This window comes from Haladaptatus sp. DYSN1, assembly GCF_029489995.1.
Taxonomy (GTDB): Archaea; Halobacteriota; Halobacteria; order Halobacteriales; family Halococcaceae; genus QDMS2.
The window spans coordinates 1,722,541-1,946,105 of the sequence record NZ_CP120470.1 but is presented as its reverse complement, the minus strand read 5'-3'; the positions used below and the strand labels follow the sequence as shown (position 1 = coordinate 1,946,105).

The 223,565-nt window shown below is 62.5% G+C and carries 232 protein-coding genes, 3 tRNA genes and 3 pseudogenes (2 of these 238 only partly in view); 114 read left to right on the top strand and 124 right to left on the bottom strand.

Features of this window, described 5'->3' with window-relative positions; translation table 11 throughout:
• On the bottom strand, window positions 1–258 hold the beginning of the coding sequence (locus P0648_RS10400) for a class I SAM-dependent methyltransferase (RefSeq protein WP_276247317.1). The gene continues 309 nt to the left of window position 1, outside the view; only the first 258 of its 567 coding nucleotides appear in the window; it begins with the start codon at window positions 256–258; the stop codon falls past the left edge of the window.
• 42 nt (window positions 259–300) lie between these two features.
• Window positions 301–1,305: an LLM class flavin-dependent oxidoreductase gene (locus P0648_RS10395; protein WP_276247318.1), complete on the bottom strand. Its 1,005-nt coding sequence runs from the start codon at window positions 1,303–1,305 to the stop codon at window positions 301–303.
• 78 nt (window positions 1,306–1,383) lie between these two features.
• Here P0648_RS10395 and P0648_RS10390 point away from each other — a divergent pair, with 78 nt between their 5' ends.
• Window positions 1,384–1,872: a GNAT family N-acetyltransferase gene (locus P0648_RS10390; RefSeq protein WP_276247319.1), complete on the top strand. Its 489-nt coding sequence runs from the start codon at window positions 1,384–1,386 to the stop codon at window positions 1,870–1,872.
• Window positions 1,873–1,881: 9 nt separating this feature from the next.
• Here P0648_RS10390 and P0648_RS10385 read toward each other — a convergent pair whose 3' ends face one another.
• Together P0648_RS10385 and P0648_RS10380 are read right to left on the bottom strand one after the other, a co-directional pair.
• The gene (locus P0648_RS10385) at window positions 1,882–3,156 is read right to left on the bottom strand and encodes a M24 family metallopeptidase (RefSeq protein ID WP_369685090.1); all 1,275 of its coding nucleotides are present in this window, start codon (window positions 3,154–3,156) and stop codon (window positions 1,882–1,884) included.
• Window positions 3,157–3,216: 60 nt separating this feature from the next.
• Complete coding sequence (locus P0648_RS10380) at window positions 3,217–4,053, bottom strand: hypothetical protein (RefSeq protein ID WP_277503885.1); 837 nt, start codon at window positions 4,051–4,053, stop codon at window positions 3,217–3,219.
• Between the two features lie 108 nt (window positions 4,054–4,161).
• On the opposite strand from P0648_RS10380, the gene P0648_RS10375 reads away from it, so the two are divergent.
• From P0648_RS10375 to P0648_RS10365, 3 genes are read left to right on the top strand one after another with little or no spacing between them, the layout of a single operon-like run.
• Complete coding sequence (locus P0648_RS10375) at window positions 4,162–4,941, top strand: EthD domain-containing protein (protein ID WP_276247322.1); 780 nt, start codon at window positions 4,162–4,164, stop codon at window positions 4,939–4,941.
• Window positions 4,938–5,528 carry an HD domain-containing protein gene (locus P0648_RS10370; RefSeq protein ID WP_369685122.1) on the top strand — a complete coding sequence of 197 codons (591 nt, stop codon included), beginning with the start codon at window positions 4,938–4,940 and terminating at the stop codon, window positions 5,526–5,528. Before P0648_RS10375 ends, P0648_RS10370 begins: the two co-directional genes overlap by 4 nt.
• A 40-nt stretch (window positions 5,529–5,568) precedes the next feature.
• Window positions 5,569–5,928 carry a cupin domain-containing protein gene (locus P0648_RS10365; protein WP_276247324.1) on the top strand — a complete coding sequence of 120 codons (360 nt, stop codon included), beginning with the start codon at window positions 5,569–5,571 and terminating at the stop codon, window positions 5,926–5,928.
• On the opposite strand, the gene P0648_RS10360 is transcribed toward P0648_RS10365, so the two are convergent.
• Window positions 5,925–6,881 (bottom strand): NAD(P)-dependent oxidoreductase, encoded by a 957-nt coding sequence (locus P0648_RS10360; protein ID WP_277503882.1) that lies wholly within the window; start codon window positions 6,879–6,881, stop codon window positions 5,925–5,927. The genes P0648_RS10365 and P0648_RS10360 overlap by 4 nt on opposite strands.
• A gap of 83 nt (window positions 6,882–6,964) precedes the next feature.
• Between P0648_RS10360 and P0648_RS10355 the strand changes: the two genes are divergently transcribed.
• Window positions 6,965–9,508 carry a cation-translocating P-type ATPase gene (locus P0648_RS10355; RefSeq protein ID WP_277503880.1) on the top strand — a complete coding sequence of 848 codons (2,544 nt, stop codon included), beginning with the start codon at window positions 6,965–6,967 and terminating at the stop codon, window positions 9,506–9,508.
• Here the strand turns inward: P0648_RS10355 and P0648_RS10350 are convergent.
• Complete coding sequence (locus P0648_RS10350) at window positions 9,499–11,184, bottom strand: thiamine pyrophosphate-binding protein (protein WP_277503879.1); 1,686 nt, start codon at window positions 11,182–11,184, stop codon at window positions 9,499–9,501. The genes P0648_RS10355 and P0648_RS10350 overlap by 10 nt on opposite strands.
• A gap of 157 nt (window positions 11,185–11,341) precedes the next feature.
• Between P0648_RS10350 and P0648_RS10345 the strand changes: the two genes are divergently transcribed.
• The 4 genes from P0648_RS10345 to P0648_RS10330 all read left to right on the top strand — a co-directional run bounded on the left by P0648_RS10345 (window position 11,342) and on the right by P0648_RS10330 (window position 13,729).
• Entirely contained in the window at window positions 11,342–11,524 is a 183-nt protein-coding gene (locus P0648_RS10345) for an HEWD family protein (RefSeq protein WP_276247328.1), read from the top strand.
• Between the two features lie 39 nt (window positions 11,525–11,563).
• Window positions 11,564–11,869, top strand: coding sequence for a divalent-cation tolerance protein CutA (gene cutA, locus P0648_RS10340; RefSeq protein ID WP_276247329.1), 306 nt, complete (start codon window positions 11,564–11,566; stop codon window positions 11,867–11,869).
• 366 nt (window positions 11,870–12,235) lie between these two features.
• Window positions 12,236–13,354, top strand: a complete 1,119-nt coding sequence (locus P0648_RS10335; RefSeq protein ID WP_277503878.1) for a pyridoxal phosphate-dependent aminotransferase — start codon at window positions 12,236–12,238, stop codon at window positions 13,352–13,354.
• An 84-nt stretch (window positions 13,355–13,438) separates the two neighbouring features.
• Window positions 13,439–13,729 (top strand): PRC-barrel domain-containing protein, encoded by a 291-nt coding sequence (locus P0648_RS10330; RefSeq protein ID WP_276247331.1) that lies wholly within the window; start codon window positions 13,439–13,441, stop codon window positions 13,727–13,729.
• On the opposite strand, the gene P0648_RS10325 is transcribed toward P0648_RS10330, so the two are convergent.
• A complete protein-coding gene (locus P0648_RS10325; RefSeq protein ID WP_276247332.1) occupies window positions 13,726–15,183 on the bottom strand; it encodes a DHH family phosphoesterase in 1,458 nt (485 codons plus the stop codon). The genes P0648_RS10330 and P0648_RS10325 overlap by 4 nt on opposite strands.
• Before the next feature lie 255 nt (window positions 15,184–15,438).
• On the opposite strand from P0648_RS10325, the gene P0648_RS10320 reads away from it, so the two are divergent.
• Window positions 15,439–15,512, top strand: a tRNA-Lys gene (locus P0648_RS10320).
• 176 nt (window positions 15,513–15,688) lie between these two features.
• Here the strand turns inward: P0648_RS10320 and P0648_RS10315 are convergent.
• The 3 genes from P0648_RS10315 to P0648_RS10305 form a co-directional block, all read right to left on the bottom strand.
• Window positions 15,689–16,753, bottom strand: a complete 1,065-nt coding sequence (locus P0648_RS10315; RefSeq protein ID WP_277503875.1) for a phosphotransferase family protein — start codon at window positions 16,751–16,753, stop codon at window positions 15,689–15,691.
• 164 nt (window positions 16,754–16,917) lie between these two features.
• The gene (locus tag P0648_RS10310; protein WP_277503873.1) at window positions 16,918–19,095 is read right to left on the bottom strand and encodes an amino acid permease; all 2,178 of its coding nucleotides are present in this window, start codon (window positions 19,093–19,095) and stop codon (window positions 16,918–16,920) included.
• Between the two features lie 42 nt (window positions 19,096–19,137).
• Window positions 19,138–19,845: a universal stress protein gene (locus P0648_RS10305; RefSeq protein ID WP_276274894.1), complete on the bottom strand. Its 708-nt coding sequence runs from the start codon at window positions 19,843–19,845 to the stop codon at window positions 19,138–19,140.
• Window positions 19,846–20,029: 184 nt separating this feature from the next.
• On the opposite strand from P0648_RS10305, the gene P0648_RS10300 reads away from it, so the two are divergent.
• Window positions 20,030–20,485, top strand: coding sequence for a hypothetical protein (locus P0648_RS10300; protein ID WP_277503869.1), 456 nt, complete (start codon window positions 20,030–20,032; stop codon window positions 20,483–20,485).
• A 427-nt stretch (window positions 20,486–20,912) separates the two neighbouring features.
• Here P0648_RS10300 and P0648_RS10295 read toward each other — a convergent pair whose 3' ends face one another.
• From P0648_RS10295 to P0648_RS10285, 3 genes are all read right to left on the bottom strand, one after another.
• Entirely contained in the window at window positions 20,913–21,431 is a 519-nt protein-coding gene (locus P0648_RS10295; protein ID WP_276247337.1) for a hypothetical protein, read from the bottom strand.
• Window positions 21,432–21,492: 61 nt separating this feature from the next.
• Window positions 21,493–22,245 (bottom strand): endonuclease NucS, encoded by a 753-nt coding sequence (gene nucS, locus P0648_RS10290; protein ID WP_277503868.1) that lies wholly within the window; start codon window positions 22,243–22,245, stop codon window positions 21,493–21,495.
• Window positions 22,246–22,359: 114 nt separating this feature from the next.
• Window positions 22,360–23,811: an ATPase domain-containing protein gene (locus P0648_RS10285; RefSeq protein WP_277503866.1), complete on the bottom strand. Its 1,452-nt coding sequence runs from the start codon at window positions 23,809–23,811 to the stop codon at window positions 22,360–22,362.
• A 111-nt stretch (window positions 23,812–23,922) separates the two neighbouring features.
• On the opposite strand from P0648_RS10285, the gene P0648_RS10280 reads away from it, so the two are divergent.
• Entirely contained in the window at window positions 23,923–24,459 is a 537-nt protein-coding gene (locus P0648_RS10280) for a GNAT family N-acetyltransferase (protein ID WP_276247340.1), read from the top strand.
• Window positions 24,460–24,528: 69 nt separating this feature from the next.
• Here the strand turns inward: P0648_RS10280 and guaB are convergent, their stop codons facing one another.
• Window positions 24,529–26,022 carry an IMP dehydrogenase gene (gene guaB, locus P0648_RS10275; protein WP_276247341.1) on the bottom strand — a complete coding sequence of 498 codons (1,494 nt, stop codon included), beginning with the start codon at window positions 26,020–26,022 and terminating at the stop codon, window positions 24,529–24,531.
• 473 nt (window positions 26,023–26,495) lie between these two features.
• Here guaB and P0648_RS10270 point away from each other — a divergent pair, with 473 nt between their 5' ends.
• Both P0648_RS10270 and P0648_RS10265 read left to right on the top strand, forming a co-directional pair.
• Window positions 26,496–27,419, top strand: a complete 924-nt coding sequence (locus tag P0648_RS10270) for a DUF5794 domain-containing protein (RefSeq protein ID WP_276247342.1) — start codon at window positions 26,496–26,498, stop codon at window positions 27,417–27,419.
• Window positions 27,420–27,463: 44 nt separating this feature from the next.
• Window positions 27,464–27,694 (top strand): DUF5795 family protein, encoded by a 231-nt coding sequence (locus P0648_RS10265; protein WP_276247343.1) that lies wholly within the window; start codon window positions 27,464–27,466, stop codon window positions 27,692–27,694.
• A 7-nt stretch (window positions 27,695–27,701) separates the two neighbouring features.
• Here the strand turns inward: P0648_RS10265 and P0648_RS10260 are convergent, their stop codons facing one another.
• Window positions 27,702–28,163, bottom strand: a complete 462-nt coding sequence (locus tag P0648_RS10260; RefSeq protein WP_277503862.1) for a hypothetical protein — start codon at window positions 28,161–28,163, stop codon at window positions 27,702–27,704.
• 142 nt (window positions 28,164–28,305) lie between these two features.
• On the opposite strand from P0648_RS10260, the gene P0648_RS10255 reads away from it, so the two are divergent.
• Window positions 28,306–28,483, top strand: a tRNA-Trp gene (locus P0648_RS10255).
• A 153-nt stretch (window positions 28,484–28,636) separates the two neighbouring features.
• Here P0648_RS10255 and P0648_RS10250 read toward each other — a convergent pair.
• Window positions 28,637–28,876 carry a hypothetical protein gene (locus P0648_RS10250; RefSeq protein WP_276247345.1) on the bottom strand — a complete coding sequence of 80 codons (240 nt, stop codon included), beginning with the start codon at window positions 28,874–28,876 and terminating at the stop codon, window positions 28,637–28,639.
• A 126-nt stretch (window positions 28,877–29,002) separates the two neighbouring features.
• The gene (locus tag P0648_RS10245; RefSeq protein WP_276247346.1) at window positions 29,003–29,710 is read right to left on the bottom strand and encodes a ferritin-like domain-containing protein; all 708 of its coding nucleotides are present in this window, start codon (window positions 29,708–29,710) and stop codon (window positions 29,003–29,005) included.
• A gap of 232 nt (window positions 29,711–29,942) precedes the next feature.
• Here P0648_RS10245 and P0648_RS10240 point away from each other — a divergent pair, with 232 nt between their 5' ends.
• On the top strand, window positions 29,943–30,761 hold the full coding sequence (locus P0648_RS10240; RefSeq protein ID WP_276247347.1) for a hypothetical protein: 819 nt from the start codon (window positions 29,943–29,945) through the stop codon (window positions 30,759–30,761).
• Window positions 30,762–30,764: 3 nt separating this feature from the next.
• Here P0648_RS10240 and P0648_RS10235 read toward each other — a convergent pair whose 3' ends face one another.
• The 4 genes from P0648_RS10235 to P0648_RS10220 form a co-directional block, all read right to left on the bottom strand.
• Entirely contained in the window at window positions 30,765–31,046 is a 282-nt protein-coding gene (locus P0648_RS10235; protein ID WP_276247348.1) for a hypothetical protein, read from the bottom strand.
• Window positions 31,047–31,104: 58 nt separating this feature from the next.
• Entirely contained in the window at window positions 31,105–31,782 is a 678-nt protein-coding gene (locus P0648_RS10230; RefSeq protein ID WP_276247349.1) for a peroxiredoxin-like family protein, read from the bottom strand.
• 365 nt (window positions 31,783–32,147) lie between these two features.
• Complete coding sequence (locus P0648_RS10225; RefSeq protein ID WP_276247350.1) at window positions 32,148–32,948, bottom strand: ABC transporter permease; 801 nt, start codon at window positions 32,946–32,948, stop codon at window positions 32,148–32,150.
• A complete protein-coding gene (locus P0648_RS10220) occupies window positions 32,941–33,834 on the bottom strand; it encodes an ABC transporter ATP-binding protein (RefSeq protein ID WP_276247351.1) in 894 nt (297 codons plus the stop codon). The genes P0648_RS10225 and P0648_RS10220 overlap by 8 nt, the downstream gene beginning before the upstream one ends.
• 125 nt (window positions 33,835–33,959) lie before the next feature.
• Here P0648_RS10220 and P0648_RS10215 point away from each other — a divergent pair, with 125 nt between their 5' ends.
• Window positions 33,960–35,561, top strand: a complete 1,602-nt coding sequence (locus P0648_RS10215; protein WP_277503861.1) for a COG1361 S-layer family protein — start codon at window positions 33,960–33,962, stop codon at window positions 35,559–35,561.
• 40 nt (window positions 35,562–35,601) lie between these two features.
• Here the strand turns inward: P0648_RS10215 and P0648_RS10210 are convergent, their stop codons facing one another.
• A complete protein-coding gene (locus tag P0648_RS10210) occupies window positions 35,602–36,318 on the bottom strand; it encodes a hypothetical protein (RefSeq protein ID WP_276247353.1) in 717 nt (238 codons plus the stop codon).
• 457 nt (window positions 36,319–36,775) lie between these two features.
• Between P0648_RS10210 and P0648_RS20560 the strand changes: the two genes are divergently transcribed.
• Window positions 36,776–36,964 (top strand): UBP-type zinc finger domain-containing protein, encoded by a 189-nt coding sequence (locus P0648_RS20560; protein WP_369685091.1) that lies wholly within the window; start codon window positions 36,776–36,778, stop codon window positions 36,962–36,964.
• Window positions 36,965–37,121: 157 nt separating this feature from the next.
• A complete protein-coding gene (dinB, locus tag P0648_RS10205) occupies window positions 37,122–38,363 on the top strand; it encodes a DNA polymerase IV (protein ID WP_277503860.1) in 1,242 nt (413 codons plus the stop codon).
• Between the two features lie 2 nt (window positions 38,364–38,365).
• Here dinB and P0648_RS10200 read toward each other — a convergent pair whose 3' ends face one another.
• Complete coding sequence (locus P0648_RS10200; RefSeq protein WP_277503858.1) at window positions 38,366–39,184, bottom strand: aldo/keto reductase; 819 nt, start codon at window positions 39,182–39,184, stop codon at window positions 38,366–38,368.
• An 80-nt stretch (window positions 39,185–39,264) separates the two neighbouring features.
• On the opposite strand from P0648_RS10200, the gene P0648_RS10195 reads away from it, so the two are divergent.
• Both P0648_RS10195 and P0648_RS10190 read left to right on the top strand, forming a co-directional pair.
• Window positions 39,265–39,537, top strand: coding sequence for a hypothetical protein (locus P0648_RS10195; RefSeq protein ID WP_277503857.1), 273 nt, complete (start codon window positions 39,265–39,267; stop codon window positions 39,535–39,537).
• A 65-nt stretch (window positions 39,538–39,602) separates the two neighbouring features.
• Entirely contained in the window at window positions 39,603–41,123 is a 1,521-nt protein-coding gene (locus P0648_RS10190) for a DUF87 domain-containing protein (RefSeq protein ID WP_277503856.1), read from the top strand.
• Here the strand turns inward: P0648_RS10190 and tpiA are convergent.
• The 5 genes from tpiA to hisC are packed head-to-tail and all read right to left on the bottom strand — an operon-like array spanning window position 41,120 to window position 44,584.
• Entirely contained in the window at window positions 41,120–41,764 is a 645-nt protein-coding gene (tpiA, locus tag P0648_RS10185; protein ID WP_276247358.1) for a triose-phosphate isomerase, read from the bottom strand. The two genes, P0648_RS10190 and tpiA, sit on opposite strands and share 4 nt — an antisense overlap.
• A gap of 48 nt (window positions 41,765–41,812) precedes the next feature.
• Window positions 41,813–42,340: a multiprotein bridging factor aMBF1 gene (locus P0648_RS10180; protein WP_276247359.1), complete on the bottom strand. Its 528-nt coding sequence runs from the start codon at window positions 42,338–42,340 to the stop codon at window positions 41,813–41,815.
• 59 nt (window positions 42,341–42,399) lie between these two features.
• A complete protein-coding gene (locus tag P0648_RS10175; RefSeq protein ID WP_277505871.1) occupies window positions 42,400–43,008 on the bottom strand; it encodes a CDP-alcohol phosphatidyltransferase family protein in 609 nt (202 codons plus the stop codon).
• Complete coding sequence (locus P0648_RS10170) at window positions 43,005–43,514, bottom strand: adenylate kinase family protein (protein ID WP_277503855.1); 510 nt, start codon at window positions 43,512–43,514, stop codon at window positions 43,005–43,007. Before P0648_RS10170 ends, P0648_RS10175 begins: the two co-directional genes overlap by 4 nt.
• On the bottom strand, window positions 43,511–44,584 hold the full coding sequence (gene hisC / locus P0648_RS10165) for a histidinol-phosphate transaminase (RefSeq protein WP_277503854.1): 1,074 nt from the start codon (window positions 44,582–44,584) through the stop codon (window positions 43,511–43,513). Before hisC ends, P0648_RS10170 begins: the two co-directional genes overlap by 4 nt.
• A 166-nt stretch (window positions 44,585–44,750) precedes the next feature.
• Here hisC and P0648_RS10160 point away from each other — a divergent pair, with 166 nt between their 5' ends.
• Window positions 44,751–45,338 (top strand): hypothetical protein, encoded by a 588-nt coding sequence (locus P0648_RS10160; RefSeq protein WP_277503853.1) that lies wholly within the window; start codon window positions 44,751–44,753, stop codon window positions 45,336–45,338.
• A gap of 3 nt (window positions 45,339–45,341) precedes the next feature.
• Here the strand turns inward: P0648_RS10160 and P0648_RS10155 are convergent, their stop codons facing one another.
• Both P0648_RS10155 and P0648_RS10150 read right to left on the bottom strand, forming a co-directional pair.
• Window positions 45,342–46,931: a GMC family oxidoreductase gene (locus P0648_RS10155; RefSeq protein ID WP_277503852.1), complete on the bottom strand. Its 1,590-nt coding sequence runs from the start codon at window positions 46,929–46,931 to the stop codon at window positions 45,342–45,344.
• Window positions 46,928–47,452 (bottom strand): gluconate 2-dehydrogenase subunit 3 family protein, encoded by a 525-nt coding sequence (locus P0648_RS10150; protein ID WP_276247364.1) that lies wholly within the window; start codon window positions 47,450–47,452, stop codon window positions 46,928–46,930. The genes P0648_RS10155 and P0648_RS10150 overlap by 4 nt, the downstream gene beginning before the upstream one ends.
• 92 nt (window positions 47,453–47,544) lie before the next feature.
• Between P0648_RS10150 and P0648_RS10145 the strand changes: the two genes are divergently transcribed.
• The gene (locus P0648_RS10145; RefSeq protein WP_277503851.1) at window positions 47,545–48,462 is read left to right on the top strand and encodes an alpha/beta fold hydrolase; all 918 of its coding nucleotides are present in this window, start codon (window positions 47,545–47,547) and stop codon (window positions 48,460–48,462) included.
• A gap of 109 nt (window positions 48,463–48,571) precedes the next feature.
• Window positions 48,572–49,141, top strand: a complete 570-nt coding sequence (locus tag P0648_RS10140; protein ID WP_277503849.1) for a DoxX family protein — start codon at window positions 48,572–48,574, stop codon at window positions 49,139–49,141.
• A 14-nt stretch (window positions 49,142–49,155) separates the two neighbouring features.
• Here the strand turns inward: P0648_RS10140 and P0648_RS10135 are convergent, their stop codons facing one another.
• Together P0648_RS10135 and P0648_RS10130 are read right to left on the bottom strand one after the other, a co-directional pair.
• Complete coding sequence (locus tag P0648_RS10135) at window positions 49,156–49,431, bottom strand: hypothetical protein (RefSeq protein WP_276247367.1); 276 nt, start codon at window positions 49,429–49,431, stop codon at window positions 49,156–49,158.
• Window positions 49,428–49,802: a helix-turn-helix domain-containing protein gene (locus P0648_RS10130; protein WP_277503846.1), complete on the bottom strand. Its 375-nt coding sequence runs from the start codon at window positions 49,800–49,802 to the stop codon at window positions 49,428–49,430. The genes P0648_RS10135 and P0648_RS10130 overlap by 4 nt, the downstream gene beginning before the upstream one ends.
• Before the next feature lie 80 nt (window positions 49,803–49,882).
• Between P0648_RS10130 and P0648_RS10125 the strand changes: the two genes are divergently transcribed.
• The 4 genes from P0648_RS10125 to P0648_RS10110 all read left to right on the top strand — a co-directional run bounded on the left by P0648_RS10125 (window position 49,883) and on the right by P0648_RS10110 (window position 51,869).
• On the top strand, window positions 49,883–50,089 hold the full coding sequence (locus P0648_RS10125; protein ID WP_276247369.1) for a hypothetical protein: 207 nt from the start codon (window positions 49,883–49,885) through the stop codon (window positions 50,087–50,089).
• Window positions 50,090–50,143: 54 nt separating this feature from the next.
• Entirely contained in the window at window positions 50,144–50,866 is a 723-nt protein-coding gene (locus P0648_RS10120; RefSeq protein ID WP_276247370.1) for a metal-dependent hydrolase, read from the top strand.
• Between the two features lie 81 nt (window positions 50,867–50,947).
• Entirely contained in the window at window positions 50,948–51,373 is a 426-nt protein-coding gene (locus tag P0648_RS10115) for an OsmC family peroxiredoxin (protein ID WP_276247371.1), read from the top strand.
• 40 nt (window positions 51,374–51,413) lie between these two features.
• Complete coding sequence (locus P0648_RS10110; protein WP_276247372.1) at window positions 51,414–51,869, top strand: DUF5799 family protein; 456 nt, start codon at window positions 51,414–51,416, stop codon at window positions 51,867–51,869.
• On the opposite strand, the gene P0648_RS10105 is transcribed toward P0648_RS10110, so the two are convergent.
• The 9 genes from P0648_RS10105 to P0648_RS10065 form a co-directional block, all read right to left on the bottom strand.
• Window positions 51,866–52,015: a hypothetical protein gene (locus P0648_RS10105; protein ID WP_276247373.1), complete on the bottom strand. Its 150-nt coding sequence runs from the start codon at window positions 52,013–52,015 to the stop codon at window positions 51,866–51,868. The two genes, P0648_RS10110 and P0648_RS10105, sit on opposite strands and share 4 nt — an antisense overlap.
• Window positions 52,016–52,056: 41 nt before the next feature.
• Window positions 52,057–53,037, bottom strand: a complete 981-nt coding sequence (locus P0648_RS10100; RefSeq protein ID WP_277503842.1) for an isocitrate/isopropylmalate dehydrogenase family protein — start codon at window positions 53,035–53,037, stop codon at window positions 52,057–52,059.
• Window positions 53,030–53,641: a 3-isopropylmalate dehydratase small subunit gene (gene leuD, locus P0648_RS10095; RefSeq protein ID WP_276247375.1), complete on the bottom strand. Its 612-nt coding sequence runs from the start codon at window positions 53,639–53,641 to the stop codon at window positions 53,030–53,032. The genes P0648_RS10100 and leuD overlap by 8 nt, the downstream gene beginning before the upstream one ends.
• Window positions 53,638–55,059, bottom strand: a complete 1,422-nt coding sequence (leuC, locus tag P0648_RS10090; RefSeq protein ID WP_277503839.1) for a 3-isopropylmalate dehydratase large subunit — start codon at window positions 55,057–55,059, stop codon at window positions 53,638–53,640. The genes leuD and leuC overlap by 4 nt, the downstream gene beginning before the upstream one ends.
• A complete protein-coding gene (locus tag P0648_RS10085; protein WP_276247377.1) occupies window positions 55,052–55,276 on the bottom strand; it encodes a hypothetical protein in 225 nt (74 codons plus the stop codon). The genes leuC and P0648_RS10085 overlap by 8 nt, the downstream gene beginning before the upstream one ends.
• Window positions 55,269–56,324, bottom strand: a complete 1,056-nt coding sequence (gene ilvC, locus P0648_RS10080; RefSeq protein ID WP_276247378.1) for a ketol-acid reductoisomerase — start codon at window positions 56,322–56,324, stop codon at window positions 55,269–55,271. Before ilvC ends, P0648_RS10085 begins: the two co-directional genes overlap by 8 nt.
• The gene (ilvN, locus tag P0648_RS10075) at window positions 56,321–56,980 is read right to left on the bottom strand and encodes an acetolactate synthase small subunit (RefSeq protein ID WP_276247379.1); all 660 of its coding nucleotides are present in this window, start codon (window positions 56,978–56,980) and stop codon (window positions 56,321–56,323) included. The genes ilvC and ilvN overlap by 4 nt, the downstream gene beginning before the upstream one ends.
• Window positions 56,977–58,737 carry a biosynthetic-type acetolactate synthase large subunit gene (ilvB, locus tag P0648_RS10070; RefSeq protein WP_277503836.1) on the bottom strand — a complete coding sequence of 587 codons (1,761 nt, stop codon included), beginning with the start codon at window positions 58,735–58,737 and terminating at the stop codon, window positions 56,977–56,979. Before ilvB ends, ilvN begins: the two co-directional genes overlap by 4 nt.
• 325 nt (window positions 58,738–59,062) lie before the next feature.
• Entirely contained in the window at window positions 59,063–60,298 is a 1,236-nt protein-coding gene (locus P0648_RS10065; RefSeq protein ID WP_276248479.1) for a LeuA family protein, read from the bottom strand.
• 350 nt (window positions 60,299–60,648) lie between these two features.
• Here P0648_RS10065 and P0648_RS10060 point away from each other — a divergent pair, with 350 nt between their 5' ends.
• Both P0648_RS10060 and P0648_RS10055 read left to right on the top strand, forming a co-directional pair.
• Entirely contained in the window at window positions 60,649–61,101 is a 453-nt protein-coding gene (locus P0648_RS10060) for a ferritin-like domain-containing protein (protein ID WP_276247381.1), read from the top strand.
• A gap of 90 nt (window positions 61,102–61,191) precedes the next feature.
• Entirely contained in the window at window positions 61,192–61,482 is a 291-nt protein-coding gene (locus P0648_RS10055; RefSeq protein WP_276247382.1) for a DUF5779 family protein, read from the top strand.
• 6 nt (window positions 61,483–61,488) lie between these two features.
• Here P0648_RS10055 and P0648_RS10050 read toward each other — a convergent pair whose 3' ends face one another.
• Window positions 61,489–62,169, bottom strand: a complete 681-nt coding sequence (locus P0648_RS10050; RefSeq protein ID WP_276247383.1) for a VOC family protein — start codon at window positions 62,167–62,169, stop codon at window positions 61,489–61,491.
• Window positions 62,170–62,256: 87 nt separating this feature from the next.
• On the opposite strand from P0648_RS10050, the gene P0648_RS10045 reads away from it, so the two are divergent.
• From P0648_RS10045 to P0648_RS10035, 3 genes are all read left to right on the top strand, one after another.
• A complete protein-coding gene (locus P0648_RS10045) occupies window positions 62,257–62,940 on the top strand; it encodes a hypothetical protein (RefSeq protein WP_277503835.1) in 684 nt (227 codons plus the stop codon).
• A gap of 378 nt (window positions 62,941–63,318) precedes the next feature.
• On the top strand, window positions 63,319–65,193 hold the full coding sequence (locus tag P0648_RS10040) for a hypothetical protein (protein ID WP_277503834.1): 1,875 nt from the start codon (window positions 63,319–63,321) through the stop codon (window positions 65,191–65,193).
• Window positions 65,194–65,573: 380 nt separating this feature from the next.
• Window positions 65,574–65,987, top strand: a complete 414-nt coding sequence (locus P0648_RS10035) for a hypothetical protein (RefSeq protein WP_277503831.1) — start codon at window positions 65,574–65,576, stop codon at window positions 65,985–65,987.
• Here P0648_RS10035 and P0648_RS10030 read toward each other — a convergent pair whose 3' ends face one another.
• The 6 genes from P0648_RS10030 to aglG form a co-directional block, all read right to left on the bottom strand.
• A complete protein-coding gene (locus P0648_RS10030; RefSeq protein WP_276247388.1) occupies window positions 65,988–66,197 on the bottom strand; it encodes a CopG family transcriptional regulator in 210 nt (69 codons plus the stop codon).
• A gap of 32 nt (window positions 66,198–66,229) precedes the next feature.
• On the bottom strand, window positions 66,230–67,222 hold the full coding sequence (gene aglJ, locus P0648_RS10025) for an S-layer glycoprotein N-glycosyltransferase AglJ (protein WP_277503829.1): 993 nt from the start codon (window positions 67,220–67,222) through the stop codon (window positions 66,230–66,232).
• 72 nt (window positions 67,223–67,294) lie between these two features.
• Entirely contained in the window at window positions 67,295–68,824 is a 1,530-nt protein-coding gene (locus tag P0648_RS10020; protein WP_277503827.1) for a flippase, read from the bottom strand.
• Between the two features lie 72 nt (window positions 68,825–68,896).
• On the bottom strand, window positions 68,897–69,784 hold the full coding sequence (locus P0648_RS10015; protein ID WP_277503825.1) for a glycosyltransferase family 2 protein: 888 nt from the start codon (window positions 69,782–69,784) through the stop codon (window positions 68,897–68,899).
• Complete coding sequence (locus P0648_RS10010) at window positions 69,781–70,788, bottom strand: glycosyltransferase (RefSeq protein ID WP_277503823.1); 1,008 nt, start codon at window positions 70,786–70,788, stop codon at window positions 69,781–69,783. Before P0648_RS10010 ends, P0648_RS10015 begins: the two co-directional genes overlap by 4 nt.
• Window positions 70,785–71,705, bottom strand: a complete 921-nt coding sequence (gene aglG / locus P0648_RS10005) for a glucosyl-dolichyl phosphate glucuronosyltransferase (protein ID WP_277503821.1) — start codon at window positions 71,703–71,705, stop codon at window positions 70,785–70,787. Before aglG ends, P0648_RS10010 begins: the two co-directional genes overlap by 4 nt.
• Before the next feature lie 160 nt (window positions 71,706–71,865).
• Between aglG and P0648_RS10000 the strand changes: the two genes are divergently transcribed.
• A complete protein-coding gene (locus tag P0648_RS10000) occupies window positions 71,866–74,850 on the top strand; it encodes an oligosaccharyl transferase, archaeosortase A system-associated (RefSeq protein WP_277503820.1) in 2,985 nt (994 codons plus the stop codon).
• A gap of 8 nt (window positions 74,851–74,858) precedes the next feature.
• Entirely contained in the window at window positions 74,859–75,812 is a 954-nt protein-coding gene (locus P0648_RS09995) for a DUF368 domain-containing protein (RefSeq protein ID WP_277503818.1), read from the top strand.
• Window positions 75,813–75,842: 30 nt separating this feature from the next.
• On the opposite strand, the gene P0648_RS09990 is transcribed toward P0648_RS09995, so the two are convergent.
• On the bottom strand, window positions 75,843–76,088 hold the full coding sequence (locus tag P0648_RS09990; protein WP_277503816.1) for a hypothetical protein: 246 nt from the start codon (window positions 76,086–76,088) through the stop codon (window positions 75,843–75,845).
• Between the two features lie 113 nt (window positions 76,089–76,201).
• Here P0648_RS09990 and P0648_RS09985 point away from each other — a divergent pair, with 113 nt between their 5' ends.
• The gene (locus tag P0648_RS09985; RefSeq protein WP_276247397.1) at window positions 76,202–76,672 is read left to right on the top strand and encodes a DUF4330 family protein; all 471 of its coding nucleotides are present in this window, start codon (window positions 76,202–76,204) and stop codon (window positions 76,670–76,672) included.
• On the opposite strand, the gene P0648_RS09980 is transcribed toward P0648_RS09985, so the two are convergent.
• Complete coding sequence (locus P0648_RS09980) at window positions 76,669–77,100, bottom strand: DCC1-like thiol-disulfide oxidoreductase family protein (RefSeq protein ID WP_277503814.1); 432 nt, start codon at window positions 77,098–77,100, stop codon at window positions 76,669–76,671. The genes P0648_RS09985 and P0648_RS09980 overlap by 4 nt on opposite strands.
• Window positions 77,101–77,204: 104 nt before the next feature.
• On the opposite strand from P0648_RS09980, the gene trxA reads away from it, so the two are divergent.
• Entirely contained in the window at window positions 77,205–77,618 is a 414-nt protein-coding gene (trxA, locus tag P0648_RS09975) for a thioredoxin (RefSeq protein WP_276247399.1), read from the top strand.
• A 45-nt stretch (window positions 77,619–77,663) separates the two neighbouring features.
• Window positions 77,664–78,767 (top strand): CNNM domain-containing protein, encoded by a 1,104-nt coding sequence (locus tag P0648_RS09970; protein WP_276247400.1) that lies wholly within the window; start codon window positions 77,664–77,666, stop codon window positions 78,765–78,767.
• Here the strand turns inward: P0648_RS09970 and P0648_RS09965 are convergent.
• Both P0648_RS09965 and P0648_RS09960 read right to left on the bottom strand, forming a co-directional pair.
• A complete protein-coding gene (locus P0648_RS09965; RefSeq protein ID WP_276247401.1) occupies window positions 78,757–79,176 on the bottom strand; it encodes a universal stress protein in 420 nt (139 codons plus the stop codon). The two genes, P0648_RS09970 and P0648_RS09965, sit on opposite strands and share 11 nt — an antisense overlap.
• Window positions 79,177–79,271: 95 nt before the next feature.
• The gene (locus P0648_RS09960; RefSeq protein ID WP_276247402.1) at window positions 79,272–79,502 is read right to left on the bottom strand and encodes a hypothetical protein; all 231 of its coding nucleotides are present in this window, start codon (window positions 79,500–79,502) and stop codon (window positions 79,272–79,274) included.
• A gap of 136 nt (window positions 79,503–79,638) precedes the next feature.
• Between P0648_RS09960 and P0648_RS09955 the strand changes: the two genes are divergently transcribed.
• A complete protein-coding gene (locus P0648_RS09955) occupies window positions 79,639–80,082 on the top strand; it encodes a universal stress protein (protein WP_276247403.1) in 444 nt (147 codons plus the stop codon).
• Window positions 80,083–80,157: 75 nt separating this feature from the next.
• A complete protein-coding gene (locus tag P0648_RS09950) occupies window positions 80,158–81,087 on the top strand; it encodes a DMT family transporter (protein WP_276247404.1) in 930 nt (309 codons plus the stop codon).
• Here P0648_RS09950 and P0648_RS09945 read toward each other — a convergent pair.
• The 4 genes from P0648_RS09945 to P0648_RS09930 all read right to left on the bottom strand — a co-directional run bounded on the left by P0648_RS09945 (window position 81,076) and on the right by P0648_RS09930 (window position 85,127).
• Window positions 81,076–82,134: a phosphotransacetylase family protein gene (locus tag P0648_RS09945; RefSeq protein ID WP_276247405.1), complete on the bottom strand. Its 1,059-nt coding sequence runs from the start codon at window positions 82,132–82,134 to the stop codon at window positions 81,076–81,078. The two genes, P0648_RS09950 and P0648_RS09945, sit on opposite strands and share 12 nt — an antisense overlap.
• On the bottom strand, window positions 82,131–84,224 hold the full coding sequence (locus tag P0648_RS09940; protein WP_276274907.1) for an acetate--CoA ligase family protein: 2,094 nt from the start codon (window positions 84,222–84,224) through the stop codon (window positions 82,131–82,133). The genes P0648_RS09945 and P0648_RS09940 overlap by 4 nt, the downstream gene beginning before the upstream one ends.
• Window positions 84,225–84,283: 59 nt before the next feature.
• The gene (locus P0648_RS09935; RefSeq protein ID WP_276247407.1) at window positions 84,284–84,760 is read right to left on the bottom strand and encodes a YbaK/EbsC family protein; all 477 of its coding nucleotides are present in this window, start codon (window positions 84,758–84,760) and stop codon (window positions 84,284–84,286) included.
• Between the two features lie 64 nt (window positions 84,761–84,824).
• Entirely contained in the window at window positions 84,825–85,127 is a 303-nt protein-coding gene (locus P0648_RS09930) for a MazG nucleotide pyrophosphohydrolase domain-containing protein (RefSeq protein ID WP_276247408.1), read from the bottom strand.
• 75 nt (window positions 85,128–85,202) lie between these two features.
• Between P0648_RS09930 and P0648_RS09925 the strand changes: the two genes are divergently transcribed.
• The 3 genes from P0648_RS09925 (at window position 85,203) to P0648_RS09915 (ending at window position 87,282) form a co-directional block, all read left to right on the top strand.
• Window positions 85,203–86,516, top strand: coding sequence for an MFS transporter (locus P0648_RS09925; protein WP_276247410.1), 1,314 nt, complete (start codon window positions 85,203–85,205; stop codon window positions 86,514–86,516).
• A 63-nt stretch (window positions 86,517–86,579) separates the two neighbouring features.
• Window positions 86,580–87,032: a bifunctional nuclease family protein gene (locus P0648_RS09920; RefSeq protein WP_276247411.1), complete on the top strand. Its 453-nt coding sequence runs from the start codon at window positions 86,580–86,582 to the stop codon at window positions 87,030–87,032.
• Complete coding sequence (locus P0648_RS09915) at window positions 87,025–87,282, top strand: hypothetical protein (RefSeq protein ID WP_277503812.1); 258 nt, start codon at window positions 87,025–87,027, stop codon at window positions 87,280–87,282. Before P0648_RS09920 ends, P0648_RS09915 begins: the two co-directional genes overlap by 8 nt.
• Window positions 87,283–87,351: 69 nt before the next feature.
• Here P0648_RS09915 and P0648_RS09910 read toward each other — a convergent pair whose 3' ends face one another.
• Window positions 87,352–88,044 carry a hypothetical protein gene (locus tag P0648_RS09910; protein WP_276247413.1) on the bottom strand — a complete coding sequence of 231 codons (693 nt, stop codon included), beginning with the start codon at window positions 88,042–88,044 and terminating at the stop codon, window positions 87,352–87,354.
• Between the two features lie 105 nt (window positions 88,045–88,149).
• Between P0648_RS09910 and P0648_RS09905 the strand changes: the two genes are divergently transcribed.
• Complete coding sequence (locus tag P0648_RS09905; protein WP_276247414.1) at window positions 88,150–88,797, top strand: hypothetical protein; 648 nt, start codon at window positions 88,150–88,152, stop codon at window positions 88,795–88,797.
• Window positions 88,798–88,903: 106 nt separating this feature from the next.
• Window positions 88,904–89,365 carry an HTH domain-containing protein gene (locus P0648_RS09900; protein ID WP_276247415.1) on the top strand — a complete coding sequence of 154 codons (462 nt, stop codon included), beginning with the start codon at window positions 88,904–88,906 and terminating at the stop codon, window positions 89,363–89,365.
• Here P0648_RS09900 and P0648_RS09895 read toward each other — a convergent pair whose 3' ends face one another.
• From P0648_RS09895 to fabG, 6 genes are all read right to left on the bottom strand, one after another.
• Window positions 89,366–89,770, bottom strand: a complete 405-nt coding sequence (locus P0648_RS09895) for a VOC family protein (protein WP_276247416.1) — start codon at window positions 89,768–89,770, stop codon at window positions 89,366–89,368.
• Window positions 89,771–89,874: 104 nt separating this feature from the next.
• Window positions 89,875–90,240, bottom strand: a complete 366-nt coding sequence (locus tag P0648_RS09890; protein ID WP_277503809.1) for a Zn-ribbon domain-containing OB-fold protein — start codon at window positions 90,238–90,240, stop codon at window positions 89,875–89,877.
• The gene (locus P0648_RS09885) at window positions 90,237–91,388 is read right to left on the bottom strand and encodes a thiolase family protein (RefSeq protein WP_276247418.1); all 1,152 of its coding nucleotides are present in this window, start codon (window positions 91,386–91,388) and stop codon (window positions 90,237–90,239) included. The genes P0648_RS09890 and P0648_RS09885 overlap by 4 nt, the downstream gene beginning before the upstream one ends.
• Window positions 91,389–91,431: 43 nt before the next feature.
• Window positions 91,432–91,785 (bottom strand): hypothetical protein, encoded by a 354-nt coding sequence (locus P0648_RS09880; protein ID WP_276274911.1) that lies wholly within the window; start codon window positions 91,783–91,785, stop codon window positions 91,432–91,434.
• Complete coding sequence (locus P0648_RS09875) at window positions 91,782–93,341, bottom strand: acyl-CoA carboxylase subunit beta (RefSeq protein WP_277503808.1); 1,560 nt, start codon at window positions 93,339–93,341, stop codon at window positions 91,782–91,784. The genes P0648_RS09880 and P0648_RS09875 overlap by 4 nt, the downstream gene beginning before the upstream one ends.
• A gap of 3 nt (window positions 93,342–93,344) precedes the next feature.
• The gene (fabG, locus tag P0648_RS09870; RefSeq protein ID WP_276247421.1) at window positions 93,345–94,088 is read right to left on the bottom strand and encodes a 3-oxoacyl-ACP reductase FabG; all 744 of its coding nucleotides are present in this window, start codon (window positions 94,086–94,088) and stop codon (window positions 93,345–93,347) included.
• A 289-nt stretch (window positions 94,089–94,377) separates the two neighbouring features.
• Between fabG and P0648_RS09865 the strand changes: the two genes are divergently transcribed.
• From P0648_RS09865 to P0648_RS09845, 5 genes are read left to right on the top strand one after another with little or no spacing between them, the layout of a single operon-like run.
• A complete protein-coding gene (locus tag P0648_RS09865) occupies window positions 94,378–95,544 on the top strand; it encodes an alpha-1 4-glucan-protein synthase (RefSeq protein ID WP_276247422.1) in 1,167 nt (388 codons plus the stop codon).
• Window positions 95,545–95,593: 49 nt separating this feature from the next.
• Complete coding sequence (locus tag P0648_RS09860; protein WP_276247423.1) at window positions 95,594–96,799, top strand: extracellular solute-binding protein; 1,206 nt, start codon at window positions 95,594–95,596, stop codon at window positions 96,797–96,799.
• A 7-nt stretch (window positions 96,800–96,806) separates the two neighbouring features.
• Window positions 96,807–98,441 (top strand): iron ABC transporter permease, encoded by a 1,635-nt coding sequence (locus P0648_RS09855; RefSeq protein WP_277503806.1) that lies wholly within the window; start codon window positions 96,807–96,809, stop codon window positions 98,439–98,441.
• On the top strand, window positions 98,431–99,588 hold the full coding sequence (locus P0648_RS09850) for an ABC transporter ATP-binding protein (protein ID WP_276247425.1): 1,158 nt from the start codon (window positions 98,431–98,433) through the stop codon (window positions 99,586–99,588). The genes P0648_RS09855 and P0648_RS09850 overlap by 11 nt, the downstream gene beginning before the upstream one ends.
• Window positions 99,581–101,782, top strand: a complete 2,202-nt coding sequence (locus P0648_RS09845) for a glycosyltransferase family 39 protein (RefSeq protein WP_277503803.1) — start codon at window positions 99,581–99,583, stop codon at window positions 101,780–101,782. The genes P0648_RS09850 and P0648_RS09845 overlap by 8 nt, the downstream gene beginning before the upstream one ends.
• Here P0648_RS09845 and P0648_RS09840 read toward each other — a convergent pair.
• The 7 genes and pseudogenes from P0648_RS09840 to P0648_RS09810 all read right to left on the bottom strand — a co-directional run bounded on the left by P0648_RS09840 (window position 101,779) and on the right by P0648_RS09810 (window position 109,496).
• The gene (locus P0648_RS09840; protein WP_276247427.1) at window positions 101,779–102,477 is read right to left on the bottom strand and encodes a dolichyl-phosphate hexose transferase; all 699 of its coding nucleotides are present in this window, start codon (window positions 102,475–102,477) and stop codon (window positions 101,779–101,781) included. The genes P0648_RS09845 and P0648_RS09840 overlap by 4 nt on opposite strands.
• A gap of 88 nt (window positions 102,478–102,565) precedes the next feature.
• Window positions 102,566–103,681 (bottom strand): AI-2E family transporter, encoded by a 1,116-nt coding sequence (locus P0648_RS09835; RefSeq protein WP_276247428.1) that lies wholly within the window; start codon window positions 103,679–103,681, stop codon window positions 102,566–102,568.
• Between the two features lie 52 nt (window positions 103,682–103,733).
• On the bottom strand, window positions 103,734–105,212 hold the full coding sequence (locus P0648_RS09830; protein WP_277503801.1) for an AMP phosphorylase: 1,479 nt from the start codon (window positions 105,210–105,212) through the stop codon (window positions 103,734–103,736).
• A 106-nt stretch (window positions 105,213–105,318) separates the two neighbouring features.
• A complete protein-coding gene (locus P0648_RS09825; RefSeq protein ID WP_276247430.1) occupies window positions 105,319–106,293 on the bottom strand; it encodes a transcription initiation factor IIB family protein in 975 nt (324 codons plus the stop codon).
• Between the two features lie 119 nt (window positions 106,294–106,412).
• Window positions 106,413–107,572 (bottom strand): annotated as a pseudogene (locus tag P0648_RS09820) (putative manganese transporter).
• Between the two features lie 477 nt (window positions 107,573–108,049).
• Window positions 108,050–109,108: a tyrosine-type recombinase/integrase gene (locus P0648_RS09815; RefSeq protein ID WP_276247431.1), complete on the bottom strand. Its 1,059-nt coding sequence runs from the start codon at window positions 109,106–109,108 to the stop codon at window positions 108,050–108,052.
• Window positions 109,095–109,496, bottom strand: a complete 402-nt coding sequence (locus tag P0648_RS09810; RefSeq protein WP_276247432.1) for a DUF5805 domain-containing protein — start codon at window positions 109,494–109,496, stop codon at window positions 109,095–109,097. Before P0648_RS09810 ends, P0648_RS09815 begins: the two co-directional genes overlap by 14 nt.
• A gap of 1,973 nt (window positions 109,497–111,469) precedes the next feature.
• Here P0648_RS09810 and P0648_RS09805 point away from each other — a divergent pair.
• Window positions 111,470–112,255, top strand: coding sequence for an HpcH/HpaI aldolase/citrate lyase family protein (locus P0648_RS09805; RefSeq protein WP_276274916.1), 786 nt, complete (start codon window positions 111,470–111,472; stop codon window positions 112,253–112,255).
• On the opposite strand, the gene P0648_RS09800 is transcribed toward P0648_RS09805, so the two are convergent.
• Together P0648_RS09800 and P0648_RS09795 are read right to left on the bottom strand one after the other, a co-directional pair.
• Window positions 112,256–112,618, bottom strand: coding sequence for a hypothetical protein (locus P0648_RS09800; protein ID WP_276247434.1), 363 nt, complete (start codon window positions 112,616–112,618; stop codon window positions 112,256–112,258).
• A gap of 51 nt (window positions 112,619–112,669) precedes the next feature.
• The gene (locus tag P0648_RS09795) at window positions 112,670–114,340 is read right to left on the bottom strand and encodes an aldehyde ferredoxin oxidoreductase family protein (protein ID WP_277503799.1); all 1,671 of its coding nucleotides are present in this window, start codon (window positions 114,338–114,340) and stop codon (window positions 112,670–112,672) included.
• A gap of 117 nt (window positions 114,341–114,457) precedes the next feature.
• On the opposite strand from P0648_RS09795, the gene P0648_RS09790 reads away from it, so the two are divergent.
• Window positions 114,458–115,129, top strand: a complete 672-nt coding sequence (locus tag P0648_RS09790; RefSeq protein WP_277503798.1) for a hypothetical protein — start codon at window positions 114,458–114,460, stop codon at window positions 115,127–115,129.
• 56 nt (window positions 115,130–115,185) lie between these two features.
• Here the strand turns inward: P0648_RS09790 and P0648_RS09785 are convergent, their stop codons facing one another.
• The gene (locus P0648_RS09785) at window positions 115,186–116,412 is read right to left on the bottom strand and encodes a CaiB/BaiF CoA-transferase family protein (protein WP_276247437.1); all 1,227 of its coding nucleotides are present in this window, start codon (window positions 116,410–116,412) and stop codon (window positions 115,186–115,188) included.
• A 6-nt stretch (window positions 116,413–116,418) separates the two neighbouring features.
• Entirely contained in the window at window positions 116,419–117,582 is a 1,164-nt protein-coding gene (locus P0648_RS09780) for an acyl-CoA dehydrogenase family protein (RefSeq protein WP_276247438.1), read from the bottom strand.
• Window positions 117,583–117,708: 126 nt separating this feature from the next.
• Between P0648_RS09780 and P0648_RS09775 the strand changes: the two genes are divergently transcribed.
• From P0648_RS09775 to P0648_RS09735, 9 genes are all read left to right on the top strand, one after another.
• Window positions 117,709–118,500 (top strand): SDR family oxidoreductase, encoded by a 792-nt coding sequence (locus P0648_RS09775; protein WP_276274919.1) that lies wholly within the window; start codon window positions 117,709–117,711, stop codon window positions 118,498–118,500.
• Window positions 118,501–118,579: 79 nt separating this feature from the next.
• A complete protein-coding gene (locus P0648_RS09770; RefSeq protein ID WP_276274920.1) occupies window positions 118,580–118,927 on the top strand; it encodes a cupin domain-containing protein in 348 nt (115 codons plus the stop codon).
• The gene (locus P0648_RS09765) at window positions 118,928–119,746 is read left to right on the top strand and encodes a fumarylacetoacetate hydrolase family protein (protein WP_277503797.1); all 819 of its coding nucleotides are present in this window, start codon (window positions 118,928–118,930) and stop codon (window positions 119,744–119,746) included. It begins immediately after the preceding gene.
• 302 nt (window positions 119,747–120,048) lie between these two features.
• Window positions 120,049–121,047, top strand: coding sequence for a TAXI family TRAP transporter solute-binding subunit (locus P0648_RS09760; RefSeq protein WP_276247442.1), 999 nt, complete (start codon window positions 120,049–120,051; stop codon window positions 121,045–121,047).
• Window positions 121,048–121,056: 9 nt separating this feature from the next.
• Window positions 121,057–121,551 carry a DUF1850 domain-containing protein gene (locus P0648_RS09755; RefSeq protein ID WP_276247443.1) on the top strand — a complete coding sequence of 165 codons (495 nt, stop codon included), beginning with the start codon at window positions 121,057–121,059 and terminating at the stop codon, window positions 121,549–121,551.
• A complete protein-coding gene (locus P0648_RS09750; protein WP_277503796.1) occupies window positions 121,548–123,542 on the top strand; it encodes a TRAP transporter permease in 1,995 nt (664 codons plus the stop codon). Before P0648_RS09755 ends, P0648_RS09750 begins: the two co-directional genes overlap by 4 nt.
• Before the next feature lie 159 nt (window positions 123,543–123,701).
• Entirely contained in the window at window positions 123,702–125,588 is a 1,887-nt protein-coding gene (locus tag P0648_RS09745; protein WP_276274993.1) for an ABC transporter ATP-binding protein, read from the top strand.
• 36 nt (window positions 125,589–125,624) lie between these two features.
• Window positions 125,625–126,005 carry a hypothetical protein gene (locus P0648_RS09740; RefSeq protein WP_276247445.1) on the top strand — a complete coding sequence of 127 codons (381 nt, stop codon included), beginning with the start codon at window positions 125,625–125,627 and terminating at the stop codon, window positions 126,003–126,005.
• 88 nt (window positions 126,006–126,093) lie between these two features.
• Window positions 126,094–127,455, top strand: a complete 1,362-nt coding sequence (locus P0648_RS09735) for a GntP family permease (protein ID WP_277503794.1) — start codon at window positions 126,094–126,096, stop codon at window positions 127,453–127,455.
• Here P0648_RS09735 and P0648_RS09730 read toward each other — a convergent pair.
• Window positions 127,452–128,777 carry a glycerate kinase gene (locus tag P0648_RS09730; protein ID WP_277503793.1) on the bottom strand — a complete coding sequence of 442 codons (1,326 nt, stop codon included), beginning with the start codon at window positions 128,775–128,777 and terminating at the stop codon, window positions 127,452–127,454. The two genes, P0648_RS09735 and P0648_RS09730, sit on opposite strands and share 4 nt — an antisense overlap.
• Before the next feature lie 124 nt (window positions 128,778–128,901).
• On the opposite strand from P0648_RS09730, the gene P0648_RS09725 reads away from it, so the two are divergent.
• On the top strand, window positions 128,902–130,287 hold the full coding sequence (locus P0648_RS09725; protein WP_276247448.1) for a lamin tail domain-containing protein: 1,386 nt from the start codon (window positions 128,902–128,904) through the stop codon (window positions 130,285–130,287).
• Complete coding sequence (locus tag P0648_RS09720; RefSeq protein ID WP_276247449.1) at window positions 130,287–130,571, top strand: DUF3006 domain-containing protein; 285 nt, start codon at window positions 130,287–130,289, stop codon at window positions 130,569–130,571. Before P0648_RS09725 ends, P0648_RS09720 begins: the two co-directional genes overlap by 1 nt.
• Before the next feature lie 15 nt (window positions 130,572–130,586).
• Here the strand turns inward: P0648_RS09720 and P0648_RS09715 are convergent, their stop codons facing one another.
• From P0648_RS09715 to P0648_RS09705, 3 genes are read right to left on the bottom strand one after another with little or no spacing between them, the layout of a single operon-like run.
• Window positions 130,587–130,961, bottom strand: coding sequence for a VOC family protein (locus P0648_RS09715; RefSeq protein ID WP_276247450.1), 375 nt, complete (start codon window positions 130,959–130,961; stop codon window positions 130,587–130,589).
• A gap of 43 nt (window positions 130,962–131,004) precedes the next feature.
• Window positions 131,005–131,487 carry a DUF4112 domain-containing protein gene (locus tag P0648_RS09710; RefSeq protein WP_277503792.1) on the bottom strand — a complete coding sequence of 161 codons (483 nt, stop codon included), beginning with the start codon at window positions 131,485–131,487 and terminating at the stop codon, window positions 131,005–131,007.
• 39 nt (window positions 131,488–131,526) lie between these two features.
• On the bottom strand, window positions 131,527–132,600 hold the full coding sequence (locus P0648_RS09705) for an NADH:flavin oxidoreductase/NADH oxidase (protein ID WP_276247452.1): 1,074 nt from the start codon (window positions 132,598–132,600) through the stop codon (window positions 131,527–131,529).
• Between the two features lie 112 nt (window positions 132,601–132,712).
• On the opposite strand from P0648_RS09705, the gene acnA reads away from it, so the two are divergent.
• Window positions 132,713–135,490 (top strand): aconitate hydratase AcnA, encoded by a 2,778-nt coding sequence (acnA, locus tag P0648_RS09700; RefSeq protein ID WP_277503790.1) that lies wholly within the window; start codon window positions 132,713–132,715, stop codon window positions 135,488–135,490.
• A 119-nt stretch (window positions 135,491–135,609) separates the two neighbouring features.
• Here acnA and P0648_RS09695 read toward each other — a convergent pair whose 3' ends face one another.
• Window positions 135,610–136,647 carry a sodium:calcium antiporter gene (locus tag P0648_RS09695; RefSeq protein WP_277503789.1) on the bottom strand — a complete coding sequence of 346 codons (1,038 nt, stop codon included), beginning with the start codon at window positions 136,645–136,647 and terminating at the stop codon, window positions 135,610–135,612.
• A gap of 129 nt (window positions 136,648–136,776) precedes the next feature.
• Here P0648_RS09695 and P0648_RS09690 point away from each other — a divergent pair, with 129 nt between their 5' ends.
• The 6 genes from P0648_RS09690 (at window position 136,777) to P0648_RS09665 (ending at window position 141,893) form a co-directional block, all read left to right on the top strand.
• Window positions 136,777–137,604: a M48 family metallopeptidase gene (locus P0648_RS09690; RefSeq protein ID WP_277503788.1), complete on the top strand. Its 828-nt coding sequence runs from the start codon at window positions 136,777–136,779 to the stop codon at window positions 137,602–137,604.
• 145 nt (window positions 137,605–137,749) lie between these two features.
• On the top strand, window positions 137,750–138,100 hold the full coding sequence (locus P0648_RS09685; RefSeq protein ID WP_276247456.1) for a hypothetical protein: 351 nt from the start codon (window positions 137,750–137,752) through the stop codon (window positions 138,098–138,100).
• Window positions 138,101–138,157: 57 nt separating this feature from the next.
• On the top strand, window positions 138,158–139,732 hold the full coding sequence (locus P0648_RS09680; RefSeq protein ID WP_277503786.1) for a succinic semialdehyde dehydrogenase: 1,575 nt from the start codon (window positions 138,158–138,160) through the stop codon (window positions 139,730–139,732).
• Between the two features lie 4 nt (window positions 139,733–139,736).
• Complete coding sequence (locus tag P0648_RS09675) at window positions 139,737–140,825, top strand: SDR family oxidoreductase (RefSeq protein ID WP_277503784.1); 1,089 nt, start codon at window positions 139,737–139,739, stop codon at window positions 140,823–140,825.
• 48 nt (window positions 140,826–140,873) lie between these two features.
• On the top strand, window positions 140,874–141,554 hold the full coding sequence (locus P0648_RS09670) for an AzlC family ABC transporter permease (RefSeq protein WP_277503782.1): 681 nt from the start codon (window positions 140,874–140,876) through the stop codon (window positions 141,552–141,554).
• Window positions 141,555–141,893 (top strand): AzlD domain-containing protein, encoded by a 339-nt coding sequence (locus P0648_RS09665; RefSeq protein WP_277503780.1) that lies wholly within the window; start codon window positions 141,555–141,557, stop codon window positions 141,891–141,893.
• Here the strand turns inward: P0648_RS09665 and P0648_RS09660 are convergent.
• Window positions 141,890–143,404, bottom strand: a complete 1,515-nt coding sequence (locus P0648_RS09660; RefSeq protein ID WP_277503778.1) for a DASS family sodium-coupled anion symporter — start codon at window positions 143,402–143,404, stop codon at window positions 141,890–141,892. The genes P0648_RS09665 and P0648_RS09660 overlap by 4 nt on opposite strands.
• Before the next feature lie 86 nt (window positions 143,405–143,490).
• Between P0648_RS09660 and P0648_RS09655 the strand changes: the two genes are divergently transcribed.
• Window positions 143,491–143,877, top strand: a complete 387-nt coding sequence (locus P0648_RS09655) for a hypothetical protein (protein WP_277503777.1) — start codon at window positions 143,491–143,493, stop codon at window positions 143,875–143,877.
• 15 nt (window positions 143,878–143,892) lie between these two features.
• Here P0648_RS09655 and P0648_RS09650 read toward each other — a convergent pair whose 3' ends face one another.
• On the bottom strand, window positions 143,893–144,588 hold the full coding sequence (locus P0648_RS09650) for a CAP domain-containing protein (RefSeq protein WP_277503776.1): 696 nt from the start codon (window positions 144,586–144,588) through the stop codon (window positions 143,893–143,895).
• A gap of 251 nt (window positions 144,589–144,839) precedes the next feature.
• On the opposite strand from P0648_RS09650, the gene P0648_RS09645 reads away from it, so the two are divergent.
• Complete coding sequence (locus tag P0648_RS09645) at window positions 144,840–145,745, top strand: plastocyanin/azurin family copper-binding protein (RefSeq protein WP_277503774.1); 906 nt, start codon at window positions 144,840–144,842, stop codon at window positions 145,743–145,745.
• A 9-nt stretch (window positions 145,746–145,754) separates the two neighbouring features.
• Here P0648_RS09645 and P0648_RS09640 read toward each other — a convergent pair whose 3' ends face one another.
• Both P0648_RS09640 and btuC read right to left on the bottom strand, forming a co-directional pair.
• Window positions 145,755–146,993, bottom strand: a complete 1,239-nt coding sequence (locus P0648_RS09640; protein WP_277503773.1) for a heme ABC transporter ATP-binding protein — start codon at window positions 146,991–146,993, stop codon at window positions 145,755–145,757.
• Complete coding sequence (btuC, locus tag P0648_RS09635; RefSeq protein WP_276247466.1) at window positions 146,990–148,099, bottom strand: vitamin B12 ABC transporter permease BtuC; 1,110 nt, start codon at window positions 148,097–148,099, stop codon at window positions 146,990–146,992. Before btuC ends, P0648_RS09640 begins: the two co-directional genes overlap by 4 nt.
• A gap of 61 nt (window positions 148,100–148,160) precedes the next feature.
• On the opposite strand from btuC, the gene P0648_RS09630 reads away from it, so the two are divergent.
• The 4 genes from P0648_RS09630 to P0648_RS09615 are packed head-to-tail and all read left to right on the top strand — an operon-like array spanning window position 148,161 to window position 150,829.
• Window positions 148,161–149,252, top strand: a complete 1,092-nt coding sequence (locus P0648_RS09630; protein WP_276274929.1) for a PGF-CTERM-anchored ABC transporter substrate-binding protein — start codon at window positions 148,161–148,163, stop codon at window positions 149,250–149,252.
• Between the two features lie 57 nt (window positions 149,253–149,309).
• Window positions 149,310–149,588 (top strand): signal recognition particle subunit SRP19, encoded by a 279-nt coding sequence (gene srp19 / locus P0648_RS09625; protein WP_276247468.1) that lies wholly within the window; start codon window positions 149,310–149,312, stop codon window positions 149,586–149,588.
• On the top strand, window positions 149,585–149,806 hold the full coding sequence (locus tag P0648_RS09620) for an H/ACA ribonucleoprotein complex subunit GAR1 (protein ID WP_276247469.1): 222 nt from the start codon (window positions 149,585–149,587) through the stop codon (window positions 149,804–149,806). Before srp19 ends, P0648_RS09620 begins: the two co-directional genes overlap by 4 nt.
• Before the next feature lie 36 nt (window positions 149,807–149,842).
• A complete protein-coding gene (locus P0648_RS09615; RefSeq protein WP_277503772.1) occupies window positions 149,843–150,829 on the top strand; it encodes a presenilin family intramembrane aspartyl protease PSH in 987 nt (328 codons plus the stop codon).
• A 52-nt stretch (window positions 150,830–150,881) separates the two neighbouring features.
• Here P0648_RS09615 and P0648_RS09610 read toward each other — a convergent pair whose 3' ends face one another.
• Together P0648_RS09610 and P0648_RS09605 are read right to left on the bottom strand one after the other, a co-directional pair.
• Window positions 150,882–151,892 (bottom strand): ornithine cyclodeaminase family protein, encoded by a 1,011-nt coding sequence (locus P0648_RS09610; RefSeq protein WP_277503769.1) that lies wholly within the window; start codon window positions 151,890–151,892, stop codon window positions 150,882–150,884.
• A 115-nt stretch (window positions 151,893–152,007) separates the two neighbouring features.
• Complete coding sequence (locus tag P0648_RS09605) at window positions 152,008–152,241, bottom strand: hypothetical protein (protein WP_276247472.1); 234 nt, start codon at window positions 152,239–152,241, stop codon at window positions 152,008–152,010.
• 427 nt (window positions 152,242–152,668) lie between these two features.
• Here P0648_RS09605 and P0648_RS09600 point away from each other — a divergent pair, with 427 nt between their 5' ends.
• Window positions 152,669–153,925 carry an MFS transporter gene (locus tag P0648_RS09600; RefSeq protein WP_276247473.1) on the top strand — a complete coding sequence of 419 codons (1,257 nt, stop codon included), beginning with the start codon at window positions 152,669–152,671 and terminating at the stop codon, window positions 153,923–153,925.
• On the opposite strand, the gene P0648_RS09595 is transcribed toward P0648_RS09600, so the two are convergent.
• Both P0648_RS09595 and P0648_RS09590 read right to left on the bottom strand, forming a co-directional pair.
• A complete protein-coding gene (locus tag P0648_RS09595) occupies window positions 153,913–154,299 on the bottom strand; it encodes a DUF3054 domain-containing protein (RefSeq protein WP_276247474.1) in 387 nt (128 codons plus the stop codon). The two genes, P0648_RS09600 and P0648_RS09595, sit on opposite strands and share 13 nt — an antisense overlap.
• 9 nt (window positions 154,300–154,308) lie before the next feature.
• On the bottom strand, window positions 154,309–154,911 hold the full coding sequence (locus tag P0648_RS09590; protein WP_276247475.1) for a class I SAM-dependent methyltransferase: 603 nt from the start codon (window positions 154,909–154,911) through the stop codon (window positions 154,309–154,311).
• Between the two features lie 99 nt (window positions 154,912–155,010).
• Here P0648_RS09590 and P0648_RS09585 point away from each other — a divergent pair, with 99 nt between their 5' ends.
• Both P0648_RS09585 and P0648_RS09580 read left to right on the top strand, forming a co-directional pair.
• Window positions 155,011–156,228 (top strand): hypothetical protein, encoded by a 1,218-nt coding sequence (locus P0648_RS09585; protein WP_277503768.1) that lies wholly within the window; start codon window positions 155,011–155,013, stop codon window positions 156,226–156,228.
• A gap of 38 nt (window positions 156,229–156,266) precedes the next feature.
• Window positions 156,267–156,779, top strand: a complete 513-nt coding sequence (locus P0648_RS09580; RefSeq protein WP_277503767.1) for a GNAT family N-acetyltransferase — start codon at window positions 156,267–156,269, stop codon at window positions 156,777–156,779.
• Between the two features lie 18 nt (window positions 156,780–156,797).
• On the opposite strand, the gene P0648_RS09575 is transcribed toward P0648_RS09580, so the two are convergent.
• A complete protein-coding gene (locus P0648_RS09575; protein WP_276247478.1) occupies window positions 156,798–156,992 on the bottom strand; it encodes a cold-shock protein in 195 nt (64 codons plus the stop codon).
• Between the two features lie 90 nt (window positions 156,993–157,082).
• Between P0648_RS09575 and fen the strand changes: the two genes are divergently transcribed.
• Window positions 157,083–158,063: a flap endonuclease-1 gene (gene fen, locus P0648_RS09570; RefSeq protein ID WP_276247479.1), complete on the top strand. Its 981-nt coding sequence runs from the start codon at window positions 157,083–157,085 to the stop codon at window positions 158,061–158,063.
• Window positions 158,064–158,069: 6 nt separating this feature from the next.
• On the opposite strand, the gene P0648_RS09565 is transcribed toward fen, so the two are convergent.
• A complete protein-coding gene (locus tag P0648_RS09565) occupies window positions 158,070–158,786 on the bottom strand; it encodes a hypothetical protein (RefSeq protein ID WP_277503766.1) in 717 nt (238 codons plus the stop codon).
• Window positions 158,787–158,884: 98 nt separating this feature from the next.
• Here P0648_RS09565 and P0648_RS09560 point away from each other — a divergent pair, with 98 nt between their 5' ends.
• Entirely contained in the window at window positions 158,885–159,130 is a 246-nt protein-coding gene (locus P0648_RS09560; protein ID WP_276247481.1) for a BolA family protein, read from the top strand.
• A 20-nt stretch (window positions 159,131–159,150) separates the two neighbouring features.
• Here the strand turns inward: P0648_RS09560 and P0648_RS09555 are convergent, their stop codons facing one another.
• From P0648_RS09555 to P0648_RS09540, 4 genes are read right to left on the bottom strand one after another with little or no spacing between them, the layout of a single operon-like run.
• On the bottom strand, window positions 159,151–160,284 hold the full coding sequence (locus P0648_RS09555) for an ABC transporter ATP-binding protein (RefSeq protein WP_276247482.1): 1,134 nt from the start codon (window positions 160,282–160,284) through the stop codon (window positions 159,151–159,153).
• Window positions 160,285–160,315: 31 nt separating this feature from the next.
• A complete protein-coding gene (locus P0648_RS09550; protein ID WP_277503765.1) occupies window positions 160,316–161,206 on the bottom strand; it encodes a carbohydrate ABC transporter permease in 891 nt (296 codons plus the stop codon).
• Window positions 161,203–162,183 (bottom strand): carbohydrate ABC transporter permease, encoded by a 981-nt coding sequence (locus P0648_RS09545; RefSeq protein WP_276247484.1) that lies wholly within the window; start codon window positions 162,181–162,183, stop codon window positions 161,203–161,205. Before P0648_RS09545 ends, P0648_RS09550 begins: the two co-directional genes overlap by 4 nt.
• A gap of 6 nt (window positions 162,184–162,189) precedes the next feature.
• On the bottom strand, window positions 162,190–163,503 hold the full coding sequence (locus tag P0648_RS09540; protein WP_276274930.1) for an ABC transporter substrate-binding protein: 1,314 nt from the start codon (window positions 163,501–163,503) through the stop codon (window positions 162,190–162,192).
• A gap of 165 nt (window positions 163,504–163,668) precedes the next feature.
• Between P0648_RS09540 and P0648_RS09535 the strand changes: the two genes are divergently transcribed.
• The 3 genes from P0648_RS09535 to P0648_RS09525 all read left to right on the top strand — a co-directional run bounded on the left by P0648_RS09535 (window position 163,669) and on the right by P0648_RS09525 (window position 166,094).
• Complete coding sequence (locus P0648_RS09535) at window positions 163,669–165,078, top strand: aspartate ammonia-lyase (protein WP_276274931.1); 1,410 nt, start codon at window positions 163,669–163,671, stop codon at window positions 165,076–165,078.
• Window positions 165,079–165,179: 101 nt separating this feature from the next.
• Entirely contained in the window at window positions 165,180–165,611 is a 432-nt protein-coding gene (locus tag P0648_RS09530; protein WP_276247487.1) for a hypothetical protein, read from the top strand.
• Between the two features lie 84 nt (window positions 165,612–165,695).
• The gene (locus P0648_RS09525) at window positions 165,696–166,094 is read left to right on the top strand and encodes a hypothetical protein (RefSeq protein WP_276247488.1); all 399 of its coding nucleotides are present in this window, start codon (window positions 165,696–165,698) and stop codon (window positions 166,092–166,094) included.
• On the opposite strand, the gene P0648_RS09520 is transcribed toward P0648_RS09525, so the two are convergent.
• On the bottom strand, window positions 166,091–166,765 hold the full coding sequence (locus tag P0648_RS09520; protein ID WP_276247489.1) for a DUF47 domain-containing protein: 675 nt from the start codon (window positions 166,763–166,765) through the stop codon (window positions 166,091–166,093). The genes P0648_RS09525 and P0648_RS09520 overlap by 4 nt on opposite strands.
• A gap of 135 nt (window positions 166,766–166,900) precedes the next feature.
• Between P0648_RS09520 and gatE the strand changes: the two genes are divergently transcribed.
• Window positions 166,901–168,769, top strand: a complete 1,869-nt coding sequence (gene gatE / locus P0648_RS09515; protein ID WP_277503761.1) for a Glu-tRNA(Gln) amidotransferase subunit GatE — start codon at window positions 166,901–166,903, stop codon at window positions 168,767–168,769.
• A 66-nt stretch (window positions 168,770–168,835) separates the two neighbouring features.
• Window positions 168,836–169,291, top strand: a complete 456-nt coding sequence (locus P0648_RS09510) for a hypothetical protein (RefSeq protein WP_276274933.1) — start codon at window positions 168,836–168,838, stop codon at window positions 169,289–169,291.
• Between the two features lie 47 nt (window positions 169,292–169,338).
• Here P0648_RS09510 and P0648_RS09505 read toward each other — a convergent pair whose 3' ends face one another.
• From P0648_RS09505 to P0648_RS09480, 6 genes are all read right to left on the bottom strand, one after another.
• A complete protein-coding gene (locus tag P0648_RS09505) occupies window positions 169,339–169,737 on the bottom strand; it encodes a cyclic nucleotide-binding/CBS domain-containing protein (protein WP_276247492.1) in 399 nt (132 codons plus the stop codon).
• Between the two features lie 50 nt (window positions 169,738–169,787).
• Window positions 169,788–171,485 carry a hypothetical protein gene (locus P0648_RS09500; protein WP_277503757.1) on the bottom strand — a complete coding sequence of 566 codons (1,698 nt, stop codon included), beginning with the start codon at window positions 171,483–171,485 and terminating at the stop codon, window positions 169,788–169,790.
• A complete protein-coding gene (locus P0648_RS09495) occupies window positions 171,482–173,398 on the bottom strand; it encodes an asparagine synthase-related protein (protein WP_277503756.1) in 1,917 nt (638 codons plus the stop codon). Before P0648_RS09495 ends, P0648_RS09500 begins: the two co-directional genes overlap by 4 nt.
• Before the next feature lie 729 nt (window positions 173,399–174,127).
• Complete coding sequence (locus P0648_RS09490; RefSeq protein ID WP_276247495.1) at window positions 174,128–175,264, bottom strand: hypothetical protein; 1,137 nt, start codon at window positions 175,262–175,264, stop codon at window positions 174,128–174,130.
• Window positions 175,265–175,482: 218 nt separating this feature from the next.
• Window positions 175,483–176,220, bottom strand: a complete 738-nt coding sequence (locus P0648_RS09485; RefSeq protein WP_276247496.1) for an RNA methyltransferase — start codon at window positions 176,218–176,220, stop codon at window positions 175,483–175,485.
• Window positions 176,217–176,750, bottom strand: a complete 534-nt coding sequence (locus P0648_RS09480) for a hypothetical protein (RefSeq protein ID WP_276247497.1) — start codon at window positions 176,748–176,750, stop codon at window positions 176,217–176,219. The genes P0648_RS09485 and P0648_RS09480 overlap by 4 nt, the downstream gene beginning before the upstream one ends.
• 88 nt (window positions 176,751–176,838) lie before the next feature.
• On the opposite strand from P0648_RS09480, the gene folP reads away from it, so the two are divergent.
• The 3 genes from folP (at window position 176,839) to P0648_RS09465 (ending at window position 180,240) form a co-directional block, all read left to right on the top strand.
• Window positions 176,839–177,969 carry a dihydropteroate synthase gene (gene folP, locus P0648_RS09475; protein WP_277503751.1) on the top strand — a complete coding sequence of 377 codons (1,131 nt, stop codon included), beginning with the start codon at window positions 176,839–176,841 and terminating at the stop codon, window positions 177,967–177,969.
• 122 nt (window positions 177,970–178,091) lie between these two features.
• A complete protein-coding gene (locus P0648_RS09470; protein WP_276274938.1) occupies window positions 178,092–178,781 on the top strand; it encodes a 6-hydroxymethylpterin diphosphokinase MptE-like protein in 690 nt (229 codons plus the stop codon).
• A 40-nt stretch (window positions 178,782–178,821) separates the two neighbouring features.
• Window positions 178,822–180,240, top strand: coding sequence for an FAD-binding oxidoreductase (locus P0648_RS09465; protein WP_277503749.1), 1,419 nt, complete (start codon window positions 178,822–178,824; stop codon window positions 180,238–180,240).
• On the opposite strand, the gene P0648_RS09460 is transcribed toward P0648_RS09465, so the two are convergent.
• Window positions 180,237–181,931: a thiamine pyrophosphate-binding protein gene (locus tag P0648_RS09460; RefSeq protein WP_277503747.1), complete on the bottom strand. Its 1,695-nt coding sequence runs from the start codon at window positions 181,929–181,931 to the stop codon at window positions 180,237–180,239. The two genes, P0648_RS09465 and P0648_RS09460, sit on opposite strands and share 4 nt — an antisense overlap.
• Before the next feature lie 97 nt (window positions 181,932–182,028).
• Here P0648_RS09460 and msrA point away from each other — a divergent pair, with 97 nt between their 5' ends.
• Window positions 182,029–182,571: a peptide-methionine (S)-S-oxide reductase MsrA gene (gene msrA, locus P0648_RS09455; protein WP_276247502.1), complete on the top strand. Its 543-nt coding sequence runs from the start codon at window positions 182,029–182,031 to the stop codon at window positions 182,569–182,571.
• 87 nt (window positions 182,572–182,658) lie between these two features.
• Here the strand turns inward: msrA and P0648_RS09450 are convergent, their stop codons facing one another.
• The 3 genes from P0648_RS09450 to P0648_RS09440 form a co-directional block, all read right to left on the bottom strand.
• Window positions 182,659–183,075, bottom strand: a complete 417-nt coding sequence (locus tag P0648_RS09450) for an ester cyclase (protein ID WP_276274940.1) — start codon at window positions 183,073–183,075, stop codon at window positions 182,659–182,661.
• Window positions 183,076–183,192: 117 nt separating this feature from the next.
• Entirely contained in the window at window positions 183,193–184,203 is a 1,011-nt protein-coding gene (locus tag P0648_RS09445; RefSeq protein WP_276247504.1) for a TIGR04024 family LLM class F420-dependent oxidoreductase, read from the bottom strand.
• On the bottom strand, window positions 184,200–184,976 hold the full coding sequence (locus P0648_RS09440) for an SDR family NAD(P)-dependent oxidoreductase (RefSeq protein ID WP_276274941.1): 777 nt from the start codon (window positions 184,974–184,976) through the stop codon (window positions 184,200–184,202). Before P0648_RS09440 ends, P0648_RS09445 begins: the two co-directional genes overlap by 4 nt.
• A gap of 136 nt (window positions 184,977–185,112) precedes the next feature.
• Here P0648_RS09440 and P0648_RS09435 point away from each other — a divergent pair, with 136 nt between their 5' ends.
• From P0648_RS09435 to P0648_RS09425, 3 genes are all read left to right on the top strand, one after another.
• Window positions 185,113–186,081, top strand: coding sequence for an MBL fold metallo-hydrolase (locus P0648_RS09435; RefSeq protein ID WP_277503739.1), 969 nt, complete (start codon window positions 185,113–185,115; stop codon window positions 186,079–186,081).
• A gap of 50 nt (window positions 186,082–186,131) precedes the next feature.
• Window positions 186,132–186,815 (top strand): HAD family hydrolase, encoded by a 684-nt coding sequence (locus P0648_RS09430; protein ID WP_276274942.1) that lies wholly within the window; start codon window positions 186,132–186,134, stop codon window positions 186,813–186,815.
• 67 nt (window positions 186,816–186,882) lie between these two features.
• The gene (locus tag P0648_RS09425; RefSeq protein ID WP_277503735.1) at window positions 186,883–187,659 is read left to right on the top strand and encodes an SDR family NAD(P)-dependent oxidoreductase; all 777 of its coding nucleotides are present in this window, start codon (window positions 186,883–186,885) and stop codon (window positions 187,657–187,659) included.
• Between the two features lie 68 nt (window positions 187,660–187,727).
• Here the strand turns inward: P0648_RS09425 and P0648_RS09420 are convergent, their stop codons facing one another.
• From P0648_RS09420 to P0648_RS09410, 3 genes are all read right to left on the bottom strand, one after another.
• On the bottom strand, window positions 187,728–188,435 hold the full coding sequence (locus P0648_RS09420; protein ID WP_276247509.1) for a hypothetical protein: 708 nt from the start codon (window positions 188,433–188,435) through the stop codon (window positions 187,728–187,730).
• An 89-nt stretch (window positions 188,436–188,524) separates the two neighbouring features.
• Window positions 188,525–189,508: an LLM class flavin-dependent oxidoreductase gene (locus P0648_RS09415; RefSeq protein ID WP_276247510.1), complete on the bottom strand. Its 984-nt coding sequence runs from the start codon at window positions 189,506–189,508 to the stop codon at window positions 188,525–188,527.
• Window positions 189,509–189,552: 44 nt separating this feature from the next.
• Window positions 189,553–190,713: a CaiB/BaiF CoA-transferase family protein gene (locus tag P0648_RS09410; protein WP_277503734.1), complete on the bottom strand. Its 1,161-nt coding sequence runs from the start codon at window positions 190,711–190,713 to the stop codon at window positions 189,553–189,555.
• 88 nt (window positions 190,714–190,801) lie between these two features.
• Between P0648_RS09410 and P0648_RS09405 the strand changes: the two genes are divergently transcribed.
• Window positions 190,802–192,019 (top strand): acyl-CoA dehydrogenase family protein, encoded by a 1,218-nt coding sequence (locus P0648_RS09405; protein WP_277503733.1) that lies wholly within the window; start codon window positions 190,802–190,804, stop codon window positions 192,017–192,019.
• 27 nt (window positions 192,020–192,046) lie between these two features.
• On the opposite strand, the gene P0648_RS09400 is transcribed toward P0648_RS09405, so the two are convergent.
• Both P0648_RS09400 and P0648_RS09395 read right to left on the bottom strand, forming a co-directional pair.
• A complete protein-coding gene (locus tag P0648_RS09400; protein ID WP_276247513.1) occupies window positions 192,047–192,478 on the bottom strand; it encodes a GNAT family N-acetyltransferase in 432 nt (143 codons plus the stop codon).
• 65 nt (window positions 192,479–192,543) lie between these two features.
• Complete coding sequence (locus P0648_RS09395) at window positions 192,544–193,020, bottom strand: redoxin domain-containing protein (RefSeq protein WP_277503732.1); 477 nt, start codon at window positions 193,018–193,020, stop codon at window positions 192,544–192,546.
• A gap of 77 nt (window positions 193,021–193,097) precedes the next feature.
• On the opposite strand from P0648_RS09395, the gene P0648_RS09390 reads away from it, so the two are divergent.
• Complete coding sequence (locus tag P0648_RS09390; protein ID WP_277503731.1) at window positions 193,098–193,337, top strand: glutathione S-transferase N-terminal domain-containing protein; 240 nt, start codon at window positions 193,098–193,100, stop codon at window positions 193,335–193,337.
• Here the strand turns inward: P0648_RS09390 and P0648_RS09385 are convergent.
• The gene (locus tag P0648_RS09385; RefSeq protein ID WP_276247516.1) at window positions 193,334–193,732 is read right to left on the bottom strand and encodes a cupin domain-containing protein; all 399 of its coding nucleotides are present in this window, start codon (window positions 193,730–193,732) and stop codon (window positions 193,334–193,336) included. The genes P0648_RS09390 and P0648_RS09385 overlap by 4 nt on opposite strands.
• A gap of 34 nt (window positions 193,733–193,766) precedes the next feature.
• The gene (locus tag P0648_RS09380; protein WP_277503729.1) at window positions 193,767–194,519 is read right to left on the bottom strand and encodes a Sir2 family NAD-dependent protein deacetylase; all 753 of its coding nucleotides are present in this window, start codon (window positions 194,517–194,519) and stop codon (window positions 193,767–193,769) included.
• A 132-nt stretch (window positions 194,520–194,651) separates the two neighbouring features.
• Here P0648_RS09380 and P0648_RS09375 point away from each other — a divergent pair, with 132 nt between their 5' ends.
• The gene (locus P0648_RS09375) at window positions 194,652–195,722 is read left to right on the top strand and encodes a phosphotransferase family protein (protein WP_277503728.1); all 1,071 of its coding nucleotides are present in this window, start codon (window positions 194,652–194,654) and stop codon (window positions 195,720–195,722) included.
• A gap of 83 nt (window positions 195,723–195,805) precedes the next feature.
• Window positions 195,806–196,975, top strand: a pseudogene (locus tag P0648_RS09370) (3-hydroxyacyl-CoA dehydrogenase); the annotation flags it as partial.
• A 12-nt stretch (window positions 196,976–196,987) separates the two neighbouring features.
• Here the strand turns inward: P0648_RS09370 and P0648_RS09365 are convergent.
• The 5 genes from P0648_RS09365 to P0648_RS09345 form a co-directional block, all read right to left on the bottom strand.
• Complete coding sequence (locus P0648_RS09365; protein ID WP_276274944.1) at window positions 196,988–198,127, bottom strand: acyl-CoA dehydrogenase family protein; 1,140 nt, start codon at window positions 198,125–198,127, stop codon at window positions 196,988–196,990.
• 55 nt (window positions 198,128–198,182) lie between these two features.
• Complete coding sequence (locus P0648_RS09360) at window positions 198,183–199,079, bottom strand: ribonucleoside-diphosphate reductase (protein ID WP_277503726.1); 897 nt, start codon at window positions 199,077–199,079, stop codon at window positions 198,183–198,185.
• A 453-nt stretch (window positions 199,080–199,532) separates the two neighbouring features.
• Window positions 199,533–200,327, bottom strand: a complete 795-nt coding sequence (locus tag P0648_RS09355) for an enoyl-CoA hydratase/isomerase family protein (protein ID WP_276274946.1) — start codon at window positions 200,325–200,327, stop codon at window positions 199,533–199,535.
• Between the two features lie 34 nt (window positions 200,328–200,361).
• The gene (locus P0648_RS09350) at window positions 200,362–201,906 is read right to left on the bottom strand and encodes an AMP-binding protein (RefSeq protein ID WP_277503721.1); all 1,545 of its coding nucleotides are present in this window, start codon (window positions 201,904–201,906) and stop codon (window positions 200,362–200,364) included.
• Between the two features lie 73 nt (window positions 201,907–201,979).
• Window positions 201,980–202,747 (bottom strand): SDR family NAD(P)-dependent oxidoreductase, encoded by a 768-nt coding sequence (locus P0648_RS09345; protein WP_369685123.1) that lies wholly within the window; start codon window positions 202,745–202,747, stop codon window positions 201,980–201,982.
• An 85-nt stretch (window positions 202,748–202,832) separates the two neighbouring features.
• Between P0648_RS09345 and P0648_RS09340 the strand changes: the two genes are divergently transcribed.
• From P0648_RS09340 to sod, 5 genes are all read left to right on the top strand, one after another.
• Complete coding sequence (locus P0648_RS09340; protein ID WP_277503719.1) at window positions 202,833–204,224, top strand: deoxyribodipyrimidine photo-lyase; 1,392 nt, start codon at window positions 202,833–202,835, stop codon at window positions 204,222–204,224.
• Between the two features lie 107 nt (window positions 204,225–204,331).
• Window positions 204,332–205,273 carry a UbiA family prenyltransferase gene (locus tag P0648_RS09335; RefSeq protein ID WP_276247525.1) on the top strand — a complete coding sequence of 314 codons (942 nt, stop codon included), beginning with the start codon at window positions 204,332–204,334 and terminating at the stop codon, window positions 205,271–205,273.
• A gap of 65 nt (window positions 205,274–205,338) precedes the next feature.
• Window positions 205,339–207,045, top strand: coding sequence for a histidine kinase N-terminal 7TM domain-containing protein (locus tag P0648_RS09330; protein ID WP_277503717.1), 1,707 nt, complete (start codon window positions 205,339–205,341; stop codon window positions 207,043–207,045).
• 28 nt (window positions 207,046–207,073) lie between these two features.
• Entirely contained in the window at window positions 207,074–207,691 is a 618-nt protein-coding gene (locus P0648_RS09325; protein ID WP_276247527.1) for a DJ-1/PfpI family protein, read from the top strand.
• 88 nt (window positions 207,692–207,779) lie between these two features.
• Window positions 207,780–208,379, top strand: a complete 600-nt coding sequence (gene sod / locus P0648_RS09320) for a superoxide dismutase (protein WP_277503716.1) — start codon at window positions 207,780–207,782, stop codon at window positions 208,377–208,379.
• Window positions 208,380–208,481: 102 nt separating this feature from the next.
• Here sod and P0648_RS09315 read toward each other — a convergent pair whose 3' ends face one another.
• A complete protein-coding gene (locus P0648_RS09315; RefSeq protein WP_277503714.1) occupies window positions 208,482–209,285 on the bottom strand; it encodes a DUF1801 domain-containing protein in 804 nt (267 codons plus the stop codon).
• A gap of 324 nt (window positions 209,286–209,609) precedes the next feature.
• On the opposite strand from P0648_RS09315, the gene P0648_RS09310 reads away from it, so the two are divergent.
• Entirely contained in the window at window positions 209,610–209,966 is a 357-nt protein-coding gene (locus P0648_RS09310; RefSeq protein WP_276247530.1) for a helix-turn-helix domain-containing protein, read from the top strand.
• Window positions 209,963–210,226 (top strand): hypothetical protein, encoded by a 264-nt coding sequence (locus tag P0648_RS09305; protein ID WP_276247531.1) that lies wholly within the window; start codon window positions 209,963–209,965, stop codon window positions 210,224–210,226. The genes P0648_RS09310 and P0648_RS09305 overlap by 4 nt, the downstream gene beginning before the upstream one ends.
• Window positions 210,227–210,285: 59 nt before the next feature.
• Here the strand turns inward: P0648_RS09305 and P0648_RS09300 are convergent, their stop codons facing one another.
• Entirely contained in the window at window positions 210,286–210,816 is a 531-nt protein-coding gene (locus P0648_RS09300; RefSeq protein WP_369685681.1) for a hypothetical protein, read from the bottom strand.
• Window positions 210,816–211,586, bottom strand: a complete 771-nt coding sequence (locus P0648_RS09295; protein ID WP_277503708.1) for a thioredoxin domain-containing protein — start codon at window positions 211,584–211,586, stop codon at window positions 210,816–210,818. The genes P0648_RS09300 and P0648_RS09295 overlap by 1 nt, the downstream gene beginning before the upstream one ends.
• 273 nt (window positions 211,587–211,859) lie before the next feature.
• Between P0648_RS09295 and P0648_RS09290 the strand changes: the two genes are divergently transcribed.
• Genes P0648_RS09290 through P0648_RS09280 form a run of 3 tightly spaced genes read left to right on the top strand, consistent with a single transcriptional unit; the run spans window position 211,860 to window position 215,906 of the window.
• Entirely contained in the window at window positions 211,860–214,811 is a 2,952-nt protein-coding gene (locus tag P0648_RS09290; protein ID WP_277503706.1) for an FAD-binding and (Fe-S)-binding domain-containing protein, read from the top strand.
• Window positions 214,812–214,848: 37 nt separating this feature from the next.
• Complete coding sequence (locus P0648_RS09285; protein WP_276247535.1) at window positions 214,849–215,112, top strand: DUF5827 family protein; 264 nt, start codon at window positions 214,849–214,851, stop codon at window positions 215,110–215,112.
• Complete coding sequence (locus P0648_RS09280; protein WP_276247536.1) at window positions 215,109–215,906, top strand: ATPase; 798 nt, start codon at window positions 215,109–215,111, stop codon at window positions 215,904–215,906. Before P0648_RS09285 ends, P0648_RS09280 begins: the two co-directional genes overlap by 4 nt.
• On the opposite strand, the gene P0648_RS09275 is transcribed toward P0648_RS09280, so the two are convergent.
• Window positions 215,907–216,485, bottom strand: coding sequence for an MBL fold metallo-hydrolase (locus P0648_RS09275; RefSeq protein ID WP_276247537.1), 579 nt, complete (start codon window positions 216,483–216,485; stop codon window positions 215,907–215,909).
• 39 nt (window positions 216,486–216,524) lie between these two features.
• A complete protein-coding gene (locus P0648_RS09270) occupies window positions 216,525–216,872 on the bottom strand; it encodes a cupin domain-containing protein (protein ID WP_277503703.1) in 348 nt (115 codons plus the stop codon).
• A gap of 83 nt (window positions 216,873–216,955) precedes the next feature.
• Between P0648_RS09270 and thyX the strand changes: the two genes are divergently transcribed.
• On the top strand, window positions 216,956–217,699 hold the full coding sequence (gene thyX / locus P0648_RS09265) for an FAD-dependent thymidylate synthase (RefSeq protein WP_276247539.1): 744 nt from the start codon (window positions 216,956–216,958) through the stop codon (window positions 217,697–217,699).
• On the opposite strand, the gene P0648_RS09260 is transcribed toward thyX, so the two are convergent.
• Window positions 217,700–217,912: a zinc ribbon domain-containing protein gene (locus P0648_RS09260; RefSeq protein WP_276247540.1), complete on the bottom strand. Its 213-nt coding sequence runs from the start codon at window positions 217,910–217,912 to the stop codon at window positions 217,700–217,702.
• An 82-nt stretch (window positions 217,913–217,994) separates the two neighbouring features.
• Between P0648_RS09260 and P0648_RS09255 the strand changes: the two genes are divergently transcribed.
• From P0648_RS09255 to P0648_RS09245, 3 genes are all read left to right on the top strand, one after another.
• The gene (locus tag P0648_RS09255; RefSeq protein ID WP_276247541.1) at window positions 217,995–218,168 is read left to right on the top strand and encodes a hypothetical protein; all 174 of its coding nucleotides are present in this window, start codon (window positions 217,995–217,997) and stop codon (window positions 218,166–218,168) included.
• Between the two features lie 23 nt (window positions 218,169–218,191).
• Window positions 218,192–218,377 (top strand): HVO_2922 family protein, encoded by a 186-nt coding sequence (locus P0648_RS09250; RefSeq protein WP_276247542.1) that lies wholly within the window; start codon window positions 218,192–218,194, stop codon window positions 218,375–218,377.
• Between the two features lie 87 nt (window positions 218,378–218,464).
• Window positions 218,465–219,607 carry a helix-turn-helix domain-containing protein gene (locus P0648_RS09245; protein WP_277503701.1) on the top strand — a complete coding sequence of 381 codons (1,143 nt, stop codon included), beginning with the start codon at window positions 218,465–218,467 and terminating at the stop codon, window positions 219,605–219,607.
• 54 nt (window positions 219,608–219,661) lie between these two features.
• Here the strand turns inward: P0648_RS09245 and P0648_RS09240 are convergent.
• Both P0648_RS09240 and tnpA read right to left on the bottom strand, forming a co-directional pair.
• Window positions 219,662–220,890, bottom strand: a pseudogene (locus P0648_RS09240) (RNA-guided endonuclease InsQ/TnpB family protein).
• Window positions 220,887–221,300 (bottom strand): IS200/IS605 family transposase, encoded by a 414-nt coding sequence (tnpA, locus tag P0648_RS09235; protein WP_276247544.1) that lies wholly within the window; start codon window positions 221,298–221,300, stop codon window positions 220,887–220,889. Before tnpA ends, P0648_RS09240 begins: the two are co-directional and overlap by 4 nt.
• Before the next feature lie 296 nt (window positions 221,301–221,596).
• On the opposite strand from tnpA, the gene P0648_RS09230 reads away from it, so the two are divergent.
• The 3 genes from P0648_RS09230 to P0648_RS09220 form a co-directional block, all read left to right on the top strand.
• A tRNA-Glu gene (locus P0648_RS09230) sits at window positions 221,597–221,671 on the top strand.
• 344 nt (window positions 221,672–222,015) lie between these two features.
• Window positions 222,016–223,101: an ATP-binding cassette domain-containing protein gene (locus P0648_RS09225; RefSeq protein ID WP_277503698.1), complete on the top strand. Its 1,086-nt coding sequence runs from the start codon at window positions 222,016–222,018 to the stop codon at window positions 223,099–223,101.
• Window positions 223,098–223,565: the 5' portion of an ABC transporter permease gene (locus P0648_RS09220; RefSeq protein ID WP_276247568.1), read on the top strand. It continues 372 nt past the right edge of the window; only the first 468 of its 840 coding nucleotides appear in the window; the start codon lies at window positions 223,098–223,100; the stop codon falls past the right edge of the window. Before P0648_RS09225 ends, P0648_RS09220 begins: the two co-directional genes overlap by 4 nt.

Genomic DNA, 223,565 nt, shown 5'->3' with positions numbered 1-223,565 from the left:
GACGAACTCCACGTTTTTCGGCGCACCTTTCTCACGGTAGATGTCGTGCATCGCCTCCTGGACGTCCACGGCGTACACCTTCCCGACGTAGGGCGCGACGTGGTCGGTGTAGAAGCCGGTGCCGCTGCCGAGGTCGGCGACGACCATCTTCGAACTCGGGTCGATCATGCCGAGCAGTTCCTCGACCGAGACGTATCGATAGCGCGAGTCGTCTTCGAGCGCGTCAGCGCGGTCTACGTCGTAGGTGTGAAACCCCATGGACGACCTACGAGCGGCGAGCGCAAAAGGCTAGGTGCGCGGTCAGGCGAAGTGGGGCACGACCTCGTCCCCGAGGCGCTCTACGCACTCGACCATCGCGTCGGTCCCGATGCCGGGATAGTACGTTCGGAAGATAAAGTGCACGTCGTCGCCGAGCGCCTCGCGGTACGGTTCGAGCTGGTCTATCACGTCCGCGGGCGTGCCGAAGATGGCCTGTGCTTTGAGTTTCTCTACGCGGGCTGCTGGCAGTTCTGGAATGGACTCCCCGGACCCCCATTCGGCGTACTTGCGCTGGAGGTAGAGGTAGCCGTCTTTCATCGTCTCCCACGCTTCTTCTTTCGAGTCGGCGACGAACCCGTGCTGGATGAGGTAGGTCGTGAACTCGCCATCAATCCCCTCTTTCTCACGGATTTCGTGGATGTCCTGCTGACGGACGCGCACTCCGTCGATGGAGAGCGAGGAGGGGGCAATCCAGCCGTCGGCGATGCGCGCCGCTCGCCTGACGGCCGGTTTCGCCTTCCCGCCGAGCAAGATGGGCGGTTGGGATTCCGGTTTCGGCGTCACCAGCGTATCGGCGGGCGCATCGTGAAATTCCGGCTCGAAGTCGAGTGGCCCCTCGGACCACGCCCCGCGCAGGACCCGAACGGCGTCTTCGAGGCGGGCGGTCCGCTCTTCTTTCGGTACGCCAAAGCGGTCGAACTCGTCGTCTACGTAGCCGACGGCCATCCCGAGCGAGAGACGACCGCCAGAAAGCAGCGAGACGGTGGCCGCGTCTTCCGCGAGTCGAACCGAGTCGTAGAGCGGCGCGAGGGCAATGCAGGTTCCGATGTCGATGGATTCGGTGGTTGCAGCGAGCGCGCCGAGCGCTGGCATCGTTCCTGAGAGGTACCCGTCGTCGGTGAAATGGTGTTCCGAGACCCACGCGCTCGCGAGACCCGCGTCCTCGATGGCGCGTCCGAGCGTGAGCAGCTCCTGATAGAGGTCGCGTCGAGACCGGTCGTCGTCGGGGCGGTGCTGGCAGGTGAACAGGCCCGTGCCAATCTGCATACGCCGACCCACGCGAGCGACCCACATAGGTGTGGCTTCGACGAAACACCTAATCGGCCACCAGTGGTATGCACACACATGACAGTACGGGCGGCGATGCCGGACGACACCGAGGGGATACTGGCAGTCGCACAGGCCTCCTGGGAGACGGATTATCCGACGATTCTGAGCCGTGAGACGGTCAGCGCAGGCGTGGCCGACTGGTACGACCCCGCCACCATCAGGGGCGAACTGGAGCGGACAGATACGGTGATGCTGGTGAAGACGGACGACGGGGCGGTCGAAGGCTTCGTCCACGCGCTCTGGAACCACGACGAGGGTGACATCCTCCGGCTGTACGTTCATCCTGACGCCCGCCGGAGCGGCGTGGGCACGGCCCTCCTCCAGAGCGCCGTCAACGAACTGTTCGACCGAGGGGTGGACCTCGTGCGAGCGATGGTGCTCAAGGACAACAACCTCGGAAACTCGTTCTACGAAGATTACGGCTTCAGCCTCGAAAGCGAGAGCGAGACGTACATCGGCGGGGAGCCGTACCCCGAATCCGTCTACGTCCTCCACCGCCACTGAGTTGGCGTCTCAGTAGTCGATGACGGTAATTTCGTCAGACGGCCATTGACTCAGAATCTCGACGCCGTCTTCTCTGACGACGACCATCTCCTCTAGGCGCACGCCCTGGCGCTCGGCCGGTTCCTGCGTTTCGACTGCCATCGTCATACCCTCTTCGAGTTCGATGGGGTGGTCTTCGGAGATGCCCCGCCAGATGAGTGGCACTTCGTAGAGTTGGAGGCCGAGACCGTGAGCCCAGTGGTTCGTCGTCATTTGCCAGTGGTCGGTCGCGCCGTACCAGTCTGCGTGCTCGCCTTCCATGTCGGGGAAACCCTTGCACACCTCGTCTGTGGTCGCGCCGGGTTCGATGCGGTCTAAGACGGCGTAGAGGTTCGACCGCGCGAGTTCGTAGGCCTCCTCCTGTTTCTTCGTCGGTTCCCCGAGCGAGAACGTCCGGTAGTAACACGACCGGTAGCCGAGATAGCCGATGTTGTAGAAATCGGCGTACACGAGGTCGCCAGGCCGGAGGATGCGGTCGGTGGTGTTCGCCTGGTGTTTCGGCCAGGTGTTCGGCCCGGAGGTCAGGTAACCCCCGCCGACGAACGCGCCGTGTCGCCAGAGTTCGCGGACCGCCTCGCCCCACACTTCGGATTCGCGCATCCCGGGGCGAGCGACCTCCTTGATTTTCTGGAAGCCAGCCTCGCAGATGGCTGCGACCTGTCGCAGACACTCGATTTCGTCTTTCGTCTTCGTCTTCCGGGCCGTTTCCATCGCCCGGGCGCACTTCTCGGCTTCCACCTGCACGTCGCGGTCCTCGAACGCGGCAACGAGGCCGCCATTTGCCACGTCGATACCCATCGGCTGGTCTGCGACGCCGTACTCTTCCATCGCCTCCACGACGGTTTCCGCCATGGTGTCGAGCAAGAATCGGCGGGCCGAGGGACTGCCCGAGGCACGCGGAACGTTCCCGAGGCCGGGGCAGGCGTAGCGGATGTCGTCCAACCACGAGCAGTTGAACCGCTGGTTGCTCGCGTGGTCTGCGGTGTCCCAGTGGACGACCGACCCGTCCTCGGTGAGGAGCGTGTAGTGGTCTGCACCGCTGCCGCCCGTCATGGCGAGGCCGGTCACGTACCGGACGTTCGGGTCGTCGATGAGCAGCATGCTCCCGAGTCCGGCTTCGTTGAGTTGCTCGACGGCGCGCGCGTGGCGCTCTTCACGCAGTCGCTGGGTGTTGATGCGGTCTTCCCAATCGACGGCTTGCGTGCCGCGGGTCCCCTCCATAAAATCTCGACGGTAACGCGTCATACTGCATCAAACACCAACGACCGTGAAGAAACTTCGCGCCGGACAGGTGGCACGTCCCTTTCAGTTGTTCCGCGCTCGGTCGGTCCAGTCGGGTTCCGCGACGGTGGTCTCGCCGACACCCGTAATCGTCGAAGTGACGAAGATGCGTCCCTGCCCATCGTCGTCCTCGACTTCGAAGACGATTTCGAGATACCGAACGATGCCGTCTTCGTCGACCAGCAACACCGCCTCTGCGTTCGTGAACGTCTGGTTCGTCGATGGGTCGACGTCCTCTTGCAGGTCGCGGAAACTCTCGACGCCACGCGCCTCGTAGCGCGTGACGGAGACGCCGCCGAACTCCTCTACGCCCTGCTGGGTCCACGTCGCGCCATCGACGGTATCTCGAACGATTTCGAGTTGCATCGCCTCAGATACGTTGACCGGGTCTGGTCCTTCGGGGTCGTCGTAGGGGTCACTGCCCTGCCCGTATTCGGTCACCTCAGAGTCGTTCGACAGGAAGTAGTTCCGCTCGAAGGAACGGTTACCCGTCGTGTACACCGCCGTCTCGATGACGAATTCCTCGAACACGAGACGGTTCGTCCGGAGGGCCTGCTCCGCCGTCAGGTCGGCCCGCGTCGTCGTCCAGAGGTCGAGATTGCCGTCGGTCGTCTCGAGCGTGATGTTGAGCTGGTTGGTGAAACTCCCAGCGTCGGTCAACGCCGTCTCATGGTCGGCGACGAGCGTTGCGGCGTCCAGTTCGTCGCCCGATGCCGTGTACGGGTCCCCCAGTTGCGTCGTCGTCGCTGTCGTGGTGTCACCGTTTCCCCCAGTCGTCTGCCCGTCGATAATGCCCCCAGAACACCCTCCAAGAACCATCAGCAGGCCAAGGAGGACCGACAGGTACGCAGAACGGCTCATATCCCGATATTCGATGGGCAGGGGCTTAACCGTAGAACCCACGGCATCCACACCCAGTCGCGGCCAGTACCTCACGTTTTATTGTGATAACCCGAGTCTGCTGTGCGTATGTACAAACACGTCGCATTGCTCGTCCGGAAAGCGGGGATGACCCACGAGGAGTTCGTCGATTACTGGCAGACGAACCACGTCCCCATCGCCCGCGAAATCGAAGGCGTCGTGAAGTACGCCACCGTGCTCCCCGTCACGCCCGAAGCCGCCGAGTTCGACGGCCTCGCAGAACTCTACTTCGAGGATTTAAACGCTCTCCACGACGCCCTCGGGAGCGAGGGTTCGCGGGATTACGACCCGGCGAAAGGTAAAGCGAAGGAAGCCCGACAGGACGTTCACGAGACTCCAGTAGGGTCTCGTGAGCCAATCGGAATCTACGATTCCGATGACGTGGACAACTTCCTCAACATCCACCGTCGCCCGCGGTTCATCGGCGAGGTCGTCACCCAGCGAGACGACGTTGGGGGCGACACAGACGGCCTCTACAAGCACTCTGCGTTCCTCGTGCGCAAAGACGGGATGACCCACGAGGAGTTCGTCGACCACTGGCAGAACAACCACACGCCAATTGCCCGGGAGATTGAGGGCGTCGTCAAGTACGACACCATCCTGCCGACCGACCCCGAGAACGCCGAATTCGACGGCGTGGCTGAACTTTATTTCGACGACCTCGACGCCCTCCACGACGCCCTCGGCAGCGAAGGCTCGCGGGACTACGACCCGGCGAAGGGGAAGGCAAAAGAAGCGCGTGAGGACGTGAACAACTTCCTCTCGATTGGCGACCGCCCGCGCTTCATCGGCAAAGAGACGGTCCAGAAAGACGAGACGAGGGACTGACGATGGACCGCGAGGCGCAGGTCAGGGAGGCGTTCCCGGAGGTGGCGGAGATTCTGGACGAAGACCTCCGCCAGAAAGTGGTCGAAGCGTGGTCTCGGGGCTTAGAACGCGGCGGGTGGCGCGACATCGACGACCTCCCCTACGCGTGGAACATCCACGAGGTGAGCAACGTCGACCACACCCGCGGCGTGGTCAAAATCGCCGTCGCGAGCGCGGAAATACAGCGGGATTTCCACGACGCAGACCCCGACTTCGACGTGATTCGCGCCGCCTGCCTGCTCCACGACGTGGGCAAGTGCTACGAGTACGTCGCGCACGTGGACGACGACCTGACCGACCCCGACCCCACCTACGTCACCGAGGAGATTCCACACTCGATGTCCGGGTACGCGCTGGCCCACGAAGTCGGCGTCCCACTCGAGGTGCAACGAGCCATCCCGCACTTCATCGGCGAAATTCCAAAGCGGACGATGGAGGCCGAACTCGTCAAAAGCGCGAATTCGGCGTCCTCGAACGCCATCACGCAGGCGGAGATGGGGATTAGTCTCAAAGAGTGGGTCAAGCAGTACTCCCAGACTCAGGAGTAGCGGGCACGATTTTTTGGCGGAAGGCGGCGAAGGAGTGGGTATGCACGCGAAGGTCAACCTCGACGAAATCGACGTCCGTGAGGTCGGCGAAGAATCCCCTCGCCTGAAAGCCGTCGGCTACGAACTTCGTCCCCAGAAGATGCGCCCGAACGTCTGGGTGTTCGAGCAGGGCGACTGGCTGAACCGTCACAAGCAGAAGACCCAAGAGGAACTCTACCACGTCCTGAGCGGGACGTTCGAGATGCGCTACGAAACGGAGACGGAGGAACTGAATGCGGGCGACATCGTCGTCGTCTCACCCGAAGAAATCCGCCAACTCGTTTGCGTGAAACCCGGTGAAGTGTTCATCGTCGGTGCGCCGAACGTCAAAGACGACGGAATCGTGTTGAACGAAGATTAGAGCGGTTCCAGCCCCTCTTCCTCGCGCAGCACGTTCACGTACTCTCGAATCCCGGTTTCGAGGTCGTACTCGGGGTCGTAGCCGAGGTCCTGCTGGGCTTTGGTCATGTCCAGCACTTGCGTCCACGGCAGTTCGCCCTCGTCTGAGACAGAGAGGTCTGCGTCCGGAATGACCGTCTTCACCACGTCTGCTGCCTCGCGAATCGTGGCGAGTTGCCCGCGGACGTTGTAGACGCGCTGGCTGAGGTCTTCGTCCGGCGCAAACGCGGCGAGTCTGAAGGCTTGAGCGATGTCGCGAACGTACTGCCAGTCGATAATCTGGTCGCCGTATTCGACCGCGAAGGACTTACCAAGGGCGGGGCGCTCTATCATCTGCGCGAGGAACGCAGAGCCACCGGTTTCGCGGTAGGGACCGTAGGCCACCGTCGGGCGCAGGGCGACGTGCGAGACGCCGAACTCCTCCAGATACACCTTTGCCTGGTGTTCGTTGTACGCCTTCGTCGCGCCGTAGAGGGTGTCGGGGTAAATGAGGTCGTCTTCGGTCACCCACTCGCCGTAGTTGCTCGGCGGAGCGTAGGCAGCGGCGCTGGAGGCCCACGCGACGCGCTCGACCTGGTCTGAGAGCGTGCGAGCGGCCTCGAAGATGTTGTTCGTCCCCTGGATGTTCACGTCCATCGCGGCGCGCGGGTCGGCCTCCGCGGCCGTCGTGAGCAGCGCGGCGAGGTGGACGATGCGGGTCGCGCCCGACTCTTTGACCGCTCGGACCACAGCGGTCGGGTCGGTCACGTCGCCGCGAACCACCGTCACGTCGTCTGCGACGCCGAGTTTTGCGAGACGAGTCGTGTCTGTCGAGAGGTCGTACGCGACCACGTCGTGGCCTGCGTGGACGAGGTCCTGGGCGACGTACGCCCCGATGAAGCCGGTGCCGCCGGTGACGAGTACCGTTTCTGCCATTGTCACGAACGATGTACGGAATTGCGAAAAACGTTGCCGTGGCCGACGCTACGCCTATCTATCAGTCTGACGAACAGTAGTGTGTGGTGGGCCACGATTCGACGGTCGAGGAAACGCTCTCTGCCCTCGATGGCAGGTCGACGGGGTTAGCGAGCGAGGAGGCCGCGCGCCGACTCACGTCTCATGGCCCGAACCGCCTCGTAGATACGTCGGGGCGAGCGCCACTTACGATTCTCCTCGCGCAGTTTCGAAGCCCGCTCATTCTCGTATTGCTCCTCGCGGCGGCGTTGTCAGCGGCCATCGGAAATGCCATCGACGCCCTGCTCATCGCCATCATCGTCGGGGCCAACGGTGTGTTTGGGTTCGCTCAGGACTATCGCGCAGAACAGAGTTTGCTTGCACTTCGTGAGTTGGCCGCACCGGACGCCGTCGTGCGCCGGGACGGAGCAGTAACGCAGATTGCGGCCTCCGACGTCGTCCCCGGCGACGTGCTCCTGCTGGCCCAGGGAGACGCCGTTACCGCGGACGCCCGCCTGATTGCTGCACAGGCACTCGCCTGCGACGAGGCCGCGCTGACCGGCGAAAGCCTGCCCGTGGAGAAATCGACGGCCGCACTTCCCGCCGCCACGCCCCTCGCAGAACGGTCGAACATGGTCTATCGAGGGACGACCGTCACTCGCGGCCGGGCCGAGGCCGTCGTCGTCGCGACGGGGATGGAAACCGAAGTCGGCCAGATTGCGGGGTCGCTCGCGACTGCCGTCGAGCCACAGACGCCACTCCAGCGCGACCTGGACGAACTCGGTCGTCGTCTCGGCCTCGGCATCCTGCTGGTGTCGTCGCTGCTCGCCCCGCTGCTCGTGGTGCTCGCGGGAACGGGACTCGTCCAGGCGGGGCTCACGGCGGTGTCCCTCGCGGTGGCCGCCATCCCAGAGGGATTGCCGGCAGTCGTGACCCTCACCCTCGCGCTCGGCGTTCGGCGGATGGCGGGCGAATCCGCGCTCGTCCGGTCGCTTCTCGCAGTGGAAGCGCTCGGAACGGTCGACGTCATCTGTACGGACAAGACGGGCACAGTCACCGAGGGTGAGATGACCGTCAGTCGAGTCTGGGTACCGGACCGCGTCGTCGACCTTTCTGAACCTGCCGTCACGGATTCGCAACTCACGCAGTTGTTCGAAATCGGCGTCGTCTGCAACGACGCGACGGAGACGGTGGGCGACCCAACCGAACAGGCACTGCTCGCTGCGGCCCAGTGGTACGGTCTCGACCCCGATGCGGTCAGGGAAGCCCATCCGAGAGTGGACGAACAGCCATTCTCCGCCGAAACTCAGCAGATGATGACGGTCCACGACGACGTGGCGTTCGTCAAGGGGGCACCCCGCATGGTCCTCGACCGGGCGTCACACGTCCGCACCGAGGCCGGTATCGTCACCCTCGACGAACCGATGCGAGCGCGTATCCTCGAACAGACAGAGGCGTTCGCCGCACAGGCACTTCGCGTGCTGGCTTTCGCCGCTCGAACGAACGACGGTCCGCTCGTATTCGTCGGATTACAGGGGATGCTCGACCCACCCAGAGCGGAAGTGAGCGCAGCGGTGGCCGACTGTCAGCGGGCGGGCATCGACGTGAAACTCGTGACGGGGGACAACCGGACGACGGCAACGGTCATCGCAAAGCAGATTGGGCTCCGAGGGGCGACGCTCGACGGGACGGAACTCGACGCACTCTCGGACGAAGCACTCGCCGAGCGAATCGACGACGTCGCCGTCTTCGCTCGGGCGACGCCCACCCACAAGGTTCGCATCCTCGAAGCCCTGCAAGCGCGGGGGCACGTCGTCGCCATGACCGGTGACGGCGTCAACGACGCACCCGCGCTCAAACGGGCTGACGTGGGCGTTGCGATGGGAATCCGTGGAACCGACGTGGCCGCCCAGAGCAGCGACATCGTCCTGCTCGACGACAACTTCGCCACGATTCGCACCGCGATTCGAAACGGGAGGGCCGTCTTCGACAACATCTGGAAGTTCGTCGCCTACCTCCTCTCGGCCAATTTCGCGGAGGTGGTGCTGGTGTTCGTCGCGTCGCTCGCGGGCTATCTCATTCTCCCCGCCGTCCAGTTGCTGTGGATCAACCTCCTCACCGACGGCCTGCCCGCACTCGCTCTCGGCGTCGACGAACCCGGTGAGGACGTGATGGACCGGACACCACGGGCGAGTGCGACCGGCATCGTAGACCGGCCGCTTCTCGGTTTCCTCGGCGGGGCGGGCCTCGCCGCGGCGCTCGTCATGCTCGCGCTCATGGTGGTCGTCCTCGATGGCGCACCCACCGTCACCCCCTACGCGCTTACGATGGTGTTCACGGGATTCGTCCTTCTCGAATTCGTGAAACTGTTCGTCGTCCGCTGGTTGCGCGAGACACCGTTCGTGAACCTCTGGCTCTTCCTCGCCGTAGCAGGGTCACTTCTCGCACAACTCGCCGTCGTCTACTCCCCGCTTCGCACGTACTTTGGGACGGTCCGACTCACGATTGCGGATTGGCGGCTCCTCGCTGTCACCGTCGCGGGGGGTGGCGTCCTGTTCGTCCTCGTCGCGCTCCTCGTCAAGCGATTCGACGCGCGGACTCACTCGTGAAGACCGCCGACACTGGCGTAGAACGACGACTGGAGCGTGTCGGCCATCCGTTCCTCGCGGTCGATGCGCACGTCCACGACGGTCGGGCGGTCGGCCGCTCGTCCGGCTTCCAGTCCCGCTCTGAGTTCCGCGGGCGTCGTTGCGCGAATCCCGTTCCCGCCGAGAGCGTCGGCGACGGCGACGAAATTGGTGTCCTGGAACTCGACACCGGGCATCGCTGGGTCCATCTCCCGGACCATGCCGAGGCTCGTGTCGTTGAGCACGACGTAGGTGGGCGCGACGCCGTACTCGACGGCCGTCTCGATGGAGGTCATCGTCATGGCGAACCCGCCGTCTCCGGCGACGGCGACGACGTGCTTGTCCGTCGCGAGCGCGGCACTCACGGCTGCCGGCCCGGCCCAGCCCATGCCGCCGACGCCACCGCTCCCGAAGTAGGTGCGCGGTGCGGGCGTCTGTAGGTAATTGAGCAACCAGAAGCGGTTGTTCCCCGAATCCGCGGTGACGATGGTGTCCGCGTCCACGACACGTTCGATTTCTTTGACCGCCCGCTGGGGTTTGATGGGAGAGGCATCCGACTCGCACTTGGGGGCGGTAAAGTCGCGTCTCGCTTCTTCCGCACGCTCCAGTGCCCACCCGGCGGTTGCTTCCCCGCGTGCGGCGAGCGCGGCGAGCGTCTCCTTCGCGTCCCCGATGAGGCCCACGTCCGCGGGATACACCCAGCCGGCGTTTCGCGTGTCCGCGTCGGCGTGGATGATGGTCTGTTCGTCGGGGCGGATGAAGTCCGGGGCCTGCCAGTTCGAGTCCATCGGATTCAGCCGCGAGCCAACGACGAGCAGGACGTCCGCCTCGCTTACGACACGGTTGGCTCCCTCGTGGCCGAACGACCCGATGACCCCGGCGGCCTGCGGGTGGGTCTCGGCGATGGTCGATTTCCCGAGATAGGAGGTGGTGACCGCGCAGTCGTATCGGTCGGCGACGGTGACGAGTTCCTCGTAGGCGTTTGCGGCGTGGACGCCGTTTCCGGCGACGATGACCGGTCTGTCTGCCCCTTCGAGCGCCGAGACGGCATCGTCAAGGTCCGCGTCCGTGGGCTGTGATTTCCACGTCTTCGTCTGCTCGACTGCATCCCAGAGCGGTGGAACGGGGTCGTCGGGAACCTCCTTCGAAACTGCCCCTCCGTCCAGAATGACGGCCGTCGGACCGGGTCGGCCGCTCGTCGCGTGTTTGAACGCTAGTTGGACGCTCCGCAGCGTTTCTACCGGGGTTCGGGGGAACCAGTGTTCTTTCGTAATCGCGCCGAGGATGTCGGGCAGCGAGAGGCCGCCGTAGTCCCCGCGGGCCTGCTGGTAGGGCGCGAGCGTCGAGTACTCACCACGCTCTGAGGCCTCCGTGAGGACGACCATCGGCGAGGACCCGAGTCTGGCCTCCATCTGCCCGATGGCTCCGAGGCTGCCAATCCACGGTCCCTGCCCGGCGAGGACGCCTGGCTTTCGAGTGAGACGGCCGTACATCTCTGCCATCACGCTGGCTTCGCGTTCGTCGCGGGGGCGAACGACGTCGATGGGCGCGTCTCCGAGTTCCTCGAACAGTTCGATGACGCGGCCACCCGGATAGCCAAAGACGAATTCGACGTCCAGTTCGGCGAGGGTTTCGACGATGTGAGTTGCGGTGTTCATTCGGCGAGTGAAAGTGGTGGTTCGTGGGCGAACGGTCGGACCAGTGGTCGCATGGGATGTGAGTCACCCGCACGTCACTTTGTGCTTTCGGTGGGGTGGGACGGACAGACTGGACGACAGCGAGGGATTCATTACGTCTCGTGGACTGTTACCACGCATGCCAGAAACGATAGTTCCCCCGCGCGAACGCACCTGCGAGCGGTGCGGTCGCCACGACGTGTGGGACGACGCGACGGAGAACTGGCGAATCGCGACGGTAGACGGAACGAAGGCGGCCGGAAACGCCCACTGCATCCACGAGTGGGACATAAACGGCACGTACAATCCGTTCGGCACGTAGCCCGAACGCTCATTTTGGTGCCCGCGAATAAAAATCTCGATGCCGACCGTGTACATCACCGCGCCGCCCGACGCGGCCGGAGACATCGCCCGAGTGCTGGTCGAAGAGCGCCTCGCAGCGTGCGTAAACCGGTTGCCCTGTCAGTCGGTGTATCACTGGGAGGGGACGGTTCACGAGGACGACGAAGTCGTCATGTTCGCGAAGACGACCGGCGCACGCTACGACGACCTCGTCTCGCGGGTCGTGGAACTCCATCCCTACGACGTGCCGTGTATAGAGCGGTTCGACGAAGACGGAATTCTCGACGCGTACGCTCGCTGGCGTGACGACGTCGTGAGTAAATAGCGGCGGGGAGAGTTAGTATATCGGCCCCGGGGGCGTGCCTGCCCCCAGGTCCCACCCCACCTGTCACAGAAACGCCGGTACAAGCGAGTAACGGTCGGTTTCTGTGACGAAAGTGAAACCGGGTATGGCAGCCCCGGGCAAAGCTGCCATACCGGTCATTGCCGGTTTGTCAGAGGCACCCGGCATCTGTTCATTTGCTGGCGTACCTATTTACTTCATTGCCTGCATACCTGGTCACAGTGTGAACAAGAATATATAAGAGTTTTCGTTGTTTATTAACAATTATCGACCCTGTTCGACATGTTCGCGCAGTGAAACTCCCGCTAGCGACGGAAAACTAACATTGAACCGTGACACAGGTGAGGTATGTTCCCCGTCATCTCGTATCTCGACTGGATTGCCGGTAAACCGGCACAGGTCACCCACGACCTGGGGTCGAGTGACCTGCGGTCGAGCAACCCGTCTTACACCCGCGTCACACCCGCTGTCCTCTCTGGCCTCGACGACCCGCCCGAGGACGTCACCCTCGAATCACAGATTGCCGCTGCCTACGGCGTCGAACCAGAGCGCGTCCTCCTTACCGCCGGGGCCTCGCATGCGAACTTCCTCGCCGTCGCGACGACGGTCTCAGCAGACGGAACGCCCGAGGAAGCGGCCGACGAGACTGCTCGCGACCAGCGCATCCTCGTCGAGAAGCCGGGTTACGAGCCACTGGTAGCGATGCCAACCGCCCTCGACATCCAGACCGACCGCTTTCTCCGAACCGACGAGACTGACTTCCAGCTCGACCCCGCGCGGGTCGAAGCCGCGCTCACCGAAGAGACGGACCTCGCGATCGTCACCAATCGACACAATCCGTCCGGCGTGCTGAGCAGTCGTGAATCCCTCGCGGACGTCGCTCGCCTCTGTGGAGAGTTCGACGCCCGATTGCTCGTAGATGAGGTGTACGGGTCGTTCGTCCAGGACGCGGTCGGCGACGCGGCGTTTGGCGGCGTGACGGCCGCGGGCCTCGAACACACCGTCGTCACGGGGTCGGTCACGAAGTTCTTCGGGCTCGGCGAACTGCGGGTCGGCTGGCTCATCGCGGACGAACCGTTCATAGAACGCGCCCGCCACATCTGCCAGTACGTCCCGACAGTTGCCGGGCCGAGTGTCGCCCTCGCGCGTCGGGCGTTCCACAATGCAGAGACGCTCGCGGACCAGGCACACGCCCGCCTCGCGACGAACCACGCACAACTCAGCAGCTTCGTCGCCGACCGACCTGACCTCCGAGGGACGATTCAGCCGGGGTGTACCTACGGCCTCCTCCAACACGAGGCGCTCGACGGCGACGAACTGGCCGAGGCGGCGTGGGAGGCAGATATTCTCATCGTTCCCGGCCGATTCTTTGGCGTCCCCGAAGGCTTCAGACTCGCCGCTTCGCGGGCTCCGGAGGACGTCGAAGTCGGACTTTCGGCCTTCGGGTCGCTGCTCGACGACCTCTGACTCGCGCTGGAACACGCCCCCGGCGTCGTCGCTGCGTCAGACGCTCAGCCAAGAGTTAAGGCCCCGTGGACTGACCTCGAACATATGGACGCAATGCCGCAAGAAATTACGAGCCTTGTCGGCCGTGAAGTTTACTCCAACAACGGAGTGTTCGTGGGCGAAATCGAGGACATCCGACTCGACTTAGACCAGGAGGTCGTCACGGGGCTCGCGCTGAGCCAGCTCAACAACGACCTGTTCCGGAGCAAACTCGACGGCCACCGGGGCGTCATCATCCCCTACCGCTGGGTCCGTGCCGTCGGCGACGTAGTGCTCATCAACGACATCGTAGAGCGCCTGCGCCAGCCGGAAGAAGACGAAGAAATCGCCGCTTAATTTCCGTTTCCGCTTTCGCTGCTGCCACTTTCGACGCCCATCGCCTGGAACAGCTTCCGGCGCACCGCTTCTTCGACGAGCTGGAGCAGCGTATCCCGGTTGCTCTCTGTTGCCTCGATACCCGTGAAGATACCGAGTGGAATCGCTACGCTCGCGTCCGTCGAGTGGCCCGTGGCCTCTCCGAGTTCGCCGAAGGCGTCCTGCAGGACGTTTCGGATGTTGAGGCGAATGTCCTTCGACCGGGCTGCGAGATAGATGGTATCGTCGTCAAGGGCGAACACGGCCGTCGTCGTGATGCCCTCCAAGTTCAGGAGGTGCTGGGCGGCCTGCGTGAGGGCATCGCGGTCCCGGATGAATCCCGCATTCGAGACGAGGTGACTCCCCTTCACATCGCGGTTGCGAATCGCTTCGGCGAGCACGTCGAGCGTTTCGGGGCTCATCGACGGCGATTCGACCTGTTCGAGTGTGTCGTGGTCCGCGAACGGATAGAGGTACGCCGCCGCCGTCAGGTCCGCGGGCGTCGTGTCGCGCTTGAAGTCGAGCGTCTCTGCGCGAATGCCGTACAGCAACGCCGTGGCAACCTCCTTGCCGAGGCTCAGGTCGAATTCCTGGACGTACTTCGTGAGAATCGTCGACGTAGAGGAGACGTTCGGGCGCACGTCCATGAACGCCGCGTCGTAGTCCGGGTCCGGTTCGTAGTGGTCGATGAAGATGTCCGCGTTCAGTTGAACCGCGTTCTCCGCGGCTTTTGCGTGGTCAACGAGCGCGATGGTGTCGTAATCGTCGAGTTTCACGTCGTCCTGCGAGACGAGGTCGATGCCGAGGAGGTTCACGAACGCGCGATTCTCCTGATGGCCGATTTCCCCGTCGTAGAGGATGTCGGCCTCGACGCCGCGGGCGCTAGCGATGGCCTGCAACGCCACCGCGCTCGCGATGGAGTCCGGACCCGGGTTGTCGTGGGTTATGATGGCCATCTTCGACTGCGTGTCGTCGATGACCTCGGCCAGTTGTTCGGCCTTGTATTCGAGTTCACCGCTTTCCAGTGCGCGGAGGGCGGAATCGGCGATGACCGACGACGGGTTGATGACCACGTCTGCGCCGGCCTTCGTGAGTTCGTCAGCGGAAACGGGGTCAGACGCCCGGACGACGATAAATTGCTCCCCGCCGCGCTCGCGGATGTTCTCTACGGCCTCGCGATTCGCGGCGACGTCAGAAGAGAGAATCAGGATGACGTCCGTCTGGTCTAGGTCTGCGATGACGTCCTCCTCGCGGATGTCCGCCGTCTTCGCGTTCAGGTCCTGGTCGCGAAGGGCCTCTACGCGTCCGGGGTCCTGATCGAGAATGAGGACCTCTTTCCCCTCGCCCACCAGCTCCTCGGCGACGGCGTGCCCGACGCTACCACAGCCAAGAATCGCGTAGGACGACATCGAAGCCATCGTGATGCCTGTACTCATCGTAATCGGAATATCCAGCGGACGATACTTATAATACCCACCTTTTGTCGCTCACAGGTGACGGTTTCGTCGCCCGAGAATACTCTGATTCTCGGTTCGCGCCCCGAGTAAATCCCTCTGTCGGCGAACCGTTATAACCCCCCTCGAAAACGGTTCACGTCAGCTGAGTAACCGGCTCGCTGTCATGGGACGCCGTGGCGCTCTCTACTCGAAACACAACCTATATTAATCAACCGCCGTTAGGTGAATTTGCGTGGGCCGGTAGCTCAGTTAGGCAGAGCGTCTGACTCTTAATCAGACGGTCGCGTGTTCAAATCGCGCCCGGCCCGCTACATTCTATCGCGAGCAACTCCGCGAGCGATTGCTGTGCGGAACCGAAGCGATTTGAACTAGTCGAGTCGCAGCGGCGAGCGAAGCGAGCCGACCGTCTCGGCGTAGTTCAAATTCCGAGGAGACTCCGTCTCCTCGATGGCACACGCGCCGCGTGTGCCTCGCGTCCGGCCTCTCACTCCTCCAAAATCGCCCGTACATCGGCCCGAATCCAGTCCAGCACGTCCGCCTCGAACTCGTCGGGGTGGGCGAGGTGGCGAAAGTCGTTCATGATGCGGACCATGGCGAGGAGCTCGTACAGTGGGTTCAGTTCTCGAACTTTTGCGACGCCGCTGGGTGCGGCAGACTCGTACCCGGCGAGCATCGCGTCTCGGACCAACGCCCGGCGGTCCGAAACCTCGGGGAGTCCGGCGAGGTAGGCTCCGCTGGTCAGGTACACGGCAAACTCGAAGTCGAAGGGGGCGGGGACGGCGAGCGTGTAGGCCCAGTCGAGCATCGCGGTGAGTGCGCCCGTCTCCGTGTCGATGAGGAGGTTGTGCAGGCCGTGGTCGTTGCGCCCGATAACGGAGTCGAACGGCCCGGAAAGGGCGTCGATGCCCGCGTCGAAGTGGGATTGGAGGTCGGGCGTCAGGTCGGAGAACCGAGAGTCTGCGTGTCGGTCGAGTTCGCTCTCGACGCGCTCGCGGAGGTACGTCGGCCAGTCAGAACGTGGGTTGGCGACGGTGAGGCTGTCGAGGTCGCCGCTCGGGCGGTCGTTGGTCAACTCGGGGCCACCGACTCGAACGTGGCCGAAGCCATCGACCGCGGGCAGCGAGTGCAGTTCCCCGAGGCAGGCACCCAGTTCGCGGGCCAGTCGTCGGAGGGCGTCGTCGCTCATCCGAGTGACGTGTTCGTAGGCGACGTCTTCGCCGGGCAGGGGGCGCATGAAGAAGTACGGGGTCGGGAAGGTGTCGTGGTCGTCCGTGGCCCACAGCACTTCGGGGACGGGAATCGACGTGTGCGACGTGAGCAGCGCCTGAATTCGGGCTTCGGTCGGGATGCCCCACGTCTGCCCGTCGGGTGAGATTTTCACGTACGCGACTCGCTCCGTCTCGTTCTGCGAGATAGTGGCCCGATAGACCGAGCAGAAACCCCGTTCGGCAGGCGTCGCGGTCTCGAATTCCACCCCCGACATCGCGGCGTGAACCATCTCCGCGACCGTCGCGTCGGAAACGTCGCGGGCGTCGGGGACGTCGTCCATGCGTGAGATAACTTGTTGTCAAGTAGATAACTTTCGGAACGAACGCGGTGAGTCGACGGATTCGGTCACGGAGGCCCCGGTTCGTTCGCATGGTCGGCACTGAAGTTGTTATACGAAACCGAGGCAACGCCTGGGTATGCCCGCGAAAACGAGCGCGAAACGACCTACGACCCGCGAATCATGGCCACGTTTCCCGAGGCGTGGCTGACGACCTGCTCGGTAATCACCCCGTAAACGATTCGTGCGCCGTCGGTTCGCTGTGAGAGGCCCACGCAGACCGTTTCGAAGTCAGCGATGGCATCGAGAATCGCCGCGTCGATGTCATCTGAAACGACGACGGACGCGTCGTACTCGTCCGGTTCGAGCCCCGCCTGTGCCGCGATATCGTCGATGGTGGCCCGGCCACGGCGCTCGGCCGATGCAGGGTCGCCGCGAGGCGGGCGGACAGTGAGCAGCGTCGGCTTCGTCCCGCTGAGAGTCGCGAACTCGGCTGCACGGCGGGCGATGACCGGCGCGTTCGGGCCGGGTGCGACGAGTGCGACGGGTCGTCCAATATGCCCGTCTCTGAGCGTAACGAGCGACACGTCGCAGGGTGCGTCAGTGACAATCGGGTCGAGGACGGGGCCGAAGACGAACTGGCCGTCGTCGAGCGTCCCGTCCCAGCCGAGGAGCACCTGCGCCGCGGCTTCCGCGCTGAGCACGTCGAGAATTTCGACGGCGGTGTCCGGGGCGACGATAGCCCGCGTCCGCAGGTGAACGTTCATCGCTGTGGCGATGTCGTGGGCCGCTTCGAGCAACTCTCGTTGGTGGTCCACCCGGTCGGCTTCGACGTTCTGGAGCGGGGATGGGTCGTCTTCGATGACGTTCACGGCGACCAGTTCCGGCTCGCCATGGTCGTCGTTCGCGTGGGCACTCGCTGCGGCGAGCCTGAGAAGTCCGCCCTGCGTCTCGGGGTTTGCCACGGGAACGACGACGCGATACACGGACGCGGGGACCGTCCGGAGCGCCTCACGGAGCAGTCCCTCGCCCACGACGCGCCCCCGCGCGTAGGCGAAGTACCACATTATGCCGAGGAGGATGATTCCAGAGCCGATGAGAATGATGACGGGGGCCATCTGCGAAACGACGACGGCGGCGAGAACCACTCCGAGGATGGGGACGACCGGGTACACCGGGAACGGAAGCCTGAACGAGGGGTCGTACTCGTCCGGGTCGGCCCGTCGAAACACGATGAGCGAGAGGTGGACGAGCGAGTAGGAGACGAGGAAACTGAAACTTGCCGCTTCCGCGAGGAGGGCAATGATGGCTTCGACGCGGAGGCCGAGCAGAATCAACCCGGCGGTGAGGACGCCAGTCGCGACGATGGCCCGGTGTGGCGTGCGGAATCGGTCGTGGCTCACGTTCAGCCACTCGGTGACGAGGCCGTCGCGGCCCATGGCGTAGACGACGCGGGAGGCAGCGAGAATCGAGGAGTTCGAACTCGAGATGGCGGCGATGACGGCCGCGAAGACGATGCCGAAGACGCCGGCGACACCGAGGTAGACGGCAGCCACGTCGGAGACGGGAATCGGAGAGTCTCGCAGTGTTTCGTAGGGAACCACGCCGGTGCTCACGAGCATGACGAGCACGTAGAGGATGGTCACGAGAACGACAGAGAGGAGCATCGACAAGGGAATCGTGCGACTCGGATTCTTGATTTCGCCCGCCACGGTAGCGATGATTTCGAAGCCGAGAAACGAGATGAACACGACGCCAGTGGTCGCAATGATGCCGCTCGGTCCGGTGGGAGCGAATGGTTCCAGGTTCACCGGGTCGATAAAAAAGATGCCGACGGCGACGAAGACCACGATGACCGCCGTCTCGGCGCCAATCATGAGGTTTTGGAGAGAGCTCGACTCTTCGGTGCCGTAGTAGTTGACGCCGATGAGAAACAGCAAGCCGAGGAGGCCGAGCGCGATGACGAAAACACGCCCATCAATGCCTGGCAGTGGTGCGACGATGTACTGGCCGAAGCCGACCATGTAAAAGGCACTCGCGAACATCAGGCCGGTCCACATCCCCCAGCCGACGATTGCGCCGAACAGGCTCCCGAGCGCACGGTTGACGTAGTGATAACTGCCGCCCGCAATCGGCATGCCGGTCGCCAACTCCGAGAGCGAGAGTGCGGCGAGCAGGGCGACGAAACCGGCGATGGCGTACGAGACGGCACTCGCTGGCCCAGCAAGTTCGGCGGCAATGCCCGGCAGGATGAAGATGCCTGCGCCAATCATCGTGCCCCCGCCGAGGGTCATGGCCTCGAGGAAGCCAAGTGTCCGTTCTAACTCGCCGCTGCCGTCAGTCATGGCCCCTCCACGCCCTCCGCGTGACGGGCGTCTGTGTCGCCATCAGGCCACGTCCCGGACGATGAGCGCTGGAATCTCGATGTCCTCGATAATCCGTGAGGGCACGTCACCGATGATGCGCTCGCGAAGCGAGGGTTCTGTCTCGCCCAGGATGACGAGGTCGAACTCGCTCCCGAGCGCGATGATTTCGGCCACGGGGTCGCCGCCCTCAGACAGCCGTCGGTGTATTCGGTCGGTTTCCACCCCGAAATCGGCGATTCGGTCGCTCGCCCCCCGGAGCAAGAACTCGCCCTGACTTGGGTCTGTGTCTTCTGGGATTGCGTGAAAGAGCGTGACCGTCGCCTCGCTCGCGAGCAGGAGGTCTGCAACTACCGAGACGATTCGTTCGAGGTTCACGTCGCCGCGCAGCGGAACCAGGATGCGGCCGATAGCAGTCGTGTCACCGCCGGCAAGCACCGCGTCGCAGTCGTACTCGTCGGCGATTCGGTCGATGGTCGCGGTACGGTCGTGGGTAAACACGAGCACGTCGGTTACGCGCTGCCTGCCAGCGACAATGTCCGCGAGACGGCGCGTCGATTCCGCCCCGTACTCGTCTTTGATGAGTGCGGGTTCGGCCTGGCTCGGCACCGGGAAGTAGCCGAGCAGGACCACGTCGATCGGGCCGAGCAGGTCGAGAATCGAGAGCGACGGCGTCTCCGAGGCGGAGATATCGACCGGCACCAGAATCGTCAGGTCACGGGACAGAACCATCGTATGGTATCTATTCGCATACAACTGGTATCAATTCATCGTGGCGACAGCACGGCAGGGAGCGTGATTTCACGGGCGAACTGCCCGAACACAAGAATCTAACCAACAATGTATGTAGAACCGCTACTGCCTTCACGCCGTTTGGTTCTCGTAGGTGCTTCGGTTCTGAGTGGGTCGGTCGTGAGTGCTCGGATTCGACCACGTGGCTTCGTGGGGACCCGTCTGGCAGAAAGCCATCGACGTCGCCTACGGACCACCAAACGACCGGGTACGCACTGGATTGGCCCACCAGACTCTCGGGACCACCGAGAAGCAGTACGTTGAGGTTCCCTACCAGTACGACGACGCATACGAACCGCCGGCATCGTTCAGCGTCTCACAGGCCCTCCACGACAAGCTACAGGCTGATTTCTGGAACGTCAGCTACCGCCTTGAGATTCAGGGCGGCGAGACGCTCGAGGGTGACCACCTCGGTGGCATCGTCTCCCGAAAGACGTTCAACAGGGTTGGGATTCACGACCGGGCACAGGTTTACGAGTTGGATGGACAGGTACACACGCTCCGAACCGCGGACCGAACGCCGCAGTTCGAGGAAACAGAGTTGTCCAGGTACGACGCAGAAGCACTGCCCGGACGCTAACACTCGTTTTTTCGTTCGATGGGCAGCATCGACGCCAAATTTCGCGAGTCTACACGGTTCGAGGCAGAATACCACGGGTCACCGGACCCGTGGGTGAATGCCGACCCATAGTTTCACAAACAATCAAGTCGAATAGAGTGATAGTGATGGCGACTACTACCAAACCGCGTAAAAAGACCTTTTACGCACCGCCATCACGTTGCGATACTGAGAATGCGGTACCTCTCAAAACCCATTCAACGAGACTGGTAAAACGGGTACTGTCGGGTCGTGGTGGAGCGACCGACCCTCACGGACCACGCAGTGGTTCGGGTGTTACTCTCGAAGACACGAGGACGCACGTCCGAGTGCGAGGGGAATTAAAGTCCGTTGCCGTGGCGGTGCAGACGTAGACACGGACGCCACGGGTCACCCGACCCGTGGTACTTCACAGCAGGTATCGAGAGACGAAGATGGCAGCGAAGACGATGGCGGGGACGGTGCTGAAGCCGGTCAAAAAGAGTACGACCAGCCGTCGTCCGGGCCGCCGAACACGAGTAGAGAGGAACGCCCCGAACGACAGGACGGCCGTCGGGAAGAGAAATTGCACGGCGTTGTCCGCGAGAAGGTAGACGTCGTTCGGTCCAGCGATACCGGGTTGGACGTACGGCCCGGTGGTCCCGAGGACGAACAGAAACCCGGCGAAGAGGCCGAATATCGAGGCGGCGAGGCTGACGGTGGCCACGACGGCAAACCACGTCTGGTCACCCGGTCTCGAAAAGGCGTAGAAGACGCCGAGTGCGACGATTGCCGGTCCGAGAGCGAGCGCGTAAACCGCTGCCTGTACGTGCTCTCCCCCGAGCGCGTATCCCGGAACGGCCGTCGCGATGGTGACCAGACACAGTACGGCGAACGTGACCGTCACCCAGAGCGGTCGCCGTGCGAGTAGCTGAAGGGCGATGTTCATGTCAGCATTTCACGAGGAATTCGCATAAGTATACCCTGCCTAACGCTCCCCACGGTCCCCGTTAAAAGTCGGTCAGCTTCGCCTCTGTCGCCCCTTTTGCGTCACGACCAAACTCCGAGAGCGCGACGAACTCTAGGCCGTTGTCGCGGAGGGCGCGTTTCACGCGCGTCGAGGCCGAAGGTGCGACGAGCATCCCGCGGACGTTCTCGTTGGTCTCTTCGTAGAGCGAGACGTACCGCTGGAGCTGGTCGAAGTGGTTGAGCGTCGCCTGAATCCGTTTCACCTCGATGACGACGGGGACACCCGCGTCGTCTACAGCGTAGAAGTCGATAAACCCGTACTTCGACTCGCGTTCGTGTTCGACGATGCGGATGTTGTCGCCAAGCACGTCCGGGTTCGATTTGATGAACTCGTGCATCTCTGCTTCCGTGCCCGACTCCTCGTAGGTCGCGCCGTCTACGGCATCGAAGCGGGTGAGTCCGTAGGCCTCCTCGATTCTGACTTCGACGCGTTCGCTCGGGTTCGTCCGCCGGGCGAGGAGGACCGCGTCACCGTCGCTGAGGCGCGCGGAGACGCTGCCGCCGCCGGGCATCCAGTTTACCGGCTTGTGGCCGGTTGGCTGGTGAACGAGAAACGTCCCGTCCGGCTTGGCGACGAGAATGCGGTCGCCAGCGGCCAGAGAGCCGCTCGTCCGCCCCTCGTAGGTGACTTCGCAGCGTGCCTGAACGGTGAGCATCGACCCGTCGCGGGCGGCCGCCTTCGCGGCGTCGACCACCGCCGCCGCGTCTGGAGATTCGAGTTGCGAGATGGGCATTCGTCTCGCATCTACGCTGCCGGACAGTCATTAAGGGTGGAGATTCCACCGTGCGTAGAATGTCCCGACCGGCGGTGCACTGCTGAGTTCGACACGTTGACTCGACAGGCTCCGTTAAAAGCCGTTTCTCGTCGACTGTACGCGGACGAAGGGGTAGTGGTCGAGGTACTCGACGAGGCGCGTGCTCCCGAGGTACCCACTCGGGGACTTCTCCAGTTCGATGTACTGGAGGCCATCTTTGAGGTACGTAGAGAGCACCTGACGGGAGGTGTCTTCGAGGTAGGCGACGAACTGGTCTGAGACGAGTCGGGGGTTCATCACGTACGAGATGACGTCCTGTTCGCTGATGAGGTTCGCCTGCGACCACGTTCGCAGATTCCTGAGTTCCTGCTCGCCAATCGATTCGAAAAACGAGTGAGCGTGAACGGTCGCGAACAGCGGTCGATACCCCTTTCGGTCGAAGATCTCCTGGATTGCTTCCGTGGGTTCGTACTCACCGTCCTGGTAGACGAGGTGATTCTCGTGGATGGGATCGCGTTCGCTAATCATGTCCAGGATGAACAGGCGGTCTTCTGCCAGTAACGTGTCTACGTCGCCGATTTGTCGGTCGAACAGGGAACACAGACGGTCGACATCCAGTTCGAGCGGCGGGATGACCGCGACTGCATAGCCCTCCTCGACCGCTTGCGTCTGGAGATTCGCGAGAAACGACCGGATGGTCGCGAGGCCGTCCGTTTTGAGTAGATTCACGCCGCCTTTTGGCACGCCGCCGCCGGTGAGGTCGTCGAGGCCGATGACTCCGGTCGAGAGCAGGTCGATGTCGAGGTAAGCGTTCGCGACGGTTTCGAGACGTGGGATGGTACGCAAACCTGTAGAAGTGAACTCAGTCGCGAACGTTCGCCGGTCGTGGTCCACCCCGCGCAGTTTGTTGATTTTCGTGAACAGGTGGTCTTCGCCGCCGACCATATCTCGCCACAGCGAAATGACGCCGTGGGTCTTGTACTGGTTGCCGAGGTCCGTGTTCTCTGGATTGCGCTCTGCGGTCAACAGCGTCGTCGCCTCGAACTCGTTTGTAAAGAGGTGAATGAGGTCGAGAACCGCCCGTGAGAACAGCGCGTCGCCGTCGATAATCGGCCGAAGTGCGGTTATCGAGTCGAAGGCGACACGGTCTGCAGGACCAAAGTCACGGAGATAGTTCGCGACGTGAGCGTTTTCGAACGGCACGGGAATTCCCTCCGTGACGTTCTCTCCGGCGAGCGTCGTCAACCGTAACGCGTCTGCGTTCTCGATGGTGCCCCCAGGTTGGGTGTGGAGTGTTCCGATGGTCAATCCCTCGTGGTCGAGGTCGAATTCGAACGGTGCGAACGAATCCGCGATTTCGTCTAACGTCTGCTCGGTGCTGACGTAGACACACTGTTCTCCATCTCGGAGCCCTGTCTGGAGGTACTGCATCGCGAGCGTGCTCTTGCCGACACCGGGTTCGCCGGTGAGCAACACCGCTCGATTCTCTGGAATTCCCCCGCCCAGCGCCCTGTCTAACTCGACATCACCGATAGAAACAGGCATGGCCAACAATTACCCCGGCGTAGCATAATGTTAGCTATTGTGACACTCACGATTGTTGGAAAATTGCTGTAGCAACGAAGCTTTTTGACCCACGGCGGAGTGCTTCGATGCATGCCAGGGGCTATCGTCCTCGAAGGGAAACGCGTCTCGCTCGCAACCGTAGAGGAAGACGACCTGGAGTTCCTGCGCGACAACGTAAACCATCCGTCAGTGCGCGTGCCAGTGGGCCAGCAACTCCCAACCAACGGCTATCAGGAACGCCAGTACTTCGAGGAGATGAGTACGGACACGAGCATCGTCCAACTGCTCATCGTGAGCAACGACCGGCGCGTGGGCGTCGTCGAACTCGACCCCATCGACCGCGAGACAGGACAGGCGGAACTCGCCTACTGGCTCGTCCCCGACTATCAGGGGGAGGGTTATGCGAAGGCCGCAGTCGAACTGACCGTCGAATACGTCTTCGAGCAGCTGCGGATGCACCGCATTCAGGCCGCCGTGTTTTCGTTCAACGAAGCGTCGATGGGCCTACTCAAACGGCTCGGGTTCACCGAGGAGGGTGTTCACCGCGAGGACGTGTTCGTAAACGGCGCGTACCACGACACCCACTACTTCGGTCTGCTCGAAGACGAGTGGCGAGCCGGACGCTGAGTCAGCGAGTCGTCTTGTCTTCGCGTCGCAACTCCTCGTCCGGCGTCGAAAGAACGTTCCCGGTGTGGGTTACTGCTGTGGGCTGTAGTTTGGTGCTTCGTCCGTAATCATCACGTCGTGTGGGTGGCCCTCGGTCTGTCCGGCCGAGGAGATGCGGACGAACTCGGCTCGTTCTTTGAACTCCGGAATCGTGGAGGCACCGACGTAGCCCATCCCACTTTTCATGCCGCCGACGAGTTGGTGGAGTTCGCTCGCGAGACTACCCTTGTACGGCGTCGCCGCCTCGACACCTTCGGGGACGTATTCGTCTTCACCCTCAGGTTCGCCCTTCAGATAGCGGTCGCCGCCACCAGAGCGCATCGCGCCGACGCTGCCCATGCCGCGGTACTGCTTGTACTTCTTGCCGTTCATCGTGATGACGCGGCCCGGAGCCTCGTCGGTCCCGGCGAAATACGACCCGAGCATGACGGCGTCTGCGCCTGCGGCGAGCGCCTTGATGGCGTCACCGGAGTAGCGAATCCCGCCGTCTGCGATGACGGGGACGCCCTCGGGTGCGGCGACGTCTGCGACCTGCGCGATGGCCGTAATCTGTGGCATTCCCGCACCCGTGACGACGCGGGTCGTACAGATACTGCCAGGGCCGATGCCGACCTTGATGCCATCTGCGAAGTCGACGATGGCCTCCGCGGCCTCTCGGGTACCGATGTTCCCGACGACGACGTCCGCCGATACGGACTCCTGAATCTCGCGGGCGCTGTCGATGACGTTCAGGTTGTGCGCGTGTGCGCAGTCGATGAAGAGCACGTCCGCGCCGGCCTCGTCTGCGGCCGCTGCGCGGTCGAGTTCGAACGGGCCGACGGCCACGCCGACGACGAGGCTGCCGGTCTCGTCTCGGGCGGCGTTGTCGTACTCACGACGCTGGAGGATGCCCTGCATCGTCACGAGGCCGATGAGTTTGTTGTCGTCGTCCACGATTGGGACGCGCTCGATTTTGTGCTCGTACATGAGTTCGAGCGCCTCGCGTGCGGTGACGGCCTCCGTGGCGGTGATGACCTCGTCGGTCATCGCCTCGCGGACCTCGTCGCCCTCACCGACTTCGAGGTACGGGCGGACGTCCGTCGCGCTGATGATGCCGAGCACACAGTTCTCGTCGTCTACGACCGGTGCGCCACTGACTCCGCGCTGTTCCATGAGCTGGTCGACGGAGCGGATGGTCATGTCGGGATTCGCCGTGACGACTTCGCGGATGATGAGGTCGTCTGCGGCCTTGACGCGGTGTATCTCCTCGACCATCGTCTCGACGTCCATGTTTCGGTGGAGGACGCCGATGCCACCCTGTCGCGCCATCGCCGTCGCGAGGTCGCTTTCGGTGACCGTGTCCATCGCCGCGGAGAGCACGGGTACGTTGAGGGTGACGTTCTTCGATACGTGCGTTGCCACGTCCGCGTCGTCAGGTTCGACCCGACTCTCTTTGGGTCTAAGCAGGACGTCGTCGAACGTGAGCGCCTCTGGGACGCGTAACTTCTGGGAGAAAGGTTCGTCTTCGGGAACGTCGTTCGCCATATAAATCGTCAGCAATCGTCCCTCAAAAGCGTTGCGAGATTTACCCTCCATGCGGCCCCTACCCACGACGCCGACACCGCACAGCCTTTGATAAACCGCTCGGGCAACGGAACGGAGTTCACGCCAACAGATAGACGAACGTCCACTAATTCTCCGAGAACGCGTGGGTTTGACTATCTTGAGAACGTCTCACGTTCGATTTTCGAGCGGCGTGGAACCATCTCTCACACAATATTTATGACTATCACGATTGTGGGTAGCGTATGGACGCTGCCAGTCCCATCGCACGGAGTACGGCCGGTCAGAACAACGACAGTTCCGGCACCTTTACACTCATTAATGCGATGAAATCCATTTTTACACTGGCAGGATTCCCATCGGTTGGACTCTGGCGAAAACGCGACAGCGTTGATCGCCGGTATCGTCCTTCATATCGCCGTTTGGCCTATGGTGACGGCCACCAGTAGTCCGAAATGAGTAGTTCCCAACACCCAATCGCACTACGGTTAGAGCGGCAGGTGGGCGGCGCAGCCAAGTTACTCGTCACGGTGATGGCGCTGCCGCTCATCGATGGTATCTTTCCTGCACTCGTGCTCGCGGGAGCACTCGACAGTGTGACGGGCATCCTCGAAGTCGGTTTGCTCGTCTTCGGTGGCTCTGCGACCGTCGCGGTCATCCTCGCAGAAATGGACGGAACCCCGCGTGAACAGGCACAGACGATTCTCATCGTCGGGATTCCGCTCATCGCACTGGCTGCCCTCGAAGCAGCTCTCGCACCGACCATCAAGAGCGTACTCATGCTCGACACCTTCGAGCGCTTCGCCGCGCTCGTCATCCTCGCCATCGCGGCGAAGACGGCGAGTGCCACCATCGGCGAGTACCTGCCACGGCCGGGGGTCATCATCGGCCTCGGCCTCCTCGCCAGCCTCGACGTCTCCGGGTTCGAGTTCGCGCTCGCGCTGAACCCGGACCTCATCGTCCGGGCCGCGGCCGCCGCCGGCGTCGGCGTCGGATTTGCGCTCTCCATCGCGCTGCTCGGCCCGTGGCTGCGCGGCGTCGTGGACATCGACCGCTTCCGCTTCGGGAGCGCCGTCGCCCTCGGGATGCTACCACTCTCCATCCTGCACGTGCCCGGCGTCCCATCCGACGCACCAATCGCGCTCGCTGTCCTCGGCATCGCGACCATCCTCGCGTTCGACCCGGACAACGCGACGATTCCAAAGCGCACCAAGACCACCGCGCCACCGGAAACGGAACCGGAGCCAGCACCCGAACCGACCGCCACCCGTCCACAGCCTGTCCACTCGCAGGCGGTCACCGACGGCGGCGACGACGAAGACGACTCGGGGGCCTACGGCTATCCCGGCGAATCCGAAAACCGGGCTCCGTGGCTCTGACCGAGAGCGCTAACACTTAGGGGCACGCGCCCCACCGCTTTTCTATGGCTGATAATCGTGTCGTGCAGGGTCGCATGGTCACGCCCAAACGACTCGCCGCACTCATCGAAGGCGACGACGTCATGGACGCAGAACCGATTCGCGACGCAGACCGCGAGTGCCCCGACTGCGGCGGCAACGTCCTCGAAGTGGGCTACATGCCCTCCGTCATGGAGTTCGTTACGGGCTGGAAGTGCCAGGACTGCGACTGGGCGGCAGACGACCGCGACGACTGAACCGGCGCTACTCCTCGATAAACACTAACTCCTGGTCCGCCGGCGGCGCGAGATACCCCGCCACGAGGCCGACCAGCGCGATGGTCACCCCGCCGAAGACGCTCCAGCCGACGACGAGCCACAGCCCCCCGTCGCGCAACATGAGTTCCGGAAACGGGACTGTCGTCGCCATGACGTACCCGACGCTCCAGTAGGCTCCCTCGATGAGCCCGGGCGTCGTCTTGAGCAGATAGAAGGTGAGCGCGAAGACGGCCCCGCCACAGAGACTGCTCGCAAAGCCGTGGCTCGTCCGGTCGAACCCGTGTTCGCCGGCCAACCGCCCGGCGATGACCCCCCCGATAACGCCCGTGAGCGCCACGAGCACGAGGCTCTGGAGAAGTTGCCCACGGAGCGGCCAGGCGGCGTAGAGCACTCCGAGATAACTCGTCTGTGCGAGCGCCCCGAGGCCGATGGCACGGTAGTCGGGCATTGGAGGCGATAGCAACCGCGGAGTGAAATATCATCCGCAGATTTCTCAGGTAGCCGACGACGGAAATCCCGCGCACGCGGCGTGTTTTTCCGCCACTGAATCGAAACCACTTTAGGTGCCATTGTCCAACGGTGAGATGCGCGGGGTCGTGGCCAAGCCCGGCATGGCGACTGACTCCAGAGGTAACACGCTCGGTGACGACACTCCAGAACTGATATACAGAGCGCCCGACTGATCATCAGGCGCGTTGACGACCCTCTGGAGTACCGAGGCGTACCGGAGATATCAGTCGATCGGGGGTTCAAATCCCTCCGACCCCACTCGCGCTTTTACCGGACTCAAATCGACAGACAGCGGAGCTTTTGTAATACTCTTTATCGAAATTCGCCGTTTGATGAAGCCGAAGCAATCTGTGCTCCCCGTCGTGTTGGGATAAGGGTTCGCAATTTGCGGTCCGGTGCGCGGTTCTGGTCTTACTGTGCGGGGACGCCGTACGGGACGGTCCGCTTCGGCTTGCGCTTTCTCAGGTAGAACGCGAGGACGAGGAGGCCGCCGATGATGGGCGGAATGAAAAACCCGATGAAGAAGCCCACGGCCCACATGTCGGCGGTGTCCATGTTGCGACCTCGACCGTCTCGGTAGATGAGGAACGCGCCGACCAGGGCGACCGCGAGGGCGACCGGTCCAGAGAGGGAGATGTGTATACCAGCCATACGATTCATACCCCGAAATGCGGTATAAATTTTGTTCAATCAGTTAACATACCGGGTGCTGGTGACGAAGCCGTCGCTGTGCGGATTGCTTGCTAAAAAATGGAACCACGCGAGGGAGGAACCGAGTTATTCCTGGACGATGAAGCCGCCTGCGGCCTCCAGAATCTCGTCCTTCGATTTCGCTTCGTCGAAGGCGGCGGGGAAGGGGTCTGCGCCGTTCAAGAGGTTCAGGTAGGAGGCGTGACGGGCTTCGACGGTCGCGATGGTTGCGCCAGCGGTGACCAGTTCTTTGTTCTCGATTTTGTTGATTGCACCGTCGTAGGCGGAGACGCCGGTGTTTTCGAGGACTTGCGCGATGGCGAGAAACTCTTCAGGGGTTTCGAAGCCGAATTCGTATTCGAGTTCGGGGACGGGGTCGCCGCCGAGGTCGGTGATGACCTGCGTGAGGACTTCAGTGTGGGTCGATTCGTGGTCGCCGATGTCCACGATGTTGTTGTAGACGTCCTTGCGGACGCGGGCGCTGAAGCCGTTCAGGGTCTTGCAACGCTCGAAGTCCGTACTACAGAACTGCTCTACGCCGCGGCGGTAGAACACGTCTTCTAAGTGTTCGAGCGTGAGAGCGAAGTTGAGCACGTCCACGTCGGTTGGTGCGTCTTCGTCCTCCTCCTGTGCGCCTGCGGTCCCGACTGCGCTGCCACCCATACCGAGGAGGACAACGCCTGCGGCCGTCCCCTTCGTGAGGAAATCACGGCGGGAGGTGAGTCGGTCGTTTACTGCGCTAATCGCGTGCTGCATCGCGGAGACACCGTCGTTCTCGGCTGGATTGGTAGCCATTGTCTGTAACTCCGCTCGAATCGATGGCGAAGCGATTGAAAGGAATTTGCCAGACTCTCACCCAAATTCCACACAAATGTCTCGGAACGGGCCGAATATATGCACAAAATATTTTGAATTACCATATTTTTTGTGTTTCACGGTTGGAATATACGTTCCCCGCCTCTGTGCGGAATCGTGCCTCCGACCGCCCATACATACAAAGCCTCAGTAATCGTATCTCCGATACTACATGCGGGCGCTGGGTTACCGCACAGCAGTCGTCGTCGCAGACCTCGCAGCCCTCGCTTCGGTGGCTGGCGTCCTCGTCGCGGCGTATCTATTCCTTCCAGTTGCCATCCAAGAGCAGTTGACGCTGACTCACGACGCGATTCGACCAGTGGCGTTGCTCACAGCGTCGTACGTCCACCTCTCGGCTGCCCACCTCTGGAACAACGTCGTCGGGTTCGCGAGCGTGTCCGTGGTCGTCTATCTCACGTGCCTCCTCCTTCGAAGACGCCGATGGTTCTGGACGACGTCGCTCTGTTTCCTGGTCGCCGTTCCGATACTCGTCTCACTGTCGAGCTACGCGCTGCTCGCCACCGCACATCCCGGTGCAGTCCGTATCGAGAGCAAAGGATTCTCCGGCGTCGTCGCCGCTTTCGGTGGATTCCTGTTCGTGACGCTCCTCGTCTGGGTGCGGACTCACTACTCGCGCGAACAGGCGCTCTACGTCGGCCAAATCGTTGCAATCGTGTTGCTCGCAGAACTCCTCATCATCTACGCCAGCACGCTCTCGATACTCGAACTCGGGTTGGTGAGTCTCGGCATCGGGTTGCCCCTCGGGGCACTTGGTTACCGAACGCTCGGGCCGACGGCGGCAATTCGCACGCGCCACACCGTTTTCGACGTCGGATTCGTCGTCCTCGTCTGCGCGATGCTCGCGGCGCTCGTCTACGGACTGTTTCCGGCCCAGATCGTCGCTTCCGGGGCTGTGACGAACGTGTACGCCCACTTCGCCGGATTCGTCTGGGGTGTGCTGTTCGCGTGGCTGCTCGAAAAAGTGGCGTGAACGTTAGGCGGCGGGAATCGGTTTGCGCTCTTTCACCGGTCGCTCCGGCATCGTGTGGATGACGACCTTCGCGTCGGTGGCGTTTCGTTCTGCTGGGAGGACGGAGATGGGTTCGGGAATCAACGCCGCTAACTCCTCGATGGAATCGACCGTAATCACCCAGATGTTGCGGTAGACGGTGGTTTTCAGGTGGGCGCGACACGACATAGTCGCCCCGGGGACGATTGGTTCGTCACCAGCTACCGGTGAGCGCGTCGCGTCCTCGCGTTCGATTTCTACGTACATGGGTTTCGTCGCTGCGTGTGGTACACGCAGGAATGTCGAATATAGGCGCGCAAGCGGCTTAGCTTTCGCTCTGGTGTCTGGCGATTTCTCGAAGCGTCGTCGTGTGGACGCGCGGGTCGGGGAAGTCCTCGCAGTACTGATAGCGGTAGGCCAGTTGGATGACACCGTCGCTATCAACGATGAACTCTCCGGGGAGTTGCCAGCCGTTATCCACGAGCGGGCGGCCCGATTGATGGCGGGTTTCCGCGAGTTCGGCACCGGCCTCGGGGTCACGGCGAATCAACTCGGGTGACGCGTCGTAGAACACCTGGGTTGGAATTCCCTCAAGGAGGCCGTAATCGACGTACGTCTTCAGCTCGACGTCACAGAGAATCGGACACGAGATACCGTGTTCTTTGACGTACGCGGCGGCACGCACTGGCTCACCCTGGCCGACAATCACCACCGACGCGCCCGCATCGACGTACGCTGCGATTTCTTCCTTCAGCCGGGCGGCCCGTTCGACGCCACAGCCACAGCCGAACTGACGCCAGAAGAGGATGAGCGCAGGGTCGCCAGTCCAGAACTCGCTCAGCGTTCGGGAGTTCCCCATGTGGTCTTGTAAGGTCACATCCGGCGCGGGGTCGCCAACTTGCACCGGGAGCACCGTCCATCGCGTGCGGGTTGGCCCCCGTTCGAACCCTGTTCGCCACTCGTGTTCCGCATCGTCTAGCTGCCGACCGAATTCACTGCTCATGCGCATCATCTACGTCCCAGTGGGACACAGAGTGACTAGGACGCGCTCTGCGTGGAAAATGATGACTCTACCGACTCGATGGTGAGACTGTTTAAAATATCTGAATATCGGCTACTCGTTTCGCTCTGTATCTCGCTTTCGTCCACGACTCCAAACATTTGTTACGGATTCGCCTGTTGGAGGGGTGTGGTCTACGTCTTTCATGGTCTGCCGGCGGCTGCGTTTTGGCATAGTGATACTGTGTAACATACCACATCTACTTAACCATTTCTTCGACGTGGTAATAACACATTATAGCATATTAAACACCTTAAATATCGCGTTGGTCGCCGTCTCCGTCGGTACAGCCACGGTCCGATCGACGGTCACCCGTTGATATCTTTGTCTTCGAACAGTTCAGCGGCGAGCATCACGAGGCCGAGCGTGACCGCGAGGAGGACCGCCGCGCCGAGCCAGTCGATTTCCCCGAGCGAGAGCACGTCTGCGGGGTCCAGATAGCGGGCGAACGAGAACTGGCCGGCCCACTCATAGTCGGTGCCGCGAGTGAGCGAGTCGAGGAAGTAGGTGGCGAACAGCAACCCGATGGCGACGCCCTGTGCCCGACGTACATCGTCGAACACGACGGAGGCGACCAGGCCGAGCGCGGAGCACGCGGCAAGATAGAGAACGAACAACACGTGGAGTGCCACGAGGTCCGCGAGCGGTACGGACTCGCCGACAAATTGGATGCCGAAGTAGACGGCCAGGAGGGAAACGGCGTTGACGGCGACGTTCACTGGCAGGAGTGCGAGAAACTTCTCGACGACGAATCGCGTTCGGGAGATGGGGTTCACGAGCAACAAGTCTATCGAGCGATTTTCTACCTCGGCTGAGACGAGCGAGGCGGCGGCGTACGCGAAGTAGATGCCGAGGATGAGTAACCAGACGAGCACGTACAACTGGGAAACGAGATAGCCGTCGATGGTCGAAAGCGAGGTGACGCTTCCGACGAAACTCTGGCGGAGCTCCGGTGAGAGCGTGTCGAGGTAGGCGTCTAAATCCACGTCAGACTCCGAGATAGATGGAAAGAGACCGACCGTCAGCGCGATGAGCGCGAGGACGAGAATCGTGAGGGCGGTGGCACCCCGGAGTCGCCTGCGCGCCTCGAACCGGGCGATTTCAAGCACCGGTATCACCGTCGTAAAAGTGCATGAACACGTCCTCTACGGACGTCTCTCTGATGTCGAGGTCGCGGACGGTGTACCTGGCGAGTTCGTCGATGAGACCATCGTAATTCTCGGTGACGATGAGGCGAAGATAGCCCTCCTCGTCGAGTTCGGTGCGGGCGATGCCCGGCATCAAGAACTCGCTGGGGTCGACGGATTCTTCGAGCGAGACGCGGACGACTTTTCCGCTCTTGGCCAGAAGCGCGTCGATGTCTTCGAGCGCCACGAGGCGGCCGTCGCGGATGATGGCGACCTCCTCACAGATTTTCCGCACCTCGCTCAGGATGTGTGTCGAGAAGAAGGTGGTGACCCCCGCGGCCTGTTCTTCGCGCAGAAAGTCGTAGAACCTCTCCTGGACGAGCGGATCGAGCCCGGAGGTCGGTTCGTCCATGATGACGAGTCGGGGGTTGTGCATGAACGCCTGGACGATGGCGAGTTTCTGGCGGTTCCCCCGCGAGTAGGTCTTCACCTTCCTGTCTTCTGGTATCGGAAAGAGCGAGAGGAGTTCCTCCCTTCGGTCGTCCCCGCGCAGGCGAGCGAAGTAGTCGAGCATCCGCGTGCCGGTCGTGTTCCGGTAGAAGCGAAAGTCCCCGGGGATGTGGCCAATCGCCTGTTTCGCCGCGGTCAATGCCGCTGTGTCGGTTACGTCGTGACCGAGGATGCGCGCCGTCCCGCTCGACGGGTGGAGGAGGCCTAGAAGCGTTCTAATAGTCGTGCTCTTTCCCGCGCCGTTCGGGCCTAAGAACCCGAATATCGTCCCCTCGTCCACCGAGAACGTCAGGTCTTCGATGCCCCTGACCTCGCCGTAGTACTTGGTGAGCCCATCGGTTTCGATAAGCGCAGTCACGAGTGGACATAAGCCGGCTGAACATATAGAATCGCTGGCGAGTTGGTGAACCGGACGACTGGACCGAAACTAGCCCCAACATACCAGTACACACGGTTATCTATCTTCTAAGCATATTTACAGGTATGCACATCGTACGGGCCGTGCTGGTGGTGGTGCTCCTTCTCACGAGCAGCGTCGGCTCCGTCGTCGGGTTTCAGGAGGATACGAGCGTTTCGGGGCGGCCGGAGTTCACCGCGTACATCCCCGAAAACCGCATCGCTCCCGGCACCGACGGCACCGTTTCGTTGTTCCTCGTGAACACGGGGAAAATTCTGGTTTCGGGTGCCGACGAGTTCGAACAACTCGTCCAGACTGCCCGCGCGACGACGGTTTCAGTGACCGCCCCCGAATCGAGTCCGATTTCGATACGCACAGGAACGACGCCGGTCGGGACGCTCCCCGAAGGCGTGGCCGGGCCGTATCCGATACGAGTCGTCGTGCCGGACGATACGACGCCTGGCACCTACGAACTGACTGTCACCGTCGAGTTCGAACACACCGCGAAAGTCATCACCAGTCCGGACGGGTCGGTCCGGTTCACCGAGCGGTCGCGCACCGAAGAACTGCCCGTGACCGTCGTCGTCGAAGACCAGGCACAGTTCTCGATTCGCACCGTCGAGTCCGCCGTCGCCGTCGGCGGCACGGGCACCGTCACGCTCGACGTGACCAACGACGGCACGGAACCGGCCCGCGACGCCACGCTTCTGGTCCAATCTGCAGACCCGGAACTCACCTTCGGTGCGGGCGCGGCCAGTGCCGAGAACTTCCTCGGCACGCTGGCTCCGGGGGCCACCACGCGCGTGACCGTCCGGGCTGGACTGGCCACGGACGCGCTGGTTCGTAACTACGCCGCCACCGCCACCGTCCAGTATAAGGATGCAGCGGGCCTAGAACAGCAGTCCGGAACCACCTCGCTCGGTATCCAGCCTCAATCGGGCCAGCCTTTCAGCATCGAGAACGTGACCAGCACGCTCCGCGTGGGCGGCGACGGGACGGTTTCGGGCAGCGTCGTCAACACTGGGGGCGTGGCCGTGACGGACGTGGTCGTGATGCTCGAACCGGTCGCCCCGCCGCTCGTCGCTCAGAACACCGCGATTCCTGTGGGGGACCTCGAACCGGGTGAGCGCGCCGCGTTCGAATATACGGTCGCCGTCGTCCCGAACGCCACCGCCGGGACGCGCCGCCTCTCAGCGACGGTGGAGTACCGCTCCCCGGCCGGGAAACAGGTGACTGCACCGTTCTCGCTCGCGATTCCCGTCGCACAGAAACGCGACCAGTTCAGCGTCACGCCGGTAAACGCAACGTTCGAAGTCGATTCGAGCGGCATCCTCGTCGTTCGACTCACGAACGAAGGCGACACCCAGGTCACCGACGTCACCGCCCAGCTACAGCCCGTCGAACCGCTTTCGAGCGCCGACGCCACGACGTTCGTCTCGCGGCTCGACGCTGGTGAATCGGCAACCCTGCGCTTCGACCTCGACGTTTCCGACGACGCCATCCCGAAGACGCAGGTCGCAACGCTCGCTCTCAGCTACGAGTCCGCAACTAGAACCGCACGGGTCGAATCGCAACCGATTCCGGTCACGGTCGTGGCGGGTGAACCACAGTCGATTCCAGTCGAAGCGGTCGGACTCGTCGTGGTTGCCGTCGTGGTCGCCTCGGTCTGGTGGTACAGACGCCGGTAGCGTTGCCACTCACCGGGTCGAAAAAGGGAAAAGGACCGGATTAGTCGTCGTCAGCGGGGGTTTCGCCACCCGTCATCGGACCTTCCGAGTCCGGTCTGATACCCCGGGCGGAACTCATCCAGCCGGCGATGTTCTGTGCGACGTAGTCCTTGCCACCCCAGCCGAGGGCGATACCCACGCCGAGTGCGAGTGCGACGGCGATGCCGCCCGCAAACGCGGTCGCGAGGATGTAGAGCAGTTCGACGTCCACGCCCATCGTGTCGAGACCGATGACGACGACGGTGAAGTACAGGAACAGGCGCACGCCCGTGGCGAACCAGCTCGTGTACGCCGTCTCCGTCGCGGCGCGCGTCCGCTGAATCGCGTCACCGATGAAGTCAGCGACGACGAACCCCAACACGATGATGAGGAGCCCGGCGATGAGCGACGGCAGGTACGTGACGGCCTCCGAAATCCACTGGCTTAACAGCGGAACGGCGAGTGCGTCCGCGGCCGCGAGCACGGCCACGGCCAGCACGAAGACGTAGGCGAGCAGCCCAAACGAGTGAGATACTGCCTTTTCTGTCCCACCCAATATGTCGCCGAGCGGCGTCGAAAGAACGACGCGGTCGAGTTCGATGCGGTCTGCGATGAATTCGACGACGCGCATCGCGGCGCGTGCGACGATCCACCCGATGAGCAGGATGAGCAGGGCACCGACCAGGTTCGGGATAAACGCAATCACGTCGTTTATCAACGCAGTCAGTGAGTCCTGCAACGATCCAACTTGAAGTATGATAAGGTCTCCCCTCACGGTTTCACACCACTCCGTATAATGTTGCTATCAGAGCATATCTGTTTCGTAAGTTAGGAACTGCTTACGAAGCCGACTGATACTGATTATGGATGCTGTTTTCAGATTTATCCACCCAATATATCAAAATTAATAAGTAATACTTGGTTCGGAGATAGTCGCCACAGCCCGGCGGTTCACCAACGGTCCTGAACCGACCGACAGCTGGGTTATGACGTGCCTGCCGCCGAAACCGGGAAACTCGCTATATTTTGAACGTCCGAGAATTATCACGTTATATGGTCATTCGGAAACCCATTCACGATAAGATTGTAAAATTTACACAATTCGATGGTAGTCTGTCAATAACCAAGCGCAACTGTAGATACATTTAATAGGTCATCCAACCATGCAATGAAGGTTGCAAGGGGGGTAAGTTAGCATGAAGCAATGTTCCAACTGTGGGGGGTTCGTTACGCCAGACTTCGTCCGTGTGTTCGGCATAAACAACAACGAAGTATGGGCGTGTTTGAATTGTACGACAATCACTGACTTAGAAAAGTACGCGGGGACGATGTACGGCCACGCAGAACACTCGTCAGGCGTCCGGTGGACCAACACCACCTCGTAGACACACGCCATTCATTTTTTCACCGGTCAACCAGCATGCCCGTAGACGTGGATTTCCAGGTAGAACGTCCACACAAGCCTACACATCCGCCTGGTCGTGTAACAGGGGCACCCACCCGCTTCAGGAACCTTAACACGGTGGAGTGAGTAGGGTTTCCATGGGCAATTCAGGTGGTGCACGCTTGCCCGGCGTCTCCCACGAAACGGGACCCGAGCGCATCATCTTGCACGTCGATATGGACTGTTTTTACGCGGCGTGCGAACGACTTCGCGAACCCACGCTCCGCGGACAACCCGTCGTCGTCGGGATGGGCTACGAACCCGGCGAAACCATCGGCGCGGTGGCCACAGCGAGTTACGAGGCGCGTGCCTTCGGCGTCGAGAGCGCCCAACCCATCTCGAAGGCGCTCGAACTCCTCCCCCGCATCGACGACGCAGACGACGGCGAGGCAGGCGGCTACTACCGCCCGGTGGACATCTCCTTCTACAAGGAGGTGAGTGCAGAGGTGAAAACCATCCTTCGAGACTGCGCCGACACCCTGCGAGAGGTGAGCATCGACGAAGCCTACCTCGACGTCACAGACCGCACGGCGTGGGAGAAAACCCCGGACGGAACCCGGACGCTCGCAGAGGGGTACGCCCGCTACGTCAAACAGCGCATCGCCCGCAAGGTGGGCGTGACCGCGAGTATCGGCGTCGCGCCGAACATGAGCGCGGCGAAAGTCGCGAGCGATTTCGAGAAACCTGACGGCCTCACCGTCGTCGAACCCGGGACGGTCCGGGAGTTTCTCGCACCGCTCGACATCGAGTTCGTCCACGGCATCGGCCCGGTCACGGCGCGGAAACTGCGGGAGATGGACATCGAGACGGCGGGCGACCTTGCCAGCGCGGACCGCCAGCAACTGGTCGATCGATTCGGCGAACGAGGCCGCGAGATGCACGACCGGGCGAACGGCGACGACGCTCGCGAGGTCGAACCGGTGGGCAAGCCAAAGAGTTTCTCGCGGGAGTCTGCCTTCCCGCAGACGGCCGATGCGGACCAGCACCGCGAGACGGTGCGCCGACTCGCCAAGGCGGTCGCCGAACGCGCAGACCGCGAGGGAGCCCTCTACCAGACGATTGGCATCAAGGTAGTGACGCCACCGTTCGACGTGAACACCCGCGCAACGTCGCTATCCGGCCCGGTACAGGACGCTTCGCTCGTCGAATCCGTAGCGCTCTCCTTGCTCACCGAATTCGAAGGGGAGACGGCGAGAAAACTCGGCGTTCGCGTGTCGAAACTCTCGTTCGCGGCAGAAGACCAGGCCAGCCTCGATAGCTGGGGCAGCGATGGCGGCGAGCAATCCACCCCGGAAAACCACGCTCGCCGCGGCCAGCGGTCACTGTCAGAATTCGACTGAGCCTACCACGGGGCAAATTGCGGGTCACCGAGACGACGTTCTTGCTGAATGCCGTCGATGAGCGCCACGTCCTCGGCGTCGAGGTCGAGAAATTGACTCTCCCAATTCTGTTCGATGTGCGCCCGGCCCGTCGCCTTCGGGATGGGGACCACACCTTTTTCGAGGAGCCACGCGAGCGTCACCTGCTCGGGCGTCGTCTCGTGTTTTGCTGCGACTTCGCGTACCTGTGGAATCTCTTCGACGTCACCGTGCATGAGCGGGGAGTACGCGACGAGCGCGATGTCGTGGCGTGCGCAGTACTCGCGCAGTTCGGGCTGCTGGAGCAGCGGGTGCATCTCGACCTGATTCGCGCTGATGGGGGCGTCACAGGTCTCACGAGCCTCGGAGAGGAGTTCGGGCGTGAAATTGCTCACGCCGATGTGTGAGACCAGACCGTCGTCTCTGAGGGCTGCGAAGGCAGCGAGCGTCTCTTCCGGGTCGTATTCGTCTGCAGGCCAGTGGACGTACATCATATCAACCGACTCGACCCTGAGGCGGTCGAGACTGGCCTTCGTCGTCCGAATCACGTCCTCGTAGGCGAGATTGTCGAACCAGACCTTCGAGGCGAGGAAGATGTCTTTTCGAGGAACCGTCGAGGTGCGAATTCCCTCGCCGACGGCCTCCTCGTTCCCGTAGTACTGGGCCGTGTCGATGTGGCGATACCCTACGTCGAGCGCGTGGCGGACACTCCCAACGCACGCGCCGAAATCCGTGTTCTTCCACGTCCCGAGGCCGAGAGCTGGAATCCCATGGACCGGTGGGTGGGTCACAGCGTCATCCATGCAGTCTGTGACCTGTTGGGATACAATAATGTTTGGGAACCGTGAGAGCGTTTTTATCGCCGGGCGGTCTCGGTCTGTGCATGAACAAACTCGCGGGTGCAGGCGCGGGACGCTGGGAACTCGCTCCGCACGCCTACATCATCGTTTACGAGGCTCCCGCCGGCGACGAACTCATCACCATCTACGACTGCGGGGCGGCACAGAAACCGCCGTCCGCGCAGTTCATCGGTCACCTCGTCCGGGTGGACGCAAACTGCGACGTTAGTCAGACACAGACCGGGTACATCGTGCGGATGCACGAGTCCGCCCACCTCGAAGCACAGGACGACGACCACTGGGTCATTCGCGGCTGATGCTGGATCGAGGGTGACAGCCAACACTATATAATGCATGCCTGCGACCATGTGGATACGAGCACATGGCAGACGTAGAAACTATCACAGTCGCAGAAGTGAGCGACGGGCCGGGGGGAGAGGGCACGGTCGGGGCGGAAATCACGCTTCCGGTCGTCGAAGTGCTCACCGGCCGTGGGTTCATCACGGGCAAATCCGGGTCGGGGAAGTCGAACACGGCGAGCGTCGTCGCCGAAAAACTGCTCTCTAACAACTTTCCCATCCTCATCGTGGACACCGACGGCGAGTACTACGGCCTCAAAGAGAAATTCGAGTTACTCCACGTCGGCGCGGACGAGGAGTGTGACATCGTGGTCGGGCCGGAACACGCAGAGAAAATCGCCTCGCTCGCCCTCGAAGGGAACGTCCCCATCATCCTCGACGTGTCTGGCTACCTCGACGAGAACGAGGCGAAAGACCTGCTGACCGCCGTCTCGAAACAACTGTTCGCCAAAGAGAAGAAACTCAAGAAGCCGTTTTTGATGCTCGTAGAGGAGGTCCACGAGTATCTCCCCGAAGGCCCGGGTCTCGACGAGTGCGGACGAATGCTCATCAAAATCGGCAAGCGCGGGCGCAAACACGGCCTCGGCGTCACGGGCATCAGCCAGCGACCCGCCGACGTGAAAAAGGACTTCATCACACAGTGTGACTGGCTCGTCTGGCACCGCCTGACCTGGGGCAACGACACGAAAGTCGTCAAACGCGTCCTCGGAACCGAGTACGCGAACGCCATCGAGAGCATGGGCGACGGCGAGGCGTTCTTGATGACCGACTGGGCCGAAACCATCCGCCGAGTCCAGTTCCAGCGCAAGACCACCTTCGACGCTGGGGCCACACCCGGTCTGGACGACTTCGAACGTCCCGACCTGAAGTCGGTGAGCGACTCGCTCGTCTCCGAGTTGAAGGAGATTACCGACAAGCGCGAACACCACGAAAACGAAGTCGAGCGGCTCGAAGCCAAACTCAAGAAGAAAGACGACCGAATTGCCCAGCTCGAAGCCGAACTTGCAGACGCCCGCGACATGAGCCGGATGGCAGACCAGTTCGCCCAGGCGATGCTCGACAACACCCAGCCCTCGCGGATGCGGCCCGAGGAACAATCCGGCCTCGACCAGTATGACCAGCCGACGGCGAACGGCGAAGCCAAATCACAACCCCAAGAAGCTGAAGACGCCGTTCCAGAGCCCTCCTTCGAAGAACTCCCAATCGGCGAGAATCGGCCACTCGTAAAGCAACTCAGAGGGGCGATTTCGGACCTCGACCCGATTGCCCGGGGAATGCTCGCCTACTACTGTGAATCAGGGCCGGCAGAGCCGATGGACGCCTACGTCGCCGCCGGTGGGGAGGCAGACCGCCCCATCGCCTACAACCACAACGGGATACTCGTCCGGGCGGGTGTGGTAACGCACGTCGGGCGCGGCCTGTACGACTACTGCGTCCCGGAGTTCGTCGAAGCCGCACACGACGGCCGTCTCAGCGACGCGGAGTTCGAAGAAATCATCGAGGCCATCGAAACGCAGTTCCTCGCGGACGCGGGCCTGGTCTAAAGCCCGGACACGAGGTCGCGCAGCGCGGCCACCGGGTCGTCTGCTTTTGCGACGCCGCTCGCGAGCAGGACACCTTCTGCGCCGAGGTTGCGCGAGGCGACGACGTCTTCTCCAGTCGAGATGCCCGCGCCACAGAGAACGGACACCGAGTCATCGACGGCGGTCGCGGCCTCGACTGCGCCGGTCACGATGTCCGGGTCCGCCTTGCTCACGGGCGTTCCCGTCCCGATGAGTTCCGGGGGTTCGACGGCGACGGCGTCCGGGCCGAGGGCCGCGGCGGCCCCGACCTGTGCGGGGTTGTTCGCACAGACGATGGTCTCTAGGTCGGTACGTTCTGCGGCGCGGACGCTCGCGTCGATGTCGGCGAGTTTCAGCCGCTTTTCGGAGTGATTGATGAGCGTGCCGACCGCACCGGCGTCGGCGACGGCTTCTGCCAGCGTACTCCCCGTGTTGGAACCGTACTCGACGGGACTGACGTGCTGGGCCCACGTCTCGACGCCCGTCTCAGCAACGGCGGCGAGGTGCGCAGCTTGTGGGGCGACGGCGATTCGCGTGTCAGACTCCTCGGCGACGGTCGCTGCGGCCTCCGCGATGGCGACGGGGTCGCACGGGTAGGCCTTCAGGTTTACGAGAACGAACATACCGGGAGGCGATTCCCCGGCGACAAATAGATTGCGAGACGACTCGCGTCAGTTGTCCTTGCGCTTTACCACGTCGCCGAGGGTTGTCGTCGTCGAGGCGCTGCCGTCCCACTCAGAATCCGTGTCGGCGCTCTCAGAGAGGCTGATGCCCAGCGAGCGTTCGAGTTTCTTCTGGACGGAATCGCTCGGCAGGATGTCACCGCGTTCGAGTTTGCGGATGAGACTCGCCTTCTCGTTCAGTTTCTTCGCGAGGTCTTCCTGACTCAGCCCCTTTTTCTCGCGTGCGCTCCGGATGCGGTCGTCGTAGTCCGTGGCGACCTCTTCCATGTCGTCGAACATGTCCCGACGCCGCCGCGAGGACCCGCCCGAGGAACTCGACGTGCTACTGGAGGAAGATGACGACGTCCCGGAAGAACTGCTTGTCGAGTACTTCGTGGACGAACTGGAAGACGATTCCTGCGTTCGAACCTCCGTCCCGAACTGCGAGCAGCTGTCGCAAAGCTGGAGTTCTGCCCCCTCTACCTTCACGGTCTTGAGGGAACCAGACTCGGCTCCGCACATCTCACATTGAGCCATAGCCCCATTTAGCAAGGGTCGTGTATAAATGGCACGCCGGGTGGCCGCCCGCCTGCGGTTTAGGCCAGCGCGCGCATCGAGTAATAAAATCGCTGGAGAGCCGTGATGTGCCCGATGACCGCGAAGAACGCGAGCAGCGCCCCGATGAGCGAGAGGTCCGCGACCTGCACCTGCGTGAACGCGGCGACGACGGTCACGATGCCGATGATGGCTAATCGGTCGGCACGTCCGACGAGACCACCGTAGACGCGGTCTAGGCCGACGGCCTGCGCCTGCGTCCCGAGATACGAGGTCATGAGCACGCCCGTGATGGCCGCGAAGCCGAGGGCGTACTGTTCGATACCCGCCATCAAGCCGGCGATGACGAGGATGTCCGCGTAGCGGTCGAGGACGTGGTCGAGCAGGTCACCGGCGCGAGAGGCGACGTTCAGTTTGCGAGCGAGCGCGCCGTCGAGTAGGTCGAGCCATCCGTTCAGGAAGACGAGGACGGCTCCGACGAGGTAGTAGATTGGCGTCTGTCCGGCGAGGTAGTAGGCGACGCCGGCGGCGATGGCGAGGACGAACGCGACGACGCTCACCCCGTCGGGCGTGAGGCCCATACGGGCGGCAGCGGTCACGAAGGGCGAGAGTGCGCGGTCGGCGAGCGGTCTGAGTTTGTCGAGCATTATAGGTAGTCGATGAAGGAGACCGCACCCGCGGACGGCTCGCGGTCGCCCGCGATGACCGCTTCGATGTCGGCGGCGACCGCCTCGGGTCGTCGGTCGGTGGTGTCGATTTCGTACACTGCGTCGAGACCGTGGGCGGAGACGGCCTCCGAGAGAATCACGTCGAGAGCTTCGCTCTCTGCGTTCTCGCGGGCCTTCGCGTCCGGTTCGCCGCGGTCGCGCAGGCGCTGTTCGAGCAGGTCGGGCCGACAGCGAAGCACGACGACTTTGTCGGCCTCCAGGTGGTGTGCCAGGTGGGAATCGACCAGCACGTCGTCGCGGTCGCCCAGCCACTCGCGGACTGCGTCTAAGTCGGCGACGAGGCTGTCGCGTTCTTCGTCGACCTCCGAGTAGAGACCGTCCTCCTCGCGAATCACGTCGTTCAGGTGGACGACGTCGAGGTCCGTGTCGAGCAGGTCCGTCGCCGTCGTCTTGCCGGTTCCGGGCGTGCCGGTGACGACGACTCTCACTGCGCGAGCACCTCGTTTAGCACCGCAACGGCGCGTTTGGTCGTCTCCGTGGTCCCACAGGTGATGCGGATACACTCGGGCAGACCGAAACTCGAACAGTCTCGGACGATGATGCCCTCGCGCTGGGCGGCGCGGGTAACTTTCGAGCCGTCGCCCACCTCCGCAAGGACGAAGTTGCCGGCACTCTCCCACGTCGGGGCATCGAGGTGCTCGTAGATGTACTCGCGTGCCCACACTGCTGTCTCGACGGATTTCTTGACGTGTTCGTCGTCGGAGAGCGCCGCGAGGCCGGCCCGACAGGCGAGTTCGCTCGCGGCGAAGGGCGTGTTCACCCGGGCGTAGGCGTCGGCCCACGCGTCGGGAACGACGGCGTAACCAAGTCGCAGGCCAGCGATGCCGTAGGCCTTCGAGAACGTTCGGAGGACGGCGACGTCGTCACGTTCTACGAGTAACGAGACGGCGCTTTGCGTCTCGGAGAACTCACCGTAAGCCTCGTCCACGACGACGAGCGTCTGGTCGTCGGTTCCCGCTGCGACCTTCTCGACTTCTGAGAGCGGCATCTCTGAACCGGTCGGGTTGTGCGGACTCGTGAGGTAGATGATGCGCTCGCCGTCGTAGTGGTCGAGGACGTCGGTCGCCGTCTGCTCGAAGTCGGCGTCCTTCTGGAGGGGATATTCGTTGACCTCACCGTGGTGGTACCGGGCGCTCATGCCGTAGTAGGCGAAGCCGGGTTTCGTGACGAGGACTTCGTCGCCCGGTTCGAGCATCGCCCGGGAGAGGTAGTCGAGCGCCCCGTCGCCACCGTTTGCGAGCCAGATTTGCGGCGCGGACACGCCCCACTTCTCGGCGAGGGCGTCGGTCAGGTCTGCGGCGGACGTCTTCGGGTAGGTGTGAATCGTCGGTGCCGCGTCGCGGACGGCCTGTGCTGCCTTCGGGCTTGGCCCGTGTGGGTTCTCGTTCGAGGAGAGTTTCACCAGATTTTCCGGGTCGAGGCCCAGTTCGCGTGCGACCTCCTCGATGCCGCGTCCCGCGCGGTAGGCGGTGTGCGAGGAGAGGTCCCGTGGTTGCATACCTGTGTGCTATCGGCGGGCCGCCTTAAACGCACCCACCTCGGTTGGTAGGCTGGCATTTCTCGTGATGAGACGACCTAACCGCAGCGATAGCCTGCCGTTGAAAAATCTAGAGCGTTGGTAACAAAGTACACTGAAACGGACTGTTCAGTTGGGTGTATTACACATGACTGAACTGCGTACTTCGCGACGCAAATTACTGAAACACGGTGCGCTCCTCGCAGGGGCAGCATCGATTGGCATTCCGGGCACTGCAGCGGCAGCCGGCTGCGGGCGAGTCTGTGCTCGCTCACAGGGCTACTGGAAGAACCACCCAGAGGCGTGGCCCGTTGATACCCTCAAAATCGGTGGTGTCGAAAAGAGCCGCGACTTCTGGATCGAGAACGTCCTCGAACAGCCAGTCCGCGGTGACAAGGCGCTCATCCTTGCGAAGCAACTCATCGCCGCAAAGCTCAACCAATACGCAGGGGCCGATGATTCGTGCATCCGCTATGCCGGGTCTGCAGACCGCTGCATCGGTGGCGGACGCTGCTATGCGGGCGTGCCGTACGTCGCTGACCGCTGGTTAGCTACCTCCGGGTTCATGAAAATTGGAACCGACCGATACGAACCACAGCGTCAGTGGGAACTCAAAGTCGTGCTATCCAACAAATGCACGGAGGAACGCGACCGCGTCCACGTAAACGGCGAGTGCCTCTACGACATCCTCGACGCCTACAACAACGGCAAGTTGTGCGCGTGCAAGGCTGACTAACCCTCATTCCTGTTTTAACGATTCGTCTACGAAGTCCGCCGCTCGGAGCGCGAGCGCCGCGATTGTGAGCGTCGGATTCATCGCCCCTGAGGTCACGAACACGCTGCTCGACGCGATGGTGAGGTTCGACACGTCGTGGGTTCGCAGGCGCGAATCGACGACGCTCGATTCGGGGTTTGCGCCCATCCGGGTCGTGCCCATGTGGTGGTAGGCCGGACCGGTGTTGTCCGGGCCGACGACCCAGCCCACGTCCACGTCGAGTTCGTCGAAGATGGCGCGTTGAATTTCGTTGGCGCGGGCGAGCGTTCGGCGCTCGTGTTCTCCGATGCTCCAATGCACGTTTGGGACGGGGTTGCCGTGGTCGTCGGTTTTCGAGGTGTCGAGGCCGACGTAGTTCTCCTTGCGGGGCGGTTGCCCGACGAGTGCGCCGATGCCGAGGTCATGCCCGTAAGCCGACTGGAGTGAATCGAGAAGGTCGTCGCCGAACTCAGCCGAGTGCATCGCCAATTCGACCGGCGAGGGGCCAGCGTAGTTCAGGAATTCGAGTTTTATCGGGCCGGCGTCGTCGTCGGTGTCGTAGAACTGGTGGCTCTCGGTCGTGTTGAAGCCGACGTGGTTCTGCCGGGTTTCCTGGGTCGGCAAACGACCGCCCATTCCCGCGAAGAGGTGGTCCATGAAGTAGCGCCCGACCGCGCCGCTCGAATTGGCGAGGCCCTCCGGGTGCTGGTCGGACGCAGAGAGCAGGAGCAGCCGGGGAATCTCGACGCCGCCCGCCGCGAGGACGAACTGACGGGCCTCCTGCCTTCGCTCCTCGCCGTCTTTGACGTAGACGGCTGCCTCGACCGTAGTCCCCGAGTTGTCGGTTTCGAGGCGCTGCACCGGGGCCTCCGTGACGACGCTGACCCCCTTTTCCTCGGCCTTTCGGATGGTCACGTCCGCGGAATACTTCGCGCCGGAGGGACACACCGGCTTGCAAGTGCCGTACCCGACACAGGCAGAGCGTCCGTCGTAGGTCTCCGAGTTCCGGGCGTTGCCGACGGCATGGGTGGCGATGCCCAGTTTCTCGCACGCTTCTGCGAAAATCGAATCGGAGTGCGACGGCGCGAACGCTGGCATCGGGTAGGGTTCGTCGCGCGGCGGTTCGAACGGATTATCCGAGGCTCCCGCGACGCCGAGTTCGCGTTCCGCTTTCGTGTAATGGGGTCGTAACTCGTCGTAATCGAGGGGCCAGCGCCCCCCGTCGGGACCGGTCGCCTCGAAGTCGGATTTGGGCATCCGCATCACCATTCCCTGCCAGTGGAGCGTGCTCCCGCCGACGCCCTTCACTCGGGAGTGATTGAGTGGGTAGAAGTTTTCGCCGGTGGCTGAATAGGCGTCACGCGGGCCGCCCATCCCCCATACCGAGCGGTCGTCGTCACCGGGCCGAATCGACTGCTCCATCTGCCTGGTTCGGTTTTCGGGGTCGAACCGCGGGCCTGCTTCGAGGACGACCACCTCGTGGCCCGCCTCCGCGAGCGAATCTGCAAGCAGCGCACCGGCGGGTCCAGCCCCGACGATGCAGACGTCCGTTCGGGGAAGCTGGGCCTCGGTCATGGGTGCTCTGCGTACGTCAGGCCGCCGGGGTAGCCCTGTGGATTTTCGATGCCGACGAGTTTCCCGCCGGTCGGCGAGGTGTAGAGGGCATACTGGAGTTCGTTCCAAACGTAGTATCGTAGGCGTCTCGCCGTGGTTTCCTTTGGGTCGTTACTCGCCTCCGCCTCGGGGATGCCCATCTCGGTCAACAGCGCGATTCTCGTCTCCATGTCCAACTCGGCAAATTGAGCGTCGTACCATGCCATCGCCGTCTCGTTCAGGTCCGCACAGGCGCGTTCGAGTTCGTCGCGGTAGGCCTCGCGGTCTGCAACCCGCCCCATCGCGTAGGTCTTGACGAACTCCTCGATACCTGTCACCCCGGACGGATAGAGTATCTCGGCCACAGCGACCATCGTCTCGGTCGATTCTTCGAGCGACGTGTCGAGTTCCTCGTCACCGCTCGCGAGGAGAGCCGCCCCGCCCCCGGCGGCGAGGCCGACACCGGCTAGCGCGGCAATCGCGTCTCGACGCGTCAGTTCCATCGTGCGACGAGGATTAGGTAAGCCTAAATTTATGCGTTGTCCTTCCGTTCGCTCGGCGGTAGGGTTATACGTGGGTACTCCTACGTGCGACCATGACTGTTCTCTCTCGCGACGTGAAATTACCAAATTGCGAGCGAATCGCCTACCGTGAACGCGAGGGCGAGACCGCACCCCTCCTGTTCATCCACGCGAATTTCTCTGCGGCCAGTCACTGGAACCGGCTGTTCGAAACGCTGGACTCGCACTTTCACCTCCTCGCACCCGACCTTCGTGGCTGTGGCGGGTCGTCCTACGAATCGCAGGTAGACGCTGTCGCCGACTACTCACGGGACCTCGTGGCTTTGGTCGAAACGCTCGACCTCGGACCGGTACACGTCGTCGCCTGGTCTGGCGGGTCCACCATCGCGATGCAATTGGAACTTCTGGCTCCGGAGCTCGTTCGTTCCCAGACGTTCATCTCGCCGGTCAGTACACGGGGCTATCCGGTCCTGCAGAAAGACGAGTCAGGGGCGGTCACGGAACCCGAACCGCTTACGAGCCGCGAACAACTGGCGAACGACGCCTTGCAAGTCGCACCGCTCAAAATTGCAATGGAGACGGAGAACGTCGCGGCCGTCCGGGAGTACTTCGAAACCGTCGTCTTCGCCGATACCGTCCCGGAGGCGTTCGATTTGGACGCCCACATGGCCGACGTGTTCACCCAGGAAGGGTTCATCGACTTCGTCTACGCCAACGCCCACTTCAACATTTCGCCGTACGACAATGGCGTCAACGCCGGCACCGACGAGGCTCGCGACCTCGAAGCGCCGACGCTCGTCCTCTACGGGGACGCAGACCAGGTCATCCTGGAGAAGATGATAGACCAGACGCTCACCGACCTGGGCACGGACGCCGCCCTTATCGTCCTGCCGGACGTCGGTCACGCGGCGGCTATCGAGGCCCCAGAGCGCGTCGCGAAGGAACTTACGACGTTTCTCTCCCCGCTCGAAGCAGGTATGCGGATTGATTGAGGTGCGTACTGCCTACCCGGTGGGCACAGGCTGCCGATTCTCACCCGGTGGGACTCGGCTGTCATTTATATACTATCAATCTGCGTACTGAGACCTGTAGGTGAATAACATGGCAACTAACACTCCCCTCACCGGAGCCAACACGTTCGAAAGCCGTCTCGGCGGCATTACCGTTCGGAGCGAAGCCTCGAGCCTGAGCGCGTGGTTCGTCCTCGCGCTTCGACTCATGATGGGCGTCGCGTTCCTCAATGCGGGCATCGAGAAGGTTCTCGTGGCCGGCTGGAGCGCGCAGGGCTACCTGCTCAACGTCGCGGCGACTAACGGGAACCCGCTCGAAAACATGTTCCTCTGGATGGGTCAGACCGCCTGGTTCGTTGACTTCCTCGCCATCGCTGTCCCGTGGGGTGAAGTGTTCATCGGCCTCGGCCTCATCGTCGGCGCGCTGACCCGCCTCGCGGCGTTCTTCGGCGCGTTCATGATGCTCATGTTCTACTTCGGCAACTGGAGCATCGAACACGGCGTCATCAACGGCGACTTCGCGTACATGCTGGTCTTCCTCGCGGTGGCCGCGTTCGGTGCGGGTCGCATCCTCGGCCTCGACACGTACTTAGAGCGCATCGAAATCGGCGGCGTGCCGCTGGTCGAACGCTACCCGCGCCTGCAGTACATCTTCGGCTAAATTCCAGCTTTTTCTTACTCGACGTACAGCGCGTAGACCAGCACTGCGAAGCCAATCGTCGTGAGTAAACTCTCGATGAGCGCGACTGTCGTCGCGTCGAATCTGAGGACCTGGTCTGCAAATCCCGCCATCAGCGCTCCCAGCGTGACGATGGCGAATCCGACGGTGAGCGCCCGAAGTGCGGGCGACTCCGTCCGACGGTAGGCTTTGTATGCGTAGTATGTGATGAGACCGCCTAAGACCAGCGTGAGTGTCTTCAGGACGACGAGTGCGGTGACGGAAATGGTCACGTTCCCTTCCGCACCTCCTGCCAGAGCGCAGAGAGACGCTCGTCCGGCGTCTGTGGCGGTCGCACGATAGAGAGGATCAACTCGCGGTCGTCGTCCAGTCGGAACGTCACCTCCTCGAAGGCGAGGCGATACCGCGTCGTGTGATGACCGTCCATCCGCATCTCGACGAGCGGCTCGACGAGCGAGGCCTCCTCCAGTTGGTTTATCTTCCGATAGGTCGTCGAACGGGGCACGCCCGCCTCCGCGGCGAGTTCTTGGACGGTCTTGGGTTCAGCGAGGTGGTGGAACAGCGATCGACTCACCGGGTCGTCGAGTGTGTCGAGAACGGCCTGTATCCCCGGGCCCGTCCGCCGCCAGGAGTCCCGAACCATATACCCGAGACGTGTCGCTCACGAATAATAACTACTCCGCCCATGCAAACGTTTAGGTTCCAGTCTCGTGATTCGTGGGTATGCGCCGTTTCGTCGTCACCACGGTTCTTTGCGTCGCCTGGACGATGAGCGTCGGTCTCGCCGTCGGGCAATCGACCACGAATGGCACCACCACTGCTGCTGAAGCGACGAATGTGACGACGGCGTCCCCCTTCAGCGGGTTTACGCTCGGAGCAGCCCTCCTCGCCGCGCTCGTCGCCGGTGGCTACGTCCTCTTTTTCCGGTAAGGCACTGGGCCGCCCTCAGCCATTAAGTGCTATCCGCCGTAAGGTGAACCTGCGATGAAACTCACCTGGTACGGTCACTCGACGTGGTACGTGGAAGTGGCGGAAACGAGTCTGCTCATCGACCCGTTTTTCGACAATCCGAAGACCGAGAAATCACCTGAAGACATCCCGGAACCGGAGTATCTGTTGCTCACACACGGGCACGCAGACCACATCGCGGACGCCGGGTCCTTTACGAACTCCACGGTCGTCGCGACGCCCGAACTCGCCGAGTTCGTTTCCGACGAGTTCGGCCACGAAGACACCATCGGGATGAACATCGGCGGAACCGTCGAGTGCGGTGACGCCTACGTAACGATGCACCGCGCAGACCACACGAACGGCATCATGACCGACTACTCGAACTCCGGCGGGATGCCCGGTGGATTCATCATCAGTGACACGAAGCCAACGCAGGTGTCCGACTCGGAGAGCAACACCTTCTACCACGCTGGCGACACCGGCCTGATGACCGAGATGCGCGACGTCATCGGCCCGTACCTCGAACCGGACGCCGTCGCCCTGCCAATCGGCGACCACTTCACGATGGGGCCGTGGCAGGCCGCCATCGCGACCGACTGGCTCGACGCAGACTACGCCTTCCCGATGCACTACGACACCTTCCCACCAATCGAACAGGACCCGGAGGACTTCAAGAAGGAAGTGACGGCGACCGGCAGCGGCACAGAAGTCGTCGTTTTGGACGGCGACGAGACGTTCGACCTCGCAGACCAGTAATCGAAACTCTCCGTTTTTGCGCTCGTGGGTCGATGACGCAGCACAGTTATCCCAGTGTGTTGCGAATACAACGGACGTACCATGCCAGTACGTTCAACCGAGGCCGTGTGGGAGGGAACGCTCCGTGAGGGTAGTGGAACCATCAAATCCGAGTCCGGACACATCGACGCGCCGTATACCTGGAAAGCCCGGTTCGAGGAGGGCGACGAGACGAACCCAGAAGAGTTGCTCGGTGCGGCCCACGCTGCCTGCTTCGCCATGCAGGTCGCCGCGAACCTCCAGCGAGCCGGCTTCGACCCACAGCGGATGAAAGCGACCGCCAACGTCCACATGGAGAAGGTGGACGGAGCGCAAACGATTACCAAAATCGTCCTCGACCTCGAAGGGGAGGCCCCCGACGTGTCAGAAGACGAGTTCCTCGAGGCTGCTACCGCCGCGAAGGAAAACTGCATCATCTCCCGGGCGCTCGCCGCCGTCGAGACGGAGATGAACGCAAAACTCGTCTGACGGGGAAACCCTGATACGTCCGCTTATTTTACCCATACGTATGTCAGAGCGCCCGTGGAGAGACCGCATCGTCGGCGCACGCATGACGGTCGATAACTTGTTCGCAGACCGCATCGCAGAGGCACAACTCACCCGCCAGGAGTGGGGCCTCATCATGATGGCCGTGGAACTCGAAATCGAGCATCCAGAGGATCCAGACCAGGCGCGACTCGTCGCCAATACCGAGAAACTCCCGGACATCGTCCCCGAACTCGATAACATCCGCCAGCAGATGGAAGGCGGCATGGGCGGGCCACCGCAGAAAAAGCAATCCGGGGGGATGATGAAGTCGGTCAAAAGCGCGCTCGGACTCGGCAGCAACGAGCCTGACGTGGACGAAGCCGAAATTCGTAACGCAGAGCGGCTCGCTCAGGAGTACGCAGACATGCTCCAGAAACACTTACAGGAGAACGGGCGCTGGGACGACGTTCGGCGGGTCGCCGCAGAACAGGACTAGAGTTCTTCGCCAGTGTAGTGAAGCGACAGTTCTTCGGCCTGATAGATATTGATGAGCTCGTTGATGATTTCGTCGTAGGACTCATCTTCTTGGCGGAGGCCGTCCAGCCGGTCGAGCGTCTTCTCGTCTAAGTGCACGCGAGGCATACGAACCGGTAGCACTCGACGGGTGATAAAATCAGGGGCCCTCAGAGGCGTTCGACGATGGCCGCCGTCACGTCCTCCGTGGACGCATCGCCGCCGAGGTCCGGCGTGTGCGGGCCGGATTCGAGTATCGATTCGACGGCACTGCGCACCCGTCGCGCCTCTTCGCCGTAGCCGAGGTGGTCTAGCAACATCGCACCCGAGAGAATCGTCGCCGTCGGGTTCGCGATACCCTGACCGGCGATGTCCGGGGCGCTCCCGTGAACCGGTTCGAACAGCGCGTTCTCCGGCCCGACGTTGGCACTCGGGAGCAAGCCGAGGCCGCCGACGAGGCCCGCAGAGAGGTCAGAGAGCATGTCGCCTGCCAGATTCGGGCAGATGACGACGCCGTACTCCTCCGGGCGGAGGATGAGGTGCATCGCCAGCGCGTCCATGAGCGCGGTGTCGTAGTCCACGCCGCGCTCGTCTCCCACCTGCTTCGCCGTCTTGAGGAACAGGCCATCGGTCTGGCGCATCACGTTCGCCTTGTGGGCGATGGTGACCTTGTCGTAGCCGTTCTGTTCGGCGTAGTCGAAGCCGAATTCTGCGATGTTCCGCGAGGCGTCCTCGGTGATGACGCGGGTGAGCGTCCGAACGCCGGGAGCGACTTCTGACTCGATGCCCTTGTAGACACCCTCCGTGTTCTCGCGGATGAACACGAGATCAGTCTCCGGCTTGAGCGCCTCGACGCCGGGGTACGCCGTCGCCGGACGGACGTTTGCGAACGATTGGACGACGCCGCGAAGCGGGAGAATCACGTCCGCGGCCGTTTCGCCCGCTGCGCCGAACAGCGTGGCGTCTGCCGCTGCGGCGAGTTGCCGCGTCGCTTCTGGAAGTGCTTCGCCGGTTTCTGCTTTCACGGCGTCGCCCGCGTCGCCCTCCACGAACTCGAAACCGAGGTCGAGCGCGGCGAGCACCTCGACCGCCGCAGGGGTGACTTCCTGGCCGATTCCGTCGCCCGGAATCACGGCGATTTTCTCAGTCATCGCTCTCCATGTACGGCAGTGCGTTTGCGGTCTCTGCAACGGCAGTCGCATTCGATTTCAGCAACGCAGTGGTGTCCCACTCGCCCTCGACGAGGGCCTGGCGCTGGGCGTCGTCTACGGTCACGGAGACCGTCTCGTCGCCGTAGGTGACGGTTTCTGCGGCCACGTCCACGTCGAGTTGCTCGTCGGGGTTCGCCTCGACCCAGTTTTGAATCTCGGCGACCGTCTCGTGGTCTGCGGTCACGGTTGGAATCCCGAGTGCGAGGCAGTTACCCGCGAAAATCTCGGCGAACGATTCGCCGACGATGGCGTCGATGCCCCAGCGCATGAGCGCTTGCGGGGCGTGTTCGCGAGAGGACCCACAGCCGAAGTTGCTGTTCACGACCAGGACGGACGCGCCCTGATACTGCGTCTCGTTGAACGGGTGGTCTTTCTGGTCGTCGTGTTCGTCGAATCGCTGGTCGAAGAACGCGAACTCCCCGAGCCCTTCGAAGGTGACCACCTTCATGAACCGCGCCGGGATGATTTGGTCGGTGTCGATGTCGTTACCGCGAACGGGAATCCCCGTCCCGGAGACGAACTTGACGCTCGGCACGTCGGTCATACTTCAGCCACCTCCTTTAAGTCGCGAACGTCAGTGACCTCGCCGGTCACCGCCGCTGCCACGACCATCTCGGGGCTCATGAGGACGGTCCGCCCGTCCTTGCTCCCCTGTCGACCGATGAAGTTCCGGTTCGACGACGAGGCGGAGGCTTCGTCGCCCTCCAGTTGGTCGTCGTTCATCCCGAGACACATCGAACAGCCGGCCTGCCGCCATTCGAAGCCGGCCTCGCGGAAGATTTCGTCCAAGCCTTCGGCCTCGGCCGCGGTTTTCACGCGCTGGCTGCCGGGGACGACCATCGCCCGGACGTCCGGGTGCACCTGCCGACCCTCGACAATTTTCGCCGCCGCGCGCAGATCGGGCAGGCGGGCGTTCGTACAGCTACCGAGGAAGGCCACGTCGATTTTGTAGCCTTCCATCGTCTCACCGGGTTCGACGCCCATGTGCGCCTGACTCATCCGAGCCGTGTCCTGCTTGTCCGCAGGCAGGTCCTCGGGGGCGGGAACTGGCTGTTTGATGCCGACGCCTTGACCGGGGGTGGTCCCCCACGTCACGGTCGGTTCGATTTCCGAGCCGTCGATGGTGACCACGTCGTCGTACTCGGCGTCGTCGTCGGAGCGAATCGACTCCCAGTACTGCTTCAGGCGCTCGAACTTCTCCGGATTATCTGCGAAGGCGTCCGTCTCGCGCAGGTACTCGTAGGTGGTCTCGTCGGGATTGACGTACCCCGCACGCGCACCGCCCTCGATGGACATGTTGCAGACGCTCATCCGTCCCTCCATGTCGAGGCTCTCGATGGCCTCGCCCGCGTACTCGTAGACGTAGCCGACGCCGCCGTCGGTGCCGAGTTCGCTGATGATGGTGAGGACGACGTCCTTCGCGGTGACGCTCTCGCCGAGTTCGCCGGTGACCTCGACCTTCCGCACCTTCTTTTTCTCCATCGCCACGGTCTGGGTGGCGAGTACGTCGCGAATCTGCGAGGTGCCAATACCGAACGCCAGTGCACCGAACGCACCGTGCGTGGACGTGTGGCTGTCACCGCAGACGATGGTCGTTCCGGGCTGGGTGAGTCCCTGCTCCGGCCCGATGACGTGGACGATGCCCTGGTTCCCGGAGTTCGGGTCTGCGAACTGGATGCCAGCGTCGCGGACGTTTTCCTCCAGTTCGCTCATCATCTCCTCTGCGGCGTCGTCGGCGAACGGCCGCGACTGGTCCGCCGTCGGGACGATGTGGTCAACCGTCGCGTAGGTGCGCTCCGGGTAGGCGACCTCGAGGTCGCGTTCTCTGAGCATGCCGAATGCCTGCGGACTCGTCACCTCGTGGATGAGGTGGAGGCCGACGAACAACTGGTCTTGTCCGTTGGGCAGCGTCGTCACCTTGTGGCGGTCCCACACCTTGTCGTACAGCGTTCCCTCACTCATCGTCGTCTACGTCGGGTCCGCGCTCGAAGACGGGGTTGGCCCCCTCTCCGTTCGGCGGTTCGTGGTCTACGTCTTTCATCTTCTCCGGCTCCTCCTCGCGTTCCGGGTCGTGCCCGCCGTCGGTGATGACGACGCCTCGTCGGTACACCATCCCCTCGCCGAACGATTTGCCGGTGTAGGGGTTCGTGTGACTGATCTCCTTCATCGTCTTACGCATCTGTCTTCACCCGTTTTTTCTCCGTCTCGTCTTCCTGTTCCTGCTCACTCCACGCGAACAGGTCGCGCAGGCGTGCGCCGACCTGCTCGATTTCGTGGTTCTTCTCTGCGTGGCGCAGCTGGTTGTAGCTCGGGCGACCCGCCTGGTTCTCGACGATCCATTCGCGGGCGAACGTGCCGTTCTGGACGCGCTCTAAGACGTCCTCCATGCGCTCGCGGGCGTGTTCGTCCACGATTTCGTCGCCGCGGGTCAGTCCGCCGAACTCCGCCGTGTCGGAGACGGAGTCCCACATGCCGCCGAGGCCATCTTCGTACATCAGGTCGACGATGAGTTTGAGTTCGTTCAGGCACTCGAAGTACGCCATCTCGGGGCTGTAGCCCGCATCGACCAGCGTCTCGTAGCCCTGCTTGACGAGGCTCGTGACCCCGCCACAGAGGACGGCCTGTTCGCCGAACAGGTCAGTCTCCGTCTCCTCGCGGAAGGTCGTCTCGATGACGCCAGCGCGAGTACAGCCGATTGCCTTCGCGTAGGCGAGCGCCTCTTCTTTGGCCTCACCGGTCGCATCCTGGTGGACGGCGACGAGTCCGGGCGTCCCCTGTCCGGCCTCGTAGTTGCGGCGCACGAGGTGGCCGGGACTCTTCGGCGCGACGAGCGTCACGCTGATATCCTCGCTTGGCTCGATTTGGCTGTAGTGGATGTTGAAGCCGTGGGCGAACTGGAGGGTGTTACCCGGTTCCAGTTCGTCCTTGATTTGCTCGTAGACGGCTGGCTGGACGGTGTCCGGGACGAGTACGGAGACGATGTCTGCCTCTGCTGCCGCCTGCACCGGGTTCGTGACGCGCAGGCCGTCTTCCTCTGCGGCTTTGCGAGAGGAAGAGTTCTTTCGCAGGCCGACGACCACGTCGACCCCGCTCTCTGCGAGGTTCTGTGCGTGGGCGTGGCCCTGACTGCCGTAGCCGAGGACGGCGACGGTCTTGCCCTGTAACTGTGAGTCGTCTGCGTCGTTGTCGTAGTATACGGTCGTGGTGAATTCGTCTTCGTCTGTCATTGGTCTGAATTTGGGGTGGAGTTTGCTGGTGCGGTGCTCTCTGCTGAGGCGGCGGGCGACTCACCCGGAGTCGTCGGGGTGTCGCCGCGCGCCAGTGCGGTCTGGCCCGTCCGGGCGATTTCGATGATGCCGAACTGACGGAACGCATCGACGGCGTCGTCGATTTTCCGCTGGTCGCCAGTTATCTGGACGGTGATGGTTCGGGGACCGGCGTCTAACGTCTGACCCTCGTACATCTGGGTGATGGCGTGGACCTTGTCCGGTTCGTGGCCTTGGACTTTGAGCAAGACCAGTTCCGCGCGGACGGCGTCCGTGCCGAGTTCGCCGACGGCGATGGATGGTTTCAGCTTCGCCAGTTGCTTCTTTATCTGGTCGATGCCCGCGTCCGTCTCCTCGACGACGAGGGTGATGCGGGCGTGGCCGTCGACCGTCGTCGGGCCGACGGTCAGGCTCTCGATGTTGAACTGGCGGCGGCTGAACAGCCCGGAGACGAGCGACAGCACGCCGGGTTCGTGTTCGACGAGCGCGGAGACGGTCGCCTGTCGCGTCTCCTGTGCTGCCTCCGCAACCGGGTCGATACGCTCGCCCTGGGCGTTGCGTCTGCCGTCTGGGTGCGGTCGTTCCTCTGGTCGTGGGCCTTGCAGTCCTTGCGTCATAGCTGGTCCTCCGAGAGGGCGAACAGGCCGTTCGCACCGCCGCTCGCGACCATTGGGTAGACGTTCGCGCCGGGGTCGATGTGGAAGTCGATGACCGAGGGGCCGTCGTAATCAAGGGCAGCCTCGATGGTGTCCGCGACTTCGTCGTATTCGTCGACGCGGAAGCCTTTCGCGCCGAACGCCTCTGCCAGTTTGTCGAACTCGGGACACCAGCCGTAGTCGGAGGCTGAGTGGCGACCTTCGAAGAAGGCGTCCTGCCACTGGCGGACCATGCCGATGTACTTGTTGTTGAGCACACAGACGGTGATGTCCATGTTGTCACGGACGGCCACCGAGAGTTCCTGGAGCGTCATCAGGAAGGAGCCGTCTCCCTCGAAACTGACGACGGTCTGGTCCTCGCGGGCGGCCAGTCGCGCGCCGATGGCGGCGGGCAGGCCGTAGCCCATCGTGCCGAGGCCGTGGGAGGAAACCCACGTCCGCGGTTCCGTGTAGGTCCAGTACTGGACGGCCCACATTTGGTGCTGGCCGACGCCGGTGGTCACGATGGTGTCCGAATCAGTCGCGGCGTCCATCGCCTCGACGACGAACTGCGGTTTGAGCGGTTCGTCGTCTGGCGTCCCGTAGTCCATCGGATACTCGGTTTTCCAGGTCTGACACTGTTCGCGCCACTCGTCTGCGTCCGGTTCGCCCGGTATCGCTTCGTGGAGTCGCGAGAGCGCGGTCCCCGCGTCACCGATGACGGGGTAGTCCGCGTAGACGTTCTTCGAGATTTCCGCCGGGTCAATGTCGATGTGGATGATTTCGGCCTCGGGGGCGAACGTGTCCACGCCACCGGTCAGACGGTCGTCGAAGCGCGTCCCGACGGCGAGCATCACGTCGCAGTGGGTGATGGCCATGTTGGCGTAGCCAGTGCCGTGCATCCCGGCCATCTCCATCGAGAGTTCGTGGTCTTCGGGGAACGCGCCCACGGCGGGCATCGTCGTGACGACTGGAATCTCGTGGGCGATTGCGAACTCGCGCAACTCCGCCGTTGCGTTCGCCTTGATGACGCCGCCACCGGCGAGGATGACGGGTTTCTCGGCGTTCGCGAGCGCTGTCGCAGCAGTCTCGACTGCTTCGTCGTCCGGGTCCGTCCGGGGATTGTAGGTCGATGGCGTGCGCGCAGGGCCGGGCTCGCGGTCGGTCGGCGCGTTCGTCACGTCTTTCGGGAGGTCGACGAGCGTCGGCCCCTGTCGGCCCGTCGCGGCCATGGCGAACGCTTCGCCGACCACGTCGCCGACGGTATCCGTGTCCGAGGCGAAGTAGTTCGCCTTGGTGATGGGCGCGGTGACGCCCGTGGTGTCCGTCTCCTGGAAGGCGTCTGAGCCGACCATGTCGGACGGAACCTGTCCCGTGAGCGCAATCATCGGGTCGGAGTCCATGCTGGCGTCCGCGATGCCGGTGACGAGGTTCGTCGCGCCGGGGCCGGAGGTGGCGAGACACACGCCGGGTTTCCCGGAGACGATGCCGTAGGCGTCCGCGGCGTGGGCCGCAGACTGCTCGTGGGCCATCATCACGTGCGTCATCTCTGAGTCGTACAACGCGTCGTAGACGGGCATGATTGCGCCGCCCTGGACGCCGAACAGGTGCGTGACGCCGGCGTTTTCGAGCGCCCGAACGACGGATTGTGCGCCGTTCGTGACGGGTTTTTGCTTCGATTGCTCTGGTGGCTGTTCCTCGGTCGGTTCCTGATACGAGGAGGTTGCACGTTCGCTCATGTGTGGGCCTCCTGTGGTGGTGTCGGTCGTCGGTTCATCTGTCGTGTCGTGGTCGCAGGGGTCATCGGGATAGCGAGTGCTGGTGCTTCGAAGTCAGTGCAAAAATCGGTGGAAATGGGGGTAGGTAGGGGAGCTAGACCCCTACAATAATGAGCTGGACCGCAGCACCGCTCGTCGCCTGCGATTGCGTGGTGGCGGCGAGTGCCTGCATTAGTAGACCGATATGTGACGCTCCCATTATAACTGTTGTGCGTTGTGCAAACCTTGCTCACTTTACGGTCGTTCACGCGACGCTCGACAGCAGCAAAATCGCAGGCGGGCATGGTCAGGCTCTGACCTCCGACTGTTCTTTGACGCCCACCTCACGGGCGAACCGAATCAGCACGTCGTCGGTGACCTGCTGTTTCTCCGCGCCGAAGTCCTTGACCTTTCGCGTGACCGCTCGCACCTGCTCGTCGGTCGGGTCGAACCCTTCCTCGTGCAGGCGCTTGCGGACGGAGTGGGTCCCGGTGTGTTTCCCCATCACCAGTTCGCGCGTCGCGCCGACCATCTCCGGCGTCATCACGCCGGGTTCGAACGTCGAGGCGTTCTCGATGACGCCCGCGGCGTGAATGCCACTCTCGTGGGCGAAGGCGTTCTTGCCCACGACGGGTTTGTTCGCCGGTATCGGCACGTCGCTGCACTCTTCTACGATTTTCGCAATTTTCGTAATCTGCGTGGTGTCGATGCCGGTGTCGACTCCGTACAGGCTCTCTGCGGCCATGACGACCTCTTCGTAGGCGGCGTTCCCGGCGCGTTCGCCGATGCCGTTGACGGAGACCTGCGCCTGGTGGGCACCGGCCTCGAACCCGGCGATGGCGTTCGCCGTCGCCAACCCGAAGTCGTCGTGGGTGTGGACATCCACGCGGGCGTCCGTGTGGGCGACCACGTCGGCAACCAAATTGGCCATCCGCGTGGGCGTCGCCACCCCACAGGTGTCGGGAATGTTAATCCAGTCAGTGCCAGCCTCGCTCACAGCTTCCACGACCTCGATGAGGAAGTCGTGGTTCGTTCGCGTCGCGTCCATCGGTGAGTACATCACCGTGACGCCGGCCTCCTTCGCACGCTCGACCGCGTCGACGGAGCGCTGTTTGGCTTCCGCGCGAGTGGCGTGCATGGAGTCTTCGAGCTGGATGTCGCTGGTCGACGAGAAGACGTGAACCATCTCCACGCCTGCGTCCAGCGCAGCCTCGATATCTTTGTCGACGACCCGCGCCAGTCCACACGTCGTGGTGCGCGTGCTCTCTGCGATGTCGCGGACGGCCTCGAACTCTGCGTCCGAGTTGACCGGGAAGCCCGTCTCGATGACGTGGGTTCCCATGTCGTCCAACGCCGCCGCTATCTCGCGTTTGTCATCGTACGAGAAGGACGTGCGTGGAGTCTGCTCTCCATCGCGGAGCGTGGTGTCGAAAATCCGTACCGTGTCTATCTCGGGGGCGGAGGTGTTAGTTAACGTGCCCTCGAAGAACTCGACCCGCCGTCTGAGACGACGTTTCCTCGGTATGTCGGTGAGACATTGTATCGCAACCAACAACCCACCGAGTATATAATACTTACGCTAAGACAGCTCACTTTCGAGAGTTGACACGAATAAGAGATGCGGCAAAACTTGAAAATCGACAGCAAGCGGCGTGTGAATACACTCAAAATGTCCTTATACACTGGGGTATGATACCCCTTCAACGCACGCTTTAAATAATCGTGCAATAGTAAATTTTCAACCAAAACTGGCGGAATTTTCGTTGGGCGCGCTCTCGGGGCACCGCAACTGAACGGATGGTCGCCAGTGTGAGATTGGCTCGCACAGCAAAAAGCAGCAACCGAACGTGTTGGCCCGAGAAAATATGAGGCTCGCGCCCGTCTCTTTACTCGATGTCAGACGAAGTCACCGAACTCCTCCGTCGTGCGTATTCAGACGAGATCGAGACGGTCATGAACTACCTGACGAACGCCATCGTCCTCGATGGGGTTCGCGCCGCAGAAATCAAAGAGAGTCTCGATACGGACATCGACGAAGAACTCAGCCACGCGCGCCTGCTCGGTGAGCGTCTCAAGCAACTCGACGAGCGACCGCCGAGTTCCTACGACTTCGAAGCCCGCCAGCAGAACCTCCAGCCACCCGAGGATTCGACGGACGTGCTCGCGGTCATCGAGGGCGTCCTCGAAGCCGAGAACGATGCCATCGACACCTACCGGAAACTCATCAAGGCCGCAGAGAAAGCCGACGACCCAGTGACTGAGGACCTTGCCGTGACGATTCTCGCCGACGAGGAAGCCCACCGGACGGAGTTCCGCGGCTACCGCAAAGAGTACCGAAACGACTAGGGTCGGGCCGGCGGTTCCACAGTCCGAACTCACAGCGCTGACAGTCCCGCCCAACAGTATATTTTTCCCGCCCGCATCCCAGATGGGGATATGGGCGATTTCGACCTCGATTTGCGGGCCGCAGAGAGTGAACTTGAAGAAGAGGGGCAGGGGACCGGGGAGATAGTCCTCGGCGTACTCGACGGTGGGACGCCACCCGAAGAGTGGGTCGAAGCTGTCCGCGAGGGCAAGACGCTGTTCCTCGCCATCGAAGGCGACCTGAACCAACTGGCCGCGGGATTCGCCCGCGACGTCCGTGAACTCGATGGCGAGCTTATGCACTTCCGCGAGTTCCTCATCGTCACCCCGCCCGGCGTCGGCATCAACACAGACCGACTCTGACCGTCCTCACCCAATCGTCAGATAGTGGCCGTCCGGGTCTTTCACGACGAATTCTCCATCCCGTTCACGAACCGCGAGCGCCTGGTCCGCCACCTGTGCTACCTTCTCCGCAGGGTTCGAGGCCGTGACGCCGATATCGACGTGAACGCCACCCCGGGCGTCTGCGAGGCCGAGTTGCGGTTCCCAGAGTTCGATGTCGAAGGGACCCGCGTCGAGGCGTACCCGGCGGCGCTGGTCACCGCGGTCACGAACCTGTAAGCCGAGGTCGGTGTAGAAGGAAACTGCGCGCTCCAGGTCCTCTACTTCGAGGACGATTTCGAAAATACCCGTGATACCCGCGCCCTCGTCGTCCGATTGGCCGATTTCCACGCAGTTGCCCTCACCGTCGTAGAAGTACAGCGACTTCGCCGCGCCGAACTGGACCTCCTCCAACTCGAACGTCTCGCCGAGCGTGTTCCACCAGTCGTCGTACTCCGCTGCCGGGGTCGAAAAGGCGTAGTGCGTATGAAGCCCGCCGCGTGGAACCGTACTCGGCGCACGAAGAATCAGGTCCGTCTCGCCTGCGCCAAGCGCGACCTCGTTTTCACCTTCTCGACGGACGGGGAGCGCAAGGTGCTCGCGGTAGAACGACACCGCCGGGCCGAGGTACTTCACTTCGAGGGCTAACCAGCGCAGTGACGAGAACATATGGTCCGCTACGACGGGGGCGTCCTTAAGCGGTTCCCGAACGGGATAGGGAGTCTGTTTATCCGGCTTGCGTGCGTTTCTGTGAGTATGTCGATGAAAGCCACTGGCGTCGCCAGGGACCCCGAAATTATTGACGAGTGGGACGGCGGGTTCGGGTGGATTGCCCACCCAGAAGAACGAATGCAGCGTGCGAGTCACGCCCTCGTCAGCGATGCGGGTCTCTGGCTCGTGGACCCCGTCGATTTCGAGGGCCTCGACGACCACCTCGCCGCACGCGGGCCGGTCGCTGGTGTCGTCCTGTTGCTCGACCGCCACAAGCGAGACGCCGCCAAAATCGCACGTCGCCACGACGTTCCCGTGTACCTCCCGCGATGGATGGACTCGGTCGAAGACGACCTCGAAGCTGCCGTCGAAGTGTTCAGCGGGGAACTGCCCGACACGGGCTACCGACTGCTCAAGGTCTACAACAACCCCTTCTGGCGCGAAGGGGCGTTGTTCCACGAAGAGACCGCCACGCTCGTCGTTTCGGAGGCCCTCGGGACCGTCCCCTACTATCTTGCCAGCGGCGAACGACTCGGGGTCCACCCCGCAGTCCGATTGACCCCGCCGCGCTCTCAGTTCGGGTCACTTCGCCCACAGCGGGTTCTGGTCGGTCACGGGGCCGGAATCGACACCGACGCGAGCGGCGCACTGGCGGCGGCGCTCTCGGGGTCGGTCAAACACACGCCAAAATTGTACCTACAAAATCTTCGCGCTTTTATTCCAGTTTGAGTAACCGCGGATTCTCACACACAGAACTTATGCAGAACGAATGACAGGCGAGAACTTCTCTATTCCCTGTGATTTCCGTTTGAACAGGTTTCTCCGACGATACTTTTTTATTAAATCATTCTGTAAGAGTGGTATACGTATGTGTGCCGTCTTCGGGCACCGGCATTCGATACGGGAGGTGCGGTCCTAATGCACGTTACAATCGAAGCGTGTGCGGATAACCGGGGCCTACGCATTACAGACCCGATCGAACGCAGACAGTGTGCTCTCAGCAGTGCGAGCGAATTGGCGCCGAGACCGGTGGGTACTGAACGGTTTACGTTTCCGGTAGACACTGCTGTCGCTGTCGAAGCCGCTGAACTAACCCTCGAGCAGTACGTGGCAACGCACGTTCGAGATGCCGAGGGTGAACTGCTCGCGGTATCAGAGCCATTTAGCACCCACGATTTGGGCACGGGAACATACAGCATCGAGTTCAATGCGCCCATCAAAATGTACATCCGGGTCGAGGGTTCACTCGAGGTCACCGCCGGCGCGACGGAGATGACCTTCGACTTCGGGGACGAAACGACGATTCTCGTCGGGGCGCGTTCGTATCACGACAATCCTGCGACGACGATAACCACAACCGCTGACCCAGCGGACATGATGAAGGCAGTCTCCGCACTCGGGTCTGCGTTGAAAACGACCAGCTGTGAGCGGTCGTACCCGACGCTGCGCGGTCATCCTCCGATGATCGAACTGGGCGACGAGCTCGATATTCCGGAGACACTCGACACGCCGGAGACGGGTGTCACGATAGAGGTCCGGCCGTCACTCGAGGAGATATTTGTCGTCGCATCACTCGCCTACTATCTCGGCGCGACAATTAAACCGGGCGAGGAAGCACGAATCATCACTGACAATGGGTACGTCCACCCACTCGGAGAAGGAACGGCGTTCGAACGCGAAGTTGAACGCGTTCTCAAGCAAACGTTCTTCCTCGATTGCCTCACGAGCACCGAGGGGCACTACCTCGACTCCCTCTACGAACGAATCGTCGTCGAAGACCGGATTCAATTCGACTTCAGCGAACGCTACGCGCGGTCAATCAGCGACCAGCTTGAAATTGATTTACAGGTCCCATTCGACACCCTCGAACCGGATATGCCACAGTGGAAGCTGACGACGCACATCTCTCAGTCGCCCGAGAACGTCGAAATACTCCCGTTTCTCGTAAACGACCTCGCGGTGATTCGGACGCCCGCAGCGCATACGGTGACTCCCTCCCACGCTCAGACGGCCGCCGTCGACGAGTTCATGCGCGACGAATTCACGCGGTCGTCTTCTCCTGGCGCGAGCCAACAGATCTCTGTCGTCCAGCCAGAATCGACCGATTCGCTCGAACAGGCGTGGGTCGGCGAAGACGCACCGATCGGTGCGACGAAAGCCACCGTCTCTGCATTTCGAAATCGACTCCATCGCGACGTTAAATACGAAGATATCGACATCACCGTCGTCTGTAACGACGAGGCGATGGTCGATGAACACAATGTCGCCGCGGACGTGTACGGGTCACGCGAAGAACTCCCGTTTACCGTCAACCTCGAGACAAACCTTACCGTCGAAGCGCTCCGGGAAATCCTCGAATCAGATACAGATTTCTTCCACTACATCGGTCACATCGACGACGATGGGTTCCAGTGTACGGATGGTCGGTTGGATGCAGCGACCCTGGATTCGGTCGGTGTCGACGCCTTCTTGCTGAATGCGTGTCGCTCCTACAACCAGGGGATGCACCTCATCGAAGGAGGGAGTATCGGAGGTGTCGTGACGCTCGACGACGTAATCGACAGTGGTGCGTTCCGCATCGGAAGCACGATGGCCCGGCTGCTCAACCGTGGCTTCCCACTGCGTGCAGCGCTGACTATCGCCTCAGACCAAACTGTCATCGGGAGCCAGTATCTCGTCATCGGTGACGGGAGTGTCGACATTGCCCATGCAGAGAGCCTCATGCCATACCTCTGTGACATTCGGTCTCGCGAGGGCACCTACGACGTGAGTATTCGCACCTACCCGACGAAGTGTATGGGACTCGGGTCGGTGTTCCGACCGTATATCGGCGACAATCAACTTCACTTCCTGAGCTCAGGACACCTCAAGACGTTCACCGTCGATACGCAGACTCTCCAGGAGTTCCTCGCCCTCGAGGAGGTTCCAGTGGTACTCGATGGAATGTTCATGTGGAGTACTGACGTCGAGTTAACCGCCTAACTGCACGCTCTGGCGTTTTAGAAATAGTCGTTTTTGGGTCGATACCGTTACTTATGGGCCAGTCCCTGGACCGCCGCCTCCGGCAATGACGTTACCTGCCTGGAAGAGGAGTAGCATCAGCGTGAACAGGACACCGACCATTCGTGGGTGCTCAGCAAGGTACTGCTTCAGTGAATCGTTGGACATTACGACTCAAAGATATACTTCGACACTCATATAAATTTTGATATAAATGTGATACAAATTTTCGAGAATTCGCAGCAATAATCCCGTGCTATGAGATGTCACATCGTACTCCGTCCTCATTATTCCTTCGCAAGAGAGGTTCGGAGCGGACGAGCGCCCAATGGCTTAACCGGACGGCGATGAAGAGGATGACCATGGTGTACATTACACGCGGACTCGCGACTGTCCTCCTCGAATATGCCGCGGAGGCAGCCCCTGAAGGGGTTACGTTCGCACTTTCTGTGTCACCCGCGGGCGAACTGGAGGGGCACACAAAGCTCGACCCCGAAACGCCTGTATTTACCCACTTCTACCTCGCGGACGCCGGGAAATCTGTCTCTGCTGTGTTCGGCGTCGACCTCGGCACACCCGCTGGCCAGACGCAGGGCCGGTTCGTCTCCCATCCCGACGGCTTCGACGAACTCGCCATCACGGACGACCTCCATGGCACAGTGTTCGTCGCCACGCCGCCCTGGGACGAAGACGGCCTCCGTGCGTTCGACCGCAGCGGCGTCGAGCAATCGCTGACCGTTCTCGATGCAGAACCGCCAGAAGACGTCCTCGCCTGACTACTTCAGGTAGCCGAGTTCGCGCAATTGCCGGGTGACTTCTTCGAACTCCGCCTCCGTGAGTTCACCCTTTCGCTGGTGTTGGACCACGATGCTCCGAAGGAGAAATCGGACGAGGTCGCCAGTACTGGAAAAACTCGTCCCCTCGATGGTCTCTTCGACTTTGTCGGCGAGTTCCTTCGAGATAGACACCGACGTGTACTTGGTCATGTGTGGCGCGAGGGGTTCGCTCAAAATATGTATTACGCCCGTTTGTCCCGACTCGTCGTCGCGGACTCGACCTGACGGGAATCCGATTCGTCATCCATCGGTTCGCTCCGATAGCGGGCAATCTCCTCCAGCCGACGGGTCTGCTCCCGGTTGAGCGTGACGATGAGATCAGAGAGTACCCCGAACATCAGCAACTGCATCCCGAACAGCAAGAAGAACGCGGAGACGACGGCGAGTGCCTCGTGTGAGATGCCCAGGGTGAAATATTCGACCCCGACGTAGGCGGCAATCACGAGTCCCACGACCGAACTCAACCCGGCCACGCTTCCGAAGTAAAATAGCGGATTGTTCGTCTTCGCGAGTTTGTACAACGTCATCAAAATGACGCCCCCGTCGCGCAACGGGTGGAGGTTCGTGTCCGACGCGTCCGGACGCGCTCCGTAGTGAATATCGACGACGGTCGTCGTGACGCCGTGTTTGACACACTCGACAGCGAGTTCGGTTTCGATACCGAACCCGTCCGCGAACAGGCCAAGCGACTCGACTGACTCCCGCGTGAACGCTCGATACCCGCTCAGAATGTCGCGCAGGTCGCGCCCGTGGATGAACGCGAACGCCCGGTTGATGATTCGATTTCCGGTTCGGTTCAGCCGCGACATGGCATTTTGCTCCATGCTCGCGAACCGGTCGCCGATGACGTGTTCTGCGGTCCCCGCGAACAACGGTTCGAGCATCGTCGGCGCGTCCGACGGGCGATACGTTCCGTCACCGTCCACCATCAGGACGTACCGGGCGTCGATGTTGCGAATACCCTCGCGGACGGCCTGGCCCTTCCCGCTGCCCGATTGTACGACGACCCGAGCGCCGTGGTCTGCGGCGATTTCGCGGGTTCCGTCAGAAGAGTGTCCATCGACCACGAGGACGTTCGTGAGTCCCTCTGCGTGAAATCCATCGATGACCGACCCGATGGTTGCGGCTTCGTCGAGAGTCGGAATCAGCACGCACACGTCCTCGCGGGAATCCATTGTATGCTGGTCGTCTCTGGGTCTGCAAAAGCCTTCTCCTCGGTGACTCCATGGTGGCGACTGCGCTCGGTTTTACCGGCTGAACCGAGTGACGAACGCCCTGAGTCGTCCGAGGTCGACCCCGAACCGTGACTCAACGCTATCGAGCAACACGAGTTCCTCAGGCCCGACTCCGAATCGGAGAACGGCGAGCAAATACCCGCCTACGACAGCAAGACTCACGGCTCCCGTTGCGACCACGTCGCCTCCTAACTGGTCGGTCACCAGTACGTACCCGATGAGACTCAAAACGAGCGCCGACGCGGCAAGTCTGAGGAGCGACTTCGTGAACGGCTGGATGCCTGTCTCGCGATATAGCTGGTACGAATAGAGCGCGTTGAGCAACACGTACGCGACAGCGGTGGCGACGGCGGCCCCGAGGACGCCGTATCGTGGAATGAGCAAAACGTTCAGGACGAAATTCACCGCCGCCACGAGGGTGTTGTCGTACATGATGAGTCGCGTTCGGCCGAGCGACGTCAGCGCGTCGCTGTTCGGCCCGGCGATTGCATGGCTGAAGAACGCGACAGAGAGGACGCTCAGCGCGAGCGCCCCTGAGACGTACTGCTCGCCGAAGGTAACGCGAATGCTCTGCTCGGGGAACAGTGCCACGACGACGAACAGCGGGACCGTCACCGTGAATATCCACTTCGTAACGACCTGATAGAGGGTTCGCATGCTCTCCGTATCACCATCTGCGTACAGTTCCGCGATGACGGGCATGAAGATGAACCCGAAGGAGCTCAACATCGTCGTCAGGAGCAGGGCAATCGGATAGATGGTGTTGTACACGCCCACGTCGCCAGTCGAGGAGAAGTAGCCGAGCATGAACGTATCCATGTCCGCGAAGACGAACGTCATCACCGTGGAGACGACCAGCGGAGCGGAGAACAACAGGAGGTCGCTGTGCATCGGTTCGTACCGGCTGGTGCGGTCGAACAATGTGGTTCGTGTATAGAGGAAGTAGACACCAAGGGTCGCTGCTCCGAGGTAGGAAAAGACGTACGCCCACGCGACGCCAGTCGCACCGAATCCAATCGAGAGCACCGCGAGGATGCCGACGAATCGGAGGGTCGGCAGCGAGATGTTCTGGATGTACACCTTCGGGAGCGAGAGTTTGAGCCCCTGGACGCTTCCGACGGCCAGTTTCATCACGGCGGCGAGTGGAATCGCGAGCGCGAAGATTCTGAGGACCGGCGCAGTCGCCGGGTCGGTGAACACCACCCGGGCGATGGTCGGCGCGAACACGACGATGAGCAAGCTCGCGAGAAGCGAAAGCGGGACCCCAACCTGGAACGCGGAGACGAGGACGCCACGACGACGGGCGTCGTCCGAAAACGTCGGGAGATAGCGTCCGATGCCCGTGTTCAAGCCGAGAAGCACGACGGTCGAGACAATCGTCGCCGTCGTGATACCGAGCGAAACCGCCCCATAGTTTACCGGCCCGAGCACACGGGCGATGACTAACTTCGCGACGAACGAGATGGCGAGTTCGACGAAGAGTCCGACGAAGAGAATCCCTCCGCCTTTGAACAACGTTCTAAGGGCGGCGTTCGTAGACACGCTTACACCGCCTCGTTCGTGCTGACTGACGTATTAGTTGTGGATTTCACGGTCGCTGAGTTCCGTCGTAGCTTAATCAGAGGATGCGGTGGATGGATTCGAAGACCGTTCGCTCCGGGTTTCGTGGGCCACGGCGTACTGGGCCAGTTCTGGTGGGATTTCGACCACGATGTCCTCGTAGGTCGGGCGGGCACTCATCTCGAAAATCTCTCGCCAGTTTTTCTTTCGAGCGGTGTACACCCGCCCGTCGAGCACACCCGCGAGGATGCCTGCCGCGAATATCGGCACTCCGGCAACCGCGATGTGTGGCGGGTGCTTTCGGAGCAGAAACTGGAAGATTTGCGTCGGTGAGAAGCCAATCTGGTACAGTCCCTTCGCCGAGCGAAACGACCGCCGAGCCCGCCGACGCGCGCTCGGTTTCGAGGACGTGACGTTTTGCGTGTTCTTCACCGGGAGGTAGCGCAGCACGCCCCGGTCTTCGAGACGGTCTGTCAATTCGTGGTCCTCGCCGCGCATGAGGGGACTGTAGCCACCGACAGAGCGGAGTAATTCTCGCGGTGCGATGAACAGGTTTCCGGCGGTACGGAGGGCGATGTCGCCCTCTGCTTCGAGAAGGTCGTGATAGACTTCCAGGATGCCCGCGAGGAGGGTGTCGTAGGTCTGGTCTAAATCGTAGTTGGCGATGATGTGCGCTCCGCGAGCGATTTCGAGAGCAAGCTGTCGCCCCTCCCCTCGATTACACCCTGGTTCGACGTGGAGTCGAATCGCGTCGTGGGCTGCGGCGAACGACCGGAGAATCGAGAGACTTCCATCGTTGCTCCCGGCGTCCACGATGACGACCTCGGAATCGGCGGGTCGCTCTTGGAGGATGCTCTCCAGACTCGACCGTAGCGTCGCACCCTGATTGTAGTGGGTGATGCAGATCGAGTACGTCCACCGGCGGTCCCGCGATTCGCTCATTGCTGGTCTGTCACGATGGTTCGTAACGCCGACTCATAGACCTGTCCTATCGACGCCCAATCGTAGCGCTTGCTCGCCGCTCGCATTGCCGCCGTATCGGTCGTCTCTATTGCAGTCTGAATCGCCTCGGCGATGGCAGCTGGGTCGAGTGAGCAGAACGTCGCGAGGCCGGAGAATCGTCCCTCAGCGTGTCCACGGAGTTGGACGACAGGGAGTCCTGCTGACCCGTATTCGAGTACTTTGAGCGTATGAGCGTCGTCCACGAGCGAGATACCGACGTCCGCCGCATGCAGGTAGCCGGGGACGTCGTCGTGGGGAACAGTTCCGAGATACACCACGTTCTCACGGGCGGTGGCCGCAGTGCGGACCTGCGATTCGAGGTCCCCCGTGCCGAGGACGACGAGCGTCCAGTCCGACAGGTGGGTCATTGCTTCCAGCAGGTGCTCGATGTTGTAAATCGGCTCGAGTCCGCCAACGTAGATGACGACGTTCCCGGCGACACCCTCGTCGTCGAGCCGTCGCCGGGCCCGATTCAGGGTCTCGTCAGACGGGTTCGCGAACCGGTCGAACGAGACCCCGAGGTCAGTCTGCGTGGCCAGCCGGGCGTACCGACGAACTCGCTGTGCCTCTTCGTCGTAGACGTAGAGAACGTGGTCTGCGAGGGCGAACGACACGTTTTCTAACAGCCGAACGGGCAGCGAGAGCCACCGGGGATGCGTTTCCGAGAACTGTCTGATTGGGTCGATGTGGTCTACGAGCAGGGGCTTCGAGAAGACAACGGAGAGAAGCGTCCCGGCGATGGCCCCCGCTCTGGTCGTCCCGACGACGACATCGTACGAATTTCGCTCACGCATTGACTGGACGAGCATCTGAGTGGTGGTTCCCCGGAGCGTCACGTCGAACCCCTGCGTCATGAGATACTCGGCGATTTTCCGCCGCCCCACACTGATGTTCTCGGGTTTGTCCGGCGTCAACCAGAGGACGCGAATCGGCGACTCGCTCATCGCCACTTCGTCATCCCGTAGCCATACCCGAGTCCGACCACTCCGGTGAACACGAACAACATCACAAGTTGCAAAAGCCCCGACAGCGACGGGTGAAAGAGGAGTCGTTTGGCGCGACGGGGAGCAAACTCCGTGAGCAGTCGCCCGAGGAAGTCGGACTCCTCACCGCTCGATTCGGGCACCAAGACCTCCATGCCGCGTTTCGAGTAGCCCTGCCAGAACGCCCGGCGCAGGAGCCACTTCGGGTCGGTTCGGTAGGCGAACACCTTGTGCGTGACGCAGGCGTCGGGGGTGTAGTAGACGCCCCGACCGTACTCGTTGCGTAGGCGGGCACAGAGTTCCGTCTCGCCGCCCTGGAGGTGTTTGTCGCCCTTCCGACCGCCGATGTCGGTGTCGAACCCCTCCAGTTCGGAGAAGATGTCGCGTCTGAACGAGATGTTGGAGCCGAAGGTGTTTCGCACCTCGCCGGGGGCGTCTGCGAAGCCGCGATGGGTGACGCCGACGAGCCAGTAGAACTCCGCGGGCAAGAACGAGGGTTTGCCGGCCACCCAGTCTGCGGTCATCGTGCCACCCGCGGCGAGTGCGTCGTGTTGGTCGTAGACGGCGACGAGTTCTTCGAGCCAGTCGGGTTCTGCCACGGCGTCGTCATCGATGAAGGCGACCACGTCACCGTCTGCGAGTTCCGCGCCGGTGTTCCGGCTTGCAAGGAGGCCCCGATTCTCGCTGTTCAGGTGGATGCGAACGTCCTCGTGCGGGCCGTAGTCTTCGAGGACGCGCTCGTAAACGTCGGGCGTGCCGTCGACCACGACGATGAGTTCGCGGTCTGCGTGGGTCTGGGCGAGGACGCTCGCTGCGGCCTCGCGGAAGGCGTCGTAAAGGTCGAGTGAATACGTACAGAGGACGACTGAAACCCGCATTTCACTGACATCGGCGGCGTTCGTCCAAAGGCGTTTTCCTTTCGGTTCATTGCTGGCGCTGACAACCAGATAACAAGGTTTATGCGCGTTTTCCTAGTCAAGACAGACAATGAGTAGACGTACGAAACAGCCGTCGACTTCGGGCCGAAGGTCCGAGTCGGTGGCAGGCCTCATCGAGGACTGGTATCACGTCCCCGTATTGCTCGTCCTCCTCGGTGTGATGTTTTACACCCGGGTGCAGGGTTGGAAGAACTTCGTCATCGGTGACAAGGTCTTTTTCTCCGGTAACGACGCCTGGTATCACCTCCGGCAGGTGACCTACACCGTCCGCAACTGGCCAAGCACGATGCCGTTCGACCCGTGGACGCACTTCCCGGTCGGCACGAGCGTCGGTCAGTTCGGGACCCTCTACGACCAGATCGTCGCGACGGTCGCCCTCATCGTCGGGCTGGGGAGCCCCGACCAGCACACGATTGGCCTCACGCTCCTCTTCGCCCCTGCCGTCTTCGGGACGCTCGTCGCGATTCCAGCCTACTTCATCGGCAAGCGCCTCGGCGGACGCTTCGGTGGCGTCGTTGCCGTCCTCATCCTCGCGCTCGCGCCGAGTGAATTCCTCCGACGCAGCCTCGTCGGCTTCTCCGACCACCACGTCGCGGAAGCGTTCTTCCAGTCTATCGCCGTGCTCGCGGTCATGGTCGCCGTCTCCGTCGCAGAGCGCGAAAAACCCGTCTACGAACAGTTTCAGGAACGCGACTGGGAAAACCTGCGCAGTCCGGTCGGCTGGGCTGCACTCGCTGGTGTCGCTATCTCGCTCTACATCTGGACCTGGCCGCCGGGCGTCCTCCTCGTGGGCATCCTCGGCCTCTTCTTTACGATTACCCTGACGCTCGTCTACGTCCGCGGCGAGAGCCCAGAGCACCTCGCAATCGCGGGAGCGGTGATGATGTCCGTCGTCGGCATCCTCTCGCTGCTCGCGTTCGACAGTTTCGCGCTCAGTCCGACGCAGTTTACGCTCATCCAACCCGCACTCGCCTTCGCGGTGGCGGCTGGCTGTCTGTTCCTCGCCTTCCTCGCGCGCAAACTCGACGAGACTGACTACTCGCCGTACGTCTATCCCGGCATCATCGCGAGCATCATCTCTGCGACCGCGCTCGTCCTGATGCTCGCCGCGCCGGACGTCTTCGACTTCTTCGTCGCCCAGTTCGCCCGGGTTGCCGGCTTCGGGTCTTCGGCGACGGCTCAGACGGTCGGTGAGGCCCAACCGCTCCGCCTCTCTGACGCGCAAAACTACCTCACGTTCTCCTACGGCCTGACGTTCTACACCGGTGTCGTCGGCGCGGTCGTCATGCTCGTCCAGTATTTCTACGCGGGCGAACGTCGCGCTGAGTACCTCTTCGTCCTGACGTGGGCCGTGGTCATGACGATGGCCGCGTTCACGCAGGTTCGGTTCAACTACTACCTCATCGTCGCCATCGCCGCGATGAACGCCTTCCTCGCGGGCGGCATCCTGCGCTACGTGAGCCCTGACAGGGCAGTACGCTCGGTGCGCGACATCGAACTCTATCAGGTGCTCACCGTCGTCGCAGTCCTCCTCGTCGTCACGGGACCGCTCACGCTCGGCGGAACGAACGCCATCGCCTACGGGGGACAGGTCTCCCAGCCGGGCGAGGTCACCGAGTGGGACGACAGCCTCGAATGGCTCTCGAACGAGACACCAGAGGAGGGCACCTATGGCGGCGCACAGAACGAGATGGAGCTGTACGGTCAGTTCCAGCAGACCGAGAACTACGAGTATCCAGACGGAGCCTACGGCGTGATGTCGTGGTGGGACTACGGCCACTTCATCACGGTGAAAGGCGAGCGCATCCCTGATGCGAACCCGTTCCAGCAGAGCGCGACGAAGGCCGCAAACTACCTGCTCGCGACGAACGAGACGCAGGCGAACGACCTGCTCGTGAGCGAACAGGGCGAGGAGACACGCTACGTCATGATCGACTGGAAACTCGCAGACCCGAGTTCCAACAAGTACTCCGCGCCCACGGTGTTCTACGACCGAGAAAATCTGACCTCACGCGACATGCTCACGCCGGTGTTCAATCAACAGGGCTCGCGGCTGGTCACCACGGTCCAGTCCCAGCGCCACTACGACAGCATGCGCACCCGCCTGTACTATCACCACGGGAGTTCCATCGAAGTGGAACCGGTCGTCTCCGATTGGGAGACCGCGACCATCAACACTCAGCGGGGCCCCATCTCCTTCCCCGCCATGCCGAGTAGCGCGAACACCTCCGCGGTGAAACGCTTCGAAACGATGGAGGAGGCCCAGGCTTACGTCGAGAGCGACCCGACCTCACAGATTGGCGGCATCGGGCCGTACCCAAGCGAACGGGTGCCGGCGCTCCAGCACTACCGCCTCGTGAAGGTGTCTAACACCTCTGCGCTCTCGTCGCCAACCTTCCAGCAGTCGTTCTTCGTCCGAGCGCAGTTGCTCGGCCAGGCGGGACTCTCCACCGGTGAACTGTTCCGCACGCCACCATCGTGGGTGAAGACCTTCGAGAAGGTCCCCGGCGCGACCGTCGAGGGCACCGGTCCGGCGAACACGACCATCACGGCGGCCGTCCAGATGCGAATGCCGACCACGAACTCGACGTTCACCTACACCCAACAGGCCCAGACCGACGAGAACGGGCAGTTCACGATGACGCTCCCGTACTCGACGACCGGCTACGACGAGTACGGCCTTGACGCGGGCTACACGAACGTGAGCGTCCAGGCAAACGGCCCGTACACGTTCACCTCGCCACTCGAACGCGATAGCAACCTGACCGGTACGCAGTGGCGCGGAACTGCTGACGTGAGCGAGGGCCAAGTGCTCGGTGAAGAAGAGAGCGCCGTGGAGGTCTCGCTCTCCGAGGAAACCGTTGACATCCCCGAAGGTGCTCAGAACGGCACCGACGACGGGAACGCAACCAACGGGACCGACGGCAACGTGACCACCCCGCCGAACGGGACGAACACGACCGACGGAGACGAAACGAACACGACCACGGGCACCAACAACACGACAGCACAGTCGCTCACCGCCAGTACGTGGCAGGCGACTGACGGGCTGGCCGCAGCCACTATGCTGGTCGCCCTCCCATGAGCCGCCTAATGAGTAGCTCTCGCGTCCCCGGCGGCGAACTGCTGTCGGTGTACCTGAAAGGCTTCTTCATGGGCGCGGCAGACACGGTTCCCGGCGTCTCTGGTGGTACCATCGCCCTGATTACGGGCATCTACGAACGCCTGATTACGGCGATTACGGAGTTCGACCTCGGCGTGGTGCAGAACGTGTTCCGACTGCACACGGCCGAGGGTCGGGCCGCCTTCCGCGAGGACCTCCTGCGGATGGACGTGTTCTTCCTCGCCGCGCTCGGAGCCGGTATTCTCACCGCCATCATCACGCTCTCGCGTATCGTCGAGGCGGCGCTCCACAACTATCCGGCGTTCACCTTCGCGTTCTTCTTTGGACTCATCGCGGCCTCCGCAATCGTCCTCTACAGGCACGTGAACGTGGCGACCCCGGGCCGACTCGCCGTTGGCGTCGCTGGCTTTACCTTCGCCTTCCTCATCTCAGGCGCGTCGTCGAGCGGTGGGCTGCCGAACTCGCTCCCCTTCGCGTTCGTCGCCGGCGCAATCGCCATCACCGCGATGATTCTGCCCGGCATCTCGGGGTCGTTCCTCCTGTTGCTCATGGGCCAGTACCAGTTCATGCTCGGCACGCTGCGCGCGTTCGTCGACGGCCTCATCAACGTCGCCCGCGGCGGAGCGATTGACCCGGTCGTCGAACCCGCTACGACCGTCGTCGTCTTCGGCGTTGGCGCAGTGGTCGGCCTGCTCACCATCGCCCACGTCATCCGATGGGCGCTGTCCAATTACCGCGCGGCGACGCTCACCTTCCTCGTGAGCCTCATGGTCGGCGCACTCCGCCTGCCCGCAGAAGAGGTACTCGCGAACGGGACGTTCGACTCAGCGGTCTCAGTCGCCACCGTCGTCGTCATCGCCGTCGTCGGCGGGGCCGCGGTGCTCATGCTCGACTGGTACACCGACGACTTAGAATACGCCTGATTGCGAGGCTTTTTTGCGACCGAATTCAGCTTATGCAGCCTTCCCCTCGGCGTAGCCGTATCGCCACGCCACGTACCCGTGTTTGAGGATTCGATAACTGCCGACGAGGATGCGGGTCGTGAGTATGAGCATCCCGAGTCCGGCGAGCACGTCCCCGAGTCCGATTCCGGCGAGTTCGAGCGTCTGTGGGGTGGCGATTCCGACGGCCCACAGCGCGAGGCCAAACCAGAAGGCTTCGTCACGCTGGGAGAGGCCGGTGAGCGTCGATTCGTCCATGACCGAGTGTTGGTTTTCTAACATATAAGCCTTCTCTGTAAATTGAAGGTGTCGCGCTCGACGCATCGGAGCAATCGGAATTTTTGTAATGGCGCTCGCCGACGTGCTGAACAATGCCTATCCTCGACGACGATGGCCGACTGTTCGGCGTCGTCAACATCATCGACGCGCTGGTCGTGCTCCTCGTGCTCGCGGTGGTCGCCGCCGGAGCCGCGCTCGTCCTCGGCCCAGACGAACCGGCGAGCCCCGCGTCGAACAACAATACGACAACGACACCAGCCGCAAACGAGACGATGACCGAGAACATGACCATCGTCTACCGCCTCGAAAACGTCCCACGATACATGATCGACCCCATCGAGGAAGGGCCGGTTCCGGCCTCGCCATCGCTCGTCACCGTAGAAGAAGTCGCCATTCTCGAATCGGACAACGACACGGTCACCGCGGAGCTGACTGTGGAAACCACGGTCACCCGCGAAAACGAACTGACCTACTACAACGGAAACCGCATCTACGTCGGCAAAACGGTCACCCTCGATTTCGGTGATGTCGTGGTGAAACCGACGGTCGTCCGCTTCGCTTAGGCGTCTATCTCTGCCGGCCGCTCGTCTGCCGCTTCTGCGAGAGTCGAGAATTCTGCGGCCGCGTCGTCGCGTAAGTCGTAGCGTTCGTGATAATCGTCCGGGTCGCGCCCGCGCCCGCTGGCTCGGCCGACGAGGTCAGCGATGGTCTCGTAGTTGTCGCGCACGAGACTCCCGGCGAGTTGCGGGAGGCCGGCGCGCGTCGCGAGTTCCTCTGCTGCGGCCTTGCCCGCGTACACTCGCTTTTCCGCTCGGTCGACGAGCACCATCGCGAAGGGTGTCGCACCGAACTGCGCTTCGAGGAAGCGCTGGGCGGCGTCGTCGTACCACGAAATCGCGTCGATGTCGTCGAGACGTTTCAGTGCCACCGCGGCTATCGAACAGTACGGACACTCGCCGTCGTAGATGAGTACCGCGTCAGGTGTGTCCACGCTCGTCATAGGGGCCCGAGCCCAAAATACTGTCCGCAACCGGTTGTGTACTGAGCCGGCACACGAGCAATGTCATTAAAGCCGTTGGCGCAATATGTCTGGGCATGAGCGATTCATCGAGCACGGACGAGATTGACGCGATTCGCCAAAAGAAACTCGAAGAGATGCAATCGAAAGCGACCGGTGACACAGCGGAGTCGCCGGCGGAACCGATTCATCTAGAGAGCGACGCCCAGTTCGACGAACTCGTAGACGCCCACGACGTGGTGCTCGTGGACTTCTACGCGGACTGGTGTGGCCCGTGCAAGATGCTCGAACCGACCGTTAAGGAACTCGCCGCTGAAGGCAAGGCAACCGTCGTGAAAGTCGACGTAGACCAGCACCAGACGCTCGCCCAGTCGAACGGCGTTCAGGGTATCCCAACCCTCCTGCTCTACGCCGACGGCGAGCAAGTAAAACGCCTCGTCGGCGTCCAGGACAAGGCGACGCTGTCGTCGCTCATCGAACAGGTTGCCTGATTCGGCCCGTAGGTTTACCAACGCCTGGTTCAAACCACCGGGCAGATGAGTGAGGTCGTAACCGCATTTCGACTGCTAGGTGGCGTGTTATTGTTGCTTGCCAACGCTTTTTTCGTGACGACTGAGTTTTCGCTGACGAGAGTCCGGCAGTTCTCCCGTGAGGAGTTCTCGGGTGCGGGCCTCGACCGCGCCTGGGAGATGACCGACAAACTCGAAATCTATCTCTCGGGCTGTCAGGTTGGGATTACCATATCGAGCGTCGGCCTCGGCGTCGTCGCAGAACCGGCCGTCGCCGCAGTGATGTCGGGAGCGCTTGGCCTCGTCGGCCTGACGAGCGGCGGGCACACCGCACTCTCAGTCGTGCTCGCGCTTGGACTCATCAATATCGCCCACATCGTCGTTGGGGAGCAAGCGCCGACCTATCTCGGCGTCGAACGCACGAAGTTCGTCGCGAAGTATTGTGCGCCGGTGCTCTACTGGTGGACGAAGGTGATGGCGCCGGTCATCATCCTCTCCGATAAGATTGCGAAAGCGATTCTTCGGCTGTTCGGCGTCGAAATCGACCGCTCGTGGACCGAAGGCGAGGAGGGGGACGGCCCGAGCACGCGCCGGGAACTCAGAAGCCGTGTCGGCGACATGCTCGACGAAGGCGACCTCACGGAGGAACGACGCGATGAGGTTATAAACGCCCTCGAAATCGGAATGACGCCGGTCCACGAGGTCATGGTCCCCCGCGAGGAGATGGTGACACTCTCGACGGCCAATACGGTAGAAGAAAACCTCGACATCGTCGCCAACCAACCCCACGGACGCTTTCCGCTGGTCGGTGAGACCCCCGAGGAGTTCCTCGGCATCGTCTACGTCCCCGCCTTGCTCCAGGACGTCGAAGCGGTGATGGACGGCTCTGTGACGCTCGAATCGGTTGCCGCTCCGCCAATGACGGTCGATGGTCGCACCTCCGTGAGCGAAGTCATCGACGAGTTCCAAGAGGCGAATCAGGAGCTCGCGCTGGTCACCGAGGTGCCGGATTCTGCGGCGGATGTAGACGACGTGACCGGGTCGGTAGTCGGCCTGGTCACCGCGACCGACGCCTTCGAGGCGATTACCGGCGACTTAGAAGACCCGCTCGACCGCGAAGCTACGTCGTGAGGACGGGCCGGTCCGCACTGCGAACGACGCGTTCTGCGACGCTGCCAATCGGAATTCTGTTCGACCCGGTTCGGCCGTGCGACCCAAGGACGATGAGGTCTGCGTCGATTTCGGCCGCGTAGTCGACGATTTCCTCGTGTGGAACGCCGTGACAGACGCGAGTGACGACCGAGAGACCGCTGTCGGTCGCCTGTCGTTCGACGTCGGCGATCAGTTCGGTCCCGATGTCCTCCATCTGCGTCATGATGAGTTCGATGCTGCTCAGCGCCGGGTCGCCGTATCGGCGGGTGTCCACGACGAACATCGTGTGGAGCGTCGAGTCGTTCTGTGCGGCGAGTTCGAGACCCTGTTCGACGGCCCGTGCGGCCGGTTCGCTACCGTCGGTCGGGACGAGAATGGTTTTGTACATGAATACCCCCTGTTGAAATCCCGCTTCTATAATGGTCCGTTTCGGGCTTAAGCCACGCGCAACCTGCCGGTTTTCGCGACACTGGGCGTCGGCAACTACTCCACGGTCACTGTCCGCTCGAACAATCTCGAGAGCAGCGCATACATCTCCTGTCTAATACCTTCGCGCGAGCGTGAGAAGCAGCCGCGGATGTGCTGGTATTCCAGTCTCAGGGTGAGCGCGTAGACGCGTTCGTCACCGGCGTAAATCACGAGCGCGTTCAGGTTGTCGACGGCGACCCAGCCGCTTTCGGACTCGACGTGCCGGAGGCCGTCTACGAACCGCATGAGAACAGAAGGAGGTGTTCGAGCACCGCGGGTCAACATCTGCTTACGTCCACCCCGTGATAATTGTTTCTTGCAAGACAGTCGAGTCGGAGAAGAGCTGGCCGACCTTTTTGTCCTATCACGCGTACGTCCTGTCATGTACGACGTGATTCTCGTGCCGACTGACGGCAGTGACGCAGCGCGAGCGGCCGGAACGTACGCCATCTCACTCGCCACAGAAGTCGGTGCGGCACTCCACGTCGTCTACGTCGTAGACGAGGGTGCAGCGAACCTATTGCTCAGTTCGCATTCGATGAGCGACCTGCTGAAGGGGCTAAACGAAGCGGGCGAACAGGCCGTCGGCGACCTTGAAGCCGCCGCGACGAAAGCGGGCGTTTCAGTGACGACCGAGGTCGTCCAAGGAATTCACGTGAACGAGGCCATCATCGCCGCTGCAAAACGGGCGGACGCGGACCTCATCGTGATGGCAACCTATGGTGAGCGTGGCCTCGAACACATCCTCGGGAGTACGACCCAGCGCGTCCTCGCGCGGTCGCACATCCCCGTCCTCGCGATTCCATCCGACGAGATGCCCACGTAGGCCAATTCCACGTGTTCTTTTCCAGAGTAAGAACTAGAATAATAACGGTGGGGGGCGAACCTTCAGCTGATCAAGGTGACACAATTTCGTTCCCTCCTGTTGTTTTGCCTGCTCGCGCTCCTGTTCGGCGCGTCGTTTCCAGCCATCAAACTCGGGCTCGAATACGCCCCACCGCTGCTGTTCGCCGCCCTCCGATTCGACGTGGCGGCGATTTTGCTGCTCTCCTACGTCGTGTTCGTGACCGACGATTGGCGGCCGACCACGAGGGGTGACGTTCTCTACATCGGCGTCGGTGGCCTGTTCCTCATCACGCTCGGCAACGCCCTCCTGTTCGTCGGGCAGGGTGGCACGACGACGGCCGTCTCGTCGGTGCTGTTCAGCCTGATTCCACTGCTGACGGCGCTGTTTGCCATCGCCATCTATCCGGAATTCAAACCGACCGTCTACTGCATCAGTTCGCTCATCCTCGGGCTCATCGGCATCGTCATCATCGCGAACCCCGACCCGGCGAACCTCTTTGGCTCTGCTGCCCTCCCGAAATTTCTCGTCACCGGGGCCGCGGCGAGCATCGCGCTCGGGAGCACCATCGTCTACCGCATCGAGCACACGATTTCGAACGAGGCCGCCGTCGCCTGGTCGATGGCCCTCGGCGCGGTGTTGCTCCATCTGCTCGCCGCGACGGTGACCAAGGAACCACTCTCTGCGGTAACGGTGACGCCAACGCTCGTCGGAGCCGTGCTCTACCTCGCGCTGTTCGCGAGTGCGTTCGCCTACCTCATCTACTTCCACCTGCTGCGCGAACTCGGCCCGCTCGAAGTCAATCTCAACTCCTACGTCGTCCCCGTCTATACGGTCGTTCTCAGTTGGGTGCTCCTCGACGAACTCATCGACCCCCAGACCGTGGTCGGGTTCCTCGTCATCTTCGCCGGATTCGCGCTGCTCAAGCGAAACGACATCCGCGAAAAATTCCCCCGATTCGGGCGAACGCCCTCCTCAACCGAGTAGGGCGTCCACGTCAACGTGAGCCGTGAGTAACTCGCGCATCGATTCGACCGTCTCCTCGTCGCGCGTCCGCCCAGCGCGAATCACGTCCTCTGCACGCTCGATGGTTGTCATCGTGTCCGTCTGCATGAGCAAGATTGGAATGCCACGCGACTCCGCCTTCCCGATGACGGCTCCCGGCGGGCTGAACCCGCCCGTCAGGAGCAGGCACTTGATTCCCGAGGCTTCGAGCGCCGCCGTCTGAATGTCGGTGCGGTCGCCGCCCGTAATCATGGCCGCGTCCTTCGAGCGTCTGAACTGGCTGAGCGCGGCCTCCGGTCCCATGGCTCCGACGACGAACCGCTCGACGAAACCGTCGGTGGGGGTGTTCTGCGTGACGATTTGCGCGCCGAGTTCGGCTGCGAGGTCTGCCACCGAGATGCCGGCGAGTTCGCGCTTTCGCGGGAGCACCCCGTAGACCGGGATGCCGCGGCCTTCGAGAAACGGAACGACATCCGTCGAAACCCGGTCGTAGCTCGCGTCCTCGACAGCGTTGAACAGGACGCCACCGAGGCGGTCACCAAACCGGTCTGCCGCCGCGAGCACGTCGTCTACGTCACCCGGTTCGCTGTACGTCGTCACCAGCACCACCTTCGCGTCGAGGAGGTCTGCGACGTCTGCGTCGGTGAGGTTCACGATGCCACCCGTGGTGTAACTCCCCCCGCCTTCGACGACCATCAGGTCGCGGTCTGTGGCGAGCGACTCGAAGTTCTCCCGAACCCGTGCCTTGAGATCGTCGGGGTTCTCCTGGCCGCGAAGCACACTCTCTACGAACGTCGGCGAGTAGACGATTGGCTCCATCTCGCTTACGTCCGCGTCGGTGTCGAGCAGGTCGCGGGCGAGCATCGGGTCCTCGTCGAGAATCTTGCCGACGTTCGACTGGAGACGCGTCCCCTTCGGTTTCATGTACCCGACCGCCTTGCCCTGATTCGCCGCGAGCGTCGCGAGCGACAGGGCAATGGCGGTCTTGCCGGTGCTTTCTTCGGTTGCAGTGATGAGTAACGTGTTCATTGGTCGATGGTGAGTCTGAGGTCGATGGCCGTCGCGCCCGCTGGTGTGGCGACCAGTGGGTTGATGTCCAGTTCGAGAATTTCGGGGAAGTCACAGACGAGCTGTGAGATGCGCTGGATGGTGTCTGCGATGGCCGCACGGTCCACTGGTTCGCGCCCCCGCGCCCCGCGCAGGAGCGGTGCGGTCTTGATTTCGTCGAGCATCGCCGTCGCGTCCCGTTCGCTCACGGGGGCGACGCGGAAGGTGGCGTCTTCGAGCACTTCGACGAAGATGCCGCCGAGGCCGAACATGACCAGCGGGCCGAACTGCGGGTCGCGATTCATGCCGACGATGGTCTCGGTTCCACCGGATACGTCCAGCAGTTCCTGGACCTGTACGCCGAGGATGGTCGCATTTGGCTGGTACTCCCGGGCGCGGGTCACGAGGTCCTCGTAGGCGTCGTAGACGTCTTCGAGCGCCACGCCGACTTTCACGCCGCCGATGTCGGACTTGTGCGGGATGTCCGGACTGACGATTTTCATGACGACTTCCGGGTCGCCGATGTCCTGGGCGGTCGAGACGGCGTCCGCCGCGGAATCGACCACCGCCCCCGTCGGCGTGGGAATGCCGTAGGCAGAGAGCAGATCCATCGCCTCGACGCCGAGTTGCGTCTGCCCGCGCTCTTTTGCGGCGTCGAGAATCTCGCGGGCCTGTTCGTGGTCCACGTCGAACTCCGTGGGTGGCTGGTACTCGCGGTCCCGAATCGTCCGGTACCTCCAGAGGGCGTCGAGACTTCGCACGGCCCGCGCCGGGTCGAAGTACGTCGGGATGCCGGCACTGTTGAGCGCGGCCTCGGCTTCACGGGTCGAATCGCCACCCATCAGGCAGGCGGCGACCGGTTTGTCGTGGGTCGCCTGCAGGTCGATGACCGCCGCCGCGAAATCCTCGAAGTCGAGGACGGCGGTCGGGCACGTCAGGACGACGGCGCACCCGACCCGGTCGTCGGCGAGTGCGAGGTCGATGGCCGTCTCGAACCGGTCGATTCCGGCGTCCCCGATGACGTCGATTGGGTTGTGGATGTTCGCCTCCTCGGGCATCGACTCACCGAGCGCGTCGAGCGTGGCCGGTGAGAGCGAAGCGAGCGAGAGCGACGAGTCGCCTACTGCGTCGGTCGTCATCACGCCGGGGCCGCCCGCGTTGGTCACGATGGCTACCTCTCCCGCGTTCGGGAGTGGCTGGCCCGAGAGAATCCCGGCGAAGTCGAACAGGTCCTGGACCGTCTCGACGCGGAGGACGCCCGCCTGTTCGAGCCCCGTCTCGTAGGCTCGTTCGCTCCCGGCGATTGCGCCGGTGTGCGAGGAGGCCGCGCGTGCGCCGGCCTCCGTGCGGCCGGATTTCACGAGGACGATTGGCGTGTCCTGAGTCACCTCGCGGGCGGTGCGGACGAACCCCTCGCCGTCCGTGATGGCTTCGAGGTAGCCCATGATGACGTCCGTCCCCTCGTCGTCGCCCCACTCGCGGATGAAGTCGGATTCGTCGAGGACGGCCTTGTTGCCGAGCGAAACCACGTCGCGAAAGCCGATGTCGCGGTCGTTCGCCCAGTCCAGGACGGCCGTGATGAACGCCCCCGATTGGCTCATGAACGAAATCGAGCCGGGAAGGGCGTTCTCCGGGCCAAAGGTGGCGTTCATGCCAACGTCGGTGGCGATGACGCCGAGGCTGTTCGGGCCGACGAGATTGAGGTCGTACTCGGTCGCGACGGCCGTGAGTTCTGCTTCCCGGGCGGCCCCGCCGCTGCCAGTCTCTGAGAAACCGGCCGTAATGACGACGACGTTCGCCACGCCCGCCTCTCCAACCTCGCGGACGACGTCCACGGCGACGGCCGGCGGCACGACGACGATGGCGAGATCCACGTCGCCGGGGACCGTGGCGATGTCTTCGTAACTCTCCACCCCGAGGACGGTGTCCGCGTTCGGGTTGACGGGGATAGTCTCACCGACGAAGTCGGCGAGCAAGTTTGCCGTGATGGCGCGGCCGACAGACCCCTCGCGCTCGGTCGCGCCGATAACGGCTACCCGCTCCGGTGCGAACAGTGACGATAGCGTTCCCATCTAGTGGGAGATGCTTCGGGACGCGGACAGATAATACCCGATGCGGAGGGGCGACCGATTTAGGTGCTCACGTCCACGACTCGCGCTTTCGAGTACGACGAGAGCGCGTCGGGGTCGATAGGAAAAACCGTCTGGGGCGTGCCCGCCGCCGCCCATACCTGCTCGTGGTTAAGCAGCGTCTCGTCCAGATAGACCGGCACCCGCGTCGAGTGGCAGAAGGGTGGCACGCCGCCAATCGACCAGCCGAGCGTCTCCTTTATCTCCTCCGGCGTGGCCATCCGAACCGTCCCCTCGGGGACTTCCTGTAAGTCTGCGACCTTCTCGAAATCGACGTGATTTGCCCCAGACGTGACGACGACGACGAGGTCGCCGTCCGCGACGATTGCGATGCTGCTCGCGATTTGCGCGACGGTACACCCGACGGCCTCGGCGGCGTCCGCCGCCGTCTTCGTGCCCTCCGGAAACTCGTGAATATCGACTGCAAACCCGTACTCCTCTGCGGCGCGTGCCGCGAACTGCGAGGCGCGTTCGTGCATATCCACCGATTTTTCCGCCATCCACCATATGTGCTGGTGTGGCGGCAGCGCCTACCCGAAGACGTCAGGTCGAATCGGGCGACCCGGTGTCTGCAATCCGGGACTCGTACTTTTCGAGACTGGTTTCGAGGGCGGCTCCAGCGTCCATTTCGAGGGCGTCCGCGAGTGCGAGCAGGGTGAACAGCGCATCGCCGAGTTCGTCGTCGCGAATCGAGAGGGCGGTGGGCCGCGCGCCGTAGTCGGTCGATTCGGTAGCGTCACCGGCGAGTTCACCCACCTCGGCGACGAGGTCGAGCAACCGGTAGGCGGGGGGCGCGTGCAGGTCGTGCGTCGAGAGGAATGCGGCGACTTCGTCCTGACTGTCCATGGCGGCCCGTCGCAGACGGGCGAGAAAGTCGTTCCCATCACTAAAGCAAAGTGGACGGTCTACGTTGCTGGCACTATGTCGGACGACCGCTGGCTCTACGCGTGGGGACTCGGCTACGCCGCCGTGGGAGCCGCCTCGCTGTTGATTCCGTTGTACGCACTCACACTCGGGAGCAGTGCGCTCCTCGTCGGTCTGATGGCCTCGACTGCCGCATTTGCGGGGGTTCCGGGGGCGTTGCTCTGGGGCAGACTCGCCACGCGAACCGGGCGACGCAGGCCGTTCGTCCTCGTCGCACTGGCCGCGGCGGCCATCGTCCTCGCCGTCGTGCCGTTCGTCACAGAACCGTGGTTGTTGCTGGTTGCGAACGCCACCCTCTGGTTCGTGGTCGCCGCGGCGGCTCCCGTGTTGAACCTCATCGTCGTGGACGGCGTTCCTGACACCCACTGGGACGACCGCATCGCACGGCTGAACGAAATTCAGGGGTACGGCTGGCTGCTCGGCCTCGTCTCGGGGGCTGGCTGGATGGCGCTCGCCGAACCGCGACTCGGGAACGTAGACGCCCAGCAACTGTTCTTCTCGCTCATCGCGACCACGACGTTTCTCGCCTTCCTGCTCGCGCGAACGTGGTATCCAGAGCCGTCGATGATTAGCCGCGACCGGTTCATCCGCGTGTACCGGACCCTCGGACGCGGCAGGTGGGGCGCGGGGCGCTACGTTCGCGCCATTCCGTACGGTCCCGCCCGTATCTACTGGGGGCTCGCCTCGTTCAACGTCCGGCGGTTTACCGACCGGGCCACCTCGTCGCTCGGGGCCTACTTGTTGGCTGCCGTCGTCTTCTTCGTTGGCTTCTCGGTCTACTTCGGCCCGCTCCCGGCGTACCTCACCGACCTCCAGTATTCGACTGACCAGATTTTCATCCTGTTCGTCGTGAACAGCGCGGGGTCTGCGGTGTTCTACGGTCGCGTCGGCGCACTCGCGGCGAAGTGGGAATCTCATCGCCTTCAGACGGGTGCGCTCGGTGCGCGAACCCTCTTGTTTCCCGGCGTGGCGCTGGTCGGCGGCATCGGCGCGCTTGCGGGGTTCTCCGGCCTGCTCGTGTTGTTCGCGCTCATCGGCGTGACGTGGGCCATCATCGCCGTCACCGCGACGAGCATCGTCACGCGCCTCGCGCCGGCCTCAGTTCGCGGCGAGGCGCTCGGGGCGTACACCGCCCTATCGAGCATCGGTGGGGGCATCGGCAGCGCAATCGGCGGCGCACTCGCCGACTCGATGGGCTACGGCGTCACCTTCGGCGTGGCCGCCGCGCTCGTCTTACTCGGCGCGGGGTTGGTCCTCGCCGGGCGAGCGGGAATCCTCGGGACGCGCAGTCCGTTCGGCGATACTATCTGAGAAACTGCGGTGGGCGTGACCACACCACAATCGCTTTTCATGGTGGGGGTCGTATGTCGTCGTATGACTCATCGAGCCGTCGTCCGGGGCGTCGGGGTCAGCGTGGGGAACGAGGGTCCCGGTGCACCTGCGGTGGTTCTCGAGGTGCGGGGCGAACTCCTTCCGATTTACGTGAGCGCAGACCAGGCCCAGTCGATGCAACTCGCGATGCGCGGCCGACACTTCGAACGCCCGTTGACGCACGACCTCCTCGTCGACATGGTCGCCGAGTTCGGAGGCGCAATCGACAAAGTTCGCATCGACGACCTCGCAGACGGCACCTTCTTCGCGAAAATCGACGCAGAACAGTACGTCGGCGGCGAGAGTCGTGAAGTCGTCTTCGACGCCCGTCCGAGCGACGCCATCGCTATCGCCCTCCGCGCTGACTGTCCCATCTTCGTCTCCGACGCCGTCGTCGACCGCGCTGGCTACCACCCCGAGGAGTTTTCGCTCCAGGGGTTCGACGAAGATGAGTGAGGCGACGCGGCTGTCGGTTTCCGTCCCGGAGCCGGTCTCTTCGTGGGTGCTAGACGAACTCCAGAGCGACGCCTACACGGGGTATCTGCGCCGGGTTCACGCCGGCCCGGTCGGACAGGGAACAGAGTGGGAGGAGTTCGTCAGTCGCGGCTGTGGGCTGCCGAAAACGGTGGTACTTCGCGTCGAAACGGTGACGGGCGGCGACGAAGTCGGCCGTGCCACGACGTTCGAGTTCACGAGACGGGCGTAGTGTGGGTCGGCCATCGGGAGGCCGGTACTAACTGGTGGTGGAAGCCGCGAACGGAGAAACTGTCGGGAGTTAGAGTGCGAGCCAATCGGTCGAGAGGCGACCGTCCTGTAAGTGCCAGCGCTGGTATTCGACGTCGCCCTCACAGCGCGTTTCGATGACGGCGTCGAACAGCGGCTCGATGAGCTGGACGGCTTCAGCGTCGTAGCTGAGCGGGAGGTGGAAGTGGCCCATGCCACCGACACGGTGGAGTTCACCCGCGAGCGCGTGGAGGAAGGCGAACACGTCTTCCTCGTCGTGGTCAGCGAGGAGCGGGACGAGCGAATCGATGCAAACGCGCAGTTGTGCCGCGTCGAGACCGTCGCTGATCATGTCGAAGGTCTCCATGTCCGCTGAGATAGCGCGGCCGAGTCCGGCGAGGTCGTCCTCGTCTACCGTCGTCGTCGGGAACGAAATCGAACCAGGCTGGGCGGTCGTCGCGGCACTGCGTGTCAGAACCGTCGAGTCGATGACTCGGACGCTGTCTCCTCCCCAGTTTCCGGAGGGAAGGCGGCGGTCTACGTCGATTGGGCTGTCTGTAAATACGAACAGTCTGCGGCGGTCCTCTGCCGGGTCGTCGCCCAGCAGTCGCTTACAGGCGTGGTCGTGGGCTTCCTCACAGCCCGAACCGACGAGCAAAATGCTGCTCCCTCTTCGCTTTAGTGCGGCAAGTGCCTGCGTGATGGCCGTCGTTTCCGTCAGACCAGTTCCTCCCTCCGATGGCATCTTTCATATTAGGTGGAATTGGTCGCTAATAAAGATTGTGGAGGTCGTTCAGGGTAGCTTCGTCGAATTACCACCTTTTTCCATGCTGACACCGTATGCTATGCTATGTCATCAGACGCTCGCGACGACGTGCCTCGCCTCGTCGACGAACTGGAGGACACGCTCGCAGAACTCAGACAGGCGCTCGAACCGACGACCCGACGAGGGCTTCCGATGCCCCCCTCTCCACGCCGCCTCCTCTCGTTTACCGACGAGTACGCCATCCCGACGGCCATCGCCGTCCTCGAGGCGAACATCCGGGCACTCGAATCGCTCCAGGAGGTCATCCATCTCACGAACCGCGGCCTCGACGCGACGGAGTCCACTCGGGCCGGGTCTCGCCGCGCCCGCGACGTGAGCCAAGAGGCCGTCACCCGACTGGAGCGCGCGCTCACCGACATTCAGGTTGCCCTCGAAGAGGGCGCGCTCCCAGAGAACCCCGAGGCGAGAAAACTGCTCACCGAAGCCCGAGACCTTCGGACCGAAATCGACGACCGACTGGCCGAATCGAGGGGAACGACGCGACCCGCCGAACGCCGGGCCAGCAGCCAGCCAATCGTCATCCCGGTCGAACCGGACGACGAAGACCGGGCCGCGGACGAACAGGCAGCACACGAGCTAGAAGACGCCCTCGCGGAGGAGGAAATCGAAGCCGAACTGGAGACGATTCGAGAAGAACTCGACAAGGTCGACGACGAGGACGACGAAACCTGATTCCGTGCCTGACTGACGCTTCTGCCAGCAAAAATCTTCATACCCATGGGTTGTGTTAACAGTGCTAATCTAGCGTGCGAGAATCGTCCGCACCGGGGGACCCAAGATGAGAGATACGACCGTCAGCAGGGTGGAATTGTTCTACAGAGCGCACGCGCCGGACGTGGCCCGCGTTTCACAGGACCTCGTTATCGACCGACTCGACGAACTCGACCACGCCGGCGCAGTGCGTATGGAGAAACACCTGTGGCCCAACCGAATCGTCCTCGAAGACGACCACGACGAATCGACCACGCTGGCGCTCGATTCCTACGTCGCGTTCACGCAGTGGGCACGCGAACACCGCGTGGAGTTGGCTCCGTACTTCCACATCCACGAGTGCCACTGGTTCACCGGCGAGGACTGCACCGAACTCGTCCTGCCGGTGATGTGCCTCGCGGCCTACGACGACCGCGACCACCTCGTGAACGTGCTCCCGCACACGGCCGACGGTCGCCACGTCTCGGTGGTCGAGTTCGTCGCCAGCCTCGAAGCGAACGCTGGTCGTACCACTCCACCCGCCGTCTAATCACTCGACGTCCCAGTAGGGATTCCATGCGACCTCCCAGAGGTGGCCGTCCGGGTCTGCGAAATACCCAGAATATCCACCCCAGAACACCTCCTGTCCGGGCTTGACCAGCGTCGCACCTGCGGCGACGGCCTCGTCTAACTGCGCATTGACGGCGTCGGCGGACCGAACGTTGTGCGCGAGGGTGATTCCCGCGAATCCCTCACCGTCCGGCGAGACAGTCGCATCCTCGGCCAGTTTCTCGCGCGGGTACAGTCCCAATCGCGTGTCGCCGAGCGAGAAGAATGCTACGTCGCTGTCCGCCTCCCGGTCGTCCATCGGCAGTCCGAGGCCGTCGCGATAGAATTCGATTGCTCGGTGCAAGTCTGCGACGCCAAGCGTCACGAGGGTAAGCCGTGGCTCCATGCGAAGAAGACGACAACAGACTGCAAAGAAGTAGTGGTCAGTGAGCGTTACTGGAACCGCTCGAATCTCCGACTCGAACGTGTCTTACGCGACCTAAACATCGCTTATTGGACACGTTCGAATCGGTACCCATCCCACTCCTGACTCTCCGGCTCCCGGATTCCCGCGCCGGGTTCGCGGAGTTGCTCGACGTACACCGGGCGAACCTCGTCGCCGATGTCGATTTCGTCGGTCGTGGCCTGTCCGATGGCGCGGACAGGCTGGCCGTCTACGTCGAATTCGACGATTGCGAGCGTGTTCGGCGCGGTGACGCCCGGCGGCGTCGCGGTGCTCGTTGTCCACGTGACGACGGTGGCCGTCTTCTCAGCGAGGTCGATGGTCTCCTTCTGTTTCTCGCCGCACTCCGGACAGCGCGGGTGCTGGGGGTACGTCACGTGACCGTTGACACAGCGGAACGCATCCATGCTCATTGTCGGGCCTCCATGATGGTGGTGATGACACAATTCCCAAAGCCGCCGACGTTACAGCAGAGGCCGACGTCCGCCTCGACCTGTCGCTTCCCGGCGTCGCCCATGAGTTGCTGGTAGATTTCGTAGCCCTGGGCCACGCCCGATGCGCCGAGCGGGTGACCCTTCGACTTCAGCCCGCCGGAGGTGTTGACGGGGAGTTCGCCGTCGCGCTCGGTGACGCCCTCCTCGATGGCCTTCCAGCCCTCGCCCTGCTCGAAGAAGCCGAGGCCCTCGCTCTGGAGGAATTCGAGGATGGTGAACATGTCGTGAAGTTCGGCCACGTCGATGTCCTCCGGGCCGTAGCCGGACATCTCGTAGGCCTTCTTCCCGCTTTCGACGACGCCGCCCATGACCGTCGGGTCGTCGCGCTCGTGGACGACGTGGGTGTCAGTCGCGCCCCCGACGCCGGAGACGACGACGTACTCGTCTGTGTACTGCTTCGCGACTTCCTCGGGGCAGAACATCAGTGCCGCACTGCCGTCCGTAATCGGACAGAAGTCGTAGAGTCGAAGCGGGTCGGCCACGATGGGCGACTCCATGACCGTCTCAAGGTCCACTTCCTTGCGGAACTGGGCGTGGGGGTTATCCACGCCGTTTTTGTGGTTCTTGACTGCGACCTTTGCGAGACTCTCGCGGGGTGCGTCGTACTTATCGAGGTAGAGTCGGGCGGTGAGGCCGGCGAAACTCGGGAGCGTCACGCCGTGTTTGTACTCGACTGGGTGGGTAATCGAGGCGATGACGTCCGTCGCTTCCGCGGTGGAGCGATGGGTCATCTTCTCGCCGCCAACGAGCAACGTCATGTCGCTCGCGCCTGAGGCAACCGACTGCCACGCGTGGAACATCCCCGCGCCGCCGGAGGAACTCGTCTGGTCGATGCGGGCGCTGTACGCCGGCATCACGCCGAGGTCGTGGGCGAGCATATTGGGCACGCCGGTCATGCCTTCGAACTCGCCGCTGGCCATATTCGATACGTAAAGATGGTCTACGTCTGTAGGGGCGACGCCCGAGTCGTCGAGACACGCTTCGCCGGCCTCCGCGAGCAAGTCGCGAATCCAGCCATCGCGTTTCCCGAACTGGGTCATCGACGCCCCGATGATTGCGACGTCCATATGTTGGGTGATTCAGTGAAAGAGTGTGTTTGTTTCGGTGGGGCTAGCAGTGAAGTCGACCCGCGAGTTTCCAGGCGTCGCCCTGCGATGCGCGCGGCAGGTTGCGAGCGGCGCGGCCCGCCCCGGTGTGGCGGGCGACCGCCCAGTTGCTCACGTACTCGGACGATTGGGTTTGCTGGTCAGCCGTCGCCGCATCCGCGGAGAGATGGGCGCTCACGGCGGCAGCGATGGCTGCTGCTTCGGGAGCCGTTGCATCAGCGGGGAGCGTCAGTTCGACGCCCGTTTCGAGTTCCACGGTCGGGCTGTCGGCCGCTTTCTGATCGGGCGATTCGGTCGGCTGCTGGTTGTCTGTTTGCTGTTCTTGTTCCGGTGGGCGCTGAAGGAGTTGTGGTGTCATAGTGGTATGTTTCCGTGTGCTTTGTCTGGTCTGTCGACGCGTTTTCGTTCGAGTAGTTCGAGGTCGTCGATGAGCCGCGCTCGCGTCTCGCGCGGGTCCAACACGTCGTCAACGTAGCCGCGCTTCGCCGCGGCGTACGGATTCGCAAACTCCTCCCGGAAGTCTTCCATGAGCCGTTCTCGCTCTGCGTCTGGGTCGTCTGCGGCGGCGATTTGTTTTCTGAACAGGATGTTCACCGCACCCTGTGGTCCCATCACGGCCATCTCGGCCTCGGGCCAGGCGTAGTTCACGTCCGCCCCGAGGAATTTCGAGGCCATGACGATGTACGCCCCGCCGTAGGCCTTGCGCGTGATGACGGTGAGCAGTGGCACCGTGGCCTCCGCGTAGGCGTAGATGAGTTTCGCGCCGTGGCGGATGATGCCGTTGTGCTCCTGGTCGGTGCCGGGCATGAACCCGGGCACGTCCACCAGCGAGATGATGGGGAAGTTGAAGGCGTCACAGAAGCGGACGAACCGCGCTGCCTTCTCGCTCGATTTGATGTCGAGGGTGCCCGCGTTGACTTTCGGCTGGTTGGCGACGATGCCGACTGGCCGGCCGTCCATGCGGGCGAACCCGGTCACGACGGTGCGCGCGAAGTTCGGCTGGACTTCGAGGAACGACTCCTCGTCTGCGACGCGGTCGATGACGTCCCGGACGTCGTACGGCTTTTTCGGCGCGGCCGGCACGATGTCGAGGATGTCGTCCAATTGTCGGTCGGGGTCGTCCCACGACTCCACGCGCGGTGGGTCTTCCATGTGGTTCGACGGCAGGTACGAGAGCAACGCCCGAATGTGGTCTAACGCTTCCTTGTCGTCCTTGCAGACGAAGTGTGCGACGCCGCTCTTCTGTGAGTGGGCCCCCGCTCCCCCGAGTTCCTCCATCGTGATTTCCTCGCCCGTGACGGTCTTGATGACCTCCGGGCCGGTAATCATCATGTGGCTCGTATCCTCGACCATGATGGTGAAGTCAGTCAGCGCGGGCGAGTAGGTCGCCCCGCCGGCGCACGGCCCCATGATAGTCGAAATCTGTGGGATGACACCCGAGGCCTTCGTGTTCAGTTTGAACAGTTTGGCGAACCCGACGAGGGCGTCGAGTCCCTCCTGAATGCGGGCCCCGCCGGAGTCGTTGAGTCCGATGACGGGCACGCCGTTGTTGATGGCGTGTTCCATCACCTTCTCCATTTTCTGTCCGACGACTTCGCTTACGGACCCACCAAAGACGGTGAAGTCGTGAGCGAACACGAGCACCTTCCGGCCGTCGACCTCGCCGTAGCCCGTCACGACGGCGTCGCCAGCCTGTTTCTTCTCGTCCATGTCGAAGCTGGTACACCGGTGTTCGACGAACTGGTCGAACTCGCGGAAGGTCCCCTCGTCGAGGAAGTAGTCGATGCGCTCGCGCGCGGTCAACTTCCCCTTCTCGTGCTGTGCCTCGATTCGTGCTTTACCGCCACCGTTTGCGGCCTCTTCTCGTCGTTTCTCGAGCTCGCTAACCCTGGCAGTTCCCTCGTTCCCACTCATGGCCTACCACTCCATGCCGCCGTTAACGCCGAGAATCTGCCCGGTCATGTAGCCCGATTTCGGGCTCGCGAGGAACGACACCATTCCAGCGATGTCGTCTACCTCGGCGAATCGGCCGAGCGGAATCCGCGAGATGATTTTCTCCTGGACGCGGTCTGGAACCGTTTCGAGCATATCGGTCTTGACGAAGCCGGGAGCGACACAGTTTGCCGTGGCGCGCGAGCGAGCCATTTCGAGGGCGATGGTCCGGGTGAACCCGAACAGGCCACTCTTAGTCGTCGCGTAGTTGGCCTGCCCGTAGTTGCCTTGCTGGCCCACGACGCTCGAAATGTTGATGAGGCGACCGTCTTTGGCGGTGGTGATGTCGTCGAAGAAAACCTTCGTACAGTTGTACACCCCGCCGAGGTTGATTTCCATGACCCGGTCCCAGTCCTCGCGGGACATGTTAGAGAACTTCTTGTCGACGGTGATGCCCGCGTTGTTCACGAGCACCGTCGCTGGACCGAACGCCTTGCTAACGCGCTCTCGCATCGCCTCGACTTCCTCGAAGTTTGCGACGTCGGCCTGCACCGCGATGGCCGACCCGCCGGCCTCCTCGATTTCGTCGACGACGTCGTACGCCTCGCCCTCAGAGGAGCGGTAATTGACGACGACGTTTGCGCCTTGCTTGCCTAATTCAACTGCAATCCCTCGCCCGATGCCTCGCGAGCCACCGGTTACAACGCACGTTTGGTGTTCCAGATCCATTTTTTTATCTCCAGGTGGGATTCTGGGGGGTCAATCCTATCGAGGAATCTCGAAATTATAATTGTTCCTCACCCCCGTCTCCCTTATTCAAAGCGTCCCATGATAGAGGCATAAATATTGTCCTTATATGGGATAATATTCAAAATGTGAAACGGAATAGTATGGGTCTGTGCATCAAGATTCACATTATCACACCAATAAATTATCGATTGTTACAATCTGGTTTTTCTGACTGTCTGCAAACGACAGGTACTTTAGGCCGACCTAAATAGGTAGCCCCAACTGACCAATGACGACCGACATCTGCGTCATCATCCCGACTATCCGCGAGTACGAATGCGTCCGGGCATACATCCAGAACGCCCGCGACCACGACTTCGACCTGTCGCGTCTACACTTCGTCCTCGTCACGGAGGACTTCTGTGACACCGATGCGATGGAAGCCATGCTCGAAGACGAGGGTGTCTCCGGCGAGGTGTTCGACGGCTCCAGTCGCGACGTGTGGTACGACGAACACGACGTCAGCGAGTACTCCCATATCGTCCCCGCCGCGAGCCACGCCGAGACGAGCTTCGGTCTGCTCTACATGTGGGCGAACCCGCAGTTCGACATCGGCTTCTTCATCGACGACGACACCCTGCCCCACGACGGTGACTTCTTCGGACAGCACCTCACCAACCTCAACTACGAGGGCGAAATCGAGGAAGTCAGCTCCGACACCCAGTGGGTGAACGTCCTCTACCAGAACGCCGACGACCATGGCCTCTACCCGCGAGGCTACCCCTACGCCGCGATGAACGAAACGGTGGAAACGGGCACGACCGAAATTTCGGACGTCGTCGCCTCCCAGGGCCTCTGGACCAACGTCCCCGACTTAGACGCCGTGCGCATCCTCATGGACGGCGACCTCGAGGGCCAGGCCCAGACGCGCACCGACCGCACCGACTTCACGAAGGACTTCGTGGCCGCCCGCGACAACTACCTCACCGTCTGCTCGATGAACCTCGCCTTCCGCCGCGAGGTCATCCCGGCGTTCTACCAGTTACCGATGGACGACAACGAGTGGAACGTCGGCCGGTTCGACGACATCTGGAGCGGCGTCTTCCTCAAACGCGCCTGCGACATCCTCGACAAAGAGGTCTACAACGGCTTCCCGCTCTGTGAGCACAACAAGGCGCCACGCTCTACCTTCGACGACCTGAACAACGAGGTTCCCGCCCTCGAACTCAACGAACACGTCTGGGAACTCGTCGACGAGGTTGGCGAGGATGCAGACACCTACGCAGAAGCCTTCGAGGCGATGGCCACGGCGCTCGCAGACGGCGACTTCGACCAGTGGAACAACGGCGAGTTCCTCAACTTCGTCGGCGACCACATGCACGACTGGCTCGCCTGCCTCGACGAACTCGGTGGCTTGCAGTCGACGCAAGTGGCAGAAGCCGTCGCCGACGACTGACCGCGAACCGGCACGGTTAAGTGATTTAGGCGGCCCTAAACTACTAACAATGGATTCGCGAGACACGTCCGGCGCCAGCGAAACTGGCGGCCGGAAGCGTCGGGCAGAATCGGCTGGCACGTCACGACGACGATTTCTGCAGTCTGCCGGCGTCACCGCTGGCATCGCATCGCTTGCCGGGTGTACTGACTTCCTCTCGGGCGAGAGTGACGAACCCGGAAACAACACCACGACCACCTCGGACTTCGGGCAAATCGGTTCCGGGCGAACCGGCGACCAGATTCAGGGCGGCACCTCAATGCAGGACATGCCGGACCTCTCCGGTGAGATTACCGTCTACTCCGGGCGCGGCGAGGCGCTCGTGGGCGAACTCATCTCCTACATCGAAGGGCTGTACCCCGACCTGACCATTCAGCCACGGTACGAAGGGTCAAGTCAACTCGTCCAGAAGATTCTGAACGAGGGCGAAAACAGCCCCGCAGACGTGTTTTTCTCCGTGAACGCCGGGTCGCTCGGCTTCCTCAAAGACGAGGGACGCACCGTGGAACTGTCCGACGAAATCACGGGCATGGTCCGAGAAGAGTTCCACGACCCCGACGGAAACTGGGTCGGCACCTCCGGGCGCGCGCGGACGATTCCGTACAACACGGACACGTTTTCCGAATCGGACATCCCGACGGACATCATGGCGTTCCCCGACGCAGACCAGTTCAGCGACGATATCGGCTGGGCCCCCTCCTACGGGTCGTTCCAGGCGTTCGTCACCGCCATGCGCATCCTGAATGGTCGTGAGGCCACGAAGCAGTGGCTCGAAGGCATGATAGAACTCGGCGTCCAGGAATACACCGACGAGTTCGCCATCGCCCTCGCCGTCGCAGACGGGGAGATTAGCGCCGGCTTCACGAACCACTACTACATCCAGCGCGTGCTCGCAGACCGCGAAGACGCCCCACTGGCAACCGCTTTCACCGAGGGCGACGCTGGCGCAATCTTCAACGTCGCAGGCGCGGCCGTCGTGGACACCGCACAGGACCAGGAGATGGCCGCAAACTTCGTGCGCCACCTGCTCTCCGCCGAGGCACAGGCGTACTTCGCCACGACGACGTACGAGTACCCACTCATCCCCGAGGTCGAACCCATCGGCGACCTGCCGACTATCGACGAACTCAACCCGCCTGCGGACCTCGACCTCACCCAGTTGTCCGACATTCGCCCCACCCTCGACCTGATGCGCGAAGTCGGAATCAGCGTCTAACCAAACTATGGCACCAGAAACAGACTCGCTGTTCGCCCGCGTGACGAGCAGCGAGTCTGAACTCCCACTCGGCCTCACGTTACTGTCTGGTGCCATCGCCGCCGCCGTCGTCTTCCCGCTCATCTGGATTCTCGCGAACGCGCTCGAAGTCGGGGCCGGAACGGCCATCGACCTGCTCACTCGCGAGACGACCCTCCGCGTTTTCCTCAACAGCACGCTGCTCGTCGCCGTCGTCACGGGCGCGTCCATCCTGTTCGCCGTCCCGCTTGCCTTTCTCACCGTCCGGACGAACCTCCCGTTCAAGCGGTTCTGGACGGTTGCGCTCTCGATGCCCCTGGTCGTTCCGAGCTACATCGGCGCGTTCGCCTTCGTTTCCGCGTTCGGCCCACGGGGCGAACTCCAGACGATGCTCGCACCGCTCGGCATCGAGAAGCTCCCCGAGATTTACGGCTTCACGGGTGCGGCGCTCGTGATGACCCTGTACACCTACCCCTACGTCTTCATCTCCACGCGGGCGGCCCTCAAGACGATGGACGCCCGTCTCGTGGACGCCGCCCGCACGCTCCAGCACTCGCGCTGGGAGGCGTTCCGTCGCGTCACGATTCCACAGATTCGCCCGGCGGTCACCGCCGGCGCACTCCTCGTCGCTCTCTACACGCTCTCTGATTTCGGGACGCCGGCAATCATGCGCTTCGACGTGTTCACGAAGGTCATCTACGCAGAACAGAACTCCCTTTCGACGTTCGGTCAAGACCTCGCCGCGCTGCTCTCGTTGCAGCTCGTCGTCGTGACGTTCGTCATCCTCGCTGTCGAGTCCCGCGTGCGCGGCGGCGACAACATCGCCACGAACCGAGCTTCGACCCGGGGCGCGATGGTACGCCTCGGGAAGTGGAAGTGGCCCGCGCTCGCCCTGTGTCTCAGCGTCGCCGGCCTCGCGCTCGTCGTTCCGGTGGGCATCCTCATGGCGTGGCTGATTCGCGGCGGGTCGTCCTCTGCGGCCGCGTCGCTCGAATTCCAGTGGCAGTACGCGTTCAACACCGTGGGCGTCTCCGCCATCGCCGCGCTCGTGGCGGGTCTCGCGGCGCTGCCCATCGCCTACCTCGCCGTGCGCCACCGCTCGCGGGCGTCGTGGCTCATCGAACGCGCCTCTTACGTCGGCTACGCCGTCCCGGGCGTCGTGATGGGCCTCGCGCTCGTCTACTTCGGCGCGCGCTACGGGGGGCGATTCTACCAGCAGGAACTCATCCTGTTCCCGCTGCTCATCTTCGCCTACGTGGTGCGCTTCCTGCCGCAGGCGGTCGGTTCGACTCGCGCAGGGTTCCTGCAGGTCAGTCCGACGCTCTCTGACGCCGCCCGCACTCTCGGGCGCTCGCCGGTGGCCGCGTTCCGCGAGGTGACGCTGCCGCTTGTCGCACCCGGCCTCATCGGCGGCGCACTGTTGGTCTTCCTCACGACGATGAAGGAACTGCCGGCGACGCTGCTCCTGCGGCCGACGGGCTTCAAGACGCTCGTCACCCACATCTGGTCTGCACAGGCCTCTGGCCACTTCGGGCACGCGGCCATCCCCGCGCTCGTGCTCGTCGTGGTCTCTGCGGTGTCGATGCTCGTGATGCTCGCGATGGAGGGATACGATGTCAAATAGCCACGTTGCACAGCGAAACGTCTCGGTCGATGAACAGCACTTCGAACCATCCGAACAGACCGTCCTCACGCTCGCCGACGTGGGCAAATCGTTCGGCAGCGAGTGCGTTCTGGAGAACCTCTCGTTTACCGTCCGCGAGGGTGAAATCCTCACCCTCCTCGGCCCCTCCGGCTGTGGGAAGACGACGACGCTCCGCCTCATCGCCGGTCTCGCCCGCCCCGACGAGGGTGAGATTCGGCTGAACGACACCGCCGTCGCCGGCAATGGGTCGTTCGTGGAACCAGAGACCCGCGGCATCGGCGTCGTGTTCCAGGAGTTCGCTCTCTTTCCTCACCTCACCGCCGCGGAAAACGTCGCCTTCGGCCTCAAAGACCGACCGAAAGCAGAGCGCGAACAACGCGTCGAGGAGCTCCTGCGGCTCGTCGGCCTCACCGAACACCGCGAGAGCACCCCAGACCAGCTTTCGGGCGGCCAGCAACAGCGCGTCGCTCTCGCCCGGTCGCTCGCCCCCGAACCGGAAATCCTCCTGCTCGACGAGCCGTTTTCCAACCTCGACGTGGACCTCCGCGTCGAGATGCGCGAAGAGGTCCGCCGCATCATCAAGGAAGCCGGTGTCACCGCGATTTCGGTCACCCACGACCAGGAGGAGGCCTTCTCGATCTCCGACCGTGTTGCGGTGATGAACGACGGCCGACTCGAACAGATCGGCACGCCAGAGCAGGTGTTCCAGCATCCAGAATCCCGCTTCGTCGCGGGCTTCCTCGGTCACGCCAGTTTCCTCTCCGGAACCGTCTCGGGCGACACCGTCCACACCGGCATCGGTGCGATTCCCCGCGAGCAGATTCACGGCCTCGTCGCGGAGTACGACGAGACGGAAATCGACGTTTTAGTGCGGCCAGACGACCTCGTCGCCCGCCCAGCGGACGAGAAACAGGCAGGGGGCCACGTCGTCTACCGCCGTTACCTCGGGCCAACAGTCCTTTATCGGGTCGAACTCGAAACTGGAGACGTATTAGAGTGCATGCACAACCACGATGCCCGCGTCTCCCTCGGGATGCCGGTCACGGTCTCGCTTGCGGCTGGGCACGAACTGGCGTGGTTCCCGCCGGACAGCCGCTGGAGGGTCGACAGCCCAGCGGATGACTGAGGATACGCCAGCGTCTCCGTCGTCAACGCCACCTGCAGGTGATTCGACCCGGGCAGACGAGCGGGATACGGACCCCAATTCGGATTTTTCAGACCTGAAACGCGCCGTCCTCACGTCGCTCGCGTTCGCCCTCCTCGGTGCACTCGTCGGCGTCGTCATCTACGTCGTCGCTACTGACCTGTTTCCGTACCACTCCTCGAATCACGACGAGGGCGTCTACCTCCAGCAGGCAGCGTTGTTGCTCTCGGGCGAGCTCTGGTTCGCCACACCGCTCCCGGACGCCTTTCGCCCATGGTTTTTCGTCCAGGACGGCTTTCGCCTCTACCCGAAGTATTCGCCCGTGCCAGCGGCGATGTTCGCCATCGGAATGGTCCTCGGCGAACCGCGCATCAGCCTCGCGTTGATTGCGTCGGGGTCCGCCCTTCTCGTGGGCGCACTCGCCACGGAGGCGTTCGACGAGCGAACCGGCCTGCTCGCGATGGTCGTCCTCCTCGTGAGTCCGCTGTTTCTCATCTCCTCGTCGGTGTTCCTCCCGTACGCGCCGACGTTCTTCCTGAACCTGCTGTTCGCCCTCGGCTACGTGCGGGCGATTCGCCGCCGGAGCTATAGCTACGCCGCCCTCGCCGGCATCGCCATCGGCCTCGCCTTCTTCGCCCGGCCCTTCACCGCCGTTCTGTTCGCCATCCCATTTATCGTTCACGCCCTCGCTACTGTCGCCGTCTCCCTGCCCGCCGGTGAACCGTTGCTCACGGTCACCTTCAGAAACGGCGTCATCGCACTGCTCGGCGGAACAGGCGTCGCACTCGCGCTCGCGTACAACGCGGCCGTCACCGGGTCGCCGTTCCTATTCCCGTTCGAGGCGTTCGCCCCGCTCGACGGCATCGGCTTCGGGCGGCGCGTGCTGCTCGGCTACGAGCGCATGTACACGCCGTCGCTCGCGCTCGAAGCCAACGCCCACGTCATCTGGGAGTTCGCCACGCGCTGGATGCCCGCGGGGATTCTCGGCACGGCGCTCGCCGCCCTCGGCATCGGCGCGACCGTGGGCCGTGACGACATCGCGGTGAACCCGTGGAGCCTCTCAGACGGTACGCTCCGCTGGATGCTCGCCTCGCTGTTCGTGAGTATCTCTGCCGGGAACGTCTTCTTCTGGGGCAACGCGAACATCCTCGCTCGTCTCGAAACTCCCGCAGACGGCCTCATCGCCCAGTTCGGGCCGTTCTACCACTTCGACCTGCTGTTGCCCATCGCAGTCTTCGGCGCGGCGGGCATCCTATTCCTCACAGACCTCGCCAGAGAGACGACGTACGCCCGATTCGACACCTCCGTCGCCCGCGCCATCCTGCTCGCCGCACTCGTCGTGAGCGTCCCCGTCGTCGTCTCCGCAGAGCAGTCCGTGCTCGCGGACCCGGTTGCGGAGAATCGCCAGTACACGGAGCGATTCGAAGCCGCGTACGAGCCATTCGAGAACCAGGAGTTCGACAACGCCCTCGTGTTCATGGCGACGCCCTACGGCGACTGGCTCAACCTTCCCTTCCAGGCGGTGCGCAACGACGCACACCTCGGCGGTGAGGCGGTATATGCCATCGACCGCGCCCCGGGCGACGATTTCGCAGTCATCCAGCGCTACCCCGACCGGAACCTGTATCGCTACACCTTCCGCGGCGAGTGGACGCCAACCCCTGCACCCGTCAAGCCGGCGATTCAGCCACTCGACGTGCGAAACGGCTCCTCGCACACCGTCCACACCGACGTCGGCGTCGTGAGCGGGGCTCAGAGCGCGACGGTGCGCATCGAAACGAGCGACGGCGCGATGCAGTACGCCTACACCGGCGACCTGAATGAGTCGGTCGCGCTGAACTGGACCATCACCCCGCAGAACGCGAGCGTTGTGGGTGAAAACCTGCGAAAACTCGGTTCCTCGTCGAACGAAACGGTCGCGCTGAACGGGAGCGACGAGGCGGTTATGTCCGTGACGTTCCTGCAGCCGGGCGGGTCGACGGTAACCTACCGACAGGCCGTCTCTGTCGATGCCCATCCAGAGACGAATACGGTGCGGGTCATCTGGCCGCCAGAAAAGCGCGTCTGCCGCCTGCGGGCGAACTGCGGCTACGAGGGCACGTACCTAAAGAACGCCACCGATTACGTCTCCGGGGTCTCCTTCGAGACGAACGTCACCTCACAGCCGGCCGACTAGCGAAGGTGTTCTTCTATGGCGACCTTGACGATGGATTTCGCGATGGCAGCACCGCCAGCGAGCGGGTCTAATTTCGTCTCGCCTGCACGTTCGCGGTACTCGATTGGCATCTCGTAGACGCGATAGTCGCGCATCAGCGGGCGCATCAACAGTTCGGCGGAGAGACCGGTGTTCTCGGTCCAGCGCGTCTGCTGGATGACGTCGCGGCGGTAGGCACGCATTCCCGTCGTCGTGTCGTGGACGCGCTTGCCCATCAACGTGCTCGCGAGCAGGGCGAACGCCTCGTTGCCCATCCGATTGAACTCCGGCATCTCGTCTGCGCCGTAGTAGAGGCGGTCACCGCTGACCACGTCGTAGCCCTCGTTGATTTTTTCGAGGAAGTCGGGCAGGCGCTCCATGGGGTAGGTGTCGTCACAGTCCGTCGTGACGATGACCGGGCGCTCCGGCGTCTCGACGGCTTCTTTCACGGCGATGCCGTAGCCCTGTGGTTCCTGCTCGATGACCGTCGCGCCGTGCTCGCGGGCGATTTCGGGCGTGCGGTCCGACGAGCCATCGACGCAGACGATTTCTGCCTTTCCATCCGTTATTTCGTTGATGTCAGAACAGACGGCTTCGATGGCTTCTTCCTCGTTGTACGTCCCCATTACGACGGCGAGGTCATCGAACGTGAACGACTCAGCCTCGTGCGTACTCATTGGATTCTCGAAATGGGCCGGGAGACTTGAACGTGCGGTTTGCGAAAATCTCCCCCAGATTACTGACAGGCCGGCTCTGCGGCGACGCTCACTCCTCGGTGAATGCGCCCGCACTCGACTGCTTTGGGTCTGACCCCAACCCCTCTGCAGCATTCACCCGTGGCGTAACATGTTTGTGATGAATTAATTCGGTGAACACGATGCGGACGAACTGCACCATCAGCACCATCAGCAGGGGGCCGAGGAACAGGCCGTACCAGCCGAACAGCGACGGCCCAAGGATGTAGGCGAAGACGGTGAGCCCGACGTGAATCGTCCGCCCGGCGACGTAGGGCTGGACGAACGTTTGGGGGATGACGTCGAGAATCACCAGCGAGACGACGAACAGGCCAACCGGGTACATCAGCGACCCCTCTCCCTGTATCGCCAGCCAGCTCAGATAGCCACTCACGGGGACGTAGACGAGCTTCCCGACCACGATGGGGACGAAACTTGCAACGCCCGTGAGCAGTGCGAGCGCCGTCGGGAAGGGAATCGAGAGACCCGCCGGAGCGACGAGGTTGTACCCGTTGTACGTCACCACGGCGAGCAGGCCAATCGCCAGTGCGGTCAGCGTGTTCCCCAGATAAACCGCTTCGAGGTCGCGGTCTACCGCAGAGAAATAGGCGTATACCGCCGAGTTCTGACCGCCGATTTCCGAGCGAAACCAGTCGGCGAGGCGGTAGTCGTCGCGGAGAAGGAAAAACACGAACGTGAGCGCGATGAACGACTGAATGAGGACGCTCGAGAGAATCGCGAAGGTCGTGCTCCCGACCTGCAACGCCTCCCGTGAGCGGAGCATCGACACCAACTCTCGGGGGTTTTGCGCGAGCGTCGAAACGTCTACGTAGGGCTGGACCAGCGTCTTGAATTGGTCGGTCGAGAGCGTCCCCATCTCCACGACGAGTCGCGACGCGAGGTAGCCGATGAGCGCGAGCAACGGAAGGGCGACGAGCAACAATGTCGCCGTCGCGGCGAGGCCGGGCGACTCGACCACCTTCGTCGTACGGCGATCGACGGGTCGCACCGCGTAGTAGACGAATAGGCCGAGAACGAACGCGCCGAGATACATTCGCACGGCGAGCAACAGCAACGCTGCGAGAGCCCCCCCGAGCGCCCACCACCCGATTCGTGACCGGTCTGCACCGACTGATAACCCGTTCATCGTCTTTCGACAGACAGGGTCGAGTCGGATGTATCTGATGTCCGTTTTGGCGTCAGATTCGTTCGACGAGTGCCTCACCCACACTCCGCACGCGCACGGGTTCGCTCACGGCGAGCAACTGCGTTGCCTCCGCCAATTTCGCTTCGTGTTCTGCGTGAATCGTAAACAGCGGATAACCTGCCTCGACGTGCTCGCCGACGGTGCAGTTCAGGTACAGTCCCGCCCCGGCGTCTTTTGGCGCGCCCGCCCGCCGGGCAAGTTCGCTGACGAGGGCGTTGTCGATGTGCGTCACCACACCGGCGCGGTCGGCCCGGACTTCGACGGTTTCACCGCCGGGGACGAGGTCTGCGATGGTCACGTCGGGGTCGCCACCCTGTGCGGCCACGATTTCTCTGAACTTCGCGAGCGCTGCTCCCGATTCGAGCAACGTACTCGCGTTCGCGTCAGAAGTGCAACAGCCCAGGAGTATCTCGGCGATTCTGAGACTCTTCAGCCTGAGTTCCTTGGGACCACCTCCATCCAGCACGGCGAGGACGTCTCTGGCTTCGAGCACGGGGCCGATTCCCCGGCCAATCGGGGCCGACCCGCTCGTAATCGTACACTCGACGGTCAGTCCGAGGTGCTCGCCTACGCGCTTGAAGTCCTCCGCCAGCTCTCTCGCGTTCGGCAAGTCGCGCACTTTCGCCCCCTCACCGTAGGGGATATCGATGACGACGTGGGTGGACCCCGCGCTTTTCTTCTTCGAGAGGACGGAGGCGATGATCTGGCCTGGGGGGTCGAGCGAGAGGGGCGTCTCGACGCGGATGATTTTGTCGTCTACGGGAGAGAGATTCACGCCACCGCCCCATACTAAACAACCACCCACCTGTTCGACGATTTGCTGTATCTCTGCGAGCGTGAACTCGACCGGGCAGAACACGGCCATCGTGTCCGCGGTTCCGGCGGGCGAGGTAATCGCTCGCGAGGAGGTCTTGGGAATCTTGATTCCAGCCGCGGCGACGATGGAGACGACGATTGGCGTGATGCGATTGCCCGCGACGCCCCCGATGGAGTGTTTGTCGGCGATGATAGGGTCTTTCCAGACGAGCGACTCGCCGACGTCGGTCATTATCTCCGTGAGCGAGCGCGTCTCCGCAAGCGAGAGCCCGTTCGTGTACGTCCCCGTGACGTATGCAGCGAGCTCCACGTCGTTCAGTCGGTCTGCGTCGATATCCTCGACGATGGCACGCAGTTCGTGGTGTTCGAGTTCGACGTCGTCCAGTTTCTTGCGAATGAACGAAACGGAGACTGGTCGGGGGGCGAGCGTCACGTCCACGACACCAGCGACGTGTCCCAACCGTCGGGTCACCCCGAGCGTGCCGCGAGAAACGAGTCCATCGGTCACTTCGACAATTCCAATCGAAATGCGGTCGCCGTGACTGAGTTGGACCCGGTCGAGTGGACGGACGCCGAGTTCCGTGGCGTCGGCCCGATTGAGCAGAATCGTCGGCGAACGGGTCCCAATATCCACTTCCACCGCCGTGAGTTCCATTCCAGGAGATACGCGGGAAACGGAGAAAACAGGTGTAGGTCGATACTTTCGATGCCGGCCTCTGTCGGATGCTCCTCGAAAACCACTGAAATCTTCAAAAAATCGATTAGCGAGGCTCACCGGCCGCCTCGAGCAGTTCCTGGTACCGGACGCGAATCGTCACCGTGCTCACGTCTGCGACGGCGCTCACTTCGTCCTGGGTCAGTTTCACGCCCGTCAGGCGGGCGGCTGCGTAGACAGCGGCCGCTGCGAGCCCGGTCGGACTCTTGCCGACGTGGATTACCTGTTCCTCGCCGATGCGCAGGAGTTCGCGGGCTTTCTGGACGGTTTCGTCTGGCAGGTCGAGTGCCGAGGCGAAGCGACCGACGTAGTCCTCGGGGGTGGCGAGGGCGACGCCGAGGTTGAGTTCACGCGTGAGGTAACGGTAGGTGCGTTTGAACTCCATCTCGTCGATGCGACTCACCACCGTCACTTCGGGAATGCTGCGAGGCGTCCCCTCGATGCGCGCTGCGGCGTACAGGGCGGCGGTTGCCATCCCCTCGATAGAACGTCCGGGGAGCAACTTCGCGGCGAGTGCTCGGCGGTAAATCGCGGCTGCCGTCTCACGGACCTCCTTCGAGAGGCCGAGAGCGCTTGCCATGCGGTCGATTTCGCCGAGCGCCTGCATCAGGTTACGTTCGCTGTGGTTACGCGTGCGGAAACGTTCGTCCCAGGTGCGAAGGCGGTTCATGCGTTTTCGCTGGCGGGAACTGAGCGTCTGGCCGTAGCCGTCTACGTCCTGCCAGCTGATTTTGGTCGACAGGCCCTTGTCGTGGAGGAGACCGGTGGCTGGTGCGCCGACACGGCTCGCATCCGTCTGCTCGCCGTCGTCGATGGAGCGCCACTCCGGTCCGAGGTCTATCTGGCGTTCGGTGACGACCAGTCCACACTGTGTGCAGGTGGTCTCTCCGTGTTCTGCGTCGTCCACGAGTCGACCGCCACATTCGGGGCAGGCACGCGGTTCGACGATGCGTTTCTTGTCTTCTGTCGAGACGAATGTCTCGTCGCTCGCATACGAGCGAATTGCTGCTGTGTCTGTCATAGATACGTGTGCGCACTCGCCGGGAGGAAACGAATCGGCAAGCGCCAAAAACACTCGAAATAAGTAGGCAGTTAAAGCGGATAAGGTTGTCGCGCGTCGAAGTAAGGCGTTTAATTCAGTCAGAGGACTCCGAACCCGAAGTCTGCGAACGGCCAGAAGTAGTACTCGAGGACGCCCGTAATGAGCGCCGGAATCGTCGTGTAGATGGTCGCGAGGATTGCTGCCTTCTTGTCGATTGCCAGCAGTGGGAACAGCGCGTCCCCATCCTGGCTAATAGCGTTGGCAGTCAGTGCCGAGAAGGGGATTGCACCCTCTGCGTAGAGGCCGGCGAAGACGATTTGTGGCGCACACCCCGGGATGAGGCCGAGTGCCGCACCAGCAATCGGGGCGAGGACGCCAGCGGCGGCCGCAAGCTCCTGGATGTCGACGGCGAGGATGGCAATGCCGTATTCGTAGATGAGGTACGCACTGATGACCCAGACGGTTACCATGCTCGTCTCCAGTGCCGCGTGCTGGAACGTCTCGTAGGCGTTCGAGAAGTGCTCGCGAATGCGGCCCGCACCGCCCATGTCCATGTACGACCGATGAAATGGAGGTAGAACGACAACAAAGTACCAGTGATACCGGCGACGGTGAACAACCCGAAGAACGAGGGAGCGAACTGCATTGGGACGTCTGGTGCACCCCGTGCCAGGTACAGCACGCCCGCGACGAGGCCAGCGACAGCGACCACCCACCAGACGACGTGAACGCCGTGACTAAGGGTTGCCAGGGGGCCATCTTTCGTCTCGTGGGTCAGGTCACATGCAGCTAATTCACTCGCTGACGTACGATTCGACGCGAACCCGCCGTCAGTGTGCGGTCGGCTGAGCTGGTCGACCGCGTGGTCGACGCGGCTGATACCGAGCCCCCACAGGTCCACAGCGTAGCCGAACAGGATCGCCGCGACGAACGCGATACCGTAAGCGTACAGTGCCGCTTCGGGTGCGAGCGCGATGATGACGAACGCGGCGTCACCGGCCGTAGCCGCGAGCGTCGCGACGACCGTCCCGAAGCTAATCGTTCCGCGGACGTACAGCGGCATGGCGATAATCGCGCCGCCACATCCAGGTGTCAGCCCGAGGAGTGCACCAGCAACCGGTTGCAGTCGCCTATTGTTTTCGAGGAGCGTGATGAGGCGACCGCCGGTTCGGTACTGGAGGTAGCCGAACAGCAGGACGGTGATGGCGACGAAGGCACTCACCTGCACGAAGCCGTCACGGACGGAGAAGATGAACATCTCCCACAGTTCGCTTACGCTGAGATTGACCGTATCGAGGAGCCTGTTCGCCGACTGAAGGAGTGTCACGCGGGTGACACCCCCGTGTCGCGGCTCTCGCCAGTCAGAACCGCACCGAGAGCGTTCGCCCCAGAAGCCGCCGGGAACGAATGTATTCCATACTGTTGAGACATGGTAAGCTGCTAATTACCATACACACCTGTCTCGAAGCGTATAGAAGTTTTCGCCAAACATTTTGTTTAGACTAGTCTAATTCGTTCTGAATCGACGTCCTGCTACGGATTTTCACCAGAAGCGACAGTTAATTGAACCACGACATGATGTCCCCTACAAAAGTTGACCCAACCTCAATGAGCTACCCAACGGTCCTGAAACGATGGGGGATTTTCGAAGTTCTACAGCGAATTCTCGCGTCAGATTCAATATAGCAACATATAGTTTATTCGTCTGGAGTTGAACAGAGAACGCCAAACAGATTTATTCGAGAATCGAGTAGATGTTTGCCTCGTACACCTCACGAACACGGTCGCCCCAGTTGTGCGTGTAAGTGTCGATGATGTCCTCTGCGACGTCCCCACGAAGGTACTTCACGACCCCTCGCTCCCCTGTGGCATCCCGAAGATGGGTGGTGAAATAGTGTCTGAAGTAGTGGGGCGTGACGTTCTCTTCTGCGCCGCCACCAGAACGGTACCAACCGGCGTCTCGGGCGTGGGTTTTCACCATCGATCGCACCATCTCGGGAGTCACTCGCTGTCCCCACTCGTCGCCGGTACTCACGAACAGCGGTTTGGCCGAAGACGCCGCATCCGGGCGAATCCCAAGCCATCGCTTGAGAACCCGGCGTAACTCACCGTCGATTGGTATCACCGTATCGCGTTTACGTTTGTTCGAGGCTGTCCGGCGTTCGCCATTCACCACGAGGCCCCGCGCTGGCTCGCTGGCGACGAAAATCGAGTTCGGACGCCCCTCGATCGCCACCCTGAGCGGCCCGTCGTACGCAGAATTCACCCACTCGTCTGCGAGGTTTACGTCCTGTAAATCCAAGTTACAGAGTTCGCCGACACGCATGCCGGTTTTGAGGAATGTGATGACGATTGCTTGTTCGAGCGGATGGCCGAGTCCGCCCACGAATTCGCGCATCGCTGGAAGCGAAATCTCTCGGCGAGTTGGGTCCTTATTGATGCGTTCGTCCATCTCCTCACGAACGAGTGTCATCGGGTTCGAATCGAAGACGCCGACCTGCGTCATGTAGGCATAAAACCGGTGGAGGTAGGAGGCGTAGGTGGCGACGGTACTCTCTGCGAGCCGGCCCCGCATGGTGTGGACCCACGCCATGCAATCTCGTTGGCCCGCCTCTCCGGGCGTAATCGACGCACCGCGTGGATTGCTGTCTGCGTCTGCGAGAAATGCCTCGAACTCCCGCAAGACGCGCTCGTAGGCGTCTCTCGTCCGTTCGCTCTTCCCGTGATAGACCATATCCTGGAGGAAGTAGCCCACCGGGTCTTCGGCCGCGTCGGCCTGGTCACTGGCCGCCATTCATCCCTCCGGAAACGGTGTATCCGCCGTGGCGACCGGAGTACTGGATTTGATTGGCTTGCTGGAGGGTATCGAGAGCCGATTCGAGACGGTCATCGAAGGAACCCGACAGTTCTTCGACCAGCTCGTCCCACGACAAATATTGCCCGTTTTGAAGCAACGAGAGGATGCGTGTTTCGAGGCCATCACCCCCGGGGTTCGCGGGTGCAGAACGGGCTTCCGAAGGGCCGGATTCGAACCCTCGTCTCCCCGCCTGAACCATGGTCCTGACGTACTCACTCTGGCTCATGCCTAATTCCGCCGCGTGTTCTTGCCAAATTTCTTTCTGGTAGGCCGGCAGATACGCTTTGACCACCGTCCGTTCAGTGTTCACCTCGTCATCAGTCATTGTTTCTGAACACTCAGGCCACCCTCATCAGTGTATCCCCATATTACTCGATAAGAGACCTTATCCAGATATTCGGGACTCAAATAGCCGTGCCAAATCCATATAATCACTAAATTTAGTACCGTAAAATCGCCCGTTTAGTCCCACATATATTGCTAAAATCCCACCACTCGTGTCGGAATTGAAACGACAGAATACGCTCGAGGGTGGAACTCTGTGCTTCCATCACCTCAATAATCGTCCAAAAATGGGTCTGCAGTCAGTAAACTTACTGTATCAAAAATCGGAATTATCGGCATAGATTTCCGCCCGAACGTTGACGAAATGTGCCGATTTTCGACCTCCAAATCGAACGTTTTAGAGACGCCATTTTCTCCCTAACGTGGGCGGGTAGCAGCGGGCCAACGCAACCTCGAGCCGAGCCTGTTGAATTCGAACGTAAGGAGCCAATCTGGCTGCAGTGAACGTAGAAAATTCGTCCCAAAAATACGGCAACCTCTCCAAACTTTGAGATTAATTTGGAGGTCCAGTTGCACGGTCAATTCGGGGGAACAATTTGCCGAGTTGCGCGCAAAACAGTCGAAATCGAGGACGTAGAGAGGACCCCTATTCTGGACGTGTGAACCCCCGGAGTAACGCGTCGAAAAGTGGGTTCTAGATTTGGTGGTCAGTGCATATTCTGTTCTTCTACAACCGACCCAATGCGTTCGATGCAACTGGAAATTCGTTGGTGTAGAAAATTGGACCAAGGGTATGATGTGTTAGCATGGGTTGCGGTGTGGAGAAGATGTCGTGAACCAATCGGGTAACGAAACTCAACTGAGTATCACGAGTAACTCACTCGCCGCGGCCGATCGTCGAGCCCGGTGGACCGTCGCCGAGGAATCAGGATGCGCAGTTGGTATCTCTCACGTTGGTATCGCCGGTCCTCCGTTGCATTACCAAAGATGGTTCGCCCCCACTGCTCGTCTTCTCTGTGGAGTGCTGAGGGTACCCACGACGCGTCTGCACCGGCCCAGCCCGTCACGGTCTTGGTTTCTCCCACCGTTCCGCTGAGAGCCCTACACGCACGCAGAGCAAGTCCCTGGGCAGGTGGGATGGCTGGTAGATGCCTGGACCTCCAGTACCAGCAATGGCTTGGACAAACCCCCTGGGATACCTGCAACTCGTCACGAGGTCCGCCGCCGAAATCTGGGCCATCCTCTCTGAAATCACGCCCATCCATCACCAGTGGGCCGAAAAATCGCCTTCACAGCACCGCCACCATAGCAACGGAGCAGGATTTCCGACCGTGGATGCATTCGAGTTCACGAATCCTACAGCAGGCCACACAGGCTGTCTGCGGCTGTCGCGGAACGAATTGCAGGCTAATGTGGGAAGATGGAGACACATGCCCATTGAGACCCTCTCGGAGTCGCAGCTGGTCGAACCACTAACCGCGATTCACCAATGTGCCGGTTTTCGCCGTTTCTGCGACAAAATTTTTTACCCGGTGAGTGAATTCGGTGTTCGAAATCAGAGATATATACTACATATTGCTATACAGAATGTTGGGTCCTGGGCTTCGTCCGAAATGACTCGTATAGTGGCCACATCCACGAATATCCCTCAGAAAAATCGCCGTCGGGTCACGGAGTCCCAAGACCACTCAAATCGGTTGATGGCATTCCCTGGTGGTACGCGATGCGTCCGGAGCTTATCCACGCCCAACTGACGTTGTTGTCAGATCACTCGGGAGGCTCCCATGGAACAATCACAATATTCCACTGCGCGGGGACTTCTCTCATTTCAGTATCGACGGGCGGCTTTCCACAGGTACTTACCAATCAGGGCCGAATCGCCACTCGTCTGTTGACGTAGGATACCAACAGACGGCCTCGGGCAACCTTACGCCCGGGGGATTCAACGTTCGTGAGCGATAGTGCTGTCCGTTACTGACGTACAGTTTTCCCGTTGGCTCGCCAAGATGTCGTATGGCGAATCTGCAACAAAACTCACTTCGGCGAATGCTGACAGACGGCGACGTCGCACTCGGCGTCCTCGACAACACGTACAGTCCGACACTCGTCGAGTTCTACGGGGAACTGGGGATGGACTTCGTCTGGATCGATTTAGAACACGGCGGCCCGAGTCCGTGGGACGGTGAGCGCCTCGAAGGGTTGCTTCGTGCCGCAGAACTCGTCGATACCGAATTGCTCGTTCGTCTCCCCTCGACCGAACCTGGTCTCATCAGGAAGGCACTCGACGTCGGTGCTCGAAACCTGTTTCTCTCGCGCGTGAAGACTCCCGAAGAAGTCGAGCAGGCAGTCGAAGCAACTCGATTCCGTTACGACCACGGGGTCGGTGAGCGGGGTCTCGCGAACCCACGAGCGGCCCGCTGGGGACTCGCGGAGGATTACGTCGGCGGCGAAGATGCAGAGACGGTCATCGGCGTGACCATCGAAACCCGCGAAGCGGTCGAGAACATAGCGGAGATTCTCGCCGTCCCGGAACTCGGGTTCGTCTTCGCGGGGCCCCTCGACCTCTCGGTCGCACTCGGACACCCCGGTGAAGTGAATCACGACGAAGTCACGGAGGCAGTCGAGACGATTCGGGCGGCAGCAGTCGAGGCAGGCGTCCCGCTCGGCGGCCTCGGATTCGGAATGGACGACGTAAACGAGAAGGCGAAAGACGGGTATCAACTCATCAACGTCGGCAGCACCACGGGGGCGCTCAAAGGAGCCGTGCAGGGTTGGTTAGACGATTTCGAACAGCCCTGACTACCGTTCCTCGGGGGGTGCCCACTCGGGTGGCGTCGTCTCGTAGTGATTCGAGTCTGGGTCTTCAGGGGCGAGTCGGTACAGGGCGTCGTGGGCGTGGCGATAGACCGTCTCGTCGTCGGTTTCTTCGGAGTCCTCCCTGGCAGAATCGTACACCACTCGCCAGCCATCGTCTTCGGCGAAGTGGACGGCGAGCACACCGCGCCCGACGATGTTGACGAGCAACTGGTAGGCGAGTTCCTCACCTTCGTAATGTCCGCGGACGGCGACGCACTGCTCAACGCCGTCCAGGGCTTCGATGTCGTTTGCGAGACTCGCCGGGACTGGGTTGTTCGGAAGCGTGTCTGCGAATGAGTCGGTCATCGTATCTTGGTCTTGGTCAGTGGCTACAAAAACGCACGCTTCGAGGGCGATTTAGGTTGCGAACTCGGCGACCGAGTCGTCTGTTACGGTGCCGTCGTCTGCCCAGCCCCGAAGTTCGTAGTACTCGGTCAGTGCGTCGTCGAACCCATCTAAATCGTAGGGGAGCGTGTCGTCTGCGCGGCCGAACCCGCGCTTGTTGTTGAAGTGGCGTTCGAGGGCCACGATGCGCCCGCCAACGGCGAGGAGGTCGTCGTAGTCCGCGCCGAAGAGCAGTTCGTAGCGTTCCGGGGTCATCGACCCGCGCGAGAACTTACAGACGATGCCGCTGTCGTTTATCGCCATCTGGTTTTCTTTCTCGACGAGCACCTTCGGTTTGCCCTCGAAGCCCTCAGGTGGGAACGCATCCTTCGGGGACACGAGCGGGTATTCGAGCGAGTAGAACGTCGCGTACATGTGGTCTGCCCCACGGTTTGCGACCGCGAAAGAGAGGCCCTGACCGTTCAGGGTGCGCCCGTCGTGAGCGGGGAATTCCATGCCCTTTACAGTCCAGTTTTCGACGCCGAGTTCCTCGTGGAACCGGGCGATGCCCTCGGCGAGGAGGTCTCCGTCACCCTCGCGGTAGGCGATTTTCTCGACCAGTTCGTGGATGAGGTCGACGTTGCCGAACTCGTCGTTCGCCGCGAGGTAGGCAGAGACGGCATCCCCACACGAGATGGTGTCGAGACCGTACTCGTCGCACAGTTCGTTCGACTTCATCACGTCCACGATGTCGTCTACGAGGGCGTTCGACCCGAACGCCATCACCGTCTCGAACTCCGGCCCTTCGGTTTCGACGCCAGACGCTTCGTCTTTGGTCGGGAGTTTGCACGCAAAGGCGCACGCAGAACAGGTGCCCTTCTTGTACTTCTTCGATTCGACGGCGTCGCCGTTGATGCCGGCGGCTCCCTCGAATGAGGTCTCGGCGAAGTACTTCGTCGGGAACGCGCCGACTTCGTTCGCGAGGTCGGTCACGCTGGTCGTGCCCTGGCGTTTCATGATGTTGTCGCTCGTCGCCGCCTCGCGGTGGATGTCCATCTGGGTCGCCGGGATGTCGATAGCCGGGGTGGAGTCACCGTCGAAACTGATGGCTTTCACGTTTTTCGCGCCCATGACCGCGCCGAGACCGCCGCGCCCGAATGCCCGGCTCTCCGAGGTCATGATGCAAGCGAAGCGAACCTGATTCTCTCCAGCTGGGCCAGCGACGACGAGTTGGTCCTCGCCGAGGTCGTGGGTCGCTTTCATGTAAGCGTCCGTCTCGCTGACGGTTGCGCCTTTCAGTTCGGACACTTCCTCGAAAGTTACCCCTTCGTCGGTGACGTGGAGGGCGACCAGTTCGTCGCTCTCGCCGACGATTTCGAGTACGCTGTAGCCCGTCGCGCCGAAGTTTCGCGAGACGAACCCGCCCGCGTTAGAGGAGAGCAGTCCGTCTGTAAGCGGCGAGATGGCGGTGGCGTTCATACGCCCGGTGAAACTCATCTGGGAGGTCTGCATCGGCCCGGATGTGAAGTAGAGTCGATTCTCCGGTCCAAGTGGGTCCGCGTCGAACGGCGTCCGCTCGTGGGCGAGCCGAGTCGCGAGTCCCCGCCCGCCGATGAATTGCTCCAGTACCGCGTCGATGTTCGTCTCTGTAATCGACTGTGCACCGACATCGACGGTGCACAGCGGCCCGCGTGCGTGTAACATACACGTACCATCGGCTGGGGTCTCAAAACAGTACTGGTCGGGAACCAGCCACAGGTATGACAAATAGCGATTTGAGACTACGCGACAGTTAACGTCTGAACGGCGAAAGAATAGGACATGTCCCCAACACGACGCTCGCTGCTCAGAGTGGGCGGACTCACGGCCGTAGGCCTGCTCGCCGGCTGTGTCGCAAACGGTGGCGGACCAGCTGACAACGACACGACGGAACCCGGAAACAACACGACGGACGACTCACTGCTCGGTCCGGGTAACCAGTCCGACGACCCGGCGGGCGGCACGCGGCCGGCAGGAACCGGCGGCCCCGGCGTCACGGTGGTTCATACCGACGACCAACCTGCGCTCCCGCTCGAGGTAGCCATCGCCGTCACGAACGAGGCAGCGACGGACGACGCCCCGCCACAGCTCGAAGTGTCGGTTACGAATACGTCGGAGAGGTCCGTGAAGGTGGGTGAAGGACGCGCCATCATCTTCCAGTACGCCATCGACGACCGCGAACAGCTCCAGTTGCTCCCCGCGGGCGAAGCGTACCCGACGAAGAAGGGATGCTGGCGACTCACCGACGGTATCGCAATCACCGAAGAGTACCGGATTCGAACCATCGAAGCTGGAAAAACCGTCACGGAGAAACTAGACGTCTACGCGCTCAAGGGCGGCGATGGCTGTCTACCGGTCGGCACGTTCGACTTCGAGACCACTTACACCGTGATGAACGAGAAGGGAGAAGAACAAAAACAGGATCGCTGGGGCTTTACCATCGCGATGGAGTAGGCCTCCCTTTACTGTCTACACTGCGCGCGTGAAGAAAATCGAGACAACTTTTTCGCTCAGATGATGCCGTCGGCTTCGAGTCGTTCGATGTCTGCTTCGGTGTAACCATATTCCTCGAGGATTTCCGCCGTGTGCTCACCGAGCAGCGGCGGGTGGTCGCGGACGCTCGTGGGCGTCTTCGAGAGGTGCATCGGACTGCCGGCCATTTCCACGTTGCCTGCCGTCGGGTGGGCCACCGACTGGCGCATCCCGCGGGCTTCGACCTGTGGGTTGTCGAAGACGTCCTCCATGTCCTTTACGTCGCTTGCCGGGACGCCGAATTCGTCCATCGTGTCGAGGACTTCCTGGGTCGTAAACTGGGCAAACTCCTCCTCTAAGAGCGCGTCGAGCGTCTCTCGGTTCTCGACCCGCGCGGCGTTGTCGTGGAATCGGTCGTCGTCCACCAGGTCCTCGCGGTCGATTGCGGCACAGAATTTCGGCCACAGGTTCGGCGAAGGAACCGCGATGACGACGTAGCCGTCTTTCGTCGGGAACGCCTGGTACGGCGCGATGGTCGGGTGCTTGCTCCCCATCCGCCCGGGAGGCGTTCCCGTCGCGAAGTAGTTCGAGGCCATGTAGCTCATCCACGCCACCTGTCCGTCGAGCAGCGAGACGTCGATTTTCTGTCCCGTTCCGTCGCCGAGTTCGCGTTCGAGGAGGGCGGCGAGAATCGCTTGCGTCGCGTACATCCCCGCGCCGATGTCGGCGATGGCGACGCCAACACGCACTGGTGCGCCGTCTTCCTCGCCGGTGATGCTCATCATGCCGCCCTCTGCCTGCATGATGAGGTCGTAGGCCGGGCGGTCGCGGTCCGGGCCCCATTCACCGTACCCGGAGAGGGCGCAGTAGACGAGCCCCGGATTCTCCTCGCGCAGTGATTTGTAATCGAGACCCCAGTCTTCCATCTTGCCCACGCGGAAGTTGGCCACGACGATGTCTGCCTCACTCGCCAGGTCACGAAACAGTTCACGCCCTGCTTCGCTGGCGAGGTTGAGCGTCATCGAGCGTTTGTTGCGGTTGACGCTCAGATAGTAGGCACTCTCCTCGGAATCGCCGTAGGTCGGTGGGTGCCACCCACGGGTCTGGTCGCCGCCGTCGGGGCGTTCGACTTTGATGACGTCCGCGCCGAGGTCGCCCAGTTGCATCGTGCAAAACGGGCCGACGAGGACGCGCGAGGCGTCCAGGACGGTCACGCCGTCGAGCGGGCCGGTGTTCGTCTCCGGCTTTTTCGCTTCGCCAACCATGGTCGATTACTCGTAGGCCGGGATGCCAGTCAGATCGTGACCCAGGATGAGGGTGTGGATGTCGTGGGTGCCCTCGTAGGTGTACACCGTCTCCATGTTGGCCATGTGGCGCATCGGCGAGTAGTCGGCGGTGATGCCATTGCCACCGAGCATCTCGCGGGCGATACGCGACTGGTCACGCGCCATGCGGACGTTGTTGCGCTTGGCCATCGAGACGTGTTGTGGTCGCAGGTCGCCGCGCTCTTTGAGTTCTGCGAGGCGGAAGGCGAGCAGTTGGGCCGTCGTAATCTGGGTGGCCATCTCCGCGAGTTTCTCCTGTTGGAGCTGGAAGCGGGCGATGGGACCGCCGAACTGGTCGCGGTCGATGGCGTACTGGCGAGCCGTTTCGAAACAGTCACGGGCCGCGCCGATTGCGCCCCAGGCGATGCCGTAGCGCGCCTGCGTGAGACAGGAGAGTGGGCCCTTCATGCCTTCGACGCCAGGAAGGACGTTGTCTTCGGGGATGCGCACGTCGCTCAGGCCAATTTCGCCCGTAATGGAAGCCCGAAGCGAGAGTTTCTCGTCGATTTTGTTCGTGGAGACGCCGTCGCGGTCGGTCTCGACGAGGAAGCCGCGAACCGGTGTATCCTCGGCCGAGCGGTCACGTGCCCAGACAACGGCCACGTCTGCGATAGGCGAGTTCGTAATCCAGGTTTTCGCGCCGTTCAGGACGTACTCGTCACCGTCTTTCTCGGCGTAGGTCTCCATCGCCGTCGGGTTCGAACCGTGCTGTGGTTCGGTGAGGCCGAAACAGCCGATGGCTTCGCCCGTGCCCATGTCGGGCAGCCACTTCTCTTTCTGCTCGTCGCTCCCGTACGCGTGGATGGGATACATGACGAGCGCGCCCTGGACGCTGGCCATCGAGCGAAGCCCGGAGTCACCGGCTTCGAGTTCCTGCATCAGGAGGCCGTAGGCCGTCTCGCTGATGCCCGGAAGCCCGTACCCCTCCAGGTTCGGCGCGAAAAAGCCCAGTTCCCCCAGTTCCGAGATGAGTTCCGTCGGGAACGTCCCGTTGATGTAGTGTTCGCCGATGTCCGGTTTGACCTGCTCGTCGACGAATTTGCGGGCGGTGTCTCTGACCATCCGCTCCTCTGATGAGAGGTCTGCTTCGAGTGAGACGAAATCTAACATAGTCGTACTAGACCAATCGGAAATTCTGCGTTAAACTATTTCGATGGGAATTTCTCGGCAAATTCAGCCGTCTCGTTAATCGTCGCTTTCTCAATACCTAAGTGCGAGGGGGAGGGTTTGTCACACATGGACCTACAGATTTCGGGCAACTCGGCCCTCGTCACGGCATCGAGCAGCGGGCTCGGCAAGGCATCCGCGAAAGCACTCGCACGCGAAGGGGCGAACGTCGTCATGAACGGGCGCTCACAGGAATCACTCGACGAAGCGGTCGAAGAGGTACGCGAAGTCGCAACCGGCGAGGTCGTCGGCGTCACAGCAGACCTCACGGAACCTGACGACATCGAGAATCTCGTCCAGACGACCGTGGACGAATTCGGCGGCCTCGACCACCTCGTCACGTCCGCGGGCGGTCCACCGTCCGGACCGTTCCTCGAGACCACCGACGAGGATTGGTACGACGCCTTCGACCTGCTCGTGATGAGCGTCGTCCGCCTCGTTCGTGAGGCCGCAGACCCCCTCGCGGCGGGCGACGGCGGCACCATCGTGAACATCACCTCCCGAAGCGTGAAAGAGGCGATTCCGTCGCTCGTGCTCTCGAATTCGGTGCGCATGAGCGTTATCGGCTTGGAGAAGACGCTCTCGACCGAACTCGCCCCCGACGTGCGCGTGAACGCCGTCCTGCCGGGGCCACACGAGACTCGACGCATCCGCGAACTCATCGAGCAGGGCGTAGACCGCGGCGAATACGATTCTTACGAGGAGGGACTCGCGGCACGCGGTGAATCGAACCCGCTCACGCGTATCGGCAAGCCAATGGAACTCGGCGACACCGTCGCCTACCTCTCCTCGCCGCTCTCGGGGTACATCAACGGGACGGCGCTTCCAATCGACGGCGGCCTCGGCAACTCGAACCTCTAAGAGTCCCGTCCTTCGATTTTTTGCGGAGTGTGGTACAGGGTATCGCTACACTAATGTCTGTGCCTCGTGACAAATGCCCATGGAACCAGTCGATTTCGACGAAGCAGAAACGTACGAACCGGAGGACGGGTGGCGACGGGTATCGCTGGCGGGCAGCGAGAAGTTCACCTTCGAGTGGTTCGAGAAGCCACCGGGCCACTCCTCGCCCATGCACGACCACGAGAACGAACAGGTCTGTCTCGTGCTCAAGGGCGAACTCTCTATCTACACCGACGACGACGAGGTCACTCTCAGTCAGTACGACTCCGTCTGGCTGGACGCGTGGGAGTCCCACCGCGTCGAGAACACGGGGGACGAACTGGCCATCGGCCTCGACGTGTTCGCGCCGGGCCGTGGCTTCGACTTCTGGACGGACCGGGAGGAATAGATGCGGTATCTCGCACGCAGCGCCGACGGCACGGTACTGCTCGGCGACGACGAGGGGTTCGTCCCGCTTGCGGCGGCGGACTCGTCGCTTCAAACCATGGGCGATGCGCTCCAACGCGCGCCCGAAGGCCTCCCCGCACCCGGTGACGCGCGGGCGGCCCGCATCCCCGCCGAAGACATCACCTTTGGCCTGCCGCTCGCGCCGGTGAAAAAGCTCTGGGGAATCGGCCTCAACTACGCAGACCATGCCGCAGACCTCCACGAGGTGCGCCCGGAGGAACCCGCAAGTTTCGTCAAGCCGCCGAGCACGGCGACCGGACCCGGTGGCCCGATTCGCCTCCCCGACCCCGAGATTACGAATCGCGTGACCGCCGAAGCCGAGCTTGGCGTCGTTATGGGTCGCACCTTCTCGCACGTCGACGAAGACGAGTTCGACGACGTCGTCGCCGGATTCGTCCCCATCATCGACATGACCGCGGAAGATGTCTTGGAGAAGAACCCGCGATTTCTCACGCGGGCGAAAAGCTTCGACACGTTCCTCGTGGCCGGACCGTGGATTGCGGTCCCCGACTCACCGACCGAATTATTGGACTCCGTGGCCGTTCGCACCGTCGTAAACGACGAGGTTATCGCCGAGAACACGCTCGAAGGAATGTTGTTCGAGCCGCCGGAACTCGTCTCCTTCCACTCGCAGGTCATGACGTTCGAACCGGGCGACGTTATTAGCACGGGCACGCCCGGTGCAGGCGTCATCGAACCCGGTGACAGCGTCCGGGCAGAGGTAGACCCGGTCGGCGTGCTCGAAAGCGAGGTGCGGTAGGCAAAGGCCGACGAGTGGCGGTCTCGGGGGTTTTTGCTGGAACCGGAACTGCCGGCAAGCTATTGTTCGGTCATTTTGGTTTTTAATTTACACATGTGGAATTGGATTCGGCTCGATTGTAACGCGATACGTGGCTATCAACCGATATTAGTTCAGAATTTCGAGGCAATATTTAAATTTCAGAGTTCGGGGCTGAAATTGGCAGCCAGACCCCCTCCATCGTGAGAGTGCATCACATAACAAGAATCATTATATACCAAGAGATTCGGTGCATTTATTATTATCTATCAGGGTTCTCGGATATGGTTCGTGGTAATTCCAAACACGGTATCGACCGCCGTCGTTTTCTGAAATCGACCGCAGGCGTGGCTGCAGCGGCCGCAATAGCCGGCTGTTCGGGCGGCCCCGGCGGAAGCGGTGACGAAGGCGGCGACGGAACGCAGTTCGTCACCATCGGCACCGGTGGCACGGGCGGTGTCTACTACCCGCTGGGCGGCGGGATGGCAGACATCATGAACAAGAACTTAGAGAACGTCGAGGCCACGGCGGAGTCCACAGGGGCCTCCGTCGAGAACTGTCGTCTCGTCGCTGACGAGGAGATGACGATGGCGCTCGCCCTCGGCAACGCCGTCTTGCTCGCGGTCAACGGCGAGGGCGACTTCGACGAAGCGCTCGACCTGAAGGCGGCGTTCGGTGCCTACCAGAACAGCACGCAGGTCATCACGACGCAGGGCTCGGGCATCGAGACCATCCCGGACATGGAGGGCAAGTCCATCTCCGTGGGTGCACCCGGCTCCGGGACGGAGGTCATCGCGAAGGAACTGCTGAACTGGTACGACCTCACCTACGACGACATTGACGCCCAGCGTCTCTCCTTTTCCGAGACGGCGACGGCGATTCAGGACGGACAGGTCGACGCCGGCTTCTGGTCGGTCGCCTATCCTGCCTCCTCGATTCAGAACCTCGCGAGTCAGCGTGACATCGCCTTCGTGACGTTCCCAGAGGAGGACCTAAACCAGATTACCTCCGAGTACGACTACTACTCGAAGGGCACGATTCCAGCGGGCACCTATCAGGGTGTAGACGAGGAAGTGCAGGTTCCCGGCGTCACGAACACGATGATCGTCCGCAGCGGCATGAGCGAGGACTTCGTGTACAAACTCACGAAGGCGGTCTTCGAGCACCTCGATTCGCTCGCTGACGTCCACCCGGCGGCAAACCAGTTCGAGAGCACGGCTCGCGCCGCGCCAATCGAACTGCACCCCGGCTCTGTGAAGTACTTCGACGAAGCCGGACTCTGAGGACCACACATGCGCACTCGTCTCGCCTTCGTCCTCGTGGCCTGCAGCCTGCTCGTGGGTGCGGGCGCAACGACGAGTGTGACTGTGCTTCACATTCAAGACGCGCGAACTGACGAGACGGTGGGAGTAGAGCGGGTCGAACCGGGGCAAGAAATCGCCCTCCACTACATCCACTCGTTCGATAAAACACCGATTCGTGAGGTGTACGTCATCAGAGACGGGAAACTCGTCCAGATTAGAGAGGAGTTCCAGTTTTATGCAATCGGTCTCGAGTACACCGAACGCGACCAAGAACGAGTGGGGAACTTCACCGTCCTCCACATGGAACGGGAGTTCGACTCCTTTGTCCTGCGCGTCGCGACGTACACCAACCAATCGCTAGTTATCGGTGACCAAGAGAAACCACTCACCGCCTACGCAGACCGGTGGGACACCGTCGAACTCTCTCCGAAGCGCGTTTCGTATCTCGAATATGCCTATCTCAAAGCCAAAGCCACGTTATGACAGACACACCTGAATCAGCACCCGAAGAACAGACCGAAGCGGAAACGAAAAAGGCCAGAGACGTCACCGGGTTCGCCCGCTATCTCGCGATGGCGGTTGCCGTCCTTGCGGGCGTATACCACATCTACACCGCCGGGTTCGGGACGCCCGGCGCGTTCATCAACCGGCCGCTCCACCTCGCGTTCGTCACCATCCTCGCATTCCTGTTGTTCCCGGGCCGCGAGAAGGATACCGACGGCGTGCCGTGGTACGACTGGTTGCTCCTCATCGTCTCGGTGCCGTCGGTGCTCTATATCGCCTACGCCATCGAGTTTGGCACGCTCGCAGATCGGTCGGGCAACCCCGTGATAGCGGACCTCGTGTTCGGAGCCATCACCATCCTCGTCGTCCTCGAAATCACGCGCCGGGCGACCGGACGCGCCCTGCCAATCATCGCCGGGTCGTTCCTCGTCTACGCGTACTACGGGCGATTCATGCCCCAGCCAATCATCCACCGGGGCTACTCCATCGAGCGCATCATCTCCCACACCTACCTCACGACCGAGGGCATTTTTGGAATCCCACTGGGTGTCTCCGCGACGTTCGTCGTCGTGTTCATCATCCTCGGGGCGTTCCTCGAAGTGACGGGCATCGGTGACTGGTTCATCGACCTCGCCTACGGCGCGACCGGCCGCACGACCGGCGGCCCGGCGAAAACCTCCGTGATGGCCAGTGGCTTTCTCGCCAGCCTAAACGGCAGCGCCGTCGCCAACACCGCCACGACTGGCGCGTTCACCATCCCGCTCATGAAGCGCACTGGATTCAAATCACGTTACGCCGCCGCCGTCGAATCTGCGGCGTCCAGCGGTGGGCAAATCATGCCTCCGGTGATGGGCGCGGGCGCGTTCATCATGTCCTCGTGGACCGGCATCTCCTACGTCACCATCATCGCCGCGGCGTCGATTCCTGCGCTGCTCTACTTCCTCTCTATCGGTGCAGCAGTCCACTTCCGCGCGAAGCGCCAGGGACTCGAAGGCGTACCGGCGTCGGACCTGCCGAACCCGCGCAAACTCCTCATGACAGGCGCACACTACCTGCTGCCGCTCATCTTGCTGGTCTACATGCTCGTCCAGGGGAACTCCGCGATGAAGGCGGCGTTCTACGCCATCATGCTGACGATGGTGGTCGCGATTCCGCCCGCTCGGGTGAAGGAAATCGTCGGCGCGCTCGTAGATGGCGACACCGCGACGGCCGGCCGCATCGTCCGGAGCGCACTCGACACCATCGTCGCCGCGCTCGAACGCGGGATGCGCATGACCATCACCGTGGCGGCGGCCTGTGCCACCGCCGGCCTCGTGGTGGGCATGGTCACGCTGACCGGGCTGGGCCTCAAATTCAGCACGCTCATCACGAGCCTCTCCGGCGGGGTGCTTATCATCGCGCTCATCTTGACGATGCTCACCTCCATCATTCTCGGGATGGGGCTTCCGACGACGGCGGCGTACGTCGTCCTCGCAGCACTCGGCGCACCCGCCCTCACGGCGATGGGCGTCGAACTGCTCGCGGCTCACATGTTCATCTTCTACTTCGGCATCATCAGCGCCATCACGCCGCCAATCATGCTCGCCGTCTTCACCGCGAGCGGGATTGCGGAGTCCGACCCGTGGAAGACCGGGTTTACGGCGCTCAATCTCGCAGCCGCAGGATTCCTCGTGCCCTACATGTTCGTCTTCGGGCCGCAACTCCTGCTCATCGGGGCCACGACCGAAATCGCAATCGGCGCAACGACCGCCATCGTGGGCGTCCTCGCACTTTCGGCCGGGACGCAGGGCTACCTCTACATGCCGGCAAACTACGTCGAACGCGTCGCGCTCGTCCTCGGGGCCGTCGTCCTCATCGCGCCGGGTCTGACGACTGACGTCGTCGGCTTCGCGATTATCGCGGGCGTGCTCCTCAAACAGTACGTGCTGAACGACCCGCCAAAATCGAAGGCAGTCGCTGGCGCGGACTAAACTGCGACGCTTCTTTTCTCTCGAACAGCCACGGCGACGGACTGCGCCGTCGGCAAGGGGATAACGTTTCCGTACCTCTAGGAAAGGTAAGTGACGGACCAGACGCCGGCTTCAGACACCCGAGTCGCCCGACTGCGCACACAGGTACAGTCGAACCCGATGTGGCGGCTGTACGCAGAGTACGGCAGAGCGCAGGTGCCACAGGCAATTCTCGGGGTGCTCGGGACGCTTACCTCGCGGAGCGTCGGCCTCATCTCGCCGTTCGTCCTCGGCCTCGCCATCGACACCGTGTTTCTAAGCCAGCGCCAGTACGCCCTGCCGTTCGTCCCCCAGGCGTGGGTGCCGGGGACCCCCACAGGGCTGCTCTGGTTCTCCATCGCCGTCATCGCGGTGGCCACCGTCGTCGGGGCCGTCTTCCAGTGGCTCGCTAACTGGGGCTGGAACAACTTCGCCCAGCACGTCCAACACGCCCTGCGCGTGGACACCTACGATACGATGCAACTGCTCGACATGGGCTTTTTCGACGAGAAGCAGACCGGTGAGATGCTCTCCATCCTCAACAACGACGTGAACCAACTGGAGACGTTCCTGAACGAGGGAATTAGCTCCGCCCTGCGCATCGGCGTGATGGTTCTCGGCATCGGCGTCATCATGTTCGCCATCAACTGGCCGCTCGCGCTCATCGCGCTCGTTCCCGTTCCCCTTCTCGCCGTGTTCACCTACCTGTTCGTAAAGCGCATCCAGCCGAAGTACGCCGCCGTCCGGGCGAGCGTCGGGGCACTCAACAGCCGACTCGAAAACAACATCGGCGGGATTCAGGTCATCAAGACCGAGAACGCAGAGTCCTACGAAGTCGAACGCGTCGAAGGTGCGTCACAGCACTACTTCGATACGAACTGGGACGCCATCACGACGCGCATCGTCTTTTTCCCCGGCCTCGGGGTCATCACCGGCCTCGGATTCGCGCTCACCTTCGCCGTCGGCGGTTTCTGGGTGCTGAACGGCGCACCGGCCGGGCTTCCGGGGACGCTCACGGCTGGCCAGTTCGTGACGTTCATGGTGTACACCCAGCAGTTCATCTGGCCGATGGCGCAGTTCGGGCAAATCATCAATATGTACCAGCGCGCGAAGGCGAGCAGCGCCCGCATCTTCGGCCTGATGGGTGAGACGGCCCGACACATGGAATCTTCCGACGCGCCAGCCCTCGAGGTCACGGCGGGAACCGTCGAATACGACGACGTGTCCTTTGGCTACGCGAAGGCTGACGAACTCGTGTTACACGACGTATCGCTCACGAACGCTCGTGGCCGCCTACTCGGCGTCGTCGGGCCAACCGGCGCGGGCAAATCGACGCTGCTCAAACTCCTCGTCCGGATGTACGACGTGGCCGAGGGAGCCATCCGCATAGACGGAACGGACATCCGCGACGTGAGCACCCAGAGCCTCCGTCGAGCGGTCGGCTACGTCAGTCAGGACCCCTTCCTGTTCTATGGAACCGTAAAGGAGAACATCGCCTACGGCACCTTCGACGCGACGGACGCAGAGATTCGGGACGCCGCAAAGCGCGCGGAAGCCCACGAGTTCATCGTGAACCTTCCCGACGGCTACGACACGATGGTCGGCGAGCGCGGCGTGAAACTCTCGGGCGGCCAGCGCCAGCGCATCGCCATCGCGCGGACGATTCTCAAGGATCCGCCCATTCTCATCCTGGACGAGGCGACGAGTCACGTCGACACCGAGACGGAGGCACTCATCCAGCGCAGTCTGAACCGGCTTGCCGCGGAGAAGACCACGTTCGCCATCGCCCATCGCCTCTCGACGATTCGGCAGGCCGACGAAATCATCGTCCTCGACGACGGGCGCGTGGTCGAACGCGGCACGCACGCAGAACTCATCGACAACGACGACCTGTACGCGAACCTCTGGCGGGTGCAGGCCGGCGAAATCGACGACCTGCCCCCCGAATTCATCGAACGCGCCATTCGACGGCGGGCAGAGATTGCAGAGACTGAGTTCGCAGAGGCCGACACGAGCTGGGACTACTGACCACGCCCTTTTGTGCGCCCGCCTCCCTGAATGCACATGGACGAATTCCTGCGACGCGTGTCCGCCATCGAACCGGGCGACGTCGAACACCTCGCGCTCGTGCTCACCGACCGCATCGAGCACCTCGCGGCCATCCTCGACGAACTGGAGGCCATCCGCACCGAGCAGGACGCCACGCTCACCGAACTGGGTGAACGCCTCGAAGCGGCAGACGCCGTAGACCACGAGGAAGTGGCAGACGAGTCGCTCACTGTCGCCGCCCAACTCGACGAGATGGCCCGATACAACGACGAGGTGACGGCGGAACTCCGCGTCCACCGCGAAATCCTAGACGGCCTGCTCGCGGACTCCTACTCGGTCAGAGAGGCGAAAGCGCGAATCGCCGAATTTGCGGATGGTCGAAAAACGACGTTCTAAATGGTATATTTCTAACCAATCGTCGCAATATTTACTGTTTTTTCTGAATTTGTAATTTATTTACGGGACGTCACGAACCGTCTGGTGTATGCTAGAAGGACTCCCGCTCGTACTGTTACTCCTTGGCGCCGTCGCCTTCATCATCCTGGCGACGGCCAAGTTGAATCTCCACGCATTTCTCGCATTGCTCATCGCCGCCTACGGAACCGGGTTGGCGGCCGGACTCGACCCCAAAGAAGTGGCCTCGCTCGTCACCGAAGGATTCGGCGGTGTGCTCGCCTACATCGGTGTCGTCATCCTCGCGGGGACGATAATCGGCATCGTCTTAGAACGCACGGGTGCAGCCATCGTCATCGCCGAGACGATTCTCGACATCATCGGTGAAGAACACACGACGACGGTGATGGCCATCACGGGCAGTGTGGTCAGCATCCCCGTCTTCTGTGACTCCGGGTTCATCATCCTCTCGTCGCTGAACCGGTCGCTCGCAGAGCGGTCGAAGCTTTCGCTCGCCACGCTCGGGGTTGCCCTCGCTGGCGGTCTCTACGCGACACACGTTTTCGTGCCGCCAACGCCCGGTCCCATCGCAGCCGCCGGGATTCTCGGTGCAGACATCGGCCTCGTGATGCTCGCCGGTATCCTCGTCTCCGTCCCGGTGACGCTCGTCGCAGCGAAGTGGGCGTCTACGGTCGCCGCGAGGTACCACATCGACCCGAACCCGGACATGACCATCGAGGACATCAAGGCCGAGTACGGCCGCCTCCCCTCGAAAGCGGCCTCGTTCGCGCCGCTGCTCGTCCCAATTCTCCTGATTACACTCGGGAGCATCGCGGCGTACCCGGAGGTCGAAAACCCAGCAATTTTCACCGGCACAGTTCAGTCCGTCTTGCTGTTCCTTGGCGACCCTGCCGTCGCGCTGCTCATCGGTGCGTTCGTCGGATTCACCACCGTTCCGGACTACTCCGCTGAAGTCACGAGCGACTGGGTCAGTGACGGCATCGAGAGCGCCGCCGTCATCCTCGCCGTGACCGGCGCTGGCGGAGCCTTCGGGACGGTTCTCAAGGCGCTCCCGCTCAAGGGCTTCATCGGTGATACGTTCGGCGGCCTCGGTATCGGTCTCATCGCCGCGTTCATCATCGCCGCCGCGCTCAAGTCTGCGCTCGGCTCTTCGACAGTTTCCATCGTCACGACGGCGGGTCTCATCGCGCCACTGCTTCCCGAGCTCGGCCTCGCCTCGACGTGGGGTCGCGTGTTCGCCGTGCTCGCCATCGGCGCGGGAAGCATGACCGTCAGCCACGCGAACGACTCCTACTTCTGGATAATCAAGGAGTTCACCGACATGAAGACGGCCACGGCGTACCAGGCGTGGACGCTCGCGACGCTCATGCTCGGGGTGACCAGTATCCTCTGGATTCTCGTGCTCAGAAACGTCGTCGCCGTGGTGCTCTAGGCGTCCACGACGACGATTCGCAGGTCGTTTACGTTCGTCCCCGTCGCGCCGGTGTGCAGGTGGGCACCTGCCGCCGCGAGCAGGGGATAGACGTCATTTTCCCGCAGGGCCGTGCTGGCAGCGGTGCGGTCGTCGAACGTCTCCGTATCGACGAGTGCGCCGGCCACGTCGGTGGCCCCGTCGATGCCGTCTGAATCGACCGCCGCGACGGTGATTCGCTCGTCTCGGAGTTCGAGCGCCGCGCTCACACAGAACTCCTGGCTCGGGCCACCCTCGCCGTCACCGCGAACCGTGACGGTGCACTCGCCACCCGCAAGGAGAACGCACGGGGCGTCCAGTGGATTCCCCGTCGCGAGTACTTCCTCGGCCACGGCGACGTGAGACTTCGCCGCCTCGCGGGCCTCACCGCGGACGCTCGACGAGAGGACGAGCGGGTCGTACCCCTGTTCTTTCGCGACCTCACGGGCAGCGTCGAGCGCCGTGAAATTGTCCGCGAGGATGTGGGTGGTCACCCGGTCGAAAATCGGGTCGTCCGCCCGGGGCGTCTCCTGTAAGTCACCCGACGCGCCGCGTTCGAGGTGTGCCGATACCGCGTTCGGGACGGGCACGTCGTACTGTGAGAGCACCGACAGTGCGTCCTCGTACGTCGAATCGTCGGGCACGGTCGGGCCGCTGCCGATGACCGAGAGGTCGTTGCCGACGACGTCAGAAAGGACGAGGCCGACGACCGTCGCGGGGGCGGCGAGACGGGCGAGTTGTCCGCCTTTGAGCGCAGAGAGGTGTTTTCTCACGGCGTTGATCTCGTGGATGGTCGCCCCCGATTCGAGCAGCGCGTTGGTCGTGGCCTGAAGGTCGTCGAGTGAGATTGCATCGACCGGTGCGGGCAGGAGGGCGCTCGCCCCGCCCGTGATGACGGCGAGGACGAGGGTGCGTTCGTCGGCGCGTTCTGCGGCCACCATCACCGCGGTGGCTCCTTCCACGCCGCGCTCGCTCGGGACCGGGTGGTCGCCGCGGTGGACGGTCACGCGGTCAGTTTCGGCCGGGTCGTCGGTGACCACGACGCCGCCGGAGAGCCGGTTCCCGAGGGCGGTTTCCAGGGCCGCGGCGACGTGTGCGGCTGCGTTCCCGCCTCCGAGGACGACTACGTCGTCGAACGCCGTGAGGTCGTAGGTGACGTTCGCGACGGTGAGGGTGTCGCCGTCGAGCGAGACGGCGTCGGCGATGACGCGGCGGGGGTGGGCCGCCTCGATGCCCGCTTCGAGGGAGTCGAGCGCGACCGTCCGGGCCGGGGTCGTCGCGTGAATTTCTCGGTCAGTGAACATCGGTGAGTTCCTTCAGTTGCATGATTGTCACACGTTTTCACCCCAGTCCCAAGTGCGTTTCTTTGCCCGCAGATTTCGAAATCAAGCGAGAAGGGTAATGTGGCCGGAACGCCTACACAGCGCGATGGCACGCGCTCCAGTCGCGGCGGGATTGCTGGTGCTCGTCGTCTTCGCGGGGTGTCTCGGGGGCATCAGCGGCAGCCCAGACGGCACGACACCGACCGCAGAGACGACGACGGTCACGACGGCCAACGGCACGTTCTCGGTTCACTACATCAACGTCGGACAGGGAGATAGCACGCTGCTCGTCGGTCCAGGGGGCGAGACAGTCCTCATCGACACGGGCGACTTCAAGGACGACGGTGAGCACGTCATCGCCTACTTGCAATCGCAGGGCATCACCAGACTGGACGCACTCGTCACCACGCACGCGGACGCAGACCACGTCGGCGGGAACGCCGCCGTCATCGAATACTTCGAGACCGAAGCCGACGGCGTCGGCGCGGTGTACGACCCCGGTATCGTCGCCGACACGGCGACGTACACCCGGTATCTGGACGCCGTAGAGGAGTACGACGTGACGCTGTTCCGAACGCAAGCCGGAGACACGATTCCGATGGAAGGGGTGGACATCTCCGTGTTGAGTCCTCCCGAGAACTACCTCGCAGACGAGAATCGAAACGAGAACAGTATCGTCCTCCTCGCCACCCACGGCGAGAACCGCTTCCTGTTCACCGGCGACGCAGAGCACGAGGCAGAGGACTATCTCGTCGAAAAGTACGACCTCGACGTGACCGTGTTCAAAGCCGGTCACCACGGCAGTTCGACGAGCAACAGCCCCGAACTGCTGGACGAGGCCTCACCGGCCGTCGCGGTCATCTCCAGTGATTTCGACTCGCGCTACGGCCACCCCCACCGAGAGGTGTTAGACGCGTTCGCCACCCGCAACATCCCGACGTTCTGGACGGGCACGCACGGTGACGTGGTTGCTGTGAGCAACGGGACGGCAGTGACTCTCAAGACGCAACGCGCCGCGCCGACGGACGCCGCCGACCTGCGGAATGCCGCGCCTGCGTCCCCGGACCTCGACGCGCCGGTCGAGCCTCGATTGGTCGTCCGCGGCGAGGCGACCAGTCCCGTCGGCGAGACGCCCACGACGGCCGAGCCGACGCCCGACGGCGGCGTCTCCTTCGTCGTCAAGGAGGTTCACGAGGACGCCGAGGGGCCGGACGGCGACAACCTGAACGACGAGTACGTCGTGTTCGAAAACACGGGTGAGGAAGCACTCGACCTGTCCGAATGGACCGTCCGCGACGAGGCCGGAAAGACGTACACTTTCGAGGACCTGACGCTCGCTCCTGGCGCGACAGTGACGTTGTACACTGGTTCCGGAACCGACTCGGCGACCGAACGCTACTGGGGCGCTGGTAGTCCGGTCTGGAACAACGACGGCGATACGGTTACTGTCACTGACGCCGAAGGAGGAGTCGTGGTGGAGGTAACCTACTGATGGTCACAGACGGGGCGTACACGGCGGTCATCGACCGAATCGAGGACAACCATGCAGTCTTGCTCATCGAGGAAGGCGGCAAGGACGTAGACGAACTCGTCGTCCACGAGACGAAACTGCCGTTCGACATGCGCGAGCCAAATCTCGTCGTCCACGTCACCCTCGAAGGCGGGAAACTCCGCTCGGTGGATGCAGACCGTGAGGAGACGGCAGAACGCATGGAAGATGCCCAGAGCCGCTTCGACCGATTGGCGAAGCGCCCGCCAGAAACAGAACAGCCCTGAGGCCCGAATTTTCGACTATCGAGGCGAGTGGAGGCCAATCGCGTTCCCCTCTGAATCCCGAATCACGCCGTAGAACCCCTCCTCGCCGAGCGACGTCTTCGGCGTGAGGACGCGACCCCCCGCGTGTTCGACCTTCGAGAGCGCGTTGTTGATGTCGCCGTCGACGCGGAGGTAGACGCGAGTCCCGTGCTCTGCCGGTTTCACGTCTCTACGCTGGGTGAGTGCCCCGCTCACCCCGGTTTCGGTGACGGGAAACAGGGCGTGGGGGACGCCCATCAGGTTCGTCACTTGCAAGTCGATACCGAGTATCGTCGTGTAAAACGTTACCGCCCGGTTTAAATCTCGAACCGGAATCTCGAACCAGGTGATGGCATCTCCGGTTTGCATCATCCCTAGGGAATAGGCCCGGACGGAGAATAACGTCTCGCAGACTTCAGAGGAGGCCAAGCCGGGTCACGAGCAACGACACGAGCGCGACCACCGCGAAGGCGACGACCACGAGAACGAGCAACAGACCCGCGCTCGCGAGCAGGAGGAATCGTTCGTCGGCGACGGCCCCCGAGGCGTCCTGATGGCGCGCTTCGAGGAGCGCGACGTTCCGGGCGTTTGCTTTCCACACGGCGTCGAACAGATCGCCGATGATGGGTATCGACCCGACGGTGGCGTCGACGACGAGGTTGAACACCATTCGGTACAGGGTCGGTCGTGGAACGCCGATAGAGGCGGCCTCGAAGACGATGTAGACGGAGAGCGCCGTCGTCGGCAGGTCACCGACGACCGGTAGCATTCCGACCAGCGGGTCGAGGCCGATGCGGTAGTTCGTCCCGGGGACGCGAATCGAGTTGTCGAGCAGCGTGCTCAGCGAGCGCAGATTATCGAGCGTGTCCTCGGTCTGCTCCGCGGGCGTTTTTCTCACACTCGAGTCCACGCGCGCCGGGGTTTTCTGTGTTGTTGCTCACACCGCCCGGCGGTACTGAACCGGCCACTCAGCCTCCTCGCCGAGTTCTTCTGCGGCGTGGAGGGCAAAGTACGGGTCACGGAGGTGTTCGCGCCCGACAATGGCGAGGTCGGCACGACCGTTTCGGATGAGGGCGTCTGCCTGTCGCGCGTCCTTGATACCGCCGACTGCGCCGACGAGTGTGTCGGTCGCCTCCCCAACCTGCTCTGCGTACGGGACCTGATAGTTGGGGCCGCTGTGGGGTAGTTGCTGGTCGGGGTGGAGGCCACCCGCGCTCACGTCGATGAGATCTGCACCGTCTGCGGCGAGCAGTGGGGCGAGTTTCACCGAGTCCTCGACCGTCCACGACTCGCGGTCTGGCAACCAGTCGGTCGCGGAGATACGCACGAATACGGGTTTGTCCTCGGGCCACACCTCGCGGACGGCGCGAGTTACTTCGCGGGTGAGGCGCGTGCGATTCTCGAAACTGCCGCCGTATTCGTCCTCGCGGTCGTTGCTCGCGGGCGAGAGGAACGAATGGAGGAGGTAGCCGTGAGCGGAGTGCACCTCGGCGATGTCGAACCCGGCGTCGCGGGCGAGTTCCGCAGACCGGACGAACTCGGCTTTCACGTCCTCGATATCTTCGGCAGTCATCTCGCGGGTCTGGGGGGCGTCGTCTTTCGGGTAGGGGCCGCTCGGCGCGAGCGTCTCCCAGCCGCCTTCGTCGGGCGAGAGTCCGTGACCGCCATCGAAGGGGCGGGCGTTGCTCGCCTTGCGCCCCGCGTGGGCGAGTTGGATGGCCGGAACTGACCCCTGTTCGGCGATAAAGTCAGCAATCGGGGCGAGTGCGTCAGCGTGCTCCTGACTCCAGAGACCGAGGTCGTTCGGGGAGATGCGCCCGGCGGGCGAGACGGCCGTCGCCTCGGCCATGACGATGCCCGCACCGCCGACGGCGCGACTGCCGAGGTGGACCTCGTGCCAATCGGTCGCCAGCCCGTCGGTATCACAGGAGTACTGGCACATCGGCGAGACCATGATTCTGTTGCGCGCGGTGGTTTCGCGGATGGTGAGCGGGTCGAAGAGGTGTGTCATACCGGGGGTAGGCCACTTTCCCTTAAATTCGTGCGTATGGTGGAGGGACTTGCCGCGGGTCAAATCCGCCACAACGACACCTTTCAATACGCGTGGGTCTGTACCAATTCACATGGACGGACCGAACCCATTCGGTGCCATTCGCGAATTCGAACACGATGGTACCACCTACAAAATGGCGGACCTCACAGTCCTCGAAGACGAGGGTATCTGTGAGCCGTCTCGCCTCCCAGTCAGCATCCGCATCCTCCTCGAATCTGTCCTTCGCAACGTAGACGGCGAGCTGATTACCGAGGAAGACGTGCGCAACGCCGCCTCGTGGGCTCCCGACGTGCCCGACGTGGAAGTACCGTTTACGCCCTCGCGCGTCGTCCTCCAGGACCTGACCGGCGTCCCCGCAGTCGTGGACCTCGCCGCGCTCCGCTCTGCGGTCGAGCGCAAGGGCAAGGACCCGAAACTCGTCGAACCGAGCGTCCCCTGTGACCTCGTCATCGACCACTCCGTGCAGGTGGACTTCTACGGTTCGGAGGACGCCTACGAGCAGAACGTGGAACTCGAGTACGAACGCAACAAGGAACGCTATCGCGCCCTGAAGTGGGCCCAGCAGGCGTTCGACAGTTTCCGCGTGGTGCCGCCGGGAACCGGCATCGTCCACCAGGTGAACTTAGAGTACCTCGGCCAGGTCGTCCACGACCGCGAGACGGACGGCGAAAACTGGATCCTCCCTGACACCCTCGTCGGAACCGACAGCCACACGCCGATGATCGGCGGCATCGGCGTCGTCGGCTGGGGTGTTGGCGGCATCGAGGCCGAAGCCGCGATGCTCGGCCAACCGATTACGATGAAACTCCCCGAAGTCGTCGGCGTTCGCCTCACGGGCGCGCTCCCCGAGGGTGCGACGGCGACCGACCTCGTGCTCCACGTCACCGAAGACCTCCGCGAGGTCGGCGTGGTCGACCGGTTCGTCGAGTTCTTCGGGCCCGGCGTCGGTAACCTGACCGTCGCAGATCGCGCGACCATCTCCAACATGGCTCCGGAGCAGGGGTCCACTATCAGCGTCTTCCCGGTGGACGACGCGACGCTCGACTACCTCGAACTGACCGGCCGCGACCCGGAACACATCGAACTCGTCAAGGAGTACCTGCAAGCGCAGGGCCTCTACGGGGAGCAGGAACCGGAATATACGGAAGTCGTCGAAATCGACCTCTCCGAGATTACGCCGAGCCTCGCCGGGCCAAAGCGCCCCCAGGACCGCGTCGACATGCCCGACATGAAGCGTCACTTCCGGAAGCTCGTCCACGGCGAGTTCGAGGACGAACTCCACGAACTCGACGAGGAGCAACTAGCCCGCTGGCTCGGCGAGGGCGGCCACGACGACGACCCACGCCGGAAACCTGACGTGCCCGAGGTCGGCGAACTCTCGAAGAAGATTCCCGTCACGATGCCCGACGGCACGGAGACCGAAATCGGCCACGGCTCGGTCGTCGTGAGCGCGATTACGAGCTGTACGAACACCTCGAATCCGTCAGTGATGATTGCCGCCGCCCTGCTCGCGAAGAACGCAGTCGAGCGCGGCCTCGAAGTGCCGTCGTTCGTGAAGACGAGTCTCGCACCCGGCAGCCGCGTCGTGACCGCGTACCTCGAAGCCTCCGGCCTGATGCCGTATCTGGAAGAACTCGGCTACAACGTTGTCGGTTACGGTTGTACGACCTGTATCGGGAACGCCGGGCCGCTCCCCGAACCAATCGAGGACGCCATCGACGCCCACGACCTGTGGACCACGTCGGTGCTTTCAGGGAACCGCAACTTCGAAGCCCGCATCCACCCGAAGGTGCGCGCGAATTACCTCGCCAGCCCACCGCTCGTCGTCGCCTACGGCCTCGCCGGGCGGATGGACATCAACTTAGAGAAGGAACCACTCGGCACGGACGACGAGGGCGAGCCAGTGTACCTCGCGGACCTCTGGCCCGGCGTCGACGAGATTCAGTCCACCATCCAGCAGAGCGTCGCTCCGGAGATGTTCAAGGAGAAGTATGCGGACGTGTTCGAGGGCGACGAACGCTGGGAGGCGCTCGAAGCCCCTACGGGCGACGTCTACGAGTGGGACCCAACCTCGACGTACATCCGCGAACCGCCGTTCTTCAAGGACTTTCCGCTCGAGAAACCCGGCGTCTCCGACATCGCGGACGCCCGCTGTCTGATGCTCCTCGGCGACACGGTGACGACAGACCACATCAGCCCCGCCGGGCCGTTCAGTTCGAATCAGCCGGCCGGCCGGTGGCTGCTCGACCAGGGCGTCGAACCCGTGGACTTCAACACCTACGGCTCTCGTCGGGGCAACCACGAAGTCATGATGCGCGGGACGTTCGCGAACGTCCGCATCCGAAACGAGATGTTAGACGACGTGGAGGGCGGCTACACCATCCACTTCCCGACGAACGACGAGACCACCGTCTTCGACGCGAGTGGCCGCTACCGCGACGAGGACACGCCGCTCATCGTCATGGCCGGCGTCGAATTCGGGACCGGGTCCTCGCGTGACTGGGCCGCGAAGGGGACAGATCTCCTCGGCATTCGCGCGACAATCGCAGAGAGCTACGAGCGCATCTACCGCGACAACCTCGTCGGCATGGGCGTCCTCCCGCTCCAGTTCCAGGCGGGCGACGGCTGGGACAGCCTCGGCTTAGACGGGGACGAGCACTTCCACATCAAGGGTCTGGACGACGGCCTCTCGGTGAAGGACGAACTCACTGTCGTCGCCGAACGTGCTGACGGTTCGACCGTCGAGTTCCCAGTGACGGCACAGGTTGGGACGCCTGCGGCCGTGAAGTACGTCGAAAACGGCGGCATCCTGCACCTCGTGCTCCGCCGACTGTTGCAGAACAACTGAAACGAACAGGGGCATCCCTCGTTTTAACCGGCGAGGAGTCCCGCACGGAAGCCACCGCGGCCGTCGTGCTTTTTTGTAGATGTATTTTGCGGGTGCTCGTATGCGCTCTTCAGCCCGTATCAAGAGCTACTGAGTAGTTGTGTGAGTCCAACGGTTTCTGCAAAGACCCACCCGAAGAACAGTATATACAGGATGAGGAGGACGTACGCTTCGGGGCTAGACAGCGAAAGATTCGTTCGCAGAAGGGTAAACAGCACCACGGTTACGACGGTTAAAACGGCAAGCATCGGTATCGCGACCGCGAAGTCGATGCTGACACTGCCTACGATAAGCACCCCAATGGGGATGGCGACGAGGAGGTCGAACGTGTTCGACCCGAACACGTTTCCGAGGCTGGTTACGCCTCGTCCGGCCCGCGCTGAGCGAACACTCACGAGCAGGTCTGGCAGACTCGTTGCCGCCGCGAGGATGGTCACGCCTGCGAGGAAGTCGGGGACGCCGAACGTCTCACCTGCCGATTCGATACCGCTGACGAGCAACTCGACGGCGATGAGGATGACCACGAGGCCGAGGAGTAATCGTCGCCATTCGTGGCCGACGGCGATTTGCTCGGGTTCGACGCCGGGGTCGAAATCTGAAACATCTTGCCACTGGATGAACAGATACAACCCATACAGCAACAGTGGAATCAGGGCGAGAAGCCGTGTGAGTTCTCCGACCAACGCACCGGCGGCTGGAACCGGTTCGTAGATGACGGCGAGCGCCAGTGTCAACACGAACACGGCCACGGCAACCATGTAAAACAGCGCCTCTTTGTAGACGATCGCGCGACCGGCCTCGAGGTCCTGGTCGGACAGGATGTTCGAGACGGCCGGGATGACGAGGATGTTGAAAATAGCCGACCCAACGATTGCTCCCACCCCCATATCGAACACCCCAGAGAGCGCAGTAAAGACCACGCTGGCGAGTTCCGGAAAACTCGAACCGACGGCGACGACGACGGAGCCTTGCACGACGGCAGGAAGCCCGTAGTACGCAGACAGCTGCTCGGCTGATTCTTCGAGCCATTGACTGCCGAACAAGGTGGCGACGGTCCCTGCCAGGATTACGATGGCTGCGATACCCGGCGCATCGGCGGGCACGAAGTCGAAGACCATTCGATTTGGGTATTCAACGCTGACAGAAAGAAACCACCGATGTGTCTGCCGATTCGAGGGACAATCCAGTCGGCACAATTCGACAGCCAGATGAAATACATAAGTAGTTCAAGAGAGATACTTCGCCAAATGAGACATTTCGGCCTCAAAGTACGGATGGCGGTTGCAGGGGCAATCCTGTTCGCCTTCTACATGGTGATTGCCACAATTGCGTGGAGCATGACGGGATCTATCGCTCTCGTCGCCGTGCTGAGCCTGCTGCTCGTCGCCGGGCAGTACAAACTCGGCAAGTGGCTCGCGGTTCGCAGCGTCGGCGCGGAGGACTTGCCAGAAGACCGCTTTGCGGACATCCACCGCACGACCGAGCGCCTGAGCGAGGACATGGGCATCCCGAAGCCACGGCTCATGTATGCGCAGATGGGGTCGCCGAACGCCTTCGCCGTCGGGCGCAAGGGCAGCGGCACGGTCGTCATCAGCACGGAACTCATGCAGCTTCTCGACGACGACGAGTTAGAAGGCGTCATCGCCCACGAACTCGCGCACATCATGAACCGCGACGTGGTGACGATGGTGCTCGGCCAGTCCGTCGCGATGCTCATCGGCTGGGGCGTCTACTTCATGGTGCGCCAGGTCGCAGACGGCATCTTCGGCTGGATTCTCGCGTGGATTGCGAGCGTCATCGCCAACATGCTGGTCATGATATTCGTGCTCGTCATCTCGCGGGTCCGCGAGTACGCCGCAGACGAGGACGCCGCCTACTACACTGGCAACCCGGAGGCACTCGCCAGCGCGCTCGCGAAACTCGGCCACGTAAACCAGCAGGTAGAAGAGACGAACATCGACGACAGCGTGAGCGCGATGTGCATCTTCGGCGTCCAGAAGGGCCTGTTCGCCTCGCTGTTCGCCACGCATCCGCCAATCGAGAAGCGCATCAACCGGCTTCGCCAGCGGAACTGAGTCACCCTCGGCTTAATCGTGTTTCCTCGCTTTCTGATATAAATTTCAGATCTATAAAATACAGAAAAAATATATCTGGCTCACACTTATTTTGGTTATGGAATATTCGCGTCGGACTGCTCTCAACTTATTGAGTGCTGGATGTATGGCTGGACTCGCAGGCTGTTCACTCCCATTTAATCAAGACGCTGCCTCTATTGTGATAGTAAACAATCACGACATTTCACACACATTTGCAATCAGGGTAACCACACAAGGTGAAGATGAAACGGGAGGCACTGACTATTACGGGGGCAAAGCATCGGTAAACTCAGGTACAGAACATAGGATCAATAACGCAATCTCCCATCCAGATTATGTACCAGACGTATATGTCTACGTCGTCGTCGATACCGAGAAGAAGGGGCAGAACGAAGTCGCATTTGATTTTCGGGAGCTGCGAATAACCTATACAGCAAACGAACAGATTGAGATTGAACCGGTCGGAAAAGTATAAACTCGCTGCCTGTCTCCGCGCTAACGTTTTTCCACCCTGACCGAGTAGTGAGCGGTAGTGACTGCTTCGACAATCTGGCCCCCGCGAACCGACCGGGAGCACCTGGACGACCTCGTGAAGACGGTCACGGTCGCGGCCGACGACCGTGCGCAACGCCCGGTGTTGTCGCCCTACTCCGGCGAGGACGTCGGGTCGGTCCCCGACTGCACGGCAGACGACGTGGAACTGGCCATCTCTCGCGCTCGGAAAGCCCAGCGTGAGTGGGCCGACCGTGACCCGACAGAGCGTGCTGCCGTGTTCACCCGTTACCACGACATGGTGCTCGACCGGCAAGAAGAACTGCTCGACGTGATGCAACTGGAGAGTGGTAAGGCTCGTCGCCACGCCTTCGAGGAAGTCCTCGACGTGGCGAACACCGCCCGCCACTACGCCCACCGCGCCGAAGGGTATCTCAAAGACGAGGAGCGAAAGGGTGGCTTGCCCCTCTTGACGAAAACGCACCAGTATCGCCACCCGGTCGGCGTCGTGGGCATCATCTCACCGTGGAACTATCCCCTGACGCTCGCCGTCTCCGATGCAATTCCTGCACTGCTCGCGGGGAATTCGGTCGTGCTCAAGCCGGCAGAGGAGACACCGTACACCGCACTGCTCGCCGTCAAACTGCTCCGAGAGGCAGGCATCCCGCCGAATGTCTTTCAGGTGGTGACGGGTTCGGGGTCGAAACTCGGGCCCGCACTCATCGACGACGTGAACTTCGTCCAGTTCACCGGGAGCACCGAGACGGGCCGGAAAGTGGCAAAACGGGCGGGGCAGAATCTCGTCTCCTCGTCACTCGAACTCGGCGGCAAGAACCCGATGGTCGTCTTCGACGACGCGGACCTGCAGTGGGCCGTCGACGGCGCGATTCGCGGCTGTTTCACCAACGCCGGCCAACTCTGCATCGCCTTCGAGCGCCTCTACGTCCAGTCGGGCGTCTACGAGGAGTTCCGCGACAAACTGGTCAACCGGACGCGCAGCCTCCAGCTCGCGGCGAGTTACGACCACGACGCCGAGGTGGGGTCGTTGATGGGCGAGGAACAATTGCAGAAGGTCCAGGACCACGTGGACGACGCCGTCGAGAAGGGCGCGAAGGTGCTCACGGGCGGCCGACACCGCCCCGACCTCGGGCCGTACTTCTTCGAACCAACCATCCTCGAAGGCGTCACCGACGACATGAAAGTCGCCCGCGAGGAGACATTCGGGCCGGTCGTGACGCTCCGGTCGTTCCGCCGGGACCAGGAAGCCAACGAACTCGCGAACGACTCCGAGTACGGCCTGAACGCGGCTATCTGGACGGAAGACACAGAGCGGGGCCGCGACGTCGCCCGGCAAATCGAGTGCGGAACCGTGAATCTGAACGACCCCTACACCGCGGCGTGGGGGTCTGTAGACGCGCCGATGGGTGGGATGAAACAGTCGGGACTCGGCCGACGGCACGGCGAGGAAGGATTCTTGAAGTACACCCAGACCCAGACGGTCGCAGAACAGCGCATCCACCCAATCGCCCCACCGCGGCCGATTCCGATGCGTCTCTACGCGAAGGGGATGAGCGCGATTCTGAAGGTCATGCGCCGAATTCCGGGACTGCGGTGAGCCGATGACGCACGTCTTTTTCACCGGCTTTCCCGGCTTCCTCGGCGACGCGGTGCTCGAACGCCTGCTCGCGGTAACCGACGAGGAGACGACGTTCACCTGTCTCGTCCAGCCACGCTTCCGAAAGCGAGCAGAGCGCAGGCGCGGTGTCGTCGCCGCGTGGGCAGACACGACTCCAGACCGGGTGGAATTCGTCGAGGGCGACATCACGGCGGAAGGATTGGGCCTCGATGCGCCCGAGGAATTACACGAGGCGGTGGACCAGGTGTTCCACCTCGCCGCCGTCTACGACCTCGGCGTCTCACGAGAGGTGGCGATGGCAGTCAACCGCGACGGGACGGAGAACGTCCTCGCGTTCGCCCGAGAAGCCGACGCAGACCGGTTTCACTACGTTTCGACGTGCTACGTGAGCGGTCGTCACGAAGGCGTCTTCGGCGAGGAAGACCTCGACGTCGGTCAGTCGTTCAACAATCACTACGAAGAATCGAAGTTCGAAGCCGAACTGGCCGTCCAGCGAGCGAAGCGCCGGGGACTCGCGACGACCATCTACCGGCCCGCCATCGTCGTCGGCGACAGCGACACCGGCGGCACGCAGAAGTACGACGGGCCGTACTACATTCTCCAGTGGATGCTCCGCCGGAGCGGGCGCGTGGTGCTTCCGGTCGTCGGGAAACCATCGCGAACGGAGGTGAATCTCGTCCCCCGCGACTACGTGGCGGCGGCCATCGCCCACCTTAGCCAACAGCCGGGATCGAAAGACACGGTCTACCAACTCTGTGACCCCGATCCGCCAACGGCGAGCGAACTACTCGCCGCGTTCGAGGCGGCGGCCGACCGGCGCTTGCTCCGTGTTCCGCTGCCGAAATTCCTCGCGAAGAACGCGCTGGACTACGTGCCCGGCGTGTACGACCTGTTCCGAATTCACCCGGCAGTCGTCGATTACTTCGACCACCCGACGAGTTACGTCTGTCCGAACACGATTCGCGACCTCCACGGCTCTGGTATCGAGTGCCCGCCGCTCGTGACCTACGCGCCGGCGCTCGTCTCGTTCATGCGCAAACACCCCCACCTCGGCTGGGGAGCGCGGGTCTAATTTCGTCGGAAAGCAAGCGTTATCCGCGACTGCGGCCGACCATTGTGTATGTCTGCTGCTCGGGCCAGTTTTCGCTCGGGAGTCGTCGATTGTCTCCCCCTCATCCTCGGCATCGTGCCCTTCGGCCTCATCTCCGGGGTGGCCGCCATCGAGGTTGGGCTCTCTGCGGCCCACGCCCTCGGCATGTCGGTCATCATCTTCGCGGGCGCGTCGCAACTCGCGGCCATCGAACTCATCGGTCAGGACGCCCCGGCGCTGGTCATCGTCGTCACCGTTCTCGTCATCAACGTTCGCATGATGATGTACAGTGCCTCCATTGCACCCCACTTCCAGCGGTTAGAGGAACGGTGGAAACTCCTACTCTCCTACGTCCTCACCGACCAGGCCTACGCCCTCTCGATTCTCAAGTTCGAACAGGAAGACGTCAAAAAACGGTGGTACTACCTCGGCGTCGCGCTCCCGCTGTGGATCGTCTGGCAAATCGCGACCATGGTCGGCATCGTCCTCGGCGCGAGCATTCCGTCCGAGTGGAACCTCGGCTTTACAGTCCCGCTCATCTTCCTCGCGCTGCTCGTCCCCACGATGAAAAATCGCCCCTCCGTCGCGGCCGCCGTCGTGGGCGGAGGTGTCGCTGTCGCCGCGGCGGGATTCCCGTTCAACCTCGGCCTCCTCGTCGGCGCACTGTGTGGCATCGTCGTCGGCGTCGTCGTCGCGGAGCGTGGTCGGTAGATGGCGGTGAATATCGACCCGCTCACCCTGTGGGGCATCATCCTCGTCGCAGGCCTCGGAACGTTTCTCATCCGCCTCTCGTTCATCCAATTGTTCGGCTGGATGAACGACCTTCCGCCGCGAGCAGAGCGCGCGCTCGGATTCGTCCCGGCGGCGGTGCTTGCGGCGCTCGTCGTCCCCAGTTTCCTGCTCGTAGACGAATCGCTCGCCCTCACGTTCTCGAATCATCGGCTCATTGCGGGCATCATCGCCGGAGCCGTCGCCTGGCGCACCGAGAACCTGGTCGCGACGCTCGTGACGGGCATGGTCGTCCTCTGGACGCTCACCTTCCTGCTCTAGGCGAGCAGGACGGGCCACACCCGAAGCAGCAGCGAGAACAACACGGTCAGGACGAGCGACATGACCACGTCGAGGAGGAGCCCCGCCCGTAACATCTCTCCGCGTGTGAGTTCGCCCGTGCCGTACACGATGGCGTTTGGCGGCGTCGCCACGGGAAGCGCGAAGCCGTAACTCGCGGCGAGTGCGCCGGCCAGCGCGAGCGACAGGGCGACGTCAGTTGGTCCGACGCCGAACGCACCCCCACTTTCGAGGCCGGCGGTGATGAGAACCGGGGCGAGAATCGCGGCCATGGCGGTGTTCGATGCGAGTTCGCCCGCCAGGATGGTCACGGACACGATGACGAATAGTACCACGACTAGCGGTGCGTCGATGACCGAACCGAACACACTGGTCGCGAGCCACGCGGTGGCTCCGGTTTCGGTGAGTGCGTTCGCAAGCGAGAGGCCGCCACCGAGAAGTAAGAGCGTGCCCCAGTCGATGTCCGCAAGGTCGTCCCAGGTTACGGTGTCAGCGAGGAGGAGTGCCGGAATCGAGAGCAAACCGACGATGACGAAGTAGAGCGCCCCCTGGTGAGCACCGCCACCGACCAGACTCGGTCCCGGACCGCCAAACAGCGTCGTATACACCGGGGCTGGCAGGACGTCCTCGAAAAGAACCCCGAGTCCGCCGAGTACCCACAGGCCGGCTGTCACGCAGAAGATGAGGGCGACACGGCGAGCTGCTGGCGTGAGCGGACCGTCACGTTCGAGCGCGGTCTTCGTCTTGCGGCGGGCCGCAGAGACGTCGCTTGTGGCCGGTGGAAAGACCACGAACGTGAGAACGAACCAGACAAGCGGGAGTGTGAGCGCGACCACTGGGATGCCGACGACCATCCACTCAAGGAAACTGATTTGGATGCCCGCAAACTCGTCGAGTGCCGCGACCACGATGGCGTTTGGTGGTGTGCCGATGAGCGTCCCGACACCGCCGACGCTCGCCGCGTAGGCGATGCCGAGCAGTAACGACCGGTGGAGATTGGTGTGCCCGGCGGTCGGCCCCGTTACCTGCGTCGCCAGACCGAGTCCGATGGGGGCCATCATCGCCGTCGTCGCCGTATTCGAGATGAGCATCGAGAGCGACGCCGTCGCCACCATCACGGCGAGAACGAGTCGTCGCGGCGACGTGCCGAGCCTGAGCAGCAAGACGTACGCGATTCTCCGGTCCAATCGCTGACGCTGGAGCGCCGCGGCGAGCATGAATCCCGCGAGCAACAGGAAGACGACGGGGTCTGCAAATCCGGTGAGCGCGTCTCCCAGTTGCGGAGTGACACCAAAGAGCGTGAGCAGGACGGGTATCAACAGTGCCGTGACCGGGAGCGGGAGTGCCCCAGTCACCCAGAGAACCGCGGCAAAAATGGCAGTCGCGAGTGCGAATTGCCCCGTCTGTGTGAGTCCATCTGGTGTGGGAATGGTCGCGAAGAGCCCTGCCAGTGCAACGGCGAGCACGACGAGCCTCGCGTCTCCCGAACCCATTGCCATCGATAGGTCTCCCTGGCTCAAAAATACTGCCCAGTGACCTGTCACAACACCTTTGGTACTGACCTCGGTAGCAACGAGCGATGGACGACGCCCCCACCCGGAAGCCCGTACTGCAAATCGGCGGGTTCTTCGTCCTCGTGAACGCCGGCCTCGGGAGCATTGGACTGCTTGCGAGTCTCCTTCGGGGGCAGTTTCTCGGCTCGATTTTCGTCCTCGTCGCGGCCACCGTGACGCTGCTTTGTGGCCCGCTGTTGGCCGGCATCTGCGGGTTCTGTGTCGGGACGAGAGAGGCTGCCCGGCTGGTCGGCGTACTCGTCGCCCTCGGCTACGTTGGCGGGAGCCTCGTCTCGCTCGGCCTGTTGAGTCTCGTCGGTGACCTCCCGCTCGCCCAACTCGGCGGCAGTCTGCTGTTGTTCGCGGTGCCGACGGGGCTGGTCGGCGCTGGCGTGAGCTATCTGGTCAAATAAAGGAAAAAGCCGACGTTAGCAGTACGTGGCGGTGGCGTACACGATACCATCGTCGGTAACTCGAACGCCCACACCGACCTCGTCTGCGTCCTCGAAGACGACGTATCGCGAGTCAACGTTCCGGGCGAGCCACGCATTCACCAGCGCGTCTGCGACCTGCTGTTCGTTCTCGTTGATGCGCTGTTCGCCGTTGACGGTGTAGTTCATCCCGACTGTGGTGCGACCGATGTTCTCTGCGCCGCGGTGGTAGTAGCCCTTCGAATTATCGAGGATTTTACACTGCTCGTAGAGGCCGTAGTTGCGATACCGGTCCTCTGCGGTTTCACCGCTCGGCGAGGTGTGGCTGTAGTAGTCCTTCTCAACCATATCGTCGGTGTGGTAGGTCGCCATCTCTACCAGCGTCTTGTCAGTTCGAAGCGTCTGCACGCCCCGGTCTTTCCGCTCTGCGTTGATCCGTTCGTAGACGAGCAGCTCGACCCGCGTCTCGTTTATCGAATTGGGCCGGACCGATGGACGCTCGGTGGTCGCGACTTCCGTCGTCTGTGCTCCCGGTTGTTGTGTCTGTACGTCCGTCTGCGTCGTCGTGCTGTCTCCCCCAAGGTCAGCGTCATCTCCTTGCTTCGTCGCCAGTTGCATCCCCAGCAACCCCCCAACTGACAGGGAGGTAAACACGACAACCGCGAGCGCGATAACTGCGGCCTTGTTTACCATCTTCAGGTAATATACACAGAATGAATAGATTAATGTATCGGACAGTCAGATAATCGTGAACATTGGGCTCGGTTCCGTCCGCAGAACCGAGATACGCTGACGCATAGGGCAGCGAACACAAACGAATCATCGTTCAAACAATAGTGACTTCCCGTCGGTCGAAACCATCTGGATTAAGATATCAATAATGGCCCCAGTCACGTATTCGTGAAGTATACCAAAGATTCGACCTGGTGAACTGTCACTTGCCCATGGTACATATCGATGATGACCAGACAGGCGAGATGAAGACCGCGTGGCCGCGACGCCGCAGCGTGCTGAGAGCGGTTGGCGCGGGTGCCGCGATACCGTTTCTGACCGGCGTTGGAGCGTCCTCGACGGCCGACCCGGCTACCTGGACCTACGGTCGGTTACAGGAAGACGACGAGGGAGAAAATGGAGAAAATGGCGATGGAGAGACGGTGACGGCACACGTCGTCCACTTACTCGAGACCTTCCCGCCGACGAATCCGAATCGACCGCTCGATTTCTTCTTCCAGCCGACGGGACTGCACGTCGAACCGGGCGACGTCTTGAAATTCGTCTTCGACACGCCGCGACACACGGTAACGTCGTATTCGAACGCATTCGGCCAGGCGAGACGCCACCCGGAGGGGATTCGCGGGTTCTCCTCGCCAGTCCTCGGTTGGGTCCCGGGGACCGCACCGGTCCCGGGCGAAGGGGGTGACGGTGGCCAAGGCGGCAACGGCGACGATTCCGGTCAGAACGACACTGACGACCAGACGGGACCGGTTCCCGAAGTCTGGCTGCTGACGCTCGAAGAGGCAGGCGTCTACGACGTCTACTGTGCCCCGCACGAGGTGTTCGGCATGGTCATGCGCGTCGTCGTCGGCGACGTCGCAGACGAGGACGTGGACTTCGAATTCGAAGACGCGGAGAATCTTCCCGAAGAGGGAGTCGGTCCGGTGGGACTGGCGAGAGCCATTCTAACTGACCCGCAACTCACGCCGGCGGCGATTCAGGAAGCCGGGTCGGTTCGGTGGGAAGACCTCAACGCGAACCAGTCGAACGGTGGCGACGAAAATGGGAACGGAACCGATGGCAACGGAAACGGTGGCGAAGGCTCCGACGAAGACCCGGACGCTGGTGGCCAGTAACGGTTCCGACTATACACTGTTTTGCGGCGAGACGAGCGAATCGACGGCTCCGAGGAGGTCACTCGGTGTGACGACGGCACCCCACGCACAGAGATCACGGTAGGCGATGCTCGCCGTCGAGCCGGCGTAGTTTCGCTCGGCGAACGGTCGTTCTTCGACGACGAGCAAGCGGTCTGCTGCGCCCGCGAGGTCGAGGATGGGCTGATTGCCGATGCCGATTTCCACGTCCGCGAGGACGGTTACGTCGGCTTCCCTAACGAATTCGCGGGCCGCGGCTATCGTCTCGTCTGAAAGTGGGGCGAACGGGGCTTCGACCACGGTTTCTAAGCCGAGCAACCGCGCGGTATCGAGGTCCGAGTCACCCTCGTTGAGAACGCCGACGGTCACCTCGTAACCCGCCGCAGAGAGGAGATACTGGAGTCGTGAACTGGTGCCACCGCCGCCGATGACGTGGACGTGTGCGTCTCGGGATGCGCCGCGTTCGGGCAGTGCGGTCACGTAGACGGAGTGGGTTACCGGGTGGCGGGCGACGACCGCTCGCGTGTCGAATGCGCTCGCGAGAGCCTCTTCCGTGAGGACGGACTCCGGCGCGCCTGCGGCGAGCATCTGCCCGTCTGCGAGCAAGAGCAGTTCGTCGCAGTAGTGGGCCGCGAGGTTCAGGTCGTGAATCGCCGCGACGGCGGTCTTGCCCTCGGCGACGAGGTCGGAGACGAGTTCGAGCGTCCTGACCTGGTGGTTGATGTCGAGACTTGCCGTCGGTTCGTCGAGCAGGAGCACGGGCGTTTCCTGAGCGAGTGCGCGGGCGAGGATGACGCGCTGGCGTTCCCCGCCCGAGAGTTCGTCGATGTTCCGGTCGGCGAATTGTTCGGTCTGCGTCCGTGCGAGGGCGCGGTCTACCGCGTTCGCGTCAGCCGTCGTCTGGCGGTCGAACCGGGACTGGTAGGGATGACGCCCCATCGCGACGATGTCGCGGACGGGGAACGGGAAGGCCACCGACGTGTCCTGCGGGACGGTCGCGACCAGCCGACTGGCCGCCTTCGCCGAGAGGTCGTGGACGTTCTGTCCATCGACCGCAACCGTCCCAGAATCCGGGTCGATTGCACCGTTTATCGCCCGAAGGAGCGTCGTCTTGCCCGCACCGTTCGGGCCGACCAGTCCGACGAACGTGCCAGCCTCGACGTTCGCGGAAATCGCGTTGAGCACGTCCACCGGGCCAAAGGATACGGAAATTCCGTCTATTGAAATCACAGGCGATGCACCTCCCGACGACGGAGCAAGTAGAGGAAGAAGGGAGCGCCGAGGGCGGCGGTGACGATGCCGACGGGAAGTTCTGCGGCCCCCGCTCGGGCGACGGTGTCCGTGGCGACGAGGAACACTGACCCGGCGATGGCACTCGTCGGCAACAGAATGCGATGGTCGGGGCCGACGAGCAGGCGCATGACGTGGGGGACGATGAGGCCGACGAAGCCGATGACGCCAGAGACCGCGACTGCGGCGGCGGTGACGATGCTCGCGACGGCAAGCAGGATGCGCTTCGTCCGCTCGACTTCGACACCGAGTGAGTGAGCATCTTCCTCGCCCATGAGCAGGATGTTGAGGTCGCTCGTGTAGGCGAACAGAATCGCCACGCCGAGGCCGACGAACGGGATGGTCACGGTGACGCTCGCCCAGGTGCTCGCGTGGAGGTGCCCCATCAACCAGAAAACTGCCTCCCTGAGGCCGTCGCCGCTCTGGAGCAGGGTGTACGAGATGACCGCGCCGAGGAAGGTCTGGACGGCGACCCCGGCGAGCAGGAGCGTGGCGACGGGGGTTCGACCGTTCTCGGTGGCGAGGACGTACACGGCGAAGGCGGTGACGAGTGCGCCGGCGAACGCCGCCGCCTGCAGTCCGAAGGGGATGGCGAGGGGGAAGGCGATGGTCGCGACCGCGCCGAGGGCCGCCCCGGAGGAGACGCCGACGATGGACGGGTCGGCCATCGGATTGCGGAAGAACCCCTGCATCACCGTGCCGGCGGCGGCGAGGGCGAACCCGACGACGGCCCCGAGCAGGATGCGTGGCAGTCTGAGTTTGAAAACGATGGTCTCGCTCGTCGCGGGGACGTCAAACGCAAGGAGTGGGCGAACCGAGACGTCGATGTTGGGGACCGGAACGCCAGCGTTGAGGAATGGAATCGACGCGGATTGCAGCTGAAGCGACACGTCCGAGGGCACAACGAGGGTGTGTTCCAGGAGAATTTTTGCCACGGTGAGCGGGTCGATGCGGACCGGCCCCATGGCCGCGCTCACGAGGATTACCGCGAAAAGCGCGACCAGCAGGCCCGAAACCCACGCACTCACTCGTAGCTCCTGGCGCATGATTGAAACCGTGCTTGCGTTAGATAAATACTTATTGCATAACGGGCGAGGGTGTACTACGATGAACACGAGACTCATCCGAGTGCTTGCGGTTTTCGTGGTGCTCGTCGGCGGGGTTGGTCCCGCGATGGCTGCCACGTCCGACACAGCACCCGCGATGCAACAGGAGAACTGCTCGTTCCCGTTCACGGCGACGGACGCCACGGGAACCGAAGTCACCGTTGACGGCGAACTCGAATCGGTCGTCGCCCTTCAGCCGAGTGCCGCCCAGACGATGTGGGAAATCGGCGCGGAAGAGAAGGTCGTCGGGATGCCCGTAAACAGCTACACCAGCTCCCTCGAAGGGGCTGACTCCCGCGAAAACGTCGTGAACGAAGACCAGTTTTCGGTGAACGTAGAGAAGGTCGTCGCGCTCGACCCGGACCTCGTTCTCGCCCCGAACATCGTCCCCGACGAAACGGTGTCGAAACTCCGTGAGGCCGGCCTCACCGTCTACAAATTCGAAGCAGCTGCATCTCTCGACGCCGTCTACGAGAAAACGCTGTTGACCGGCAACCTCGTGGGTGCCTGTGAAGGCGCAACCGAGCGAGTCGACGCCATGAAAGGACAGGTCGCCATCGTCGAGAACGCCACCGAGGGCGAGGACGAACCCCGCGTGCTCTACCTGACCGGTGGCTTCACCGCCGGTAACGGGACGTTCATCCACTCGCTCATCGAGCGCGCCGGCGGCCAGAACGTCGCCGCAGAGGCGGGCATCACGGGCTACGCCCAGATTTCCGACGAAGTCGTGGCCGAACAGGACCCCGAGTTTATCGTCGTGGACACGGGCGTCCCGGAGCCGCGCGTTCCTGAGCAGGCTCCCTACACAGAAACGACCGCCGTGAAGCAGGGGCAGATCGTGACCCTCGACGCGAACGAACTGAACCAGCCGGCGCCTCGAGTCGTCAACCCGCTCGCCGAGATGGCGAAGGCGTTCCACCCCGAGGCGTACGCCGCAGCGAACATCACCGAGACGGCGACGGCCACGCAGACCGAGGCGAACGAGACGACGGAGAATTCGACCGAGACGAACGCTGACGGACCCGGCTTCGGCGTCACGGCCGCCGTCGTCGCGCTCGTCGCAGCGACGCTGTTCGCGCTCCGGCGCGTCTAAGCTACCACCCGTTTCGACAACAGAAGGCGTTTAATCCGGGCGGGCATTCTCACGGATATGGTCGAGAACGTCATCTGGCCCGCCTATCTCGATGCTGCGTTGACGCGAAGCGAGGGCCGTCGCGTCCCAGAAGACCTCGCCGTCGAGAACCCCACGGTCGATGAAATCGCAAAGGCCGTCCAGCAGGTCGGCTACGACGCGGTCATCGAGCGCGACAAAGCCTACTCCCGCGAGTTCGAGACCCGCGGGCGCGTCCTCGTGAAGAACGCAGACGATGCGGGCAAAAGCGACCTCGTGCAAGCGGTCGCCGTCTACGTCGGAGTTCTCCGCGAATGAAGCGCGTCGGCGAGGTGTCGCGGGTCGCACAGGGACTCGCCATCGTTCGGCTTCCGGGCGAGGAATACCCGAACATCGGGACCGAGGTGATAGACGAGAATCTCGAGGAAGTGGGCCGCATCGTGGACGTGTTCGGCCCCGTCTCCCAGCCCTACGTCGCCATCTCGTCTGACCGACGCCCGGCGACACTCATCGGCGTGAAGCTCTACGCCCGGTAGCGAAACGAAAAAGGCGACGGCCCGCCTGCTTTTTGTATGGACCATCGCTCGCGGATGTATCTCGCCACCGCCGCCACGGTCGGCATCTTCCTCCTCGTCCAACTGGGTGCGCTCGCACTCGTCCAGCCCTTCGATACGGCCGGCTATCAGGCAGTCGAGAACCCCGAAGACCCGACGAACAGCGTCGTCTACATCGCCGCAATACTCGTCGCAACGGGCGTGATGCTCCTCGCATTTAAACTCGACCTGACGTGGGTCATCCGCGGGCTCATCGTCTTCTCAAGCGCGCTCGTCTCACTCTACGTCTTTACCATCCTCATTCCGCCAGTCGTGACTGTCTCCATCGGTGGTGCGCCAACGCACATCCTCCCGGTGGTCGCCGCAGGGTTGCTCGCCGTCCTCCTACTCGCCTACCCCGAGTGGTACGTCATCGACGCCGTCGGCATCGTAATGGGCGCGGGCGCAGCAGGCCTCTTCGGCATCAGCTTCGGCCTCCTGCCGGCTATCGTCCTGCTCACCGCCCTCGCCGTCTACGACGCCATCAGCGTCTACGGCACCGAACACATGCTCACGCTCGCCGAGGGCGTGATGGACATCAAAGTGCCCGTCATCCTCATCGTCCCGCTGTCGCTCTCGTATTCGTTTCTCGCAGAAGGCTCCGACGACGATGCGACGGAGGATGACGACGCAGAACCAACGGAAGCCGACGACGACGGCGAACGCGACGCCTTCTTCATCGGCCTCGGCGACGCCGTCATGCCCACCGTGATGGTGGCCAGCGCGGCCGTGTTCGCGCCCGCGCCGATGTTCGACGTTGGGGCACTCACGATGAATCTGCCAGCCCTCACCGCCCTGATTGGGACGATGCTGGGGCTGCTCGTCCTGATGTTCATGGTCATGAAGGGGAAGCCACACGCCGGTCTGCCACTGCTGAACGGCGGCGCAATCGGCGGCTACTTGCTCGGTGCGCTCGTGAGCGGGATTTCGCTGGTGCAGGCGGTTGGACTGGCGTCGTATCTCTGATTATACGGCGGTGCGGGCGTGGGAAGCCCACGACTTTAGTCGTGGGAGGATGTCACTCGCCTGTCAACGCCTGACTCGCAGGCGAGAAGTCGATTTCCTGTCCTAATTCCTGCTCGACTGCTTTCTCGTAGAGCAACTGCGCCGCTGCCACGGTTTCGATACCCGTGCCGCCGCTGTCGAAGACGGTGATTTCGTCGTCGGATTCGCGACCCGGTTCCTTTCCGGCGACGATTTCACCGAGTTCGGCGTGGATGTGGTCTTCGGTGACGACGCCCTCGTCCATCGCTTGCAGGAACGACCCGGCGTCAGAGAGTGCCCGGGCGCGGAGGTCGGGGACGTACTTCGCGTTCTGGATGGTCGTCGCGTCGAGTTCGCGTTTGTTCGGGTTGTACTGGCCCATCGCGGTGACGTGGGTGCCGGGGGCGAGTCGGTCGCCGTCGAACACCGGTTCCGAGGCGTTCGTCGCGGTGATGACGATGTCCGCCTTCTCGACGGCGGCAGCGCTTGAGGCGACGGCCGCGACGGTGGCGTCGAGTATTTCGTTGAACTCGGCAGCGAACGACTCGCGATTCTCCTTTGTCGGCGAATAAACGTACACCGACTCGAGGTCGCGGACGGTGGCGGTAGCTTTCAGTTGACCGCGGGCCTGTGCGCCGCTGCCGATGATAGCAAGCGTAGAGGCGTCTTCACGGGCGAGGGCATCGACGCCCACCGCGCCTGCCGCGCCGGTCTTGAAGGGGTTCATGCTCGCGCCGTCAAGGAGGGCCTTCATCGCGCCCGTCTCGGCGTCGAACAGCGGCGTGGCGAACTGGGCGTCCCGGCCGGTGAAGCCGGCGGCGTACATGTAGCCGCCCATCACGCCCATCTCGGGGAGGATGGCGAGGTAGCTCGTGAGCATCCCCGGTGGTGACTCGTTTACGAGTTTGGTTCGGGGTTCGGCTGGTGCGCCGTTTCCGCGTTCGCGGTAGCCCTCGCGAACCGCGGCTAGGTACTCTGCGGGCGTTGCCAGTCCGGCAAGGTCGTCGCTGGTCAGGAATCTGACGGCGGCGCTCTCGTGGGGCATAGCGAGAGATAGTGGCGTCTCCGCCTTAGGTGTGGTGACAGCAGAAATCGCGGCAGGAACGCGCGCAGAGAAAAGCGCCGAGAGAGTAGAGAGAGAGAGAGAGAGGTGACTGGTGTTAGTCTGCAGAGCCGATTTTCGGTGGTCGTTCGTTGGCCGTGTTCGGGGCCGGTGGCGTGGTCGCATCGACGGGGCCGTTTACGAACAGGCCGTGGACGATGAGCCCGACGGAGACGAGTGCCGCAATTGGCACGGCGGTAGTCAGTTCGAGGCCTGCGAGCATGAGCAAGCCGGTGATGCCTCCGAGGGAGAGGGGGATGAGTCCCAGAATGATGTCGTAATAACCAGTCATAATCTGTTACTAACAAGGGGAATTAGATGTATAAGTGTTTCCCATAGGTGGCAGATATCATAAGGAAAAGGTACTACATAAATTCGAAATACGATATTCAAATTATCCTCATAACTTATAGAAATGGCAGATTGGCGAAAAACCGAATCCCAGGGGCGTACTACACGAAATCTCCCGGGAATCGTCCGGTGCGCATATATATCTGATTTTGTATGTATCAACAACTTGAAGGCGAAACTTAACTCCATCTCAACGTTCATGCTGTGTGTAACCGTACCACAATGCGCGAGTTCATCCAATTCACGTCACGTGGATGCTGTTACTGTCAACTCGCACAATACGACGGGACGTGCCGGCGCGCCCCGGCACGACCTATCATCTGCCGGTACCGACGGTTTTTCACCCCTGGCAGGCGACTTCCTGGCCAGTGAACCGTAACGACAAATCCATCGTGGGGCTCGTGATGGTCGCCCACGCGATGGTCCACACCTACGAACTCTCTATCCCCATCCTATTACTCATCTGGATGGCCGAGTTCGGCGTAAACGAGGCCACCATTAGCCTCGTCGTCTCCGCCGGGTTCGCGCTGTTTGGCATCGGGGCGCTCCCGAGCGGCGTGCTGGTAGACCGGTTTGGCTCCGGCCCGCTCATCACCGCGTGCCTGCTCGGCATGGGCGGCTCGTTCCTGCTGCTCGGCCTCGCACCGAATCTGCTCGTCGTCGCCGCCGCGCTCCTGCTGTGGGGCGTCGCCGCGAGCGTGTACCACCCCTCTGGCCTCGCGCTCATCAGCCGCGGGGTCACTGAACGCGGCAGCGCCTTCGCCTACCACGGCGTCGCCGGGAATCTCGGCATCGCGCTCGGCCCGCTCGTCACCTCGCTGCTCTTGCTGGCCTACGACTGGCGCATCGTCGTCGGTCTGCTCGCGATTCCGGCGGGCCTCGCCGCGCTCTACGCCGGGCGTGTCAAGGTCGACGAACAGGCCGCAGTCACTGCTGACGGCGGTGAGGAGACGGACAGCGAACCCATCTCTTCGGTTTCTGAATTCGTTAGCGAATCGCGGGCGCTCTTCGTCGGTGGATTCGCCCTCGTGCTCACCGTCGCCATGATGTCGGGGCTCTACTACCGCGGCGCACTCACTTTCCTACCCGCACTCATCACCGAGTTCCTCGGCTTCGACGGCACGACCGTACAACTGGCCGGCTTTTCCTTTGACATCGCTCGTGACGAACTGAGCCGGTACGTCTACTCCGGCCTCCTGATGGTTGGGGTGATGGGGCAGTATGCTGGTGGCAAACTCACCGACCGCGTCCCCGTCGAGTACGGCATCATGGCCGGGTTCGGCACGCTTTCGGTCATCGCGCTCGTCATCGTCCCGGCCGCAGCAATTGGCGTCATTCCGTTCTTGCTGGTGGGCGTCGCACTCGGCTTTACGCTGTTCATGGTGCAACCAATCTACCAGGCGAGCATCGCCGAATACACGCCTGCCGCGGCTCGTGGGCTCTCCTACGGCTACACGTACTTCTTCGTCTTCGGCGTGGGGGCGGCCGGCGGCGTCATCGCCGGAACCTTACTCACGTACTTCTCACCGATGGTGCTCTTTACCGTCCTCGCCTGCTTCGGCGCGACGGGGTCGCTCATCGGATTCGTCCTCTCCCGGCGTGCCCAGCGCGCTCAAGTCGCGTAGGCCACGAGCGCCCGGAAGGGGACGAGCAGCACGAGACCGACCACAATCGAGACGATGACGAAGGCGATGGCCAAGCCACCGGGGAAGAATTCTGTCGCACGGAGCGCCTGCCCAATCAGCGCCGCGCCGACCCAAGCCCCGGCCGTGAGGCCGACGGTTGTCTTCAGGTCGTACTGGCGGCCGTCGTAGAGGCCGACGAGCGGAGCGACGAGGAGCCAGCCGATGAGGAACGGCGCGGCGACCATGAGCAGGCCCTCGGTGCCGTGTTCCTGTTGGCCGAGGAAGACGAACAGGGCGATGAGGGCGAGGTCACCGAGCGCGAGCAGGGCGGTTCGAGGCGTCGCAGCGACACGGGCGGAGGCGGTGTCACTCATACGAAGTACTCAGGACTCGGAGACTATGTGCGTCTCGCTTTCAGTCATCCGCCCGACGACGGTGAAGCCAAAGCCGGTGTCGGGAACCGCGGGTTCGAGGCCCGCAGCCTTCATCAATCCGGCGAGTTCGTGAGGCGTGTCGAACGTCGAATCGAATCCCACCAACCGCTCCACGGCGACGAGCGCCCGCCCGCGGAGCGTTTCGGGGTCAAATTCACGAACCACGAGGACGCCGCCGGGTCGCAGGACGCGGGCCGCCTCCGCGATTACAGCGCGATGCCGAGGCATGTGGTGGAGCGCATCCACGATGACCACCGCGTCCACGCTCGCCGTCTGCACCGGCAACCGGGTCGCGTCGCCCTGGACGGCGGCGAGTCCGCGCGTGGTCGCCTCACGAAGCATTCCGCCTGCCGCATCGACGACGACGGGTTCTGGGACCGAGAGCGCCCGCGAGGCCCGTCCCGTGCCCCCGCCAACGTCGAGCAGACGCGTGACTGGGCGGGTCGCATACGCGAGTCCCGCTTCGAGCACGTCGCGGTCGGCAGCGGGCATGGCCCGTTCGTAGAGCGGAGCGAATCGGTCGAAGAGCGTGACATCACGTCCACCGTGCATACTGAATTTATTCACACAGGAGTGATTTACGTTCATCGCCGGTCAGTCTGTTACTCAAAGCATGACAAGTATTAAGATAATCTCGGAAAATGTCGGAGTATGCAACGGGCGCTTCCCATTTTGCTTGCATTACTCGTTTCTCTCGCCGGGTGTGGGGCGACGAACCAGACGAATCAACAACTTCCTGCGGAATCAGAGACCGCCACACAGACCGAAATCGTCACTGCGAACGCGACGGCGAAGACGGCCGATTCGACGACGGCCGTCACGAAGACCGAGACGGGCACCACGACCGCTCCGCCGGCAACGACAACACAGACTGCGACGCAAACACCCGCACCCACCGCGACTCCCGCGGTGACGCCGCCGCCAACGACGACAGCGACACCGACGCAGACAGCGATGACCACACAACCGTCGGCACAGCCGGCCCCCTCGGGCGGGAGCAGTGCGTCGCCAACATCGGGTGGGAGTTCGGGCGGTCAACAAACCACAGAACCGACGGCGACGGCAACGCCGACGGTAACCCCGACGCCAACGCCGACGCCGACTCCCACGCCCGAACCGCTCGACAAATTCGAGGGTCCATCCTACTCTGACGCCGAAATCGAGACCGGACAGGCAGTATCGCTCGACGCGGGCCGCCTCGTTGCCGCCCACGTGACCGGGCTCGCTGGCTTAGAGAGCGTCACGAGTTTCGCCCGCCACTGGTCTGCGAACGAGGGCGAAGACCGCGAGTTCCGGGCCGAGGAGACCATCGAGGTGGACGAGAGCCGCGACATCTCCCACCTCCACTGGGCCGACCACATCCGGAGTGCCGGGAGCACGACGCGCCACTTTGACCGGCGAGTGACCACCGACGCGTGGACCGCCTATAACGCGACGACGGTGTATCCCGAGAAGCCGACCAACTACCTGACGGGGAAGACGTGTGAACCGTACGAGAACGACTCACTGCGCGTACCGGTGGACGTGGCCGCCGTCGCAGACGCCCACCGCCTCACCTACCTCGTCTCCGAACTCGACTTCGCGAAAGTCGAGCGGATTCGCTACGACGGCGTGAACGCGACGGTGTACGCCACCGCAGATCCGCAGGGGACGCTCTCGACCGGCGCTGCGACCACCGTCGAATCCTACCGAGCCGTCCTCGTAATCTCTACGGACGGCCTCGTGCGCTACTCGCACACCGACGTGACGCTCACCCGCGACGGCGAAACCGTCACGTGGGGCGAGACGCGCACGCTCAGGGACATCAATTCGACCACCATTGGCGTCCCCGACTGGACCGACGACGTTGAGCCGGGGCCGAACTGCTAGTCGGAGGCTACTTCTCGCGGGCGTTCCGTATCGGTCGTATGGAGTACGCGGTACTCGGCTGGCCGCCCGACGGGCCGACGCTCAGACTCGACTATCGCGCGTTTTCCTACGCCGGTAAGTTCGTCATGTCCAGTACCGGGAAGGCGGTGGCCCGAGACGGCGAGGAACTCGTGGCCGCCATCGCGTTCAACGAGGACCGAACCGACGAGACGACCCTCTGGTTGCGCTACGTGACGGTGAAGAAAGCACGTCGCGGCGAGGGCATCGGGGCTGAACTGGTCTCGTTTGCCACCGACGCGGCTCACGAGCGAGGGTACGAGACGGTGAAAATCGCCGTCAACAACCCCTTCGCCTACGAGGCAGTCTGGAAGGCAGGGTTTGGCTACACCGGGGAACAGACGGGGCTCGCAGAACTCGTCTGTGCGCACCCGGGCGACCGGTCTCGTGACCGTTACCAAGCGGGTCTCGACGTGTTTCGGAGCCGTGATGGACTCTCTGCGGAGGAACTGTCGTTTCTCGAAGACAGACGCTCCGCTCAGCCGCCGAAATAAGGAAAATACTCAGTTTCGCTAGAGTCGCTTTACGTTCTGTGCGCGAGGACCGTTGTCCGATTCGACAATGTCGAATTCAAGCTCCTGACCCTCTTCTAAGTCGGGGCCGCCGATGTCTTCCATGTGGAAGAACACATCGTCGTCGTAATCGTCGGTCTCGATAAATCCGTACCCCTTCCGGTCGTGGAAGAAGGTCACTTTGCCTGTAGCCATTCGATAAGCTCCAGCTTCATATTGAGCCTCTGACGATAAATACCCACCGGCGGTCGGGAGATTGAAACGCTCACCGCCGAATGGAGGAGTATGGGAAACGCAGACCTCCGCCAGCTCGCCGTCATCGAGGACGTGTCGTTCGACGAACTCGGAGGCTCCGTCGTGGCGGTGGACGCCCACAACTGGCTGTATCGCTACCTCACGACGACGGTCAAGTGGACCCGCGACGAAATCTACACCACGAGCGGCGGCGAGGAGGTCGCGAACCTCATCGGCCTGATTCAAGGTCTTCCCAAGTTCTTCGAACACGACCTCACGCCAGTGATGGTGTTCGACGGCGCCGTCGTCGATTTCAAAGCAGACGAAATCGAGGAGCGCCGCGAACAGAAGAAGAAGGCTGAGAAAGCTGCCGAGGAGGCACGAGAACGCGGCGACGCCATCGAGGCCGCCCGTCAGGAGGCGCGGACGATTCGCCTCACCGACACCATCCACCAGACGACTCGGGACCTGCTCAGGCTCCTCGACGTTCCCATCATCGAAGCACCCGCAGAAGGTGAAGCACAGGCCGCGTACATGGCCCGCAACGGCGACGTGGACTACGTCGGGAGCGAAGACTACGACGCGCTCTTGCTCGGCGCACCCTACACCCTGCGACAACTCACGAGCAAGGGCGACCCCGAACTGATGGACCTGGAAGCCACGCTTGCGAAACACGACATCACATGGGAACAGCTGGTCGACATCGGGATTCTCATGGGCACTGACTTCAACGAGGGCGTCTCGGGCATCGGGCCGAAAACGGCCGTGAAGCTGGTCAAAGAACACGGCGACCTCTGGGCCGTCCTCGAAGCCAGAGACGCCTACATCGAACACGCGGACCTCATCCGCGGCCTGTTTCTCGAACCGGACGTAACCGACGACTACGAGTTCAACACCGACATTTCACCCGACCTGAAGGCCGCAAAGGAGTACGTCACCAAGACGTGGGAGATTCCGGCAGCCGAAGTCGCCCGCGGGTTCGAGCGCATCGAAGAATCCGTCGTCCAGACCGGCCTCGACCGCTGGACCTGAGCCGAGTTAGGCGAACTCCGCGGCGAGTTCGAACTGGCAGGAGAGGGTTGTGGTACAATAGTCTCGGAGCATCGCCTGCAGTTCGGCGAACTCATTGCTCGACCCTTCACCGGCGTCACACCGCGACAAGTAGTGGTTGCCGAGCAGCGGGATGTCTGTGGCCTGGAGTTCGGGCGAAGTGGGGTCGAGACCCGCCGTCTCTCGCGCCCCTTCGATGTCGAATCCGTGGTCGTACGCCCGCCAGCGGGTCGCCGGAACGGGCCGTCCCGTCGCCTCGTAGACCGCCTCGTCGAATTTGAGCACCCGACCGAACCGTGACCAGACCGATCTCTTCAGGTCGATGCTCCGCGTCGTGCGGAGAAATTCCTCGACTCGTTCGGTCGCCGTCTCCGAGACGCCAGCCTCCGCGGCGGCCAGTTCGGGTCTACGTGCCAGCTGGACGAATCCGACGGACTCGCCGTTGTAGGAGTACACCACAGACGGGTTCTGTGCCGTACACCACTCCATCGCCGTCTCGATGAGGGAGAGTTCGCTCGTCGGTCCCGATGCATCGCGAAAGAAGGTTCGTGTCGAGATGTCGCCACCATCGTCGCGAAGAGCAGCATTGACGGCAAAAACCTCAAAATCAGAAGAGTTTCGAAAGCGCGGCTGTTTCCCGGGAGCGAGCGCCGGAGCTATCGTTTCGATATCGAGTGCCAGCGCATTCTGTTCGGTTCCAGTCATGTCCACAATAGTTATCGGTAATCACATATGATACTTTCTGTGACAGACGCGACCGCCCGACCTGAACCGTTTTCAGGCTCGGGCAACCTTGTATGGGCATGGACCTCGCAGCAATCGAGCGGCTCATCGAGGAGAACATCGAGGATGCAGAAGCCACCGTCAGCGACCCGCGAAACGACGGCGAACATCTCGCCGCCCTCGTCGTCTCGCCCGCCTTCGAAGGCAAGACGCTCGTCCAGCAACACCAGATGGTGTACGACGCCCTCGGCGAGCATATGACGACGGACATCCACGCCCTCGAACTGAAAACGTACACGCCCGACGAGTACACGTCACACCAATAGTAAAGAAGTAGGAACCGGGGTCAGGGACGGGGTTCGGGGGCCGATTCGAGCGTCCGATTGTGAAGCGCCGCCCCGGAATCGCCGAACAGATGAATCGCTTCTTCTGGAATGTGGACGACGACGTGGTCACCCGCGGTTGCCGGACGAAGACTTCGCTCGCTCACGACGAACTGCGTCTCGGACTCGTCGTCGGCAAAGCGGAGGTAGATGTGGTTTTCGTTGCCCATCGGCTCGACGACGTCCACGACGGCTTCGAAGTCGTGTGGGTCGGTCGCCGTCTCGACGAGTTCGATGTCGTCAGGTCGGACGCCGAGCGTAACTCTGTCTTCGCCCGCCACGGCCTCCCGTCGCTGGCCGGTGAGTGAATAGTCGAGCCTGTCTGCGACGAGCCGGTCACCCTCGACGGCGCACTCGAAGAAGTTCATCGACGGGTCACCGATGAACCCGGCGACGAAGCGATTGGCCGGCTGGTGATAGGCTTCGAGCGGCGTCGCCACCTGCTGGAGTTCGCCGTCGTCGAGGATGGCGATGCGGTCGCCCATGGTCATGGCCTCGGTCTGGTCGTGGGTGACGTACACCGTCGTCACGCCGAGGTCTTCCTGTAACTGTTGAAGTTCGAGACGCATCTGCGAACGCAGTTTTGCGTCCAGATTCGAGAGCGGTTCGTCCATCAGGAAAATGGCCGGGTCGCGGACGATAGCGCGGCCGAGCGCGACGCGCTGTTGCTGGCCCCCAGACAGTTCCGCGGGCTTGCGACCGAGCAACGGTTCGATGCCGAGTTTATCGGCGGTGGCCTCGACTCTGCTGTCGATTTCGGCCGACGAAAGGTCGCTCGACTCTTCTAAGCCAAATCGCATGTTCGCCCGGACGGTCATGTGTGGGTAGAGCGCATAGGACTGGAACACCATCGCGATGTCTCGGTCCTGTGGCTGGCGGTCGTTGATGCGCGTCCCGTCGAGTTTGAGTTCACCCTCGGAGATGGTTTCGAGACCGGCAATCATCCGGAGCGTCGTCGATTTCCCACAGCCAGACGGGCCGACGAGAACGAGGAACTCGCCGTCTTCGATTTCGACGGAGAGGTCGTCTACGGCGACGACCTGATTGCCGCCGTCGTCGAAGAACTTGCTCACGTGTTCGAGCGTCAGTGCTGCCATCGGTCTTTCCTCCGTTGAATCGAATGTCGTCTCATGTTTCTCCTGCAACCCCGCGTGCGAATTGGTCGCCGAACAGGACGTAGACGACCAGCGTCGGCAGCGCCGCGAGGAACGCGCCTGCCATCTGTAGGTTGTACTGCGTCACCATCGAGCCCTGAAGTTCGTTCAGCGCAAGCGTGACGACCTGATTCGACGGGGACGTGACGAGCACCAGTGCGAACAGGAGGTCGTTCCAGATGTTCGTGAACTGATAGATGAGCGTCACGGCGAACATCGGCTTCGAGAGCGGGAGGACGATTTTCCGGTAAACCCGCCACAGCGACGCGCCGTCCAGTCGCGCGGCTTCGAGCATCTCCGTGTTCAGCGTCTGGTAGTAGCCCCGAAAGAGCACGGTACAAATCGGAATCCCGTAGGCCGTGTGGGTCACCGTCAACTCGATGAGGCCCACCCGCTCCGCGAGGAACGGCACGCCCGCGAGCAGCGATTGCAGGTCTACGATGGTCCAGAACCGCGAGAGCGGGACGAGCACGGACTGGTAGGGAATGAACACGCCGGCGACAAACAGGAGCAACACCACGACCTGTCCGCGCCAATCGACGTGGGTCAGCCCATACGCCGCGAGACTGCCGAGAACCGCAGAGAGGACGGTCGCTGGAATCGCGAACAGCATGCTATTGACCATCGGTCCCTGTAGCGTGGCCCACGCATCCATCCAGGCGGAGACGGTGAAGCCATCGCCAAATGCGGGGACGAACGGCGTCGTCTCGAAGAACGCAGACTGCGTCTTGAACGCCGTCGTGAGGCCGCTTTCGAGCGGTGCGAGGTAGAATCCAGCGAAGCCGAGGAGGACGGCGTACAGCCAGACCCGTCGCCAGTCGAGACCCTCGAAACGGGCGGTGAGACCGGTCTGTTCGGTGCTCATAGGTCACCCCGCTGGTACTGTTTGGCGAGATACGGGCCGATGACCGCGAGGGCCATCAGGAACAGGACCGTCGCCACCGCAGAGCCGTAGGCCCAGTTCGTCGACGAAAACGCCTGTCTGAACATCATCACCGAGAGGATATCCACCGAGGGGCCGGGCGTGTCGCCGAACAAGACGTAGAGGAAGTCGAACGCCTTGAGCGCGAACACCATGAGGACGACGGCGGCGCTCATCGTCGAACCGCGAAGTTGTGGGATGATGACCCGCCGATAGACGCGCAGCGTGCTCGCGCCGTCTACTTTCGCGGCCTCGTACTGGTCAGATGGAATCGCACGCAATCCAGCGAGATAGACGACCATGCAGTAGCCGCTGAACTGCCACATCAGCGCGAAGATGACGGCGGCGAGTTTGAACTGCGGGTCGCTAATCCACTGCTGTTTGAGGAAGCCGAGGCCGACGGTGTCGAGAAAGACGTTTATCAGCCCGATTTCCGGGTTGTACATCCACGACCAGAAGATGGCCGTCACGACGAACGAGAGGCTCATCGGCAGGAGGTACACGGTCCGAATCGTGTTCTCGAACCGGATGTCCCGGTCGACGAGGATGGCGAGAATCAGCCCGAGGACGAGCGAGACGGCCGTGAACGCGACGAGCAAGACGACCGTGTTTCGCGCGGCGGTGATGAAGGTGGGGTCTGCGAGCAGCTGGCCGTACATCTCGAAGTCGACGGTCGCGTAGTCGGGTTGGCCGAGGCCGCTCCAGTCGGTGAGCGAAATGAGGAAGTTCCAGCCAACCGCGCCGTAGACGAACAGCACGACCAGCAGCGTCGGGGGCAACCAGAACGGGAGCGAGCGAACGAAGTCACTATCGAGCGAGCGGCGCGTGCCCGTCTCCGTGACGGTCCCGCCGTCGGTTCGGGCGGGTGATTCGTCTCCGCCCCGAACGCGGTCGCGAAGTCGCCTGAGCAACGAGTACATGAGACGTTACTCGAAGGCGCTCTTGATGCCCTCGTAGGCCGCCGCCACGTCCCACTGTTCGGTGAACCCGGAGAACGCTTGCTCTACGCTGCTCTTTACCTCCGGCGTGACGCCCGTGCCGTGGGCGATAGTCGGCGGCTGCGTGTCCGAGTTCTTGAAGTCCTCGATTTGCTTCGTGAGGAACGGCCCGAAGGCGTCCGTTGGGACGTCGGTTCGCGGCGGAATGGAGCCTTTCTCTCGGTTGAACCGCTTCTGTGCGTCGACCGACCCACAGTATTTGAGGAACTTCTCGGTGGCAGCTGGTGACGGATTGTTCTTCGGGAAGACGAACGAGTCCATGACGAGCGTGTAGACACCCTCGGTTCCCGGGAACGGTACCTGTCCCCACTGGGAGTCGTACTCGAAGTTCTCAGCAGCGCGGTATTGGCCTGCCGCCCAGTCGCCCTGCTGGATGAATGCGGCGTCGCCGTTCACGATTTTCCCGTTCGCCTGATCCCAGGCGATGGACCCGGCGTCGTCGTTGAAGTACTGTTCGTACTCCGTGACGGTGGTGAGCGACGATTTGACCGCCGACTCGTGGGCTGCGACATTACCAGAGAGCAGGTCGAGGAAGGCGTCCGTCCCATGCTCACCGATGAACACGGCCTCCCAGAGTTGGAGCGTGGACCACGGCGATTGGGTCTGCTGGGCCATCGGAACCGCGTCGGTTTCCGAGGCGACCGTTTCGAAGGCATCGACGAGCGCCTTCGGGTCCGAGATGGACGCGGGGTCGACACCCGCCTGCTTGACGACATCGACGTTGTAGAACAGGTTGTTCAGGCGGTGGATGTTGATGGGAACGGCGACGAACTCGCCGTTGGCTTTCGCCGCGTCTTTGACGCCCCCGAGGTAGTTGTCCTGCATCTCGCTGCTCCAGACCGACTCTGTGAGCGTGTTGAGGGTGTCGCTCTCGGTGTAGGGGGCGAGCGCCTTCCCTGGCCAAATCTGGAATGTACTTGGGGGGTTCTCGTTCAGGACGCGGTTTTTCACGACCGTGTCGAGGGCACTGCCTGCTCCGCCCGGAGCCGGGTTGTTCTCGACTTCGACATCTGGGTACTCCTCGCCAAATCCTTCGAGGAGGGCGTTCAGCGCCGCTTTTTCGCCACCGGCGGTCCACCAGTGAACCACTTCGAGTTTGTTGCCGCCGTCTCCGCCGCCCTCATTGCCCTCGTCGCCACCGCCGGTACACCCGGCGAGCGCAGAGAGCCCGAGCGTGCTTGCGAGTGCGGTTGCTTTGAGATACGAACGACGGGACTGCTGTGGGGAGGGGGTTTCTGTCATAGTACGATAACACCAATGGGGTGCATTGTCAGACATAGGAACACCCTCTGATTAATAATTAACCATATTTATTCGGAAACGAGTGAATTTGCCCGTTTTGGGGCAGTGCGAGCAATTCGGGCCAGTATCGGTGGGTTTTACCTCAGGCTTCGTGTACGCACGTCCATGAGCGAGGAATTCAGGACCGAGAAGGACAGCCTCGGAGAGATGCAGGTGCCAGCCGACGCCTACTGGGGTGCCCAGACCCAGCGCGCGATTCAGAACTTCCCAATTTCGGGGATTACGTTCGGTCGCCGGTTCGTCCGCGCCCTCGGCATCGTAAAAAAGGCCGCCGCACAGGCGAACAAGGACCTCGGCATGATTCCCAACGACAAGGCGGACGCCATCATCGAGGCCGCAGACGAGGTCATCGCGGGCGACTTAGACGACCAGTTCCCCGTCGACGTGTTCCAGACTGGTTCGGGAACCTCCTCGAACATGAACGCAAACGAGGTCATCTCGAATCGCGCCACCGAGATTTACGGCGGCGAAATCGGCACGCGCGAGATCCACCCGAACGACCACGTCAACTTCGGCCAGTCTTCTAACGACGTGATTCCGACGGCGATGCACGTCGCCGCCTACGAGGCAGTCGAGAAGGACCTCCGTCCGGCACTCGAACAGCTCCGCGACGCCCTCGCCGCGAAAGAAGACGAGTTCGACGACGTCGTGAAGACGGGCCGTACCCACCTCCAGGACGCCACGCCGGTTCGTCTCGGACAGGAGTTCGGCGGCTACCGCACACAGGTAGAGAAGGGACTCGACCGCCTCGACGACATCGGCCCGCACCTCGCCGAACTCGCCCTCGGCGGGACGGCCGTCGGCACGGGGCTCAACACACACCCAGAGTTCCCACCGAAAGCAGCCGAGTACATCGCAGAAGAGACCGGTCTCGCCTTCCGCGAAGCGGACAACCACTTCGAGGCGCAGGCCGCCCACGACGCCATGGGTGAGGCCCACGGCGCACTTCGCACCATCGCGGGTTCCACCAACAAAATCGCGAACGACCTGCGGCTGCTCGCCTCCGGCCCGCGAAACGGCCTCGGCGAAATCGACCAGCCGGAGAACCAGCCCGGCTCCTCCATCATGCCCGGAAAGGTCAACCCGGTCGTCGCGGAAGCGGTCAACCAGGTTCACAAGCAGGTCGTCGGTAACGACGCCGCCGTCGCCGCCGGGGCCGCGGAGGGTCAACTCGACTTGAACCTCTACAAACCGGTTCTCGCCTACAACTTCCTCCAGTCGACCGAACTGCTCGCGAACTCCGCTGCGGTGTTCGCAGAGCGCTTCGTCGCCAAACTCGAAGCCGACCGCGAACACTGCGCCGAGCAGGTCGAACAGAGCATGGCGCTCGCCACGGCGCTCAACCCGCAAATCGGCTACGACAAGGCCTCCGAAGTCGCGAAGACGGCGCTCAAAGAGGGCAAGACCGTCCGGCAGATCACGCTCGAAAAGGGATATCTCACCGAAGCAGAGGTAGACGAGGTCTTAGACCCACGGAAGATGACCGAGCGCGGCATCCTCAGTAAGGACGACTGAGGCCTCCGGACCACCCGGGGCTATCACTTTTGCCGACGTTTTGTCCGTGTGACCAGTCAGTGACGGCAACATTCTTATCACCGGGGCTGTGTGTGAATACCATGGCTGATGCCAAACGGCAATTAGTGGAGTGCATCGAGTCGTTCGGTGGCGACGCACTCCGAGATATCTGGCTCTTCGACCCCTCACGGTACGAGGCGCTCTACATTCGGGAGGACGTGAAGGCGAACATCGACAACATCGAGGTGAACGACTTCGTCGACAACGAACGCTTCGGCTACATCACCCGCGATACGTACAACGCTCTTTCACACGCCACGTACCAGTACTCCGTCCACGGCTTCGACGAGTTCGAGCAGTTCCGGGCATTTCTTGGGTCGAACACGACTGACCCGGGCGTCTTCATCAGCTTCGACTGCGATACCGACGGCTACAACTTCGCTAAACTGTACGGAACACTCATGGATTTCAGCGCGACGACCGACAGTTCCAGACTCACGCCCGAAAACAGCGGACGCTGGGCGGGCGACTGACCCACCGGCCGGTTGGTCTCTCATCTCGGCTCGATTCCTGTTTGCCGAAATATTGATAAATTAGCGAATGAACTGTTCTGTAACATGATCGCAGCGTCCGAGCAACTGCAGACAGCAGTGCTCGAAAAAGCGGGCGATGCAGTGACTGCAATCGTCGCATACGACGGCGACTCCCACCGCGGGGTGTATCTCAGAGACGACGTGAAATCCAGATTCAGCGAGGCGGAAAACGACGAGATACGCAAGGAGTTCTTCCTCGCCGCGCTCTCAGACCCCGCAACGAATCCAGATTCTGCGTACTTTGGCCCCCTCGAATTCACGATACGGTGCTTTCGAAACGAGTTCATCGCCCACCTCCCAGTTGGAGAGTGGACTGGCGTTCTCGTCGGATTCGAGCGAAGGGAAATCACGAACAGCGCCCAGTTGTTCGACTGGCTCGAAGCCATCCACCGTGACCTTCAGGACGGCGAGACTGTCGCCTAGACCTGCGAGGTGCTCATGTAGAGCAATTGGTCGAGGGCGTCTTCGACAGCATTGGTGACGTCGTCGAGTGCGAACAGGAGTTCCCGGAGGACGAGCGCGTTCACCGAGGCCCCGGGGTCGAAGATGGTCGAGAGGAGGTCGTACTGTTTCTCGTCGCAGGTGACTTCGAGCGTGCGAATGTCTTCTTCGACAGTGGGCAGCGTCGGGTTAAGAGTAGGGTTACAGAGCGATTCGACGTAGTGGGTCGTCGCGTTGACGAGCGCGACCGTCGCCTCGACGGTCAGTTCCGCCATCTCACGGAGGCCCTCGTGGACCACGTCGGGGATGTCCGGTTGAATGGCGAGCAGTTCGTTCGCGAAGCGCTCTGCGTGGTTCGCGATGCGGTCGACGTCGTCTACGTACTCGACGAAATCGTCTGCACGGAGGTAGAGGCCAGTGAAGTTCGGCGACTGACGACGGCCGACGAGCGTCTGTACTCGCCTACCAGTGCGGTCACACTGGGCCTCTCTGGCGCTCAGCCTGAGGACGCTGTCACGGACGCGATCCCAGTCGTCGGGGTAGGCGTCGAGCGTCGTCTCGAGACAGGTGACGCACTCTCGAATCCCGTCCATAAAGATGCCAGTCGTTTCGACCACCGCCGTTGGAAGGTCCGCCGTCTCCTGCGTGCTCATACGCTGGCTTTCGCCCGCCGGTCTAAAGCGACTGCTAAGAGCCCAATTGACCACTCGGGAGGGCTCAATAGCCAGTCGCGCACGCCCGCCGGCGACTGGATGGTTTTTTGCCCTTCGATACCCCATCGCCGAGTAATGAGTGAGTACGATTACGAGGAACTCGGCCTTATCGCGGGGCTCGAGATTCACCAGCAACTCGACACCGCGAGCAAACTGTTCTGTAACTGTCCGACGGTCCGCCGGGAACCCGACGAGTCGGTGCGCAGTTTCACTCGCTATCTCCATCCGACGCGCTCCGAACTCGGCGAACTGGACGACGCCGCCGTCGAAGAAAGCCGCGTCGAACGCGAGTTCACCTATCTCGCCTACGACACCACCTGTCTCGTCGAAGAAGACGACGAACCGCCCCACCGCCTCGACCACGAAGCGGTCACGGTCGTCCTCGAAATCGCCCAATTGCTCGACATGGACGCGCTCGACCAGGCGCAAATCATGCGCAAAATCGTGGTCGATGGCTCGAACACGTCCGGGTTCCAGCGGACGACCCTCATCGCGGGCGACGGCGAGATTCAAACCTCCGAGGGTCCCGTGGGCATCGAGGACCTCATGCTCGAAGAGGAGAGCGCCCAGCGCATCGAGGAATCTGACCGCGCGGTCACCTTCGGTTTAGACCGCCTCGGCATTCCACTGGTCGAAATCGGCACGAAACCGGACATCCGAACGCCGGCACAGGCCCGCGAGGCCGCCGAACAGATCGGGATGCTGCTTCGCTCTACGGGGCAGGTCAAACGCGGTCTCGGGACCATCCGCCAGGACGTGAACGTCTCCATCGCCGACGGCGCGCGCGTCGAAATGAAAGGCGTCCAGAGTCTCGACGGCATCGAGGACCTCGTGCACAACGAAGTCCACCGGCAGGTTCGCCTGCTCGAACTCAAGGACAAACTGAACGAGCGCGGCGCGAGCGTCGGGAACGTACAGGACGTGACCGACGTGTTCGCGGACTCTGAGAGCGGCGTCATCAAGGGTGCACTCGACGCCGGCGGCAAGGCGATGGCCGTCCCCCTCTTTGGCTTCGACGGCCTCGTCGGCGCGGAGATTCAGCCTGACCGCCGCCTCGGCACGGAGTTCGCAGACCACGCCAAACGCAACGGCGCGGGCGGCATCTTCCACACCGACGAACTCCCCGCCTACGGCGTGACCCAGGAGGAAGTAGACGCCCTCCGCGAGGCAGTCGGCGCGGGCGCAGACGACGCCGTCGCCATGGTGGCCGCGGGCGCAGACGTGGCCGAACAGGCAATCGAGGCCGTCGCCGCACGCGCGAACGTAGCCCTTGAAGAAGTCCCCGAAGAGACGCGCGGTGCGAACGAGGACGGAACCTCCCAGTACCTCCGACCACTCCCCGGCGCGGCCCGGATGTACCCCGAGACGGACGTTCCACCGGTGGACTTAGACCCCTCTGAAGTCGAGATTCCGGAACTCCTCACCGAGAAGGAAGAGCGCTACCAGAAGGAATACGGCTTCAACGCGGACCTCGCGAACCAGATGGCCTACTCGCGGCGCATGCCGCTGTTCGAACGCGGCGTGGAGATGGGCGTGGACGCGAACACCGCCGCAAACGTCGTCGAGAGCACGGTCATTGAACTCCGCCGCGACGACGTGCCCGTGAGGCAACTCACCGAGAAGCACTTCGAGGGCGTCTTCCAACTGCTCGCAGACGGTGAGCTGGCAAAAGAGGGGATTCCAGAACTCCTCGCCGCGCTCGCGAAGAATCCTGAACTGGACGCCGAGACGGCCGCAGAACAGGAAGGGCTCGGCTCTGCCGGCGCAGACGAAGTCCGCGAAATCATCGTGGAAGTCGTCGAACGCAACGAGGAACAGGTCAAAGAACAGGGCATGGGCGCGTTCTCCGCGCTGATGGGTGAGTCTATGGGCGCACTCCGCGGCAAAGCAGAGGGCGAAGTTGTGAGTTCGATTCTGCGCGAGGAGATTCAAAAGCGTTCGTAGCGTCTCGCGTCCTTTTCTTCTGCCGTAGGTGGCAAGATATTTAGCAGTGTGCTTCGAGCGGAAACTATGGATTTCCGTGTTTTTGGTGTTGCCCTTCTCGTCGTTCTTGCAGGGTGTGGCGGACTCGGTGGGACGGAAGAGGACGGCCATCCAGGCCCCGATGTCTTTGCCGATGTTTACGTTGCAAATGAGGACTCGAAACCGTACACGGTCGATATCCTCATCCTCCACAATGGGAGCATCGAACATTGGTCGACCCAGCACATCGCGGCCAGCAATGAGAGTGTCACCCACGGCGCGCTCATCAGGCCAGACGGAATCTCGAATACGACGCGTGACTACAGTATCCTCATCCGGTTGAACAACAGTTCGGAAGGGGTTCGCTACGAAACCGAACCGTACGCAAGGGAATGCTATGGTATCGGGGCAGATATCGTGGACGGCGAGTTGACCGGCCCGATTATCATGCATCACCAGGAGCGTTACTGCACCTTCCCGAACGATACGACGAGTAGTGCGTAATCCTCGTTGCCGAACCAACAAATCAGTTCTAACCGAAAATACGAAGCTTACGAACTGACCGTGTGAACGTTCGAGAGGTACTTCGCTAAGTCAGTCGTCGTGATGATACCGAGCACTTCGCCATCTTCGACGACGGGCATGTGGTGGAAGCCGTGTTCTATCATCTCGTCTGCGACGTCGCGAATAGAGACTTGCGCCGTCGTCGTAATGACGTCCGTGCTCATGTACTTGGAGACGGGCGTCTGGTCTTTCGGCTTTTGTTCGGCGACGATTTTCACGAAGTCGGTGGTCGTGAGGATGCCTTCGAGGTGGTTGGCCTCGTCCGTGACGATGACCGAGCCAATCTTGTTCTCCAGCATCAACTGGGCGGCGTCCTCTACGAGCGTGTCCGGGGAGACGGTCTTGAGCGAGGTGGACATGAGTTGCGCGACGAAAATATCATCCATACAGACACGAGAGGAGTCCCAGCCTTAAGCCTTGGCCGGGTTCCAGGTCGTTATCGGTCGAGCCACCAGCGCGTGTTGTGGACGCGCAACTGGAGGCGCACCGGGAGCGAGTGAATCTCGCGGTTGTCGGGGAACAACTTCTCTGCGAGGCCGTACTCGTCGTAAATCTGCTTTCGATTTGGCCACGCGGGTTCGAACTCCTCGACGAACGGGAGTTTTCGGCGGAAAAAGCGTTCGAGCTGGTTGATTTTGTTCGAGTCGTGGGGTTGGCTCGGCGGGCGGTGGTGGAGGATGTCGCCGTCGATGCGGAGCAGTGCCTTGCGGAACGTCTCGCTGTTGCGGTGTTCCGGCGGCGTCTTCAGGTGCCAGTCGAGCAGGCGGGTGTCGATGGCGACGAACGGTTCGTGGTAGTTGTCGGCCAGTTGTGTCCGGAAGGGCATCACCGGCTGGTTGCGGATGACCAGCAGGTCCATCGCGTTGTGGACGGAGTCGGTGCGGTCCCAGCAGCGGTTCAGTTCCTCTTGGAGGCTCGATTTGAGGAATTCCCGCGGGGAGTCGATATCGAGGTCGAGTTCCGGGAACGTCGCGCCGACGAATTGGGTCAACCGCTCGCTCGGGCCGGGGAAGAAGCCGAGGGTCGAGAGCAGCGAGTCGACCGGGTTCGGGTCGGAGACGAGCGTCGTGGAGGGGAGTTTCGAGCCGAGGACCTCGACACCGTCCCACTCGAGGAAGTACCCCTTGAACAGGGTGTCGAACAGCAGGCCGTGGTACATCACGTCGACGTCGAGCAGGTCGTCGTAGCCGGCGTGGTGGATGTGGAGCGCCTCTTTTATCGACTGAGAGTAGCGCAACTTCTCGTCGCTCGTAGAGAGGTAGCGGTCGCTCGGTTCGAGCACGGAGTGGGCGGCGTCGTACTGATTTGCGATTCGCCGCGCGACGCGTACCTCCCGCGAATTCTCCCGTCCGATGGTGTACGTCTGTTCGATATCGGGCAGCTGCGAGAGGAAGACTCGCGAGTCTTTACCACCCGAGAGGAGGATGCCCTTCTTCCCGGGGAAGTGCGAACGGAGGTGGACCGCCCGCCGGAGTCGGGTCGTGAGTTCGCTGACGTAGTCGAACTCCTGTGGTTCGTATGTAAACCGCGAGAGGGGACGAATGTCGGTCGCCGTCAAGCAGCTATCCAGCGGGGCGCGTGAAATCTCCTCGAACAGGGTTCGCTCGCCGAGGACGGTTCCGAGGTGGAGGAATTCGAGTACGGACCGGCGGTCTGGCGTCGGGTCTGAGACGAGGTGTTTCAGCATCGCGATGTCGGTGCTGAACACACGCTTGCCGTCCACCTCAGTGTAGTAACACTCCCAGGACCGAATCGGGTCCGTCGCCACGAACGAGTCGCCCTCGTACGCGATAAACGCGAGGTACGAGCCGTTGAGTTGCGAGAGTGCGTCGAGGCCAGAGTCGGCGTAGCGGTCGAGCAGCCACCGTGCTGTGTTCGGCGTGCTCTCGCCGCGCGGATACGCCTCGCCGAAGATGATACAGGTGCCTTCGGTTCCCGTGTAGAGCGAACTGCACCCGCGGATGCCCAGGCTGTGGGATCTGACCCCGACGGTCGCCGCCGATTCACTCACGACGGTGTCGAACTCGTCTACCGATCGGAATCGCTCGAAATCACCCTGACTGCCGAAGACGCCGAACAGTTCCGTGTTCATCGAGGCGCGCTGGGCCTGTTCTGTCTGCCCTTCGACACTCACAGGGACCCCTCCGGCGTGGACGGTTCCCGGTCCGCGTTCGGCCCGGTACCCAGGGTGAGGGAGTCGTCGGGAGACGACGAGCGGGCGACTGCTTCGGTGACGGGCATCTCGAGAAGCGTGAGGAGGGAGTAGAGAAGTGTCATGTGATCGTCGCCGTCGAGGTGGGCTTCGTAGGTCTCCTCGATTCCCGACGCGTCGAGGAAGGGCAGGGCGCGAATCAGGTCGGCCTGCCGGTCGAACGTATCCGGGGCGAACCACTTCGCGCCGAGCAGTTCGGTGCGGTTCGGCCACGGACTGTGGTCGATGTGCGGGGCCGGAGTCGGCCGGTCGTGGATGTGCTTTCTGTAGAAGGCAGTGATCATGCCACCAAGGTATTCGAACGGGTAGGCATACGAGAGTGGAACCCCGGTTCTGGCGTGTGGAATCGCGGCGAGGTCGGGACTCACCGCGTCGAGAGCCGCGTTGACGACGTTGCGTCTTGCACAGTACTTCATCGGAATTTGCTGGTGGAGGTCGAAGATGCGATTGTCTAACAGGGGTGTTCGGACGGGGCGCATGTGCATGAGACTGCGCGGGAAGATGGCTTCGGTATCTCCCCCGAACGGATAGTAATCGCTGTACATTGCGAGGTCTGTGAGCGATTCGTACCGTACCCCATGGCTTACGATACCGTCGCCGTCCCAGTAGATATTTGTTCGCAGTTCATCTCGCAATGAGTACTTTGGGGTAAAGTACGGAAGACGGTCGGTGCTCTCTGCAAGTTTTGCGTCGAGATAGTCGTCGATGGTGTCGATGGATTCTCGCGCCGGAAGCGGAACCGTCCCGACCGGGCCGAGCGACAGTGAGCGCGTCTCGAACGATTCGCCGTCGAACAGCATATCCGCGAACAGGCCCGTAACAAGCACGTCCACCGAGGAGACGATTTCGGCTTCGAACTCGCTGAAGTAGGCCTGGTCGAACCAGCCGCTGAAGTTCGCCCGCCGCGGCGTTCGCGCCAGCGTTCGTGCTTCGTGGTCGTCGTAGCGTTCGAGCAGGCGGAACTCGTCACCTGCGGTCTCCGCGACGCGCTTTGCCACCTCGGCTTCGTGGCTCCTCCAGTCTGCGTTGTGAAAGCCAATCGCTGGCTGGTCGAGGGTGGCCTGAATCAATCGTGAGTCCGCGCCGCCGCTCAACAGCGTGCCGTAGGTGAGGTCGTCGCGCGTCCACTCCGCGAACAGGTCCTGTAACGTCTCTGCGAGGGTATCGACGAAGTAGGAAAACGGCTTGTCGACGGGGTCGTAATGGGGTCGCCAATAGCACCTCGATTCCAGGGACAGGTCCGCGAGGTCGATAGTCGTCACCGATGCCGGTTGTAATTCCGTAACGCCTTCGAGGGGCGTCTCGACGCCGAACACGCGCCTGAGCTGGAGGTACTGATACAGCTTCGGCAGGTCGAACGCCGCCTCGAAGTCGGGGTAGGCGGTGAGCGCCTGGATGTCCGAGGTGAAGACGAACGAATCCGCTGTCGGTCGTGTATAGTAAACGCTCCGACTGGCGAAGCGGTCGGTGATGAGCTTGAGTTCGTCCGCGCGCTCGTCGTGGATGACGATGAGGAACTCGCCGTTCAGCGCCGGGAGGATGTCGTGGCCGTGGTCAGCGAGGAGCCGTGCGACGTATGTTGGGCCGTCTACGCCCGACGGCTTTGGCGTGTATTCCGCGAGTCCACCGTGGCCATAGACGTCACCCCACAGCCAGAGCGTCCGATGGCCATCGACAGAAACCGGCTGTTCGCCGGCGAGTAACTCGTGGACCGAGAGCGAGAACTCGACACTCGGTGCGTCGAAATCGTACGAGACGCTCTCGGGCCGGTCTTCCCACGATTGCATCTCAGTCGGGAGCGACCCCGAACCGAGCACTCCACGTAGTCCCACCATCACGGAACTCCGTGGCCCATCTGTCGCGCTCCGACGCCCGATCGGTCGCGTTGCCCGTATATTTCCTCTGACACGGTCTTCGTTGACAGATAGTGGTTCGTATTAATGTGCCCTTCGGCCAACGTGCGACACGACAACACACGTCTCCTCGAATCCAGAACTGCGCGAGAGCGCCCTCGCTCACCCAAGTGAGCCGAGTCTTTGTGACATCCTCCCACGACTAAGTGGGCTTCCCACGCCCACCAACGGGCGGTTCGTTGGTCTCTTCGGGTTACCGACCCGACGTGCCGATGGGAGTGCCACGCCCCCGTTTCTCCTATCCCGCGAAGGATTCGGAGGTACCTGCTTATTTTGTGTCGGTTCTGCGGTCCACGGGCGTACGTTTTGCTGCGGCAAACACCGAGTCAACTGCCAGTTTGTGGACTGCCAAGAGTCGATGGGAGTCCATCGCTCCGACAGCCACAGAGACGCAGTGTGGGCACTCATACGTTGCGGGTTCAGTGGTTGCAAACCGTGCGGCGTGGACAAGACGCTTCGCGTCTTGTTCGCATCTCGCAGGACCACAGGTCCTGCGGACTCGTCGGAATCCAGCGGATACCGAGACACCAGAACGCATTGCGTTCTGGGGACGATTCATCCCACGACTGAAGTCGTAAGGTTTCTCGCCTAATCTCTATAACAGATGACGTGACCACCGAACGCCGGAGGTCAATCCCACGATTCGGCGACTCAGAATCGCTTCGCCAGCGGCGGGTGTGCAGCCAGTACGTCGTCGATAGCGTCGCGTTCGTCCCGCGCCGCGGCGAGTTCACGGTCGATGCTTCCGTCGCGGAGGCGCGCTCGCTCCTCGGCCGTCAGGTCCGCCTGCGCGCTCGCACTCGTCCGTAGCTCCTCGAAGTCCGACCGGCGACAACACTCGCGCACGTCCCGGGCGAGTGCGACTACGTCGTCCGCAGCGAACCGGCCGACCACGGCGATGTACTCGCGGAGTCGAAAGCGGAGCGCATCGGCCGACTCGGGCGGCCACGAGACGCACAGCGGAGATGCGTCGAGCGTCGCGAGATACGTCCGGTTCGTCGCCACGTTCGCACGGAACGCCTGCGGGTCTGCCACGTAGTGGTCGAGTTTCGACGTCGAGTAGTCGGCGAGGTCGAGCAGGCGAGAGATAGACTCGTCTCCAGCAGGCGAATCGGCAAGGAATCGCCGAAGGTTGTCCGGCGGCGGCCGGAACCCGACGAGTGGATACGCTGTAGTGTCCGCGACGAGGTCGAGAACCTCCCGGGCCGATGTCGACCGCTTGAACGACTCGAACGCCTCGCGTACGGCGTCGTTGTACGCGTCGATGGGTTCGCGGATGAGTTCGACCGGTGCGTCGAGGTCCGCCGCGCCGAGTTCCTGGATTCGGGTCAGTTCGGCGACCTCGTCGTCGCGCGCCGAGCGGTTGCGTTGGAGTGCACTCCGCGCAGAGCGGTAGCGCTCTTTCGTCTCCGCCCACTCGTCACGCAGCTCGGCGAGTTCCCGGGCGGGTTCGAGGTGGCCGCGCGCCCGGTCGAAGTTGCGCGGCTTGAGCACGGACGTGACGCCCGTCGTGAGTTCCTCGTCTGCGGCTTCGAAGGCGTCTCGGTGTGGGAGATCGTCGGGCAGCGACGCCAGTTGCTCCGAGAGCTTCTCGCGAAATTCAATGTACCCCTGAAAGTCGTCTCGGTCGGTGGCGCGGTCCTCGTAGCGGTCGAGAATCGCGGTGAACTCGTCGTACGCCTCGCTCACGACATCGACGGTCGACCGTCCGTGCTCAGTGAGGTCGTCGTGCAGCGTTTGCAGTTCCGTATCCGCCTCGCGGAGCACCTGCTCGGGGTTCTGTGTCACGGTTCCCTCCCGGAGTCTGGTCGTGGTGGTCGCTGACGTTTGCCCATCGCTTGTCGTCTCTCTTTCGGCGACGGAAAAAGGATTGTTGGTCAGCGTCGCCTGACGACGTATTTGACGCCTCCACAGAGCGCGTAGAGACCCAAATACATCGGGCTCAGAAGCAGGGCGTAGTACACCAATCCGGCCAGTGTAGCGGCGCTGGGGGCGGAACTGGCGATTCAGTCGTCTGCGCGTTCGGGGTGCTCTGCGCGCTGGCGTGCCCGTCGAAGAATGCCGTGGAGGGTGGCGATTTCGCGACCGGTCGGATGGGCGCGGCCGAGCAGTCGCCGAAGCATACGCTGGGTCTTCGACCGCTTCTCGACGGGGTAGTTGATGAATTCGAGAAAGTCCGCGAAGTGGCCGTAAAAGCCCTCGATTTCGTCTTCCGGGGCGCGTTCGTGGACCGAGGCGGGCAACTGAAACTCATCGACGCCGAGGTCTCGCAGTTCGTAGAGGACGATGGTCGCCGCCTGTCCGAGGTTGAGCACGGGATACGCCGCGTTCGCAGGAATCGAGACCACTTCGTCGACGCGGGCGAGTTCCTCGTTCGTGAGACCGACGCCTTCGCGCCCGAAGATGAGGGCGGTGTCCGTATCGACCGATTTCAGCGATTCGCGCAGTTCGACCGGCGTCTTGAACGGCCAGCGCATGTGTTTCGTCTCGTCTTCGTTCGTGACCGCCGTCGTCCCCACGGTGTGGAAGTTCTCCACGAGGTAGTCGAAACTGACCTCGCGTGCGTTCGGGAGCACGTCATCACGAGCGTGGCCGGCAAAGCCGTAGGCCTCGCTATCGCGGCCGAGATACGGCGGGTCCACGAGATAGAGGTCCGAGAGGCCGAAGTTCTTCATTCCTCGGGCGATGGTTCCGATGTTGCCCGGCGTCTTCGCGTCCACGACGGCGACGACGAGGTCGCTCATTTTCGCGGGTAATCCTGTCCGAAGTCGACGCTGTCGAAGTCGAGTTCGTCGATGCTCTCGACGCCGAGTTCCTCCTCTAACGACGGCAACTGCTGGTCGTCACGGGGCGATTTCGGCACGCTGTCCGGGTCGGTATCGACGTGCTCGTCAGGGCCGTAGCCCTCAGGTGCACGCCCGCCGTCTAAGAACCATTCGTGGAAGTAATCGTCCATGTCGAGGTGTCCGGCGTGTTCGTTGCCGCCTTCTTCGCGCCACCAGTAGAGGAAGTCGGCCTCGTGGTGGTTGCACAGGAGCACTTCGCCGAGTGGTTCGCCGTAGACGACCTGCGTGATTCGACAGCGGCGAATGTCTTCGTCGCCGTGAATCAACCAGCAAGCGTCACAGGGCGAACCGACGATTTCGGTGAGGCGAAGCACCTGTCGTCGCGTCTCGACCGGCATGTCGGCGAGCGGTTTGAGGTTCCCCTCCTCGTCGAACACCTCGTCTTCCTCGAAGCGCCACCCGCGGACGCCGATGCTGACCTTGGCCATATCCGGGGGTAGCAGATAGGTGAATAAAAAGAGCGTGTCTGCGGCCGATGGCGGGGTGCTTTTTGCCGTCGCTCCCCTTCGGTCTGCCATGCAAACGGTCTACGCCGCCGGCCTCGGAATCGGGGACAACCACCCGCCGCGAATCATGGGCGTCCTGAACGTGAGCGAAGAGTCGCCGTACAAGCCAAGCGTCTTCGACGACCCCGCGGACGCGGCGAGCTACGTAGACCGAGAACTCATCGACCAGGGCGCGGACATCGTGGACGTGGGCCTCGAATCGGCGAACAAACGCTTCGACGTGCTCTCGGCCCAACAAGAACTCGACCGACTCGACACCGCAATCGAGGCAATTGCCTCAGTGTCGGGCGACGCCGTCTTCTCCATCGAAACGCGGTATCACGAGGTAGCCGAGAAGGCCCTCCAGAACGGCTTCGACATGGTCAACGACATCTGCGGGTTCGCCGACCCGAAGATGCCCGAAATCTGTGCGGAGTACGACGTCGCGGTGGCGAAAATGGCCAGTCCGCCCGACCTGACCCGCCCCGGTGCAATCGAGGACGTAGACGACATCTACGAGGCGCTGAAGATGAACGGCCTCACCGACAAGACCATCGTCGACCCCGCCTTCGGCGGGTGGTCGGAAGAAAAGACGCTCGAAGATGACCGGGAAACCTTCCACCGACTCAGGGAGTTCCGCGGCCTCGGGCAGCCGATTCTCGTCTCCATCAACCGCAAGAACTTCCTTCGGGACATCGCCGGGCGCTCGACCGAAGACGCGCTCGCGGTCAGCCTCGCCGCCACGTCGATGGCCGTCGAGCGAGGGGCACACGTCATCCGAACGCACGACGTGGCAGAAACACGTGACGCGGCGCTCATCGGGCGGGAATTCAGCCGCCGCCGTGTCCGCGATGACGACCTCGGCGTCGAAGAACTCGACGTGACGACGACCCGCGAGGCGGCGCGACACCTGACCCGCGTCGGCGGCGACCCGGGCCACGCCGCCGAGTCGGTCACGCGAGTGTTCGAGTTGACCGACCTGCAACCGGAGGAACGGGCCGCCCTGACCACCGCCGCGGCCGATGCGGGCGCGGTCGTGGCCGGGAGTAAGGGAGCGACGTTGCTCATCGGCACGCCCAGGTCGATCGGACAGGTATCAGAAGCCATACCACCAGAATTTGGCCGACTCGAAGCCGTATGCGTCGAAATTTCTGACTTCTAGGGGTAAGAGAAAACTTATGCCGGAGGATTTAGTATTAGCCAATGGTAGCCGGAAGGGCCCTACGGGTAGGGGTACACGTATGCGCCATTCCGGCTCAATACAGATTTATCGAGTGGAGACACATGGACTATAGCACCTGGTCTCCCGTTTATCACGCCATTCTCGGAGACTTCGGGTTCCCCGAAGCGGCCGACGAGACCGCGCGCGACGAGCTCGCTGCGCGCACCGACCCATTCGACCTCGACAGACTCGGCTTCCTCGCGGGGGCGACTGTCGCCATCGCTGGTGCGGCCCCATCACTCGCTGGCGAACTCGACATTGCACGCGAAGCGGACGCCGTGGTCGCCGCCTCGACCGCCGCGGACGTTCTCCGCGAGGCGGGCATCGCGGTGGACCTGATGGTGACCGACATCGACAAGAATCCGGAGACGATTCGTACCCTCACCCGCGAGGGGACGCCAGTCGCGGTGCACGCTCACGGCGACAACATCCCTGCCATCCGCGCAGAAGTGCCGACGTTCGTCCGCGAACACGTCCTGCCGACGACGCAGGCTGCTCCCGTCGCACCCGTCGAGAATTTCGGCGGATTCACCGACGGCGACCGCGCCGCCTTTCTCGCAGACCACTTCGGGGCGGGAGCCCTCACGTTTCTCGGATGGGACTTCGACGACCCGGCCGTAGACCCAATGAAAGCGAAGAAACTCGACTGGGCCGAACGTCTGCTCTACTGGCTCGAACGACGGCGTGGCGAGCAGTTTACCATACTCGACGGGCGCAGGGAAGCTATCGACACGAGTGACATTCCGCGCTGACGGGATACGTTTACGACACTGGAGCGTCGTGTGTGTGTCAATGCCTCACGATTGTTCATTCCTCTCTGACGTGCTCGACGAGCCACAGGTCTCCTTCGGCGAGTCCGCCAGAAACAGCCATGCGGGTGACTGGGGAACGCCAGAGGAAAGTCGAGTCGTGCCCGACGCGGTCGTGTTTCCGGAAGCGACCGCCGACGTATCCGCAGTTCTCGAAGCCGCGAACGACCGCGGCGTGCCGGTGACGCCCTACGCCGCCGGGACGAGCCTCGAAGGCAACGCCACGCCCTCCCACGGCGGCATCAGCATGGACCTGACGCGGATGAACGCCGTCCTCGACGTCCGCCCCGACGACTTCCAAATCGACGTCGAACCCGGCATCATGGGCGGGGCGGTTGACGAGAAGGCAGCGAGGTACGGGCTGTTTTTCCCGCCGCTTCCCTCCTCCGGGGATATTTCGACCATCGGCGGGATGATTGCGAACGACGCGAGCGGGATGAAGACCGTGAAATACGGCGAGGTCGGAGACTGGGTTCTCGAACTGGAAGCCGTTCTCGCGGACGGCACCGTCATCGAGACGGGTAGCAAGGCAGTCAAAACGTCGAGTGGCTACAATCTGAAAGACCTCATCGTCGGCAGCGAGGGAACGCTCGCGGTCGTCACGCGGGCAACGCTCGAACTCGCGGGCGTCCCCGACCAGATTCGCGGTGGCCGCGCGCAGTTCGAGTCGCTCGACGACGCTGCCGGAGCCGTCTTCGACGCGATTCGCTCGGGCGTGGACGTGGCCACCATCGAACTCATGGACGCAGAGAGCGCGATGATTGCAAACGCCTACACCGGGTCGAACCTGCCAGACGCGCCCATGGTGTTCCTCGAATTCCACGCGAACCACGGCATCGAGGAGGAAATCGAATTCTGTAAATCTATCTTCGAAGCCCACGACGTATTACGTTTCGAGATGGCCGCAGACGAGGCAGCGATGGCCGACCTCTGGGAGGCGAGAAAGGACATGGCCTTCGCCCTCCAGTCGTGGGACCCGGACCTGACGCCGCTCAGCCCCGGTGACGTGACCGTGCCCATCAGCAAATATCCCGAAATCATCGAGTTCGCAAAACGCCTCGCCGCCGAACACGACCTGCTCGTTCCCTGCTTCGGCCACGCTGGCGACGGCAACGTCCACTATACCGTACTCGTGGACGACTCGGACCCCGAGGCAGTCGAACTGGGCGAGAAGATTTACTCGAACATCGTCAGGCGAGCCATCGAACTTGGGGGAACGGCCACCGGCGAGCACGGCATCGGACTCGGCAAACGCGAGTACCTCGACTTCGAACACGGGCCGGAAACGGTCGAAGCGATGCGAGCGATAAAACGCGCACTCGACCCCAACGACACGTTGAATCCGGGAAAACTGTTTCCCGAGACGGCAGACGGAAAGCGGGTGCGACTCGAACCGAACTAGTCGTGGACGAGCACGTCGAGTACGTCCGTACCTGAGGAATCGAGGGCCTCGGCGAGCACTGACTCGATTTCGTCGGGCATCTCGACGAGGTGGCCGCGTGCGCCGTGACTTTCCGCGTTTTTCGCGATATCCACCGCAGGTTCGAAGTCCATGCCGACGAACTCGTGGTCGTCGTAGTCGCCCCCGAGCATCTCGACGGTGTTGTCCTTCAGAATCCGGTAGTTGCGGTTGTCCGAGACGACGACGGTGAGGTTGAGGTCGTACCGGGCCGCAGAGTAGATGGCGTGGGGATAGTAGAGGTACGACCCGTCGCCGACGAACCCGAGGACGTCACGAGGTTGGTCGCGCATGGATTCTGCGAGTGCCGCACCGACCGCCGCTGGCAGGCCGTAGCCGAGACCGCCGCCCTTGTTCGAGATGTACTGCTCGGCTTCGAGCGGGAAGCGGGTGAGCAGGGCGTACTTCGAGGTGACACCCTCGTCGACGATGTACGCGTCCGGGGCGACCTCGCGGATTGCATCCACGAGTTGCGCCTTCGAAGCGCGCGTCTCCCCTTCCTCCTTCGGGTCCTCGCCCATCTGCTCGATGGTCGATTCGAGCGAATGCTTCAGCGTCTGCACCTTCCGGCGGCGTTGTTCTGCCACGTCGGGGTCGAGCACCTCGCCGAGCCGCTCCGTGATCGCGTCCATGACGAGGCCGGGGTCACCCACGACGGCCGCATCCGCCGCCTGATTCTTGCCAACCTCCCAGGCGTCCTGGCTCACGTGGATACACGTCGTATCCGCGGAGACGAGCGGTTCTGCGTGCCGAAGAATCGTGGTGTTGGTCGAACACCCGACGAAGACGAGCGTGTCCGTCTGCATGAGCATCCGCCCGAGGCCCTCTCGAGGTGGCAGGAACGACACCCACTGGTCGTGGTCGGTCGGGAAGTTCACCTCACTGGAGAGCATCTCGCCGTGAACTCGCGCCCCCGAGGCTTCGGCGAGCGAGACGGCGGCCTCGACCGCCTGTGACCCCGCCCGGGCGACGTGGTCGCCGAGGACGAACACCGGTTCGTCGGCTTCCGCGAGCAGGTCTGCGGCCCGTTCGATTTGGGCTGGGTCGCCCCCGCCGGCGTTCTGGATGGGGCCGAGGCGTTCGATTTCCGCGTCCGTTTTGGCCTGCATCACGTCTGCAGGGAGGGCGAGGAACACTGGCCCAGTCGGCGGCGTGAGCGCGACCCGAACCGCCCGGCGAAGCATCGTCGGCAGGGCCTCGACCGAGAGCACTTCGGCGGACCACTTACAGAACTGGTCTGCCAGTTCGGTGAGGTCGCCCGAAAGAATCGGCTCTTCGTGGCGAAAGTCGCGCTCGTGGTTCCCGGCGGTGACGAGCAGCGGTGCACCCGTCATCTTCGCGTCGTAGAGGTTGCCAAGGCCGTGGGCGAGGCCGGGCGTGACGTGGAGGTTCACGACGCCGAGCGGATTCACGGCATCGTCGTGGTGGCCGTGGTAGCGCCGCGTGCTCGCGTATCCAGCGGCCATCCCCACCGCCACGTCCTCGTGAAGGCCGAGGACATAGTCGAGGTCGCTGTCAGCGAGTGCCTCCATGATGGGAAGTTCGGTCGTTCCGGGGTTGCCAAAGAGGTGGGTGACGCCGTAGTGTGAGAGAGCGGAGACGAAGTAGTCGGCTCCGGTGGTCGTGTCACGCATTTGCACGCAGATTCAAAGGGCGGAACCTTAAGCCCTCGTTTGGTCCTGGCCCACCGACTCCCCTGAGTTCTTACGTTCGGAGCGCCAACTATCGAGTATGACCCAATCACTGGCCACGGCGACGTTCGCCGGTGGCTGCTTCTGGTGTACCGAAGCCGCGTTCAAGGAACTCAAAGGCGTGACCGAGGTGACCTCCGGCTACACCGGTGGCGAGACGGAGAATCCGACCTACGAGGAAGTCTGCTCGGGCAACACCGGCCACGCGGAGGCGATTCAGGTCACCTATGACACGGACCAGCTTTCGTACATCGATCTCCTGCGCGTGTTCTTCACCGTCCACGACCCGACGACGCTGAACCGCCAGGGCAACGACGTGGGCACGCAGTATCGCTCCGCCATCTACTACCACGACGAATCTCAGCGCGAGCGCGCCGAAGCCGTCATCGACGAAATCGAAGCCTCCGGGACCTACGACAGCCCGGTCGTCACCGAAGTCGAGCCACTCGGCACGTGGTACGACGCCGAGGAGTACCACCAGGACTTCTACGAGAAGAATCCGAGTCAGGGTTACTGTTCCGTGACGATTCCGCCGAAACTCGACAAGGTTCGAAAGCAGTTCGGCGAACTGGTCAAGTCGTAGGCGCGAAGGCGGTCAGTAGAACGTTTCTCACGAGTGAGACGGAGACACGAGTACGAAAAATTGCGGATGACTTGGTTACCGACGGGCCTACATCGCACCGAGCTGCTGGAGCAGTCCGGACATGTCGCCGTAGTTCCACTCCTCTACGACTTTCCCGTCCTTGAATCGGAGGATGGCGCTCCCCTGCATCTCGGCCTTGTTTCCCGTCGGAGCGATGCCCATCATCTCCCCGTCGTGGGTTCCTCGGACGGTGTATCGCATGGTCACCACATCGTCTGCGGGAATTAGCTCTTGAATATCGACCGTGAAGTCTGGGAAGGCAGTGCGGTAGGCCTCCACTGCCCGTTCGTAATCTTCCCGGGTGTGGAGGTCACCGACACCTGGCAGTTGCCCGCCCACCTCGTCCGCCATCACCTCTTTCAACACGTCCATTTTGCCCTCGCTCCAGACCTCTGTCGCGATTCGTGTGAGGATTCGTTCGTTCTCTGACGCAGGTACAGCCATGCTGTTTTCACCCCATGGAAAGAACGCCACTAACCGGCTCAATCGTGCTATACAGTGTCACGGCGACTGTACCCTCTGGAAAAGCCGGTTGTGGATGTCGAGATGGATACGTGCAATTCAGGCGTCCGGTGCGAGTGCTTCGAGCGTCTGCTCGATTTCCTCTGCTGAGGCCGCTCGCGGGAACGAGACGTTGATGGCGTCCACGCCGTCGATGCTCGCAAACCGGTCGAGCGTGTCGCGGGCCTGTTCGAGCGACCCTGAAGCCGATAGCTGGTCGAGCAGTTCGTCGGGAATCGCGTCCATCGCCGCGTCCTTGTTGCGGTTCGCCCACTCGGTCGAAACCGTCGTGGCTACGTCCTCCCAGCCCTGTCGAGCGACCGCGTCGCGGTAGAACGTGCCCATCCCGCCGATGTAGAAGGCGAGGTGCTGGCGGGCGAGTTCGCGGGCGTACTCGGCGTCGTCCAGCACACAGCAGCCGAGCGAGACGGACACGCGGAGGTCGTCTGGGTCCTTGCCAGCGAGTTCCGCGCCCTTCCGGAGGTCTTCGAGGCGGTCTTTGAGTCCCTCCTCGGTCATCATGAGCGCGTGCCAACCGTCGGCGAAGCGCCCGGCGAGTTCGACGGATTTCGGTCCCATGCCGGCGGCATCGACGGGTGGCGGCGTCTCCGGCGGGTCACAGCGGAGGCGGAACCCGCCGAGGTTGAAGATGTCGCCGTCGTAATCGACCTGTTCGCCGGCGAGGACGAGTTTCACGATTTCGATGGTTTCGCGGGTGTAGCGAAGCGGCCGCTCGAACGACTGACCGTGCCAGCCTTCGATGACGATGGGGCCGCTCGGTCCGAGGCCGAGACGGAACCGGTCGTCTGAAACCTCCTGAAGCGTGGCCGCAGTCTGCCCGATGAGCGTCGGCGAGCGCGAGTAGATGGGCATGATGCTCGTCCCGATACCGATTTCCTCGGTCTCGTGGGCGATGGTGGCGAGCGTGGTAACGGCGTCGCGGCCCCACGTCTCGGGCAGCCACGCCCGGTCGTAGCCGAGTTCTTCTGCGCGCTGTGTGTAGGACACGAGCGACGACACGCTCGGCTGTGCGGCGACCGGCAAGAACACGTCGTAGGCAACGTCAGTCATACGTCTGGGGTCTCCATGATGTTCGGCACGCCCTGTGCTGTAATGGTTTCACCGACGATGTACGACGACGCCGGACTCGCGAGGAACTGGGCGATGTCCGCAATCTCCTCGCTCAGTCCGATTCGGCGTTTGACCGCGGTTCGGTCGATGTCCTCGCCGGTGACGCCCATCTGACTGGCGACACCCGGCGTGGCGACGAAGCCGGGCGCGATGCAGTTGACGCGCACGTCGTCGTCGGCCCACTCGTAGGCGAGCGTCGAGGTGAGGTTGACCACGGCGGCTTTCGCCGCGCCGTAGTGGCTCATGTACGGTGCGCCCATCTGTCCGGCCACGCTGGCGACGTTCACGATGACTCCGCCTCCGTTCTCGCGCATGACTTCGCCGGCGGCCTGCGAGCAGTGATACGTGCCGTGGAGGTTGATGTCCACGATGGTTTTCCAGCCGTTTTCGGAGATGTCGGCGAAGCCAGCCATGAACGAGGCTCCGGCGTTGTTGACGAGTACGTCCACGCCATCGAACTCCTCTACGGTTGCTTCGATGAGCGCATCGACCGCGTCCCGGTCGGTCACGTCGCACTCGACTGCGAGCGCCGTGCCGTCGCCCCCCTCGTTGATTTCGTCTGCCACCGGCTGGACGTTGTCCAGTTCGCGCGAGCAGATGACCACGTTCGCCCCGTCGTCGGCGAAACGACCTGCGATTACCTTCCCAATCCCGCTCGACGCGCCGGTGACGAGGGCCGTCCGGTCTGCGACGCTGAACTGGCCCGTCGTCATCGCGTTTCCTCCGTCGTGTCGTCTCTTCCCATTGTAAACCAATTTACCGGTTATCACCCCGGTGGTATAAAGGTGGCCGCGGCAATTTCCGGTGAAAAGAGAACCCTTTTCGGGCAGACGGGCGACTCCGAACCCAATGACTGCAGACCCACCCGCCGTCCACCGCATCGAATTCGAGGTCGATTGGACGCCGGGACACGTCGCCGCCTACCTCCTCGCAGGCGAACAAACCGTGCTGTTCGACGCTGGAACGCCCGGCGAGGCCGCCCACGACGAACTAACCGCGGGCCTCGACGCCGCGGGATACGCACCCGCAAACGTAGACCACCTCGTCATCACCCACCCGCACATCGACCACATTGGCCAGACGCAGACGCTCGTGGAAGCGGGTGCAACCCTTCACGCGCCAGCGAGCGTCCGTCGGCGCTTCGCCCGCGACCCGGACGACCTTGCGACGGTCGTCACCGCGAACGCCCGCGCTGCGGGAACGCCCGAAGCACAGGTGGATTCTGCGGTTGAGATGTCGGTGCGGTCGCTCACCCGCAATCGGAAATTGCTCGCACCCGACGCGGTCGACGACTGGGTCGAACCCGGCGATAGCGTGTCGATTGACGATCTCGAATTCGACGCCATTCACGCGCCCGGTCACCAGGCGGACCACCTCTGTTTCGAGACGACGCTCGGCGGAGAGCGGGTGATATTCTCCGGAGACATGGCCATCGAACCCTTCCGCCCAGTGGCGCTCCACGTCGGTCTCGACCGCGAGATTGGCGACACGATTCCCGCCTTCTACGAGGCGCTCGACCGACTCTCGACGCGGGAGGTGGACACCGTCTATCCGGGCCACGGCCCGGTTCACGACGACTTCGCGGGGGCGGTGGGGCAGTCTCGTCGCAGCCTCGACCGACTCGAAGAACGGGTCCTGGAGATGCTCGCAGACGGCGCGGAGACGGCGGTGGACGTCGCCGCCCGCCGCAGCGCCGAGGGTCGTGACCTCGCCTACCTCCTGCCCGAATCGCTCGGAATGCTCCAGTCGCTCGAACGCGACGGCGCGGTCGTCTCGTCGGTTTCCGGGGACGTCCGCCGGTACGAACCCGCGAACTGACCGCTGCCTCTAGCCACACGCTCTTGTGTTCGGTCGGTCTACGAGGTGTAATGACCGAGTTCGACGCGGTTTTCTTCGACATCGGCGGCGTGCTTCTCGATCTCTCGTCGGTCCGCGAGGGCCACGACGAGTTCATCCGATTGCTCGCCGACGCCCACGACATCACAGACCACGACGCGGCGAAAGCCGAGTGGCGCGGAGCGCTCTCTGCGTACTTCAGCCAGACCGAGGGAACCGACTACCGTCCGGCGGCGGCGGGCTACCAGCACGCCGTCGACGAACTGCTCGGCCAGGCGGTTCCCGAATCGGCGTGGAAACCGCTGTTCGAGGAGGCAACTTACGGCACGATTCGACCCCACGACGGCGCGAAAGAGACGCTCGCCGCCCTCGACGACGCGGGCGTCTACCTCGGCGTCGTGAGCGACGTAGACGACCACGAAGGCAAGCGTATCCTCGAAACGCTCGACCTCCACGCCCACTTCGACCATGTCACCACCTCCGAAGCCGTGGGCAAGAAAAAGCCAGACCAGGCCATGTTCCAGACCGCGCTCGACCACGCTGGCGTGTCCCCCGAAACTGGCCTGATGGTCGGCGACCGCTACAGCCACGACATGGTCGGCGGTCGAGAAGCGGGCCTCACGACGGTCGCCTACGGCGCGAACGACGGCCCCGCGGTCGATTACGTCATCTCTGACTTGCGTGAAATTCTCCGCATCGTCGGCGTTCGAGAGTAAACGCCGAAAAACTCCTGTCTGGTTTTCCTGCCAAAATCTTAACAGACACCCCCGAGAAGCGGCGGGTATGGATTTCGGACTCGAAGACCGAACCGCTCTCGTGACCGGGGGCGCAGGCCGAATCGGAAGCGAAGACTGCCGCGTGCTGGCCGCAGAGGGCGCAGAAGTCGTCGTCCTCGACCTCGAAGTTGACAACGCAGAATCCGTCGCAGACGAGATTCGCGAGCAGGGCGGGACCGCTCACGCAGTGCAATGTGACCTGACCGACCGCCCGGACGTGGAGGACACTGTCGCCGCATTACGCGAGGAGACCGGCGGCATCGACATCCTCGTGAACAATGCCGGCCTCGTGGACGCCCAGAGCCAGCTCAAAGACTACGACGACGAGAAGTGGGATTTGGACGTGGAGGTGAACCTGACTGGCTCGTACAATATCTCCCGGGAGGTGTTCCCCGAGATGTGCGAACGCGGCTGGGGCCGAGTCATCAACATGTCCTCGATGGCCGGATGGTACGGCGGATTCGGGCAGGCGTCCTACGCGGCGACGAAGGCGGCGCTCATCGGCTTTGGCAAGACGATGGCCCTCGAAGGCGCGAAACACGGCGTCACCTGCAACGTCATCACGCCGAACATTGTGATGGGCGCGCTCGCTGACCTCCCCCCAGAGCAATTAGAGCAGGTAAACCCGATGTTCGAGCGGATTCGGAAGGCGACGCCGATGGGAAAACTCGGTCGCGAAGAAGACGTGTCGAACCTCATCGCCTACCTGTCGAGCGAGCAGGCGAATTACATCACCGGGCAGGTCATCGGCGTGACCGGCGGCGTGGACCTCTTTTCGTTCTGAGAAGCCGTTGACTCTTCGGTTTAGGTTATGGCAAAAAATCCCGGAGGGCTCGGGATTGCAGGTGAAGGTTAGTTGCTCGTCGTCGTTTCCGTGCTCGTCCCCGTGGACGTACTCGTGGCGGTCTCAGTCGAGTTGCCGGAGGTGGTGGTTTCCTCGACGCCACCGTCTAAGTTCGGCGTCGGCTCGCTGCCGTCGGTGGAGATCATGACCCAGAAGATGTCACCGTCTTTGACCTTGTACTGGGTCGGGTCGATGGTGACGTCGCGCTGCTGGAACGCGATGTTCGTGTTGAACTTACTGGAGTCGTAGGTCTCCCCGTCGATGGTGAGTTTCGAGTTGCTCCCGACCTTCTGATAACTGATGTTGGGAACCTGGTTCAGACCCTGACCGAGCGTGACGGCTTCCTCTGAGAGGTGCCACTTGTTGTTGTTGTTTTTCTCGGTGTGGAAGTGGAACGGTTCCAGGTTCTCGTCGTCGACGAACTTTTCCGTCGAGAGGTTCATGCGCTCGCCGTCGATTTCGAGGTACATGGCACCGTGCCAGTGGTCGCCGTCCTCGGGACCGGGCGACGCACCTTCTAAGTCGGTCTCGGTGGTCGTGGTTCCGTTCTCCGTCGTCGTCATACCACCATCGCTGGTCGTCGTCTCGCCTGCGGTGGTCGTCTCACCGGTGGTGGTCGTGTCGTCGGAACCGTTGCTCGAACAGCCGGCGAGGCCGACTGCGATTGCGCTGCCTGTCACCTGAAGGAAGCGGCGGCGGGTTTTCTTCGTCATCATTCTGGCAAACCGGTGCTAGCCCCTTTCCTATGCACCCCGTAAATCGGGACCTAAGCACTGATTAATCAGGAAAAATAACTGTCTGTAACTCAGAGGCGGTCGGGCGACAATTCTGTAATGGTCTGTTCTGATAACTGTTCAGCCGTCTGATTTGGAATGGTGATGAGCGGCCGGTCGATGACCGGATTTGCCATCACGTCGCGGAGTCGGTCGCGCGCCTGGTCGGGCGTTCCGGAGACGCCAAGCGCCATGACCATATCGTCGGTGACCGCCCTCGCCGCGGCTTTCCGGTCGCCAGAACGCCACGCCTCGGCGACCTCCTCTGCCTCCTCGGGGAACACCTGTGCGACGGCCCGCTGGTAGCCCTTCCCGCTCCCGACGTAGTAGGCGATGTGCCCACGAACCGCGTCGTGTGCCTCTTCCTCGTCTTCACTGACGGCAGAGGGAATGTACGGGGCGACCGTGATGTCGTCTGGGTCCCGGCCAGCCTCTTCTGCGTGTTCGGCCACGTACTCGAAGGCCTCTTCGAGTTGTGGGAACGGGATGTTGTGGGGAATCCAGCCGTCTGCGAGGCGGGCCACGACGCGGCGGTTCGCCGGGCCGAGCGCGGCATGGTAGACCTCCACGTCGGCGTCGAGCGGTGGGAAGTCCTTGGTTTGGAAAATTTCGCCGTCGTAGTTCACCCGTTCGTCGCCGCCGCCGAGGAACTGCTTTACGAGTTCGATGGTTTCGTGGGACCGTCGCACTGGCTGGTCGAAGGCCATCCCGTGGAGGTCTTCGACGGCTTTTGGCGTACTCGTGCCGACGCCGAGCGTAAAGCGGCCGTCAGAGACGCGGTCGAGGGTTGCCGCGGTCATGGCGAGGACGGCCGGCGAGCGCGAGAAGACGTTGAGAATCGCGGTGCCGATTTCGACCTCCTCGGTATGTGCGGCGATGTCCGTGAGGTGAATCGTCGAATCTGACCCCCAGAGTTCGCCAAGCCAGACCGACCCGTAGCCAAGGTCCTCTGCTCGCATCGCGAGGTCGGTCGTATCGACGGTTCCGATATGTGGAAGTAACAGGCCGAGGCGCATGGTTGCATTCCACGCGCCGGGCAGATAACTCTTGGTGGCCGAGGTTAGTCGATGACGCCTTCCTCGTGGAGTTTGTCGATTTCGAACGCCGAAAACCCGATTTCACGGAGCACGGCGGCCGTGTGCTCTCCCTGCTCGGGGAGCGACTCGTCCGTGTCCACATCGCGGTCGGTGACCGCGGGAAACCCGATTCGCGGGCGACCTGACTCGGGACGGCGAATCACGTCCCGCGACTGAAGTTGCGGATGGGAGAGCGCCTCAGAGACGGTGTAGACGCCACAAAATGCCGCTTCGACGCCCTCCAGCGTCGATTCCCACTCGTCTCGGGTCTTCCCGGCGAACAGGTTTTCCAGTTCCTGCCTGAGTGCCTCGCGTTCCGCCTCGTCGTCGGTCATGTGAACCGAGATGAGGTCCGTACGACCGACCGCCTCGCAGAACGCCCGCCAAAACTTCGGTTCGAGTGCGGCGATGGTGACGTAGCCGTCTTTTGCGGCGTAGACGTCGTACCAGGGATACGCCCCCGTGAGCGGCGTCTGCCCGGGTCGTGGCGTCTCGCCGTCGAACGCGGGGGCGGCGAGTGCGTGTGAGAATGAGAGGACGACGTCCGTCATCGCCACGTCCACGTAGCCGCCGCCGTTGCCGAGTTCTCGCGAGAGCAGGGCACTCACGATGGAGAACGCGGCGAAGAGGCCGCCCGCCATGTCGGCGGTCGGGTAGCCCGGAATCTGCGGCGGCGAATTCTCGTCCGCTCGCGTCATGTCGAGCAGTCCGGAGAGCGCGACGTAGTTCAGGTCGTGGCCCACGGTGTCTGCGAGCGGCCCTGACTGGCCAAAGCCACTCAACGAGCAGTAGACGAGGTCCGGATTGTGCTCGGTGAGTGTGTCGTAGTCGATGCCCAGGCGGTCGGTGACGCCGGGGCGAAAGCTCTCGAAGACGACGTCAGCATTCGCGACGAGTTCGTAGAACGCGTCCTGTCCTCGTTCTGCCTTCAGGTCGATGGCGACGCTGCGTTTGCCGCGATTCACGCCGTCGAAGACCGCGCCGACGCCCTCGTCGGTGAGCGGCGGCATCGACCGGGCGTAGTCACCAGTGTTCGTATCCTCGACTTTGATGACGTCTGCGCCGAGATCAGAGAGCAGTTGGGTCGCGTACGGCCCGGGGAGCAACCGCGTCAAATCGAGCACGCGAATGCCAGCAAGGTCCATGCAACCCCCCACAGGGGCAGGCCACTTAATCTTCGATGTCCCCGCAAGCACCCCGAACGTTAACACCCACTCGCCTGTTGGTAGAGCCATGCACAAAGAAAACAACCAAAGTGGGGTTTCCTTCGAGACGGACGAGGAAACTCGGCTCATCCGCCAGAGCCTCGATGAGTTCGTCGAACAGGAAGTCGAACCACTCGAAGCCGACCTCGGCGAGACGTACACGAATCCGCGAAAACGGCACGAAGCCGATGGACGACTCGTTCCCGAAGTCCACGAAGCCATCGAGACAATCCGCAAAAAGAGCGCAGACGCCGGGTTCTACGCGATGAACATGCCCGAAGCCGTCGGCGGCGAGGGTGTCTCGACGGTGACGTGGTATCGGGCGAAAACGCACGTCGCGTCGATGGGGCTCGGCCTCGCCCGCCACGTCCTCGCGGGACCGGAAGGTCCGAAACCGCTGCTCTTGCAGGCAGACGACGCCCAGACCGAGGCGTACCTGAAACCGGTCGTCCGTGGAGAGAAATCGACGGCCTTCGCCCAGACCGAACCCGGCGCGGGGTCCGACTCGCCGAATATGCAAACAACGGCCAGGAGAGACGGTGACGAGTGGGTGCTAAACGGGCAAAAACAGTGGATTACGAACGCCCCCTACGCCGACTTCGTGCAGGTGTTCGCCCGGACCACCTCGCAAGAAGAAGCCGGCAGATACGGCGGCATCACCTGTTTCATCGTCGAGGCCGACGAGTACGAACTCGGCTCGATGAACAACGCCGTCGGGCTGGAGGGAATGCAGGCAGAACTCCTGTTCGACGACGTTCGCGTCCCCGACTCGCGCGTCCTCGGCCAGCCGGACGCCGCCTTCTACAACGCGATGGACTTTCTCTCGCTCGGCCGCCTCGAACTCGGCGCAGAAGCGATTGGCCACGGCCAGCACCTCGTCGAGGAGTGCGTGAATTACGCAAACGAACGCGAGGCCTTCGGGCGGCCAATCGGCAAATTCCAGCAGATATCGTCGAAACTCGCCCGCGCCAAAGCCCGTATCGACGCAGCGGACGCCACGGGCCTGCGCTGTGCGTGGACGATGGACCGCAGCGAACAGGCCATCGAGGAGTCTTCCGCGTTCAAGTGGCTCGCGACAGACGCCTACTTCTCACTCGCCGACGACGCGGTGCAGGTCCACGGTGGCAACGGCGTCGCAGAGGAGAATCCCTTCATGGACCATCTGCACCTCGCGCGCATCCTCAGAATCGTCGAAGGAACCGACGAGATCCAGTTGAACACGATTGCCAAGCAGCTCGGGCTGTAAGGTTGGGAAAAACAGCGGCAGCTCCGGTCAGAATACCTTGTCCATCTGGACATGGGGGATGCCCGCCTCCTCGAACTCGTCGCCGACCTGCAAGTAGCCCAGCCGGTCGTAGAACGGTTTCGCGTGGGTCTGGGCGTTGAGGATGAGGTGGTCGTAGCCTCTCTCGTGCGCTTCAGATTCGACGCAGGCCATGAGTTCGAAGCCGAGCCCGTTCCCACGGTGGGAGTCGAGGACGGCGACGCGTTCTACCTTCGCTGTGTCTGCGTCGATAGGGCGGAGTCGCGCCGCGCCGACGGCCTCATCGTCGACGTAGGCGACGAAGTGGATACAGTCGTCTTCGTACTCGTCTACTTCCAGTTCTTCCGGAACGCCCTGCTCGTCTACGAACACCGTAAATCGAACGGAGAGGGCGTCTTCGTATTCCCCGTCGGTTTCGACGACGTGGATTGCCGAACGCATATTGACACAATTATCGCGGCCCGAGCAGATAAATCGCCGGTCTGGGGTGATGACTGCCAGCTCACTCAGCGGGCTGCGATTGCGGCTTCGATTTCCTCGCGTGGAACCGGTGAAATCCAATCGTCGCCGAGCCAGCGATACTCCACGACGCGCGCTGCGTCGAGGACGAACACGGCGCGGCGGGCGGTCTGCGTGCCAGCCATCCCGTCGCGTTCGGTGAGCAGGTCGAACGCCTCGATGGCGCGGGCGTCTACGTCCGAAAAGAGCGCAAAGGGGCTGTCGAGGTCCCTGAGGAAGGCGTTCTGGGCGTACGGTCCGTCGCGGGTGACGCCCGTCACCGACACGCCTTCGAAGTTGTCCCACCCGGCGTTCGCGTAGCGCGTCCACCAGTTGTGCGTGATGGCGCTTCCCGAGAAGCCAGAGAAGACGAGGACGCCGCCTCGAGGGCCGAGTCGGTCGGCGAGCGAGGTGGGCCTGAACGTCTCGCCGTCACAAAGGAGGCTGGTGAAATCTGGGGCGCGATCGCCGGGTGCTGGAGGCATACCCGTGTGGACAGACGCGAGGGGCAAAAGTACCCGGGCGGCACACACTTTTCACCGTGGACGTACCTCATTCGGGTATGAGCCGCACACTGTATCGACTCGAAGGCTGTCCGTGGTGTGAACTGGTCGCCGACAAACTCAATGCGCTCGACGTCGACTACGAGAGCGTCTGGGTCGAAGCCCTCCACTCGAAGCGAAACGAGGTGAAGCGCGTCTCCGGCCAGCGCGGCGTCCCCGTCTTCGTAGACGAGTCCCAGGGCGTCACGATGGCCGAATCCGAGCGCATCAACGAATATCTGGAAACCTCGTACGCCTAATCGAGCTGGTGGGGGTCTAACCCGGGGTCTTCGACCGGTGGCGACCCGATAGCGAGCACGAGCCCAGTTTCGTCGCCGACGTTCCGGTAGCCGTGGCCGATTTCGGGGCCGGCCGCGAAGAACGTCCCCGGACCGGCTTCACGAATCTCTTCCTCGCCTGACTTCCCGAGTTTGAGCGAGAACTCTCCCTGAATGACGTAGTAGAACTCCTCCTGCTCTGAGTGGGCGTGGTAGCCGATCTGCTCGCCCGGGTCGAGATACCAGAGTTTCGCGTTCATCTGGTCTAAGCCGAGCGCCTCGTCTATCGCCCGAATGTCGAGGTCCGGGGGAAGTTCGTCTATCTCGGAGAGGTCGGTCACGGGTACGTCGTTCGTGTGGGCGACTCCGTATTCCATTCCGGTGAAACCCACGGGAGTCGATAGCAAAAGGCTAGGGCTTGCGGACAGCCGTGACGAGACGCGGCAGGACGTCGGTCACGTCGGCGGTGAAGGTGTAGTCGGCGTCGAATCCCGTTTCTTCGAGATTCACGCAGATGGTGGTCGCACCGTTTCTCGCCGCGGTCCGGGGCAGCGAGGCCGCCGGTTCGACTGACAGCGACGACCCGGCGACGATGAACACGTCGCTGTTTGAGGCGAGCGACTGAGCGCGGTGCAGTTCGGCTTGCGGCATCGACTGCCCGAACAGCACGACGGCTGGCTTGAGGACGCCCTCACACGAGTCACAGCGTGGTGGGGCGTTCCCCGCTTTTACCGTCTCCCACGCCGGATCTGCGCCATCGCGTTCGCCACAGTCCATGCAGACGACCTCCGCGCCGGTGCCGTGAAGTTCCACGACATCGCCAGAGCCCGCCGCCCGGTGGAGTCCGTCGATGTTCTGGGTGATGAGCGCCGAGAGGTGGCCCGCCGATTCGAGGTCGGCGAACGCCTCGTGGGCCGGGTTCGGCGCGATGTCGCCGCCCGCGTAGATATCCTCGAACATCGCGAGTCGGTCGCGCCAGAAGCCTTCGGGGTCGGCGCGAAAGCGACTGTAGTGGAAGTTCTGGGGGTCGTGCTTCTCCCAGAGTCCGCCCTCGCTGCGGAAGTCGGGGATACCGGAGGCGGTGCTGACCCCGGCCCCGGTGAGCGCGACGACGCTGTCTGCCGCGCGAATCGCCCGCGCGGCCTCGGCGAGTGCCTCGTTCATGGCCCTCCTTCACCAGCCGACCAGATTGGTCTGCCGGTTCGCTCCGTCAACAGCCGCCGATACCCGCAGTTTTTCGTATGCGGCCGGTGTAGTCCTAATCATGTTTGTGAACGTCTATCTGTGGAGGGCACGATGACCGACCAGTCAGAGGACTACTTCTCGCGAATCGTCGACGAGGAGAAACTGGCCGACTACCTCGAAGCCGAACTGGGTGCAGTAGACGAGTACGACGTTCGCCACCACAAGGAAGGCCACTCGAACGAGACGCTGTTCGTGACGTGGGGCGACTTAGAGCTCGTCATCCGCCGACCGCCACCGGGCGAAACCGCAGAATCGGCCCACGACGTGCTTCGCGAGTACAAGGTGATGGACGCGCTCCAGGACACTCCCGTTCGCGTCCCGCGGACTATCCTCGGGACGGACGACCACTCCATCCTCGGTTGTGACTTCTACGTGATGGAAAAGGAGGCAGGCGACGTGCTCCGCGAGGACGAACCGGAGCGATTCGCTATCCCCGAGATGCGAACGCGACTCGGCGAGCAACTGGTCGATGCGCTCGCGGAGATTCACGAGACGGACTACGAGGCAGTCGGCCTCGGCGAGTTCGGCTACCCGGAGGGCTACACCGAGCGGCAAGTCAAACGGTGGAAAAAGCAGTTCGACTGGGCGAGCGAGGTGACCGAAGACGACCGTAAAGTCGAGGGCGTCGAGGCCGTTTACGAGTGGCTGGTCGAGAACACGCCCGAAAGCCACGACCACACGCTCGTCCACGGCGACTACAAACTCGACAACGTCATGTTCGGGCCGGGGACGCCACCCGAAATCGTCGGCGTCTTCGACTGGGAACTTTCGACGCTCGGCGACCCGCTCTGTGACCTCGGCTGGATGCTCTCCTACTGGCGCGACCCGGAAGACGAACCGCCAGCCGTCCCCGACCTGATGGCGCGATTCATGGAATGCGAGGGCTACCCGAGCAGACAGGACCTCGTCGACCGCTACGAACAGCAGACGGGCCGCGAATTCGTCCACGAGCGGTTCTACCGCACGCTCGCCGTGTTCAAACTCATCGGCCTCGGCGAGATGTTCTACCGGCGGTACCTCGAAGGCAACAGCGACGACGACCTGTACCCGCAGATGGAGACGCAGGTGCAGGCGCTCACAGACCGTGCAAAGCGCATCATCGACGGCGAAGAACCGCTCTGAGCGCGGCGAGTACACCGGATTTCCGGTGGAATTCGACCACCACCGGCGGTGGAATTAAACCGTTGCCCCGCCCCCACCTAGGTATGGCACTCGAGGGGATTTCGCGGGTGGCAGTGCTCGGGGCGGGAAACATGGGCCACGGCATCGCCGAGGTGGTGGCCATGGGTGGCTACGACGTGACGCTCCGCGATATCGAGAAATCGTACGTGGAAAAGGGGTACGAACAGGTCCAGTGGAGTCTCGAAAAACTCGAATCGAAGGGGCAACTCGCAGAATCCGCCACGGCCATTCTCGACCGCATCGAGACGACGGTGGACCTCGTGGAAGCGGTCCGCGGCGCTGACCTCGTCATCGAGGCCGCGCCCGAGCGGATGTCGATAAAACAGGGCATCTTCGCCGACCTGTCGAAGGTAGCCTCGCCCGACGCGATTCTCGCGACCAACACATCGTCGCTCTCGATTACGCAAATTGCAAAAGTCGTCGAAAATCCGAGTCGGGTCGTGGGCTTGCACTTTTTCAATCCGCCAGTGAAGATGCCGCTCGTCGAAGTCATCTACGGCGAGGAGACGACCGAGGAGACGGCGACAACGGCCGCGACGTTCGTCGAATCCATCGACAAGACGCCCATCTACGTCCGCAAGGACGTGAACGGGTTCGTCGTGAACTCCGTGCTCGGACCGTTCCTCGAAGAGCCAGCGTGGATGGTTTCGGAGGGCGTGGCGACCGTACCGGAAATCGACGCGACGCTGGTGTACGAACGAGGCTACCCGATGGGGCCGTTCGAACTCTCGGACATGACGGGCATCGACGTGTCCTACGACGTCAGAACCGAGGCCGGAAAGCCAATCGCCCCGGCCATGCAGGAGCGCGTCGATGCCGAAGAATACGGCCGGAAGTCAGGCAAGGGCTGGTACGACTACGAAAACGGCGGCGCGGACTACACGGAGGAGGACATCTCTGGCGACGTAGACACCCTGCGAATCGAAGCGCGGATGATAAACGAGGCGGCAAAACTCGTAGACGACGCCGTCTCCATCCCCCAGGAAATCGACACCGGGATGCAACTGGGCGCAGGGTTCCCCGACGGTCCCTGTACGAGAGGCGACGAAATCGGCCTGGACGTGGTGCTCGACACCTTGCGAGCCTACGCAGACCGAACCGATGCCGCCCGCTTCGAGCCGAGTTCGTACCTCGTCGAGCTGGTCGAGGATGGCAAGACCGGAAAGGCCGCGGGCGCAGGCTTCTATACCTACGGTTGACGACCGTCAGAGCAGACGGTCTGCGATGATGTTCTTTTGAATCTCAGAGGTCCCCTCGTAGATTTTCGTGATTCGCGCATCGCGGTAGAATCGCTCTGCGGGGTGGTCGGTGACGTAGCCTGCGCCGCCGTGGACCTGCAGACCCTCGTCTGCGACGCGGACTGACTGCTCGCTCGCGAACAGTTTCGCCATCGAGGCGAACTTCGCGGCGATGTCGTCGTCGCCGGATTCGACTGCCGTCGCCGCGCGATAGTTGAGCGACCGGGCGGCTTCGACGCTGGTCGCCATGTCCGCAATCTTGTGGCGTATCGCCTGAAACTGCGAAATGGGCTGGTCGAACTGCTCGCGTTCGTTCGCGTAGGCGATGGCTTCGTCAACCGCCGCCTGCGCGACGCCGAGTGCCTGCGAGGCGACGCTCACCCGTCCGTGGGCGAAGAAGTTCATGAGCTGGTAGAATCCCTTGTCAACTTCGCCGACGACGTTTTCGGCGGGGATGCGCAGCTCGTCGAAGGTGAGTTCTGCGAGGTCGGAAGCGTGGATACCGAGTTTGTTGTCGATTTTGTGTGCGGTGAACCCCGGCGTGTCCGTCGGGACGAGGAAGGCCGTAATTCCCCGGTGGCCCGCGTCGGGGTCGGTTTTCGCCATCACGATGGCCACGTCCGCGACGTTCCCGTTCGTAATCCACATCTTGTTGCCGTCGATGACCCACTCGTCATCGTCGCGGACGGCGCGCGTCTCCATCCCGGCGACGTTCGACCCGTGGGCGGGTTCGCTGATTGCGCTCGCGGAGACCGCTTCGCCTCCCGCAATCTTCGGCAACCACCCTTCTTTCATCCACTCGTCGCCGTAACGGATGAGCATCGCCGTGCCGAACCCGGCACTGGAGATGGCGCTGCCGATACCGGCGTCCGCCCGCCAGAGTTCCTCCGTGATGACGGCCGTCGAGAGGAGGTCGAGGCCCGCTCCGCCGTACTCCTCGGGGATGTTCGGCGCGACGAAGTCGTATTTCGCGGCCTGCTTGCGGATGGTTTCGGGATACTCGCGGGATTCGTCGAATTCGCGGGCGACGGGGCGAATCTCCTGTTCCCCGAACTCGCGGACGGCCTGTCGAATCGCTTCTTGTTCGGCCGTAAGTTGAAACGACATAGCCGACTCTTGGTAGCACGACCCAAATACCTTCGTGCGGCGGCGACGTGGGCGCTCAATCGAGGGCAGTAAGTGCCTCTACGTCCGGAATGTCGCGGGCCGCGTCTACGATTTGCTCCATGCGTTCTGTGTGCTTGCTCGCGGCGTAGGTCGTCAGGTCGGCCGCAGCAGGTCCCGGCATGCCGTCCGTAGCTTCGAGACCGTCGGTGGTCGTGGCGTTGACCAGCGGCAGAAGTTCTGAAACCGTCTCGTGAAGCAACGTCGGGTCCACGCCGTCCTCGACCAGCGCCTTCAGTTTCGCCATGCCAAAGCCGACGTGGCGACCCTCGTCGCCCCGGATTTTCGTCAGGCCAGCGGTGAGTCCCGGAAGCGTCGGCAGTTCGGGGTGGGTGTCCGGCCCGTAGGCCTGCTGGAGGCCGAAGTAGGCGGTCTGCGCGAGGATTCCCTCCACGACGAGGTGGTAGTGACAATAGGCTCTCGCCCGATTCGCCGGGCTGTCGTCGGTGAGCAGCGCCTCCATCGCCGCCTCCGTCCGGTCGAACAGTTCGACGTACGCGGGGACGTACCAGCGGTCGTCCTGCGGTGAGGTTTTGGACTCGCCGCGGGCCGCTTCCGCCTCGTTTACGACCTCTTGCCAGTAGCGGTCGAAAAAGTCGGTGTGTTTGGCCTCCTCGTAGAGTTGCGTCGTGATGAACGCCTGGTCTTCCGGCGCTTCGAGGACGACGGCGAGGGGTGCGAGGTCTGTCGTGACCGCCTGTTCACCCGCGCCGAACTTCGCGATGGCACCGCGAAACCGGTCGAACACGAGGTCGTTCATGGACTCGACGGCGGCGCGGTCGGCCGAGAGGTCGATGGCTCCAGGGTCCCAGTGGCGCGACACGGCGTTTTTGAAGTAGCGAAACGACCGGGTCTCACGGTCGAGGAAGTCGCCGCGTGTCGAGTCGAGATGCATACCCCCGTGGTCACCCCCCACGACAAGAAAGATTGTGCAACGCTACCAAACTTCAATGTAGTTTATGGAAGGCGGTGCAGGGCGCTACAACCTCGCCCGTCAGGGCGGGGATACAGCGCCCGTCCCCGTTCACGTTCACCGTGTGGCAAAGGCCTGAGTGCCCTCGGTACGTTCGGATGGGTGTCGAGCCGAATGGTGAAGCCGTTCGGTCCTCGGCAGTCCACAAATTGGCAGTTGACTCGGTGTTTGCCGCAGCAAAACGTACGCCCGTGGACCGCAGAACCGACACAAAACAAGCAGGTAACTCCGAGTCGCCGTGTCCGTCTTGGACACCCGATAGGAGTATCGGGGGCGTGGCACTCCCACCGGCACGTCGGGTCAGAAACCCGAAGAGACCAACGAACCGCCCGTTGGTGGGCGTGGGAAGCCCCGTCGTTTACGGCAGGGAGGATGTCACTCGCCCGTGAACTCTGGAGAGCGCTTCTCCATGAACGCCGTCGCACCCTCTACGTGGTCGTCCGTCGAGAAGCAGGCGACCTGTGCCGCCGCCTCGTTCGTAATCGCCTGGTCGAGCGACTGCTCCATGCCCTGTCGGAGGAGGCGCTTCGACGCACGGAGCGCGACGCTCGGGCCGGTGGCGATTTCCTCGACGAATTCGGCGACCTCCTCGTCGAAGTCGCTCTCGTCGTAGACGTGATTGAACAGGCCGAGGTCCTCGGCGCGGTCTGCGTCCACGAGTTCGCCCGTCAGGACGAGTTCCTGGGCCGTGTTCTGCCCGACGATGCGCGGCAGGAGATAGGAGGTGCCCGAATCCACGGTGAGGCCGACCTGTCGGAAGCCGAAGCTAATCTTCGAGTCTTCGGTGGCGAGCAGGATGTCGCAGGCGATGGCGAGGTTCGCCCCGGCTCCAAACGCGACGCCGTCGATTTTCGCGATGGTCGGGAGGTGGAACTGCGCGACGTGCTTTACCGCCCGCGAGGTGCGCTGGACGATGAGTTGCTCGCGCTCTGCGAGCGAGTACTCCCCGTTCAGCCCCTTCATCATCGCGTTGATGTCACCGCCCGCGCAGAAGGCTCCGCCCGTGCCCTGAATCACGAGACAGCGGGCGTCGCTTTCCTCGATTTCGTCGAGTGCGTCGATGATGCCACCCGCCACGTCGTGAGTGAGAGCGTTTCGCACGTCGGGTCGGTTCAGCGTGACCGTCGCCACGTCGTCTTCAATGTCAAGTAAGACTGCGTCGTCTGCCATATCACCACCACCGAGAAGTGGGGCGTACTTGATTCTACCGCCGACCGACCGAGCGACGTTTTACCTTCCCCGAGTCGGTCCGGGGCAATTCGTCGACGAATTCGACTTCACGGGGGTGTTTGTACGGCGCGAGCGTGTCGAGGCAGTGCTGGACGAGTTCTGCTTCGGTCACGGAGACGCCGGGCGTGGAGACGACGAACGCTTTCACCGTCTCGCCGCGGCGCTCGTCGGGAACGCCGACCACGGCTGCTTCGACGACTGCGGGATGATCGGTGAGACAGAATTCGACCTCCCGGGGATAGACGTTGTAGCCGGCGGTGACGATGAGTTCGTCCGCTCGCCCGACGAGGTAGCAAAAGCCGTTCTCGTCGTGGTAGCCCAGGTCGCCGGTGTGAAACCAGCGCCGCCCGTCGCGTTCCGTGATGGCCGCGGCCGTCGCCTCGGGCATCCCGTGGTAGCCAGCCATCACGGTGGGTCCCGCAACGACGACTTCGCCGACGTGCTCGGCGACGGAATCTGGGGCTACGGGGCCGGTTTCGACGGGCGGTCGTTCTTCGAACTCGTCGCCCACGACGCGCCACGCGACGCCTGAAAGTGCCCGCCCGACGCTCCCTCGGCGGTGCGCATCGGGACGATTAAAGTGCGTGACCGGCGCGGTTTCGGTGAGGCCGTAACCCTCGTACACCGGCACGTCGAGCAGGTCTTCGACGGAGGTGAGGAGCGACCCGGGCATCGCCGCACCCCCGGTTCCGACGAACCGGAGCGACGACGTTTCGAACTCGTCGGCGTCGGCCGCCCCCACGAAATCTGCGAACATCGTGGGGACGCCGTGGAACGTGGTGACGCCTTCCTCCTCGATGGTCCTGAGCGCCGCCCTCGGTTCCCAGTGTTCTTGCAGGTGGAGCGTCGCGCCCGAGATAAGCGTCGCGTGCACGACGGCGCTCAGGCCGTAGATGTGCGTGAGCGGGACCGCAGCGAGCATTCGGTCGTCGGTAGTGAGACCACCCTCGGGAAGCGCCGCCGTCTGTTCTGCGTTCGATGAGACGTTCGCGTGGGTCAGTTCGACGCCCTTCGGGCGGCCGGTTGTCCCGCTCGTGTACGGCAGAAAGGCGAGGTCCCCCTCGTCCCGGCTGATTGGATTACGAGGCGTCGATTCGAGCAGCGACTTGACCGTCTCGAAATCCGGGTGCTCGCCCGCGCTGACGACGGTTTTGACCGCTGATTCGTCTCGGAGCGAGGCCGCCAGCGACGCGTCTTTCGCCCGCGTGACGACGAGCGTGGCCCCGCTGTCTGCGAGGTGGTGATGTAACTCGCGTTCACGGCACTGGGGGTTGATGGGAACGACGACTGCACCGGCTCGCAGTGCCCCGTAGAGACAGCAGACGTACGCAATCGTGTTCGGGAGGTGGAGCGCGACGCGGTCCCCGGGTTCGACGCCGCGGGCGGCAAGCCCACCGCCGATGCGCCCTGCTCGGTCCCATAACGCCTCGAAACTGAGTCGCGTCGTCCCGTCGGTGACAGCAGTGGCTTCCGGAATGGCATCGACCGTCCGTTCGAGGGGAGTCAGGACGTCAGGCATCGGCGTCTGGTGCTCTCTGCTGAGGGAATCGACAAAACGTTCGGGGTTGCTGAAAACCGTGCCGCAATCGGCCTCAGCGGGCCGTCCAGCCGCCGTCGACGGTCAGGCACTCGCCGGTCACGTAAGAGGCAGCCCGGCTCGCGAGGAACACGGCGGGGCCGGCCAGTTCCTCCGGTTGGGCGAAGCGGTCAAGTGGTGTCCGGTCGCGAATCGACTGGGCGAGTTTCTCGTTGTCGGTCACGCCCTCGGTCAGGTCCGTCTCGACGTAGCCAGGCGCGATGGCGTTCACCCGCACGTCGGGGGCCCAGTCTAAGGCCATGCTCTTCGTGATGCCGAGCAAGCCGTGTTTCGAGGCGACGTAGGGGTGTTGTCGTGGGAGGCCGACCAGACCGCCGACGCTCGCGACGTTGATGACCGACCCGCCGTCGCTCTCGTGGAGGTACTCTGCGGCTGCCTGTGCACAGAGGAACGCCCCACGCAGGTTGACGTCGATGACGAAATCGAGCGCGTCCACCTCGACGCGCTCGGGCTCGCCGAGTGCGCCCCCCGGGTTGACGCCCGCGTTGTTCACGACGCAATCGACGCCGCCGAACTCCTCGGCGGCAGTTTCCATCAAGTTCCGAATATCTGCCTCGTCGGTCACATCCACCGTCGCGGCGAGGGCCTCACCGCCGCGAGATTCTATTTCCGCGGCGACCGCGGAAACGTCGTCTTCGGTGCGTGCCGCCGGCACGACGGCCGCGCCAGCGTCGGCGAGGCCGAGCGCGATTGCCCGCCCGATACCTCGACTGCCGCCCGTCACCACGGCCACGTGCCCGTCTAAATCGAACTGCTCCATCACGGAGTCCATGCGTGGTTCTGACTGCCGCCCGTCTTAACTTCCCCGAACGCGGTATACTTTGGCCGCCCGGCCCGAGTGGTCACGTATGCACCTGTGCTGGCACCGCCGTGACCTCCGAGTGGCCGACAATCGCGCACTCGCCGCCACCGACGGGTCGGTCCTCCCGGTGTTCGTCTTCGACCCGAACGTCCTCCAGTACGGGTCGCCCAATCGCGTCGCCTTCATGCTCGACGCCCTCCGGGCACTCCGCGACGATTACCGCGACCTCGGCGGTGACCTGCTCATCGCGCAGGGTGACCCGGCAGTAGTCATCCCCGAACTCGCCACAGAACACGACGCGGAGAAGGTGGTCTGGAACACGGATTACTCTGGGCTCGCCCGGGAGCGAGACGCCGCGGTGCGGCGGGCGCTCGCCGACGCCGACGCGCCCCGTGAAGCCTTCCACGACGCCATCTGCCACGAACCGGGGAGCATCACGACCAACGAGGGCGACCCCTACTCCGTGTTCACCTACTTCGGGCGCAAGTGGCGCGACCGGGAGAAAGCCGCCCCCTACGACTCGCCCGAGCCGGGTAGCGTTGCTGACGTTGCTGGCGAGGAGCTGCCGACGCTCGCCGACCTCGGCTTCGACGACCCGGCGGCAGCCGTCCCGCCCGCCGGCACCGACGTGGCCCGCGAGCGCCTCGACGCGTTCTGTGAAGGGCCGATTTTCCGGTACGCGGACCGCCGTGACTACCCCGCAGACGAGAACACGTCTCGACTCTCAGAGCACCTGAAGTGGGGGACCATCGGCATCCGCGAGGTGTTCGCCGCGACAGAGAAGGCGATGGGGCGGGCCGACTCCGACGAAGAAGCGGAGTCTGTCACCGAGTTCCAGTCCCAACTGGCGTGGCGGGAGTTCTACACGCACGTCCTCTGGTTCAACCCGAACGTCACCTGGGCGAACTACAAGACGTACGAGAACCCAATCGAGTGGCGAGACGCCCCCGACGAACTCGCCGCGTGGCAGGCCGGCGAGACGGGCTACCCCATCGTTGACGCCGGAATGCGCCAACTTCGTGTGGAGGGGTTCATGCACAACCGGGTGCGGATGATTGTCGCGTCGTTCCTGACCAAGGACCTGCTCATCGATTGGCGCGAGGGGTACGACTGGTTCCGCGAACACCTCGTCGACCACGAGACGGGCAACGACACGGGCGGGTGGCAGTGGGCCGCCTCGACCGGGACGGACGCTCAGCCGTATTTCCGCATCTTCAATCCGATGACGCAAGGCGAGCGCTACGACGAGGACGCGAGGTACATCAAGCGGTACGTCCCGGAACTCGATGACGTTGACCCGGACGACATCCACGGCTGGCACGAACTCTCGGGCGACCGCCGCGAAGAGGCAGCCTCGGATTACCCCGCACCAATCTGCGACCACAGCGAACGACGCGAGGACGCCCTCGCGATGTTCGAGGCCGCTCGCGGGGATTAACCGACCGCCCCGTTTCAACGCCCGTTTTCGCTTACGTTTCAGCATTCGTGTCAGAAATACTAATCATGCGAACACCAAAATGAATTCGCGGAGTTGCGTACGTGGAGATGTCACGAACTGCAACAGCGGCAAGTATTCTCGGCACCCGACTGCACCGCCTCGGAACCACCATCGCGGCTCCGGCGGCTCTCTCTGAGACCGGCCAGCGATTCTACGACCTCGTCATCCACGGAACCCTGTTTCTCGGACTCGTCGCGGCGACCAAAATCCTCGTCGTCGCGTTGCTGTTGTCGGTTCCGCTGAACCCCGCCGTCCTCATCGCGTTCCTCGTTTCGTTTACCATCTACACCCACAACAAACTCACTGACCTGAACGAAGACGCCATCAACAACCCGGACCGCGTCGCGTTCATCGAACCGCGAAAGCGCCTGTTCCTGGCTCTCTCGGTCGGCGCGTACCTGCTCGCGCTCGTCGTGTCTGCGTTCGGCGGACTGATGGCTTTCCTCCTGACGTTACTTCCCGGTGTGGCGGCGGTGCTCTACAGCGAACCGTGGTTGCCCCTCTTCGAAGCAGACCGCCTGAAAGAGGTGTTACTCGTGAACACGACGCTCGTCGCGATTTCGTGGGCTGCGCCCGTCGCGTTCCTGCCGCTCGCGTTCGCGGGCAAAACTCTGGTCATCGGCGGCACGGTCGTTTTCGTGTTCTTCTTCCTTCGTACCTTCATCGCGGGCGAAGTGCTGAACGTCCGAGACGTGGCAGGCGACCGCGAAGAAGGAATTCCGACGCTTCCGGTCGCCGTTGGCGTGAAGCGAACGCAGATAGTCCTCTACGCGCTCGACATCGGGTCGCTCGGGCTCGTCGTCGTCGCCGGTGTGTTCGGCACCATTTCGACCCTCCACGGCCTCGCGCTCGCCCCGGCCATCGTCTACTCGATGTTCATCACCTCGATGCTTACTGCGGACGTGAACCTGCGACACCTGGGGACGATGCGCGACTTCGAGTACATCCTGATGGCCGTCGCCCTGCTCGCCACGGTGGTTCTGTTTTGAATCACGAGTGTTCAACACACCTAGAGTAATTACGTTCCGGTGGTAAGACTCGAACCGACCCCCCCGTGCCCCTCCCCTTCGACCTGCTCGTTTTGATGCTCGCCGCGGTGTTGACAGGCGGTGCGGCGACGGTGTTTGCCTGGCGGCAGCGACCCGAACCGGGGGCGACGGCACTCGCGGTTCTGATGGCCGCCGCAACGTGGTGGTCGGGGATGTACATCCTCGAACTCAACGCCGCGACGCTCATGGGCAAGTTATTCTGGGCGCGCATGCAGTGGGCCGGTTCGGTGACCGTGCCGGTCGCATGGGTCGTCTTCGCGCTCGAATACACTGGTAACGATGAGTACGTCAATCCCCGAAATATCGTGTTGCTCGGCGCGATTCCCGCGCTAACGGTGGTACTCGTCTGGACCAACGAAGCCCACCTCCTCGTTCGTCACTCCGTCGGCCTCAGACTGGTTGGCGACACGCTCGTCATGACCCAGACGTTCGGCCCCTGGTTCTGGGTCATCATCGGCTACTCCTACATCCTCGCGCTCGTGGGCGACCTGCTGTTTTTCAACCTGCTCGAAAATTCACCGATTATCCACCGCAAGCAGGCCATCGCCATCTTACTCGCCGCGCTTGCCCCGTGGGTCGGGAACCTCATCTACGTCGGCGACCTGCTCCCGTGGGTCGCCGTGGACCCGACGCCGGTCGCCTTCACTGTGTCGGGCATCGCGAGTCTCGGGGCGATTTCTCAGTACAAACTCCTCGATGCGAGTCCGGCACCGGGTCGCCTCGCGCGCACCTTCGTCGTAGACGAGATGGCCGACGGCGTCGTCGTGGTCGATTCGACGGGCCGCATCGTTGACGTAAACCAGAGCGCCGCTGCCGTCATAGGCGCGGTTCCGCTCGACCTTCTCGGCACGCAGCTTGACGAAACCTTCCAAGGGTACGACCAACTCTCCACAAAACCGACGGAGGGGACAGAACTAGTCACCCTCGGCACAGGGGGTGACGAGCGCCACTACGAGGTGAGTCGGACCGACCTCCGGGACTACCACGACCGGGTCATCGGTCGCGTGCTGGTGCTGCGCGACGTCACCGAGCGGTTTCGCTACCAGCAGCGACTCGACGTGCTCAATCGCGTACTTCGCCACAACCTGCGAAACGAGATGAACGTCGTCCTCGGATTCGCAGACCGCCTCGAAGCCGGCGGGGGCGACCCTGCGCTCACGAACCGGCTCAGACAGAAGGCCCTCCACCTCGTCGATATGGGGAACAAGGCCCGGGCGATACAGGAGATAATCGACAGCGACCACGCGGACCTCATGCAGATTTCGGTCGCACCAATCATCGAGGCTGCCGCCGCAGCCGTCAGCACCGCGCACCCGAACGTCGCGGTGCGGGTCAAGTCGCTCCCACCCGAGTCGACCACCTGCGGCTGGGTCATCGAACCAGCCATCGAGAACCTCCTCGAAAACGCCGCAGAGCACAACACGAACGACCGGCCGGAAGCGACGATCACCGGTTCGGTGTCCGGAGAATGGCTCACGATTTCGGTTACGGACAATGGGCCGGGCATTCCAGAGACTGAACTCGAAGTGCTCGACATGGGCCACGAGACGGCGTTACTTCACAGCCAGGGGCTCGGCCTTTGGCTCGCAAACTGGGCGGTCAAGGCTCTCGACGGGGAACTCACCTTCGCTGAGAACCACCCCGAGGGAACGACGGTGACGATTCGCGTGCCACTCGATCGCGGCGCCGAGGACACAGAAGCGACGAAATGACTTTCTGCCGTGCTCGCACATCTCAGGTATGCCAACCCGAATCGACATCCTCTGCTACGAGGGGTTCGACGAACTCGACGCAATCGGCCCCTACGAGGTGTTCAAATCGGCCGCCGAGCTTGGCGCGCCATTCGACGTGCGACTGGTGACGCTCGACGAGACGAAGACGATAACGGCGAGCCACGGCCTTCGCGTCGGTATCGACGGCGTGCTCGTGACCGACGACCCGGCCGACATCGTCCTCGTGCCCGGTGGGGGCTGGAGCAATCGCAGCGAGGCAGGCGCGTGGGCCGAAGCCGAGAAGGGCGCGGTTCCAACTGCGCTCGGGAAAGTTTACGACGCTGGCGCGACGGTGGCCTCCGTCTGCACGGGCGGGATGTTGCTCGCCCGCGCTGGCCTCACGGACGGACGACCGGCCGTGACCCACGCCTCCGCGCTCGGAGACCTTCGGGAGACTGCGGCTGAGGTGGTGGACGCACGCGTCGTGGACGACGGCGACCTGCTCACCGCGGGCGGTGTTACCTCCGGCATCGACCTCGCGCTGCACCTCGTCGCACGTGAGGCGGGCGAGGATATCGCGGCGCAGGTGGCGACCGAACTCGAATACGACCGGCGGTCGGACATCGTGGTCGGGAGAGACCACTAGCGGGCGACGGATGCATGCAGGGTGCTAGCAATCGCCTCCTTAAGGTTTAACAGGATTCCGCCGCATGCTTCAGACGGAGGTATATCTCATGAGCTACGAACTTTCGCCGCTTCCGTACGACTACGACGCACTCGAGCCGCACATCTCAGAGCAGGTCCTCACGTGGCACCACGACACGCACCACCAGGGCTATGTAAACGGATGGAACTCCGCAGAGGAGACGCTCGAAAGCAACCGCGAGTCCGGTGACTTCGGGTCCTCGGCTGGCGCAATCCGCAACGTGACCCACAACGGCTGTGGCCACATCCTGCACGACCTGTTCTGGCAGAACATGTCCACAGACGGTGGCGACAAACCATCGGGCGACCTCGCAGACCGTATCGAGCAGGACTTCGGTTCCTACGAAGCGTGGAAGGGTGAGTTCGAGGCTGCCGCATCCGCCGCAGGCGGCTGGGCACTCCTCGTTTACGACTCGTTCAGTAACCAGCTGCGCAACGTCGTCGTCGACAAGCACGACCAGGGCGCACTCTGGGGCAGCCACCCAATCCTCGCACTCGACGTCTGGGAGCACTCGTACTACTACGACTACGGTCCAGCCCGTGGCGACTTCGTTGAAGCCTTCTTCAACGTCGTCGACTGGGAAGAGCCATCGTCGCGCTACGCGCAGGCAGTCGAGCTGTTCGAGTAAGTCCCAAATCTTCCACTTTTTATTGCGCTCGCCCCGTGAGCGACGGCTTTCGTCTGAAGGGGAGTGCGACCGGCACGCGACAAATTCGCGTCCCGGACTTCGTTACCAGTTCATCCCCGGGTTGTCGGCGGCCTGGCGAATCCACGATGAAACCTGTTCCTCGTCCAGCGTGTCCGATTCTTTCAAATCCAGGGCTTGCCGTGTCGGTCCCGTTCCGCTCGGCGGCACCGGGTCGAGATACTCCTCGGTCACGAATGTGAGTTTCACGTGCTTCGAGAGCGCGCTGAACGCCGCGAACCAGCCCTCGTCCGTGACGCCGTAGAAGGGTTGATGATATCGCACGGCGCGACGCACCTCCGGGACTTCCTGTTCGATGAGGCGGTCGAATCGCTCCGCAATCTCGCCCTTCCATCCCGGCAGGGCTGCGATGAACGCCTTCACCGACGCAGCTCCATCGGCGGTATCCTTCCGCCGCGCCGTCTGGTAGCGTTTTTCTCGGTCCTTCCACTCCTGTTGGGTCGGTACTTCGTCCGGAAGTTCGATTGCTCCGACGTCGTCTCCGATGGACCCCTCCCCCGCACGGCCCGCAATCGCTGTCACGACCACGACCGGGTCGGACTCGTCGGGAACGGAAAACAGGTCGAAGGCAAGCCGCATCGTCGCGCCGCGCCAATGGCGGGCGAAGCCGACCCACCCGCTTGACTCGTCCTCACGGGTGTCCGGTTCGACCGCGAAGAGGCCGAGCAAAGCGGGAATAGCGTCCGCGCCCCACTGGAGGCCCCGGTCTAAGTCAGTGTACTGAACTCCGTCATCGTGGGTCGAAGTGTAGTGGGGTGCCCTGATTGCACGATTCGCCATTACGAGGGCGGAAATTAGCTCGGGAGTTGGTGGGCTGGACTCGCGCATACTCACTCGCAGAAACGTAGTGTGAGTGTATCAACATTTCTACGGTTCAGATTGGGTGAAGCATCCAGAGAGTCCTACCCTGTGCTAATTTCGTCGAAATCGCGGTCACAGTCGAAGGGGCGGAGCCATACTCCGCGACGGGCTTGCAAACGTTCAGGTCGAGTGCTCCCGACACACCACCACACTCATAATCCTTATCTGAGAACTGGTGGCCTGACCCTCGATTGGGCACGACTGGACAGGGGAGCGTATGAATAGGAAGGCACGTTCGCTGAGTCAGCGAATCACCACGTGAATTAGTATCCCGCTATGAGTGAGTGAACCGTGGGCGACGACGTCGAGGCGACCGAACTGTTCCAGCTACTGAACGATAGCTATGCACGCATGATTCTCACCGAGACGACCACCGAACCGATGTCAGCAGCAGCCCTCAGTGAAGCCTGTGATGCCTCCCTTTCCACGATTTACCGGCGGGCGAACGCCCTCATCGAACAGGGGTTGCTCGTCGAACACACGAAACCCGACCCCGATGGGCACCACTATACCATGTACGAGGCCACCGTCAGTCACGTCGACATCGATTTTACCGAGCAGGGAATCGACGTTTCCGTATCGACGCACGAAGATGCAGTCGACCAATTTGCCCGCACCTGGGCCGGCATCCGAGGTGACGACGAATGAGTCTCGCCCTCCTCGCCGGGAAACTCCTCACCGTCGCCCTCGGGTTCATCATCGCCGCGAAGGGCTTTCAGGGCTACCGACGCCACCAGAGTGAGCCGATGTTCTATCTATCGTCTGGCTTCCTGTTCATCAGCGTCGGCGGCGTGATGGACTGTTCGTTCTTCACCCTCCTCGACATCGAGACGCTCATGTCGGGCGTCATCCAGACCAGTCTGGTCGCCATCGGGATGGTGCTCGTCCTCTACTCGATGTACCGGTGACCTGCGGGGACTCAGCGTTCTCCCGAAAGCGAGTTTCGATTAGAAGGGGTCCCCGTCGGTCACAACGTACATTCTCGGGGGTCGCCTGCTCGGCCGAGGAAGAACAGCAAGAGTGCAAGCCCGCCGACACGGAGCAGGTCGCCGTGGAAGGGCATCGCGGCCATCGCCCCAGCAAATCCGAGAAAGCCGAGCATGCCCGCACCACAGCTCGCACAGCCCGACGCCAGCAATCCGGGGACGATACCCACCAGGTCGGAGACACTCGAAACCCCAACCATCCGGACCTGTGCGATGGTGTTGACGAGTGCGACGCCGGTGAGAATCGAGTAGGCGACGATGACGCCCAGGCCAAACCAGCCGTTCGACCGATAGGTCGTTTGCGTCAGCGAGATGACGACGTAATCGAACCAGTGGAGGCCCGCGCTCAACATCTGGATGGTGAACTCCGGCATCACGCTCATTATCAGGAGGAGATACGTGAGGACCCCGATGACGCCCATCGCAACGGTCCGTTGCCACGAGGTGAACGGATACGCGAGGGCGCTTTCGAGATTGCTGCTGAACTGAGCGGTTCTGGACTGTACGTTCATCATTCGGCTAGCTTTTCGATTTCGCTCTTGAATCGCTCGTACGGCTGTGCGCCGGTGAGTCGTTTTGCGTTTTCAGTCTCGTGGTTGTAGAGGGCAAAGCCGGGCGTCAAGCCGATTCCCTGTTCGTCAGCCTGTTCCAGGTCCTGTTCGACCCAGCCTTTCATCTTCGACCGACGGTTCTCGAGACACGAGTGTACGGCTTCTGCGTCCACACCGCCGACTGATTCGGTAATCGCGTGGAGATTCTCTCTGACGGCCCACCTCGAATTTGGTTCTTTCTGGGCGTCGAACACCGCCGAGTGCCATCGGTAATACACGTCTGGCCGGTCAGCTTTGACCTGGTCCCACACGCACTTCGACATCGCGGCCGCAATCGTCGATTCGTCGCCGATGTTTGGGAGTTCGAGGAGCACGATTCGCAGGTTTCCGTTCGACACGTCGTTCTCGATGAGCTTCGGTGCCGTGTTCTGCTCGAATCGATTGCAGAAGGGACACTGGAAATCGCTCCAGTAGTACATATCGACGTGCGCGTCCGGCGACCCGATGAGGGGATTCCCCGTGAGGTCCACGCCAAACGTCGTCGTATCCGTACTCGCATAGAGCGAGAGCGCTGTTCCCGTCGGATTGCTGTCTGCCGTAGGCGGTTGCGAGGTCGATTCCAGTTCACGTTGCTCCAGCGAATTGACGATGGACGTACACCCGGAGAGACTCGCGAGAATCGCTGCAGAGCTCCCGAGAACCGCCCGACGAGAGCGTTTTTGCGACGTCATTTTGAACGAAAGCGGGTGGCGTTCGTTCGGTGTGCCGATGGATGCTCGAAGTCAGCAGTTTCAGGGACCAGCAAACGTTCACACCGTCCGTCAGTAGTTGATGGGAAGGATTGCACGATTCGAACACGAGTGTGGAGAGACATAGTGAGAAAGGCACGTTCGCTGAGTCAGCAAAACTGCGGTGTCGTTTAACTGGAAGGGGGAACTCGACTGTTCGCAAATGTGTGCGCAACGACAGCATTTATCTCACTCAACCAAGTACCGAAAGGCAATATGGCCACGAAAGATGCTGAAGGTTCGGTGTCGTCGCCTGCCGAACATAACGCGCTGGCCGCGGCGCTCTCAGACGCAGTCCGGGGAGACGTTCGATTCGACGAGTACTCGCAGGTGCTCTACGCCACGGACGGGAGTATCTACAAAGCCCGGCCCGCTGGCGTCGTGTTCCCAGAAGACGTCGAAGACGTTCAGGCGGCAGTACGCACGGCGACCGAACACGACACGCCGATTCTTCCGCGCGGAACCGGGTCGTCGCTCGCGGGGCAAGCCGTGGGCCCGGGGTGTGTCGTCCTCGACCTGACCCGGCACATGGACGAAATTCTGGACGTGGACCCCGACGCGCAACTGACCACCGTGCAACCGGGCGTCGTCCAGGACCACCTTGACAATCACCTCTCACAGTGGGGACTCAAGTTCGCCCCCGACCCCGCCTCCTCGAACCGGGCGACGGTCGGCGGGTCCATCGGGAACAACTCGACGGGGGCGCACTCGGTGCGCTACGGCATCACCGACGCCTACACGGAGGAACTGAAAGTCGTCCTCGCAGACGGGTCGCTCATCCACACCCGCGACGTGGTCCTCGACAGTCCGGAGTGGGACGACATCGTTGCACAGGACACGCTCGAAGCCCGCATCTACGAGACGGTGCGGGCGCTCGTCGAGGAGAACGAGGCGGAAATCGAAGCGCGCTACCCGACGCTCAAGCGGTCGGTGAGCGGCTACAACCTCCACAAGGTCATCCGCGAGCAAGATGGCGAACGGGTCATCAATCTCTCGAAACTCCTGGTCGGGTCGGAGGGTACCCTCGGCGTCGTCGTGGAAGCGACGCTCTCGCTCGTGACGAAACCCGAGGAGACGGCGCTCGTCCTCTACTGCTTCGACGAGTTGACCGACGCGATGGCCGCGGTGCCAGTCGCGCTCGAATACGACGCCGGCGCGGTCGAACTCATGGACTCGGAGGTGTTTCGCCTCGCCCGTGAGTCAGAGGAGTACGCCCAGTACGCAGACCCCATCCCAAAACGCGCGAAGGCGGCGCTCATGCTCGAATTCGATTCTGAGTGCCACGACGACTTCGAGGCGGCCATCGCCGCGACCAACGAGCGATTCCTCGAAAACGGCACGGCGTTCGACGCTATCGAGGCGTACACTCCAGAGGCGCAGGGCGACCTCTGGAAGCTTCGGAAGGCGGCGATTCCGCTCCTGATGAGCTTACAGGGCGACGCCAAACCCTACCCGTTCATCGAGGACGCGACAGTGCCTCCCGAGGAACTCAAAGAGTACGTCAAAGAGTTCGAGCAGGTGCTCGAAAATCATGGTACATCTGCGGCCTACTTCGCCCACGCCGGGAGTGGGACGCTCCACATCCGGCCGATTCTCTCGCTCAAAGAGGAGGAGGGCATCGAGAAGATGCACTCCATCGCCGAAGACGTGACTGACCTCGTGCTCGAACGAAACGGCTCCTTCTCGGGCGAACACGGCGACGGTCTTGCGCGGACGGAGTTCAACCCGAAGATGTACGGCCCGCAGTTGTGGGCAGCATTCCAGGACCTGAAGACGGCGTTCGACCCCGAGTGGCTCATGAACCCGGGGAAGGTCGTCTTCGGCGACGAGGTGACGGACATGCGCGAGAACCTGCGCTATGGGGCGCAGTACAGTTCCATCGAGCCACAGACGGCCCAGGACTTTTCGGACGAGGGTGGGTTTTCGCACCTGGTCGAACTGTGTAACGGCTGTGGCACCTGCCGCCAGACGGACACGGGGACGATGTGCCCGACGTGGCGCGCCTCGAAAGAGGAGATTCAGACCACTCGCGGTCGAGCGAACCTGTTGCGGGCGGCCATCAGCGGCGACCTGCCCGAAGAGGAACTGTACTCAGAACAGTTCCACGAGGAAGTCCTGGACCTCTGTGTCGGGTGTAAAGGCTGTATGACCGACTGCCCGACGGGCGTGGACATGGCGAAGCTCAAAGCCGAGGTGAAACACCAGACCCACCAGAAGAAGGGTACCTCACCCCGCGAGCGACTCTTCGCCGACATCGAGCAGTTCTCCAAGCTGGGGAGTGCGCTCGCGCCCATCTCGAACTGGGCGACGGAACTGCCCGGCGCGCGGACGGTCATGGAGAAGACCCTCGGCATCGCGAAAGACCGCGACCTGCCGCACTTCGAGCGCGAGTCGTTCCGCGACTGGTACGCAAAGCGCGGGCCAAAGGTTCCGACCAAGGACGCCACCCACCGTGTGCTCCTGTTCCCGGACACGTACATGAACTACGCCTCGCCAGAAATCGGAAAGGCCGCCGTGCGCGTCCTCGAAGCCGGCGGCTGTCACGTGAAACTGCCCAAAGAAACGACTGCGACGGGTCGAGCAGCCTACTCGAAGGGGTTCCTCGACAAGGCAAAAGAACAGGCGCAGACGAACGTCCGGGCGCTCGCCCCGCAGGTCACCGACGGCTGGTCGGTCGTATTCGCAGAGCCCTCCGACGCCGTCATGTTCCAGGACGAGTACCGCGACTTGCTTCCCGGCGACGAAGCCTGCGAAGCAGTCTCGCGGGCGACCTACGGCGTCTGTGAGTTCATAGACCGCCTCCAGGTGGACGAGGAGATGTCGTTCGACGACCCGCGCGAATCCATCGCGTATCACGGCCACTGCAACCAGAAGGCGGTCAAGCGCGACCACCACGCCGTGGGCGTGCTGCGTCGGGCGGGCTACGACGTAGACCCACTCGATTCGGGGTGCTGTGGGATGGCCGGGAGCTTCGGCTACGAAGCAGAACACTACGACCTCTCGAAGGCAATCGGCCGGTTGCTGTTCGAGAAGGTAGACGAGAGTCCGGCCTCGCAGGTGGTCGCCCCCGGTGCGTCCTGTCGCACCCAGCTTGGGGAGCGAGAGGGCGAAGGCGAAGACCGGCCTCCACACCCAATCGAGAAGGTGGCCGAGGCGCTCGCCCGGTAGCGGGACGTTTTATTTGCTCGAACGCCAAGCGCCGGCCATGCCACGCGACAAAGACGCGTTCGAGAACATTCGACCGCTCGATTTCCGCTCGCCAGCCGAAGTGCTCGACGACGACAAGATGTACACTGTCTTCGAGATCGCGCGGATGCTCCAGGGCTTAGAACCGGACCACGACCTCGACTACGACACGGAGGACGTCCTCCTCTCGTGGGCGATTCCGTGGGTCATGGTGAACGCAGACGAACTGTCGTTCGCCGACCCACAATCCGACGAGGACCCCGGGTTCTACGGCCTGCGATGAACCTGCTCGTCGCCGGCAGCGACCAGGTGGACGCGGGAAAGACCACCTTCTCGGTCGGCCTGCTTCGCTACATCGACGGCACCGGCTTCAAGCCACGCGCCGGCAACGACCACTGGTTCGACCACGACGACTACCTCGTGGCCGTCTCCGAAGGACGGTTGTACGGCAAGGACGCCAGCCGACTGGCCGAGGCGAGCGCCGCGGACGTAACGCCCGAGGACATCAACCCAGTCCATCGGCTGTGGCGACCGGCTCCCGGCGGGGGCGCAGGGCTGCTCGGCCGACAGGACCGCGAGTTCGTCTGCGACCGGGCCGGCGACGCGATGGTCGTGAACGCGACGGCCGAAGTTCCCGGCGAAGTGGCCGACCTGCTCGCAGACGCCATCGAAATCTCGACCGTCGAAGAACTGAACGAGGCGATGAGTCGCCATCACCTGCCCGCGCTCGAAGCCTGCGCGAAGCGCGTCGCAGAGACTGAGCGCGTCGTCGTCGAATCCTACGCTGACATCGCCAGACCGCTTCGGGGCTACGAGGCGGACGCGGTGGCCATCGTCGAACCCGGCAGAGCGCGCATTTACGACGGGGCGCGCTACGCGAAGGCCTGTGGAGTCGCGGGGAACAGCCCCCGTGAAGGACAGTTAGAAGAAGTCGTAAGCGGCGTCGTCGAACTCATCGAACCGCGGGCAAGCGTATCCTTGCCGGCGCTCGACTCGGAAACGCGAACCGACCCGGACGCCGTGTGCGAGGCGTACGAAGTCGCCTACGAGGCGCTCGTCGCGGTGGCGCTCGACTGACTACTGCATTCGCGCCATGCGGGCGCTCAGTTCGATATCGTCGTAAGGGTTGCTCGTGATGCTCGGGCCGTGGCCGACGTGCATGACCGAGAGTGATGAGTCGAGCGTCGCGATGAGTCGCTCGATGGATTTGATGAGCAGTTCGCGGTCGCCCTCCGGGAGGTCTGTCCGGCCGAAGCTCCCGTTCTGGAACACGAGGTCGCCCGCGAACAGGACGCTCGCCGTGGGGGAGTGAAAGCAGAGGTGGTCGTTTTTGTGGCCCGGCGTGTGGAGTGCGGTGTAGTCGTCGTCGCCGAGTTGCACCGTCTCGCCGTCTTCGATTGCGTGGTCGACGAACGGGGAGTCGGGGTCGTAGCCCCACACGTCCACGTCGAAGGCGTTTTTGACGGCGGTGACGTTGCCGACGTGGTCGGGGTGGGTGTGCGTGAGGACGATAGCGTCTAAGTCCTCGGTGCGCTCTTCGAGTTTGCTCACGACGTCGAAACCGCTGCCGGGGTCTACGAGGACGGTGCGTTCACCGCTCACGAGAAAGACGTTGCTGGTGAATGCCTGCACGCCCTGGGCGAGGTTCGATATCATATCCGACCCATCGAAGGGGCGGGGTTTGATTGTGTCGCTCTATTGAGGCGGCCGGCCCGCTCCGGCGATGACGAGGCGGGCGCGTTCCTCGCCGGTGTTTTCGACCTGTCGCGTGTCCCCGGGATCGACGCGAAGGGCTTCGTTCTCGCCGAGGAAGACGCGCTCGTTGTCGACCGTGACCGTCACCTCGCCGTCGACGACGCAGTAAACCTCCTCCTGGCCGTCGCCCGCGTGGTCGTGGACCTTGTTCTTCCCGCCGGGTTCGAGTTCCATCACCGAGAGGCCGAGCGCCTCGGTTTCGAGCGAGTTGCGGAACATCCACATCCCACCGAACTCTTCGGGAATGAGCGAATCCACGTCGTCTGCGGTCGATTTCTTGTAGCCCATGGGCGGGCGTACACATGGCGCTAACTTGAACGACGTGGCCGAAATCCCGCAGAATTATCTGTCCTCCCTGCGCGCCTTTGGGTATGAAAGTTCGTCTGCTCGAAGCCACCGACAATCCGGAGGAACTCATCTGCACTGCGGCGCGAAACGACTACATGGCTGACTTCGTCGGCGACACCTCCTTCGAGGACATCATGAAGAACGTGAAAGGCGACTCGCTGGAGGCGAAAAAGCGCACCCTCATCGGCCACCTGCTCAACCACGGCCACTTCGGCCCGTTCGAACACGTCCAGGCCACGTTCGCCGTCGAGGGTATCAGTCGGTCGTGTATGGCTCAGATTACGCGCCACCGCCACGTTTCGTTCGACGTCCAGTCAATGCGCTACGTCGCCTTCGACGACGTCGACGTAGAAGACGTCGCCGCCGGTGAGATGGTCGTCTGGCCCCCCTCTGCGACGGACAAAAACTGGGTTGGTCGCAACCAGAAGACCGGCGAGGTCACAGACGAGATGATGGAAAAACGCGAGGAACTGTTCCGCGAGTCCGTCACGAACTCCGTCCAGACCTACCAGGACCTCCTCGACCTCGGGATGCCCCCCGAAGACGCCCGCTTCGTCCTCCCAATCGGGACGGAGGTCAACATGGTCATGTCGATGAACGCCCGGATGCTCATGCACGTCGCCGACATGCGCGCGGCCGCAGACAGTCAGTGGGAGATTCGCGACCTGACCAATCAGGTCCTCGACCTCGCCGCCGAGTGGTGTCCGCTCACCTTCGAGCATTATAACGAGAAGATGAAGGGTCGGAAGAACCGCCTCGCGCCGTAGTCAGCCGAAAAAGAGGTCGAGCATGTTGCCCTTCGACTGGCCGCGGTACAGCTCCGTGTAGCCGCAGTTGGTACAGGTAATCGCCTGGAAACTGCGATTCTGAATGTCGAACATCTTCGAGAGCCCGGTGCCGGAGGTGGCGATTTTGTCGGTCGAGACTTCGTCGTGACCACACTTGATGCAGCCACGTTTGTCGTCCACTGGAGGCGTCATACACCGGACACCTCTCGGGCGAGTGGTAAATACTTCTGGGTGCGGGGAAACGATTACGTCGCGCGATTTCGAACCGTGAACCATGGCCACTGGAAGCATCTTCTTCGTAATCATCCTGCTCGCCATCGCCGTACCGCTCGTCCTCTACTTTTTCATCCAGTCTGAGACCGCAGACCAGCCGGTGATGAAACGCGAGGACGCAGAGCGCAAAGCTCGGACGGAGTACGAGGACACGAACGACGCGAAGCGGCGATAGCTACGGAGCACCTCTCTTTCTGTATGCAGAAGGCGACGTTCGAACTGTACCGAGATGCCGAGGACGACTATCGCTGGCGGCTGGTTCACGCCAACGGGAATATCCTCGCAGACAGCGGCGAAGGGTACGCGAGCAAACAAAAGGCGCGACAGGGAATCGAGAGTGTGAAGAAAAACGCACAGAGCGCACCTGTCGAAGACCATTCCTGACCGGGCGTCGCGTCCATCGATTTGCTGGTCTGCCGATACATGTAGAGTCACAGCACTTTTATAGCGACCAAGTAAGGTTTAGGTTAGATGAAAGGGCTGTCTGCGGCGTGTCTCGCGTTCCTCCTCGTCTTCGCGGCGACAGCGCCAGCAGTTGCCGCTCCGCCCGACAACCCGGAGGGTTCTTCGGGCTCGATCGCCGCGGCTCAGGAGTTCGACCGGACGGAGTTCATCGTCGAAATCTACGAAAACGGCTCGGCGCGATGGACGTTCTCTTATCGATGGACGCTGGAGACGGACGAAGACCGCCAGCAGTTCAACCAGTACGCAACCGAGTTCAACGAAAACGAGACTGAGCTCTACAAACAGTTCCAGAATCAGTCACAGGCGCTCGCCACTTCCGGCGAGCAGGCGACCGGGCGGACGATGAGCGCGAGCGACTTCTCGAAACAGGCGTACGTGAGCGAACTCGGCAACGAAGGCATCGTCGAGATGCAGTTCACCTGGTCTAACTTCGCCCAGACGGGCGACGACCAGGTCGTCGTCGGCGACGTCTTCGAAGGCGGCCTCTATATCGGTCCGAATCAGTCGTTCGTCATCAAACACGACGGGCCACTCCAGTTCGCTGAGGCGGAACCGGAACCCGGCGCGGTGTCAGGCGGGTCTCTTGCCACCAGCGACTCGCTGACCTGGTTCGAAGACACCCAGTTCGCAGACCAGCAACCCCGTGTCGTCCTCGCGCCCCCGGGCAGCGACCTAGGCCAGACCACGACCGATGACAGCATCGTGCCCGAACAGAGCGGAAACTTCCCGCTCATCCCGGCCGCCGTCGTGTTCTTCCTGCTCGCTATCGCCGCCGGCGCGTTCGCCTACCGTTCGGGCGCGTTCCCAACCCGCGGTGGCGGTGGAAGCGGCGGAGCAGGTGCAGGTGCCATTAAGAAGTCGTCCGGCGGCGGTACGTCCTCACCCACCCCCGCCGCGGCCGCCGTCGCGGACGACGAACTGCTAACCGACGAGGACCGCGTCCTCAAGATGCTCCAGGACAACGGCGGGCGCATGCGCCAAGTCAACATCGTCGACGAGACCGGATGGTCGAAGTCGAAAGTCAGCATGCTCCTCTCGGACATGGAAGACGACGGCCTCATCAGCAAACTCCGGATGGGCCGCGAGAACATCGTCAGTCTCTCCGGCCAGGAGCCAGAGGCGACCCGCTCTGCGCTCGACGATGAGTGACAGAGGTTATCGCAATACGGCGGCCCGGAAGCGGAACTGGTGAACTACCCCGCCCTACGCACTACGTGCGTTGAGAACGGGGCTTCCTGTTTCTACGACGAGGCTTGCAGACGCCACCGTAGCGTCCACAGCGGCCTCAGTCTCCGCAGGCGTTGATTCGGGCAGTCCCTGCCCTACGTCAGAAAACGCACGCTGAAGAATGTTGTACGCCGCATTCAGGTCACGGTCGCACTCAAATCCACACGACGGACACGAGTGGTCACGAACCCACAACGGCTTCTCGGACGATACGCCACACTGACTACACTCTTTGGTCGTGCCACGAGAGTTTACCTTCACGACGTGCGTACCGGCACTCTCAGCCTTGTACGCTAACATATCGATGAAGGTTCGCCAAGCGGCGTGAGAAACGTTCTGACTGTTTCGTAATTTCTCCAACAAGCCAGTGATGTTGAGGTCTTCGACGGCGATGAAGTCGTGGTTCTTCACGTACCACGACGACAGTTTATGCAGAAAGTCTCGGCGCTGATTGCCGAGGCGGGCGTGCGCCTGTGCAACCACAACCCGTTGCTTCTCGTAGTTATTCGACCCTTTCTGCATTCGAGACAACTTCCGCTGTTCTCGGGCGAGGCGGTTGCACGCTTCGGAGAAGTCAGGGAACCCAACCGAGAGATTGTTGGAATCGTGCGTGTACTTGAGGATTCCCACGTCGATGCCGACAGGGTTCTCCACATCGTCAAGCGGTTTCGGTTGAGGAGTATTTTGTTCAGTTTCGATGCCGAAGATAGCCCACCATGTCCCTGTGGAGTCTCGCTTGATTTTGACCTGTTTGATGGCCGCAGACTCGGGGATTTCTCGGTGATAGCGAATCGGCACGTCGCCAATCTTCGAGAGTCTGAGTCGGTCGTTTCGAGTCCCAGTCTCGATGAGTTTGAACCCAGATTGATTGTACGTGAACGTCTTGTACCAGCCCACTCCTTTGTAACGGAGTCGTCCGACCCTACGACCATTCTTCTTCGCTCCCGAGAGCGTTGAGAGATTGTCGTAGAGGCGTTTGACGACCATCTGGACACCTTCGAGTGGACGTTCTTTAGGTCTGGCCACTCGTTGCGTTTGAGGTCAGGGAGTGTTCCCTGTAGGTCGTAGCGACTCGGAATCTCATCCGCTTCATTGAGTTGGCTGAGGAAGTGGTTGTACACCTGTCTACAGGTATCGAGCGTCCACGCTAACTGGTCTTCTTGCGAAGGCGTGGGTTCGAGTCGATACTTGTAGTTGTAGTTCATACGTTCTCGATGCGCTGGTTCTCTACGTACTGTGTCAGCACGTCAAGTGAGACTTGCCCGGTACTGACGAGGCAGTAGGACTGACTCCAGAAGGAGTCCCCGCAGAGTTTGTCACCGAGTTGGTCGCCATACTCGTTGCGGATTCGCCGGGAGGTCGAGCCTTTGAGCGTGTTGACGAACTTGGCGAGGTCGGTTGTGGGGGTTGCTGAGAACAGCAGGTGAATGTGGTCGTTTGCAGCTTCGAGATTGAGGATTTCAATCCCATAGTTGTCTGCAAAGCCATCGATGCATGTCCGAAGGAAGCCCTCGATTTCCTCGGTGAATACGTCTCGTCGGTATTTTGTGACGAGGATGAGGTGGTAGTGGAGTGCATATTTCGAATGCCCTCCTGATTCAAGGTCGTACTTCATTCGGTTACGTTGAAAATACAGTACCCAAATGCTTGAAGGTTTGTGCGTAATTGTAAAACTCTTATTTAGGCAAGTGTACGGCTGTGTCCCGTCCTACTCGCTTCTTGAGGATGGTGATGTGACCAGTTGAAATTCAACTCATCGAGCGGAGAGAGTCTATGTACAAAATCGCCCGAGTGAGTCGTGTTTACACAGTCAGAAAATTTCAAGGGTTTTTTATACAACCACGTCCTCCAAACGAGTAAGGACGCCCCGTCACTGGCGCAAAAGCGCGTGATGGAAGTCCCGTGTGATCGGCTCCGTTGGTGTAGTCCGGCCAATCATCTTGCCCTCTCACGGCAAGGACCAGGGTTCGAATCCCTGACGGAGCATTTCTCTCGAACTCAATCGCCAAGCGAAGCCTGTCCTTCGGCGTGCAGGAATGGAGAGGTCGTTGACGCACGACGATGGGTGAGTTGGTAGGTCCAATTGTACAGTAGTTGAGACCAATCGAGGCCGTTCGGTGGACACTTTCACTCCGCACTTGGCGCAGGTATATCGGCGCAATGCTCGTAGGAATATTACGGAGAATCAGCGTGGAAACTATCCAGTTACGTGCCGAGAGGTTGGTGACCAGAACCAACAGCAAGCGCACAAGCAACAGCAATCCAACGGGCAGTCCGGGGACTCGTCGCGCCGTGAGTGACAGACTACGCGGTACCGCGAGGGGGTACGCATGACCGAACACCAGACGCAACACCAATCAACAGAAAGAGAGGGAGCTGCAACCGAACCGGAGTTCGCGCCGCCAACATCGACGGCTCACTACGGCGATTCGGAACTCGAAACCTCCAACCGGGAATCGACGTTCGCCATCGAAGTGACTGGCTTACAGAAGTCCTTCGGAGAGACGCGAGCGGTAGACAGTCTCGACCTTCGAATCCCCCGAGGCTCCGTCTACGGACTGTTGGGGCCGAACGGTGCGGGCAAGACGACTGTCATCCGAATCCTCACGACGTTGCTTCGTCCAGACGCCGGAACCGCAACCGTGCTCGGCCACGACGTGGTTCGTGAGGCCACACGCGTTCGCGAGCGAGTGAGCTTGACCGGCCAGTTCGCCTCGGTCGACGAAGACCTCACCGGCCGTGAGAATCTCGTCCTCGTCGCCCGTCTCCTCGGCTTCTCGTGGCGTGATGCGAAGGTGCGCGCCGACGAACTGCTCTCTGCATTCGGTCTGAGCGACGCCGCCACGCGGCAGGTTCGAACGTACTCGGGGGGGATGCGACGGCGACTCGACATCGCAGCGAGTCTCGTCGTCACGCCAGATGTGCTGTTCCTGGACGAACCGACGACTGGGCTCGACCCACGCAGTCGGAATCAGGTCTGGGCAATCATCCGAGCCATCGCTGCCGAGGGGACTACGGTCCTCCTCACCACGCAGTACCTCGACGAGGCAGACCGACTCGCAGACCGCCTTGCCGTCATCGACAACGGCCGAGTTATCGCCGAGGGGACGAGCCGCGAGTTGAAGGCAGCCCTGGGTGCGAGCACCCTCCACATCCGCCTTCGAGACCCAGCGCGGAGGACGGACGCAGAAACCGTTCTGAACGAACTGACCGGTGTGAGCGTCCACAACGGCGCTGACCGCGATGCGCTCGTCGCGAGCGTCCCCTTCGACGAGGAGGCGACGTCGGTGCTACAGGCGCTCTCGAACGCGGGCGTGCAGGTCGCCGAATTCTCTCTCGGACAGGCGAGCCTCGATGAGGTGTTCCTCGCACTCACGGGACGGCCTGCTGAAGAGACCGCGGAGGGACTTGCATGAGCACAGAGACGACGCCATCGGCCGCAATCGTCGAGGAGGAACTCGAGGGAGTCTTCTCCCGTATCGAGCGACCCCGCCGACCTGGCGCAGTCTCTGCCTCGCTCACGCTTGGCTGGCGTGCACTGTTGAAGATCAAGCACGTGCCGTTCCAACTCTTCGACGTCACGGCGTTCCCGCTCATGTCCACCATCCTGTTTACGTTCCTCTTCGGTGGTGCGCTCGCGGGGTCTCCACAGGAATACATCCAGTTCCTGCTGCCAGGCATCCTCGTTCAGGCCATCGTGTTCGTCACCGTCTACACGGGCGTTGGCCTCAACACGGACATCGACAAGGGATTGTTCGACCGCTTCCAGTCGCTCCCTATCTGGCAGCCTGCGCCGCTCGTCGGGGCGCTCCTCGGTGATATCCTCCGGTACTCGATTGCCGCGTTCATGGTCGTCGGCCTCGGCGTGATTCTTGGATTC

Coding starts and splice junctions, on each gene's coding strand:
- P0648_RS10350 (WP_277503879.1), bottom strand. CDS start 11,184: ATGAACACCGCAACTCACATCGTCGAAACCCTCGCCGAACTGGACGTC.
- trxA (WP_276247399.1), top strand. CDS start 77,205: ATGAGCGATTCATCGAGCACGGACGAGATTGACGCGATTCGCCAAAAG.
- P0648_RS09840 (WP_276247427.1), bottom strand. CDS start 102,477: ATGAGTACGCACGAGGCTGAGTCGTTCACGTTCGATGACCTCGCCGTC.
- guaB (WP_276247341.1), bottom strand. CDS start 26,022: ATGGCGAACGACGTTCCCGAAGACGAACCTTTCTCCCAGAAGTTACGC.
- P0648_RS09365 (WP_276274944.1), bottom strand. CDS start 198,127: ATGTCGTTTCAACTTACGGCCGAACAAGAAGCGATTCGACAGGCCGTC.
- ilvB (WP_277503836.1), bottom strand. CDS start 58,737: ATGAGCGAACGTGCAACCTCCTCGTATCAGGAACCGACCGAGGAACAG.
- P0648_RS09665 (WP_277503780.1), top strand. CDS start 141,555: ATGGCGGTGAATATCGACCCGCTCACCCTGTGGGGCATCATCCTCGTC.
- P0648_RS09795 (WP_277503799.1), bottom strand. CDS start 114,340: ATGTTACACGCACGCGGGCCGCTGTGCACCGTCGATGTCGGTGCACAG.
- P0648_RS09715 (WP_276247450.1), bottom strand. CDS start 130,961: ATGATGCAAACCGGAGATGCCATCACCTGGTTCGAGATTCCGGTTCGA.
- P0648_RS10200 (WP_277503858.1), bottom strand. CDS start 39,184: ATGGATGACGCTGTGACCCACCCACCGGTCCATGGGATTCCAGCTCTC.
- P0648_RS09360 (WP_277503726.1), bottom strand. CDS start 199,079: ATGCATCTCGACTCGACACGCGGCGACTTCCTCGACCGTGAGACCCGG.
- P0648_RS09390 (WP_277503731.1), top strand. CDS start 193,098: ATGAGCCGCACACTGTATCGACTCGAAGGCTGTCCGTGGTGTGAACTG.
- P0648_RS09995 (WP_277503818.1), top strand. CDS start 74,859: ATGAGTAGCTCTCGCGTCCCCGGCGGCGAACTGCTGTCGGTGTACCTG.
- P0648_RS09425 (WP_277503735.1), top strand. CDS start 186,883: ATGGATTTCGGACTCGAAGACCGAACCGCTCTCGTGACCGGGGGCGCA.
- P0648_RS10360 (WP_277503882.1), bottom strand. CDS start 6,881: ATGGCAGAAACGGTACTCGTCACCGGCGGCACCGGCTTCATCGGGGCG.
- P0648_RS09875 (WP_277503808.1), bottom strand. CDS start 93,341: ATGAGTGGGAACGAGGGAACTGCCAGGGTTAGCGAGCTCGAGAAACGA.
- P0648_RS09525 (WP_276247488.1), top strand. CDS start 165,696: ATGATCGCAGCGTCCGAGCAACTGCAGACAGCAGTGCTCGAAAAAGCG.
- P0648_RS09725 (WP_276247448.1), top strand. CDS start 128,902: ATGGCACGCGCTCCAGTCGCGGCGGGATTGCTGGTGCTCGTCGTCTTC.
- P0648_RS09535 (WP_276274931.1), top strand. CDS start 163,669: ATGAGCGAGGAATTCAGGACCGAGAAGGACAGCCTCGGAGAGATGCAG.
- P0648_RS10125 (WP_276247369.1), top strand. CDS start 49,883: ATGCGCCGTTTCGTCGTCACCACGGTTCTTTGCGTCGCCTGGACGATG.
- ilvC (WP_276247378.1), bottom strand. CDS start 56,324: ATGACAGACGAAGACGAATTCACCACGACCGTATACTACGACAACGAC.
- P0648_RS10030 (WP_276247388.1), bottom strand. CDS start 66,197: ATGACCAAGTACACGTCGGTGTCTATCTCGAAGGAACTCGCCGACAAA.
- P0648_RS10110 (WP_276247372.1), top strand. CDS start 51,414: ATGTCAGAGCGCCCGTGGAGAGACCGCATCGTCGGCGCACGCATGACG.
- P0648_RS10305 (WP_276274894.1), bottom strand. CDS start 19,845: ATGGTTCTGTCCCGTGACCTGACGATTCTGGTGCCGGTCGATATCTCC.
- P0648_RS09280 (WP_276247536.1), top strand. CDS start 215,109: ATGAACCTGCTCGTCGCCGGCAGCGACCAGGTGGACGCGGGAAAGACC.
- btuC (WP_276247466.1), bottom strand. CDS start 148,099: ATGCGCCAGGAGCTACGAGTGAGTGCGTGGGTTTCGGGCCTGCTGGTC.
- P0648_RS10345 (WP_276247328.1), top strand. CDS start 11,342: ATGCCAGAAACGATAGTTCCCCCGCGCGAACGCACCTGCGAGCGGTGC.
- P0648_RS09450 (WP_276274940.1), bottom strand. CDS start 183,075: ATGGCTGTACCTGCGTCAGAGAACGAACGAATCCTCACACGAATCGCG.
- P0648_RS09775 (WP_276274919.1), top strand. CDS start 117,709: ATGGACCTACAGATTTCGGGCAACTCGGCCCTCGTCACGGCATCGAGC.
- gatE (WP_277503761.1), top strand. CDS start 166,901: ATGAGTGAGTACGATTACGAGGAACTCGGCCTTATCGCGGGGCTCGAG.
- sod (WP_277503716.1), top strand. CDS start 207,780: ATGAGCTACGAACTTTCGCCGCTTCCGTACGACTACGACGCACTCGAG.
- P0648_RS10235 (WP_276247348.1), bottom strand. CDS start 31,046: ATGTACGTAGAAATCGAACGCGAGGACGCGACGCGCTCACCGGTAGCT.
- srp19 (WP_276247468.1), top strand. CDS start 149,310: ATGGTCGAGAACGTCATCTGGCCCGCCTATCTCGATGCTGCGTTGACG.
- P0648_RS09770 (WP_276274920.1), top strand. CDS start 118,580: ATGGAACCAGTCGATTTCGACGAAGCAGAAACGTACGAACCGGAGGAC.
- aglG (WP_277503821.1), bottom strand. CDS start 71,705: ATGCGGGTTTCAGTCGTCCTCTGTACGTATTCACTCGACCTTTACGAC.
- P0648_RS09945 (WP_276247405.1), bottom strand. CDS start 82,134: ATGAACACGTTACTCATCACTGCAACCGAAGAAAGCACCGGCAAGACC.
- P0648_RS09245 (WP_277503701.1), top strand. CDS start 218,465: ATGAAAGGGCTGTCTGCGGCGTGTCTCGCGTTCCTCCTCGTCTTCGCG.
- P0648_RS09930 (WP_276247408.1), bottom strand. CDS start 85,127: ATGGACAGTCAGGACGAAGTCGCCGCATTCCTCTCGACGCACGACCTG.
- P0648_RS09810 (WP_276247432.1), bottom strand. CDS start 109,496: ATGACTGATGACGAGGTGAACACTGAACGGACGGTGGTCAAAGCGTAT.
- P0648_RS09830 (WP_277503801.1), bottom strand. CDS start 105,212: ATGGAACTCACGGCGGTGGAAGTGGATATTGGGACCCGTTCGCCGACG.
- P0648_RS09325 (WP_276247527.1), top strand. CDS start 207,074: ATGCCAACCCGAATCGACATCCTCTGCTACGAGGGGTTCGACGAACTC.
- thyX (WP_276247539.1), top strand. CDS start 216,956: ATGAAAGTTCGTCTGCTCGAAGCCACCGACAATCCGGAGGAACTCATC.
- P0648_RS10015 (WP_277503825.1), bottom strand. CDS start 69,784: ATGAGCGAATCGCGGGACCGCCGGTGGACGTACTCGATCTGCATCACC.
- P0648_RS09605 (WP_276247472.1), bottom strand. CDS start 152,241: ATGACTGGTTATTACGACATCATTCTGGGACTCATCCCCCTCTCCCTC.
- P0648_RS09650 (WP_277503776.1), bottom strand. CDS start 144,588: ATGGTAAACAAGGCCGCAGTTATCGCGCTCGCGGTTGTCGTGTTTACC.
- tpiA (WP_276247358.1), bottom strand. CDS start 41,764: ATGTTCGTTCTCGTAAACCTGAAGGCCTACCCGTGCGACCCCGTCGCC.
- P0648_RS10120 (WP_276247370.1), top strand. CDS start 50,144: ATGAAACTCACCTGGTACGGTCACTCGACGTGGTACGTGGAAGTGGCG.
- P0648_RS10155 (WP_277503852.1), bottom strand. CDS start 46,931: ATGACCGAGGCCCAGCTTCCCCGAACGGACGTCTGCATCGTCGGGGCT.
- P0648_RS09355 (WP_276274946.1), bottom strand. CDS start 200,327: ATGGCAGACGACGCAGTCTTACTTGACATTGAAGACGACGTGGCGACG.
- P0648_RS09630 (WP_276274929.1), top strand. CDS start 148,161: ATGAACACGAGACTCATCCGAGTGCTTGCGGTTTTCGTGGTGCTCGTC.
- P0648_RS09250 (WP_276247542.1), top strand. CDS start 218,192: ATGCAGAAGGCGACGTTCGAACTGTACCGAGATGCCGAGGACGACTAT.
- P0648_RS10250 (WP_276247345.1), bottom strand. CDS start 28,876: ATGGCTGGTATACACATCTCCCTCTCTGGACCGGTCGCCCTCGCGGTC.
- tnpA (WP_276247544.1), bottom strand. CDS start 221,300: ATGAAGTACGACCTTGAATCAGGAGGGCATTCGAAATATGCACTCCAC.
- P0648_RS09920 (WP_276247411.1), top strand. CDS start 86,580: ATGACTCATCGAGCCGTCGTCCGGGGCGTCGGGGTCAGCGTGGGGAAC.
- P0648_RS09335 (WP_276247525.1), top strand. CDS start 204,332: ATGTCACGAACTGCAACAGCGGCAAGTATTCTCGGCACCCGACTGCAC.
- P0648_RS09690 (WP_277503788.1), top strand. CDS start 136,777: ATGAGACATTTCGGCCTCAAAGTACGGATGGCGGTTGCAGGGGCAATC.
- P0648_RS09785 (WP_276247437.1), bottom strand. CDS start 116,412: ATGGTTGGCGAAGCGAAAAAGCCGGAGACGAACACCGGCCCGCTCGAC.
- P0648_RS09685 (WP_276247456.1), top strand. CDS start 137,750: ATGGCTGGACTCGCAGGCTGTTCACTCCCATTTAATCAAGACGCTGCC.
- P0648_RS09530 (WP_276247487.1), top strand. CDS start 165,180: ATGGCTGATGCCAAACGGCAATTAGTGGAGTGCATCGAGTCGTTCGGT.
- fabG (WP_276247421.1), bottom strand. CDS start 94,088: ATGGATCTGGAACACCAAACGTGCGTTGTAACCGGTGGCTCGCGAGGC.
- P0648_RS10295 (WP_276247337.1), bottom strand. CDS start 21,431: ATGAACATCGCCCTTCAGCTACTCGCACGGCGACCGCTCTGGGTGACG.
- P0648_RS09765 (WP_277503797.1), top strand. CDS start 118,928: ATGCGGTATCTCGCACGCAGCGCCGACGGCACGGTACTGCTCGGCGAC.
- P0648_RS09835 (WP_276247428.1), bottom strand. CDS start 103,681: ATGAACGGGTTATCAGTCGGTGCAGACCGGTCACGAATCGGGTGGTGG.
- P0648_RS09255 (WP_276247541.1), top strand. CDS start 217,995: ATGGCCACTGGAAGCATCTTCTTCGTAATCATCCTGCTCGCCATCGCC.
- P0648_RS09270 (WP_277503703.1), bottom strand. CDS start 216,872: ATGGGCTACAAGAAATCGACCGCAGACGACGTGGATTCGCTCATTCCC.
- P0648_RS10060 (WP_276247381.1), top strand. CDS start 60,649: ATGTCAGACGAAGTCACCGAACTCCTCCGTCGTGCGTATTCAGACGAG.
- P0648_RS09595 (WP_276247474.1), bottom strand. CDS start 154,299: ATGAGTGACACCGCCTCCGCCCGTGTCGCTGCGACGCCTCGAACCGCC.
- P0648_RS10045 (WP_277503835.1), top strand. CDS start 62,257: ATGTCGATGAAAGCCACTGGCGTCGCCAGGGACCCCGAAATTATTGAC.
- P0648_RS09445 (WP_276247504.1), bottom strand. CDS start 184,203: ATGACTGACGTTGCCTACGACGTGTTCTTGCCGGTCGCCGCACAGCCG.
- P0648_RS10335 (WP_277503878.1), top strand. CDS start 12,236: ATGTTCCCCGTCATCTCGTATCTCGACTGGATTGCCGGTAAACCGGCA.
- P0648_RS09735 (WP_277503794.1), top strand. CDS start 126,094: ATGCTAGAAGGACTCCCGCTCGTACTGTTACTCCTTGGCGCCGTCGCC.
- P0648_RS09750 (WP_277503796.1), top strand. CDS start 121,548: ATGACAGACACACCTGAATCAGCACCCGAAGAACAGACCGAAGCGGAA.
- P0648_RS09480 (WP_276247497.1), bottom strand. CDS start 176,750: ATGGCCAAGGTCAGCATCGGCGTCCGCGGGTGGCGCTTCGAGGAAGAC.
- P0648_RS10385 (WP_369685090.1), bottom strand. CDS start 3,156: ATGACGCGTTACCGTCGAGATTTTATGGAGGGGACCCGCGGCACGCAA.
- P0648_RS09520 (WP_276247489.1), bottom strand. CDS start 166,765: ATGAGCACGCAGGAGACGGCGGACCTTCCAACGGCGGTGGTCGAAACG.
- P0648_RS09900 (WP_276247415.1), top strand. CDS start 88,904: ATGAGAGATACGACCGTCAGCAGGGTGGAATTGTTCTACAGAGCGCAC.
- hisC (WP_277503854.1), bottom strand. CDS start 44,584: ATGCAACCACGGGACCTCTCCTCGCACACCGCCTACCGCGCGGGACGC.
- P0648_RS09655 (WP_277503777.1), top strand. CDS start 143,491: ATGGACGACGCCCCCACCCGGAAGCCCGTACTGCAAATCGGCGGGTTC.
- P0648_RS09940 (WP_276274907.1), bottom strand. CDS start 84,224: ATGGGAACGCTATCGTCACTGTTCGCACCGGAGCGGGTAGCCGTTATC.
- ilvN (WP_276247379.1), bottom strand. CDS start 56,980: ATGACGCAAGGACTGCAAGGCCCACGACCAGAGGAACGACCGCACCCA.
- P0648_RS09990 (WP_277503816.1), bottom strand. CDS start 76,088: ATGGACGAATCGACGCTCACCGGCCTCTCCCAGCGTGACGAAGCCTTC.
- P0648_RS09315 (WP_277503714.1), bottom strand. CDS start 209,285: ATGCGCGAGTCCAGCCCACCAACTCCCGAGCTAATTTCCGCCCTCGTA.
- P0648_RS09780 (WP_276247438.1), bottom strand. CDS start 117,582: ATGTTAGATTTCGTCTCACTCGAAGCAGACCTCTCATCAGAGGAGCGG.
- leuD (WP_276247375.1), bottom strand. CDS start 53,641: ATGACCGACGTGCCGAGCGTCAAGTTCGTCTCCGGGACGGGGATTCCC.
- P0648_RS09815 (WP_276247431.1), bottom strand. CDS start 109,108: ATGGCGGCCAGTGACCAGGCCGACGCGGCCGAAGACCCGGTGGGCTAC.
- P0648_RS09375 (WP_277503728.1), top strand. CDS start 194,652: ATGACCGACCAGTCAGAGGACTACTTCTCGCGAATCGTCGACGAGGAG.
- P0648_RS10050 (WP_276247383.1), bottom strand. CDS start 62,169: ATGTTCTCGTCACTGCGCTGGTTAGCCCTCGAAGTGAAGTACCTCGGC.
- folP (WP_277503751.1), top strand. CDS start 176,839: ATGCAAACGGTCTACGCCGCCGGCCTCGGAATCGGGGACAACCACCCG.
- P0648_RS09890 (WP_277503809.1), bottom strand. CDS start 90,240: ATGAGCATGGATGCGTTCCGCTGTGTCAACGGTCACGTGACGTACCCC.
- P0648_RS09915 (WP_277503812.1), top strand. CDS start 87,025: ATGAGTGAGGCGACGCGGCTGTCGGTTTCCGTCCCGGAGCCGGTCTCT.
- P0648_RS09380 (WP_277503729.1), bottom strand. CDS start 194,519: ATGAACGAGGCACTCGCCGAGGCCGCGCGGGCGATTCGCGCGGCAGAC.
- P0648_RS10140 (WP_277503849.1), top strand. CDS start 48,572: ATGGCAACTAACACTCCCCTCACCGGAGCCAACACGTTCGAAAGCCGT.
- P0648_RS09290 (WP_277503706.1), top strand. CDS start 211,860: ATGGCCACGAAAGATGCTGAAGGTTCGGTGTCGTCGCCTGCCGAACAT.
- P0648_RS09620 (WP_276247469.1), top strand. CDS start 149,585: ATGAAGCGCGTCGGCGAGGTGTCGCGGGTCGCACAGGGACTCGCCATC.
- P0648_RS09720 (WP_276247449.1), top strand. CDS start 130,287: ATGGTCACAGACGGGGCGTACACGGCGGTCATCGACCGAATCGAGGAC.
- P0648_RS09550 (WP_277503765.1), bottom strand. CDS start 161,206: ATGAGCACCGAACAGACCGGTCTCACCGCCCGTTTCGAGGGTCTCGAC.
- P0648_RS10365 (WP_276247324.1), top strand. CDS start 5,569: ATGCACGCGAAGGTCAACCTCGACGAAATCGACGTCCGTGAGGTCGGC.
- P0648_RS09590 (WP_276247475.1), bottom strand. CDS start 154,911: ATGCACGGTGGACGTGATGTCACGCTCTTCGACCGATTCGCTCCGCTC.
- P0648_RS09430 (WP_276274942.1), top strand. CDS start 186,132: ATGACCGAGTTCGACGCGGTTTTCTTCGACATCGGCGGCGTGCTTCTC.
- P0648_RS09615 (WP_277503772.1), top strand. CDS start 149,843: ATGGACCATCGCTCGCGGATGTATCTCGCCACCGCCGCCACGGTCGGC.
- P0648_RS10160 (WP_277503853.1), top strand. CDS start 44,751: ATGACTGAACTGCGTACTTCGCGACGCAAATTACTGAAACACGGTGCG.
- P0648_RS09895 (WP_276247416.1), bottom strand. CDS start 89,770: ATGGAGCCACGGCTTACCCTCGTGACGCTTGGCGTCGCAGACTTGCAC.
- P0648_RS09985 (WP_276247397.1), top strand. CDS start 76,202: ATGCCTATCCTCGACGACGATGGCCGACTGTTCGGCGTCGTCAACATC.
- P0648_RS10010 (WP_277503823.1), bottom strand. CDS start 70,788: ATGAGCGAGTCGCCGATTCGCGTCCTCTGGTTGACGCCGGACAAACCC.
- P0648_RS09925 (WP_276247410.1), top strand. CDS start 85,203: ATGTCGGACGACCGCTGGCTCTACGCGTGGGGACTCGGCTACGCCGCC.
- P0648_RS10280 (WP_276247340.1), top strand. CDS start 23,923: ATGCCAGGGGCTATCGTCCTCGAAGGGAAACGCGTCTCGCTCGCAACC.
- cutA (WP_276247329.1), top strand. CDS start 11,564: ATGCCGACCGTGTACATCACCGCGCCGCCCGACGCGGCCGGAGACATC.
- P0648_RS09555 (WP_276247482.1), bottom strand. CDS start 160,284: ATGGCAGCACTGACGCTCGAACACGTGAGCAAGTTCTTCGACGACGGC.
- P0648_RS09275 (WP_276247537.1), bottom strand. CDS start 216,485: ATGATATCGAACCTCGCCCAGGGCGTGCAGGCATTCACCAGCAACGTC.
- P0648_RS09400 (WP_276247513.1), bottom strand. CDS start 192,478: ATGCGTTCGGCAATCCACGTCGTCGAAACCGACGGGGAATACGAAGAC.
- P0648_RS09580 (WP_277503767.1), top strand. CDS start 156,267: ATGGAGTACGCGGTACTCGGCTGGCCGCCCGACGGGCCGACGCTCAGA.
- P0648_RS09285 (WP_276247535.1), top strand. CDS start 214,849: ATGCCACGCGACAAAGACGCGTTCGAGAACATTCGACCGCTCGATTTC.
- P0648_RS10085 (WP_276247377.1), bottom strand. CDS start 55,276: ATGCGTAAGACGATGAAGGAGATCAGTCACACGAACCCCTACACCGGC.
- P0648_RS09965 (WP_276247401.1), bottom strand. CDS start 79,176: ATGTACAAAACCATTCTCGTCCCGACCGACGGTAGCGAACCGGCCGCA.
- P0648_RS09510 (WP_276274933.1), top strand. CDS start 168,836: ATGGATTTCCGTGTTTTTGGTGTTGCCCTTCTCGTCGTTCTTGCAGGG.
- P0648_RS10315 (WP_277503875.1), bottom strand. CDS start 16,753: ATGGACGACGTCCCCGACGCCCGCGACGTTTCCGACGCGACGGTCGCG.
- P0648_RS09880 (WP_276274911.1), bottom strand. CDS start 91,785: ATGACACCACAACTCCTTCAGCGCCCACCGGAACAAGAACAGCAAACA.
- P0648_RS09385 (WP_276247516.1), bottom strand. CDS start 193,732: ATGGAATACGGAGTCGCCCACACGAACGACGTACCCGTGACCGACCTC.
- P0648_RS09845 (WP_277503803.1), top strand. CDS start 99,581: ATGACTGAGGATACGCCAGCGTCTCCGTCGTCAACGCCACCTGCAGGT.
- P0648_RS09295 (WP_277503708.1), bottom strand. CDS start 211,586: ATGACGTCGCAAAAACGCTCTCGTCGGGCGGTTCTCGGGAGCTCTGCA.
- P0648_RS09505 (WP_276247492.1), bottom strand. CDS start 169,737: ATGGATGATATTTTCGTCGCGCAACTCATGTCCACCTCGCTCAAGACC.
- P0648_RS09340 (WP_277503719.1), top strand. CDS start 202,833: ATGCACCTGTGCTGGCACCGCCGTGACCTCCGAGTGGCCGACAATCGC.
- P0648_RS10195 (WP_277503857.1), top strand. CDS start 39,265: ATGAACAAACTCGCGGGTGCAGGCGCGGGACGCTGGGAACTCGCTCCG.
- P0648_RS09610 (WP_277503769.1), bottom strand. CDS start 151,892: ATGCCCCACGAGAGCGCCGCCGTCAGATTCCTGACCAGCGACGACCTT.
- acnA (WP_277503790.1), top strand. CDS start 132,713: ATGGACGGACCGAACCCATTCGGTGCCATTCGCGAATTCGAACACGAT.
- P0648_RS10115 (WP_276247371.1), top strand. CDS start 50,948: ATGCCAGTACGTTCAACCGAGGCCGTGTGGGAGGGAACGCTCCGTGAG.
- P0648_RS10380 (WP_277503885.1), bottom strand. CDS start 4,053: ATGAGCCGTTCTGCGTACCTGTCGGTCCTCCTTGGCCTGCTGATGGTT.
- P0648_RS09860 (WP_276247423.1), top strand. CDS start 95,594: ATGGATTCGCGAGACACGTCCGGCGCCAGCGAAACTGGCGGCCGGAAG.
- P0648_RS10215 (WP_277503861.1), top strand. CDS start 33,960: ATGCACATCGTACGGGCCGTGCTGGTGGTGGTGCTCCTTCTCACGAGC.
- P0648_RS09465 (WP_277503749.1), top strand. CDS start 178,822: ATGCCTCACGATTGTTCATTCCTCTCTGACGTGCTCGACGAGCCACAG.
- P0648_RS09260 (WP_276247540.1), bottom strand. CDS start 217,912: ATGACGCCTCCAGTGGACGACAAACGTGGCTGCATCAAGTGTGGTCAC.
- P0648_RS09755 (WP_276247443.1), top strand. CDS start 121,057: ATGCGCACTCGTCTCGCCTTCGTCCTCGTGGCCTGCAGCCTGCTCGTG.
- P0648_RS09545 (WP_276247484.1), bottom strand. CDS start 162,183: ATGTACTCGTTGCTCAGGCGACTTCGCGACCGCGTTCGGGGCGGAGAC.
- P0648_RS10180 (WP_276247359.1), bottom strand. CDS start 42,340: ATGGCTCAATGTGAGATGTGCGGAGCCGAGTCTGGTTCCCTCAAGACC.
- P0648_RS09300 (WP_369685681.1), bottom strand. CDS start 210,816: ATGAACGTACAGTCCAGAACCGCTCAGTTCAGCAGCAATCTCGAAAGC.
- P0648_RS09790 (WP_277503798.1), top strand. CDS start 114,458: ATGTCCCCAACACGACGCTCGCTGCTCAGAGTGGGCGGACTCACGGCC.
- P0648_RS09955 (WP_276247403.1), top strand. CDS start 79,639: ATGTACGACGTGATTCTCGTGCCGACTGACGGCAGTGACGCAGCGCGA.
- P0648_RS09740 (WP_276247445.1), top strand. CDS start 125,625: ATGGACGAATTCCTGCGACGCGTGTCCGCCATCGAACCGGGCGACGTC.
- P0648_RS20560 (WP_369685091.1), top strand. CDS start 36,776: ATGAAGCAATGTTCCAACTGTGGGGGGTTCGTTACGCCAGACTTCGTC.
- P0648_RS09885 (WP_276247418.1), bottom strand. CDS start 91,388: ATGGACGTCGCAATCATCGGGGCGTCGATGACCCAGTTCGGGAAACGC.
- P0648_RS10390 (WP_276247319.1), top strand. CDS start 1,384: ATGACAGTACGGGCGGCGATGCCGGACGACACCGAGGGGATACTGGCA.
- P0648_RS09825 (WP_276247430.1), bottom strand. CDS start 106,293: ATGACAGACACAGCAGCAATTCGCTCGTATGCGAGCGACGAGACATTC.
- P0648_RS10265 (WP_276247343.1), top strand. CDS start 27,464: ATGGCTGATAATCGTGTCGTGCAGGGTCGCATGGTCACGCCCAAACGA.
- P0648_RS09850 (WP_276247425.1), top strand. CDS start 98,431: ATGTCAAATAGCCACGTTGCACAGCGAAACGTCTCGGTCGATGAACAG.
- P0648_RS10375 (WP_276247322.1), top strand. CDS start 4,162: ATGTACAAACACGTCGCATTGCTCGTCCGGAAAGCGGGGATGACCCAC.
- P0648_RS09305 (WP_276247531.1), top strand. CDS start 209,963: ATGAGTCTCGCCCTCCTCGCCGGGAAACTCCTCACCGTCGCCCTCGGG.
- nucS (WP_277503868.1), bottom strand. CDS start 22,245: ATGCCCATCTCGCAACTCGAATCTCCAGACGCGGCGGCGGTGGTCGAC.
- P0648_RS10145 (WP_277503851.1), top strand. CDS start 47,545: ATGACTGTTCTCTCTCGCGACGTGAAATTACCAAATTGCGAGCGAATC.
- P0648_RS09745 (WP_276274993.1), top strand. CDS start 123,702: ATGTGGCGGCTGTACGCAGAGTACGGCAGAGCGCAGGTGCCACAGGCA.
- P0648_RS09910 (WP_276247413.1), bottom strand. CDS start 88,044: ATGCCATCGGAGGGAGGAACTGGTCTGACGGAAACGACGGCCATCACG.
- P0648_RS09660 (WP_277503778.1), bottom strand. CDS start 143,404: ATGGGTTCGGGAGACGCGAGGCTCGTCGTGCTCGCCGTTGCACTGGCA.
- P0648_RS09960 (WP_276247402.1), bottom strand. CDS start 79,502: ATGCGGTTCGTAGACGGCCTCCGGCACGTCGAGTCCGAAAGCGGCTGG.
- P0648_RS09705 (WP_276247452.1), bottom strand. CDS start 132,600: ATGACACACCTCTTCGACCCGCTCACCATCCGCGAAACCACCGCGCGC.
- P0648_RS09350 (WP_277503721.1), bottom strand. CDS start 201,906: ATGCCTGACGTCCTGACTCCCCTCGAACGGACGGTCGATGCCATTCCG.
- P0648_RS09405 (WP_277503733.1), top strand. CDS start 190,802: ATGCACAAAGAAAACAACCAAAGTGGGGTTTCCTTCGAGACGGACGAG.
- P0648_RS10285 (WP_277503866.1), bottom strand. CDS start 23,811: ATGCCTGTTTCTATCGGTGATGTCGAGTTAGACAGGGCGCTGGGCGGG.
- P0648_RS09805 (WP_276274916.1), top strand. CDS start 111,470: ATGGCGAATCTGCAACAAAACTCACTTCGGCGAATGCTGACAGACGGC.
- P0648_RS09540 (WP_276274930.1), bottom strand. CDS start 163,503: ATGACAGAAACCCCCTCCCCACAGCAGTCCCGTCGTTCGTATCTCAAA.
- aglJ (WP_277503829.1), bottom strand. CDS start 67,222: ATGGATTCCCGCGAGGACGTGTGCGTGCTGATTCCGACTCTCGACGAA.
- P0648_RS09395 (WP_277503732.1), bottom strand. CDS start 193,020: ATGCCTCCAGCACCCGGCGATCGCGCCCCAGATTTCACCAGCCTCCTT.
- P0648_RS09225 (WP_277503698.1), top strand. CDS start 222,016: ATGACCGAACACCAGACGCAACACCAATCAACAGAAAGAGAGGGAGCT.
- P0648_RS10130 (WP_277503846.1), bottom strand. CDS start 49,802: ATGGTTCGGGACTCCTGGCGGCGGACGGGCCCGGGGATACAGGCCGTT.
- P0648_RS09935 (WP_276247407.1), bottom strand. CDS start 84,760: ATGCACGAACGCGCCTCGCAGTTCGCGGCACGCGCCGCAGAGGAGTAC.
- P0648_RS09485 (WP_276247496.1), bottom strand. CDS start 176,220: ATGAGCGACCTCGTCGTCGCCGTCGTGGACGCGAAGACGCCGGGCAAC.
- P0648_RS10035 (WP_277503831.1), top strand. CDS start 65,574: ATGGTGTACATTACACGCGGACTCGCGACTGTCCTCCTCGAATATGCC.
- P0648_RS09760 (WP_276247442.1), top strand. CDS start 120,049: ATGGTTCGTGGTAATTCCAAACACGGTATCGACCGCCGTCGTTTTCTG.
- P0648_RS09670 (WP_277503782.1), top strand. CDS start 140,874: ATGTCTGCTGCTCGGGCCAGTTTTCGCTCGGGAGTCGTCGATTGTCTC.
- P0648_RS09970 (WP_276247400.1), top strand. CDS start 77,664: ATGAGTGAGGTCGTAACCGCATTTCGACTGCTAGGTGGCGTGTTATTG.
- P0648_RS09435 (WP_277503739.1), top strand. CDS start 185,113: ATGACTGCAGACCCACCCGCCGTCCACCGCATCGAATTCGAGGTCGAT.
- P0648_RS10100 (WP_277503842.1), bottom strand. CDS start 53,037: ATGACTGAGAAAATCGCCGTGATTCCGGGCGACGGAATCGGCCAGGAA.
- P0648_RS09855 (WP_277503806.1), top strand. CDS start 96,807: ATGGCACCAGAAACAGACTCGCTGTTCGCCCGCGTGACGAGCAGCGAG.
- dinB (WP_277503860.1), top strand. CDS start 37,122: ATGGGCAATTCAGGTGGTGCACGCTTGCCCGGCGTCTCCCACGAAACG.
- P0648_RS10230 (WP_276247349.1), bottom strand. CDS start 31,782: ATGAGCAGTGAATTCGGTCGGCAGCTAGACGATGCGGAACACGAGTGG.
- P0648_RS09470 (WP_276274938.1), top strand. CDS start 178,092: ATGGACTATAGCACCTGGTCTCCCGTTTATCACGCCATTCTCGGAGAC.
- P0648_RS09460 (WP_277503747.1), bottom strand. CDS start 181,931: ATGCGTGACACGACCACCGGAGCCGACTACTTCGTCTCCGCTCTCTCA.
- P0648_RS09575 (WP_276247478.1), bottom strand. CDS start 156,992: ATGGCTACAGGCAAAGTGACCTTCTTCCACGACCGGAAGGGGTACGGA.
- P0648_RS09695 (WP_277503789.1), bottom strand. CDS start 136,647: ATGGTCTTCGACTTCGTGCCCGCCGATGCGCCGGGTATCGCAGCCATC.
- P0648_RS10105 (WP_276247373.1), bottom strand. CDS start 52,015: ATGCCTCGCGTGCACTTAGACGAGAAGACGCTCGACCGGCTGGACGGC.
- P0648_RS09865 (WP_276247422.1), top strand. CDS start 94,378: ATGACGACCGACATCTGCGTCATCATCCCGACTATCCGCGAGTACGAA.
- fen (WP_276247479.1), top strand. CDS start 157,083: ATGGGAAACGCAGACCTCCGCCAGCTCGCCGTCATCGAGGACGTGTCG.
- P0648_RS09585 (WP_277503768.1), top strand. CDS start 155,011: ATGCAACGGGCGCTTCCCATTTTGCTTGCATTACTCGTTTCTCTCGCC.
- P0648_RS09675 (WP_277503784.1), top strand. CDS start 139,737: ATGACGCACGTCTTTTTCACCGGCTTTCCCGGCTTCCTCGGCGACGCG.
- P0648_RS09565 (WP_277503766.1), bottom strand. CDS start 158,786: ATGACTGGAACCGAACAGAATGCGCTGGCACTCGATATCGAAACGATA.
- P0648_RS09440 (WP_276274941.1), bottom strand. CDS start 184,976: ATGACGACGGGCCAGTTCAGCGTCGCAGACCGGACGGCCCTCGTCACC.
- P0648_RS10395 (WP_276247318.1), bottom strand. CDS start 1,305: ATGCAGATTGGCACGGGCCTGTTCACCTGCCAGCACCGCCCCGACGAC.
- P0648_RS09495 (WP_277503756.1), bottom strand. CDS start 173,398: ATGGTGGGACTACGTGGAGTGCTCGGTTCGGGGTCGCTCCCGACTGAG.
- P0648_RS09905 (WP_276247414.1), top strand. CDS start 88,150: ATGTCATCAGACGCTCGCGACGACGTGCCTCGCCTCGTCGACGAACTG.
- P0648_RS09415 (WP_276247510.1), bottom strand. CDS start 189,508: ATGCGCCTCGGCCTGTTACTTCCACATATCGGAACCGTCGATACGACC.
- P0648_RS10310 (WP_277503873.1), bottom strand. CDS start 19,095: ATGACTGACGGCAGCGGCGAGTTAGAACGGACACTTGGCTTCCTCGAG.
- P0648_RS10270 (WP_276247342.1), top strand. CDS start 26,496: ATGAGTAGTTCCCAACACCCAATCGCACTACGGTTAGAGCGGCAGGTG.
- P0648_RS10150 (WP_276247364.1), bottom strand. CDS start 47,452: ATGGAACTGACGCGTCGAGACGCGATTGCCGCGCTAGCCGGTGTCGGC.
- leuC (WP_277503839.1), bottom strand. CDS start 55,059: ATGAGTGAGGGAACGCTGTACGACAAGGTGTGGGACCGCCACAAGGTG.
- P0648_RS10245 (WP_276247346.1), bottom strand. CDS start 29,710: ATGGCTACCAATCCAGCCGAGAACGACGGTGTCTCCGCGATGCAGCAC.
- P0648_RS10055 (WP_276247382.1), top strand. CDS start 61,192: ATGGGCGATTTCGACCTCGATTTGCGGGCCGCAGAGAGTGAACTTGAA.
- P0648_RS09645 (WP_277503774.1), top strand. CDS start 144,840: ATGGTACATATCGATGATGACCAGACAGGCGAGATGAAGACCGCGTGG.
- msrA (WP_276247502.1), top strand. CDS start 182,029: ATGACCCAATCACTGGCCACGGCGACGTTCGCCGGTGGCTGCTTCTGG.
- P0648_RS09420 (WP_276247509.1), bottom strand. CDS start 188,435: ATGATGACGAAGAAAACCCGCCGCCGCTTCCTTCAGGTGACAGGCAGC.
- P0648_RS09410 (WP_277503734.1), bottom strand. CDS start 190,713: ATGGACCTTGCTGGCATTCGCGTGCTCGATTTGACGCGGTTGCTCCCC.
- P0648_RS10260 (WP_277503862.1), bottom strand. CDS start 28,163: ATGCCCGACTACCGTGCCATCGGCCTCGGGGCGCTCGCACAGACGAGT.
- P0648_RS10190 (WP_277503856.1), top strand. CDS start 39,603: ATGGCAGACGTAGAAACTATCACAGTCGCAGAAGTGAGCGACGGGCCG.
- P0648_RS10240 (WP_276247347.1), top strand. CDS start 29,943: ATGCGGGCGCTGGGTTACCGCACAGCAGTCGTCGTCGCAGACCTCGCA.
- P0648_RS10330 (WP_276247331.1), top strand. CDS start 13,439: ATGGACGCAATGCCGCAAGAAATTACGAGCCTTGTCGGCCGTGAAGTT.
- P0648_RS09800 (WP_276247434.1), bottom strand. CDS start 112,618: ATGACCGACTCATTCGCAGACACGCTTCCGAACAACCCAGTCCCGGCG.
- P0648_RS09560 (WP_276247481.1), top strand. CDS start 158,885: ATGGACCTCGCAGCAATCGAGCGGCTCATCGAGGAGAACATCGAGGAT.
- P0648_RS09730 (WP_277503793.1), bottom strand. CDS start 128,777: ATGTTCACTGACCGAGAAATTCACGCGACGACCCCGGCCCGGACGGTC.
- P0648_RS10325 (WP_276247332.1), bottom strand. CDS start 15,183: ATGAGTACAGGCATCACGATGGCTTCGATGTCGTCCTACGCGATTCTT.